The sequence below is a fragment of the Ancylobacter mangrovi genome, assembly GCF_024752335.1.
GTDB classification, from domain to species: Bacteria; Pseudomonadota; Alphaproteobacteria; order Rhizobiales; family Xanthobacteraceae; genus Ancylobacter; species Ancylobacter mangrovi.
Genome location: NZ_JANTHY010000002.1, coordinates 679,643 through 845,494, shown reverse-complemented (window position 1 = coordinate 845,494; position 165,852 = coordinate 679,643). Strand labels below are relative to the sequence as shown.

The 165,852-nt window shown below is 70.1% G+C and carries 150 protein-coding genes and 3 tRNA genes (1 of these 153 running past the window's edge); 55 read left to right on the top strand and 98 right to left on the bottom strand.

Annotation, left to right across the window (positions count from 1 at the left end):
- Window positions 1-432: 432 nt before the first annotated feature.
- Window positions 433-1,329, bottom strand: coding sequence for an SDR family oxidoreductase (locus NVS83_RS09750; protein WP_258739110.1), 897 nt, complete (start codon window positions 1,327-1,329; stop codon window positions 433-435).
- 93 nt (window positions 1,330-1,422) lie between these two features.
- Here NVS83_RS09750 and NVS83_RS09745 point away from each other — a divergent pair, with 93 nt between their 5' ends.
- Window positions 1,423-2,256, top strand: coding sequence for a helix-turn-helix transcriptional regulator (locus NVS83_RS09745; RefSeq protein ID WP_258739109.1), 834 nt, complete (start codon window positions 1,423-1,425; stop codon window positions 2,254-2,256).
- Between the two features lie 16 nt (window positions 2,257-2,272).
- Here NVS83_RS09745 and NVS83_RS09740 read toward each other — a convergent pair whose 3' ends face one another.
- Window positions 2,273-3,244 carry a hypothetical protein gene (locus NVS83_RS09740; protein WP_258739108.1) on the bottom strand — a complete coding sequence of 324 codons (972 nt, stop codon included), beginning with the start codon at window positions 3,242-3,244 and terminating at the stop codon, window positions 2,273-2,275.
- Window positions 3,245-3,370: 126 nt separating this feature from the next.
- Entirely contained in the window at window positions 3,371-5,278 is a 1,908-nt protein-coding gene (locus NVS83_RS09735; protein ID WP_258739107.1) for a glycoside hydrolase family 15 protein, read from the bottom strand.
- 259 nt (window positions 5,279-5,537) lie between these two features.
- Between NVS83_RS09735 and NVS83_RS09730 the strand changes: the two genes are divergently transcribed.
- Window positions 5,538-5,972, top strand: coding sequence for a DUF1810 domain-containing protein (locus NVS83_RS09730; protein WP_258739106.1), 435 nt, complete (start codon window positions 5,538-5,540; stop codon window positions 5,970-5,972).
- 11 nt (window positions 5,973-5,983) lie between these two features.
- On the opposite strand, the gene NVS83_RS09725 is transcribed toward NVS83_RS09730, so the two are convergent.
- Window positions 5,984-6,889 (bottom strand): LysR substrate-binding domain-containing protein, encoded by a 906-nt coding sequence (locus NVS83_RS09725; protein ID WP_258739105.1) that lies wholly within the window; start codon window positions 6,887-6,889, stop codon window positions 5,984-5,986.
- A 111-nt stretch (window positions 6,890-7,000) separates the two neighbouring features.
- Here NVS83_RS09725 and NVS83_RS09720 point away from each other — a divergent pair, with 111 nt between their 5' ends.
- The 3 genes from NVS83_RS09720 (at window position 7,001) to NVS83_RS09710 (ending at window position 11,820) form a co-directional block, all read left to right on the top strand.
- A complete protein-coding gene (locus NVS83_RS09720) occupies window positions 7,001-8,383 on the top strand; it encodes an MFS transporter (RefSeq protein WP_258739104.1) in 1,383 nt (460 codons plus the stop codon).
- A 123-nt stretch (window positions 8,384-8,506) separates the two neighbouring features.
- Window positions 8,507-10,162, top strand: coding sequence for a Na/Pi cotransporter family protein (locus tag NVS83_RS09715; RefSeq protein WP_258739103.1), 1,656 nt, complete (start codon window positions 8,507-8,509; stop codon window positions 10,160-10,162).
- Between the two features lie 80 nt (window positions 10,163-10,242).
- Complete coding sequence (locus NVS83_RS09710) at window positions 10,243-11,820, top strand: FAD-dependent monooxygenase (protein WP_258739102.1); 1,578 nt, start codon at window positions 10,243-10,245, stop codon at window positions 11,818-11,820.
- A 165-nt stretch (window positions 11,821-11,985) separates the two neighbouring features.
- Here NVS83_RS09710 and NVS83_RS09705 read toward each other — a convergent pair.
- Window positions 11,986-12,070: transfer RNA gene (locus tag NVS83_RS09705), tRNA-Leu, on the bottom strand.
- A 546-nt stretch (window positions 12,071-12,616) separates the two neighbouring features.
- Here NVS83_RS09705 and NVS83_RS09700 point away from each other — a divergent pair.
- On the top strand, window positions 12,617-13,573 hold the full coding sequence (locus tag NVS83_RS09700) for a complex I NDUFA9 subunit family protein (protein ID WP_258739138.1): 957 nt from the start codon (window positions 12,617-12,619) through the stop codon (window positions 13,571-13,573).
- 102 nt (window positions 13,574-13,675) lie between these two features.
- Here the strand turns inward: NVS83_RS09700 and NVS83_RS09695 are convergent, their stop codons facing one another.
- Complete coding sequence (locus tag NVS83_RS09695) at window positions 13,676-14,482, bottom strand: undecaprenyl-diphosphate phosphatase (protein ID WP_258732332.1); 807 nt, start codon at window positions 14,480-14,482, stop codon at window positions 13,676-13,678.
- 298 nt (window positions 14,483-14,780) lie between these two features.
- Between NVS83_RS09695 and NVS83_RS23540 the strand changes: the two genes are divergently transcribed.
- The 5 genes from NVS83_RS23540 (at window position 14,781) to pheT (ending at window position 20,239) form a co-directional block, all read left to right on the top strand.
- Complete coding sequence (locus NVS83_RS23540; RefSeq protein ID WP_374115031.1) at window positions 14,781-15,647, top strand: SH3 domain-containing protein; 867 nt, start codon at window positions 14,781-14,783, stop codon at window positions 15,645-15,647.
- A 257-nt stretch (window positions 15,648-15,904) separates the two neighbouring features.
- Window positions 15,905-16,105, top strand: coding sequence for a 50S ribosomal protein L35 (rpmI, locus tag NVS83_RS09690; RefSeq protein WP_258732330.1), 201 nt, complete (start codon window positions 15,905-15,907; stop codon window positions 16,103-16,105).
- Window positions 16,106-16,136: 31 nt separating this feature from the next.
- The gene (gene rplT / locus NVS83_RS09685; protein ID WP_258739101.1) at window positions 16,137-16,505 is read left to right on the top strand and encodes a 50S ribosomal protein L20; all 369 of its coding nucleotides are present in this window, start codon (window positions 16,137-16,139) and stop codon (window positions 16,503-16,505) included.
- 205 nt (window positions 16,506-16,710) lie between these two features.
- Window positions 16,711-17,811, top strand: coding sequence for a phenylalanine--tRNA ligase subunit alpha (pheS, locus tag NVS83_RS09680; protein ID WP_258739100.1), 1,101 nt, complete (start codon window positions 16,711-16,713; stop codon window positions 17,809-17,811).
- Between the two features lie 22 nt (window positions 17,812-17,833).
- Window positions 17,834-20,239, top strand: a complete 2,406-nt coding sequence (gene pheT, locus NVS83_RS09675) for a phenylalanine--tRNA ligase subunit beta (protein WP_258739099.1) — start codon at window positions 17,834-17,836, stop codon at window positions 20,237-20,239.
- Between the two features lie 58 nt (window positions 20,240-20,297).
- Here the strand turns inward: pheT and NVS83_RS09670 are convergent, their stop codons facing one another.
- The 3 genes from NVS83_RS09670 to NVS83_RS09660 form a co-directional block, all read right to left on the bottom strand.
- A complete protein-coding gene (locus NVS83_RS09670; protein WP_258739098.1) occupies window positions 20,298-21,677 on the bottom strand; it encodes a flavin monoamine oxidase family protein in 1,380 nt (459 codons plus the stop codon).
- 93 nt (window positions 21,678-21,770) lie between these two features.
- Window positions 21,771-23,309: a choline-sulfatase gene (betC, locus tag NVS83_RS09665; protein ID WP_258739097.1), complete on the bottom strand. Its 1,539-nt coding sequence runs from the start codon at window positions 23,307-23,309 to the stop codon at window positions 21,771-21,773.
- Between the two features lie 85 nt (window positions 23,310-23,394).
- The gene (locus tag NVS83_RS09660) at window positions 23,395-24,348 is read right to left on the bottom strand and encodes a choline ABC transporter substrate-binding protein (RefSeq protein WP_258739096.1); all 954 of its coding nucleotides are present in this window, start codon (window positions 24,346-24,348) and stop codon (window positions 23,395-23,397) included.
- A gap of 154 nt (window positions 24,349-24,502) precedes the next feature.
- Between NVS83_RS09660 and NVS83_RS09655 the strand changes: the two genes are divergently transcribed.
- Window positions 24,503-25,432 carry a LysR family transcriptional regulator gene (locus NVS83_RS09655; RefSeq protein WP_258739095.1) on the top strand — a complete coding sequence of 310 codons (930 nt, stop codon included), beginning with the start codon at window positions 24,503-24,505 and terminating at the stop codon, window positions 25,430-25,432.
- Between the two features lie 15 nt (window positions 25,433-25,447).
- On the opposite strand, the gene NVS83_RS09650 is transcribed toward NVS83_RS09655, so the two are convergent.
- Entirely contained in the window at window positions 25,448-26,461 is a 1,014-nt protein-coding gene (locus tag NVS83_RS09650) for a zinc-binding alcohol dehydrogenase family protein (protein WP_258739094.1), read from the bottom strand.
- A gap of 296 nt (window positions 26,462-26,757) precedes the next feature.
- Complete coding sequence (locus NVS83_RS09645) at window positions 26,758-27,795, bottom strand: helix-turn-helix domain-containing protein (protein ID WP_258739093.1); 1,038 nt, start codon at window positions 27,793-27,795, stop codon at window positions 26,758-26,760.
- Between the two features lie 389 nt (window positions 27,796-28,184).
- Here NVS83_RS09645 and NVS83_RS09640 point away from each other — a divergent pair, with 389 nt between their 5' ends.
- Entirely contained in the window at window positions 28,185-29,798 is a 1,614-nt protein-coding gene (locus tag NVS83_RS09640; protein WP_258739137.1) for an arylsulfatase, read from the top strand.
- Window positions 29,799-29,984: 186 nt separating this feature from the next.
- A complete protein-coding gene (locus NVS83_RS09635; protein ID WP_258739092.1) occupies window positions 29,985-31,001 on the top strand; it encodes an HAD family hydrolase in 1,017 nt (338 codons plus the stop codon).
- 86 nt (window positions 31,002-31,087) lie between these two features.
- Here NVS83_RS09635 and NVS83_RS09630 read toward each other — a convergent pair whose 3' ends face one another.
- From NVS83_RS09630 to NVS83_RS09615, 4 genes are all read right to left on the bottom strand, one after another.
- Window positions 31,088-33,025, bottom strand: a complete 1,938-nt coding sequence (locus NVS83_RS09630; protein WP_258739091.1) for a c-type cytochrome — start codon at window positions 33,023-33,025, stop codon at window positions 31,088-31,090.
- 371 nt (window positions 33,026-33,396) lie between these two features.
- Window positions 33,397-33,864, bottom strand: coding sequence for a Ros/MucR family transcriptional regulator (locus tag NVS83_RS09625; RefSeq protein ID WP_258732314.1), 468 nt, complete (start codon window positions 33,862-33,864; stop codon window positions 33,397-33,399).
- A gap of 298 nt (window positions 33,865-34,162) precedes the next feature.
- A complete protein-coding gene (locus tag NVS83_RS09620) occupies window positions 34,163-34,816 on the bottom strand; it encodes a TenA family protein (protein WP_258739090.1) in 654 nt (217 codons plus the stop codon).
- A gap of 107 nt (window positions 34,817-34,923) precedes the next feature.
- Window positions 34,924-35,757, bottom strand: coding sequence for an SDR family oxidoreductase (locus NVS83_RS09615; protein ID WP_258739089.1), 834 nt, complete (start codon window positions 35,755-35,757; stop codon window positions 34,924-34,926).
- Window positions 35,758-36,126: 369 nt separating this feature from the next.
- Here NVS83_RS09615 and pucL point away from each other — a divergent pair, with 369 nt between their 5' ends.
- Genes pucL through uraD form a run of 4 tightly spaced genes read left to right on the top strand, consistent with a single transcriptional unit; the run spans window position 36,127 to window position 41,507 of the window.
- Complete coding sequence (gene pucL, locus NVS83_RS09610; protein ID WP_258739088.1) at window positions 36,127-36,966, top strand: factor-independent urate hydroxylase; 840 nt, start codon at window positions 36,127-36,129, stop codon at window positions 36,964-36,966.
- A gap of 55 nt (window positions 36,967-37,021) precedes the next feature.
- A complete protein-coding gene (locus NVS83_RS09605) occupies window positions 37,022-37,846 on the top strand; it encodes an FAD binding domain-containing protein (RefSeq protein ID WP_258739087.1) in 825 nt (274 codons plus the stop codon).
- Window positions 37,843-40,623 carry a molybdopterin-dependent oxidoreductase gene (locus NVS83_RS09600; RefSeq protein WP_258739086.1) on the top strand — a complete coding sequence of 927 codons (2,781 nt, stop codon included), beginning with the start codon at window positions 37,843-37,845 and terminating at the stop codon, window positions 40,621-40,623. The genes NVS83_RS09605 and NVS83_RS09600 overlap by 4 nt, the downstream gene beginning before the upstream one ends.
- Window positions 40,620-41,507, top strand: a complete 888-nt coding sequence (gene uraD, locus NVS83_RS09595) for a 2-oxo-4-hydroxy-4-carboxy-5-ureidoimidazoline decarboxylase (protein WP_258739085.1) — start codon at window positions 40,620-40,622, stop codon at window positions 41,505-41,507. The genes NVS83_RS09600 and uraD overlap by 4 nt, the downstream gene beginning before the upstream one ends.
- A gap of 21 nt (window positions 41,508-41,528) precedes the next feature.
- Here the strand turns inward: uraD and NVS83_RS09590 are convergent, their stop codons facing one another.
- From NVS83_RS09590 to NVS83_RS09510, 17 genes are all read right to left on the bottom strand, one after another.
- Complete coding sequence (locus tag NVS83_RS09590) at window positions 41,529-43,160, bottom strand: B12-binding domain-containing radical SAM protein (RefSeq protein WP_258739084.1); 1,632 nt, start codon at window positions 43,158-43,160, stop codon at window positions 41,529-41,531.
- Between the two features lie 256 nt (window positions 43,161-43,416).
- Window positions 43,417-44,916 (bottom strand): glycerol kinase GlpK, encoded by a 1,500-nt coding sequence (gene glpK / locus NVS83_RS09585; RefSeq protein ID WP_258739083.1) that lies wholly within the window; start codon window positions 44,914-44,916, stop codon window positions 43,417-43,419.
- 10 nt (window positions 44,917-44,926) lie between these two features.
- On the bottom strand, window positions 44,927-46,477 hold the full coding sequence (glpD, locus tag NVS83_RS09580; RefSeq protein WP_258739082.1) for a glycerol-3-phosphate dehydrogenase: 1,551 nt from the start codon (window positions 46,475-46,477) through the stop codon (window positions 44,927-44,929).
- Between the two features lie 131 nt (window positions 46,478-46,608).
- Window positions 46,609-47,754 carry an alpha-hydroxy acid oxidase gene (locus NVS83_RS09575; protein WP_258739081.1) on the bottom strand — a complete coding sequence of 382 codons (1,146 nt, stop codon included), beginning with the start codon at window positions 47,752-47,754 and terminating at the stop codon, window positions 46,609-46,611.
- The gene (locus tag NVS83_RS09570; RefSeq protein WP_258739080.1) at window positions 47,751-49,061 is read right to left on the bottom strand and encodes a hypothetical protein; all 1,311 of its coding nucleotides are present in this window, start codon (window positions 49,059-49,061) and stop codon (window positions 47,751-47,753) included. The genes NVS83_RS09575 and NVS83_RS09570 overlap by 4 nt, the downstream gene beginning before the upstream one ends.
- A gap of 2 nt (window positions 49,062-49,063) precedes the next feature.
- The gene (locus tag NVS83_RS09565) at window positions 49,064-50,095 is read right to left on the bottom strand and encodes a zinc-dependent alcohol dehydrogenase (RefSeq protein WP_258739079.1); all 1,032 of its coding nucleotides are present in this window, start codon (window positions 50,093-50,095) and stop codon (window positions 49,064-49,066) included.
- Window positions 50,096-50,098: 3 nt separating this feature from the next.
- Window positions 50,099-51,427, bottom strand: coding sequence for a histidinol dehydrogenase (hisD, locus tag NVS83_RS09560; RefSeq protein WP_258739078.1), 1,329 nt, complete (start codon window positions 51,425-51,427; stop codon window positions 50,099-50,101).
- Window positions 51,428-51,547: 120 nt separating this feature from the next.
- Window positions 51,548-52,321 carry an SDR family NAD(P)-dependent oxidoreductase gene (locus tag NVS83_RS09555; RefSeq protein WP_258739077.1) on the bottom strand — a complete coding sequence of 258 codons (774 nt, stop codon included), beginning with the start codon at window positions 52,319-52,321 and terminating at the stop codon, window positions 51,548-51,550.
- A 57-nt stretch (window positions 52,322-52,378) separates the two neighbouring features.
- Window positions 52,379-53,461 carry a serine hydrolase domain-containing protein gene (locus tag NVS83_RS09550; RefSeq protein ID WP_258739076.1) on the bottom strand — a complete coding sequence of 361 codons (1,083 nt, stop codon included), beginning with the start codon at window positions 53,459-53,461 and terminating at the stop codon, window positions 52,379-52,381.
- 137 nt (window positions 53,462-53,598) lie between these two features.
- Window positions 53,599-54,450, bottom strand: coding sequence for an ABC transporter ATP-binding protein (locus NVS83_RS09545; protein WP_258732298.1), 852 nt, complete (start codon window positions 54,448-54,450; stop codon window positions 53,599-53,601).
- A 56-nt stretch (window positions 54,451-54,506) separates the two neighbouring features.
- Window positions 54,507-55,310: an ABC transporter permease gene (locus tag NVS83_RS09540; RefSeq protein WP_258739075.1), complete on the bottom strand. Its 804-nt coding sequence runs from the start codon at window positions 55,308-55,310 to the stop codon at window positions 54,507-54,509.
- Window positions 55,311-55,377: 67 nt separating this feature from the next.
- Window positions 55,378-56,364, bottom strand: a complete 987-nt coding sequence (locus NVS83_RS09535; RefSeq protein ID WP_258732296.1) for an ABC transporter substrate-binding protein — start codon at window positions 56,362-56,364, stop codon at window positions 55,378-55,380.
- A 434-nt stretch (window positions 56,365-56,798) separates the two neighbouring features.
- Window positions 56,799-57,317, bottom strand: coding sequence for a flavin reductase (locus NVS83_RS09530; protein ID WP_258739136.1), 519 nt, complete (start codon window positions 57,315-57,317; stop codon window positions 56,799-56,801).
- An 87-nt stretch (window positions 57,318-57,404) separates the two neighbouring features.
- Entirely contained in the window at window positions 57,405-58,718 is a 1,314-nt protein-coding gene (locus NVS83_RS09525; protein WP_258739074.1) for an NtaA/DmoA family FMN-dependent monooxygenase, read from the bottom strand.
- Between the two features lie 5 nt (window positions 58,719-58,723).
- Complete coding sequence (locus NVS83_RS09520; RefSeq protein ID WP_258739073.1) at window positions 58,724-59,560, bottom strand: ABC transporter ATP-binding protein; 837 nt, start codon at window positions 59,558-59,560, stop codon at window positions 58,724-58,726.
- Window positions 59,561-60,379, bottom strand: a complete 819-nt coding sequence (locus NVS83_RS09515; protein ID WP_258739072.1) for an ABC transporter permease — start codon at window positions 60,377-60,379, stop codon at window positions 59,561-59,563.
- Window positions 60,380-60,506: 127 nt separating this feature from the next.
- Window positions 60,507-61,586, bottom strand: a complete 1,080-nt coding sequence (locus tag NVS83_RS09510) for a putative urea ABC transporter substrate-binding protein (RefSeq protein WP_258739071.1) — start codon at window positions 61,584-61,586, stop codon at window positions 60,507-60,509.
- A 138-nt stretch (window positions 61,587-61,724) separates the two neighbouring features.
- On the opposite strand from NVS83_RS09510, the gene NVS83_RS09505 reads away from it, so the two are divergent.
- The gene (locus tag NVS83_RS09505) at window positions 61,725-62,345 is read left to right on the top strand and encodes a TetR/AcrR family transcriptional regulator (RefSeq protein ID WP_258739070.1); all 621 of its coding nucleotides are present in this window, start codon (window positions 61,725-61,727) and stop codon (window positions 62,343-62,345) included.
- 26 nt (window positions 62,346-62,371) lie between these two features.
- Here the strand turns inward: NVS83_RS09505 and NVS83_RS09500 are convergent, their stop codons facing one another.
- The 6 genes from NVS83_RS09500 to NVS83_RS09475 all read right to left on the bottom strand — a co-directional run bounded on the left by NVS83_RS09500 (window position 62,372) and on the right by NVS83_RS09475 (window position 68,311).
- Window positions 62,372-63,112 (bottom strand): glutamine amidotransferase, encoded by a 741-nt coding sequence (locus NVS83_RS09500; RefSeq protein WP_258739069.1) that lies wholly within the window; start codon window positions 63,110-63,112, stop codon window positions 62,372-62,374.
- A gap of 104 nt (window positions 63,113-63,216) precedes the next feature.
- Window positions 63,217-63,684 (bottom strand): tellurite resistance TerB family protein, encoded by a 468-nt coding sequence (locus NVS83_RS09495; protein ID WP_258739068.1) that lies wholly within the window; start codon window positions 63,682-63,684, stop codon window positions 63,217-63,219.
- Between the two features lie 262 nt (window positions 63,685-63,946).
- Complete coding sequence (locus NVS83_RS09490; protein WP_258732286.1) at window positions 63,947-64,678, bottom strand: GntR family transcriptional regulator; 732 nt, start codon at window positions 64,676-64,678, stop codon at window positions 63,947-63,949.
- A gap of 331 nt (window positions 64,679-65,009) precedes the next feature.
- The gene (locus tag NVS83_RS09485; RefSeq protein ID WP_258732285.1) at window positions 65,010-66,518 is read right to left on the bottom strand and encodes a tripartite tricarboxylate transporter permease; all 1,509 of its coding nucleotides are present in this window, start codon (window positions 66,516-66,518) and stop codon (window positions 65,010-65,012) included.
- A gap of 15 nt (window positions 66,519-66,533) precedes the next feature.
- Entirely contained in the window at window positions 66,534-67,034 is a 501-nt protein-coding gene (locus tag NVS83_RS09480) for a tripartite tricarboxylate transporter TctB family protein (RefSeq protein ID WP_258739067.1), read from the bottom strand.
- A 266-nt stretch (window positions 67,035-67,300) separates the two neighbouring features.
- The gene (locus NVS83_RS09475; RefSeq protein WP_258732283.1) at window positions 67,301-68,311 is read right to left on the bottom strand and encodes a Bug family tripartite tricarboxylate transporter substrate binding protein; all 1,011 of its coding nucleotides are present in this window, start codon (window positions 68,309-68,311) and stop codon (window positions 67,301-67,303) included.
- A gap of 732 nt (window positions 68,312-69,043) precedes the next feature.
- On the opposite strand from NVS83_RS09475, the gene zwf reads away from it, so the two are divergent.
- From zwf to edd, 3 genes are all read left to right on the top strand, one after another.
- Complete coding sequence (gene zwf / locus NVS83_RS09470) at window positions 69,044-70,519, top strand: glucose-6-phosphate dehydrogenase (RefSeq protein WP_258739066.1); 1,476 nt, start codon at window positions 69,044-69,046, stop codon at window positions 70,517-70,519.
- 101 nt (window positions 70,520-70,620) lie between these two features.
- Entirely contained in the window at window positions 70,621-71,322 is a 702-nt protein-coding gene (pgl, locus tag NVS83_RS09465) for a 6-phosphogluconolactonase (RefSeq protein WP_258739065.1), read from the top strand.
- A gap of 104 nt (window positions 71,323-71,426) precedes the next feature.
- Window positions 71,427-73,271: a phosphogluconate dehydratase gene (edd, locus tag NVS83_RS09460; protein ID WP_258739064.1), complete on the top strand. Its 1,845-nt coding sequence runs from the start codon at window positions 71,427-71,429 to the stop codon at window positions 73,269-73,271.
- Window positions 73,272-73,290: 19 nt separating this feature from the next.
- Here the strand turns inward: edd and NVS83_RS09455 are convergent, their stop codons facing one another.
- Entirely contained in the window at window positions 73,291-74,373 is a 1,083-nt protein-coding gene (locus NVS83_RS09455; RefSeq protein ID WP_258739063.1) for a DUF2125 domain-containing protein, read from the bottom strand.
- A 262-nt stretch (window positions 74,374-74,635) separates the two neighbouring features.
- Here NVS83_RS09455 and NVS83_RS09450 point away from each other — a divergent pair, with 262 nt between their 5' ends.
- The gene (locus NVS83_RS09450; RefSeq protein WP_258739062.1) at window positions 74,636-75,208 is read left to right on the top strand and encodes a gamma-glutamylcyclotransferase; all 573 of its coding nucleotides are present in this window, start codon (window positions 74,636-74,638) and stop codon (window positions 75,206-75,208) included.
- Window positions 75,209-75,344: 136 nt separating this feature from the next.
- Here the strand turns inward: NVS83_RS09450 and NVS83_RS09445 are convergent, their stop codons facing one another.
- From NVS83_RS09445 to ftsE, 4 genes are all read right to left on the bottom strand, one after another.
- Window positions 75,345-75,671, bottom strand: a complete 327-nt coding sequence (locus NVS83_RS09445) for a hypothetical protein (RefSeq protein ID WP_258732275.1) — start codon at window positions 75,669-75,671, stop codon at window positions 75,345-75,347.
- A gap of 127 nt (window positions 75,672-75,798) precedes the next feature.
- Entirely contained in the window at window positions 75,799-76,470 is a 672-nt protein-coding gene (locus NVS83_RS09440; RefSeq protein WP_258732274.1) for a YdcF family protein, read from the bottom strand.
- An 11-nt stretch (window positions 76,471-76,481) separates the two neighbouring features.
- Window positions 76,482-77,468 (bottom strand): cell division protein FtsX, encoded by a 987-nt coding sequence (locus NVS83_RS09435; protein ID WP_258739061.1) that lies wholly within the window; start codon window positions 77,466-77,468, stop codon window positions 76,482-76,484.
- Complete coding sequence (ftsE, locus tag NVS83_RS09430) at window positions 77,461-78,120, bottom strand: cell division ATP-binding protein FtsE (RefSeq protein ID WP_258732272.1); 660 nt, start codon at window positions 78,118-78,120, stop codon at window positions 77,461-77,463. Before ftsE ends, NVS83_RS09435 begins: the two co-directional genes overlap by 8 nt.
- Before the next feature lie 217 nt (window positions 78,121-78,337).
- On the opposite strand from ftsE, the gene hpt reads away from it, so the two are divergent.
- A complete protein-coding gene (gene hpt, locus NVS83_RS09425) occupies window positions 78,338-78,946 on the top strand; it encodes a hypoxanthine phosphoribosyltransferase (RefSeq protein WP_258739060.1) in 609 nt (202 codons plus the stop codon).
- Window positions 78,947-79,146: 200 nt separating this feature from the next.
- Here hpt and NVS83_RS09420 read toward each other — a convergent pair whose 3' ends face one another.
- The 11 genes from NVS83_RS09420 to NVS83_RS09370 form a co-directional block, all read right to left on the bottom strand.
- A complete protein-coding gene (locus NVS83_RS09420; RefSeq protein ID WP_258739059.1) occupies window positions 79,147-81,996 on the bottom strand; it encodes a TIGR02302 family protein in 2,850 nt (949 codons plus the stop codon).
- Between the two features lie 154 nt (window positions 81,997-82,150).
- Entirely contained in the window at window positions 82,151-83,419 is a 1,269-nt protein-coding gene (gene lysA, locus NVS83_RS09415) for a diaminopimelate decarboxylase (RefSeq protein ID WP_258739058.1), read from the bottom strand.
- 16 nt (window positions 83,420-83,435) lie between these two features.
- Complete coding sequence (lptM, locus tag NVS83_RS09410; protein ID WP_258732266.1) at window positions 83,436-83,648, bottom strand: LPS translocon maturation chaperone LptM; 213 nt, start codon at window positions 83,646-83,648, stop codon at window positions 83,436-83,438.
- A gap of 97 nt (window positions 83,649-83,745) precedes the next feature.
- The gene (locus NVS83_RS09405; RefSeq protein WP_258739057.1) at window positions 83,746-84,564 is read right to left on the bottom strand and encodes an exodeoxyribonuclease III; all 819 of its coding nucleotides are present in this window, start codon (window positions 84,562-84,564) and stop codon (window positions 83,746-83,748) included.
- Between the two features lie 66 nt (window positions 84,565-84,630).
- Window positions 84,631-84,885 (bottom strand): hypothetical protein, encoded by a 255-nt coding sequence (locus tag NVS83_RS23595; protein ID WP_502550526.1) that lies wholly within the window; start codon window positions 84,883-84,885, stop codon window positions 84,631-84,633.
- A gap of 32 nt (window positions 84,886-84,917) precedes the next feature.
- Entirely contained in the window at window positions 84,918-85,712 is a 795-nt protein-coding gene (locus NVS83_RS09395; protein ID WP_258739055.1) for a LolA family protein, read from the bottom strand.
- A gap of 129 nt (window positions 85,713-85,841) precedes the next feature.
- A complete protein-coding gene (locus tag NVS83_RS09390; protein ID WP_258739135.1) occupies window positions 85,842-88,337 on the bottom strand; it encodes a DNA translocase FtsK in 2,496 nt (831 codons plus the stop codon).
- 255 nt (window positions 88,338-88,592) lie between these two features.
- Complete coding sequence (locus NVS83_RS09385; RefSeq protein ID WP_258739054.1) at window positions 88,593-89,831, bottom strand: aminotransferase class I/II-fold pyridoxal phosphate-dependent enzyme; 1,239 nt, start codon at window positions 89,829-89,831, stop codon at window positions 88,593-88,595.
- Window positions 89,832-90,347: 516 nt separating this feature from the next.
- The gene (locus NVS83_RS09380) at window positions 90,348-91,712 is read right to left on the bottom strand and encodes an ammonium transporter (RefSeq protein WP_258732261.1); all 1,365 of its coding nucleotides are present in this window, start codon (window positions 91,710-91,712) and stop codon (window positions 90,348-90,350) included.
- Between the two features lie 48 nt (window positions 91,713-91,760).
- Complete coding sequence (locus NVS83_RS09375) at window positions 91,761-92,099, bottom strand: P-II family nitrogen regulator (RefSeq protein ID WP_163075252.1); 339 nt, start codon at window positions 92,097-92,099, stop codon at window positions 91,761-91,763.
- Between the two features lie 301 nt (window positions 92,100-92,400).
- Window positions 92,401-93,321, bottom strand: a complete 921-nt coding sequence (locus tag NVS83_RS09370) for an acyl-CoA thioesterase (protein ID WP_258739053.1) — start codon at window positions 93,319-93,321, stop codon at window positions 92,401-92,403.
- A 152-nt stretch (window positions 93,322-93,473) separates the two neighbouring features.
- Between NVS83_RS09370 and NVS83_RS09365 the strand changes: the two genes are divergently transcribed.
- Window positions 93,474-94,736: a ubiquinone biosynthesis hydroxylase gene (locus tag NVS83_RS09365; protein WP_258739052.1), complete on the top strand. Its 1,263-nt coding sequence runs from the start codon at window positions 93,474-93,476 to the stop codon at window positions 94,734-94,736.
- 2 nt (window positions 94,737-94,738) lie between these two features.
- On the opposite strand, the gene NVS83_RS09360 is transcribed toward NVS83_RS09365, so the two are convergent.
- Window positions 94,739-94,969, bottom strand: a complete 231-nt coding sequence (locus NVS83_RS09360) for a Trm112 family protein (RefSeq protein WP_258732258.1) — start codon at window positions 94,967-94,969, stop codon at window positions 94,739-94,741.
- A gap of 120 nt (window positions 94,970-95,089) precedes the next feature.
- Between NVS83_RS09360 and NVS83_RS09355 the strand changes: the two genes are divergently transcribed.
- A complete protein-coding gene (locus NVS83_RS09355) occupies window positions 95,090-95,764 on the top strand; it encodes a GntR family transcriptional regulator (RefSeq protein ID WP_258739051.1) in 675 nt (224 codons plus the stop codon).
- 15 nt (window positions 95,765-95,779) lie between these two features.
- On the opposite strand, the gene NVS83_RS09350 is transcribed toward NVS83_RS09355, so the two are convergent.
- Window positions 95,780-96,583 (bottom strand): gamma-glutamyl-gamma-aminobutyrate hydrolase family protein, encoded by an 804-nt coding sequence (locus tag NVS83_RS09350; RefSeq protein WP_258739050.1) that lies wholly within the window; start codon window positions 96,581-96,583, stop codon window positions 95,780-95,782.
- Window positions 96,584-96,818: 235 nt separating this feature from the next.
- Here NVS83_RS09350 and NVS83_RS09345 point away from each other — a divergent pair, with 235 nt between their 5' ends.
- From NVS83_RS09345 to NVS83_RS09335, 3 genes are all read left to right on the top strand, one after another.
- Complete coding sequence (locus NVS83_RS09345; protein ID WP_258732255.1) at window positions 96,819-97,340, top strand: prolyl-tRNA synthetase associated domain-containing protein; 522 nt, start codon at window positions 96,819-96,821, stop codon at window positions 97,338-97,340.
- Window positions 97,341-97,417: 77 nt separating this feature from the next.
- Window positions 97,418-98,347 (top strand): thioredoxin, encoded by a 930-nt coding sequence (gene trxA / locus NVS83_RS09340; RefSeq protein ID WP_258732254.1) that lies wholly within the window; start codon window positions 97,418-97,420, stop codon window positions 98,345-98,347.
- Between the two features lie 83 nt (window positions 98,348-98,430).
- Window positions 98,431-99,102: an LON peptidase substrate-binding domain-containing protein gene (locus NVS83_RS09335; protein WP_258739049.1), complete on the top strand. Its 672-nt coding sequence runs from the start codon at window positions 98,431-98,433 to the stop codon at window positions 99,100-99,102.
- A gap of 76 nt (window positions 99,103-99,178) precedes the next feature.
- Here NVS83_RS09335 and NVS83_RS09330 read toward each other — a convergent pair whose 3' ends face one another.
- The 11 genes from NVS83_RS09330 to NVS83_RS09280 all read right to left on the bottom strand — a co-directional run bounded on the left by NVS83_RS09330 (window position 99,179) and on the right by NVS83_RS09280 (window position 111,336).
- Entirely contained in the window at window positions 99,179-102,379 is a 3,201-nt protein-coding gene (locus NVS83_RS09330) for an efflux RND transporter permease subunit (protein ID WP_258739048.1), read from the bottom strand.
- Window positions 102,379-103,638 (bottom strand): efflux RND transporter periplasmic adaptor subunit, encoded by a 1,260-nt coding sequence (locus tag NVS83_RS09325; protein WP_258739047.1) that lies wholly within the window; start codon window positions 103,636-103,638, stop codon window positions 102,379-102,381. The genes NVS83_RS09330 and NVS83_RS09325 overlap by 1 nt, the downstream gene beginning before the upstream one ends.
- Window positions 103,635-104,282, bottom strand: a complete 648-nt coding sequence (locus NVS83_RS09320; RefSeq protein WP_258739046.1) for a TetR/AcrR family transcriptional regulator — start codon at window positions 104,280-104,282, stop codon at window positions 103,635-103,637. The genes NVS83_RS09325 and NVS83_RS09320 overlap by 4 nt, the downstream gene beginning before the upstream one ends.
- A 151-nt stretch (window positions 104,283-104,433) precedes the next feature.
- Window positions 104,434-104,943 (bottom strand): RNA pyrophosphohydrolase, encoded by a 510-nt coding sequence (locus tag NVS83_RS09315; protein WP_258739045.1) that lies wholly within the window; start codon window positions 104,941-104,943, stop codon window positions 104,434-104,436.
- Between the two features lie 140 nt (window positions 104,944-105,083).
- Complete coding sequence (locus tag NVS83_RS09310) at window positions 105,084-105,491, bottom strand: hypothetical protein (RefSeq protein ID WP_258739044.1); 408 nt, start codon at window positions 105,489-105,491, stop codon at window positions 105,084-105,086.
- A 151-nt stretch (window positions 105,492-105,642) separates the two neighbouring features.
- The gene (locus tag NVS83_RS09305) at window positions 105,643-106,992 is read right to left on the bottom strand and encodes a S41 family peptidase (RefSeq protein ID WP_258739043.1); all 1,350 of its coding nucleotides are present in this window, start codon (window positions 106,990-106,992) and stop codon (window positions 105,643-105,645) included.
- Window positions 106,989-108,260 carry a murein hydrolase activator EnvC family protein gene (locus NVS83_RS09300; protein ID WP_258739042.1) on the bottom strand — a complete coding sequence of 424 codons (1,272 nt, stop codon included), beginning with the start codon at window positions 108,258-108,260 and terminating at the stop codon, window positions 106,989-106,991. Before NVS83_RS09300 ends, NVS83_RS09305 begins: the two co-directional genes overlap by 4 nt.
- A 163-nt stretch (window positions 108,261-108,423) precedes the next feature.
- Window positions 108,424-108,906: a 23S rRNA (pseudouridine(1915)-N(3))-methyltransferase RlmH gene (gene rlmH / locus NVS83_RS09295; protein WP_258732245.1), complete on the bottom strand. Its 483-nt coding sequence runs from the start codon at window positions 108,904-108,906 to the stop codon at window positions 108,424-108,426.
- A gap of 10 nt (window positions 108,907-108,916) precedes the next feature.
- Entirely contained in the window at window positions 108,917-109,330 is a 414-nt protein-coding gene (gene rsfS, locus NVS83_RS09290) for a ribosome silencing factor (protein WP_258732385.1), read from the bottom strand.
- Window positions 109,331-109,471: 141 nt separating this feature from the next.
- Window positions 109,472-110,044, bottom strand: a complete 573-nt coding sequence (locus tag NVS83_RS09285) for a nicotinate-nucleotide adenylyltransferase (protein ID WP_258739134.1) — start codon at window positions 110,042-110,044, stop codon at window positions 109,472-109,474.
- Between the two features lie 50 nt (window positions 110,045-110,094).
- Entirely contained in the window at window positions 110,095-111,336 is a 1,242-nt protein-coding gene (locus NVS83_RS09280; RefSeq protein ID WP_258739133.1) for a glutamate-5-semialdehyde dehydrogenase, read from the bottom strand.
- A 384-nt stretch (window positions 111,337-111,720) separates the two neighbouring features.
- Between NVS83_RS09280 and NVS83_RS09275 the strand changes: the two genes are divergently transcribed.
- The 10 genes from NVS83_RS09275 (at window position 111,721) to NVS83_RS09230 (ending at window position 119,485) form a co-directional block, all read left to right on the top strand.
- Entirely contained in the window at window positions 111,721-112,554 is an 834-nt protein-coding gene (locus tag NVS83_RS09275) for a YihY/virulence factor BrkB family protein (RefSeq protein ID WP_258732244.1), read from the top strand.
- A gap of 175 nt (window positions 112,555-112,729) precedes the next feature.
- Window positions 112,730-113,188 carry a baeRF12 domain-containing protein gene (locus NVS83_RS09270; RefSeq protein WP_258732243.1) on the top strand — a complete coding sequence of 153 codons (459 nt, stop codon included), beginning with the start codon at window positions 112,730-112,732 and terminating at the stop codon, window positions 113,186-113,188.
- A gap of 109 nt (window positions 113,189-113,297) precedes the next feature.
- A complete protein-coding gene (locus tag NVS83_RS09265; RefSeq protein ID WP_258739041.1) occupies window positions 113,298-114,275 on the top strand; it encodes a hypothetical protein in 978 nt (325 codons plus the stop codon).
- A gap of 94 nt (window positions 114,276-114,369) precedes the next feature.
- The gene (locus NVS83_RS09260) at window positions 114,370-114,846 is read left to right on the top strand and encodes a TspO/MBR family protein (protein WP_258739040.1); all 477 of its coding nucleotides are present in this window, start codon (window positions 114,370-114,372) and stop codon (window positions 114,844-114,846) included.
- A 92-nt stretch (window positions 114,847-114,938) separates the two neighbouring features.
- Entirely contained in the window at window positions 114,939-115,142 is a 204-nt protein-coding gene (locus NVS83_RS09255; RefSeq protein WP_258732240.1) for a twin transmembrane helix small protein, read from the top strand.
- A 23-nt stretch (window positions 115,143-115,165) separates the two neighbouring features.
- Window positions 115,166-115,843 carry a cob(I)yrinic acid a,c-diamide adenosyltransferase gene (locus tag NVS83_RS09250; protein WP_258739039.1) on the top strand — a complete coding sequence of 226 codons (678 nt, stop codon included), beginning with the start codon at window positions 115,166-115,168 and terminating at the stop codon, window positions 115,841-115,843.
- Window positions 115,844-115,851: 8 nt separating this feature from the next.
- Window positions 115,852-116,571 (top strand): rhomboid family intramembrane serine protease, encoded by a 720-nt coding sequence (locus tag NVS83_RS09245; RefSeq protein ID WP_258732238.1) that lies wholly within the window; start codon window positions 115,852-115,854, stop codon window positions 116,569-116,571.
- Between the two features lie 227 nt (window positions 116,572-116,798).
- Window positions 116,799-117,548 carry an electron transfer flavoprotein subunit beta/FixA family protein gene (locus tag NVS83_RS09240; protein ID WP_258739038.1) on the top strand — a complete coding sequence of 250 codons (750 nt, stop codon included), beginning with the start codon at window positions 116,799-116,801 and terminating at the stop codon, window positions 117,546-117,548.
- A 2-nt stretch (window positions 117,549-117,550) separates the two neighbouring features.
- Window positions 117,551-118,507: an electron transfer flavoprotein subunit alpha/FixB family protein gene (locus tag NVS83_RS09235; protein WP_258739037.1), complete on the top strand. Its 957-nt coding sequence runs from the start codon at window positions 117,551-117,553 to the stop codon at window positions 118,505-118,507.
- A gap of 96 nt (window positions 118,508-118,603) precedes the next feature.
- Window positions 118,604-119,485, top strand: coding sequence for a 3-hydroxybutyryl-CoA dehydrogenase (locus tag NVS83_RS09230; RefSeq protein WP_258739036.1), 882 nt, complete (start codon window positions 118,604-118,606; stop codon window positions 119,483-119,485).
- A 27-nt stretch (window positions 119,486-119,512) separates the two neighbouring features.
- Here the strand turns inward: NVS83_RS09230 and NVS83_RS09225 are convergent, their stop codons facing one another.
- Both NVS83_RS09225 and tlpA read right to left on the bottom strand, forming a co-directional pair.
- Entirely contained in the window at window positions 119,513-120,421 is a 909-nt protein-coding gene (locus tag NVS83_RS09225; protein ID WP_258739132.1) for a DMT family transporter, read from the bottom strand.
- Between the two features lie 205 nt (window positions 120,422-120,626).
- Window positions 120,627-121,412: a thiol:disulfide interchange protein TlpA gene (tlpA, locus tag NVS83_RS09220; protein WP_258739035.1), complete on the bottom strand. Its 786-nt coding sequence runs from the start codon at window positions 121,410-121,412 to the stop codon at window positions 120,627-120,629.
- Between the two features lie 27 nt (window positions 121,413-121,439).
- Between tlpA and argH the strand changes: the two genes are divergently transcribed.
- Complete coding sequence (argH, locus tag NVS83_RS09215) at window positions 121,440-122,822, top strand: argininosuccinate lyase (RefSeq protein WP_258739034.1); 1,383 nt, start codon at window positions 121,440-121,442, stop codon at window positions 122,820-122,822.
- A gap of 22 nt (window positions 122,823-122,844) precedes the next feature.
- Here the strand turns inward: argH and NVS83_RS09210 are convergent, their stop codons facing one another.
- Complete coding sequence (locus tag NVS83_RS09210) at window positions 122,845-125,118, bottom strand: heavy metal translocating P-type ATPase (protein ID WP_258739033.1); 2,274 nt, start codon at window positions 125,116-125,118, stop codon at window positions 122,845-122,847.
- 66 nt (window positions 125,119-125,184) lie between these two features.
- On the opposite strand from NVS83_RS09210, the gene NVS83_RS09205 reads away from it, so the two are divergent.
- The gene (locus tag NVS83_RS09205) at window positions 125,185-125,652 is read left to right on the top strand and encodes a MerR family transcriptional regulator (protein ID WP_258739032.1); all 468 of its coding nucleotides are present in this window, start codon (window positions 125,185-125,187) and stop codon (window positions 125,650-125,652) included.
- Between the two features lie 6 nt (window positions 125,653-125,658).
- Here the strand turns inward: NVS83_RS09205 and NVS83_RS09200 are convergent, their stop codons facing one another.
- The 4 genes from NVS83_RS09200 to NVS83_RS09185 form a co-directional block, all read right to left on the bottom strand.
- Entirely contained in the window at window positions 125,659-126,693 is a 1,035-nt protein-coding gene (locus NVS83_RS09200) for a trans-3-hydroxy-L-proline dehydratase (protein ID WP_258739031.1), read from the bottom strand.
- A gap of 9 nt (window positions 126,694-126,702) precedes the next feature.
- A complete protein-coding gene (locus tag NVS83_RS09195) occupies window positions 126,703-127,704 on the bottom strand; it encodes a 4-hydroxyproline epimerase (protein WP_258739030.1) in 1,002 nt (333 codons plus the stop codon).
- A 31-nt stretch (window positions 127,705-127,735) separates the two neighbouring features.
- Window positions 127,736-128,980, bottom strand: a complete 1,245-nt coding sequence (locus NVS83_RS09190; RefSeq protein WP_258739029.1) for an NAD(P)/FAD-dependent oxidoreductase — start codon at window positions 128,978-128,980, stop codon at window positions 127,736-127,738.
- 79 nt (window positions 128,981-129,059) lie between these two features.
- Window positions 129,060-129,956 carry a dihydrodipicolinate synthase family protein gene (locus NVS83_RS09185; RefSeq protein ID WP_258739028.1) on the bottom strand — a complete coding sequence of 299 codons (897 nt, stop codon included), beginning with the start codon at window positions 129,954-129,956 and terminating at the stop codon, window positions 129,060-129,062.
- Window positions 129,957-130,053: 97 nt separating this feature from the next.
- On the opposite strand from NVS83_RS09185, the gene NVS83_RS09180 reads away from it, so the two are divergent.
- Both NVS83_RS09180 and NVS83_RS09175 read left to right on the top strand, forming a co-directional pair.
- Window positions 130,054-130,752: a GntR family transcriptional regulator gene (locus NVS83_RS09180; RefSeq protein ID WP_258739027.1), complete on the top strand. Its 699-nt coding sequence runs from the start codon at window positions 130,054-130,056 to the stop codon at window positions 130,750-130,752.
- Between the two features lie 267 nt (window positions 130,753-131,019).
- Window positions 131,020-131,985, top strand: a complete 966-nt coding sequence (locus NVS83_RS09175; RefSeq protein WP_258739026.1) for a tripartite tricarboxylate transporter substrate binding protein — start codon at window positions 131,020-131,022, stop codon at window positions 131,983-131,985.
- Here NVS83_RS09175 and NVS83_RS09170 read toward each other — a convergent pair.
- Window positions 131,962-132,879, bottom strand: a complete 918-nt coding sequence (locus tag NVS83_RS09170) for a LysR family transcriptional regulator (RefSeq protein WP_258739025.1) — start codon at window positions 132,877-132,879, stop codon at window positions 131,962-131,964. The genes NVS83_RS09175 and NVS83_RS09170 overlap by 24 nt on opposite strands.
- A gap of 145 nt (window positions 132,880-133,024) precedes the next feature.
- Here NVS83_RS09170 and NVS83_RS09165 point away from each other — a divergent pair, with 145 nt between their 5' ends.
- Window positions 133,025-134,515: a CoA-acylating methylmalonate-semialdehyde dehydrogenase gene (locus NVS83_RS09165; protein WP_258739024.1), complete on the top strand. Its 1,491-nt coding sequence runs from the start codon at window positions 133,025-133,027 to the stop codon at window positions 134,513-134,515.
- Between the two features lie 103 nt (window positions 134,516-134,618).
- On the opposite strand, the gene NVS83_RS09160 is transcribed toward NVS83_RS09165, so the two are convergent.
- Together NVS83_RS09160 and NVS83_RS09155 are read right to left on the bottom strand one after the other, a co-directional pair.
- Complete coding sequence (locus NVS83_RS09160) at window positions 134,619-134,858, bottom strand: hypothetical protein (RefSeq protein WP_258739023.1); 240 nt, start codon at window positions 134,856-134,858, stop codon at window positions 134,619-134,621.
- 90 nt (window positions 134,859-134,948) lie between these two features.
- Window positions 134,949-135,344 (bottom strand): hypothetical protein, encoded by a 396-nt coding sequence (locus NVS83_RS09155; RefSeq protein ID WP_258739022.1) that lies wholly within the window; start codon window positions 135,342-135,344, stop codon window positions 134,949-134,951.
- A 384-nt stretch (window positions 135,345-135,728) separates the two neighbouring features.
- Between NVS83_RS09155 and NVS83_RS09150 the strand changes: the two genes are divergently transcribed.
- Window positions 135,729-135,923 (top strand): hypothetical protein, encoded by a 195-nt coding sequence (locus NVS83_RS09150; protein WP_258739021.1) that lies wholly within the window; start codon window positions 135,729-135,731, stop codon window positions 135,921-135,923.
- A gap of 36 nt (window positions 135,924-135,959) precedes the next feature.
- On the opposite strand, the gene NVS83_RS09145 is transcribed toward NVS83_RS09150, so the two are convergent.
- From NVS83_RS09145 to NVS83_RS09135, 3 genes are read right to left on the bottom strand one after another with little or no spacing between them, the layout of a single operon-like run.
- The gene (locus NVS83_RS09145; protein WP_258739020.1) at window positions 135,960-136,895 is read right to left on the bottom strand and encodes a prephenate/arogenate dehydrogenase family protein; all 936 of its coding nucleotides are present in this window, start codon (window positions 136,893-136,895) and stop codon (window positions 135,960-135,962) included.
- Window positions 136,885-138,072, bottom strand: a complete 1,188-nt coding sequence (hisC, locus tag NVS83_RS09140; RefSeq protein WP_258739019.1) for a histidinol-phosphate transaminase — start codon at window positions 138,070-138,072, stop codon at window positions 136,885-136,887. Before hisC ends, NVS83_RS09145 begins: the two co-directional genes overlap by 11 nt.
- 38 nt (window positions 138,073-138,110) lie before the next feature.
- Entirely contained in the window at window positions 138,111-139,049 is a 939-nt protein-coding gene (locus NVS83_RS09135; protein ID WP_258739018.1) for a chorismate mutase, read from the bottom strand.
- A 133-nt stretch (window positions 139,050-139,182) separates the two neighbouring features.
- On the opposite strand from NVS83_RS09135, the gene metX reads away from it, so the two are divergent.
- Both metX and metW read left to right on the top strand, forming a co-directional pair.
- Entirely contained in the window at window positions 139,183-140,373 is a 1,191-nt protein-coding gene (gene metX / locus NVS83_RS09130) for a homoserine O-acetyltransferase MetX (protein ID WP_258739017.1), read from the top strand.
- 14 nt (window positions 140,374-140,387) lie between these two features.
- Window positions 140,388-141,071, top strand: coding sequence for a methionine biosynthesis protein MetW (gene metW / locus NVS83_RS09125; protein WP_374115030.1), 684 nt, complete (start codon window positions 140,388-140,390; stop codon window positions 141,069-141,071).
- Between the two features lie 16 nt (window positions 141,072-141,087).
- Here the strand turns inward: metW and NVS83_RS09120 are convergent, their stop codons facing one another.
- The gene (locus NVS83_RS09120; RefSeq protein ID WP_258732213.1) at window positions 141,088-141,831 is read right to left on the bottom strand and encodes a class I SAM-dependent methyltransferase; all 744 of its coding nucleotides are present in this window, start codon (window positions 141,829-141,831) and stop codon (window positions 141,088-141,090) included.
- A gap of 243 nt (window positions 141,832-142,074) precedes the next feature.
- Here NVS83_RS09120 and NVS83_RS09115 point away from each other — a divergent pair, with 243 nt between their 5' ends.
- Window positions 142,075-143,730: a DEAD/DEAH box helicase gene (locus tag NVS83_RS09115; protein WP_258739016.1), complete on the top strand. Its 1,656-nt coding sequence runs from the start codon at window positions 142,075-142,077 to the stop codon at window positions 143,728-143,730.
- Window positions 143,731-143,937: 207 nt separating this feature from the next.
- Window positions 143,938-144,219, top strand: coding sequence for a translation initiation factor IF-1 (gene infA / locus NVS83_RS09110; RefSeq protein ID WP_013168254.1), 282 nt, complete (start codon window positions 143,938-143,940; stop codon window positions 144,217-144,219).
- 48 nt (window positions 144,220-144,267) lie between these two features.
- Here infA and NVS83_RS09105 read toward each other — a convergent pair whose 3' ends face one another.
- From NVS83_RS09105 to ccmA, 9 genes are all read right to left on the bottom strand, one after another.
- Window positions 144,268-145,050 (bottom strand): GntR family transcriptional regulator, encoded by a 783-nt coding sequence (locus NVS83_RS09105; protein WP_258732210.1) that lies wholly within the window; start codon window positions 145,048-145,050, stop codon window positions 144,268-144,270.
- Window positions 145,051-145,206: 156 nt separating this feature from the next.
- Complete coding sequence (tenA, locus tag NVS83_RS09100) at window positions 145,207-145,896, bottom strand: thiaminase II (protein WP_258732209.1); 690 nt, start codon at window positions 145,894-145,896, stop codon at window positions 145,207-145,209.
- 80 nt (window positions 145,897-145,976) lie between these two features.
- The gene (locus tag NVS83_RS09095) at window positions 145,977-146,393 is read right to left on the bottom strand and encodes a F0F1 ATP synthase subunit epsilon (protein WP_258732208.1); all 417 of its coding nucleotides are present in this window, start codon (window positions 146,391-146,393) and stop codon (window positions 145,977-145,979) included.
- Between the two features lie 71 nt (window positions 146,394-146,464).
- Window positions 146,465-147,898 carry a F0F1 ATP synthase subunit beta gene (atpD, locus tag NVS83_RS09090; RefSeq protein ID WP_258732207.1) on the bottom strand — a complete coding sequence of 478 codons (1,434 nt, stop codon included), beginning with the start codon at window positions 147,896-147,898 and terminating at the stop codon, window positions 146,465-146,467.
- A 35-nt stretch (window positions 147,899-147,933) separates the two neighbouring features.
- Window positions 147,934-148,815: a F0F1 ATP synthase subunit gamma gene (locus NVS83_RS09085; RefSeq protein ID WP_258732206.1), complete on the bottom strand. Its 882-nt coding sequence runs from the start codon at window positions 148,813-148,815 to the stop codon at window positions 147,934-147,936.
- Between the two features lie 41 nt (window positions 148,816-148,856).
- Window positions 148,857-150,386, bottom strand: coding sequence for a F0F1 ATP synthase subunit alpha (gene atpA, locus NVS83_RS09080; RefSeq protein ID WP_258732205.1), 1,530 nt, complete (start codon window positions 150,384-150,386; stop codon window positions 148,857-148,859).
- Window positions 150,386-150,940: a F0F1 ATP synthase subunit delta gene (locus NVS83_RS09075; protein ID WP_258732204.1), complete on the bottom strand. Its 555-nt coding sequence runs from the start codon at window positions 150,938-150,940 to the stop codon at window positions 150,386-150,388. The genes atpA and NVS83_RS09075 overlap by 1 nt, the downstream gene beginning before the upstream one ends.
- Before the next feature lie 301 nt (window positions 150,941-151,241).
- Window positions 151,242-151,913: a heme exporter protein CcmB gene (ccmB, locus tag NVS83_RS09070; protein ID WP_258732203.1), complete on the bottom strand. Its 672-nt coding sequence runs from the start codon at window positions 151,911-151,913 to the stop codon at window positions 151,242-151,244.
- A gap of 24 nt (window positions 151,914-151,937) precedes the next feature.
- The gene (gene ccmA / locus NVS83_RS09065; RefSeq protein WP_258739015.1) at window positions 151,938-152,564 is read right to left on the bottom strand and encodes a heme ABC exporter ATP-binding protein CcmA; all 627 of its coding nucleotides are present in this window, start codon (window positions 152,562-152,564) and stop codon (window positions 151,938-151,940) included.
- Between the two features lie 215 nt (window positions 152,565-152,779).
- Between ccmA and acnA the strand changes: the two genes are divergently transcribed.
- The 5 genes from acnA (at window position 152,780) to aguA (ending at window position 159,845) form a co-directional block, all read left to right on the top strand.
- The gene (gene acnA, locus NVS83_RS09060; RefSeq protein ID WP_258739014.1) at window positions 152,780-155,464 is read left to right on the top strand and encodes an aconitate hydratase AcnA; all 2,685 of its coding nucleotides are present in this window, start codon (window positions 152,780-152,782) and stop codon (window positions 155,462-155,464) included.
- Between the two features lie 673 nt (window positions 155,465-156,137).
- Entirely contained in the window at window positions 156,138-156,881 is a 744-nt protein-coding gene (locus NVS83_RS09055; RefSeq protein WP_258739012.1) for a DUF1223 domain-containing protein, read from the top strand.
- Window positions 156,882-157,328: 447 nt separating this feature from the next.
- The gene (locus NVS83_RS09050; RefSeq protein ID WP_374114543.1) at window positions 157,329-157,706 is read left to right on the top strand and encodes a DUF2794 domain-containing protein; all 378 of its coding nucleotides are present in this window, start codon (window positions 157,329-157,331) and stop codon (window positions 157,704-157,706) included.
- Between the two features lie 92 nt (window positions 157,707-157,798).
- On the top strand, window positions 157,799-158,689 hold the full coding sequence (gene aguB, locus NVS83_RS09045) for an N-carbamoylputrescine amidase (protein WP_258739011.1): 891 nt from the start codon (window positions 157,799-157,801) through the stop codon (window positions 158,687-158,689).
- Window positions 158,690-158,753: 64 nt separating this feature from the next.
- Window positions 158,754-159,845, top strand: coding sequence for an agmatine deiminase (gene aguA / locus NVS83_RS09040; protein ID WP_258739010.1), 1,092 nt, complete (start codon window positions 158,754-158,756; stop codon window positions 159,843-159,845).
- Window positions 159,846-159,932: 87 nt separating this feature from the next.
- Here the strand turns inward: aguA and NVS83_RS09035 are convergent.
- From NVS83_RS09035 to htpX, 5 genes are all read right to left on the bottom strand, one after another.
- Window positions 159,933-160,019 (bottom strand) — tRNA-Leu (locus tag NVS83_RS09035).
- Window positions 160,020-160,077: 58 nt separating this feature from the next.
- Entirely contained in the window at window positions 160,078-161,040 is a 963-nt protein-coding gene (locus tag NVS83_RS09030) for a LysR substrate-binding domain-containing protein (protein ID WP_258739009.1), read from the bottom strand.
- A 106-nt stretch (window positions 161,041-161,146) separates the two neighbouring features.
- Window positions 161,147-162,604 carry an AMP nucleosidase gene (locus NVS83_RS09025; RefSeq protein WP_258732195.1) on the bottom strand — a complete coding sequence of 486 codons (1,458 nt, stop codon included), beginning with the start codon at window positions 162,602-162,604 and terminating at the stop codon, window positions 161,147-161,149.
- Window positions 162,605-162,765: 161 nt separating this feature from the next.
- Window positions 162,766-162,841 (bottom strand) — tRNA-Thr (locus tag NVS83_RS09020).
- A 110-nt stretch (window positions 162,842-162,951) separates the two neighbouring features.
- The gene (gene htpX / locus NVS83_RS09015) at window positions 162,952-163,965 is read right to left on the bottom strand and encodes a zinc metalloprotease HtpX (protein ID WP_258739008.1); all 1,014 of its coding nucleotides are present in this window, start codon (window positions 163,963-163,965) and stop codon (window positions 162,952-162,954) included.
- A gap of 244 nt (window positions 163,966-164,209) precedes the next feature.
- Here htpX and NVS83_RS09010 point away from each other — a divergent pair, with 244 nt between their 5' ends.
- A complete protein-coding gene (locus NVS83_RS09010) occupies window positions 164,210-164,425 on the top strand; it encodes a DUF1674 domain-containing protein (protein WP_258739131.1) in 216 nt (71 codons plus the stop codon).
- Between the two features lie 19 nt (window positions 164,426-164,444).
- On the opposite strand, the gene arfB is transcribed toward NVS83_RS09010, so the two are convergent.
- The 3 genes from arfB to NVS83_RS08995 all read right to left on the bottom strand — a co-directional run.
- Entirely contained in the window at window positions 164,445-164,870 is a 426-nt protein-coding gene (gene arfB, locus NVS83_RS09005; protein WP_258732192.1) for an alternative ribosome rescue aminoacyl-tRNA hydrolase ArfB, read from the bottom strand.
- Between the two features lie 116 nt (window positions 164,871-164,986).
- Window positions 164,987-165,472: a cyclic nucleotide-binding domain-containing protein gene (locus NVS83_RS09000; protein WP_258739007.1), complete on the bottom strand. Its 486-nt coding sequence runs from the start codon at window positions 165,470-165,472 to the stop codon at window positions 164,987-164,989.
- A 60-nt stretch (window positions 165,473-165,532) separates the two neighbouring features.
- Window positions 165,533-165,852: the end of a response regulator transcription factor gene (locus tag NVS83_RS08995; protein WP_258732190.1), read on the bottom strand. 367 nt of this gene lie beyond the right edge of the window; 320 of the gene's 687 nt are visible here — the last part of the coding sequence; the start codon falls outside the window, past its right edge — the gene reads right to left on this strand; its stop codon occupies window positions 165,533-165,535.

Here is a 165,852-nt window from a genome sequence, read left to right as displayed (position 1 = left end):
CGCCGGCGACCGCCGGTCCGAAGACCTCGTCTCTGTCGGGATCAACCTGAGGAGCAAAAGCACCGCGTCAGCGGCGCGCCCCGTCGATGGCCGCTTTATAAGGGGACCCCGCGGATAATGTCAACGGCCCTCTCGCAAGAAAAATGACATGCCGGCGACAGAGCGGAAGCTGGGGGTGGAAAAGTGCCTTTTCCCACGCCTTATCAATATATTAACGCGGCTTAATGGCTTCGCGGACCGCGTTCTACCCGAGGCGATGCCACCGCGTGCCCTACCGTGGGTCAGCGCCGGATGTCGGCACCGGAAGGACGGACAGGCATACCGGGCCGCGACACTCTTCGCGGATAGACCCGCCTCTATCGACAACGCGGCCGCCGGAGTGGGCCCGTCGCAAGGACGCATCCACGCCGGCGGCCGCCACATTCGCGCGCTTCAGAGCCCGTCCACTTCCAGCCGCTCAAGATCGGCGAGCATGCCCGGTCCGATCGGCTCCCATCCCAGTTTCGCTCGCGTCAGCGCGCTCGAGGCCGGGGCGTCGTGCAGTACGAAGGGGGTCAGCCAGCCGAAGAAGGCCGCCGCCTCGTCCGGCGTGATCGAACGGACCGGCAGCTCCAGCCGGCGGCCGATCACCTGCGCCATGTCGCGCATGGATATCCCCTCCTCGGCGGCCGCGTGATAGACGGCGCCGGGCTCGGCCTTCTCGATCGCCAGCCGGTAGAGCCGCGCCACGTCGAGGACATGCGCCGCCGGCCAGCGGCTGTGCCCGTCACCAACATAGGCGCAGGCGCCCTTCTCGCGGTAGAGGACGATCGCGTAGCTCACCAGCCCCTGGCGGGTGGTGTCGTGCACCTGCGGCAGGCGCATCACCGACACGTTGACCCCGTCCGCGGCGACGCTCGCGGCCGCCTCCTCCGAAGCCGCGCGCGGGATCACGTCGGAGCCGACGACCGGATCGTCCTCCCGCGCCGGCTGGCCGGGTTCGGCCCGCGCCATGCCGGTCCCGGAGGTGATGACCAGCGGGCGCGCGGATCCCTTGAGCGCCGCGCCGAGCACGCCGATCACCCGGCGGTCATCCTCGCAATTGGCGGCGAATGTCGAGAAGTCGTGGTTGAAGGCGAGGTGGATGACGGCGTCGCAGAGCGCGACCCCGCTCCTGAGGCTGTCCTCGTCCTGCACTGAGCCGCGATGCACCTCGGCGCCGGCGGCCGCCAGCGCCGCGGCCTTCTCCGGCGAACGCACGAGGCCGAGCACCTGATGGCCGGCCGAGATCAGTTCCCTGACGACGGCCGAGCCGATGAAGCCGGTCGCGCCGGTCACGAACACACGCATGATTGGGTCTCCAGAATTCCAACGGAGACAAATCTCGGCCTACCGGCTATCGTGGTAAAGTAGTGAGATTATCCTGGTATAATGACTATCAGCATGAGCATGCAGACCGACGACAATGCGCTCGGTGCCTATCTGAAGGACCGGCGGGCAAAGCTCGACCCCCGCGCCTTCGGCTTCCCGCAGGCGCGGCGCCGCACGCCGGGACTGCGGCGCGAGGAGGTGGCGCAGCGGGCCAACATCAGCGCCACCTGGTACACCTGGCTTGAGCAGGGGCGCGGCGGCGCGCCCTCCGCCGACGTGCTGGACCGGATCGCCCGCGCCCTCATGCTGACCGATGTCGAGCGCGAGCACCTGTTCCTGCTCGGCCTCGGCCGCGCGCCGGAGGTGCGCTACCGCAAGGGCGAGGGCGTCACCCCGCGCCTGCAGCGCGTGCTCGACGCGCTGGACCCGAGCCCCGCCTTCATCCGCACCGCGACCTGGGACATCGTCGCCTGGAACCGCGCGGCGACCGTGATGCTCACCGATTACGGCAAGCTGCCCCCGGAGGAGCGCAACGTGCTGCGCTTCATCTTCCTCGACCCGCGCGTGCGCGCCGCCCAGTACGATTGGGAGAGCGTGGCGCGCTTCGTGGTCGGCGCCTTCCGCGTCGACGCGGCACGCGCCGGGGCCGCCGCCGAGGTGAAGCCGCTCGTGGAGGAGATGTGCCGCCTCAGCCCGGAATTCGCGGCGTTGTGGCGCGATAACGACGTTCACGGCCATGGCGAGGGCGTCAAGCAGATGCACCACCCCGTGCTCGGCCCGGTGACGTTCGAATATTCCGCCTTCACGGTCGACGGACGGGCGGACCTCAACATGGTGGTCTACAACCCCGCGTCCCCAGGGCTGGCGGAGAAGATCCGCTCGCTGCTCGGCGCCGATCCCGGCTGAGCGGGCGAGCGGGGCGCTAGGGCGCCGGCGTACCGAGCTTGCCGAACAGGCGCAGCAGTTCGGCCTCGGCGCCGTCCGCCAGCAGGTCCCGGTCCATCCGCATTTCGTCGTCGAAGGTGATCTTGGCGATCGCGCGGTCCTGCAGCACGGTGGCGAGCAGCTTGGTCGCGCCCTTCTGGCTGAAGATGTTCTCGCCATAGATCAGCGTTTTACCGACCGCCGCGTCGCCCATCAGGAACCGGAAATAGTTGAACTGGAGATAGCCCTCGCGCGGCATGTGCGGCCCGAGCACGAAGACGCGCAGCCGGCTCCACTGCTCAGGCGACAGCTCCGCGCGCCACTGGCGCACGATGCCGTCCATGCGCTCGATCTGGTACTTCGCCGCCTCCGACGCGCTCGCCAGCAGATAGGGCGCGACGTCGCGCGCCGCCGCCGTCAGTTCGTCGCGCGTGTAGCTGCCGCGGGCGAGGGTCGCCTCCATGAAGGCGATCATGCGCTGCACGATATAGGCGTCGCGGGCATGCGCATCTGCGCCAAGACTGAGCGTTCCGAGGATCGGCTCGACCGCCCTGACCTGCGCCAGCAGCTTCTCCAGCAGCGGCTTCCACACCGCCGCGCCGGCCGCCGGATCGTCGGCATAGGCGTGCAGCAGGCCGACCACACCGAGGGTGATGTGGGAGATGGTCTTGAGCTCGGTATAGCCGTCGGGCGTGTAGTCGGCGTGCGTCTCGGTGCCGTTGGCGAGCAGCACCATGTCGTCGGCGACGATGATCACCGGCCCGTCGTGATCCGCGAGCGTCTGCGAACGGCCGGCGACATAGGCGGCGATCGCCGCGTCGTCGAGCGCCTTCAGCAGCTCTGCCGGCTGCGCCTGCACCTGTTCGGCCGACGCCGGAGGCTGAGAATCCGCGGCGGCGGGCAGCGACAGCAGGAGAACGGGAAGGAGGACGAAAGCGGCATTGCGCAGAAGCGTGCGACGACGGCGCATCGTGTTCAGGTTCTCCGCCCGGGATACCGATTCGCCCTCATCCTAGCCGCAGCCGGACGCCGCTCCAATGGCGGCAAGGTTCCGCAGAGCCGGCGCCGCAGGAGCGTGTCCGCGGCGCGGGACGCGTTACGAGGCGGCAGCCTGCGCTCCGTCGCCCGCCCCACCATCTGCCGATCCGCAGCCTGCTGATTCGTGGCCCTTCGACCCATCGGCCGCCGCCCCGTCGGTTCCCGAGCCGTCCGCCCCTTCGGCGCGCTCCTCGGCGGGGCCGGTGGCGCGGGCGAGGTTGAGCGCGGTGTTGATGAGCCCGACATGGCTGAAGGCCTGCGGGAAGTTGCCCAGCATGCGGCGGGCGACGGGGTCGTATTCCTCCGCCAGCAGGCCGACATCGTTGCACATGTCCCGGAGCCGGCCGAACAGCCGGCGCGCATCGGCATAGCGCCCCTGCAGCACCATCACGTCCGCCAGCCAGAAGCTGCAGGCGAGGAAAGCGCCCTCGCCCGGCGGCAGGCCGTCGTCGATCTCGTCGGTGCGATAGCGCAGCACCAGCCCGTCATGCAGCAGCCGCTTCTCGACCGCCGCCACCGTGCCGCGCACGCGCGGATCGTCCACCGGCAGGAAGCCGACCAGCGGAATCTGCAGCACGCTGGCATCGATGGTCTTCGAGCCATAGGCCTGCACGAAGCTGTCGAGCTCGGGATCGAACGCCTTGGCGCAGACATCGGCATGGATCGCGTCCGCCACCTGCCGCCAGCGGTCCGCGAAGGGCCGGCCGCCTTCGGTGTCCTCGGCCATTTTGGCCGCGCGGTCGAAGGCGACCCAGGCCATCACCTTGGAATAGGTGAAGTGCTGGCGCCCGCCGCGCATTTCCCAGATCCCCTCGTCGGGCTCGAGCCAGGCCCGCTCGAGGAACGGCATCAGCACGCCGCTCACCGCCCGCGTGCGCGGATGCGGGGGAAGCCCGCCCTTGAGCGCCTGCGCCATGGCGTCGGCGACCTCGCCATAGACGTCGAGCTGGAACTGGCCGGCGGCGGCGTTGCCGATCCGCACGGGGGGCGACTCCTCGTAGCCCGCCAGCCACGGCACCTCCCATTCGAGAAGCTGCCGCTCGCCGGCGACGCCGTACATGATCTGCACCTGCGCCGGCGCGCCGGCGATCGCGCGCATCAGCCATTCGCGCCAGGCGCTGGCCTCCTCGTAATAGCCGAGCTTCATGAAGGCCATCAGCGTCATGGTGGCGTCGCGCAGCCAGCAATAGCGGTAGTCCCAGTTGCGCGAGCCGCCGAGCTGTTCGGGCAGCGAGGTGGTGGCCGCCGCCACGATGCCCCCGCTCGGATGGTAGGTGAGCGCCTTCAGCGTGATGAGCGAGCGCTTGACGGTCTCGGTCCACTGCCCGACCTCGGGGCAATGCTTGATGAACTCGCGCCAGTAGGTCTCCGTGTCGGCGAGCACCGCCTCGACATCCTGGTGCGCCGGCCGCGGCCCGTTCGAGGGGCCGTAGGTGAGCACGAAGGGAATGCGGTCGCCTTCATGGACGGTGAAGGAGCCGGTGGTGTGCAGGTCCTCGCCGTCGAGCGGAACCGGCGTCACCAGCGTCAGCAGGTCCGGACCCGCCACCGCACTGATCACGCCGTCCTCATGCGTTACCCAGGGGATGGTGCGGCCATAGTCGAAGCGGACCACGAAGTCGGTATCGAACGCCACCCGCCCGCTCACGCCGACGACGAGGCGCACCAGGTCGCTGGCGCCGTCGCGCGGCGGCATGAAATCGATCAGTGTCGCCCGGCCCTCGGCGGTCTCGAAAGTAGTCTCGAGAATCAGCGTATCCGGGCGATAGCGCCGCGTGATCGACACCACCGGATCGGCCGGCGCGATCGACCAGCGCCCGTTCTCGGCGGTACCGAGCAGGGCGGCGAAGCAGGCGGGCGAATCGAAGCGGGGAAAGCAGGCCCAGTCGATCGCGCCATCGCGCGAGACCAGGGCGGCGGTCTCGCAATCGCCGATGAGTGCATAGTCCTCGATGGGGGAGGTCAAGAAGGCTCCTCTCAAGGTCAGGCGGGTACCAATGACTGCCACTCAACATCGTTCATGTGCGCCTTGTCCAGCCGCGGCGCCCGGACGGCGCCTGCAACGCATCCCTCGACGGGCCGATGCTGCAATGCGAGCCTGGTGTTCGCGGAAGCAACTTTGTGCCCGTCACCGCGTCTTCAAGGACGAGGTCGCGGCGGGCGACGGGACGGCCCGAACGCAAGGCCACAGGCCGGCCCGGCCGGCCTTTGGGGAGTACGCCAGGATGACGGATTTCGATGCCGCACGTTTCGTCGACGCGCAGGCGCCGGTGCTGGCCGAGGTCGAGGCCGAGCTCGCCGCCGGCCGCAAGCGCACACACTGGATGTGGTTCGTGTTTCCCCAGCTCGCCGGGCTCGGTCTCTCGCCCACGGCGCAGCGATTCGCCCTTGCCGGCCTCGGCGAGGCGAAGGCGTATCTCGCCGATCCGGTGCTCGGCGAGCGACTGCGCCGCCATGTCCGGCTGATGCTCGGGCATCGCGACACGCCGGTGCGCACCGTCCTTGGCAGCCCGGACGACCTCAAGTTCCGCTCCTGCCTGACTCTGTTCCGCGCCGCCGCCACCGATCCGGCCGATGCGGAGCTGTTCGACCAGGGGCTGCGGGCCTTCTACCGGGGCGAACCCGACGCGAAGACGCTCGAACTGCTCGGCCGGTCCTGAATGCCCGCCCGTCACGGGCCGGCGGTGGCGCCGAGGGCGAGGAAGGCCTGCGTCGTCGGCGAGGCGCCCTCTGACAGATGCGCGAGCCAGGTGGAAAGGCACGGCGCGGGCTCCGCCAGCCGGCGCGTTACCACATTGGCGAGGCGGATGTTGCGCAGCGAGGCGGCCATGATGGTGATGCCGACTCCGGCCGCGACGAGGCCGATGATGGTCACCGCCTCACGCGCCTCCTGGCCGATCCGCGGCCGGAAACCGGCGGCGCGGCACAGCTCGATGAACTGGTCGTAGGTGATGGCGCCGGCCTCGCGCGAGAAATGGACGAACACGTCCTGATGCAGCTCGGCGAGCGCGATCCGGTGGCGCGGGCTGGTGCGCGCGAGCGGGTGGCTCTTGGGCAGAAACACCAGCAGCTCCTCGCGCTGCAGCTCGATGGCGGCGATGCGCGGGTCCATCAGCGAGGGATCGGCCGGGGTGCGCAGGAAGGCGACGTCGAGCGAACCGTCGAGCAATTCCTGCATCTGCTGGTGGCTCAGCATCTCCCTCAGCGTGAGATGCACATCCGGGCGCTGCTCCCGGAAGGTATGGATCAGCGTCGGCATGATACTGGCGAGCGGAGCCGAGGCGGTGAAGCCGATGCGCAGCTCGCCGATCTCGCCGCGCCCGGCGCGCTGGCCGACGATCAGCGCCTGCTCGGCGCGGGAGAGCACGGCGCGCGCTTCGGCGAGGAACAGGCGTCCGGCCTCGGTCAGCTCGACGCGGCGGCTGGTGCGGATGAACAGCTCGGCGCCGAGCTCCAGCTCCAGCGCGTGGATCTGCTGGCTGAGCGGGGGCTGCGAGATGCCGAGCCGCTGCGCCGCGCGGCCGAAATGCAGCTCCTCGGCGAGCGCCGTGAAATAGCGCAGATGACGCAGATCCATTCGCCAGACCTATCAATCAGGACCAAACCGATATTGGACAATATAGGTTTGCGGTCCCATCTGCATCCTCGCGGCGCCTTTCAGTTCCGTTGCGCCGCGGAAGTGATCCCGATGACCGACATATCCGCTCTGCCCGACGCCCGCGCCGCCGCGCCCCTCGTCTCTCCCCTCTCTACTCCCCTCGACGCCACCCTTCCCGACCATCCGGGAGCCGCCGTCGACAGCCGCATCCGGCGCGGTACGCGCAGCTTCCGGCTCACCAATCTCGCGCTGTTCTCCGCCGGCTTCTCGACCTTCGCACTGATCTACTGCGTGCAGCCGCTGATGCCGGTGTTCTCGCAGGAATTCGGCATCGGCCCGGCCCAGAGCAGCCTCGCCTTGTCCGCCACCACCGGCACGCTCGCCTTCGCCATGCTGGTCGCGAGCTCGCTGTCCGAGATCGTCGGGCGCAAGCCGGTCATGGTGACCTCGCTCCTCGTCTCGGCGCTCCTGATGATGGCGAGCGCCTTCGTGCGCGACTGGAACGACCTCGTCGTGCTGCGGGCGCTGGCGGGCATCGCCTTCAGCGGCCTGCCGGCCGTGGCGATGGCCTATGTCAGCGAGGAGATGCACACCGAGTCGGTCGGCCTCGCCATGGGGCTCTATATCGGCGGCAGCGGGCTCGGCGGCCTGGGCGGGCGCGCCATTGCCGGCGTCGTCGCCGATTTCGTCTCCTGGCGCACCGGCCTGTTCGCGGTCGGCGTGGTCGGCGTCGCCTGCGCGCTGGTGCTGTGGCGCACCCTGCCGGCCTCGCGGAACTTCCGCCGCAGCTCGCCCTCGGTACGGGTGCTCGCCGGCTCCTTCGCCGGCCACCTGCGCGACGGCGGCCTCAGGGCGCTGTTCCTGCAGGGCTTCCTGCTGCTGGGCAGCTTCGTGTGCGTCTACAACTACACCGGCTACCGGCTGATGCAGCCGCCCTTCTCGCTGAGCCAGATCTCGGTCAGCTTCATCTTCGCGGTCTATCTCGTCGGCATCGTCTCCTCCGCCTATATCGGCGATCTCGCGGTGCGGCTCGGGCGCGGCCCGATGCTGTGCCTGTCGCTGGGGCTGATGCTGGTGGGGGTGCTGGCGACGCTGGCGCCGTGGCTGCCGGTGATCGTGCTCGGCATGGCGGTGCTGACCGCCGGCTTCTTCGGCGCCCATTCCACCGCCTCGAGCTGGGTCGGCGCCCGGGCCCACCACGCCAAGGCGCAGGCCTCCTCGCTCTACCTGTTCGCCTATTATCTCGGCTCGAGCGTGGTCGGCACGCTGGGCGGCGTGTTCTGGACCGGCCATGGCTGGCACGGCGTGGTCATGCTGATCAGCGGCCTGCTCGTCGCCGGCTTCGCCTGCGCCTGCTGGCTGGTGGCGCTGACCAGCGGGGAGCAGCGCGGCGAGGGCAAGGGCGCGCTCGGCCCGTCTAGCGGGGCCCGCGTCTCCCGCCAGGGCGGCGGCGCGGTCGGGTCGCTGTCCTGACCGCCGGCCGTCCGGCACCGGCGGCAATGGCCAAGGGTCGATCTTGATGCTGCCACGGCGCGGGGTTTAGCGTTCACGTAGCCGGGCGGCCAACGCGGCCGGCCGCAGGCACCGGATGCGCCCATGAGCTTTCCCGTCACACTCGTCGATCTCGCCGGCTTCATCGCGCTGCTGCTCTGGGGCACCCACATGGTGCAGACCGGCATGCAGCGCGCCTTCGGGCCGCGCCTCAAGGCGATCCTGAACCACGCCCTCGCCGGCCGCCTTCGCGCCTTCGCGGCCGGGCTCGGCATCACCGCGATCCTGCAGAGCAGCACCGCCACCGGGCTGATGGTCACGAGCTTCGCCGCCGGCGGCTTCGTCGAGCTGGTGCCCGCGCTCGCGGTGATGCTCGGCGCCAATGTCGGCACCACGCTGATCGTCCAGCTCCTGTCCTTCGACATCTCCACCGTCGCGCCGGCGCTGATCCTGGTCGGCGTGCTGATGTTCCGCCGCAGCGCCAGCGCGCCGGCCCATGATCTCGGGCGGGTGCTGATCGGCCTCGGCCTGATGCTGCTCGCCCTGCACCAGCTTCTCGGTCTGCTGGTCGACGTCGAGGACGCGCCTAGCCTGCGCCTGCTGCTCGGCTCCATCGCGACCACGCCGCTGCTCGACGTGCTGGTGGCGGCGGGGCTCACCTGGGCAGTGCATTCCAGCGTCGCGGTGGTGCTGCTGGTCATGTCGCTGGCCGCGCACGGCATCGTGCCGCCGGACGCCGCCTTCGCGCTGGTGCTCGGGGCCAATCTCGGCACCGCCATCAATCCGCTGCTGGAAGGCGCCGCGGGCGCCAGCCCGGCCGCCCGCCGGGTGCCGATGGGCAATCTGGTGACGCGCCTCGTCGGCATCGCCCTGGCGCTGGCGGCGCTGCAGCCGATCGGCCGGTTCATGGTGACGCTGCAGCCCGACACGATCCGCGCGGTCGCCGATTTCCACACGCTGTTCAACCTTGCCGTGGCGCTGGTCTTCCTGCCGCTGCTCACCCCGCTCGCCCAGCTGCTGAGGCGCCTGCTGCCGGACGAGCAGGCGTCCGTCGACCCCTCGGCGCCGATCTATCTCGACCCGGCCGCCCGCGAGACGCCGATCGTCGCGCTGGGCGGCGCGGCGCGCGAGACGCTGCGGCTCGTCGACGGGCTGGAGACCATGCTGCTCGGCGCCCGCGAGGGGCTGGCGAAGAGCGAGCGCCGCCTGATCGCCGAGACCCGGCGCCGGGACGACGTGCTCGACCGGCTGAACATCGCCATCAAGTCCTACCTGACCTCGATCGACCCGGACGAGCTCAGCCATGACGACCATCGCCGGCTCAACGAGATCCTCGCCTTCGCGATGAACCTCGAACAGGCCGGCGACGTGGTGGACCGCTATCTGCTGCCGCATCTCTCGAAGGGCCTGAAGCGCGGCCTTCTGGTGCCGAAGGACGGGCGCGAGGAGCTCGTCGCCCTCACCAACCGCATCATCGTCAATCTGCGCACCGCCGCCTCGCTGTTCATGACCGACGACCCGCGCGCCGCGCGCCTGCTCGCCGACGAGAAGGTGGCGTTCCGCGATGCCGAGGCGCGGGCGACGCGGGCGCATTTCGACCGGCTGCGCAGCGGCGTCCTCGCCACCGCGCAGGCGAGCGCTTTGCAGCTCGACCTGCTGCGCGACCTCAAGCTGATCAACAGCCACATCGTCGCCGCCGCCGCCTATCCGGTGCTGGAGCGCAGCGGCGAGCTGCTGCCGAGCCGCGTCGCCGGAGGCTAGACATCGGGAGTCGGGAAGCGAGGCCACTCTGGCCACGCCCTCCCGCTCGCCTGTAAAAAGGCAGCCGGGGAGGACTGATCATGGACGCATCCGTACTCGTCGTCGGCGCCGGTCCGGTCGGGCTGACACTCGCGGCCGAACTGGCCCGCCACGGCGTGCGGGTTCGCCTCGTCGACAAGCTCGCAACTCCCTCGCCCTATTGCCGCGCCATCGGCGTCACCCCGCGCTCGCTCGAAGTGTTCGAGGACATGGGGCTGGCGCGCGAGATGATCGACGCGGGGCTGTGGCTCGACGGCATGCGCATGGTGCTCCCCGGCCAGCCGCCGCGCGACAAGCGGCGCGACCTCTCCGACCTGCCCTATGCGGCGCTCGGCGTGCCCCAATACGAGACCGAGCGCGTGCTCACCGAGCGGCTCGCGCAGTACGGAATCGTCCCGGAGCGCGCGGTCGCGCTCGCGGCCCTCTCGCAGGCGGAGGATCGCGTTCATGTCGAGCTCGACGGTCCGCAGGGCCGGGAGTCGGCGACGTTCGACTTCGTGGTCGGATGCGACGGCGCGCACAGCGCGGTGCGCAAGGCGCTCGGCATCGCGTTCGAGGGCGAGGCCTGGCCGTTCGAGTTCATGCTGGGCGACGTATCGATCGACTGGGACGTGCCGCGCGGGCTCGCCGTGTTCGCCGTGCACCCGATGGAGGACGCGCCGCCGGACCTGCTGGTCGCCGTGCCGCTGCCCGAGCGCGGGCGCTATCGCGTCTCGGCCATGGCCCCGGCACGGCTGGGGGCGCCGGCGAGGGACGGCACCGACCACGGCATCCAGGCCGAGCGGCCCGGCGCCGGCCTCGCCGACCTTCAGGAGGTGGCCGACCGCCTGCTGCCGGACCGCCCGCGCCTCGGCGACCTGCGCTGGTCGTCGATCTTCCGGATCTCGATCCGCCTCGCCGAGCACTACCGCGCCGGCAACGTCTTCATCGCCGGTGACGCCTGCCACGTCCATCCGCCGACCGGCGGCCAAGGCATGAACACCGGCATCCAGGACGCCTACAACCTCGCCTGGAAACTGGCGCTGGTGGCGAAGGGCGAGGCCGACCGCCGGCTGCTCGACAGCTACGAGGCCGAGCGGCGCCCGGTCGCCGAGGCGGTGATCGCCCACACCGTCGAGGAAAGCGTCAATCTGGGCCGGCGCGGCGAGGGAGACCGGCTGGCCGATACCCAGGTCCTGGTGAGCTATCGCGGCAGCCCGCTCGCCGATGTCGCGGGGGACGGGCTTTCCGCCGGCGACCGTATGCCCGACATCGAGGGGCTGCGGCGCCACGGGTTCGGCTTCCCGCTGCGGCTCTTCGACGTGCTGAAGGGAACCCGCTTCGTGCTGCTGGTGCCGGTGGACGGGACGACGGACGCGGTGGAGGCGCTGGCGGCCGATATCCACCGCCGCTGGCCGGGCCGCGTGCGCGTCGTCGCGCTGGCGTCGGGCGAGGCGGGCCTCGACGAGCCGCCGGGGGTCGAACTGCTGAGCGACGCCGCCGGCCGCTTCGCCGCGACCTTCGGCGAGGGGCAGGCATGGCTGGTGCGGCCGGACAACCACATCGCCTGGCGCGGCCCCGCCGCCACGGTCGCCGCCGCCGTGCCGACCTATCTCGCCGAAGTCATCGGGCTGAAATGAACCGTGCCGCCACGGATGGCGGAGGTCGGTGGGATTGGCAGGCGGGGAACACCGCGAGGAAGATGACCCTGTTCTGCCCTACACGGCGCCACAAACGAAAAAGCCGCCGAAACCCGTCGTTTCAGCGGCTTTTCGAACGATATCTGACCATGTCGGATGATCGAATGGTGCCCAGGAGAGGACTCGAACCTCCACGGTGTTACCCACTGGTACCTGAAACCAGCGCGTCTACCAATTCCGCCACCTGGGCTCGCGCCCATCGGGCACGGCGGGGACACATAGTCGGCCTCGATCCATCTTGTCAACGAGACATTCCAGATGTCCCCGTATGAACGGGATGCGGCCGTCCGGTTGGCGCCTCCGTCCACGCTGGCAGAACCCCGGCGGGGTGGTGCGGGCGCGCGGGGCGCCAAGCCTAGTGCCGTAGCCGTAGCCGTAACCGTAGCCGTACCCGGCGGCATCCTGCTCCTTTCAGAACGACCGCTGCGCAAATCGCGGACACCATCCTGGCGGGTTTCGGCGCGGCTTTTCGCGAATCTCCGCACGAGCCCGCTCCGAACCCGGCACGAAAGCCGCTCCCGCTGTCCGGCAAGGCCACCCCAAGCCCTCCCGATCCCCGTCCCAGCACCCTTCCCGGCCACCTCCCATGCGCGAGCGCGCTGGACGCTGGGCCGGCACCGCGCTAATCCTCTGGCATGCCACTGCCGGGCCGGGAGAGAATGCGATGGTCGACGCCGCCAATGCCGACGAACTGCCGCTTGAGAGCGAAGCCGAGCTGCTGAAGCGCGCGGCGCCGATGGAGCGTCTCGTCACGGTCTTCGGCGGCTCGGGCTTCATCGGCCGCCATGTGGTGCGCGCGCTGGTGCGCCAGGGCTGGCGGGTGCGCGTCGCCGTGCGCCGCCCCGACCTCGCCGGCCATCTGCAGCCGCTGGGTGCGGTCGGCCAGGTCAACCCGGTGCAGGCCAATCTGCGCTATCCCGCCTCCGTGCTGCGCGCGGCGGAAGGCTCCGAGGTCGTCATCAACGCCGTCGGCGTCCTGCACCAGAGCGGGCGCCAGAGCTTCGAGGCCGTGCACGATTTCGGCGCCCGGCAGGTCGCGCTGGCGGCGAAGGAAGTCGGCGCGCGGATGATCCACCTCTCGGCCATCGGCGCCGACGCCGCCTCCGACGCGCTCTACGCCAAGACCAAGGCGGCGGGCGAGGCCGGCGTGCTCGAGGCGCGTCCCGACGCGGTGATCTTCCGCCCCTCGGTCGTGTTCGGCCCGGAGGACGACTTCTTCAACCGCTTCGCCGCCATGTCGCGTCTCTCGCCCTTCCTGCCGCTGATCAGCGGCGGCGAGACCCGGTTCCAGCCGGTCTTCGTCGGCGACGTCGCCGCCGCCATCGCCAAGGCGGTGGATGAAGAGGCGAAGCCCGGCACGGTGTACGAGCTCGGCGGCCCGGAAGTGCTGACCTTCCGCCAGCTCATGGAGATCATGCTGGAGGAGATCGGACGCAAGCGCCTGCTGGTGCCGGTGCCGCGCGGGCTCGCCATGCTCAAGGCGCGCGTGCTCGAGCTGCTGCCGAACCCGCTGCTCACCCGCGACCAGGTGCGCCTGCTCGCCTATGACAACATCGTCTCCGAGGCGGCGAAGGCCGAGGGCCGCACGCTCGAGGGTCTGGGCATCCACCCGACCGCGATCGGCGCCGTGCTGCCGGGCTATATGTGGCGCTACCGCAAGGCGGGCCAGTTCACCCGGCCGGAAGCCGCCTGAGGCTTCCCCACCACCGAACCGCAATCGCTTCAAGGCCGCCGGACGCAGATCGCGCCGGCGGCCTTTTTTGCGTGCCAACGGTCTCGCGTGGCGAGCCGCCGGTCAGCCGACCAGCGCCAGCGCCACCAGCCCAACGCCGCCGACCGCGATGCGCCACCAGCCGAACGGCGTGTAGCCGTGCTTGGAGACGAAGGCGAGCAGGCTGCGCACCACCGCCACCGCCGCGACGAAGGCGGCAATGAAGCCGACCATGATAATGATGCCGTCATCCATGCTGAGCGCGTCGCGGTTCTTGTAGAGGTCGTAGGCGAAGGCCCCGGTCATGGTCGGCAGGGCGAGGAAGAAGGAGAACTCCGCCGCCGCCTGCTTGCTGGCGCCGAGCAGCAGCCCGCCGACGATGGTCGAGCCGGAGCGCGAGGTGCCGGGGATCATGGCGAGGCACTGGATGAAGCCGATCTTCAGCGCCAGCATGGGCGGGAACGCCATGGCGTCGGTGTGGATCGGCCGGATCTTCAGCGTGTCGACCCAGATCAGCACGATGCCGCCGAGGATCAGCGTCACGCAGATCAGCGCCGGCGTCTCGAACAGCACGCGCTTGATGAAGTCGTGCGCCAGCGCCCCGATCACCGCCGCCGGCAGGAAGGCGACGATGATGCCGAACACGAAGCGGCGCGAGCGCGCGCTGGTCGGCAGCGTGATCAGCACATGCCAGAAGCGCTGGAAATAGACGGTGACGATGGCGAGGATGGCGCCGAGCTGGATCAGCACCTCGAACACCTTGCCCTGGCTCTCGAAGCCGAGGAAGTGCCCGGCCAGCAGGATGTGGCCGGTGGAGGAGACCGGCAGGAACTCGGTGAAGCCTTCCAGCAGGCCGAGGAGGAAGGCTTCGAACAGCGTGCCGAACGACATGGGATCGGGTCCGTCAATGGCGGGGAGCGAAAGAGGCGGCGAGGGATCGGCCTGGAGCCGGAATCATGGAGCCGGAATCAGGGACCCGGAGCGCGGATCGCGCGCATCCTGTCTGCTTCGCGGCGCACAATCAACGTGACGCGGCGCCGGGGCGGAGCCCCGCGCACAGCCGCCGCAACGTCAGTTTTCCCCACCTGTCGCGGACCCGACGTTCCGCCATCATGAAACTGCCCAACAAGATGGGTCCATTTGGCGCCGGTCGGCGTTGTGATTCTGACAACGTTGGGAGAACGGTTGAATGAAAAGAGTTTTGGCGAGCGCAGCCTTCGTGCTGTTGCTCGGCGGCGCCGCGGCGGCACAGCAGCCCGGCTTCGTAACGACGGATGTCAATCTGAGGGCGGGCCCAAGCACTTCCTATCCGGTCGTCGTAGTGCTGGAGGCCGGAACCGGCCTCGGTATCCATGGCTGCCTCGACGACTACAGCTGGTGCGACGTCGACTGGCGGGGCAATCGCGGCTGGGTCGCCGCGCAGTACCTCGAATCCGACTATCGCGGCCGGCGGGTCGAGATCGACGACTACGCGCCGCGGATCGGCGTGCCGATCATCGCCTTCAACTTCGGCAACTACTGGGATCGCTACTATCGCGGCCGGCCGTGGTACGCCGATCATGACCGCTGGGGCGGGCCTCCGCCTCACCGCCGCCCGCCGCCGCCTGGCCCGGGACCTGGTCCCGGCTGGGGTGGCCCGCCGCCTCCCGGCCATGGCCCGGGCTGGGGTGGACCGCCGCCGCAGCACGGCTATGGCCGTGGCTGGGACGGGCCCCCGCAGGGCGCGGGCGGACCGCCGCCGGATGCCTACCCGCCGCGTGGCGGCCGTCACCCGCAGGGCGGCCCTCCCCCGCAGGGTGGACGTCCGCCTCAGGGTGGTCCGCCCCAGGGTGGGCCTCCGCAGGGCGGTCCTCCGCCGCAGGGCCAGCCTCATCAGGGCCGGCCGCCCCAGGGTGGCCCCCCGCCGCAGGCACAGCCCCCGCAGGGCCGTCCGCCGCAGGGTGGTCCTCCGCCCCAGGCGCAGCCGCCTCAGGGAAGGCCGCAGCAGGGCGCGCCGCGCAAGGATCAGGACCCTTGCGCCAGCGGGGCCAACCTGCCCTGGTGCAAGAAGAGCTGAGGCGGGCCGAGCCGCTGCAGCGGCGGCCTGCCTGAGACCCATCCCGTCCGCCGCCGAGGCGGACGGCCGGCGGCCCGGGGAGCCCTCTCCGGGCCGCTTTTGCGTGCGGCGCTTGAAATAGGCCCGCCGCTCCTGTATGGGGTGCGGCCTTCCCGAACCGCCCGGCTAAAAGGGCTGCCGTGGCGGTTCGAATGCTCACACTAGATTGGGCCGGACACTCTCGCGAGAGGGCGCTGCCGGCCGTGGAGACGAGCCAAATGCCCAAGATGAAGACCAAGTCCGGAGCGAAGAAGCGCTTCAAGCTCTCCGGCACCGGCAAGGTGATCATGGCCCAGGCGAACAAGCGCCACGGTATGATCAAGCGCACCAACAAGCAGATCCGCGACCAGCGCGGCACCACGATCATGTCCGAGCGTGATGCCTACAATGTTCGCAAGTTCTATCTGCCCAACGACTGACGCCCCTTAGCCAGTACCAGGAGAGACCCCCATGGCACGTGTCAAGCGCGGCGTCACTTCGCACGCCAAGCACAAGAAAGTGCTGAAGGCTGCGAAGGGCTATTTCGGCCGCCGCAAGAATACCATCCGCGTCGCGAAGCAGGCCGTCGAGAAGGCGCAGCAATACGCCTATCGCGACCGCAAGGCGAAGAAGCGCAACTTCCGCGCCCTGTGGATCCAGCGCATCAACGCCGCCACCCGCGAGCTCGGCTTCACCTATGGCCGATTTATCGACGGTCTCGGCAAGGCCGGGATCGAGGTCGACCGCAAGGTGCTCTCGGATATCGCCATCCACGAGCCCGAGGCCTTCAAGGCCCTGGTCGAGCAGGCGAAGGCCGCGCTGGACAAGCAGGCCGCCTGATCTTCCCGTAATGCCGGGACCGAACAAGAAAAGCCCCGCGCGCCAGCGCCCGGGGCTTTTCGCGTTGGCGGCGTAGCGGGAGCGGCTTTGCCGCGTCATGTCCCCCCGCTATAAGCGCCGCACCCGAACCGCCGCAGCGCCGGAGCGAGCTGTGCCCGCGTTCGGCCCGTACCGCCCGAGCCCGCCGTTCCGCCGAGGAGCCGTCATGTCCGTCGCCGCCCTTCCCGATCTCGACGCGCTGGAGCGCGACCTCACCGCCGGCATCGCCGCGGCCGGCGACGAGCCGGGGCTGGAGGCGGTCCGCGTCGCCGCGCTCGGCAAGAAGGGCTCGGTCTCGGAGCTGCTGAAGAGCCTCGGCGGCATGAGCCCCGAGGAGCGCAAGACCGCGGGCCCGGCCATCAACGGCCTGCGCGACCGCCTCAACGAGGCCATCGCCGCCCGCCGCACCGAGCTGAAGGCCGCCGCGCTGGCGAAGCGCCTCGAGACCGAGCGCGTCGACGTCACGCTCCCCGTACGGGAGGCGCCGGCCGAGCTCGGCCGCGTGCACCCGATCAGCCAGGTCATCGACGAGCTGACCGCGATCTTCGCCGATATGGGCTTCGCGGTCGCCGAGGGCCCGGACATCGAGGACGACTTCCACAATTTCACCGCGCTGAACTTCCCCGAGGGGCACCCCGCGCGCGAGATGCACGACACCTTCTACCTGCCCACCAAGGAGGACGGCTCGCGCCTGGTGCTGCGCACCCACACCTCCCCGGTGCAGGTGCGCACCATGCTCGCGCAGAAGCCGCCGATCCGCGTCATCTGCCCCGGCCGCACCTATCGCTCCGACAGCGACCAGACCCACACGCCGATGTTCCATCAGGTCGAGGGGCTGGTGATCGACAAGGGCTCCAATCTCGGCCACCTCAAATGGATCCTCGAGGAGTTCTGCAAGGCGTTCTTCGAGGTGGACGGGGTGAAGATGCGCTTCCGCCCCTCCTTCTTCCCCTTCACCGAGCCGTCGATGGAAGTCGACATCCAGTGCGACCGCTCGCGCCCGGGCGAGATCCGCTTCGGCGAGGGCAGCGACTGGCTGGAGATCCTCGGCTGCGGCATGGTGCACCCGAACGTGCTGAGGAATTGCGGCCTCGACCCGGACGAGTATCAGGGCTTCGCCTGGGGCATGGGGATCGACCGCATCGCCATGCTGAAATACGGCATGCCGGACCTTCGCGCCTTCTTCGAGGCCGATGTGCGCTGGCTCTCCCATTACGGCTTCCGCCCGCTCGACTTCCCGACGCTGGCCGGCGGGCTGTCGAACTGATCCGAGGAGAGGAGCAACCGTCATGAAATTCACCCTCTCCTGGCTCAAGGAGCACCTCGACACCACCGCCTCGCTGAACGACATCCTCGATGCGCTGAACCGCATCGGGCTGGAGGTCGAGGGCGTCGAGGACAAGGCGGCCAAGCTCAAGGGCTTCTCCATCGCCTATGTCATCTCGGCCGAGAAGCACCCCAACGCCGACAAGCTGCGCGTGTGCATGGTCGACACCGGCGCCGGCGAGCCCGTCCAGGTGGTGTGCGGCGCGCCGAACGCGCGCACCGGCATGAAGAGCGTGTTCTCCCCGCCCGGCACCTACATTCCCGGCAAGGACATCACGCTCGGCGTGGGCTCGATCCGCGGCGTCGAGAGCCGGGGCATGCTGTGCTCGGCCGCCGAGCTCGAGCTCTCCGAGGACCATGACGGCATCATCGACCTGCCCGAGGACGCCCCCGTCGGCGCTCCCTATGTCGACTGGATGGGCCTCGACGACCCGGTGATCGAGATCGCGGTGACGCCGAACCGCGCCGACGCACTCGGCGTGCACGGCGTCGCCCGCGACCTCGCCGCCGCCGGCCTCGGCCGGCTGGTCGAGGACGCGATCGCGCCGGTGGCCGGCGCCTTCCCCTGCCCGGTCAAGGTGACGATCGCCGACGGCGCGCCCTGCCCCGCCTTCGCGCTGCGCCTGATCCGCGGCGTGAAGAACGGCCCCTCGCCCGAATGGCTGCAGACCAAGCTGCGCGCCATCGGCCTTCGCCCGATCAACGCGCTGGTCGACGTCACCAACCTTATGACCTTCGACCAGAACCGCCCGCTCCACGTGTTCGACGCCGGCAAGGTCCATGGCGACCTCGTGGTGCGCCGCGCCGTCGCGGGCGAGAGCCTGCTGGCGCTCGACGGCAAGACCTACGCGCTCGACGAGACCATGTGCGTGATCGCCGACGCCCGTGCGGTGGAATCGCTCGCCGGCGTGATGGGCGGCGAGGAATCGGGCTGCGACGAAGGCACGACCGACGTGCTGGTCGAATCCGCGCTGTGGGAGCCGATCAACATCGCCTCCACCGGCCGCAAGCTGGGGCTGAACTCGGATGCGCGCTTCCGCTTCGAGCGCGGCATCGACCCGGCCTTCACCGTTCCCGGGCTGGAGCTGGCGACCAAGCTGATCCTCGACCTGTGCGGCGGCGAAGCCTCCGGGATCGAGCTTGCCGGTGCGATCCCCGACACCGCCCGCACCATAGCCTTCCCGCTGTCGCTCACCGACCGGCTGGCCGGACTCGCGGCGGAGGACGACGAGCAGATCGACGTCCTCACGCGGCTGGGCTTCAAGGTCGCGGGCAGCACGGGCACGGTCGACGTCACCCCGCCGTCCTGGCGCGGCGACATCGAGGGCAAGGCGGACCTCGTCGAGGAGGTGGTGCGCATCCTCGGCCTCGACCGCGTGCCCTCGCTGCCCTTCGAGCGCGACGAGAACGCCCTGAAGCCGGTTCTCACCACGCTGCAGCTTCGCACCCGCAAGGCCAAGCGCTCGCTCGCCACGCGCGGCCTCGTCGAAGCCGTCACCTGGTCCTTCGTGCCGAAGCTCCAGGCCGAGCTGTTCGGCGGCGGCGCGCCCGAGCTCGCGCTCGCCAACCCCATCGCCTCGGACCTGTCGGACATGCGCCCGAGCCTGCTGCCCGGCCTCGTGCGCTCAAGCCAGGCCAATGCGGACCGCGGGCTCGGCGACAGCGCGCTGTTCGAGGTCGGCCAGGTGTTCAAAGGCGACCGCCCGCAGGACCAGTTCACCGCCGCCACCGGGCTGCGCCGTGCGCTGGCGAAGCCGGCGGGCGCCGGGCGCCACTGGTCGGCCAAGGCCGAGCCGGTCGATGCCTTCGACGCCAAGGCGGACGCGCTCGCCGTGCTCGCGGCCTGCGGCGCGCCGGTGGCGAACCTCCAGATCTCGGCCGACGCGCCGGACTGGTTCCATCCCGGCCGCTCCGGCACCTTCCGCCTCGGCGCCAACGTCATCGGCCATTTCGGCGAGCTGCACCCCTCGGTGCTCGAGGCGATGGATGTCGAAGGGCCGCTGGTCGGCTTCGAGGTGCTGCTCGACCGCATTCCGACCCCGAAGGCCAAGCCCACGCGGGTGAAGCCGCTGCTGGAGCTCGCCGCCTTCCAGCCGGTGGAGCGCGATTTCGCCTTCCTGGTGCCGCGCTCGGTCGCGGCCGGCGACATGGTGAAGGCCGCCGCCGGCGTCGACCGCAAGCTGATCACCGCGGTGAACGTGTTCGACCTCTATGAGGGCCCGGGCATCGAGGCCGATTCCAAGTCGGTCGCGCTCTCGGTCACGCTGCAGCCGCGCGAGAAGACCATGACCGATGCCGAGATCGAGGCGGTCGCCGCGAAGATCGTCGCCGAGGTAACGAAGAAGACCGGCGCCACCCTGCGCGGCTGAGGCGCCGGGCCGGACACTCGGCCCACGCGCCGGAGGGCGGGCGCCGCGCGCGTCCGCCTCAGGATGGCCCGTCGCCGAGCAGCGCCAGCGCCTTGGCGGCGGCCACCTCGCCCGATTCCCACGCCCCCGCCAGCGAGCCCCAGGAATCGGTCGAGGTGTACTCGCCGGCGAGGAAGATGCGGGTCTGCACCGGGTCCTCGAACAGCCGGCGCTGGGCGCCCTTGCCCGGCCGCACCGCGGCCATCGCGCCGCGGATCAGCGGATCGGTGGTCCAGGCCGAGCAGGCGACCTCGGTGACGGTCTCCGGCGCCAGCGCGAACGCCTCGCCGAGGAAGGCGCGGGCGAGCCGCAACCCCGCCTCCTTGCCCTTCGCCGCGATCTCACGCGCCGGCGCGTCGCCGAAGGTGAGGATGTGCAGATCGGTGCCGTTGACCCGGCCGCGCAGCAGCGCCGGCACCTTGCCCGCGCGCGGCAGGATGCGCTCGTCCGCCTCGAGCCGCAGCGGATTGCCCGGCAAGAGGAACGCGACCTGCTCGAGCGCGCCCGCCGGGCAGTCGTCGAACGCCTGCGCGAGCCGCCTGGGCAGCGCGGGATTGAACTTGATGGCCCCCGCCGCGATCACCGGCGCCGGCACGGCGAGAATGATCGCCCTTGCGCGGATGAGCCCGCGCTGGCCCTCGACCCGCAGCGCATGGACCCGCCCGCCATGGGTGATCTGCGTCACCGGCGCGTCGGTCTGCAGGTTCAGCCAGGCGCCCAGCGTCTGCAGCATGGCGCCGACGCCGACCGGGCTGGTGGCGTTCCCCGCCGGCGGTGCGCGCAGGGCGAGATCGAGCGTCGACAGCGTCTCGAGCCCGCGCCCGCAGCCGAGCGGGCCGAGCATGTCGGCGGCGGTCGCCTCCCACGGGCCCGACCTCGAGCCGGGTTCGGGCTTCGGCATCACCGTGGCGACGGCGACGTCCTTTCCGGCATCGGCGGCCGCGCGGATGTCGCGCCGCGCCTGCCCGAGCGCGGCGAGAAAGTGGTCGTAGTCGCTCTCCTTCGCCTCGCGCCCCTCCACATAGAGCCGCGGCCCGTTGGACAGGTCAGTCACGGCGAGGCCGGCGGCGTCGGCCGCCGCGAGCAGCGGATGGAAATCGCCCGGCAGCAGGCCGCAGCCGAGATCGACCTCCATGCCCAGCGCCTCGACCGTGCGCGCGCGCCCGCCGAGCCGCGGCCCGGCCTCCAGCAGCACATAGCTGTGCCCGGAGCCGGCGATCCGGCGCGCGGCCGCGATTCCCGCCGCGCCGCCGCCGACGATGGCCACATCCACATCGGTCGCCCCCGACTGCGCGAGGGCGGGGCCGGCGAGAAGCGCGGCGGAGGCACCGGCCAGGAAGCGGCGACGGCTCAGGGGTCCGGGGAGGGCGCGCGCGGCGCGGATGGCTCGTTCACTCATGCCGCCACGCTAGAGAATTTTCCCGCCCGGTGGAATCACCCGCGCGGGTGGAAACGACGCCATTCGTCGAAGCAGGAGGCGCCGGGACCGGCGCTACTCCCCGCGCGGGAAGCGCTGCGCGTCCTCGAGGATGTTGAGGTCCATATGGTTGCGCATGTAGCGCTCGGAGGCGCGCTGCAGCGGCTGGAAATCCCACGGGTAATAGGCGCCGTTCCGCAGCGCCTCATAGACCACGTGGCGGCGCGCCTGGCTGGCGCGCACCTCGGCGTCGAAGCGGGCGAGATCCCAGCGCTGGCGCATCCGCGCGGCGAGATCCGCCAGCACGCCGGCGCAGGCGGGATCGTCGGCGCGGTTGACCCGCTCATGGGGGTCGTCCGCGAGATGGGTGAGGATCGGCGGGTCGAGATCGCACAGCACCAGCTTCCACGGCCCCTCGCGCAGCGCCACCAGCGGCGCGTAGGAGCCTTCCGCCGCATATTCCATCGGTACCGGGCCCCGCACATCCGTGCCGCGCGCCACCCCGGCGAGGCTTTCGCCATCGGTCCAGGGCATCACGCCCGACAGGTCAATGCCGGCGAGCTCGGCAAGGGTCGGCAGCACGTCCAGCGTCGAGGCCGGCGCGTCGATCCGCCCGGCCGGCAGGCCCGGAGCGGCGATCATCAGCGGCACGCGGGCCGAGCCCTCGAAGAAGCTCATTTTGAACCACATGCCGCGCTCGCCGAGCATGTCGCCATGGTCGGAGACGAAGGCGACGATCGTGTTCTCGCCCATCCCGCAGCGCTCGAGAATGTCGAGCAATTCGCCGATCTTCTCGTCGATATAGGAGATGTTGGCGAAATAGGCCCGGCGCGAGCGGCGCACGTCCTCCCCCGTCACATGGCTCGCCGCATGGTCGCTCGCCAGCATCAGCCGCTGCGAGTGCGGGTCCTGCTCCTCGAACGGAATCGGCGCCACCACCGGATCCAGCGCCGGGCAGTCCTCATAGAGGTCCCAGAAGCGCCGGCGCGCGACATAGGGATCGTGCGGGTGGGTGAAGCTCACCGTCAGGCACCAGGGGCGCCCGTCATGGCCGCGCGCGAGGTCGTAGAGCTTACGGCCGGCGTGGTAGGCGACCTCGTCGTCATATTCGAGCTGGTTGGTGATCTCCGCCACGCCCGCCCCGGTGACCGAACCGAGATTATGGTACCACCAGTCGATCCGCTCGCCGGGCTTGGTGTAGTCCGGGGTCCAGCCGAAATCGGCCGGGTAGATGTCGGTGGTCAGCCGCTCCTCGAAGCCGTGAAGCTGGTCCGGCCCGACGAAGTGCATCTTGCCCGACAGCGCGGTGTGGTAGCCCGCGCGGCGCAGGTGATGGGCATAGGTGGGCACGTCCGAGGTGAACTCGGCCGCGTTGTCGTAGACGCGGGTCCGGCTCGGGAGCTGGCCGGACATGAAGGAGGCCCGCGCCGGGGCGCAGAGCGGGCTCGCCGTATAGGTGTTGGCGAAGCGCGCCGAGCGCGCGGCCAGCGCCTTGAGATGCGGCGCGTGGAGAAAGCCCGCCGGCCCGTCGGGGAACAGCGTCCCGTTGAGCTGGTCAACCATCAGGATGAGGATGTTCGGGCGGGACGTCGCAACGTCGATCGGGGCTGTCATGGCACGCAACGTCATGTGACGGACGGGGAAAGCCGGCCGGAGCCGGCGCCCCGTCGATCACGAGGCGCCGGCCCTCGGCGTCGGCTCAGAGGCCGAGCGAGGCCCTGACGGCCGGCAGGCCGGGCTTGCCGTCGAAGGTGGTGACGCCCTCGAGCCACGGGCCGAGCACGTCGGGATGCGCCTTCAGCCAGGTCTTGGCGGCGGCTGCCGGCTCCTTGCCGTCGTCGAGGATGAGACCCATCATCGCGTTCTCCATCGGCAGATCGAAGGTGAGCTGCTTGAACAGCTTGGCCGCGTTCGGGCATTCGCCCGCCCAGCCGGTGCGGGCAAGCGTGCGCACGTCCGCGCCGCCGAAGTTCGGGCCGAAATAGGCATCGCCGCCGGAGAGATAGGTCAGGTCGAAATTCGCGTTCATCGGGTGCGGCGCCCAGGCGAGGAAGACGATCCAGTCCTTGCCGTTGGTGGCGCGCTTGACCTGGGCCAGCATCGCCTGCTCGCCGGATTCGACCACCTTCCAACCCTTCAGGCCGAAATCGTCGGCGTCGATCATCTTCTGGATGTTCTGGTTGGCCGGGGCGCCCGGCTCGATGCCGTAGATCGCGCTGCCGAACTTGTCGGCGTGGGCGGCGAGGTCCTTGAAGTCCTTCACGCCCGCTTCCGCCACATAGCTCGGCACGGCGAGGGTGAACTTGGCGCCCTTGAGGTTGGTGGCGAGCACGTCGGCCGCCTTGGCCTTGTCCAGCGCGTCGATGAACTTCTGCTGCGCCGGCATCCAGTTGCCGAGGAAGACGTCGATATTGCCGTTCTTCATCGATTCGTAGCCGATCGGCACCGACAGCGTCTTCACGTCCTGCTCATAGCCGAGGCCGCCGAGCAGCGCGCCGGCGATGGCGTTGGTGGAGGTGATGTCGGTCCAGCCCGGGTCCGACATGCGCACGGTCTTGCAGGAGGGTGCGTCCGCCCGCGCGGGGGCGGCGAGCAGAGCGGGGCAAAGCACGGCGAGGGAGAGGGCGGCGGCCGCCAGAAGGGAGCGATTCATCGTGGGACCTCTGGAAGGGTGGAGAGGCTTGTCGCGGCCAAGGGTCCGGCGCTTGTGCGGCCATTTCGTTCCCCTTGATCTTGCCTTCATCAGACATCTAGATGTCAAATGCTGTGAAGCCGCCAATTTTGGATGTCCGGCATAGAGCATCTTTATGTCTGAGCGCCCTCTCGAGCTCGCCTGGCTGCGCATCTTCGAGGCCGTCGGCCGGCTCGGCGGCCTGACCCGGGCCGCGCAGGAGCTCGGCCTGTCGCAGCCCGCGGTCAGCTACACGGTGCGCATGCTGGAGGAGCAGCTCGGCACGCCGCTGCTGATGCGCAGCCATCGCGGCAGCACGCTCACCCCCGCCGGCGAGACGCTGCACCGCGCCGCGTGCGGGGCGGTGGCCGAGCTCGACGGCGCCGCCCGCGCCATCCGCCGCATGAGCCGGCGCCCGGTGGTCCGCCTGTTCACCGATTACGGCTTCGCCTCGTTCTGGATGATGCCGCGCGTCGCCGCCTTCCGGCTGGTGCGGCCGGACACCGAGGTCCACGTCATCGCCTCGGCCGCCGCCGAGCCGAGCGGCGACAACGCCGAGGACGTCGCGGTGCTGTTCGGCACGCGTTCGGACTTTCCCGCCAACGCGGTCCAGCTGCTCGAGGAGAAGGTGGTTCCGGTGTGCGGGCCGCGCTTCGCCGCGCGGCACGGCCTCGCCGAGCAGCCCGCGCGGATCGGCGCGGTGCCGCTGCTGCATCTGGAGAGCACGCCGCGCCCGCGCTGGTTCGGCTGGAGCGACTGGTTCACCGCCACCGGCTTCGCGCGCGGGCCGAGCGCCAGCGACCTCAGCCTCAACACCTATGGGCTCGTGGTGCAGGCGGCGATCGCCGACCAGGGTGTCGCGCTCGGCTGGTCGGGCCTGATCGACGGCGCGCTGGCCGATGGAACGCTGGTCGCCATCGGCCCGCCGCTGCTGCGGGCCGATCATGGCTACTGGCTGCGCCCCGGGCCCGACCCGTCGCCCGCCGCGCGCGACCTGATCGACTGGATCGAGCGCGAGGTGAAGGCCGATGCCGGCTCCGCCCGATTTGGTAAGCCGGCAAAGTGACGTAGTCCCGGGCGCTCAGAACCCGCTGAGCACGGCCTTGCCGATGCTGCGCCCGCTCTCCAGCAGCCTGTGCGCCTCGCGCAGGCCGTCGACGCTGATCGGGCCGATCTCATGCTTGAACGTGGTGCGCAGAAGGCCCTCGTCGACCAGCGCGGCCACCTCATTGAGCAGGCGGTGCTGGCGGATCAGGTCCGGCGTCTGGAACAGCGGCCGGGTGAACATCAGCTCCCAGTGCAGGGCGAGGCTCTTGCGCTTGAAGGGCACCACGTCGAGCACCTTGGGATCGTCGATCAGCGCCAGCGCGCCCTGCGGCGCCAGCGCATTGACGATCGCCGGCAGGTGGTGCTCGGTCGCGGTCAGCCCGGCGACATACTGCACTTCGGGAATGCCGATCGCCTTCAGCCCCTCGACGAGCGGCTGGCGGTGGTCGATGACGTGATGCGCGCCCATCTCCTTCACCCAGTCGATCGTCTCCGACCGCGAGGCGGTGGCGATGACGGTGAGACCGGTCAGCCGGCGGGCGATCTGGGTGAGGATGGAGCCGACCCCGCCCGCGCCGTTGACGATGAGGATCGCCCCGTCCTGCGCCTTCACGCCATAGGAGACGCGCAGCCGGTCGAACAGCAGCTCCCAGGCGGTGATTGAGGTCAGCGGCAGCGCCGCCGCCTGGGCGCTGGTCAGCGTCGCGGGCTTGCGCCCGACGATGCGCTCGTCCACCGCATGGAACTCGGCATTGGTGCCCTGCCGGTCGATGCTGCCGGCATAGAACACCGCGTCGCCCGGCTTGAACAGCTGCGCTTCGGCACCGACCGCCTCGACCACGCCGACCGCGTCGAAGCCTAGGATGCGCGGCTCGCCGGTGGGCGGAACGGCACTGGCGCGCACCTTCACGTCGACCGGGTTGACCGAGACCGCCTCGATGCGGACCAGCAGGTCGCGCGGGCGCAGCTCCGGCATGGGCATCTCAATCTCGACCAGCGCGCGCTCGTCGTCGATCGGCAGGGGTTCGTAGAAGCCGATGGCCTTCATCGCTCAGTCCTTCGCAACGTTTATGGGCAGCGACCCGCGAGGCGGCGCGGCTGCGGGTCGGGAGCAAGATGGCGGGCGCGGGTCGAGAAGGGAAACGCATAGTCCGAATGCCATCAAGTCGGCTTCCTGATCGATCCTCACCCGGCGGCGAGGGCGCGAACGGCTCCCTGAGGATCGAGGGGCAGCGGGCGCAGCACGACCGGCGTCTGCATCGCCGTCGATGATGCCGACATCCAAAGATGAAGGCGGCGGAATGACGGGCGCGCCGGCCACCCTCGCCGGATAGGGACAGGTGCTCAGATCAGCGGATCGAAGCACCGCATGCGCCGGAAGGCGCTGGGCGTGCAGCCGAGCCAGCGGGTGAAGGCGCGGGTGAAGTTGCCGTGGTCCTCGTACCCCAGTGCCAGCGCGATCTCGAGCACGGAGAGCTGGGTCTCGGTCAGCAGCCCCACCGCGCGGTCGCGCCGCACCAGGTCCAGCACCTCGCGATAGGTGTAGCCGTGCTGGCGGAGCCGACGCTGCAGCGACTGCACGCTGATGCCGACCAGATGCGCCGCGCCCTCAATGTCGCTGGCGCCGTCGAGCAGCCGGAGCGCGATCACCGCCGACAGGGCGCGCGCGGGCTCGGGCGCGTTCCTCAGCGTCACATCGGCCTCGACGTCCCGCAGCGTGATCGCCCGGCGCGGCGGCGACACGTGCACCGGCCGGCGCCGCGTCAGATCCTCCGGGCGCAGCACGAGGCCGACGCCCGGCCCCTCGAACCGCATCGGGATCTTGAGCCGCCGCTCGACCTTCCCCGCGTCGGGGTCGCGGGCGTAGTTCACCTCGACCCATTCCGGCCGCCAGGTCTCGCCGAGATACACCCGCACCAGATTCAGCATCGGCGGCAGCACGTGGTCGGAATGCTCGATCATGCGCAGGGGAAATCGCGGCGTGACGAAGCGCCAGACATAACGGCCGGCTTCCGGAACCAGCTCCAGCCGGCAGCCGCTCAGATGCGCGCTGCTGGAGATCACGCTCCGCTGCAGCGCCCGGCCGAGCGTCGCCGCCTGGCTGCTGTACTGCGCCCACAGGCCGTAGCCGTCATGCGACATGTGCGCGCCGACGTCGAGGCCGAAGGTCCTCTGGCCCAACAGTCTGGCCGAACGCGCGAACAGCCCCATCATCGCGCCGATCGGCATCGGCGTGTCGAGTTGGTCCCTCAGCGCGATCGGAAGCCCCTCGCTCTCGAATACGCCGAGCATCGCCCGTTCGCCGGCGCGCTGCTCCAGCAGATCGGGCAGCGCGCCGAAACCCCGGGCGCGGACGAGGGTGAAGGATCGCGAATAGGCCATGGCCCCCTGCCTGACGCGAAATGACAAGCGCCTCACATATACCAAGCTTACTCTTGCGGCACCTTATCCGCCCGGGCGATCCGGGAAATTACTGTTGCGGTGAAGTGTTGGTCCACCGTTGAAGGACCCGAGCCGGAGGTATCGGCCAGCATCTCCGGCTCTTTCACCGAAAATCGTTCGAGAAGGTCGACGGCAAGACACCGGCAGGCGATGCCGGCCCGTCCCGTCAGTTGGGGAATGCGGGGCCCGGGTACCGCGGAGCCCCGCCGGCCGGACCGACGAAGCCGGGCGCCGCATCGGCGCCGCAGAAGGGCGGCCCGCACGCGCCGCCGGGAAGTGAAACGCGAACCCAAATGAAGGGGGCCTCAATGAAACGACTAGTGCTGGCGATGGCGATCGCGCTCGGCGTCGGCGGCGTCGCCACGGCGCAGGAGAGCCGCAAGCCCAATATTCTCCTGATCGTCTCCGATGATACCGGCTATGGCGACCTCGGCTCCTATCTCGGCGGCGCCGAGCGTGGCATGCCGACCCCGAATCTCGACCAGCTGGCCGATGAGGGAATGCTCTTCACCTCCTTCTACGGCCAGCCGAGCTGCACGCCCGGCCGCGCGGCCATGCAGACCGGCCGCATCCCGAACCGCTCGGGCATGACCACAGTCGCCTTCCAGGGCCAGGGCGGCGGCCTTCCGCATGCGGAATGGACGCTTGCCTCGGTGCTCAAGACCGCGGGCTACAAGACCTACTTCACCGGCAAGTGGCATCTGGGCGAGGCGGACTACGCGCTGCCCAACGCGCAGGGCTACGACGTGATGAAGTACGCCTTCCTCTACCATCTCAACGCCTACACCTATGCCGACCCGAAGTGGTTCCCGGACATGAGCGACGAGGACCGCGCCATGTTCCAGCGGGTCACGCGCGGCGCGCTGTCCGGCAATGCCGGCGAGGCGGCCAAGGAGGACTTCAAGGTCAATGGCGAGTATGTCGACACGCCGGAGAAGGGCGTGGTCGGCATCCCCTTCCTCGACGCCTATGTCGAGAAGGCCGCCACCGAGTTCCTGGAGGACGCCGCCAAGTCCCCGGACACCCCGTTCTTCATCAACGTCAACTTCATGAAGAACCACCAGCCCAACATGCCGCATCCCGACTTCGAGCATAAGTCGCTGTCGAAGTCGAAATACGCCGATTCCGTCGTCGAGCTCGACACCCGGATCGGCGATGTGCTGAAGAAGCTCGACGAGCTCGGCCTGAAGGACAACACCATCGTCTTCTACACGGTCGACAACGGTGCGTGGCAGGACGTCTATCCCGACGCCGGCTACACGCCGTTCCGCGGCACCAAGGGCACCGACCGCGAAGGCGGCAGCCGCGTGCCCGCCATGGTGCGCTGGCCGGGCCATGTGAAGCCGAATTCGAAGAGCGCGGCGATCGTCGGCGGCCTCGACCTGATGAAAACCTTCGCCAGCGCGGCCGGCCTCAAGGAACTGCCGAAGGACGATCGCGATGGCAAGCCGATCATCTTCGACAGCTACGACATGATGCCGGTGTGGACCGGGCAGGGCGAACCCACCCGCAAGTCCTGGTTCTACTTCACCGAGAACGAACTCACCCCGGGCGCGGCGCGCGTCGGCCACCTCAAGGCGGTGTTCAACCTGCGCGGCGACAACGGCCAGCAGACCGGCGGCCTGTCAGTCGACACCAATTCCGGCTGGAAGGGCCCGGAGAAGTACGCCGCGACCGTGCCTCAGGTCTACGACCTGATGCAGGACCCGCAGGAGCGCTACGACATCTTCATGAACAACTTCACCGAGCGCACCTGGGCGCTGGTCTCCATCAACGACGCCATCGCCAAGCTGATGAAGACCTATATCGACTATCCGCCGCGCAAGTTGCAGAGTGAGGTCTATACTGGCCCGATCACCCTCTCGCGCTACCAGATGTTCCAGAACGTGCGCGAGCAGCTCAAGGAGCAGGGCTTCTCGATCGGCCTGCCGACCGGCAACTGATCCCTGCCGGACGGACGCAGCATCGGGCCGGGCTTTCAAGTCCGGCTCGTCTTCCGTCCCGCTCCTGCCCGTGCGCACACGGGGAAGGGGCGGCAACGATCCGCAAACCGATCATGCGGGCCGGTCGCTTGGGCCGATCGTCCGAAGAGGCCCTCCGTCCGAGCCCTCCGCCGGGGAGACGCCGCCATGACATCGCTGAAAGCCGGACTGAAAGCGCTGGCCGCCGCCGCCGCGCTCGTGCTGTGCACCCTGCCCGCCCTCGCGCAGGCCGACGCGCCGCGCACCGATCCGCTGCCCTCCTGGAACGAGGGCGCCACCAGGCAGGCCATCGTCGACTTCGTGACGCGCGTCACCACCGAGGGCGGCGCCGATTTCGTCCCTGCCGACCAGCGCCTCGCCGTGTTCGACAATGACGGCACGCTGTGGGCCGAGCAACCGGTCTACGTCCAGCTCTTCTTCGCCATCGACCGGATCAAGGAGCTGGCCCCGCAGCACCCCGAATGGCAGACGACCGAACCCTTCGCCTCGATCCTCAAGGGCGACATGAAGACGGCGCTCGCCGGCGGCACCCACGCGGTCGCGCAGATCGTCGGCGCGACCCATGCCGGCATGACGACGGACGACTTTGCCGACATCGTCGCCAAATGGTTCGCGGATGCCAGGAATCCGGTGAAGGATCGCAAGTTCTCGGCCATGGACTACCAGCCGATGCTGGAGGTTCTGGCCTATCTGCGCGCCAACGGCTTCAAGACCTTCATCGTCTCGGGCGGCGGCATCGACTTCATGCGCGTGTTCAGCCAGGAGCTCTACGGCATCCCGCCCGAGCAGGTGATCGGCAGCGAGGGCAAGCTGAAGTTCGAGCTGAAGGACGGCAAGCCGGAACTCGTCAAGCTGCCGGACATCGCCTTCGTCGATGACGGCCCCGGCAAGCCGGTCGGCATCCAGATGAATATCGGCCGCGAGCCGATCTTCGCCTTCGGCAATTCCGACGGCGACCTGCAGATGCTCCAATATACCTGCCTGAAGCCCGGCCCCCGATTCTGCGGCATCGTCCACCACACCGACGCGGCGCGCGAATGGGCCTATGACCGCGATTCCAGCATCGGCCATCTCGACAAGGCGCTCGAGGCGGCGCAGGCGAACGACTGGACGGTGGTGGATATGGCGGCGGACTGGAAGACCGTGTTCCCGCCCGAACAATAGAGCCGCGCCGGCGGGGCCTTGCGTCCCGGCCCGCGGCGGGCGGCAGCGAGGCGGCAGCGGGCAGGAGGCCCGCCGCCACGGCCCGCTCACGAGGGGTCGAGCTGCAGGGTCTGGATCACCTGCTGGCCGAAGCTCTCGACATAGTCGTGCTGCTGCGCCGCCTCGAGCCCCGACGCGTCGGCGACCACGCGGCAATAGGCGATGATGAGCGCATTGGCGAGCGTGGCAAGATGGGCCTTCGGGTCCTTCTTCGCCAGCGCCTTCGCCCAGCCCGCCCCGGCCGAGCCCTCGACCGGCAGGGTCGGCGTGCCGATCAGCCCGGACGCGTCAGCGACCAGTGCCTTCGGCACCAGCTTGCCGTTGTCGGCCGGGCAGGAGAGCGGGCCGGCGAGGCTTTTCGGCGCGCGCGAGACCAGCGATGTGCCGGCCTGCACCGCCCATACCACCGGCACCGGCGGGAAGGGCGTGGCGGCGGTGGGCGCCGCTGCGGCCGCGGCCGCCTGCAGGGTGAAGCGGCGCAGCTCCGCCAGCTTGTGATAGTCGTCCCCGCCGCCGGCGGCGACCACCGGGCAGTAGGCCGCCATCAGCGCGTCCACCACCTGCGCCGGCGAGGCGTCGGGCGCGGCCGCCTCGTAGCTGTCGACCATGGCGTCGACGTCGACGTCGCCGCCCTGCAGCACCGAGCTGATCGCCGCCACCGCCTTCGGGTCCGGCCCGGAGGCGCCCGGCGCGCCGCCGACCTCGGCGCAGTCGAAGGCGGAGGCGGCCTGCGTGCCGTAGTCCGGCACCTTCTGCGTCTCGCGCCAGATCGCCACCATCTTCGCCGTCGCGTTGGGCGCGCCGTCATTGCCCCAGCTCGTGCGTACATAATTGGCGAGCTCGGCGATCTGCTCGTCCGAGAGCCGTCCGGCGAAGGAGGGCATGGCGCCGTAGCGCCCGTCCGCCGGCAGGCCCTGCAGCACCACGGTGATGACGTTATAGGGCTCTGCCGCCGTCACCGCCGGATTGTGCGCCAGCGAGGGGATGGCGCCGAGCAGGCCGGTACCCTGCTGCTGGTGACAGGCGGCGCAATTGTCGATGAAGATCTTCGAGGCGCGGGCATAGACCTCGGGCGGCAGGGGCGAGGCCTTCTGCGGCGCGGGCATGTCCGGCGGCGGCGGGCTGTCGAGCAGGTAGGTCGCCATGGCGGCGAGATCGGCATCGGTGAGCCTGGAGAGGCTGTCGCGCACCACCTCGGCCATCGGGCCGAACACCAGCGTCTTGTGCGGCGCCGAGCCGGTCTTGAAGAACTCGACCAGCGTGTCCTTCGTCCAGCTTCGCGCCAATGCCGCCGAGGCGATGTCGGGCGCGTAGAAACCGTCGATCTCGGCGCCGGTAAAGGCGGCCTTGCCCTTGATCGCGCCCATCACGTCGCGCGGGCTGTGGCAGTCCGAGCAGTGGCCCAGCGCCTCGACCAGATAGGCGCCGCGGTTCCATTCGTCGCTCTTGCCGGGCGTCGGCGTGAAGAAGGCCGGGCGGAAGAACAACTCACGCCATGCCAGCATGCCGAGCCGCACGTCGAAGGGGAAGACGAGGCCGTTCTCCGGGTTGGGCGCGTCCACCGCCGGGATGCGCCGCACATAGGCCCAGAGCGCCTTCAGGTCGTCCTCGGTGATGCCGGTATAGGCGTCGAACGGCATCGCCGGATAGAGATAGGCGCCGTCCTTGCGGATGCCGTCATGCAGCGCGCGGCGGAAGTCTTCGTAGCTCCACGTGCCGATGCCGGTCGCCTTGTCCGAGGTGATGTTGACCGAGTAGAGCGTGCCGAACGGCGTCTTGAGGCCGAGCCCGCCGGCGAAGGGCTTGTTCGGGTCCGAGGTGTGGCAGGGCATGCAGTCCGCCGCCCGGGCGAGATACTCGCCGCGCGCCACCAGCGCGGAGTCGTCCGTGGGCGTGTCCTGCGCCAGCGCCGGGCCGGCGAGGCCCGACACCGCCGCCCCGAACAACAGGGCGGCTAACCTCGCCGTTACTTGAATGCCTGCCATGTCCGCTCCCCCTCGCGGTTTAACTTTTATGGAATCATTCCACGTTGGGGGAACATTCGCCAGAGTTGCGCGAATAAAGGATGACCTTTGGGCAGCGCCTCATCCCGCCGCGGCGCGCAAGGCGGCTTCGGGCGTGTCCGAATGGGGCGGCGGATAGCCCCCTCGGGGCTCCGCAAACGTCGGAGGCGGGATCTGCCGGGAGGCGAGACGACTGGCGGGCGGCAAGTATTCGCAATGCGCGGTACTTGGTTCGGGCCACGGGTGCCGCCGCGCCACATACGGCAGCACGTTTCCGGCCGGGGCACCGGCAAAGAAAAAGGGCCTATTCCCCTTGGGAATGGCCCTTCTGCTCGACTTGAATTCGCGTGGTATCAGGCGGCCGCCTTCTTGGCGCGGCCACGGCCCTTGGCCGGCGCCGGAGCGACCGGCTTCTTGCGCTGCTGACCGAGGCCCATCTTCTTGGCGAGATTGGAGCGCGCCTCGGCATAGCTCGGCGCTACCATCGGATAGTCGTTGGGCAGGCTCCACTTGGCCCGATATTCCTCCGGCGTCATGTTGTATTTGGTACGCAGATGACGCTTGAGGGACTTGAACTTGAGCCCGTCCTCCAGGCAGACGATGTACTCCGGGGTCACGGATTTCTTAACCGGGATGGCCGGCTTCAGAACTTCTTCGACGACGACCGGCGCCGGGGCGCTCAGCTGAAGCAGCGCACCGTGGACCTTGGCAATCAGGTCGGGAAGCTCGGCGGCTGGAACTGAGTTGTTACCGACAAAAGCCGCAACGACATCCGCAGTGAGCCCCAGATAGTCAACCGACGCGCTATCCTGTTCCGACATTTATTGCCTCCATTGATGAGATGGCCTGATGTAACATCATTCATCAAAACGTCAATCAATATTCAGGCAGAAACCGGGCGTCGCTCAAGTTTAAAACGTCGCTACCTGGGCCCGGACCCTCTCCAATTCACCACGCGCTGCAGTTGAATTGGACGGTGCTAATGGTACCGCAATGACAATGGATACATCCGGAAACACTTGAGAACATCGCCGTCCTCGGATTTTCCGATGCAATCCATAGACTAATCGGATGCAAATTCAAGCGAAAGACTGTATACCGATTTACGAAGCGTCATGCTCATGATCCGGCATAAATATGGTCGAAAAAGGCGCGTTCCAGCGCCACGGCCCGGCGGAAGAACGCGGAAGCCGCCTGCCGGCTCTTCTCGTCGGCCGCCTCGCCCACCCGGTCGAGCTCCTCGCGCAGCCAGTTCACGAAAGCGCGAAACCCGTCATTATTGTGCAGCGTGATCCATTCCGCGTGCACGAAATCCTCCGGCAGCACGGCGCCGGGGCGGTCCGCCCAGTCGAGATAGAGCCATTCCGCCACCGTCAGCACGGCGAGGCAGCAGGCATAGTTGCCGCTGTCCGCCGCGTCGCGCATCAGGGTCTGGAAGCCGAGCGTGGGCGCGCTGATCACGGGGTGCGCGCGCTCCGCCGGGGCCACGCCGAGCGCGTCGAAGGCACGCTCAAAATAGGTGTTCTCGTCGCTGGTGATCATCGCCGCGAACTGGGCGAAACGGATGCGCGAATCGAAGCGGTCGGCGCTGGCGATCGCCATCCCGACCAGCGCCACGAAGCGGTCGATGAACTGGTAGTCCTGCACCAGGTAACGCCGCATGACGTCAGCCGGCACGGCGCCGCGGAAGATCTCGTCGACGAAGCGATGGTCGCGCGAGGCGGTCCAGTCCTGCTGGTTTTCCGCGCGCAGCGTCTCGGTAAAGCGGGTCATGGCGGCTCCTCCCTGCGGCGGTCCGGCATGATCGGCCGAGGCCGGACCCGCGGCGTTCTATGGCCCGTGCGCTCTCCCGCGTCGAGGGTTTCGCCGGCGACCCGCGGTCACATCCGCACGGTCTGGCCGCCGTCCACAACCAACACGTGTCCATTGACGAAGGAAGCCTCGTCCGAGGCCAGGAATACCGCCGCCGGCCCGATCTCCTGCGGGCGCCCCCAGCGGCCCACCGGCACCCGCACATCGACGAAGGCGGAGAAGGCGGCGTCCTTCACAAGTGATTCGTTGGTCTCTGTGGCGAACATGCCCGGCGCGATGGCGTTGCTAGTCACGCCGCTGCGCGCATAGTCGACCGCGAGCGCCCGCATCAGGCCGGTGAGGCCCGCCTTGGAGGCGGTGTAGACCGGGTCGTGCCGGTTGGCGACCTGTCCGGCGATGGAGGTCACGGCGATCAGCCGGCCGTGCCGATGCGCCGCCATCAGTTCGGCCGCCTCGCGCGCCAGCATCATCGGCGCGACGAGGTCGGTGGTCACCAGCGCCGCCGCCTCCTCGGGCGAGAAGTCCTTCAGCGGCCGGCGGTCGCGGGCGCCGACATTGTTCACGAGGATGTCGAGGCGCCCGAACCGGCCCGCCACCTCGGCGATCGCCTCACGCCCGGCCGCGACGTCGGCGACGTCGAAGGGCAGGCTCGCCACCTCGGCCCCGGTCTCGCGCCGGACTTCCTCGGCCGCCGCCTCGAGCGCCGCCGCCCGGCGCCCGTTGATCACCACGCGCGCACCCGCGCCCGCCAGCGCCTTCGCCATTTCCAGCCCGAGACCGCGCCCGGCCCCCGTGACCAGCGCCACCCGGCCGTCGAGGCGGAAAGCGGGCCGGCGGGCCGAGGCGGGAGCAGGCGGGGTATGGTCGGCTGGGGACGTGACTGAGGACTTGGCTTCGGACATGGCTCACTCGCGGGCGGCTGGAGGAAGGCGGGCGGCATGCTTCGGGCGAGGCAGGCCGGGGGCGGGAAGGCTGTCGCCGGCAGTGTCGCGCCCCGCCCCGGCGCGCGCCACCCGCTTACGACGGACCGGCCTGGACCGGCTTGCACGGACCTCGCTTACAACGGACCACCCCGGCCGCGCCATCCGCCCCGCACGCCGCGCCGGCCGGGCGATCGGGGGCCCGACAATCGCGCGCCGGGCACGCGCTTCGCGCTATCGCTCGCCGCGAAGATCGTGCCAAATAGCCGGGCCTGACTACGGGGGTACGGCTTCTGGCATCGGTTTCGCATGGCGGGGCCTCGGTTCGGGATCGGTTTCGGGGAGTTCGTCATGCCGCTCATTCGCAACAGCCACGGCAAGGGCCATGTGCGCATCATGCGCGTCAAGCGGGACAGCGCGCGCCACGAGGTGCGCGAGCTGACCGTCGAGGTGCTGCTGACCGGCGCCTTCGACGCCTCCTACACCGAGGGCGACAACAGCTCCGCCATCGCCACCGATTCGGTGAAGAACATCATCAACATTCTCGCCCGCGACAATGTCGGCGCCGAGAACGAGGAATTCGTCCAGATCATCGCCCGCTACTTCCTCGACCGCTACGACCACGTGTCCGGTGTCACGGTCACCGCCACCGAGACCAAATGGGCGCGGATCGCCATCGACGGCGCGCCGCACGACCACGCCTTCACGCTCGACGGCAACGGCCGGCCGCTGGTCAAGCTTGTCGCCACCCGCGAGGCGAGCACCCTCTCCTCCGGCATTCTCGGCTTCACCTTCCTGAAGACCACCCAGTCCGGCTGGGAGAACTTCTGGACCGACGATGTGACGACGCTGAAGCCGACGGCCGACCGCATGTTCGCGACCGCGATGGATGCCGAGTGGACGTGGTCGTCCGTGCCCGCCTCCTATGCGGACGCGAACGCCGCCGTGCTCGAGGCCGCGCTCAAGGTGTTCGCCACCACCTACAGTCCGGGGGTGCAGAACACCATGTATCTGATGGGCGAGGCGGTGCTGGCGGCGGTGCCGGAGATCGCGGAGATCTCCATGGCCTGCCCCAACAAGCATTACCTGCCCATCGACCTGTCGCCCTTCGGGCGCGCCTTCGACGGGCAGGTGTTCACGCCGACCGACGAGCCGCACGGCCAGATCGCCTGCACCGTCGGCCGGGGCTGAGAGACACGGGAGGCACGGGAGCGGGCTTCCCACAGCGGACGGCATCGGGCGGTTCATGGACCTCAATTCGGTCAGGGAAGTGGTGAGGCCGCACGGGCGCGCGGAGCTGGCCGGCTTCCGCCCGGGCGATGCCTGGCTCGCCGGCGGCACCTGGCTGTTCTCCGAGCCGCAGCCCGGCGTCGAGCGGCTGATCGACCTCGCCGATCTCGGCTGGCCCGCACTCGAGGCCGGCGAGCAGGGCCTCGTCATCGCCGCCACCTGCACCGTCGCCACGCTCTACGGCTTCGAGCCGCCGCCCGCCTGGCCGGCGGCGCGGCTGATCCCCGAGTGCTGCCGCGCCTTCCTGGCCTCGTTCAAGATCTGGAACATGGCGACCGTCGGCGGCAATCTCTGCCTCTCCCTGCCCGCCGGGCCGATGATCTCGCTCACCGCCGCGCTCGACGGGGTCTGCGTGATCTGGCGGCCGGACGGGACGGAGCGGCGCCTGCCGGTGCTCGATTTCGTGCGCGGCCCCCTCGACCCCGCCCTCGCCAAGGGCGAGGTGCTGCGGGCGATCGAGATCCCGGCCGCGAGCCTGCTCCGGCGGGCCGCGTTCCGGCGCGCCTCGCTCACCGCGCTCGGCCGCTCGGGCGTGCTGCTCATCGGCACGCAGGCGCGCGAGGGCGCGTTTTCGCTGACGGTGACGGCCGCCACCCGCCGCCCGGTCCGGCTCGACTTCGCCGCGCTTCCCGATCGCGCCGGCCTTGCCGACGCCATCGACAACGCCATAGCCGATGAGCTCTACTATGACGACGTGCACGGCCGGCCGGACTGGCGCCGGCACATGACGCACCTGTTCGCCGACGAGATCCGCGAGGAACTGATGGAGGCTGCTGCTTGAGCTTTCTCGTCAACGGAAAGCTCCATGACGCCGCGCCCCGGCCCGGCCAGTGCCTGCGCACCTTCCTTCGCGAGCTCGGCTGGCTCGGCGTCAAGAAGGGGTGCGACGCCGGCGATTGCGGCGCCTGCACCGTCCATCTCGACGGCAGGCCGGTGCATAGCTGCCTGGTGCCGGCCCATCGCGCCGACGGGCGCACCGTCATCACCATCGAGGGGCTCGCCGCCACAGCCCCCGAGCGCGCCGCGCCGGACGAACTGCACCCCATGCAGCGCGCCTTCCTCGACGCGCAGGGCTTCCAGTGCGGCTTCTGCACCGCCGGCATGGTGATGACCGCCGCCGCGCTCAACCAGGCCCAGAAGCAGGACCTGCCCAACGCGCTGAAGGGCAATCTGTGCCGCTGCACCGGCTACCGGGCCATCGCCGACGCGCTGGCCGGCGTCGCCAGCGTCGAGGAGGACCGGCCGGGCGGCTCCAGCGGGCGCAGCCTGCCCGCCCCCGCCGGGCCGGACATCATCACCGGCACCGCCCGCTACACCATGGACGTGCTGCCGCAGGGCGAGCTCGCCGGCCTCTTGCACATGAAGATCCTGCGCGCCCCGCACGCCCATGCGCGCATCCGCGCCATCGACGCGGCCGCCGCGCGCGCCCTGCCGGGCGTGGTCACGGTGCTGACCCATGAGGACGCCCCGCCGCGGCTGTTCTCCACCGCGCGCCACCACCACCCCACCGACGACGTCGACGACACGCGCGTGCTCGATGACGTCGTGCGCTTCGCCGGCCAGCGCGTCGCCGCCGTGGTGGCGACCAGCGAGGCCGTCGCCGAGGCCGCGCGCGCGCTGATCGAGGTCGATTACGAGATCCTTCCCGCCGTGCTCGACCCCGACGCCGCGATGGCGCCGGGCGCGCCGCGGGTGCATGGCGACAAGGACGCCTCCTCGCGCATCGCCGACATCGCCCGCAACGTGGTGGCCGAGGTCCATGGCGGGGTCGGCGACGTCGAGGCCGGGTTCGCCGAGGCCGACATCGTCCACGAGGCGACCTACGAGACCCAGCGCGTGCAGCACGCCCATCTCGAGACGCACGGCGCCATCGGCTGGCAGGACGACGAGGGGCGCCTCACCCTGCGCACCAGCTCGCAGACCCCGTTCCTCACCCGCGACGCGCTCGCCACCCTGTTCGGCCTGCCGCGCGACGAGGTGCACGTCATCACCGGGCGCGTGGGCGGGGGCTTCGGTGGCAAGCAGGAGATGCTGACTGAGGACATCGTCGCCCTCGCGGTGCTGAAGACCGGCCGGCCGGTGAAGCTGGAATACACCCGCAGCGAGCAGTTCGCCGCCTCGACCTCGCGCCACCCGTTCCGCGTCACGCTGAAGATCGGCGCGCGGCGCGACGGACGGCTGACCGCCATCGCCATGCGCATGATCTCCAATACCGGCGCCTACGGCAATCACGGCGCGGGCGTGCTGTTCCACGCCTCGGGCGAGTGCATCGCGCTCTATTCGTGCCCCAACAAGCGCGTCGACGGCATGGCCGTCTACACCAACACCCTGCCGAGCGGCGCCTTTCGCGGCTACGGCCTCAGCCAGACCATCTTCGCGGTCGAGTCGGCGATGGACGAGGTGGCGCGCCGGCTCGGCATGGACCCGTTCGCCTTCCGCCGCCTCAACGCGATCGGGCCGGACGACCCGATGACCTCCCACGATGCGGGCCCGCACGACGTGAAGATGGGCAGCTACGGGCTCGACCAGTGCCTCGACCAGGTCGAGGCGGCGCTCGAGCGTCCGCTGGAATCGCCCGGGCCCCACTGGATGGTCGGGCGCGGCATGGCGGCGGCGATGATCGACACCATCCCCCCGCGCGGCCATGTCGCCGAGACCCGTCTCCGGCTCGAGTCCGATGGCGGCTATGTGCTGAGCACCGGCACCGCCGAGTTCGGCAACGGCACCAGTACCGTGCACCGGCAGATCGCCGCCACCCTGCTCGGCGCCGCGGCAGGGCGGATCCGGCTGCGCCAGTCCGACACCGACCATGTCGGCCACGACACCGGCGCCTATGGCTCGACCGGCACGGTGGTGGCGGGGGAAGCGACGCGACGCGCAGCCGAGGCGCTGGCCGCGCTCATCCGCGAGGCCGCCGCCGCCCGCACCGGCGTCGCGCCCGGCGCGTGCCGCATCGAGGACGAGGTGGTCGTCGCCGGCCCCGAGCGCGTACCGCTCGCCGCCCTCGCGCCGCTCGAGGCCGTGGGCAACGCCGCCGGCTCGCCGCGCTCGGTCGCCTTCAACGTGCAGGGCTTCGCCGTTGCCGTGCACCGGCGGAGCGGGGAGATCCGCATCCTGCGCTCGGTCCACGGCGCGGATGCGGGCGTGGTGATCAACCCGATGCAGTGCCGCGGCCAGGTCGAGGGCGGGGTCGCGCAGGCGCTCGGCGCCGCGCTGTTCGAGAACCTCGCCATCGACGACGCCGGCGCGGTGGCCAACCCCACCTTCCGCGGCTACCACATCCCCGCCTTCGCCGACGTGCCGCCGACCGAGGTGTTCTTCGCCGACACCCATGACAGCATCGGCCCGCTCGGCGCCAAGTCGATGAGCGAAAGCCCCTACAACCCCGTCGCCCCCGCGCTCGCCAACGCCATCTTCGACGCCACCGGGGTGCGGCTGCGGGCGACGCCGTTCAAGGCGGACACGCTCTACGCCCTGCTGCCCGACCAGCAGGCCAGCGCCGCGCCCCATGCCCCGCCCTCTGCCGCGCCCCCTGCCGACCGGAAGGACACGCCGTGAGCGACCGCCTCAGCCTCGACACCTTGAACGCCCTCGACGAGGCCGGCTTCGTCGCCGCCCTCGACGGCATCTTCGAGCACGCGCCCTGGGTCGCGGCGGCGGCCTCCGGCGAGCGCCCCTTCGCCAGCGTGACGGCGCTGCACGAGGCGCTGATGGCACCGATCTGGGCCGCCTCGCGCGAGACGCAGGTGGCCTTCGTGTCGGCCCATCCCGACCTTGCCGGCAAGGCGGCGCGCGCGGGCGATATTGCGCCAGCCTCGGTCGCCGAGCAGGCCGGGCTGGGGCTCGACCGGCTGTCGGACGCCGAATATGCCCGCTTCGAGACCCTCAACGCCGCCTATCGCTCGCGTTTCGGATTTCCCTTCGTGGTCTGCGTGCGCCGGCTGACCCGCGACGCGGTGCTCGACGTGTTCGAGCGCCGGCTCGGCCACGACCCCGAGGCCGAGCTCGCCGCCGCCCTTGCCGAGATCGGCCACATCACCCGGCTGCGCCTCGTCGAGCGGGTGGAAGGGCCCGGCATGCCCTCGGTGGCGGGGCGCCTGTCGACCCATGTGCTCGACACCCACATGGGCGGCCCGGCCCAGCATGTGCACATCGAACTGTTCGAGGTCGGCGCCTCCGGCCGGGCCCGGCTCGCCGAGGCGCTCACCAATGCCGACGGGCGCACCGACGCGCCGCTGCTCTCGGGCGCGCCGCTGCGCGTGGGCAGCTACGAGCTGGTGTTCCACATCGGCGAGTATTTCCGCACGCGGGCGCTGGCGCTGCCGGACCAGCCCTTCCTCGGGCAGGTGCCGGTCCGCTTCGGCATCGACAATCCCGAAGGCCACTACCATGTCCCGCTGGTGGTGACGCCCTGGAGCTACGCGACCTATCGCGGAAGCTGACGGCGCCGACCATGGCAGCGCCTACGCTTCGGCCCCCGCCGCCAGCTGACGGGGGGCGGCCTCGGCCATCTCGTCGCGCTTGAAGCCCGCGCGTCCCCAATAGGACACGGTCTCGTTGGACAGGACGAAATGGTGCCAGTGGCGCGCGCACATGGAGACAAAATCCAGAAGCGGCAGCCGGTCGGGCCGGTGTGGCGCGTTGTAGGTCCAGTAGATGCGCGCATAGGCGACGGAGAGCTTGCCGAGCCACCCCTTGGCCGCCAGAGCCTTGCCGAGGCGCCAGGTGACGCTGCCGACCATCTTGCCATAGGCCAGGCGCTGGCCGAGCGTTGGCGTGCGCCGGCCGCCCGCGCGCTCGACATAGCGCTGCCGGAACGAAGGTGAGCGGCTCAGATTTCCGTAGATCCGCTCGAAGAAGGCATCCGGATCGAACAGCCGCCGGTTCAGATCCATGTAGCCCTGCTTCAGCTCGTCGAGCGACATCGCCTTGGGCTGGAACCAGACCATGTCGTCATCGTCGATGAGGCGACCTTCCTTCTCCAACCGCTCGTAAAGCGGCGTGGAGGGGATCGGCGAGAGGATCGACACGACGGAAATGCCGATCGCGTTGCGCTGGATGAAGTTGAACTGCTCGTCGAACACCCGGGCGTCATCATTATCGAAGCCGACGATGAAGCCGGCCTGGACCACGATGCCGGCATCGCGGACGCGGTCGAGCTTGGCGTCGATGGAATCACCGCGGACGTTCTGCACCTTCTTGGTCTCGAGCAGCGATTCGGGACGCGGGGATTCGATACCGATGAAGACCGACCGGAAATTGGCCTTCCAGAGCAGGTCGAGTATCTCCGGCTCGTCACCCAGATTGATGCTCGCCTCGGTGCTGAAGGTCATCGGGTAGCCGTTGGCCACCTGCCAGTCCACGAGCTCGCGCAGCATGGCGGCGGCGAGCTTCTTGTTGCCGATGAAATTGTCGTCGACGAAGAACACCGCCCGGGTGCCAAGCGCCTTCAGGCGGTCGAGTTCAGCGGTGATCTGCGCCGCCTTCTTAAGGCGTGGCTTGCGCCCGAAGATCACGATGATGTCGCAGAACTCGCACAGGAACGGGCAGCCCCGCGAGAACTGCATCGCCACCGACACGTAGTGTTTGGGATCGAGCAGGTCGTAGCGCGGGCAGGGCACCGTCTCCATGTTGGTCGGTTCGGCCTGCTTGTAGCGCCGCTCCGTCGGCCGCCCGGCCGCGTAATCGGCGATGAAGACGCCCCAGGTTTCGTCGGCCTCGCCCAGGAAAACGACGTCGCACAGCCCGTCGAAATGCGTCTCGTCGACCGTCACATAGGGCCCGCCAACGCACAAAAGCGCGTTCGTCGTCTCGCGCAGCGTGCGCAGGATCTCATCCATGCGCTGGCGCTGCACGATCATCCCGGTGAGGCCGATCACGTCGTAGGAGCGCAGGCGCTCGAAATCGATCTCCTCGGCGTTCTCGTCGATGATCGTCACCTCGTGCTCGGGCGGGACCAGCGCCGCGAGCAGGGGCAGCGAGCCCGGCGGCATCATCGCCTTCCTCTCGCCCGGCAGGATCGGCAGCGCGTGCTGCATGCCGAAGAAGGAAATCTCGAACCGGGGATTGATCAGGCAGACCTTCAGACGGCGCACAGACGCCTCCGCCGTCCCGCCGCCCGGGCCGGAACCCGCATCCGCCTCTGCGCAAACCACGTCCATCACATCAGGCCCCCCTGATGACGCTAGGTCAGATCACTGCCAACCCGTGCGTCCGGAATTTGTATAATCTTGCGGTTGTTGCGACCCACTATAAAGCAGCCGACCGATCGCGGTGGCGTATAGAACTACCTCCAATGATTCGCCTCGCGCGCACGCTCCATCCCGTCAGCGTCCCGGCAAGCGCTTGATTTCACGCCATGGTCAGCCGCCGCACCGCGTCGCGCCAGCCGGCCAGCTTGCGCTCACGCGTCACCGCCGGCATGGACGGGGTGAAGTGCCGCTCGAGCCGCCACAGGTCGGCGAAATGCTCGGGCGCGGGGAAGATCCCGGACTTGTAGCCGGCGAGATAGGCCGCGCCGAGCGCGGTGGTCTCGCGCACCACCGGACGATCGACCGGGGCGGCGATGATGTCGGCGAGGCGCTGCACGAAGAAGTTCGAGGCGCTCATGCCGCCGTCGACGCGCAGCACCGTCGGCGCCGCGCCGGCGCCCGACGCCTGCCAGTCCGCGTGCATGGCGTCGATCAGGTCGGCGGTCTGGTAGGACACGCTCTCCAGCGTCGCCAGCGCGATCTCGGCGCTGGTGGTGGCCCGGGTGAGGCCGAACATGGCGCCGCGCACCTCCGGCTCCCAATAGGGCGCGCCGAGCCCGACGAAGGCCGGCACCAGATAGACGTGCTGGCCGGCATCGGCGGCCTCCGCCAGCTTCTCGCTCTCGGCCGAGCTGGCGATGATGCCGATCCCGTCGCGCAGCCACTGCACCGCGGCGCCGGCGACGAAGATCGAGCCCTCCAGCGCGTAGCAGCGGCGCCCGTCGATCTGGTAGGCAATGGTGCTGAGCAGCCGGTTCGCCGAGGCGACGACGGTCTCGCCGGTGTTGAGCAGGGCGAAGCAGCCGGTGCCATAGGTCGACTTGATCATGCCCGGCTCGAAGCAGGCCTGGCCGATCGTCGCCGCCTGCTGGTCGCCGGCCACGCCCCGGATCGGCAGCGGCCCGCCGAACAGCTCCGGCAGGGTCTCGCCGAAATCGTCGGCGCACTCCTTCACCTCGGGCAGCATGGAGCGCGGCACGCCGAACAGCGCCAGCATGTCGTCGTCCCAGCGGCCCTCATGGATGTTGAACAGCGAGGTGCGCGAGGCGTTGGTGATGTCGGTGGCGTGCACCTTGCCGCCGGTGAGCCGCCACAGCAGCCAGGAATCCACCGTGCCGAAGGCGAGCTCGCCGCGCTCCGCGCGCTTGCGTGCCCCCGGCACGTGATCGAGGATCCAGCCGATCTTGGTGGCGGAGAAATAGGGATCGAGGATCAGCCCGGTGCGCGCCGTGACCAGCTCCTCGTGCCCCTCCCCCTTCAGCCGGGCGGAATGGGCGGCGGTGCGCCGGTCCTGCCAGACGATGGCGCGGTAGATCGCCCGCCCGCTCTGCCGGTCCCACACCACCACCGTCTCGCGCTGGTTGGTGATGCCGATCGCGGCGATGTCGGCCGGGCCGATGCCCGCCTCGGCGATCGCCTGCCGGCAGGTGGCGACCGTGGTGTTCCACAGGTCCTCCGCCTCGTGCTCGACCCAGCCCGAGGAAGGGAAGTGCTGGGCGAATTCCTGCTGCGCCTCGGCGGCGATGCTGGTGTCCGGGCGGAACAGGATGGCGCGCGAGGAGGTCGTCCCCTGGTCGATCGCGAGAATATGGCTGCTCATGCAAAGGCACTCATGCCGGAACGCTGCGCGTCGCGGGCGGGGAGCCGGCCATCTCCGCCGCCCTGCGCATGAAGTCCTCGAGCGCCGCCGCCTCCTCGGCCGAGAAATGCAGGCCGAGCTTGGTGCGGCGCCAGAGCACGTCCTCGGCGGTCAGCGCCCATTCCTCGCGCATGAGGTGGAGCACCTCCGCCTCGGTCAGGTCGGCGCCGAACACGGCGCCGAGGTCGCCAGGCGTGCGCGCGCCGTCGAGGATGCGCATCGCCCGGGTGCCGTAGCTGCGCACCAACCGGCGCGCGAGCCGCTCGTCGAGCCCGGCATGGGCGCGGCGAAGCTGTCCTTCCAGCCGCGCCCGGTCCTCGACGCCGAAATCCCCGCCCGGCAGCGGCGCACCGCCGGTCCAGGGCCGGGCCGAGGCGGCGGGCAGGAACGGCGCGAGCTTGCGCATGGCGTGCTCGGCGAGCCGGCGATAGGTGGTGATCTTGCCGCCGAACACCGAAAGCACCGGCACCCGCCCGTCCGCGTCGTCGAGCTCCAGCACGTAGTCGCGCGTGGCTTCCTGCGCCTTGGAGGCGCCGTCGTCATAGAGCGGGCGCACGCCGGAATAGGCCCACACCACGTCGTCCGGGCTCACCGGCGCGCGGAAATACTCGTCGGCCGCGGCGCAGAGATACGCGATCTCCTCCGCGCTCGCGACCGGCGCGCCGGGTGTATGGCCGAAGTCGCGGTCGGTGGTGCCGATCAGCGTGAAATCGTCGTGGTAGGGAATGGCGAAGATGATCCGCCCGTCCGGGTTCTGGAAGATGTAGGCGCGGTCGTGGTCGTAGAGCTTGCGCACCACGATGTGGCTGCCCTGCACCAGCCGCACCTCGGCCGGCGAGCTGACGCCGGCAACCTCGCTCAGCACCTGGTGCACCCACGGCCCGGCCGCGTTCACCAGCACGCGTGCATGGACGAGCTGCGAGATGCCGCCCGATTCCACCTCGATGCGCCAGAACTCGCTCTCGCGCCGGGCGGAGACGACGCGCGTGCGCGGGCGGATGTCGGCGCCGCGCTCGGCCGCGTCCAGCGCGTTCAGCACCACGAGGCGGCTGTCGTCGACCCGGCAGTCGGAATATTCGAAGCCGCGCCGATAGGCCTCGCGCAGCGGCCGGCCGGTCACGTCGCTCGAGAGGTCGAGCGTGCGCGTCGCCGGCAGCAGCCGGCGCCCGCCGAGATGGTCGTAGATGAACAGGCCGAGCCGCAGCAGCCAGGCCGGGCGCAGCCCCTTGTGGTGCGGCAGCACGAAGCGCAGCGGGCCGATGATATGCGGCGCGATCTTCCACAGCACCTCGCGCTCGGCGAGCGCCTCGTGCACGAGCCGGAACTCGTACTGCTCGAGATAGCGCAGCCCGCCATGGATCAGCTTGGTGGAGGCCGAGGAGGTCGCGCCGGCGAAGTCGCCCTGCTCGAACAGCACCACCGAGGCGCCCCGCCCGGCGGCGTCGCGGGCAATGCCGCAGCCGTTCACCCCGCCGCCGATGATGGCGATGTCGTAGATCGGATCGGTGGCTTGACGGGTCACACGGCGTCTCCGCAGGCTGGACCGACGGCAACGCTTTCGTTTCCCGCCTCGGGCGGAGGCTATACGCGTCGAATGACGCTTTTCAATGCTTCGAACGAAACTTCCCTGCTTTCGGAAACGCGCGCCGCGCGTCAGCGCGGGTTCAGCGCCGCGCGCCCGAGCCGTTTCAGCGCGTCGATCGAGGTCAGCCCCATCAGCGCCAGCGTGATGTCCACCTCCTCGCGCAGATGCGCGATCATGCGGGCGACGCCCGCCTCGCCGGCGGCGCCGAGGCCGAACACATAGGCCCGGCCGAGCAGCACGCCGGAGGCGCCGAGCGCGAGCGCCTTCACGATGTCGGCACCGCGCCGCACCCCGCCGTCGAACAATATGTCGAGCTCGCCGCCCAGCGCGTCGGCGATCGCCGGCAGGGCGGCGATGGTGGAGGAGGCACCGTCGAGCTGGCGGCCGCCATGGTTGGAGACCACGATCGCGTCCACCCCCGCCGCGCGGGCGGTCACCGCGTCCTCGGGCGCGAGCACGCCCTTCAGCACCAGCTTGCCGTCCCAGCGCGCACGCAGCCAGTCGACATCCTTCCAGGACAGGCGGGTGTCGATCCGCCGCGACAGGTTGCTCGCCTGCTCCAGCGCGCCCCGGCCGAATTCCGGCCGGTGCTTGACCGCGCCGACCTCCGGCATCCCCGCGCGCAGCATCTCGACGCACCAGCCGGGACGGGTCGCGAGGCGCAAAGCGAGGCCCGGCGTGATCCGGGTGAGCGAGCGGAAGCCGTTGCGCAGGTCGCGCTCGCGCACGCTGGTGATCGCGGTGTCGACGGTGAGGTAGAGCGTGTCGACCCCGGCCGCGCGGGCCTGCGCGATCAGCTCCTCGCCGATGGCCCGGTCCGACATGACATAGAGCTGGAAATGCAGCGGCCCCTGCGTCGCCGCCCGGAGCTCGGTCAGCGAGGCGATGGAGAAGGTCGACAGGCACAGCGGGATGCCCGCGGCATGGGCGGCCCGCGCCGCCGCGATCTCGCCGCGTGCCGCGTAGAGCCCGAGGAAGCCGACAGGCCCGAGCATGAAGGGCAGCGGGTGGCGGGCGCCGAGGAAATCGGTCGAGAGGTCGCGCACCGAGATGTCGTTGAGCACGCGCTGCACCAGCGTCCAGCGGCCGAAATCCTCCCGGTTGGCCCGCAGCGTGTCCTCGGCGAAGGCGCCGCCGTCGACATAATCGAAGAAGATGCGCGGCAGACGGCGCCGGGCGATGGCGCGGGCGTCGTCGACATTGATAAGGCTCATCGGGACTGGTCCGGGTCGATGCGGTCGAGGAAACGGGTGACGGCGTCCGCGCCCTGGAGCGGCGGGGAGCCGACCATGACCGCGACCGACAGGCCGATCAATGAGGAGATCGGCGTGTGGGTGCGCGCGCCGGCGCGCAAATCCATCACCAACGTCGGGCACAGGAACAGGGCGAGGCGGATCACCTCGCGCCAGTCCGGCGGCAGCAGGGCGCGGGCCGCGAGCTCGGCGAGCAGCGGGCGCCACACCTCGTCCGCCTTCACGGCAAGGAGATCGGCGCGCACCGGGCTCGGCGCCCAGTCGGTCTCGACGATCAGCTCGCCCGGGGCGAGCCGCGCGGCGGCGGAAAAGCGCGCGCTGGCGAGGTCCGGGTCGTAGAGCCAGAACGGATGGGCGAACACGTTGTGGAACGTCGCCTTCACCTCGGCCAGCAGGGCCGGCACGTTCTCCCCCGCAAAGGCCGGGTCGAAGAAGGAGAGCCGCGCGCCCGCTTCGCCGCCCTCACCACCGGCCTTGGGCGTGAACCAGACATTGGCGTTGTGCGCGTCGCCATGGGCGACCACCCCGCCGGCATCGGCGAGCCGCTCCGGGCGCAACCGGGCCTCCGCCGCGTCGAACAGCTCGCCGAGCGTACGGGCATAGGTGACGCCGTTGACGGTGAAGCGCCGCGTCGACAGGTCCGCCCAGTCGAGCGCGAGGCCGGGAAAGGCGAAGCGGCGGCCGAGATAGAACTCCCGGTAGCGCCCGCCGGGATAGGCTTCGCCCGCCGCGCCATGCGTGACCAGCCGCTCGTGGAACAGCCGGTGGATCGGCTCGGCCGCCACCTCCGCCGCCGTGACGGGATGCAGGCTGGCGCGATAGGTGGCGATGAGGGCGCGGCTGAGCCCGCGCTCGGCCTCCACCGCCACCGCCCGCGCCGCCGGGTCGTCCTCCATGTCGAGCGCGCGCAGCACGTCGGAAAAGCGCGGCTCGTCGCGGCGGCGATAGACCAGGATCTGCTCGCCGGGCTCGGCCGAGACATGCACCGGCTGGTCGACCGGAAGGCCGGCGCGGGCGAGGATGTCGGCGCGGTAATACTCGCCGGCCATCGCCTCCTCGCCCTCCTCCTGATGGAACTTGAAGAAGAAGGCCCCCGCATCGGTCTCGAAGAAGCCGTTCAGCGAGTTGAGGCTGTAACGGTCGAGATTGATCGCCACGTTGCGCGGCGCGATGCCGAACAGGTCGGCCAGCAGCGCGGCGAGCGGCGCCTCGGCGAGCGCCGGGTCGCGCTGCGCCAGCGCACGGATCTGCGCGGTGCGGCTCGACATGCTCACGGCCGGCCCGGGCGGATGATGGTCTTGAGCCCGTCCGCCTCGCCCGCGATCAGGCGCTCATAGGCAACGGGCACCTCGTCGAGGCTGATCTCGCGTTCGACGAGGCGCAGGAGGTCGGTCTGGAGCGCGGGGAGCAGCGCCACCGCCTGCGGCAGCTCGTCGGTGAAGGCGTGGCAGCCGATCATCGACAGCTCGTGCTCGACCATCCGGTTCGGATCGAGGTCGAGACGGCCGTGATAGATGCCGACCAGCGCCACCCGTCCGCCGCCCTCCATCACTCCGGTCAAGGCCGAGAGCGCCGCCGGGCTGCCGGTCGCCTCAATGGCGGCGGCGGGAAGCCGGCCGTCCAGCGCCGCGCGGAGGTCGCCGGCGTCGAGCGCGACGCTTCGCGCGCCGGTCACCTCCGCCACAAGCGCCGCCCGCGCGCGGTTACGGTCGGCGACGAGGACCGGCCCGTCATGAGGCACTCCGTCCCGCCCGCGTGCGAGGGCGAGCGCCGCGAGCCCGCCGATCGGCCCGCAGCCCACCACCAGCACCGGCTCGCCCGGTTGCGGCGCCAGCCGACGCACTGCGTGCAGCGCCACCGCCAGCGGCTCGGCCATCGCCGCCACCGCCGGGTCGAGCTCGGCCGGAACCGGCAGCAGCAGCCGCGCCGGCAGCACCACCTCCTCGGCGAAGCCGCCGTCGCACGCCTCGCCGACGAAGCCGAGCTTCTCGCACAGATGGTGCCGCCCCGCCCGGCAGGCCGGGCACTGCCCGCACCAGAAGCGCGAATCCGCCACCACCGCGTCGCCCGGCGCGAGACCCTCGACGCCCGCGCCGGTCTCGACCACCACCCCGGTCAGCTCGTGGCCGGCGATGGACGGGGCGCGGGTGATCCACTGGCCGGTGCGGAAATTGTGGATGTCCGAACCGCAGATGCCGGCCGCGCCGACCTTCAGCCGCACCCAGCCGGCCGCCGGCGCGTCCGGAGGCGGCACCTCCTCGACCCGCAGATCGCCCGCGCCGTGGAGCCGGACCGCCTTCATGCCTCAGCCGCCCCTCAGCAGGTCGTCGCGCAGCCCGGAGACCGCGTTCTCATGGCTGGAGAAGCCCTCATAGCGCGCGAGCCGGCGGGCATGGCCGGCAAATTCGGGATAGGCGGTGCCGGTGACGTAGCCGACCGAGGAGCGCTTGAGGAAGTCGGTGACCGAGAGCGGCCCGTAGGTGCGCGCCCAGCGGCTGGTCGGCAGCACCGCATTGGGGCCGAGGGTGAAATTGGCGATGGTCACCGGCGTGTAGGGACCCATCAGCACCTCCGCCGCCTCGGTGATGCGCCCCAGATGCGCGAACGGGTCGGTGGAGAGGATCTCGAGGTGCTCGGGCGCATAGGCGTTGACGAAGTCGTAGCTCTCCTCCAGCGAGGAGGTCAGCACGATGCCCCCGCACTTGCCGTTCAGCACCGCCTTCGAGAAGGCGACGCGCTGCTCGCTCATCCGCCCCCAATGCCCGGGCAGGGCGGCGCGCGCGGCTTCCGCCAGCTCGCGCGAATGGGTGACGAGATAGGCGGAGGAATCCGGCCCATGCTCGGCCTCGATCAGCAGGTCGAGCGCCGCCACCGCGCCGTTCACCGTGCCGTCGGCGAAGATGATCGCCTCCGAGGGGCCGGCGGGGAGCCCGGTGTCGATGATGTCGGAGAGCAGGCGCTTGGCCGCCACCAGCCAGGGCGAGCCGGGGCCGACGATCTTGATCGCCTTCCTCACCGTCTGCGTGCCATAGGCGACCGCCGCCACCGCCTGCGCGCCGCCGCATTTGTAGACCGTCTCGACGCCGGCGAGCCGGGCGGCGACGAGGGTCGCGGCGTCGACGCCGCCGGTCTCGGTGGGCGGGGTCACGATCGAGATGTTCGGCACCTTGGCGACGCTCGCCGGCACGGCCGTCATCATCGTCACCGAGGGAAAAGCGCCCTTGCCGCGCGGCACGTAGAGCGCGGCGGATTCGATCGGCGTCCAACGGTCGCCGGCGAAGGCGCCGGGGCGCACCTCCTTCAGCCACATCGGCTCGGGCGCCTGCTCCTCATGGAAGCTGCGGATATTGGAAATGCCGAACTCGATCGATTCGATCACCTCGGGATCGACCAGCCGGAACGCCTCGTCGAACTCGGCCTCGCTGGCCTTCAGCCGGTCGGCCGTGACGTCGGCCTTGTCGAGCTCGCGGCCGAAGCGCGCCAGCGCCTCGTCGCCTTCCGTGCGCACCGCCTCGACGATCGGGCGGACCTTCTCGATGAAGGTCGAGAGGTCGGTCTCCGAACGCTTCAGCAGCCCGGCGCGGGCGGCCGCGTCCATGGTGGCGAGCTCGTGGAAATTGCAGGTGTCGGTCATGACAGAACCTCTCAGCCGCCTCATCCGGGACGGAAATATGTATAGTCTTAATCACGGCGAGGGGAGACTAAACTTGTCGCTCCCGCTGCCCATTCGGCAGGCGCGGCCCGGCTCCCTTCCTCAGATCGAGGCGAGGAAGCCGCCGTCCACCGGGAAGCACTGGCCGGTAATGTAGGCCGAGGCGCCGGAGGCGAGGAACACCGCGATGCCGTCGAGATCGGCCAGCTCGCCGAAGCGGCGCATCGGGATCTTGGCCAGCATCGCGTCCTGCCAGCCGGCATCCTCGTAGAACACCTCGGTCATGGCGGTGCGGAAATAGCCCGGCGCGATGGCGTTGACGCGAATGCCGAGCCCCGCCCATTCCGCCGCCAGCGCGCGCGTCATGCCGAGCAGGCCGGACTTGGACGAGCCATAGGGAACGGCGGTCGGGATGCCGACTTCCGAGGTCAGCGAGCACAGATTGACGATCGCCCCGCCGCCCGCCTCCTTCATCAGCCGGGCGGCGGACTGGGCGCAGAAGAAGGCGCCCTTGAGATTGGTGTCGAGGATCGCGTCCCACAGCGCCTCGTCCACCTCGAGCGAGGGGCGGACCTGCTCCATGCCGGCATTGTTGACGAGGATGTCGAGCCCGCCCAGTTCGTCCGCCGCCGCCTCCACCGCGCGGCGGCAGCTCGCGGTGTCGGTCACGTCGAGCGCCAGCGGCACCGCGCGGCGGCCGAGCGAGGCGATGTCGCCCACCGTGTCGGCGAGCGCGTCGAGCCCGCGCGCGGCCAACGCGACATCGGCACCGGCGGCGGCAAGCGCGCCGGCGATCCGGCGGCCGATGCCGCGGCTGGCGCCGGTCACCAGGGCCTTGCGGCCGGCAAGATCGAACAGGGAGGGTCGGGGGGTCATGGTCTACCGATCGGCTCGAAGGTCGGGAAAGGGGGATCCGGGGCGGAGCACGGCGTGTCAGCCCGCTTCCAGCCCGGCGGGCAGCGCGTAGCGGCGCAGCACGACGTCGCCGACCATGCCCTGGAGCACCGGCTCGTCATAGAGGCCGGCGGTCACCGCCACCACGAGGTCGAGCTCCGGCACGATGTAGAGGCGCTGGCCGCCATAGCCGATGCCGGCGATCCAGCGGATCTCCCGCCGCGCGACCAGCGAGCGGCCGAGCCACCAGTGGTAGCCGTAGAAATAGAGCCCCTCGCCATGGACCTGCGGCGCCGTCGATTCGGCGATCCAGCCCTCAGGCAGGACCTGCCGGCCCGCGTACCGGCCGCCGCGCAGCACCAGTTCGCCGAGCCGCGCCACGTCGCGCGGGGCGAGCCGCAGGCCCGACACCGGATTGGCCGCGCCGTCGTCATAGCGGTGCCATTCCACATCCGCGATGCCGAGCGGGGCGAACAGCAGGTCGCGCGCCAGCGCGTCGATGGTCCGGCCGGAGCCGCGCTCCAGCGCCGTGGCCAACAAGAGGGTGAGGCCGCCATTGTAGCGATAGGCGGCACCCGGCGTGCGCACCACCGGCTGCGCCAGCACATAGCCGCAGCGGTCCGGCGCATCGATCATGCGGCGCTCGCTGTTGGCGGGGTCGCTATAGGGAAGATCCTCGTCCCAGGCGAGGCCGGCGGACATGGTGAGCAGGTGCCGGAGCGTGATGGCGGCCTTCTCCGGCGTCGCGTGGCGGGCATGCTCGGGAAACAGCGCCAGCGCCGGCGTGTCCAGATCGCCGATCCAGCCCTCGCCGACGCCGATACCGACCAGCAGCGAGACGACGCTCTTGGTGATCGACCGCAGGTCGTGGCGCAGCCCTGCATGATAGGCGACCCGGCCGAGCGGTCGGGCGAAGGCGCGGTCCTCGCCGGTGAAATAGTGCTCGTAGAGCAGCCTGCCGCGATGGACCATCACCACGCCGTGGAGATTGGCGTCCGCCCAACCCTCGAAATGCGCCGCGAGGCCGGACAGCCGGGCCGCCGCCCGGGCGCGGGTGTCGGCCGGCGCCGGCTCCCAGCCCGTCGCGGAAGGCGGGAACCCGGTCTGCGCATTGTCGGTCATCGCTTTCGCCGCGTACCGGATCGGGGGACAGCCGCGACTGTGCGGCGGCCGCGCGGGCGGGGCAAGAGGACGGGGCAAGGGCGCGGGAGCACAGGCCCCCGGCTGGGTCCGCCCGCCCCCAGGCGGCGCGGGGCGCCTCAATGCTCGTCGTCGTCCTTGATCTCGTTCTTGAGCAGCTCGAGGATCCGCCGCTTCACGGCGATGAAGGACGGGTCCATCACCATGTCCATGTTGCGCGGACGGGCGATCGGCACCACCACCTCCTCCTTCAGCCGGCCCGGGCGGGCAGTCATCACATAGATGCGGTCGCCGAGCAGGATCGCCTCGTCGATGTCGTGGGTGACGAACAGCACGGTCTTCTTGTGCTGCTCCCACACCCGCAGCAGCAGCTTCTGCATCGAGTTGCGGGTCTGGCTGTCGAGCGCGCCGAAGGGCTCGTCCATCAGCAGGATCTTCGGGTCGTTGGCGAGCGCGCGGGCGATCGCCACGCGCTGCATCATGCCGCCGGAGAGCTGCTTGGGATAGGCGTCGTGGAAGGCGGCGAGGCCGGTCTCGTTGAGGTAGCGGTTGACGATGTCCTCGCGCTCGGCCGCCGGCACGTGGCGGCGCTTGAGCCCGAACTCGACATTCTCGCGCACGGTGAGCCAGGGAAACAGCGTGTAGGACTGGAACACCATGCCCCGGTCCGGCCCCGGCCCGTCGATCTCCTCATTGCCGAGCAGGATCTCGCCCGAGGTCGGCTCGTTGAGGCCGGCGACAAGATAGAGCAGGCTCGACTTGCCGCAGCCCGAGGGGCCGACGATGACGGCGAACTGGTTGTCCGGCACGTCGATCGAGATGTTGTCGATCGCCACCACGGTCTTGGTCTTGGTGGTGTATTCGAGACGCACGTCCTTGATGCGCAGGAGCGGCGGCGCCTTGGCGGCAGGCGCCTCGCCGGGCGTGACGGCCGGCACCGGCTCCTCGCGCAGAACATTCGCGACGCTCATGTCATTGCCTCGCTGGTCGGTAGGAAATTCAGGTAGTCCGCGAACGGGCGGCCCATTCAGCTCGCCCACCCGACGAGCCGGTTGCTGATCAGGCGGAAGATGAGGTCGGTGAACAGGCCGAGCAGGCCGATCACCGCGATGGCCAGGAAGATCACGTCGACCTGGAAGCCGCGCATCGCCTTCATCGAGATGTAGCCGAGGCCCGAGGAGGCGGCGACGAGCTCGGCGACCACCAGATAGGTCCAGGCCCAGCCCATGGTGACGCGCAGCGTGTCCATGATGCCCGGCAGCGCCGCCGGGGTGAGCACGTGGAGCAGCGCGTCGCGCCGCGAGGCGCCGAGCGTGTAGGACGCGTTGAGCAGGTCCTTCGACACGCCGCGCGAGACGTCGGCGATCATGACGAGCTGCTGGAAGAAGGTGCCGAAGAAGATGACGGTGACCCGCTGCTCGATGCCGATGCCGATCCACAGGATGAACAGCGGCACGAAGGAGGTCACGGGCAGGTAGCGGATGAAGTTCACCAGCGGCTCGAGCCCCGCCTGCACCACGCGGAACGTGCCCATCAGCAGGCCGAGCGGCACGGCGATGATGGACGAGATGATGAAGCCCATGAGGACCACCTGCAGGCTCGCCCAGATGTGCTGGCTGAGCGTGCCGTCCTCGAACAGGCGGAAGAAGGCACCCATCACCGCGGTCGGCGAGGGCAGGAAGATGTCCTGCATGATGCCGCCATAGGTCAGGATCGACCAGATGGCGATGACCAGCACCCAGACGAAGGTCGCGACGGCGTAGCGCAGCGGGCCCGGCACTTCGGCCTTGGGCGTCAGGCAGAGGTCGATGATGGAACGCTTGCGGGCCATGGCAACTCGCATCCGGCACGGGATCGGAACCGGGGACGCGCGACCTCGCGCGCGCCCCCGGCGGCGATCACTGGGTGAAGCTGGGGTCGATGATCTGGTCGTAGGTGATCGGCGTCTTGATCTTGCCGAGGTCGGTCCAGATCTCGTTGCCGAGCTTGATCACGTCCGCGGCCGGGCCGGGCTTCTCCGGCGTGCCGAAATAGTCGATGGTCATCTGCTTGTCGTAGAACTTCACGCCCGAGGCGGCGTCGGCGAAGTCCTTCGGGTCGGTGAGATAGCCGCCGACGCCTTTGGCCATGATGGCATAAGCCTTGTCGGGGTTGGTCTTGATGTAGTCGACCGCCTTCTGCAGCCCGGCGATGAAGCCCTTCACGTCCTCGGGACGGTCCTTCAGCACCGAGCAGGAGATCTCCAGCACGTCGATGATGACGCCCGGCGTCGCGGCGCTGTCCATCAGCACCTTGCCGGCGTTCTTGGTCTTCACCAGGGTGAGGTTCGGCTCCCAGGTCACGGCGACCGGCACCTGGCCGGCGATGAAGGCGGCCGCAGCGGCATCGGCGCTCATGTTGAGCACCTCGACGTCCTTGAGCGGGATGCCCTGCTTCTTCAGCAGGTAGGAGAACCAGAACTGCGAGGTCGAGCCCTCGTTCAGGGCGACCGTCTTGCCCTTCAGGTCGTCGAGCGAGTTGATCTCCTTGACCGAGACCATGCCGTCGCCGCCATGGCTCTCGTCGAACAGCGCCACCGCCTTGAAGCAGAACTTGTCGGAGCGGTACTTCAGGATCTCGTCCAGGGTGGTGGCGGTGCCGTCGAGCTTGCCGGCCGCCTGGGCCGCCATGGCGAGGGCGGAATCGTCGACCACCTGGAAGTCGACGTCGACGCCGTTGTCCTTGAAGTAGCCGAGCTCCCTGGCGAGGTAGAGCGGCCCGTAGCCGACCCAGATCGTGTGACCGATCGAGATCTTGCCGGCGGAGGCGGGCTGCGCCGCCGCCGCGGCCATGACCGCCCCGGTGAACGCGCCGGCAAGGCACCGGCGCAGGCTCTTAGTCAGCATGATGGGTCTCCCTGAGGAATAGGACGCTGGGCAGTGAACCGGCGCGCAGGCGCCTTGTGAAAGCACCCCGCCCTGCGGCTGCCGGTCTCGGCATCGGCCCGGGCGGAGGCGGGGCGTTGGTGCGGTTTCGCGCGCATCGCGACTGTTTCTATCCTTAGCACCGCGAAACCGACCTGATTACAGATGGTTAGGTTCCTTTTCCGGTCATGCGCCACCGACACGGAACAACGTCTGACGCTATGCCAAATCCACTATGCAGGCACGCCTATGTTTTAGGCGATGCTCGCCCGTTCTGGTGTCACACACACGCACGGCACGTAAGCTTCAAACCGCACAGCCGTGCGGATTTCTCCCGCCAAGGTAAGCTCGCACGCGGTTGCATGCCTGATCTTTGCGCCCGGCGCGCGTGGCGCCTCGAAGAGCCTCCGCACGGCTCACTCATCCCCGCCGCCATGGCCGCCGCGAATGGCGTGGTAGCGGCGGCTGAAATAGATCAGGCCATGCGGGACGCCGCCCTCGGCGAGGCCGACCACCTCGCAGAACAGCACGTCATGGGTGCCGACCTCGACCGTGCGCACGATCCGGCAGTCGAAGGCCGCCACCGCGTCCACCAGCATCGGCGCCCCGGTGGCGGACACCTTCCACTGCGCCGCCGCAAAGCGCTCGGCCGGCGGGGTGCGCCCGCCGAACAGGTTGGAGAGCGCCTCGTGCCCCGCCGCCAGCGTGTTCACGCACAGCACGCCGTTGGCGTGGAACACCGCGCTCGCCGAGCTGCCCTTGTTGAGGCAGACCAGCAGGGTCGGCGGCGTGTCGGTCACCGAGCACACCGCCGAGGCGGTGAAGCCGTGGCGCCCGGCCGGGCCGTCCGTGGTCACGATGTTCACCGCGGCGCCGAGCCGGGCCATCGCGTCGCGATATTGCTGGCGCGTCACCCCGGCGATCCGCTCGGGCATCGCGCCGGGGACGTCGTCGCGAACAGACGGGACCATGTCCATCTCTCCCTTCCGTCATATAGCCGGCTAAGCGGCTATGGGGCGGCGTCAGAATTCCCGCAGATTGTCGCGCAGGAGCTGGTGCTTGTATTCGGTGCGCACCAGTCCGCGCGACTGCAGCTCGGGCACCAGACCGTCGCAGATCTCGGTGATGTAGCGGCGCGAGACGCGCAGCACCGGCGTGGTGATCAGGAAGCCGTCGCCGCCGACCTCGGCCATCGCCGCGCCCATCTTCTCGGCCACCTGCGCGGGCGTGCCGATCAGCTCCATCGATGAGACGAGGCCGCCGCCGCCATCGGCCGCGAGCTGGCGCAGCGTCTTGCCCGAGCCCCATTGCTGGAACTTGTCGAGCGTGCCGGACTCGCCGTTGGTGACGAGCTTCTCGGGCAGCGGCTTGTCGAGCTCGAACTGCGCGAAGTCGATCTCGGTGATGGCGGAGATCGAGATCAGCACGTCGGTGACGAAATTGTCCGACATCGTGACGTTCCGGTAGCGCGCCTGCGCCTCCTCCTCGGTCTCGCCGAGGCTCGGGCAGATGCAGAAGAACACCTTGATGTCGTCCGGGTTGCGGCCGAACTTCTCGGCCCGGGCGCGGATGTCGGTGCGGAACTCCTTCATCCCCTCCACCCCGTTCGCCACCGAGACGATGGCGTCCGCGTGCTGGGCGGCGAAGTCGCGCCCGCGCGGCGAGGCGCCGGCCTGCAGGTAGACCGGGCGGCGCTGCGGCGAGGGCACGGTATTGAGAGGCCCGCGCACCTGGTAGTACTTGCCCTTGTGGTCGACGGTGTGGATCTTCGAGCCGTCGGCATAGACGCCGTTCTTGCGGTCGAGCACCACCGCGTCCGGCTCCCAGCTCTCGAACAGCTTGCCGACCACGTCCATGTACTCGTCCGCCATGGCGTAGCGGTCCTCGCGCGCGGGCAGCCTGTCCATGCCGAAGTTCTTCGCCATCAGGTCCTCGGCCGAGGTGACGACGTTCCAGCCGAAGCGGCCCTTGGTCAGGCTGTCGATGGTCGAGGACAGGCGCGCCAGCATGAAGGGCGGGTAGGCCATGGTCGACATGGTGGCGACCACGCCCAGATGCTTGGTCGCCATGCCCATGGCGACGGCGAGCGGCGCCGGATCGGCCTTCGGCACCATCATGGCGTGCTTGAGCGAGAGGTCGCGCGAGCCGCCATAGGTCTCCGGCACCATCAGCTTGTCCTCGATCATGATGAGATCGAAGCAGGCGCGCTCCATCGACTGCGCCATGTCGATGTAGAACTGCCCGTCCCAGGGATAGCCACCCTGGCCGAACGGCTCGCGCCACTCGTCGGGCGTGAAGTTCATGAACCAGGCGAGATGGAAGCGCTTGTCGGCCATTGACGTCAGTCCTTCACAAGGGCGCGGACGGCCGGGCCATCCGCAGGCAGGTCGTGGGAGGAGACGAGCGTGAGGCGGAGCTTCTCGCGCTCACTCTCGAAACGGTGGGAGTCGCGCACGGCGCGGATCTTGGCCTCGAAGTCGGAGGCGATGGTGGCGCCGAACCGCTCGGGGGCCTGCGGGTCGGTGCGCGGGCGGTCGACCGCGATCACGCGGGTGCCCAGCAGGAAGGCTTCGGAGAGATCGTGCGTGACCATGACGATGGTCATCTCGTTCTCCTCCCACAATTCGTGCACCAGCTCGTGCATCGACTTGCGGGTGCCCGGGTCGAGCGCGCCGAACGGCTCGTCGAGCAGCAGCACCTTCGGCTTCATGATCAGCGCCTGGGCGAGGGCGAGGCGCTGCTGCATGCCGCCGGAGAGCTGGGCGGGGTACTTGTCCGCCGAATCGGCGAGGCCGACCCGCTCCAGCAGCCCCATCGCCCGCGCCTCGAGCGCGCGCCGACGCGCACCGAACAGCCGGCCGAGCACCGGCGAGGCGGCCCATTGCGGGCCCAGCATCACGTTGCCCAGCACGGACTTGTGGGGGAACACCGAATAGCGCTGGAACACCACGCCGCGATCGGCGGTCGGCTCGGGGGCGATCGGCTCGCCGTCGATCAGGATGCGCCCGCGCGTGGGCGTCTCCTGGCTCAGCAGAAGGCGCAGCAGCGTGGTCTTGCCGACCCCGGAAGGGCCGATGATGACGAGGAACTCGTGGTCGTCGAGCGCGAGGTTGACGCGCTCCAGCACGACCCGGTCGTCATATTCCTTCCAGACGTTGTCGATGACGATCTTGGTCATTCAGGCCGCCTTGATCTTGTCCCACGGATAGGCGGCAGCGGAGAGCTTGCGCAGCACGTAATCCATGAGAAAGGCGAGCAGGGTGATCCAGGCGACGTAGGGAAGGATCACGTCCATGGCGAGATAGCGCCGCACGAGGAAGATGCGGTAGCCGAGCCCGCCCTCGGCGGTGATGGCCTCGGCGGCGATGACGAACAGCCACGCCGCGCCGAGCGAGAGCCGAACCGAATCGATGAGGCGCGGCATCACCTGCGGCAGCACCACGCCGGAGATCATCTGCCAGGTGGAGGCGCCGAGCGTCTGCGCCTTGACGATCTGCTCGGTGGGCAGCGAGGCCACCCTCAGCATCACGTCGCGGATGATGAAGGGGGCGATGCCGAACACGATCAGCACGATCTTCGACACCTCGCCGAGGCCGAAGATGATGAACAGGATCGGCAGCACGGCGAGCGGCGGGATCAGCGAGAAGGCGGCGAAGAAGGGCTCGAAAGTCGAGCGCAGATAGGGGATGAAGCCGACCACGATGCCGAGCACCAGCCCCACCAGCGCCGAGATGCCGAGCCCGAGGAACAGCCGCCACAGGCTGAGCCAGGTATCCCACCAGAACAGGTAGGTCTTGGTGGCGACGTCGACCGTGGTCGCCATGCGCACCAGCGTCGCCCAGAAGGTCGCGAGCGCCGGCATGAGCTTGTCGTTCGGCTCGACGGCAAGGCGCGCATTGGAGGCGAGCACGTAGATAGCCAGCACCGCGATGAAGGGCAGGGCGGCGAGGATGATGCGCACGCCCGGACGGGGCGCGTAGTTGATGATGCGGCGCATGGTCATGCCTTCCGGGCCGGAATGCGGGCCGAGGGGGCCGGAGACGGACGGGTCGGGCGGTGGTGTCGGTCGTGATCGGGCAGGCCGGTGCGGGAGAAACCGCGCCGGCGCCGCATCTCGGGCGCGCTCAGAGCTTGCCGTCGGCCGCTTCCTTGGTGAAGCTGGCGTTGATCCGCATCTTGATGTTGCCCTTGTCGCCCAGCACGTTGCCGTCGGCGACCTCGATGCCGATCGAATCGACGCTGGTCGCACCCTGGCCGAACAGGCCCTGGTCGAAGCAGAAGGTGCGGATGTTGTCCCAGATCTTCTCGTTGTCCGGCGAGGTCAGGAAGTCGTAGGCCTCGGTCGACGTGTAGAAGAAGTGGGTGGTGTCGATCTGCGACTGCAGCCCGCTCGCATCCGTGCCCATGGCGCTGGTCATGATGGCGCGCATCTCGTCCGCCTTCGGGCCGCCCGCCTTGAGGATGCCGAGCGCCTCGTACCAGGCGCCGATCACCGCCTTGGCGAATTCGGGGTTGTCCTTCAGCGTCGCGGTATGGGCGATGAACACGTCCATGATCTCGCCGGGGATCTTCGAGGAATCGAACAGCACCGTGGTGCCCGGCACCTTCTCCATGTCCTCGGTCAGCGGCTTCCAGGAGACCGCGTTCTTCACCGTGTCCTGCGAGACATAGGCGGCCGAGATGTCGGCGTCGGAGATGTTCACCGCCTTGGCGGAGGAGGTGTCCTCGATGCCGTTCATCTGCAGGGCGCGGTTCAGCAGGTAGTGCGAGACCGAATACTGCAGCAGGTAGACGTCCTGGCCGACCAGATCCTTCACGCTCTTGGCGGTCTTCGACATGAGGATGTCGTTGCCGTTCGAATAGTCGGTGATGAGGAAGACCGAGGTATCCACGCCGCCGGCCGCCGGCATGGTCAGCCCGTCCATCGAGGCGACGCCGACCGCGTCCATGTCGCCGGCGATGAACTGGTTGACGCCCCCGACATAGTCATTGGTCTGGATGAGCTCGACGTCGATGCCGTACTTGTCGGCCCATTTTTTCATGATGCCCGACTGCTTGAGATAGGCGAAGGGCATGAAGCCGATGTAGACCGTGTAGGCGAGCTTGAAACTCTTCTTCGGCGCGGCATCTGCGGGAAGCGAACCTGCAAAGGTCGCGGCGGCGAGGCCGACGGCGAGGGCCGCGGCCTGAAAGATACGCTTCATCGGGGCAGCTCCTGGTCGCTGAATTGGGCTGGACCAGACTATTAAACGGTGACTTAATATCGACTGCAAGCCCAACAAATGGGCATGCATAGCATACAGGCAAGGCAAAAAATTCCGTAGTTCTACGGAGGGGACACAATGACCGCGAAGGCGGCGAGGCGGCGCCTCAACCCGGCCGAGCGTCGGGAAATGATCCTGGAGGAAGCACTCCGGCTGTTCGCCGAGCGGCACTATTCGGTCGTCACCGTGCGCGACATCGCCATGGTCTGCGACATCAATGTCGGGCTGCTCTACCACTATTTCGAGAACAAGGACGACCTGGTGCGCTGCGCGCTGGGCCACGCGATCGAGCAGCTCGTCGCCGGCTACGAGCAGCGGCGCGTCGCCACCGGCAACCCGCGCGACGAGATCAACGCCTGGCTGGACGCCCATATCAGCTTCGCCCCCACCACCGCGCTGATGGTGAAGCTGATGTCGGACTATGCGAGCGCGGGCACCAGCGACCCCGCCATCGAGGCCATGATCGCCGGCTTCTACGCCCGCGAGAAGGTGTTGCTCGAGGACGCGCTGCGGCGGGGCATCGAATCGGGGCTGTTCCGGCCGACCGACACCGCCAAGACCGCGCGGCGCATCGGCCTGATGCTCGACGGCATCTTCCACGCCTCGGCGAGCCGCCGCGACGACCGGATCGAGGAGGACGTGCGCGACCTCGGCGAGTTCCTCGACCTGATGCTCACGCCCCAGTCAGACGCGGCCTGAACCGGCCCGGCGCGCCCGCCCGCCGCTCAGGCCGGCGAGACGCGCCCGCTCGCCAGCCAGTGGTCGAGAAAGGCGTCGAGCCACAGGCGGATGCGCCCGTCATGCTGCAGCCGGTCGAGGAAATGCGCGCGCGAGGGCCGCGCCCCGGGCAGGCTGAGCCGCTCGCTGCCGCGCACGGTCCAGCGGCACATCATCTGGTGCGTCACCTCGGGGTGGAACTGGATGCCGTAGGCAGCCGGCCCATAGCGGAAGGCCTGGTTCGGGAAGGTCTCGCCGGCGGCGAGCAGTTCCGCCCCCTCGGCCAGCTCGAAGCCTTCGCGGTGCCAGTGATAGACGTGGTCGGGCCAGAGTTCGCACAGGTCGGCCTCGGCGCCCGGCGGCGGCGCCAGCAGCGCCTCGGCCGCCCCGGTGGCGCGGATCGGGTAGTAGCCGATCTCCACCAGACCCTCGGGATGGGGCGCCACCCGCGCGCCCAGCGTGCGGGCCAGCATCTGCGCGCCGAGGCAGATGCCGAGGAACGGCTTGGTCTCGGCGAGCGGCACGCCGATCCAGTCGATCTCGGCCTTCACATAGTCATGGACGTCGTTGGCGCTCTGCGGACCGCCGAAGATCACCGCCCCGGCATGGGCGCCCAGCGTATCCGGCAGCGCCTCGCCGAGGCAGGGCCGGCGTATGTCCAGCGTATGGCCGCGCTCGACCAGAAGACGCCCGACCCGGCCGGGGGAGGAATGTTCCTGGTGGAGGACGATCAGGACGGGAAGAGGCATCGTCTCCAGCAGCGGTCAGGCGCGCGCGCGGCGCGGAGGAATGAATCGACAAGCAAGGAAGGCGCCAGATTCGGCGCTTTCGAGGCAGCGCGGCACCGGCGCGCTCATTCGTCCTCTCCGAATCCCTCGCGCACCTTCCTGCGGATCTGCACCCGGTCGCGCGAGCTGACATTGAGCAGCTCCGCCGCGCGCCAGACCAGATTGTCCTCGAACTCGGTCAGCCCGCCATCGGCATAGCCGACCTCGAACATCATCTCGACGATGCGCTGGCGTCCCTCGTCATCGAGCGCGCGGTTGAGCACGCTGGTGAAGGCGTAGAGGTCAACCGCCTCGGCGTCGCGCGCGATCGCCGCCTCCAGCAGCGCCTCGGCCTCGTTCTCGTCCATCGAGAAGCGGGCGGCGATCAGGCGGCGCAGCTTCGCCATCTCGTCGGCGCCGATCACGCCGTCGATGGTCACCACATGGACCAGCAGCGCCGCCGCCGCGAGGCGGTAGTCGTTCTCGGCGAAACTGGCCTCGTCGCGGACGCCGCCGGCGATCTCGGCAATAAAATCGGTCAGACTGCGCAGCATGCCGGCCGGCTCTCCTGCGTTCACGGGCGGACACAACGGGGTGGGTGGCGGGCCGGCTGGGACCCGCGCCTCGTCGGTATCGCAATCGCCGCCACGGCGCAACGCCGGCCCGGTCACAAGCACGCGCGGCCCCTCCCCGCCCCGGCCGGAACAAAAAGACCCGACGGGGTCGAGGAACCCGCCGGGGGAGAGGTCGGTATTCGGGCAACCCGTGCCCGGCCTGGAAGGACAGCGGCGCAATCGCGCCGCGGCCCGGACCCGTCTATTCGAGATAGTCGGCGAAGCGCGCCACATGGTCGGCGAGGCCCAGCGCGTGGTTGCGCACCAGAAGCTCGGCCGCGTCGGTGTCGCGCGCCTCCAGCGCCTGGATGATGGCGAGGTGGTCCTGGATCGAGCGGTCCGCCCGGTCCTCCTCGCCGATCGTCTTGCGCCGGATCATCCGCATATGGGTGAACAGGTTCTCGGCCAGGTTGACCAGGATGCCGTTGCCGCCCATGGCGATGATGGTCTGGTGGAACTGGATGTTCACTTCCGAATATTCGTCGAGCTTGGCGTGCGGAGCCTCGTCGCCCTCGTCGAAGGAGGCGAACATCTCGCGCAGCCGGCCGATTTCCTCGTCGGTCGCGTGCAGCGTGATCAGCCGGGCGGCGAGGCTTTCGAGCGCCGCCCAGACCTGGATCATCTCGATCACCTCGCGCTTGGTCTTGCGCACCACATAGATGCCGCGGCGCGGCACCGAGTGGACGAAGCCCTCGCGCTCGAGCTGGGCCATGGCCTCGCGCACCGGCGTGCGGCTGACCCCGAGGCTCTGGGCGAGCTGGCGCTCGTCGAGGCGCACCTCATGGGGCTGGTCGTAGATGTTGAGCGAGACGATGACTTCCTTGAGGGCCGCATAGGCGCGATTCTTGAAGGTCGACGTGTCCTCCAGCGGCGCGACGGAGAGCTTGGCGACCCCTCCGTTCACTCGGCGAATGGTGCTCTCGATGCTCATCATCGTGTCCATTTCCCGAGAAGTCGTGTCGCGTGGCCCCGGCCGGACCGTGACCCGGATGCGGTGTGAAAAGCGTAGAGCATGTGCATTGCCTCCCGTTCCCCGTTCCCGTGCGGTATCGCCCTGCCCGTCGCGGGCCGCCTTCTGGGGTGGGCGGCTGCGCAGCGCTCGGGCGCCCGTTTTGCCCGATCTCCGCTCTCCGGGGGTGAGGGAGCCGGCGGGGAGCGGCTCGGCCGCTCTTCGCATGGGCGGCGGCCGGACCTTGGGGGGATCCCGGCCGCTTCGAAGCCCGCCGCGTCGGGAGACGCGGCGGGCCGGTTCGTCGGATGCGTCCTCAGGCCGGCTGCGGCGTCGTGCGCAGCTTGGCGAGGAGGAGCGACACCAGCGGCCACAGGCCGGCCAGCAGGCCGAGGCCCATGATCGTCGACACCAGCGGGTTCGACCAGAAGATGGTGACCGAGCCGCCCGAGGTCAGCAGCGACTGGCGGAACGCTTCCTCGGCGCTGGGGCCGAGAACGATCGCCAGCACCAGCGGGGCGAGCGGGTAGTTGGTCTTCTTCAGCAGGTAGCCGAGAACACCGAACACCATCATCATCAGCACGTCGAACACGTTGTTGTTCACCGTGTAGGCACCGATCGCGCAGATCACCAGGATCACCGGAGCGATGATCGAGAAGGGGATGCGCAGGATCGCGGCGAACAGCGGCACGGTCGTCAGCACCAGGGCGAGGCCGACCACGTTGCCGAGATACATGGAGGCGATGAGGCCCCACACGAACTCGGACTGCTCGACGAACAGCATCGGACCCGGCTGCAGGCCCCAGATCAGCAGACCGCCGAGCAGAACCGCGGCGGTCGGCGAACCGGGGACGCCCAGCGCCAGCATCGGCAGCAGGGCCGAGGTGCCGGCGGCGTGCGCGGCGGTCTCCGGCGCCACGACGCCCTCGATCTCGCCATTGCCGAAGTTCTTGCCGTTCTTCGACACGCGCTTGGCGATGCCGTAGGACATGAACGAGGCCGGGGTCGCGCCGGCGGGCGTGATGCCCATCCAGCAGCCGATGATGCAGGAGCGCAGCGAGGTCACCCAGAAGCGCGGCAGCGTCTTCCAGGTCTTCCACACCACCTTTGGATCGATCTTCGCCGCCTTGCCGCGGAACTCGAGCCCCTCTTCCATCGTCAGCAGGATTTCGCCGATGCCGAACAGGCCGATGACCGCGATGAGGAAGTCGAAGCCGTTGAGCAGCTCGGTGAAGCCGAAGGTCAGGCGCAGCTGGCCGGTCACCATGTCGAGGCCGACGCAGGCGAGGGCGAAGCCGATCATCATCGACACGACGGTCTTGGCCGGCGGCTCCTTGCTCATGCCCACGAAGGAGGCAAAGGCGAGGAAGTAGACCGCGAACTTCTCGGCCGGACCGAACTGGAGCGCGAACTGGGCGACCAGCGGCGCGATCAGCGTGATCATGATGATGGCGAAGAAGGCGCCGACGAAGGACGAGGTGAAGGCCGCGGTGAGTGCTTCACCCGCCCGCCCCGACCGCGCCATCGGGTGGCCGTCGAAGGTTGTCGCCACGGACCATGGTTCGCCTGGAATGTTGAACAGGACCGAGGTGATGGCGCCGCCGAACAGCGCGCCCCAGTAGATGCAGCTGAGCAGGATGATCGCCGAGGTCGGCGACATGGAGAAGGTGAGCGGCAGCAGGATCGCGACGCCGTTGGCGCCGCCAAGACCCGGCAGCACGCCGATGATGACGCCGAGCAGGATGCCGATCACCATCAGGAGGATGTTGAACGGGTCGGCGGCTATCCCGAACCCGTGGTAGAGATTGAGGAAATTGTCGAACATGGGCGCTGTCCTTGGTCAGAGTCCGAGCAATGCCTCGACCGGCCCCTTGGGGAGCGGGATGAGGAACCAGCGCTCAAGCGTGATGTAGAAGAAGATCGGCACGCCGAACGCCACGGCGAGCGACAGCGGGATGCCGTATTTGCCCAGCCACACCATGAAGACGAAGATGAGCAGGATCGACGGGACGTAGATGCCCAGCGCCGGCACCAGGGCGACATAGATGCAGGAGGGGACGAGAACCTTCAGCACCTGCCCGAGCTGGCTGTATTCGGCGAAGAGCGCCACCGGATCCTCGCGATAGGCGGAGACCAGGTTCAGCACGCTGCAGCCGATGATGATGAGTCCGACATAGAAGGGAAAGAAGCCGGCCTGCGGTCCGCCGTCCCAGCCGGCTCCGACCTTGAGGCTTCCATAGACGACGATGAAGCCGAACAGCAGGGTCAGCAGCGCCGTGCCGAGTTCGACGGCACGCTGCTTGGGTCCCCCACCGCCGGCCCCTTGATGAGCCTGTTCCATCACGATTGTCTCCGAAAATCCGCGCAAAGGACCACCCGGCGGGACGAACCCGTCGGCGGTACGCTTGTCGCCAGCTCGCTCTATGTTTTCGTTGCTTTGCTTCGGGCCGCTCGGCGGGAAAGCGCGGCACCTGCCCTAAGGCACCGGCCCGAACTTCCCCGCCTCGATCCGCGGCTGACGTGATCCCTCCCGGGGGATCCGTTCCGTTCGGCCGGCACCCGGCCGGCCTTCAGGTCATCGGGCTTGCGACATCGGTCGCCCGCCGATCAGTTGCCAGCGATGAAGCCGGCTTCCTGCATCAGGTCCTTGTGGTTGGCCTCGGCCTGCTCGATCCAGGCCTTGAACTCGTCGCCGGCCATGAAGGATTGGTTGAAGGCACCATCCTTCATGAGCTGCTTCCACTCGGGGGTCTCGCGGACCTTCTTGAACACGTCGACGAAGTAGGCGACCTGCTCGTCGCTCACGCCCGGGGGCATGAAGATGCCGCGGAGCATCAGGTATTCGACGTCCACACCGGCCGACTTACAGGTCGGGATCGAGGACCAGGACTGGTCGCCGAGGATCTTGTCGGTGTAGGGGAGCTGCTTCTCGTCGAACACGCACAGTGGACGCAGCTTGTCGCCACGCCACTGGGAGACCGCCTCGATCGGGTTGTTGACCGACGAGTTGATGTGGCCGCCCACGAGCTGCACGGCCACTTCGCCGCCGCCCTTGTACGGGATGTAGGTCAGCTTCTTGCCGACCGCCTTCTGGAAGGCGACGGTGATGATCTGGTCTTCCTGCTTGGAGCCGGTGCCACCCATCTTGAAGGTGCCGTCAGGCTTCGCCTTGATGGCGTCGACATATTCCTGGACGGTCTTGTAGGGCTCCTGGGCGTTCACCCACAGCACGAACTCGTCCAGCGCCAGCATCGCGACCGGGGTCAGGTCCTTCCAGTTGAAGGGAATGCCGGTGGCGAGCGGGGTGGTGAACAGGTTCGACAGCGTAATGACGATCTTGTGCGGATTGCCCTTGCTGCTCTTCACGTCGAGGAAGCCCTCGCCGCCGGCACCACCGGACTTGTTGATCACCACGAGCTGCGTCGGCATCAGGTCGTGCTTGGCGATGATGCCCTGAAGCGTGCGGGCCATCTGGTCGGCGCCGCCGCCGGTGCCGGCAGGGACGATGAACTCGACCGGCCGGGTGGGCTGCCAGGCCGCCGCCGCGGGCAGCATGGACATGGCCGTCATGCCGAGAGCGGTCACCGCTCCAAGTCCGAAGGCTTGCAAGTGTTTCATTGGCGTTTCCTTCCCAAAGGGTTTCGCGAATGGCCGGATCCTTTGTCCGCCGGCCTTTTTTGGGTCCTTCCGCAGAGCCTAGCCGCGAAAGCACCGCGATCTCCGGCAGTCTTTCTTGTGTCTCTCAGCCGGATATTCCGTGGAATAAGTTGTACCAAGATTAGCTTTAAGCCAAGCCCCTAATTCTAAAGAGAAATGGTGCGACGCAAGGTCAACGGGTATTACATATTCCAATAATTATGTATTTGGCATAACAGTTCTGGTATACGTTATAATTCATGCCGTGTGCGAGATATCTTATTAATTAAGCCATTGTCGGAGAACGCCTTTTCGGATGGCCAATCCGGCTTCCCTAACGTCGCCTGTCGCAGGGTGAAGGGTGGATGTCCCAAGGGCAGACGCCATTTAGGGAAGGCGATGATTTCCTCTACGTCCTGTCGCCCTGCCCTGATTTTCACGCCATTCCCCCTAAATTTCGCCATTTTGCTGCGTTGCACAATATTTTTCTCGTCGCCGCAGGTGCTTCGCCGGCCGGCGGGGAGGCCCAAGGGGCGATCATCCCATGGTCGTGCAACCGTGGGACAAACCTCCGTGCGGGGCGGGGCCATCCCCATCGCCGCGCGGAATCGTTTTTGCTAGGAATCGGCAAACGCGGGAGCATGCTGGCCGGGAGCCGATGCCGGTCCAGCCATCGAGTTGCCGGACGCGAACTGATTTGGGAGACGCTGTTCAATGACCAGTCGCTTGATTCCGGTGGCTCCTTTCGTGCTCACCGTTTTCGGTGCCACGGGCGACCTGTCGCGGCGCAAGCTGCTGCCGGCCCTGTTTCACCGCGACATTGACGGGCAGATCCCCGACGACGCGGTGATCATCGGCGTCTCGCGCCGCCCGCTGAGCGACGAGGAATTCCGCAACTTCGCCCGCCAGGCGCTTGTCGACCACGTCGCCGAGAGCGACCTCGACGGCGGCGCGCTGGAGCGGTTCCTCGGCCGCCTGTCCTACATCGCCGCCGATGCCGACGCCGATCCCGGCTGGCCCGAGCTCGCGCACCGGGTCTCGGGCCTGCCCGGCCACATCCCGGTCTACTACCTCGCCACGGCGCCGCACCTGTTCGGCCCGATCTGCGAGCGGCTGGGCAAGTTCGGCCTCGCCGATCACGGCCGGGTAGTGATCGAGAAGCCGATCGGCAAGGACCTCGAATCGGCTCTCAAGCTGAACGAGCAGGTCGGCAAGATCTTCCCCGAGGACCAGGTCTACCGCATCGACCACTACCTCGGTAAGGAAACGGTGCAGAACCTGATGGCGCTGCGCTTCGCCAACGCGCTGTTCGAGCCGCTGTGGAACAACGCCCATATCGACCATGTGCAGATCACCGTCGCCGAGGCGCTCGGGGTCGAGGACCGCGCGGGCTATTACGACACCGCCGGCGCCATGCGCGACATGGTGCAGAACCACATGCTGCAGCTCCTGTGCCTCGTCGCCATGGAGCCGCCCTCCTCGCTGGAGGCCGACGCGGTACGCGACGAGAAGCTGAAGGTGCTGCGCGCGCTGAAGCCGATCGACGACCACAACATGGCGAGCGTCACCGTGCGCGGGCAGTACCGCGCCGGCGCCTCGGCCGGCGGCGCCGTGCCGGGCTATCTCGAGGAGCTCGGCTCCGAGCGCAGCGAGACCGAGACCTTCGTCGCCGTGAAGGCGGAGGTCGAGAACTGGCGCTGGGCCGGCGTGCCGTTCTATCTGCGCACCGGCAAGCGCCTCGCCTCGCGCGTGTCGGAGATCGTGGTCGGCTTCCGCCCGGTGCCGCATTCGGTGTTCGGCGACGCGGTGGGCGCCATCGTCCCGAACCGGCTCGTCATCCGCCTGCAGCCGGACGAGGGCGTCAAGCTGTGGCTGATGATCAAGGACCCCGGCCCGGGCGGCATCCGCCTCACCCACGTGCCGCTCGACATGAGCTTCGCCAAGGCGTTCAAGGTCCGCAACCCGGACGCCTATGAGCGCCTGCTGCTCGACGTGGTGCGCGGCAACCAGACCCTGTTCATGCGCCGCGACGAGGTCGAGGCGGCCTGGCGCTGGGTCGATCCGATCCTCAGCGCCTGGCGCGGCGCCAAGGACCCGCCGCGGCCCTACACCGCCGGCACCTGGGGCCCTTCCGCCGCCATCGCGTTGATCGAGCGCGACGGGCGCACCTGGCTCGAGGATGGCGCCTGAGCGGCGCCGCCCGGAAAGCCGGCGCCGGCAGGCGGGCTGACATGGCGCGGCAGGCGCCCGGTTATGGAACGGCGCCCTGCCGGCTGCGCCGAGGTTTGGAGATGGTCGTGAGCCACACGCTGCACGAATTCGCCGACGGCGTCGCCGTCGCGAACGCCCTTGCGGACTATGTCGCCGCCGCCCTCGCCGCGCGCGTCGAGCGCGACGGCCTGGCGAGCCTCGCCCTGTCGGGCGGGCGCACCCCCACACGCTTCTTCGAGGAGCTCTCGACCCGCGACCTGCCCTGGGACAAGATCGGCGTCACTCTGGTCGACGAGCGCTGGGTGCGCGAGACCTCCGACCGCTCCAATGCCCGGCTCGTGCGCCAGCATCTTCTGAAGGGCAAGGCGGCGGCGGCGCGCTTCATCCCGCTCGCCAACGACGCGCCGAACCCCGAGGCGGGGCTGTTCGCCGTCAACGAGTCGCTGGAGGAGCTGTCCTGGCCGCTCGCCTGCGCCGTGCTCGGCATGGGCGACGACGGCCATACCGCCTCCTTCTTCCCGGGCGGGGACCATCTGGAGGAGGCCCTCGACCCCGAGGGGACGCTCGGCCTCATCCCGATGCACGCGGAAGGCGCCGGCGAGCCGCGCATCACCCTCACCCTGCCGGTGCTGCTGGCGGCGGATGCGCTGGCGCTCCATATCGAGGGCATGGCCAAGCGTCCGGTGCTGGAGAAGGCGCTCGGCGAAGGCCCCGCGACCGACATGCCGATCCGCGCCGTGCTGCGGGCCGAGCGCCCGCTGGACATCTTCTGGGCTCCGTAGCCTCGCCGCGCGAGGCGCCACGCCCGACCGCGGTGCCGCCGGGGCACCGCCCGAGCCGACCCGGCCGGCACCCGCCGGCCGATGACGATCTTGAGGAGAGCAGCATGGTCGACGCCGTCATTCCGTCCAGCGTCAATGCCCGCCTTGGCGAGGTGACCGAGCGCATCGCCCGGCGCTCGCAGGACAGCCGCGCCCGCTATCTCGACCGCATCGCCGACGCCGCCCGCAAGCAGCCGGTGCGCCAGCAACTCGGCTGCGCCAACCAGGCGCACGGCTTCGCCGCCTGCGGGCCGGCCGACAAGGAGATGCTGCGCGAGGGCGAGGGCGCCAACCTCGCCATCGTCACCGCCTATAACGACATGCTCTCGGCCCACCAGCCCTATGAGCGCTTCCCCGACCTGATCCGCGCCGCCGCGCGTGCCGCCGGCGGCGTGGCGCAGGTCGCCGGCGGCGTACCGGCCATGTGCGACGGCGTCACCCAGGGCGAGGCCGGCATGGAGCTGTCGCTGTTCTCGCGCGACGTGATCGCGCTCTCCACCGCGGTCGCGCTCTCGCACCAGACTTTCGACGCCGTGGTCTATATGGGCATCTGCGACAAGATCGTGCCCGGCCTCGTCATCGGCGCGCTCAGCTTCGGCCACCTGCCGGCGGTGTTCATCCCCTCCGGGCCGATGACCTCCGGCCTGCCCAATGACGAGAAGGCCAAGATCCGCCAGCTTTTCGCCGAGGGGAAGGTGGGCCGCGATGCGCTGCTCGAGGCCGAGAGCCAGTCCTATCACGGGCCGGGAACCTGCACCTTCTACGGCACCGCCAATACCAACCAGATGATGATGGAGATCATGGGCCTGCACCTGCCCGGCGCCTCCTTCGTCAATCCCAACACGCCGCTGCGCGACGCGCTGACCACCGCCGCCGCCGAGCGCGCCATGGCAATCACCGCGCTCGGCAACGACTACGTGCCGGTCGGGCGGATGCTGGACGAGCGGGTGTTCGTGAACGGCATCGTCGGTCTGCACGCCACCGGCGGCTCGACCAACCACACGCTGCACGTCGTCGCCATGGCGGCGGCGGCCGGCATCCAGCTGAGCTGGGACGACTTCTCCGACCTCGCCGAGATCACGCCGCTGCTGTGCCGCGTCTATCCCAACGGCAAGGCCGACGTGAACCATTTCCACGCCGCCGGCGGCATGGGCTTCATCATCCGCGAGCTGCTCGGCGATGGGCTGCTGCATCGCGACGTCGAGACGGTGTGGGGCGGCGGGCTCGGCGCCTATACGCAGGAGCCGGCGCTCGCGGCCGACGGCGCGCTCACCTGGCGTGACGGCGCCCGCACCAGCGGCGACGAGGCGGTGCTGCGCGGCGCCGCCGCCCCGTTCCAGCCAACCGGCGGGCTCCGGCTGCTCTCGGGCGATCTCGGCCGCGCCGTCATCAAGACCTCGGCCATCGCCACCGAGCGCCACATCATCGAGGCGCCGGCGCGGGTGTTCCACAGCCAGGAGGAGCTGCAGGCCGCCTTCAAGGCCGGCGACCTCAAGGGCGACTTCGTCGCCGTGGTGCGCTTCCAGGGGCCGAAGGCGAACGGCATGCCGGAGCTGCACAAGCTGATGCCCCCGCTCGGCGTGCTGCAGGACCGCGGCAACAAGGTCGCGCTGGTGACGGACGGGCGCCTCTCCGGCGCCTCCGGCAAGGTGCCGGCGGCGATCCACGTCACCCCCGAGGCGGCCGATGGCGGGCCGATCGCGCTGATCCGCAACGGCGACCTGATCCGCCTCGACGCGGTGGCCGGCACGCTCACCGTTCTGGTCGACCCCGAAGTGTGGGCGGAGCGGGCGCCGACCCCGGCGGACCTGTCGGCCTCGCATGTCGGCGTCGGGCGCGAACTGTTCGCCTCCTTCCGCGCGGCGGTGGGCACGGCCGACACCGGCGCCACCATCTTCGCCATGCAGTGAGGCGCGCGCCCGGCGCCCGCTAGAGCACCGGGCCGATCTTGCCGAGCGGGATCATGCCAAGCGTGACCTGCCCGCGGCGGAAGGCGAAGCGGAAGCTGGAAGCGGGCGCGCCGTCGATGGTGGTGGGCGAACCCATCGCCATCATGGCCGGCGCCAGGTTCACCATGAAGTCGGGCATCAGCCCGGCGCTCGACAGCGCCCCGAACAGGGCCGGCGCATTGGCGAGCGAGAGGTCGAGCGCGCCGTCGAGCCGGCGGTGCGCGTCGAGCCCGAGCTCGCCGCTGGCGCTGACGACGCCGCCGGCGGCGCTGAGCTGGGCCTCGAGCAGCTTCACCCGGCCACCCGCCGCCTGCCACAGATTGATGCGCTCGAGCGGCGGCATGGCACGGAAGTCCGGCACCTGCGTCACCGTCGCCTGCATCTCGCCATCCACTTCCGGCCCCGCCGCCCCGGCGATGAACAGGCCCTTCGCACCCTTCACCGCGGTCGCAATGTCGAGCGTGCTGTCGGCCTCGCCCGGATGGTGGCGCACATGCAGCACCGCCTCGCGCGCGGTGAGCACGGTCGTGCCCTGGGTGGTCAACGTGTAGTCCTTGGCCAGCATCGAGACCCGCTCCGGCCGCCCGCCGCTGCCGACGCCGCTGAGCTGCAGCAGCGACCAGTCGGCGGTCGCCTCGCGCCCGGTCGCCGCCTCGGTGAGCTTCGCCGGGCCCTGGAACTCGGCGATGATGTGGCCGGGGTCCCAGACCTGCGCCACAGCATGCGCGCGCACGGCGGTGGCGGTCCATTTGTCGACGCCGGCGAACTCCACGGTCGGCTGGTCGCAGATCAGCTCGAAGCGGAACGGGAAGCCGCCGATCTGCCGGTTGGCGCAGCTCCAGGTCCGCCCCTGTACCGCCTCCGCCGCGATCCAGGCGTCGACCTCCTTGTCGACCCGGCCCGAGGCGTAGAACCACACCCCGCACCAGCCGAGCGCCAGCAATAGCAGCAGCGCCACCGGCAGCGTGATCAGCCAGCGCCGGTGGGAGCGGGGCGCGCTCGCAGGCGGCGGCGTCTCGCCGGTCGGGACGGCCGGATCGGAGGGGGCGTCGGGAAGGCTCATCGGCAGACTCCAGCGGGACGCGGGCGGAGGGCACATTCCTATGCCGGTGCGGCGCGCATATGGCGTGGCGGGACCGCCCCCGGGGCCGGCGCACGGACTGCGCTGTGCCCGTGGGCGGATCGTGGACCGGCGGAGCGCAGCCGGGCATCGTGCCCCCCCGCCCGGCATGCCGCGCGGCATCTTGCGCGCGATGGCCGGCTCGTGCGACGGCAGGGCTGCGTTTCCTTATCGAAGCCCTTAACCCGATTTTGGTCCCGCCGCCATGGACGTCATCCTTCCCGCTGACATCGACCCCGCTGCCGCCGATGGCTCGGGCGCGGGCGAGCTGTGGGTGTTCGGCTACGGCTCGCTGATGTGGAACCCGGGCTTCGACTTCGAGGAACGGGTGACCGGCAAGCTGATCGGCGCCCACCGCTCCTTCTGCGTACTCTCGGTGCACTGGCGCGGCACGCCGGAAAAGCCGGGCCTGGTGCTCGGCCTCGACCGCGGCGGGGCCTGCGTCGGCATCGCCTTCCGCGTCGCGGCGGCGAAGGCGGAGGCGACGCTCGCCTATCTGCGCGAGCGCGAGCAGGTGACCAACATCTATCGCGAGGCGGTGCGCCGGGTCTGGCTGAAGGACGGCAGCGCGCGCACCGTGCCGGCCGTCGCCTTCCTGGTCGATCGCGGCCACGCCCAGTATGCGGGCCGGCTGAGCCCGGACGAGCGCCTGCACCTGATCCGCCAGGGCCATGGCGTGGGCGGGCCGAACACCGACTATGTCAGCGCCACCGCGCGTCACCTCGCCGAGCTCGGCATCCGGGACGCGGAGATCGACTGGCTGACGCAGCGGCTGTGAGCCGCGCGGGCGCAATCGGACCGGTACCGAAACGATCCCTCGGCTCCCTGTGCCGCGATCCAGCCATGCGCCGCGTCGCAGCGGCGCATACGTGAGGACAGCGCGTGTCGGAAGCGAGCGCGTCAGGGCGACGTGCTCAGGACGGCGCGAGCGACCCGCTCTCGGTCTCGGGCAGGATGCGCAGATGGATCTCCTGCGCGCCCATGACCCGGGCCATCAGCCGGGCCTTCGCCCCGGCCGGACCCGACCATAGCGGAACGCAGCGCCCGTTCTCCGAGCGCACCGCCATCGCCACCGCGTCCGGATAGTCCGGCGCGTCCTCGACGGGATAGACCGAATAGACCTGCCGACGCCCGTCCGGGCCGCGCCAGAGCCGGAAGCGGCGCGCCAGCAGCGTGTCCGCCGCGCGCAGCGGGCCGTCGTCGGTGAGCGAATCGCCATAGGTGATGTCGTGTGTCATCATGGGAACAAATCTAGAACATCTGTGGATGACGTCAATGCGCCAGAATGGTTTCATTGAAGTGAATCCGCGATGCCGCCGATTGTTCCCGTCCGCCGGCTGCAACCGCACGCGTTTGGGATCGCGCGCTTCAGGACCGCGAGATGCCGGACTGCGGCGCCAGCGCCGGCCAGGAGCGCACGCCGAGCCAGGTGCCGACGAACTTCACATATTCGCCGAACAGCAGCCGCGCGCTCGCCAGCGTGCTGCGCAGGCCCTTCTCCTCGTCCTCGCGCGCCACCACCGGGAACGGCACCAGCTCGATGTCCGGCATGGCGCGGCGCAGCTCCACCAGCGCGCGCGGCATGTGCCAGGAGGAGGTGACCACGAGCAGCGAGTGGAAGCCGCGCTCGCGCGCCCATTGCGCGGTCTCGATGGCGTTGCCGCGCGTGTTCAGCGCCGAGCGTCCGAGCTCGACGCAGCATTTGAGCACGTCGTCGGGCACCTGCGCGGCGCGGCCGATCTCGGTCAGCGTGGTGCTGGGATGGACCCCGGTGATGAGCAGGCGCTGGCCACGGTGCTGGGCGAGCAGGATCGTCGCGTCGGGAATGCGCTCTGCCCCGCCGGTGAGCACGACGATGCCGTCGGCGCTGCGGGTCGGCTGAGCCTCCCGCCCCTGCAGGCTGGCGACGAACAGGGCGAAGCCGGCCAGCACCGACACCAGCGCGGCGACCACGAGCACCAGTGCGGCGCGGACGAGACGCCGGACGCGCCGCAGCGGGGCCTGCGTGCCGGCGGGATCGTGAGGGTCGGTGCGGGACACGAAGACGTCGCCTAGCTGATGCCGCGCAGGGTGCGGAACACCGTCACCCGCGAGGTGATCGCCGTCACCAGCGCCACCAGCACGGCGACGCCGAGAATGCCGCCATAGCCGCGCGGGTCGAGCCGCATGGCGCCGATCAGCGTGTCGGCCGGGTCGCCCGCGGCGAGCCAGCCCGGCAGCGTCGAGCCGAGGAAGAACAGCGCCATCGCCGCGCCGCCGCCGATCGCGCCGCCCTTGAAGCCGATAGTGAGGAAGTGGTGCTGGAACTCGCGGGCGATGAAGGTGTCGCGCGCGCCGATGAAATGCAGCACCTCGACGATGCCGCGCGCCGCGTCCACCGCCGCGCGGGTCGCGAACACCACGCACAGCACCGTCGCCGCCCCCACCAGCGCCAGTATGGCGAGGCCGATCACCACCACCGTGCGCGCGGTGGAGGAGAGCCGCTCGGTCCATTGCCGGTGGTCGTCGAGGCTCGCCGAGGGCACCTCGTTCGCGAGGCTGGCGCGCAGGTCGGCGATGGTCTGGCGCCCGGCATCCGGGCCGAGCGTCACCACCACGAGGCGCGGCACCGGCAGGTTCGACACGTCGAGCCCGGAGCCGAGCCAGGGCTCCAGCAGGTCGGCGGTCTCGCGCTCGTCGAGCGCGCGCGCGTCGGCGATGCCGGGCGTCTGCCGGGCGAGCGCGACGGCGCGGCTGAGCGCGGCAGCCACGTCGAGCCCGTCGCCGGGCTTGATCTCGATCGTGGTCTCGCGCGCGATGTCGGAGGTCCAGTCGGCGGCGACCGTGCGCACCGCGGCGACGCTGCCGATGGTGATGCCGGCAAGAAAGGTCATGATCGCCACCACCGCCACCAGCGCGTTGGCGGTGACGCTGGCGCGCGGCACGATCGAGCGGCCGGAGCGGGGATGCTCGTCCGGGTGCGCGTCGGCGCGGCGCAGGCGCAGCCGCAGGGGGCGGAGCGGGGTGTCGGGCTGTTGTGGAGAGGTCGCCTCAATCATAGACCGTCAATCGTCCCTGGTGGATGACCAGCCGGCGCGCGTCGAACTGGTCCATCAGCGCGATGTCGTGGGTGGCGATGAGCACGGAGGTGCCGCTCTTGTGCAGCTCGAGGAACAGCCGCATCAGCCGCCGGGCGAGGCCGGGATCGACATTGCCGGTGGGCTCGTCCGCCAGCAGGATCTCCGGCCGGCTGATCAGCGCGCGGGCGATGGCGGCGCGCTGCTTCTCGCCGCCCGACAGCACCGGCGGCAGCACGTGCATGCGTTCGCCAAGGCCCACCCATTGCAGCAGCTCCTGCACCTCGGCGCGATAGCCCGCCTCCTCGCGCTCCTGCACGCGCAGCGGCAGCGCCACATTTTCATAGGTAGTGAGGTGGTCGAGCAAGCGGAAATCCTGGAACACGATGCCGATGCGCCGGCGCATCGACGCCGTTTCATCGGGGGCGAGTTTGGCCGCATCGCGGCCAAACATGTTGATCAGCCCGCGCGTGGGGCGCAGCGACAGGAACATCAGCCGCAGCAGCGTGGTCTTTCCCGCGCCCGAGGGGCCGGTGAGGAACTGGAACGAGTGCGGCGGAATGCCGAAGGTGACGTCGCGCAGCACTTCCGGGCCCATGCCGTAGCGCAAACCGACATTCTCGAAACGAACCAAGGCTGTTCCCCAAGGATGGCCTGCGGCGGGGCGCTGCCGGCACGCGGTCGGCAGCACGGCGATTCACTCTGCTCGCGGCTTCTAACATAGCCTGCCCAAGGCGCGACAAAAGCGGGCGCGCAAAAGAGCGGCAACTGGACGGCGCGACATCGGCCGGTCATGGTGCCCGGCAAAAGCGCGGTCCGGAATCGGGCCGCCCATGCCGACGGGGAGAAAGATGAGCGACAAGACCGACCGTCCTGCTGGCACGCCCGCCGAATCCGCCCCCTCTGCGGCCGCCTCTCCCGCCGAGGCCGCCCATATCGAGGTGCTGTTCGACGCGGAGACCATCGCCGCGCGCAACCGCGAACTGGCGGCCGAGATCGTGGCGGCGAAGCCCGAGAAGCTCGTGGTGATCGCGGTGCTGAAGGGCAGCTTCGTGTTCGCCGCCGACCTCATCCGCGCCATGCACGCCGCCGGGCTGGCGCCGGAGGTGGAGTTCATCACCCTGTCGAGCTACCGCGACGCGCGGGTCTCCTCCGGCCAGGTCACGGTGCTGCGCGACATCGACAGCGACGTGCGCGGGCGCGACGTGCTGCTGATCGACGACATCCTCGAATCGGGCCGCACGCTCGCCTTCGCCAAGGACCTGCTCGCCGCCCGCGGGGCGCGGCGGGTGATGGTGTGCGTGCTGCTGGAGAAGCCGCAGAAGCGGGCGGTGCAGGTGGACGCCGATTTCGTCGGCTTCGAGTGCCCGGACTATTTTGTGGTCGGCTACGGCATGGACGTCTCCCACGCCTACCGCCAGCTTCCCTTCATCGGCCACATCCCCGGCCAGGAAGGCTGACCCCCGCACCCCGGCCCCGGTGACGAGCCAAGGGGCGGGCGACGCGGCGGGCGTTCGACGCATGAAGGGGCAGGCATGGCGAATGCCGGGCGGATGCCGGCCATGCCCGGCCGACCCCCGCCGGCGCTCCGCACGCTTCCCCGAGGCGCCGGACGGCCGGCCTCGCGGCGACCGCCCATGCGCCCGGCACGCGCGGTCGATCAGAAATCGTGCAGCAGCCTTTCGAGATAATCGAGCTCGAGGCGCGGGCGCGAGGGGTCGCTGAAGCGGCGGCGCAGCTCCTCCAGCACCTGCCGGGCGCGCTGCATGTCCATCTCGTCCGGCACCTTCACGGTGACGTCATCGCCATAGTCGCGCGAGCGCAGCGGCCGGCCGAGCGGGTCGTTGCGCTCGGCCATCTCGCCGGAGGGACCGCCCGGCTGGCCGCCGGGGCCGCCCTCCTGCTGCTGCATCGCCTCGGCCATCTGCTGGGCGCCGCGGCGCAGCGCCTGAAGCGCCTCGCTCTGGGCGTCGACGGCGCCGGTGCCGTCGCCCTGGCCGAGCGCCTCCTCGGCCTCGCGCATCGCCTGCTCGGCCTGGCCGAGGCCCGATTCGCCGGGCATGCCGCCCTGGCCGTTCTGGCCCTGCTGCCCTTGCTGGCCCTGTTCGCGCTGCTGGCCCTCGCCCTGCTGGCCGGGCTGGCGGCCGCGCATGGCCTGCTCCATCTTCTCGCGAAGCTGGCGGAGCTGCTCGCGGAGCTGCTCCTGGCTCTGGCGCAGGTCACCGAACTGCTGGCCGTTCTGCCCCTGCTCGCCTTGCTGGCCTTGCTGACCCTGCTGGCCGTTCTCGCCCTGCTGACCCTGCTGGCCCTGCTTGAAGGTGCGGTCGCGCAGCTGCTGCTGGCGGCGGATCATGTCGCCGAGCTGGTCCATCGCCTGCGACATCTGGCTCTGGCCGCGGCGCTGCTGCTGGCGGCCGGCCTGCAGGCCGTTGAGCATGTTCTGCAGCTCGCTCAGCATCTGCCGCGCGGCGTCGCGCGCGCCGTTGCGGGCCATCTGCTCGATGCGGTCGAGCATCTTCTGCAGGTCCTGCGGGCGCACGAAGCGGGTGTTGGGGTCCATCGGCTGGGAGCTGTCGGCCTGGTCGCGATTGCGCATCGCCTCCTTGGCCAGCTCCTGCATGAACTTCTGCATAGCCTGGCGCAGCTCGTCGGTCAGGCGCTTGATGTCGTCGTCGCTGGCGTTGTTCTCGAGTGCGTTCTGCAGCGCCTGCTGGGCGTCGCGCAGGCGCTTCTCGACATCGGACAGGTCGCCGTCCTCGATCCGGATCGCGACCTCCCACAGATAGTCGACCACCCCGCGCAGATCATCGTCGGTCTTCGCGTTGACCAGCCGCCAGTAGGCCGTGCGCAGGCCCATATATTGCGAGGCGTCGGGGGTGAAGCGGTCGGGCGCGATGGCGAGGCCGTCGAGCGCCGCCTCCACCCGCTCGCGCTGGTTGGCGTCGAGGGCGAGGCGGCTGCGCTCGTCGATCAGCGCGCGGGCGAGCGGGTTGGTGAACAGCCGCTCCGGCAGCACGAAGCGGCGCGGGCGCGACATGCCGACATTGCCGGCCTGGTCGCGCGCGGTCAGCGTCATGGTCACGCGGGTACCGGCCCACGGGCTCTCCGTGAGGTCGCGCGTGGTCTGCCCGGTGGCGACCTTGCCGCGCCCGCCCGACAGCGGCAGCGGGAAGTTCGGCGGGTCGACCAGCACGCGCGCGGCGGGCTTCGCCGGCGCGTTGCTCAGCGCATGCAGCGGCGGGGCGGGCGGCACGGCGGCGAAGGTCGCCTCGGCGGCGGCGACGCCGTAATCGTCCTCGGCCTTGTAGGCGAGGATCAGCCCGGTGCGGCCGGAGGCCTGCGGCTCACGGGTGAGCTCGATGCTCGGCGGCTCGTCCGGCACGGCACGGAAGTGCCAGGCGACGACGCGCCCGTCCGGCCCGGTGATGCGCGCCGAGCCGTCGGCCTTGATGAGGTAATGATGCTCGTTGGCGGCCGTGCGGCCGCTCCCGGACGAGGAAGTCGCGCTCGAAGCCGCGGTCGCGGCGGCAGTCGCAGCATTGGCGTCCTTCCCGGTCGCATCCGCCGCCTTCTCTTCGCCCGTCTTCCCGTCGGTCTTCTCTTCCGCCTTGGCCTCTTCCGCCGGGGCGATGCCGCCCTCGACGCTGGGCTGGGCGGTGATCGGGCCGGTCACCCGCACCACCAGCTCGCTGCCGGCCGGCACGGTGAGCGCGGCGGCGTCATAGGACGGGGTGGAGGGGTCGGACGGCGCCTCGGCGGCGCTGGCGGCGTTGGCGGCGTTGGCGTTCTGCGCGACGTCCAGTGAGCGCAGCCCCGGCAGCATCACCGGCGGGCGCGCCGTATAGCCCGGCGGCGTCACCCAGGCGTCGATGCGGTAGGGCACCGGCGGCACCGGCGTCTGCCAGTCGAAGGCGGCGGAGATGCGCCGGAGATGGTCGCCCGGCGCCATGAAGAAGGTGGCGACCACGCCCAGCAGCACCAGCGCCCGCACGGCGCGCCCGTCGATCGCGGCGAGGCGCGGCGAGGGCAGGCCGGCCCTGAGGCTGCCGAGCTGGTTCGAGGCGCGCGTCACATGCGCCCGCCACAGCGCGGCGCCCACCGGGTCGTCCGGCCGGGTGGCGAGGTGGTCCGCCAGCGCGGTGACCGGGCGATGCGGCAGCCGGCTGGTGCGGTCGAGCCGGGCCAGCGTCTCGGCGGCCGAGGGCGGGCGGATGCGGAATGCGGGAATGAGCGCGGCGAGGACGAGCAGCGCGAAGGGCACGAGCAGCGCCATGCGCCAGAGCGGCGTCAGCGCCACCCACAGGCCGAGCCAGGAAGCGATGAGGAACACGCCCAGCGCCGCCGCCACGGCCGCGATGGCCGGCCAGCTCCGCTCCCACAGGATCGCGGCATAGGCGCGCTGCTGCGCCGCGTCCATGCGCTTCTCGGCGCGGCGGATCGCGGCGCGCACCCAATCCTCGGCCCGCATGTCGCCGCCGGTTTCCGACTGTCCTTCCGGTGCCGCCGTCACGCGATCGTCCTCCGACCCTGAACCGCACACCAGCCCCAACGTCAGCTTAGCATGCGCAGCGAAGGGCGCCAGCCCTGCCCCTTTCGCGGGCGCGCCCAATCGATAATCAGATCGTGATCGCCCGGCGCGGCAAATGTGGCGGCCGGCAGCAGCCTCAGGCGAGCCAGCCGGGCAGGTGGTCGAGCGCGATCAGCGCATCGGCGTCGAGGCGCGGGCGTACCAGCGCGAACTGTCCGCCCTTCACCAGAACCTCGGGCACCAGCGGGCGGGTATTGTAGGTCGAGGCCTGCACCGCGCCATAGGCGCCGGCGGTCATCACCGCGACGATGTCGCCGCTGCGCAGCGCCGGCAGCCGCCGCCCCAGCGCCAGGAAATCGCCGGATTCGCACACCGGCCCGACCACATCCGCGACCATCTGCCCCTGCCCCTCTACCGGCGAGCGCACGGGCAAAATTTCGTGATGAGCGTCGTAGAGGGTGGGGCGGATGAGATCGTTCATCGCCGCGTCGACGATGACGAAGTGCTTGCCCTCGCCTTCCTTCACATAGAGCACGCGGGTCAGCAGGATGCCGGCATTGGCGACCAGCATGCGGCCGATCTCGAACACCAGGCCGAGGCCGAGATTATGCGTATGGCGCTTCACCAGTGCCGCATAGGCGGCCGGCAGCGGCGGCTCGGGCTCGCCGGCGACATAGGGCACGCCGAGCCCGCCGCCGAGATCGAGATGGGTCAGCGGGTGGCCGTCCGCCAGCAGGTCGCGGGCGAGCTCCACGAGCAGCGCGGTGGCGTTGTCGAACGGGCCGAGATCGGTGATCTGGCTGCCGATATGCATGTCGACGCCGGTGATGCGGATGCCCGGCAGCGCCGCCGCATGGGCATAGACCTCACGCGCCCGCGAGACCGGGATGCCGAACTTGTTCTCCGACTTGCCGGTCGAAATCTTGTGGTGGGTCCGGGCGTCGACGTCCGGATTGACGCGGATCGAGACCGGCGCGGCGACGCCGTGGCTGACCGCCACCTCGGAGAGGGTGAGCAGCTCCGGCTCGCTCTCGACGTTGAAACACATGATGCCGGCGTCGAGCGCGGCCGCGATCTCCTCGCGTGTCTTGCCGACGCCGGAGAACACGATCCGGTGCGGCGCCATCCCCGCCGCCAGCGCCCGCTTCAGCTCGCCGCCGGAGACGATGTCGGCGCCGGCGCCGAGCCGGGCGAAGGTTCGGATCACGGCCTGGTTGGAATTGGCCTTCACCGCGTAGCACAGCGTGGTGTTCATGCCCTCGAACGCCTCTGTGAACACCCGGTGGTGTCGCTCCAGCGTCGCGCTCGAATAGACATAGGTCGGCGTGCCGACCGCCTGGGCGATGTCGGCGAGGTTCACATCCTCGGCGTGGAGGATGCCGTCGCGATAGGCGAAATGGTGCATGGCCGGGGCGCGCCGATCAGAGCAGGCCGTCGAGGATGAAGGGCTTGTCCGGCTTTATCGGCCCGGTGTCCTTGGGCATCTTGCCGTCCGGCCCGGGATGGCCCATCGGCGAATCCGGCGGCGGCTCCAGCGGGCCTTTGACGCCGCAGCCGCCGAGCGCCAGCGCCCCGCCGAGAACGAGCGCGGCGGCGAGGTATCGGGATGGGCGGGACAGGAGGCGGCGGGTCAAGGAAGGATCCTCGGTCTGGCGGCGAAGCGGGCGGCGGGACGACGTCTGGCGCAACCTATAACGAGCCTCCGCCAAAGGCGAGCCCGCCCGCGCGCCCTCACGCATCGAGGTTCACGATCACCGGCACGTGGTCGGAGGGGCGCTCCCAGCCGCGCGCCTCGCGAAGCACGGTGAGCCCGGTGGCTGCCGGCGCCAGGGCCGGGCTCGCCCACACATGGTCGAGCCGGCGCCCGCGATTGGAGGCCGCCCAGTCGGCGGCGCGGTAGCTCCACCAGGTGAACAGCTTGTCCTGCGGCGGGATGAAGTTGCGCATCACATCGACCCAGCCGCCCGCCGCCTGCAGCGCGCCGAGCTTCTCCACCTCGATCGGCGTGTGGCTGACCACGTCGAGAAGCTGCTTGTGGCTCCATACGTCGGTCTCCAGCGGCGCGATGTTGAGGTCGCCGACCAGGATCGAGCGCGCGCCGGGCGCGAGCGGATGCAGCGCCTCCCACGCGGTCGCCTCGTCGAGGAAGGCGAGCTTGTGGCGGAACTTCTCGTTGACCGCCGGGTCGGGAATGTCGCCGCCGGCCGGGATGTAGAAATTGTGGATCGTCAGCGGCGCGTCGAGCCCGGCCTCGCGGCCCAGCACCGCGCTGATGTGGCGCGCGTCGCCCATGTCGCAGAAGCCCTGCCGGCTCACGCTCTCGAACGGTCGCTTCGAGAGGATGGCGACGCCGTGATAGCCCTTCTGGCCATGGATCGCCGCGTGCGGATAGCCGAACTTCGCCGCGTCCTTCAGCGGGAAGCGGTCGTCCGGCGTCTTGGTCTCCTGCAGGCAGATGACGTCCGGCTGGTGCTCGCGGGCGAGCTTGGCGACGAGCTCGATGCGCAGGCGCACCGAATTGATGTTCCAGGTGGCGATGGAGAGCGGCACGGAGGGCGGAACCTTTGCGGACGCGGCATCAGGCGACCGCGATGGAGGAACAGGTTCCCCTCAATATCAATCCAGCGCGTCGGGATGAAGTGAGCGGTGACCGGAGAATGTGGACCGTTTGAGCGAACATCCCGGATGGGCCACGCGATGCTCGAAATGTGCGCGCTGACCGGTCGTCCCCTCCTTGTGGGCGCGGACGCGGCCATGGCATTCGCGGCACCGCATGCGTTCGGGACGATGACGCAGTGCGTCCTCTATGCCGATGCAAAGCCACGCACCGGCCTGCCAGACCTGGGCAATATCCACTTTCTCGTCGGTCATCCCGTCAGGCTGCTGGAATGACCGCCTCGGCGTCAATCGCGGTTGATGACGAACAGCATCGGGTCGGGACGGTCCGCGGTGTTGAGGTTCGAGACCGCGACCGTGGTGTCGTAGCCCTGCGGGTCGGTCACCGTCCACTGCTTGAGCTGCATGGTCTTGGCGTCGAACATGATCATCAGCCGGTAGGTGCCGACCATCGGCTGCTTCTCCTCCAGCACCACCGTGGCGAACACGTCGTCCTGGTAGACGCCGGTGACGTTGGCGTTGCGCGCGAGGTTGAAGTTCTCCGCCAGCAGGAAACGCAGCGGCGTCGCCGAGAGCGGTGTGATGTCCTGCGTCTTCAGCCGCTTGTCGCGCACCGCCACCGAGCGCCCGTCGGCGACCAGCTCGATCGGGCTCGGCGGATCGTATTCGAACAGCACGCGGCCGGGCTTCAGCAGGTAGAACTGGCCCTGGCGGCGGGTGCCGTCGGGGTCGACCTGCACGAAATTGCCGCTCATCGCCTTGAAGCTGTTGAAGTACTGGTTGATGCGCTGGACCGTGTTCGCCGCCGCGCCCTGGCCGGCGACGGTCGACATCTGGATGTTGGGGTCGGCGCCCGGCGCGGCGGCGGTCGCCTGAGCCTGAACCTGCGCCTTCGGCTTGGCCGGCGTGCTCTGCGCCATCACCGCCGCCGACGGCTTCTTCGGCGGGGCGAAGGGCGGGGGCACCTGCGCATGCGCGGGCAAGCCCGCGGCGGCCAGCAGGCAGGAAACTGCGCAGGCGGTGAGCAAATGGCGCATGAGGCCCTCTCGCTGGCGCGCACGGCGCGAATCGTCGAAATCCATCGTCAAGGTTTTCTAGCCGGTAGCGGCCCGCTGTGGCGATCCTGTGGCCCGCACCGCCGGCATGGACGCAACGTCAACCCGGCGCCGGCCGGGCGGGCGCGGCCGGCACGCGCGGCTGTCGGCACGCCATCAACGCTCGTCGGCACCGGTCGGTTCGATCAGGATCTCGCGCTTGCCGGCATGGTTGGCCGGGCCGACCAGCCCCTCATGCTCCATCCGCTCGACCAGCGAGGCGGCGCGGTTGTAGCCGATCTGCAGCCGGCGCTGGATGTAGGAAGTGGAGCACTTCTTGTCGCGCATCACCACCGCCACCGCCTGCGAATAGAGATCGCCTCCCTCCTCGCCGAATGAGCCCTTGTCGAACACAGCGCCGTCCTCGCCCTCGCCGTCGAGGTCGGCCGTGACCTCCTCGACATAGTCGGGCGCGCCCTGCGTCTTCAGGTGGTCGACGATGCGCTCGACCTCCTGGTCGGAGACGAACGGCCCGTGGACGCGCGATATGCGTCCGCCGCCGGCCATGTAGAGCATGTCGCCCTGGCCCAGCAGTTGTTCGGCGCCCATCTCGCCGAGGATGGTGCGGCTGTCGATCTTCGAGGTGACCTGGAAGGAGATGCGGGTCGGGAAGTTGGCCTTGATGGTGCCGGTGATGACGTCGACGCTCGGACGCTGCGTCGCCATGATGAGGTGGATGCCGGCCGCGCGGGCCATCTGGGCGAGGCGCTGGATCGCACCCTCGATTTCCTTGCCGGCGACCATCATCAGGTCGGCCATCTCGTCGACCACGATCACGATGTAGGGCAGCGGGGAGAGGTCCATCTCCTCGCGCTCGTAGATCGCCTCGCCGGTCTCGCGGTCGAAGCCGGTCTGCACCGTGCGCACGATCGTCTCGCCCTTCGCCATCGCCTCGATGACGCGGGCGTTGAAGCCGTCGATGTTGCGCACGCCGACCTTCGACATCTTCTTGTAGCGCTCCTCCATCTCGCGCACCGCCCATTTGAGGGCGACCACCGCCTTCTTCGGGTCGGTGACGACGGGGGTGAGGAGGTGAGGGATGCCCTCATAGGTCGAGAGTTCCAGCATCTTCGGGTCGATCATGATCAGGCGGCACTGCTCCGGCCGGTGACGGTAGAGCAGGCTCAGGATCATGGTGTTGATGGCGACCGACTTGCCCGAGCCGGTGGTGCCGGCCACCAGAAGGTGCGGCATGCGGGCGAGGTCGACGATGACGGGATCGCCGCCAATGGTCTTGCCGAGCGCGATCGGCAGCTTGTAGGCGGCCTCGCCGAGGTCCTTGGAGGACAGGATCTCGCGCAGCAGCACCTTGTCGCGCTTGGGGTTGGGCAGCTCGATGCCGATCGCGTTCTTGCCCGGGATCACCGCCACGCGCGCGGAGATGGCGCTCATCGAGCGGGCGATGTCGTCCGACAGGCCGATGACGCGACTCGACTTGATGCCGGGCGCCGGCTCCAGCTCGTAGAGCGTAACCACCGGACCGGGGCGCGCATTGACGATGGCGCCGCGCACGCCGAAATCCTCCAGCACGCCCTCGAGGTCGCGGGCATTGTCGTCCAGCACGTCGCGGGGCAGGGCGGGGCCGGCGCGGCCGGCCGGCGCCGTGAGCAGGTCGAGCCCCGGCGGCTGGTAGCGCCGGCGCGCCTCCTCCGCCATGGCGCGCCCGCCCTTGATCGAGCGCAGCGGCGGGCGGCGCTTCGAGCGGCTCGGCGGCGGCGCGGGCGGCTCCTCCTCATCCTCGTCGAACGGCGTATCGTCGGACGCGTAGCCGGCAAACTCCTCCTCGTCCTCGATTTCGGCGGCACCGAAGCTCGGCTCCATCCGGCCGCCGCGCGCGAAGCCTTCCTCCTCTTCGTCGAGGCCGGACAGGCCGCGCAGCCGCGCCGAGATGCCCGGGCGGGACGCGCCATAGGTGCGGCGGGCGCGGGCCGGCATCAGCCGGGCCTTCAGCGACAGCAGCCAGTGGGTCGCCATGCCGAGCGCGACGCCGAAGCGGCCGGTCTCCTCGTCGCCCTCGTCATCGTCGTCGGCCTCGAAGACGTCCTCGTCCTCCGGCCCGGCCGGTGCCTTCAGCCCGATGCCGACCGCGATCGGCAGCCCGATCACGGCACCGAACAGGCAGATCCCGCCGACCACCGCGTAGTCGAAGCCGCTGAGCCAGGTGGAGCGCAGCGCGTCCGGCACGGCGAGCACCGCCTCGCCCATCACCCCACCGAGCCCGCTCGGCAGAGGCCACGCCCCGAAGCGCGGCAGGCAGGCGGCGAAGCCGGCGGCGCAGACGATGCCGACGATGCCGGCGACGAGCCGCGCCCGTCCCCGCCGCGGACGGCGATGGGTCAGGATCAGCCAGCCCCAGATGCCCATCGGCAATACCACCGCCACCGCGGCGACGCCGAAGAGCTGCATCAGCAGGTCGGCGATCGCCGCGCCCGGAAGGCCGAGCAGGTTGGCCGGCGCCGAATCGCTCGAGCGCGAGAGGCTCGGATCGTTGACCGACCAGGTCGCGAGCGCGACGAACAGCAGCGCGCAGACCACGAGCAGCACGAGGCCCACCAGCTCGGCGAGCCGCCGGCGCAGCGCGCCGCGCACCTCCTCCGGGAGAAAGGCGCCCATGCGGGCGAGGGATCGGCGATCGGCCGCCGAGGGCTCACGCGCCGCGCGTCGGGCGGCGCGCGCCCCGGCGCTGCCGCCCGACTTGCCCAATGCCGGTTTGCCCGACGCCTTGCCGCCGAGCTTGGCCGACGCGCCGGCGCCCTTGCCGGAAGCCGTCCGCGAGGCGGAGGCGCGTCCGGGGCGGGCGCTGACGCTCTCGTCCCGCGGCGTCCGCATGGTCTGTGCCTGCCGCCCCATACTTCCCCCTTCGCGTCGTCAGCTCAGCCCCGCCAGGAGGCGTGGCAGCGCCGCCTGCGTGGTCTCGACATCCTGCACCAGCGCGATGCGCAGATAGTTCTCGCCGGGATTGCGGCCCTGCGCGTCGCTGCGGCACAGATAGCCGCCCGGCACGGTGCGCAGGCCCTCGCGCTCCCACAGCCGGCGCGCCGCTTCTTCGCCGCCGCCTATGGCGGCCACGTCGAGCCACAGGAAGAAGCCGCCATCGGGCCGCTCATAGCCGAAGCGGCCGGCGAGCACGCGGTCGGCGATGTCGAACTTGGCGCGGTAGAGGTCGCGGCTCGCGCTCACATGCGCCTCGTCCGCCAGCGCCGCGATGGCGACGTGCTGCAGCGGCTCGGGCACCTGCGGTGCGGCGACGTTCCGGAACTCGGCGAAGGCGGCCACGAAGGCCGCGTCCCCGGCGCAGAAGCCCACCCGGAGCCCGGGCAGGCTGGAGCGCTTCGACAGCGAGTTGAAGGCCACCACGCCGGCATGGTCCGGCCCCGACACTTCCAGTATGCCGGTGGGCGGCGCGTCGCCGAGCCAGATCTCGGAATAGCATTCGTCCGCGAACACCATCACCTCATGGGCGCGGCACAGCGCGACCAGCCGCTCCAGATAGGCACGCGGGGCGATGGTGCCCTGCGGATTGGCGGGCGAGGCGAAATAAAGCGCGATGGCGCGGCCCATCAGCTCGGGCGTCAGCGCGTCGAGGTCCGGCAGCCAGCCGCCCCCGGCGGGCAGCGGCAGGGCGAAGCTCTCGCAGCCCGCCGCCTCCGCCCCGGCGCCATAGGCGGCGTAGAACGGGTTGGGCAGCAGCACCCGCGGCGCGCCGCCGGCGAGGCGGGCAAGCTTGGCGGGCGAGGCGAGGCGGCGCGCCATCGTCGCCGCGAAGAACAGGCCCTCGCGCGAGCCGTTGAGCACCAGCACCTCGCGCTCCGGGTCGAGCGGGCGGGGAAGCGCGTAGCGCCGCGCGAACCAGTCGGCGGCGGCGGCGCGGAACTCGGGCAGGCCCTTGCCGGCGGGATAGCGCCCGAACCCGTCGAGATGGCCGGCCAGCACCGACCCGACGAAATCCGGCATGGCATGGCGCGGCTCGCCCACCGCCAGGCTCAGCGCCGGCTTGCCCGGCGTCAGCCCGGCGAGCAGCTCGGTGAGCCGCACGAAGGGCGAGCGCGCGGCCGGGCCCGGATCGGGCGCCGCGGAGGGGGCGGGCTGGAGGGCTGGCTCTGACACTCGGAACGATCTCGCCATGTCCGCACGGAGCGGGGTTCGCCCGCACCATAGCGGGGCTGCGGTAAAGGCGCCCTTAACCATGGACGAACGATGGCAGGCGTGGCCGCAGGCGGGGACAGGCGAGGCGAGGCGCGGAGGGTCAGTCGAAGCGTGCGGCGCCGGGACGGCATCACCGGTACGAAGGCGGCCGGGCAGGCCGTCGATTGGGAACGGCGATCCGGGCCGGGCAAACGGGCGCGCGCGGGCGCCTCGCGGGCGGATCGGCATGAGAGCAGGGCCGGGAGCCTCAAAACGGGGCGGCTGCACGGCCGGTCCGGCAGATTCAGACCTTCCGCAACCCGGCGGTGACGGCCCGCCCCGCGCCCAGCGGCGCCGCGAGCCGTCCCAGCAATGAACCGGCGGCCCCCGCGCGGCCCCACAATGAAAAAGACCCCGGCACGGGACCGGGGCCTTGAGGCAGCGGGAAGCTGCGGCGTTCGGAAAGGCCGGGCGCGGCGGACCGCGCCCGGAAGTCGCTCAGCTGTGGTAGGCGCGCTCGCCGTGCTCGACGATGTCGAGACCCTCGCGCTCGCGCTCCACCGAGGGACGCAGGCCGACGACGATGTTCACGATCCAGTAGAGGATCGCCGACAGCACGCCGCACCACACGATGGTGGTGGCGACCGCCTGGATCTGGACCCACACCTGGTGGCCCATCTCGTAGCCGTCGATGCCGGGGCCGCCGAGCGAGGGAGCGACCACGATGCCGGTGCCGATGGCGCCGACGATGCCGCCGATGCCGTGGACGCCGAACACGTCGAGGCTGTCGTCATAGCCGAGCGCGTTCTTCACCGTGGTGACGAAGAAGAAGCAGATGATGGAGGCGACGAAGCCGAGCACGATCGCGCCGATCGGGCCCGAGAGGCCGGCCGCCGGGGTGACGGCGACGAGGCCCGCGACCATGCCGGAGATGGCGCCGAGCATGGAGGGCTTGCCCTTGGCGATCCACTCGATGATGGTCCAGCCGACGATGGCGCCGGCGGTGGCGACGAAGGTGTTCACCAGCGCGAGCGTGGTGCCCGCATTGGCCTCGAGGTTCGAACCGGCGTTGAAGCCGAACCAGCCGACCCACAGGACGCTGGCGCCGACCATGGCGAAGGGCAGCGAGTGGGGAGGCATCAGTTCCTTGCCGAAGCCGGTGCGCTTGCCGATGATCAGGCAGCCGACGAGGCCCGCGATACCGGCGTTGATGTGCACCACGGTGCCGCCGGCGAAGTCGAGCGCGCCGAGGTCGAACAGGTAGCCGCCCGAGAACCAGACCATGTGGCAGATCGGGTAGTAAACCACCGTGACCCACAGGATGCAGAACAGCACGATCGCCGAGAACTTCATGCGCTCGGCGAAGGCGCCGATGATGAGCGCGGGCGTGATGGCCGAGAAGGTCATCTGGAACGCCATGAAGACGTATTCGGGGATCTTCACGCCCTCGGAGAAGGTGTCGGCCAGGCTGTCGGTGTTGACGCCGGCGAGGAACGCCTTGGAGAGGCCGCCGATGAAGGGGTTGCCGTCGGTGAAGGCCAGCGAGTAGCCGTAGAACACCCACAGCAGCATCATCACCGCGCAGATCACCGTGACCTGCATCAGCACGGACAGCATGTTCTTGGCGCGCACGAGGCCGCCATAGAAGAGGGCGAGGCCCGGAACGGTCATGAACAGCACGAGGACGGTGGAGATCATCATCCAGGTGATGTCGCCCTTGTCCACGGTGGCGACGGCGGCGGCGGCCTCGGTGGTGGCCTCCGCGCCGGTCTGCGGCGCGTCCTGCGCGAATGCGGCGGCCGCTACCAGCGCCGTCATCGCCAGCACGGGAAGGCCCGCGCGTATCCAGTTCTTCTTCGTCATGGGTTCAATGCTCCGTGCAATCGGAAAATGTCGGGAGATGGCGCTGGCTCACAGCGCGTCGGCGTCGGTTTCGCCGGTACGGATGCGCACGGCCTGGTCGATCGCGTAGACGAAGATCTTGCCGTCGCCGATCTGGCCGGTCTTGGCCGAGGTGGTGATGGCGTCGATGACCTTGCCGACGTGATCGGACGCGACCGCCACTTCGATCTTGAGCTTCGGCAGGAAGCTCACCGCGTATTCGGCGCCGCGATAGATCTCGGTGTGGCCCTTCTGCCGGCCATAACCCTTGACCTCCGTAACAGTCAGTCCGTGCACGCCGATGCCTGTGAGCGCATCCCGGACTTCCTCAAGCTTGAAAGGCTTGATGATAGCCATGACGATCTTCATGGTTCCTGTCCCCGCTTGCCCCCGGACCCTTTGACAGGACCCCCGGGCGTTTCATGTCGGACTCGGCCAGGCAGGTTTTCACAACCCTTCGGTCAAGCCGGGCGTAAGGGAATCAATTCGCGTGCCAACCGCGGTGCGGGCACGGGTTTTCGCCGCTTTTCGGCCGGCCCGGCTCGTGTTCACCCAAAGGTGAGCCGGCTCTGGCCGCGCCGGGGCGCGGCGCGGGAGCTGCCCATTTCTTGGTCGGCGCGAATCGGGTCCCTCGCGTCCCGCCCAAGTTTTGACACATGAAGATTAAAAATTAGGCATTGTCGTCGGACGACGGTATGACAGGACGGATCAGCCCTTCCTGTGCCACGGATGCGACCAGCCGCCCGCCCCGATCATAGACAAGTCCGCGCGCCAGCCCGCGGGCGCCGGAGGCGCTCGGGCTGTCCTGGGCGTAGAGCAGCCACTCGTCGGCGCGGAACGGGCGATGCATCCACAGTGCGTGGTCGAGGCTCGCCGCCTGGATCCGCGTGCCGAGCACGCTGGTGCCGTGCAGCACCGTGGTCGCCTCCAGCAGCGTCATGTCGCTCGCATAGGCGAGCACCGCGCGGTGCATCGCCGGGTCGTCCGGCAGCGGGCGGCCGGCGCGGAACCAGACGAAGCGGCGCGGCTCGCTGCGCGGCTCGCCGAGCCCGACCGGGCGCAGCTCGATCGGGCGCGGCCGGGTCCAGTAGTCGAGCACCGGCGCGGGCAGGCGCACCAGCACCTCGGGCGCGAGCTCGTTGATGCCCGGCACCTCCTCGGGCGGGGGCACGCTCCGGTCGAGGTCGAGCTGGTGCTCGAGCCCCGGCTCCTCGCGATGGAACGAGACCGACATGATGAAGATCGGCCGCCCGTGCTGGATCGCCACCGTGCGCCGTGTGGCGAAGCTGCGCCCGTCGCGCACCCGCTCGACCTCGTAGAGGATCGGGATCGAGGGGTCGCCCGCCAGCAGGAAATAGGCGTGCATCGAATGGGCGGCGACGTCGACCGTGCGCTGGGCCGCGACCAGCGCCTGCGCCAGCACCTGGCCGCCGAAGACGCGGGTGCGGAACGGCCACGACTCCGGCGGATTCTCGCCCCGGAACAGATTGTCCTCCAGCCGCTCGAGGTCGAGCAGGCCGATCAGCTCGGCGATGCTGGCGGGCGAGGAGGGATCGAGGGCGGGTCGGTCGGCGGTCGGCTCGGTCGGCATGGCGGCTCCGGCTGGTGATGCGGCCGGCGGTGAGCGGAAGGTCGCGGGGCCGGCGCATTGTCCCCACGCCGTAGCTAAGGCATATGATGGCCCCGGCACAATGCACCGAACAGACGGTGGCGCCGAACGGAACGGAACGGAGGCCGGCGGCCATGCGAGCCCCCAAGGGACAGGCGGAGCGGTACGATGCGGTGATCGCCGGCGGCGGCCTCGCCGGGCTTACCCTCGCCCTCGCCCTGCGCCAGGGTCTCGGCGCGGGCGCCCGCCTCGCCATCGCCGATCCCGCCTATGCCGGCCCGCATGGCGCCGGCGGCGGTCTGCCCGCGAGCGCGGATCTGCGCGCCTCCGCCTTCGCCGCCGGAGCGCGGCGCCTGTTCGAGACGCTCGGCATTTGGGAGCGGGTGAGCGCGCTCGCCGAGCCGATCCTCGCCATGGAGATCACCGATTCGAAGCTCGGCGACGCGGCCCGGCCGGTCTTCCTGACCTTCGACGGCGACGTCGCGCCGGGCGAGCCCTTCGCCCACATGCTGCCCAACGCGGCGCTGCAGGACGCGATGACCGAACTCGCGCGCGAGCGGGGCGTCGCCCTAGTTCCCGCCTCCATCGCCGGCTTCGAGGCCGGCGCCGGCGACGTCGCCATCCGGCTCGCCGGCGGGGAGGAGATTCGCGCCAGCCTGCTCTGCGCCTGCGACGGCGCCCGCTCGAAGCTGCGCGCGCTCGCCGGCATCGGCGTGGTCGGCTGGTCCTACGGCCAGTCGGCGATCGTGATGACGGTCGGCCACGAGCGCCCGCATGGCGGCCGCGCTGTCGAGCATTTCCTGCCGGGCGGCCCTTTCGCCATGCTGCCGATGACCGGCAACCGCTGCTCGATCGTCTGGACCGAGCCGACCGAGACCGCCGGCCGGCTGCTGGAGCTGCCGCCCGTGCTGCTGCTCGACGAGCTGGAGCGGCGGTTCGGGCTGGAGCTCGGCGCCATCGAGATCCTCGACCGGCCGAAGGCGTTCCCGCTCGGCTTCCAGATGGCGCGGCGCTTCGCCGCCGACCGGCTGGCGCTGCTGGGCGACGCCGCCCATCTCATCCACCCGATCGCCGGGCAGGGCATCAATATGGGCCTGCGCGACGTCGCGGCGCTGGCCGAATCGATCACCGACGCCGCCCGGCTCGGCCTCGACATCGGCGGGCCGGACGTGCTGGAGCGCTACCAGCGCTGGCGGCGCTTCGACACGCTGGCCATGGGCGTGGCGACCGACGGGCTCAACCGGCTGTTCGCCCAGCGCGCCGATGTGGTGCGGCTGGTGCGCGACGTCGGGCTCGGCCTGGTCGAGCGGCTGCCCTCTCTGAAGAACGTGTTCATCCGCGACGCGGCCGGCATTGCCGGCGCCGCCCCGAAGCTGCTGCGCGGCGAGGCGCTTTAGCTTCAGCGCGCCGCGAGCTCGTCCTCGGTCAGGGTGCGCGCCTCGTCGGCCAGCATGATCGGGATGCCGTCGCGGATCGGGTAGGCGAGCTTGGCGCTGCGCGAGATCAGCTCGCGCGCCTCGCGGTCATATTCCAGCGTGCCCTTGGTGACCGGGCACACCAGGATCTCCAGCAGCTTCGGATCGAGCTCGTAGCCGGCGCGGCCGGCGGGCATGTCGGACTTTTCGGCCATGTGAGTCTCTCTCCAGGTCGTGCCGGCGGGTAGCGCCGCCGATTTGGGCTATATAGCGCTTTACGCTGACAGTCTCACGTCACAGGCGCCGCCTGCCCACCCGCCCTCACCCGCCGGCCGATGGAACCCAACCCGCCCGACCTCCTCCTTGAACCGCGCCTGCCCGGCGAGACCGTGCAGCAATGGGTGTTCCGCCGCCTGCGCCGCAGCGTGATGGCCGGGCGCTTCCCGCCCGGGCAGGCGGTGACGATCCGCGGCCTCGCCGAGGCGCTGGGGGTCTCCGCCATGCCGGTGCGCGAGGCGCTGCGCCGGCTGGTGGCCGAGCGCGCGCTGGTGCTGCTCGACAATCGCCGGGTGCGGGTGCCGGAGATGACCGCCCGGCGCTTCGACGAGCTGTTCGCCGCCCGCATCATGCTGGAGGTGGAGGCGGCCGCCCGCGCCCTGCCGGCGGCCGATGCCGCCCTGCTGCGGCGGCTTACCGCGCTCGACCGCGCCTGCGACGCGGCGGTGGAGGCGGGCGGCACCGAGGCGATGATCGAGACCAACCTCGCCTTCCACGCGGCGCTCTACGGCGCGCGGCCCGACAGCGTGCTGCTGCCGCTGATCGAATCGGTCTGGCTGCAGATCGGCCCCTTCATGCGCATGGCGCTGGCCGATCTCGAGCGGCACTACCCGGTCGACCGCCATGCCGAGGCGCTGGCGGCGCTGAAGGCGGGCGACGAGGCGGGGCTGCGCCGCGCGATCGAGGCCGACATACGCGACGGCATCGGCCATCTTCTGGAAAAGCTCGGCTGACGCGAGCGCCGCCCGTCAGACCGCCGCCAGCTCGCGCGCGCCAGCGCGCCGGCCCTCGGCCCGCAGCCTTGCGGCGGCACCGAAGGCGGTGAACACCGCGCTCGACAGCCGGTCCTGCCAGAACCGCCACTCCGGGTGCCACTGGATGGCAAGGTTGAACCCCGGCGTGTCGGGGACGCGGAACGCCTCGATGGTGCCGTCATCGGCCCGCGCCTCGATGGCGAGCCCCGGCGCGAGGCGGGCGATGCCCTGCCCGTGCAGCGAGTTCACCGTCCAGCGCGGCGCGCCGGCAAGGCTCTCCAGCAGCCCGCCCGGCTCCAGAGCCACCTCGTGCACCGGGGCGTACTGACCCTCGATGTCGAGGCTCGAATCCTCGCGGTGGTCGAAGCGACCGTGCTGTTCGTAGAGCTTCTGGAACAGCGTGCCGCCCATGGCGACGTTCATCTCCTGGAAGCCCCGGCACACGCCGAACAGCGGCACGCCGCGCTCCAGCGCCGCGCGGATCAACGGCAGCGAGATGTCGTCGCGGTGGGGATCGGCCGGCAGCGGCGGGTCGTGCGGCCGGTCGCCATAATGCTGCGGGCCGACATTGGAGGGGCTGCCGGGCAGGAAGATGCCGTCGCACAGCTCGAGGATCTCCTCGATCACCACCCGCTCGGGCGCCATGTCGGCATCGACCGCCGAGATGGTGCCGGGCACCAGCACCGGCATGGCCTGCGCGCCGCGCGCGACCGCGTAGATGTATTTCTCGGTGACGCCGTGGACGGTGTGGCCGCCCACCTGCTTGACGTCGCTGATCACGCCGATGACTGGACGCATGATGTCTCGATCCTCAGAACCGTCCGACGATGTGGGATCGGGGCCGGGCGGCTGTCAACCACGGCGAAGGGCGCAGGTCATGCGCGGCGCACGCTCCCGCCCTGCGCGGCGGGAAGGAGTCGCGGGCGAGCGGGAGTTGCGCACGAGCCGGGGCCGGCATTAGAACGCGCGGCAACCGACGTGCCCCAGCCGATCCTGCCGCGCCCCGCCGCCGCTCAACCTCTCCCGGACGCCGATGCCGCTCTCCCCCGACGACCTGTTCGCCCGCCTCGCCGATCTCGGCATCGCGACCACCACGATCGAGCATCCCCCGCTGTTCACGGTGGAGGATTCGCAGAAGCTGCGCGGCGACATTCCCGGCGGGCACACCAAGAACCTGTTCCTGAAGGACAAGAAGGGCAACCTGTTCCTCGTCGTGGTGGACGAGGAGGCGCGGGTCGACCTCAAGAGCCTGCACGCCCCGCTCGGCGCGGCGAGCCGACTCTCCTTCGGCAGCGCCGAGCTGCTCGAGGAGGTGCTGGGCGTGAAGCCCGGCGCGGTCACCGCCTTCGGCCCGGTGAACGACGCGGCCGGCCGCGTCACCGTGGTGCTCGACGCGGTGCTGCTGGAGCACGAGGTGATCAACTGCCACCCGCTGGTGAACACCGCCACCACCGCCATCGGGCGCGACGATCTCGTGCGCTTCCTGCGCGCCACCGGCCACGAGCCGGTCATCATGGACGTACCGCGCCGGGCCGACGCGCCGGACGAGGCGTGAGCCGCCGGCGCAGTTGCAATTGCGCGGGCAGGGACCATTTTAGGGCGCGGTAGCGCGCAAGCATTGCGAGGACATCCATGTTGCTGAACCAGCCCGCCAATCCGGCCCAGGACGGCGCCGCCGCGGCCGGCGACGATGTCGTGATCGACGTCACGACCCGGAGCTTCATGACCGACGTCGTCGAGGAATCCCGCCGCCGTCCGGTGCTGGTCGATTTCTGGGCGCCGTGGTGCGGCCCGTGCAAGCAGCTCACCCCGATCATCGAGAAGGTGGTGCGCGAGGCGAAGGGCAAGGTGCGCCTCGCCAAGATGAACACGGACGAGCACCCCTCTGTCGCCCAGCAGCTCGGCATCCAGTCGCTGCCCACCGTCTACGCCTTCGTCAACGGCCAGCCGGTGGACGGCTTCATGGGCGCCCAGCCCGAGACGCAGGTCAAGGCGCTGGTCGACCGCCTGGTCGCGGCCGGCGGCGGCGAGGCCGGCGACATCGCCGACGTGGTGGCGAGCGGCGAGGCGGCGCTGGCCGAGGGCGACCTGATGGGCGCGGTGGAGATCTTCACCGCCGTGCTGGCCGAGGAGCCGGCGAACCTCAAGGCGATCGCCGGCCTCGCCCGCGCCCAGCTCGCCGCCGGCAGCCTCGCGCAGGCCAAGGCCACGCTGGCGCTGGCGCCCGAGAGCGCGGCCAACGACGCGACGATCAGCGCCGTGCGCGCGGCGATCGAGCTGGAGGAGGCCGCGGCCGAGCTCGGCGACGTGCGCGAGCTGGCGGCCCGGGTGGAGGCCAACCCGCTGGACCACCAGGCCCGGTTCGACCTCGCCTTGGCGCTCAACGCCCGCGGCAAGCGCGAGGAAGCGGTGGACGAGCTGCTCGCCATTGTGCGCAAGGACCGCAACTGGAACGATGACGGCGCGCGCAAGCAGCTCGTGCAGTTCTTCGAGGCCTGGGGCCCGACCGACGAGCACACCGTCGCCGGGCGCCGGCGCCTGTCGTCGATACTTTTCGCCTGAGCCAGCGCCGGTCCGGCACGCAAGCCGGCCGGCACCTCCCGGGGACGCTCCCGGGCAAGACTATCGCGAGCCGGAGGGCATCCATGGCGATCAATCGCCCCTATGGCGGGCCCTCGGAGCTGCCTGGCGTGGTTCCGCTGTTCCCGCTCGACGGCGCGCTGCTGCTGCCGCGCTGCCAGCTACCGCTCAACGTCTTCGAGCCGCGCTACCTCGCCATGGTGGACGCGGCGCTGAAGAACGAGCGGCTGATCGGCATGATCCAGCCGGTCCCCGCGCTCGTGACCACCGCCAGCCCCGCGCTGCAGAAGGTCGGCTGCGTCGGGCGCATCACCGAATTCGCCGAGAGCGGTGACGGGCGCTACCTGGTCACGCTGACCGGCGTCGCCCGGTTCCGGCTGGTCGCCGAGGTGGAGGCGGGCACCCCCTTCCGCCAGGCGGAGCTCGATTTCGGCGACTTCGCCGGCGACTTCACGCCCGATCTCGGCGCCGAGCAGGTCGACCGCGCCGCGCTGCTGCGCACGCTCGCCGCCTATCTCGACGCCAACAAGCTCGAGGCGGACTGGTCGAGCATCAAGGAGGCGCCGAACGAGGCGCTGGTCAACGCGCTCGCCATGATGTCGCCCTTCGGTGCGCGCGAGAAGCAGGCGCTGCTGGAGGCGCCGAGCCTCGCCGAGCGGGCCGACATGCTGGTCGCGGTGACCGAGATGTCGATGGCGCGCACTGGCGGCGGCGACGGCGAAGGCTCGCTGCAGTAGCGAGCCGCGCCCGGCATTCCGCTCAATCTCTTGTCTGAAAAGGAAGGCCCGCTCCCGGCCGGGGGCGGGCCTTCGTTCATTCCGCCGCGATGGGCGGCTGGCGGTTCTCCACCGGGTGGGGCATGGCATGCACGGTCGGCAGCACCGCCGCGCCCTGCCCGCCATGCTCGGGCGGCTCGTCGCGCTCGCCGACGAAGCGGCCGAAGATGCGCCCGGTCAGCCGGCCGAGATCGTCCATCAGCGTGAACACCGCGGGCACGAACACCAGCGACAGCACGGTCGAGGCGATGAGCCCGCCGATCACCGCGATCGCCATCGGCGAGCGGAAGTCGGCGCCCTCGCCAAGCCCGATGGCCGACGGCATCATGCCCGCCGCCATGGCGATGGTGGTCATGACGATCGGCTGGGCCCGCTTGCGCCCGGCCTCGACCAGCGCGGTTGTGCGCTCGACCCCGGCATGCACCGACTCGATGGCGAAATCGACCAGCAGGATCGCGTTCTTGGTCACAATGCCCATCAGCATGAGGAAGCCGATCACCACCGGCAGCGTCATGGCGTTGTTGGTCAGCAGCAGCGCGACGAAGGCCCCGCCCACCGAAAGCGGCAGCGCGATCAGGATGGTGATCGGCTGCAGCACGTTGGCGAACAGCAGCACCAGCACCGCCAGCACCATCATCACGCCCGCGCCCATGGCGGTGGCGAAGCCGCCGAACACCTCGGCCATGATCTCCGCGTCGCCGCTCTCCTTCAGCGAGACGCCGGGCGGCAGGTTCTTCGCCGCCGGAAGCGCGTAGACCTCCTTCAGCGCCTCGCCGAGCTGGGTGTTGCCGGCGAGGTCACCCTCGATGGCGACGCGGCGTGCGCGGTCGTAGCGGTCGAGGCTGGAGGGCCCGGTGCCGAAGCTGATCCGCGCGACCGAGGACAGCGGCACCGCCGCGCCCGAGGCGGTGCGCACCTTCAGCGTCTCGAAGGTGCCGAGATTGGCGCGCGCGCCCTCGTCGAGCTGGACCCGGATCGGCACCTGCCGGTCGCCGGCCGAGAACTTGGCGAGGTTCTGCGACACGTCGCCGATGGTGGCGATGCGCACGGTCTGGGCGATGTCGGCCACCGAGACGCCGAGCTCGGCCGCCTCGGCGAGTTTGGGCACCACGCGGATCTCCGGCCGCTCCAGCGCCGCCGAGGTGACGACGTTGGTGAGGCCGGTCACCTTGGCGCGGACCTCGCGCTCGAGCTTCAGCGCCGCCTTCTCGACCTGCGCGCCGTCCGAGCCGGACATGATGACGGTGAACTCGCGCTGGCCGGGGCCGGCCCCGCCCGAGGCGCCGAAATTGAAGCGTATGTCGGGGATTTGGGTGAGCGCGTCGCGCATCCGCCCCTCGAACTGCTTCTGGGTCTCGGTGCGATCCGCGCGCGGCACCAGGTTGACGATGAGGGTCGCCTTGCGCACTTCGCCGGCGGCGTTGGCCGGGCCGCCGGTCGAGCCCGAGCCGGCCGTGGCGAACACGCTCGCCACTTCGGGCTGCGCCTTCAGCTCGGCCGAGATCTGGTCGACCACGCGCTGCGTGCTCTGCAGCGTGGCGCCGGGCGGCAGCTCGACCGCCAGCACCGAGCGCGAGACGTCCGAATTGGGAATGAAGCCGGACGGCAGCAGGGTGGAGAGCCACATCGAGCCCATGAACAGCAGGATGCCGGCGGCGACGGTGATGAAGCGGTGCCGCACCGAGGCCCGCAGCAGCCGGATGTAGAAGCGCATGATCGCGCCGTCGGTCGCCGGCTCGTGGCCGTGCGCGCGCAGGAAATAGGCCGCCAACATGGGCGTGAGCAGGCGCGCCACCAGCAGCGAGAACAGCACCGCGACCGCCACCGTGATGCCGAACTGGCGGAAATACTGCCCGGCGATGCCGCCCATGAAGCTGACCGGCAGGAACACCGCGACGATGGTGAGCGTGGTCGCCACCACGGCGAGGCCGATCTCGTCGGCGGCGTCGATGGCCGCGCGATAGGCGGACTTGCCCATGCGCATGTGCCGCACGATGTTCTCGATCTCGACGATGGCGTCGTCGACCAGGATGCCCGTCACCAGCGTCACGGCGAGCAGGCTCACCCCGTTCAGCGAGAAGCCGAGCAGATCCATGACCCAGAAGGTGGGCAGGATGGACAGCGGGATCGCCAGCGCCGAGACCAGCGTCGCCCGCCAGTCGCGCAGGAACAGCATGACCACGATCACCGCCAGCACCGCGCCCTCGATCAGCGTGTGCATGGCCGATTCGTAGTCGGCCTGGGTGTATTTCACGGTCGAATCGATGAGCGAGATCCGCACGTCCGGATGCGCGGCCTCGAGCTTGCGCAGCTCCTCGTCGACGCGCTGGGCGACCACGACGTCGGAATAGCCCTTGGCGCGGTAGATGCCGAACGCCACCACCGGCTTGCCGTCGAGCCGGGCGAAGATGCGCGGCTCGGCGGCGCCGTCGGTGACGGTGCCGAGATCGGCGAGCCGCACCTGCCGCGCCGCGCCGCTGCCGTCCGCGGGCAGCGCGATCCGGGTCTGGGCGAGGTCGGCGACGCTGGTCGCCCCGCCGAGCGTGCGCACCGATTGCTCCTGGGTGCCGATGTCGCCGCGCCCGCCGGCGAGGTCGACATTGGTGGCCGCGAGCGCGCGGTTGACGTCCGCCGCCGTCACGCCGAGCGCAGCCAGCTTGTCGGGGTCGAGCGAGATGCGGATCTCGCGGTCGATGCCGCCCTCGCGCTTCACCTGCGCCACGCCGCGCACGCCCTGCAGCGAGCGGATCACCGTGTCGTCGACGAACCAGGACAGCTCGTCCGGCGTCATGGCCGGCGCCGAGGCGGCATAGGTGACGATCGCCATGCCCTCGACGTCGACCCGCTTGATCAGCGGCTCCTCGATGTCCTGCGGCAGCTCGGAGCGGATATTGGTGACCGCGTCGCGCACGTCGTTCACCGCGCGGTCGACCGCGGTCTCGAGCTGGAACTCGACCGTGGTGAGCGACACGCCCTCGGTGATGGAGGAGGTGATGTGCTTCACCCCCTGCACGCCGGCGATGGCGGTCTCGACCTGCTTGGTGACCTGCGTCTCCAATTCGCTCGGCGCCGCGCCCGGCTGGGTCACGGTCACCGAGACGATCGGCACGTCGATGTTCGGCATGCGCGTGATCGGCAGCCGGTCGAAGGTGTAGAGGCCGATCGCGGTCAGCACCACGAACAGGACGATGGAGGGAACCGGCTTGCGGATCGACCAGGCGGAGATGTTGAGTGCCATCAGGCGCCGCTCCCCGCTTCGTCGGCGAGCGCGACGGGCGTCACCCGGTCGCCGTCGCGCAGGAAGCCGCCGGCGCGGGCGATCACCTTCTCGCCCGCCTTCAGCCCCTCGGCGATCTCGACATAGCCCTCGCCGCGCAGCCCGGTGGTGACGGCGCGCTTGTGCACCACGTCGTCCTCCACCACCAGCACGAAGGTGCCGTCGGCGTCGAACTGCACCGCCGACTGCGGCAGGGCGAGCCCGTCATGGCGGGCCACCTCGATCACGCCGCGCGCATAGGCGCCCGGACGCAGCCGGGGGTCCTCCGGCAGCGCCACCGCGACCCGGGCGAGCCGGGTGGAAGCGTCGACCTTGGCGCCGACGAGGCGGATGGTGCCGTCGAAGGGGGTGTCGAAGCCGGCCGGCGTGACCGCGACCTGCATGCCGACGCGGATGCGCGGCAGCGCCGATTCCGGCACGTCGGCGTCGAGGTCGATGGCGCCGTCGCGCACGATGCGGAACAGCGGCTCGGTATTGGCGGAGAGCACGATGGCGCCGATGCGCGCCGAGCGCGAGGAGATGATGCCGGCCTCCGGCGCCTTTATCTCGGTGTGCGACAGTCGGACCCGGATCTCGTCGCCATTGGCCGCGATCTGCGCCGCCTCGGCCTCGGCCGCCGCCACCGCCTCCTGCGCCGCCGTGACCTGCGCGCTCGCCACCTTGGCGGCGCGCTCGCGCTGGTCCAGCACCTCCTGCGAGGTGGCGCCGGTCTTGATCAGGGTACGCGCACGCTCCACGGAAGCCTCGGCCTCGGTGTTCTGCGCCTGCGCCTGCTCGAGCTGGGCGCGCTGCTGGGCGATGTTCGCCTTGGCCTTGGCCGCGTTCGCCGTGTTCTGCGCCAGCAGCGTGTTCAGCATGTCGCGCGAGAGCCGGGCCAGCACCTCGCCCTTCTCCACATGGTCGCCCTCCTCGACCAGGATGTCGGTGATGCGGTAGCCGTCGAGCTCGGGGCCGACCATGATCTCCTCGCGCGCCACCAGCGTGCCGGTGACGGGCAGGCGGTCGATGACGGTGCGGGTGGAGGCGGGGATGACCGACACGGTGATGCCGCGCACCTCGTCCGGCTTCGGGTCGGCGACCCGGGCCTCGGCCGGTTCGCTGAGCCGCAGCCCTTCGGCGATGCGGTCGCGGAAGGCATAGCCGGCGACGCCAACCACCACCGCGGTCATGGTGAGGGCGAGCGCGATGCGCCCGCGCAGCGAGGGAATCCGTGCGCTCATCGGGTGAGGTCCGAGGAAGGAGGGGCCGCCGGCGGCGCGAGCATGCGCGCGATCAGCTCGCCGAGCAGCGGCATCAGGGTGGCGAGCGGGAGGTCGGGTTCGAGGCGGCTGCGCAGCAGCAGGCCGTCGCCGATGGCGTTGATCATGACCAGCGCGAGGTCGGGATCGAGCGCCGGGTCGACCTCGCCGCGCGCCTGGGCGGCGACGAAGGCGCGGCGGATGACTTCTTCCATCTCCGCCTCGACCTCGTCGAACTTCGCCTTCAGCACCGGGTTGCGCGCGGCCTCGGCGGAAATCTCGGGCGCCAGCTCGACGCAGGCCATCGGCACGGCGCCGGAGAACAGCGCGTCGCCCATCGCGACCAGCCCGGCGACGAAGCCCGGCGCCTGCTCGAGGCAGGCCATCAGGCTCGCCCGCGCGGCGCGCTCCTCCTCGACGATGGCGATGATGATCGCGTCCTTGGACGGGAAATAGCGATAGAGCCCGCCCGGGCTCATCCCCGCCTCGGCGCAGATCTCGTGCATCGAGGTGCCGTGGAAGCCGTTGCGCGTGAAACAGGTGATCGCCGCGTCCAACACCCGCCGGTGCGGGTCGGGACGGGACGGCGCCTTGGGCGCAGCGGTGGAGGAGGCAATGGCGGCCATGAAGGCTCCGGGAATGAGAGCGAACGTTCGTTCTCACCTAGATCACGCAGCGGCACGAGTCAAGAACGAACGTTCGTTCGCATTTTTCCGGCGCCGGGTTTCAATAGTGCTCGCCGGCCGAACCGCGCGGGCCTGCCCGCCGCCCGCGCCCTCAGGCCGGCATCGCCAGCGCCTCGAACTCGCGGGCGACCTGCTCATAGACCGGCCGCTTGAACGGGATGATCAGCGAGGGCGTGCGCGCGAGGTGCTCCCAGCGCCAGTTGATGAATTCCGGCTTGTGCTTGCCACCGCCCGGGCGGGTGACGTCGATCTCGCTGTCCTCGCCGGTGAAGCGCAGCGCGATCCACTTCTGCTTCTGCCCGCGATAGCGCCCCTTCCAGGCCGAGCGCGCGATCGGCTCGGGAAGATCGTAGGCAAGCCATTCGGCGGACTCGCCGAGCGGCTCCACCGAGCAGACGTTAGTCTCCTCGTAGAGCTCGCGCAGCGCCGCCTCGCCCGGCTGCTCGCCCTCGTCGATACCGCCCTGCGGCATCTGCCAGGAATGATAGGTGTCGACATGCTCGGGGCCGCCGACACGCTGGCCGAGGAACACCAGTCCCGCGCGGTTGACGAGCACGACACCGACGCAGGGGCGGTAGGGAAGCTGTTCGAACGGGGTCATCTTGGCCGGACTTCACGATGGACGGGCGGGCGTGTCGCCGCCGGGCGATCATAGGCGGGTCCTGTGACGGCGCGTAGGCAAGCCTCGAATTATGCTTAGCGCCGCCCTGCCGGAGCGCCCCCGGAAAGAGGGCCGCGTCCCTAACGGGTGACCGTCACCGGCTCGACGTCGGCCCGCGCGGAAGCCGGGGCCGGCACGGTGCCGATCACCTCGCGCTCGCCGGTGGCACCGTCGAGGAAGGTGAAGCCGCCGGGCCCGCCGCCGGGGACGGAATCGAGGTCGAAGCCCGAGCGCAGCATCGGTGCGTCGGCCGGGACCGGGGCGTTCTCGGTCGCGAACAGGCGGTCGAGGCCGACATCCTCGTCCGCGCCGGGCCGGGTCAGGAACCAGACTGATGCGACGGCGACGATGGCAATGCCGGCGAGGCCGAAGATACCGAAGGCGGCGTTGGAAAGATCGCCGTCGCGCACCGCGTCGCGGTCGAGCGGACCGGCAGGCTCATGCGTGGCGGCCGGCGCAGGCGCCGACGGGTCATCAGGCGATCTCATGGCGCTCTTGTCGACCCGGACCAAGGCAGGATCGCGGCAAGCCGAAGGTCTTGCGGCGGCAGGGATCGCCCCGGAACGAAAAAGCCGCCCCAAAACGAAGAAACCCCGCACGGTGGCGGGGTTTCCGATATCGCAGCGCGAAGGCGCCGGCTCAGTTCGGCACGGCCGCCTTCGGGTCGGCCGGATAGGCGGCGTTCTTCTGCACGCCTTCCATCAGGTCGACCGCCAGCTTGAGCTGGGTGTCATCCTTCGGGTCTGGCGGCACATAGGCGGGCGAACCCGTCTTCTCGTCCTCGCCGTTCTTGAGATGACCCTTGAGCGAAGCCTCGCCATGGGTGATCTCGACGCCGGCGGCTTCCGCCTTCTCCTTCATGTCGGCCGGCACGTCCTGCACCAGCTCGATGTCGGGCTGGATGCCCTTGGCCTGGATCGAGCGGCCCGACGGCGTGTAGTAGCGCGCCGTGGTCAGCTTGATCGCGGCGTTGCCCGACACCGGGATCACGGTCTGCACCGAGCCCTTGCCGAAGGTGAGCGAGCCGAGGATGGTCGCGCGCTTGTGGTCCTGCAGGGCGCCGGCCACGATCTCGGAGGCCGAGGCCGAACCGCCGTTCACCAGCACGATCACCGGCTTGCCGTCGCTCAGGTCGCCCGGGCGGGCGTTGCGCCGCTCGGTCTCGTCCGCCTCGCGACCGCGGGTCGAGACGATCTCGCCATGGTCGAGGAAGGTGTCGGACACGTCGATCGCCTGGTCGAGCAGGCCGCCGGGATTGTTGCGCAGGTCGACGATGAAGCCCTTGAGCTTGTCCTCGCCGATCTGCTTGGTCAGGTCCTCGATCGCCTTCTTCAGCCCGTCGCCGGTCTGCTCGCTGAAGGAGGTGATGCGGATGTAGCCGATGTCGCCGTTCTCGACCCGCGAACGCACCGACTTGATGTTGATGATGTCGCGAACCAGGGTCACCTCGATCGGCTTGTCCTGGCCCTTGCGGATGATGGTGAGCTTGATCGGGGTCGACACCGCGCCGCGCATCTTCTCGACCGCCTGGCTCAGGGTGAGGCCCTTCACGTCCTCGCCGTCGAGCTTGGAGATCAGGTCGCCGGCCTGCACGCCGGCCTTGGCGGCCGGGGTGTCGTCGATCGGCGCCACCACCTTGACGAGCCCGTCCTCCATGGTGACCTCGATGCCGAGGCCGCCGAACTGGCCGCGGGTCTGCACCTGCATGTCGCGGAAGTCCTTCGCGTCCATGTAGGTGGAGTGCGGATCGAGCGAGGAGAGCATGCCGTTGATGGCCGCCTCGATCAGCTTGCCATCGTCGGGCTTGTCCACGTAGTCGGCGCGTACCCGCTCGAACACGTCGCCGAACAGATTGAGCTGCCGGTAGGTATCCGAGGCGGCCGCCATGGCCTGCGTCGGCTGCAGCAGCAGCCGCGGCTGCGTGGCGCCCACCGCGACAAGCGCGCCGGCCGCCGCTCCAATGAGAAACACTGACGTCCTACGCATCATCCGCGTGCCTTCTCGCTCTCGCTCGTCGCCCACCAGGGGGTTGGGTCAATCGAATTACCGTCCTTACGGAACTCGACGTAAAGAATGGGTTGGGCAGTTCCAAGGCCGACCGACGACACCAATTGTGGTCCTTGCCCCATTACCGCCACGGGTTCGCCCGACAGCACGAACTGTCCGAGCTCAACGGTTATCTTATCCATTCCCGCCAGAAGAATATGGTATCCGCCGCCGGCATTGATGATCAATAGTTGACCATAGGAGCGGAACGGGCCCGCATAGACCACCCAGCCGTCGCTCGGGGCGGTCACCTGCGCCTCCGTCCGGGTGCCGAACGAGACCCCCTTTTCCTGCCCGCCATAGCCGTCATCGGCGCCGAACGCCTTCAGCACCGTGCCCCCGGCAGGTAGCGGCAGCAGGCCCTTGGCATCGGCGAAGGCGATGCCCGGGGTCAGCCGGCCCGGATCCTGCAGCGCCGCCAGCCGATCGGCCGGGCCTTGCCCCGCCTTGTTCTGCGCGGCCTTGGCGGCTTCCGCCGCCTTGCGCGCCGCCGTGATCTCGGTTTCGACGCGGGCGAGAAGGTCGCGCACGTTGCTCGCCTCGGCAGCCAGCGCGTCGGCGTGCTGCTGCTCGCTCTGCAGCGCCGCCTCGCTCGCATCGAGCGACTTCTGGCGCTCGTCGATCAGGGCCGCGGTGCGGCGCCGCTCGCCGGCGAGGCTGTCTTTCAATTCTGCGAGAGCGTCGCGCTCGCGGGCGCTCTCCTGGCGCACCCGCTCCTGCGCCGCCAGCTCGGTGGCGAGCATCTCGGTCTCGGCCTTCAGCTCCGGCAGCACCGCGCCGAGCAGCATCGCCGAACGCACCGATTTCAAGGCGTCGTCGGGCCGCACCAGCAGCGCCGGCGGCGGGCGGCGGCCGAGCCGCACCAGCCCGCCCAGCACCTCGGCCAGCACGGAGCGGCGCGCGTCGAGCGATTCGCGGATGTCGGACGCCTCGCGGTTGAGCTGGAGCAGGCGCTGCTCGCTGGCATCGAGCTTGCCTTCGACGTCGCGGACCTTCTTCGCGGTGTCGAGCAGGGCGGCGTTGAGCTTGGTCCGGTCGCCCTTCAGGTCGGCGATCTCGCTCGCGAGGCGCTCCTGCTCGGCCTTGCTGCCCTTGATGTCGGCGTCGAGCTCTTCGATCCGCTGCTGGTGCTGGGCGGCCGCGTCCTTCGGGTCGGCGGCGGTCTGCGCGGCGAGCGGGACGCCACAGACCAGCCACACCGCCGCCACCATGCACGCAGCCCCGAGCCGGCCCGGAGCGGGACGACAGGCGGACGGGCGACGGAGGGAACGGCCGGTGATCATGTCGGCGAGGCGCATCTGGGCAAGGGAGGGCCCGGGTGGTTAACAAAGCGTTAGCGAAAGCGCCACCGTGTTCCGCCGACCGTCGTCGCCGTCAGCCCTTATGATAGGGATGCCCGGCCAGGATGGTGGCGACCCGGTAGATCTGCTCGGCCATCATTACCCGGACCAGCTGATGGGGAAAGGTGGCGCGGCCGAAGCCGATGAGCTGGTCGGCACGCGAGCGCGCCTGATCGCTCAGCCCGTCCGCCCCGCCGATCAGGAAGGAGAGCGCGCGCACGCCCCGGTCGCGCAGGGCGGCGATATCGGCGGCGAGCTCCTCGCTGCTCACCGCGGCGCCGCGCGGGTCGAGCCCGAGCACGGCGGTCTCCTCCGGCAGGGCGGCGACGATCGAAGAGCCCTCGTCCGCCATCCGGTCCTCGGGGCGGCGCGCCGCGCTTTCCGCGATCTCGACCACGTCCGGGCCGGAGAGCCCGAGCGCGCGGCCGGACTTGGAGGCCCGGTCGAGATAGCGCGCACAGAGCTCGCGTTCGGGCCCGGCCTTCAGCCGGCCCACCGCAACGATCAGCAGCCTCACCCTGCGCGACTCAGCCGCGCGTCGTGCGTGACGAGCCGCTCGCGAGCGCGCCCGACCACATCTTCTCGATGTTGTAGAAGCCGCGCACTTCCGGCTGGAAGATGTGGACGATGACGTCGCTGGCATCGATCAGCACCCAGTCGCACGCCGGCATGCCCTCGACCCGAATGCCCTTGACGCCGCGCGCCTTCAGCGCTTCGACAAGGTGTTCGGCGACGGCGCCCGCGTGGCGCTGGGAACGGCCCGTGGCCACCACCATGTAGTCGGCGATGGTCGTCTTGCCGCGCAGTTCGATGGAAACGATGTCCTCGGCCTTGTCGTCTTCCAGACGGGCCAGAACGAGGGCCAAAATCTCCTCGGCGTCGTAGCGCGCTTCGGAGACGGGTGCAGTCGCCGGGGTGGAGGCGGCTGCTGAGAGCGCCATGGTGGACAGGGGTCCGGATCCTCTCGACATTTCGGCAACGATCACGACGGAATCCGCCGTTGATGCGGGGTTAAGATAAGACCGAACCGGCCCCCTTTCAACCGCCGGTTCGCCACATTGACTTAGCGTCACGCGCCGGCGTCACCCCGGGCGTGCCGCGGCGGCGCGCAGCTGGGTGGAAGAGAGCGGCGATTTCAGCCCGTGCAGGAACACCCAGGCGGGCGCTGCGGCCCCCGCAAGGCACGGCGCGTCCTCCTCCGCCCGGCGCCAGCGCGCGAGCGCGCTCGCCGCCGGCGAGGTCATGGAGGGGAAGGTGCAGCCCGGCCGGTCGATCACCGCGATCGGGACCAGCCCGGCGATATCGCGCCAGCGCTGCCAGCGGTGGAAGGTGGCGAGGTTGTCCGCCCCCATCAGCCAGACGAACCGCACCCCGGGGAAGCGCCGCGTCAGCGCCGCCACCGTGTCGAAGCTGTAGCGCGTGCCGAGTCCCGCCTCGAGCCCGGTCGGCACCAGCCGCGGGTGATGCGCCACCTCCCGCGCCGCTTCGAGCCGGGCGGCGAGCGAGGGCAGGGCGCCATTGTCCTTCAGCGGGTTGCCGGGCGTCACCAGCCACCACACTTGGTCGAGCCCCAGCCGCTTGAGCGCGAGCAGGCTCGCCGCGCGATGGGCGGCGTGCGGCGGGTTGAAGCTGCCGCCATAGAGGCCGATGCGCATCCCCGGCGCGAGCGGGGGAATGCGCGTCTGCGGCGAAGGCGCCGGCGGAGTCACGGGCGTATCTGGCCGGTGCCGCGCACCCGATATTTGAACGAGGTGAGCTGCTCGGCGCCGACCGGGCCGCGCGCATGCATGCGGCCGGTGGCGATGCCGATCTCGCCGCCGAAGCCGAACTCGCCGCCATCGGCGAACTGGGTCGAGGCGTTGTGCACCACGATCGCCGAATCGACCTCGGCGAGGAAGGTGTCGGCCGCGGCCTGGTCCTCGGTGATGATCGCGTCGGTGTGGTGCGAGCCGTGGGTCTCGATATGGTCGATCGCCGCCGCGAGCCCGTCCACCACCTTCGCCGCGATCACTGCGTCGAGATATTCGGTGCGCCAGTCCTCCTCGGTGGCGGGCAGCACGCGCGGGTCGACCGCCTGCACGTCCGCGTCGCCGCGCACCTCGCAGCCCGCGTCGAGCAGCATGGTGACGAGCGGCGCCAGAAACGTTCCGGCTCCGGCACGATCGACCAGCAGCGTCTCCGCCGCCCCGCAGATGCTGGTGCGGCGCAGCTTGGCGTTGCGCACGATGGTCAGCGCCTTGTCGAGATCGGCGCCCTTGTCGACATAGACATGCACCAGCCCCTCGAGATGGGCGAACACCGGCACCCGCGCCTCGCTCTGCACCCGGGCGACGAGGCTCTTGCCACCGCGCGGCACGATCACGTCGACATTGCCGCCGAGCCCGGCCAGCATCTCGCCCACCGCCGCGCGGTCGCGGGTCGGCACGAGCTGGATCGCGTCCGCCGGCAGGCCGGCCGCGGTCAGCCCGCGCACCATCGCCGCGTGGATCGCCCGGCTGGAATGGAAGCTGTCAGACCCGCCGCGCAGGATCACCGCATTGCCCGCCTTCAGGCACAGGCCGCCGGCATCGGCCGTGACGTTGGGCCGGCTCTCATAGATCACGCCGACGACGCCGAGCGGCGTGCGCACGCGCTCCAGCACCAGGCCGTTCGGCCGCTCCCAGCGCTCGGTCACCTTGCCGACCGGATCGGGCAGCTCGGCGATCTCCTCGACCCCGCGCGCGGCCGCCTCCAGCCGCTCGGGCGTCAGCGTCAGCCGGTCGAGCATGGAGGCGCCCATGCCGGAGGCACGCGCCGCGGCGACGTCCTGCGCATTGGCGGCGAGGATCTCACCTGCCTCGGCGCGGATCGCTCCGGCCGCCGCCTTCAGGCCGGCCTCCTTCGCCGCCGCCGGCGTGTTGGCGAGGATGCGCGCGGCCGCGCGGGCGCGGGAGCCGATCCCGGCCATGATCGCGGCCACGTCCTCCGGCGGGCAGGCCGGCTCGCCGGAACGGGTCTCGGCGGGGGAAACGGCGCGCAGGGAGGAGGGGATGGCGGCGGACATGGCAGTTACTCGGTGTGTCTCTCGTCGAAATTCATCGAAGGGTCGTGAAACGGGCGCCCTATCTACCACAGCCCGCGCCGCTCGCGCCAAAGCGAATTTGCGGGGCCGCTCCGACGCTTGCGCGGGGATGCCCGGCCGGCAGCGTGCGGACGGCCCCGCTGGTGGGGCCCGCTCGCCGCCGCATGAGCTCTCCATGGGGCAGTTTCCTGCCCGACAGGCTTGCCATTTGCGCCGCGACGTCCGATGTCACGCAGCACCTGCCTGCTTCGCTCGAGGAGACCGGCTGTCTTGATGCGTGCCTTCGACATCTCCTGGGACGCCTTCTGGCGCTTCGTCGAGGACGACGGCTGGGCCATTTCGAGCCACATCGCGCTGTCCGCGCTGATGTCGCTGTTCCCGTTCCTGATCTTCGTCACCTCGCTGGCGGCCTTCTTCGACTTCAAGAACCTCGCCGACGAGACCGTCCAGCTCATGCTGGAGGCCTGGCCGGCGCAGGTCGCCGCGCCCATCGGCAGCGAGATCCGCAACGTGCTCACGCAGGTGCGCACCGACGTGCTGACCTTCGGCGTCATCCTGGCGATCTACTTCTCCTCCAACGGCATCGAGAGCCTGCGCATCGGCCTCAACCGCGCCTATGGCGTGCGCGAGAGCCGCGCCTGGTACTGGCTGCGGCTGGAATCGATCGGCTATGTGGTGGTCGGCGCCGCCGGGCTGCTGGCGCTGTCCTTCCTCGTCGTGCTCGGCCCGGTGCTGTGGCTGGCGGCAGTGCGCTGGGTGCCGGCGCTGCAGCCCTTCGGCTGGGTCGTCACCTTCCTGCGCTATGCCGCGACCTCCGCGATCCTGATCGTCGCGCTGGTGGTCGCCCATATGTGGCTGCCGGCGGGGCGGCGCGCGCTCGCCGAGGTGGCGCCGGGCATCCTCGTCACGCTCGGCCTGTGGCTCGCCGCCGGCGCCGCCTTCGGGCGCTACCTCGCCGAGTTCGCGGGCAACTACGTCACCACCTATGCCGGCCTCGCCTCGGTGATGATCGCCCTCGTCTTCCTCTACACCACCGCCTCGATCTTCGTGTATGGCGGCGAGCTCAACGCCGCCATCCGCCGTGCCCGCGAAGGCCGGCTCTGACGGCTGGCCACGCGCGCGATCCGTCGCCCCGGCCGGACGGTCTGCTCCCGCCGGTTCTCTGCCGCCCTCGTGGAACTTCGCCGCCCCGCCCCGCTTGACCAAGGTCAAGGCGCGGCGCCACGGGCCATGCGCCCATTGCCGCGTGACGTTCGCAGAAGCGTGCAAGGAGGCGTGAATGAGCACCAGCTACGACAAGATCAAGATCGAGGCCGGCGCGTGGGTCGTCGTGTGCGACGGGCGCAAGGCCCTGATCCTGTGCAACAAGGGAGACGCCACCTTTCCCAACCTGCGCACCCACGAGGTGCACGAGCAGGACAATCCGCCCACCGGCGCGCAGGGCACCGACGCGCCCGGCCGCGTGCACCAGTCCGCGAGCCCCGCGCGCTCCTCGGTAGAGCCGACCGACTGGCACGACGAGGCCGAACGCGACTTCCTCCGCGAACTCGCCGGCAAGCTCGACGCCGCGGTGGCGAAGGGCGAGGTGAAGTCGCTCGTCATCGTCGCCGCCCCGCGCGCGCTCGGCGTGCTGCGCCCGTTCTACAGCCCGGCGCTGAAGGAGGCGATCGGCGCCGAGGTCGACCGCGACATGGTCAAGCTGCCGGTCTACGAGATCGAGAAGCACCTCGCCGCCTGATCCGCCGGCGACGATTTCCCACCGGCCGCAAACGGTTCTACGCTTCCCCGCCAGTCTGCCCACCGGCCGGCTGGCGGGGATTCGTTTTTCGGGCGGTCGGGGGGCCGGCATGTGGGACTTTTCCTTCGCAACCTCGTTCCGGCTGGTGCTGCGCACCTGGCCGTTCGTGCTGCTGCGGCTCGTGGTCTATGCCGCGATCTGCACCGGCTTCGCGGTCTCGGTCGGGCTCGGAGCGGGCATCGGCTGGAGCGTCGGCCACCTGTTCGCCGGTGACGGGCCCTCGACCGGGGCGATGATCGGCGCGCTGGGCGGCTTCGGCCTCGTCTGGGCCATCCTGTGGTGGGCGCGCCAGTACCTCGTCTACATGATCAAGGCCGGCCACGTCGCCGCGCTCGACGCGCTGCTGCACGGCAGGGAGCTTCCCACCGGCAGCGACCAGATCGCCTACGCGACCGCGGCGGTTAAGGCACGCTTCCTCGCGGTCAACGTGCTGTTCGGCATCGACCTGCTGATCCGCGGCGTGGTGCGGGCGCTGGTGGGCATGCTGAACCTGCTTACCGGCTGGATCCCCGGCATGCGCGCGCTCAACGCCTTCGTCGACGCGGTGCTGAAGATCGCGCTCGGCCTCGTCGACGAGATCATCCTCGCCTACATCATCCGCCGCGAGGGCACCGAGCCGGCCGAGGCGGCGCGCGACGGGCTGGTGCTCTACGCCCAGAACGCCGGCGCCATGGCCCGCAACGCGGTGTGGATCGCGCTGATGGAATACGCGCTGGCGGCGGTGATCCTGCTGATCCTGCTCGGCCCGGCGCTCGGCCTCGCCATCCTGCTGCCGGGCGGGCTCTCCGGCTTCGGCGTGGTGTTCGCTTTCATCGCCGCCTGGGCGCTTAAGGCGGCGCTGATCGAGCCGCTCTCCATCGCCTCGCTGCTGCAGGCCTACGACATCGCCATCGACGGGCAGACGCCCGATCCGGCCTGGACCGCGCGGCTCGACGGCGCCTCCTCCGCCTTCCGCGACCTCGCCGCCCGCACCGCCGGCCCGCGCGGGGCGGAGGGCCCGTACGGCGCGCGCGGTCAGGCGGGATGATCCAACCCCGCCCCGGGCCCGTATGGCTTCGGCCGGAACGCCGAATGACGACTATAAGAGGCACGCAACCGACGAATCAGCCGGGAGAAGCCTGATGAAGACCCTGTCCTTCTTCCGCCTCGTGCTGGCGGTCGGCCTGTGCCTCGCGGTCGGCGCCGTCGGCTCGCTCGTCACCACGCCGCAGATCCCGACCTGGTATGCCGCGCTCGCCAAGCCGGCCTGGACCCCGCCCGACGCGCTGTTCCCGCTGGTCTGGACCGTGCTCTACGTGCTGATGGCGGTGACGCTGTGGCGGCTGTGGCAGCTCCACAATCCCTCGCCGGAGCGGCGGCGCGCGGTCGGGCTATGGTTCCTCCAGCTCGCGCTCAACGCGCTGTGGACGCCGGTCTTCTTCGGCTTCGAGGCGATCGGCTGGGGGATGGTGGTGATCGGGGCGCTGTGGCTCGCCATCCTCGCCACCATTCTCGCCTGCGCGCGCATCGATTCCACCGCCGGCTGGCTGATGGTCCCCTATCTCCTCTGGGTGTCCTATGCGACAGCGCTGAATGCTGCCATTCTCGCCATGAATTGACGCTAGACCAGCCGGCGTCCTACCAGATGAAGCGTGCCGATGTGGGCGGTCCCGTGCCGGGCCGATCCCTCGCCGAGCTGCGGGAGAGCTCGATGGATCTCGTGACCATCGCCAAATTCGTCGTGCTGCCGATCGCGCTCGGCGCGGTTGCGGTCGTGCTGGTGCTCGGCCTCGTCAACATGGCGCGCGGCGGGTCGCCGATGCGCTCGCAGAAGCTCATGCAGTGGCGCGTGCTGCTGCAGGCGGTGGCGCTGTGCTTCGTGCTCGCCACCATCATCCTGATGAATCACGGCTGAGGCCGCAGGGACACCCGACGGCGATGGTCGTGCTCAACCGCATCTACACCCGCACCGGCGACGACGGCACCACCGCGCTGGGCACCGGGGAACGCCGGGCGAAATACGACCTGCGCGTCGACGCCTACGGCACGGTGGACGAGACCAACGCCGCGATCGGCATGGCGCGGCTCCACACCGGCTCCAATGCCGGCCCGACAGAAGACGTGATCGCCAAGGCCGCCTTCGCCGCCAACCCGATCGAGACCACGCTGGCGCAGGGCGTCTACGCCGACATCGACGCCATGCTGGCGCGGGTCCAGAATGACCTGTTCGACCTCGGCGCCGACCTCGCCACGCCCGACACCGGCGAGGACCCCGGCTACGAGCCGCTGCGCATCGTCGCCGCGCAGGTCGACCGGCTGGAGCGCGACATCGACACGCTGAACGCGCCGCTCAAGCCCCTGCGCTCCTTCGTGCTGCCGGCCGGCACCGCGGCGGCGGCACACCTGCATGTCGCGCGCACCGTGTGCCGGCGCGCCGAGCGCATGGTGGTCGAGTTGGCGCAGGCGCCGGGCGAGAAGGTCTCGCCGGAAGCGGTGAAATATCTCAACCGCCTGTCGGACCTGCTCTTCGTCATGAGCCGGGCGGCGAACGCCCGCGCCGGCGGCGCGACGGCCGGCGACGTGCTCTGGGTGCCGGCCGCGGGCCGGGGCGACTGAGGCGCGCCATGCTGCTGCCCTTCAACGACGACAACCCGCTGGAAGGCATCACCTACCCTTACGTGACCTGGGGGCTGATCGCGGTCAACGTGGCGGTGTTCGTGCTGATCCAGCACGGCTACCGGCCCGAGATCGACGTCGCCTCGGCCTTCGGCTACGGCGCCATCCCGGCGGTGGTGAACCACGCCGCCGTGCTGCCATCCGAATATGTGCGCCTGCCGCCCGAGCTGACCCTCGTCAGCTACATGTTCCTGCATGGCGGCTGGCTGCACCTGATCGGCAACATGGCGTTCCTTTGGGTGTTCGGCGACAATGTCGAGGACGCGCTCGGCCATGCCCGCTTCCTCGCCTTCTACCTTCTGTGCGGCGTCGCCGGCGGCCTCGCCCATTCGCTCGCCATGCCCGATTCGGCTTCGCCCCTGGTCGGCGCCTCGGCCGGCATATCGGGGCTGGTCGGCGCCTATCTGATGCTGCATCCCAATGTGCGCATCTGGGTGTTGATGTTCCTGCGCGTGCCCCTGCGCGTGCCCGCCATCTGGCCGCTCGGGGCGTGGATCGGCTTCCAGCTCTGGAACCTCGCCACCACCGGCGAGCAGGACACCGCCTGGTGGGCGCATATCGGCGGGCTCGTCGCCGGCGCGGTGCTGGTCGTGTTCATGCGCCGCAAGGGGGTGCCGCTCTGGGTCACCACCCGCGACGGCACGCCGGACGGGGCACCGCCGGTCTGAGCGCCGGTCCGGCCGTCGCCAACGGGGCGCCGATGGGGCGCCGGGCCGACATATTGACGGTTCCGATGCGTTGACACGCCCCGGGCTGGTCCATAGTTTCCGGGCGTTTTCCGCGGGTCGATGCCGCCCCCGAAACGCTACCCTGCCTTGCGGCGGCATCGCCATCTTCGAAATGCGGCTGCCCGGCGCGGAAACCCTGAAGGTCCGCGGGGGCGGGAGATGTGGTGATGAAGATCCTGGTGCCCGTGAAGCGGGTGGTCGACTACAACGTGAAGATCCGCGTGAAGCCGGACGGCTCGGGCGTGGAGCTGGCCAACATCAAGATGTCGATGAACCCCTTCGACGAGATCGCCGTCGAGGAGGCGCTGCGCCTCAAGGAGGCCGGCAAGGCGAGCGAAGTGATCGCCGTCTCCATCGGCCCGGCCAAGACCGACGAGACCATCCGCACCGCCCTCGCCATGGGCGCCGACCGCGGCGTCTGGGTGAAGACCGAGGACGCCGGCATCGAGCCGCTCACCGTCGCCAAGCTGCTGAAGAAGGTGGTCGAGGAGGAGGCGCCGGGCCTCGTCATCCTCGGCAAGCAGGCCATCGACGACGACTGCAACCAGACCGGCCAGATGCTCTCGGCACTGCTCGGCTGGCCCCAGGCGACCTTCGCCTCCAAGGTTGTGGTCGGCGAGGGCTCGCTCGACGTCACCCGAGAGATCGACGGCGGCCTGCAGACGCTCAGCCTCGACCTGCCCGCCGTGCTGACCACGGATCTGCGGCTCAACGAGCCGCGCTACGCCAGCCTGCCCAACATCATGAAGGCGAAGAAGAAGCCGATCGCCGAGAAGGCGCCGGCCGAGTGGGGCATCGACCTCGCCCCGCGCCTCGAGGTGCTCTCCACCGTCGAGCCGGCCGGCCGCACCGCCGGCAAGAAGGTCTCCTCGGTCGCCGAGCTGGTCGGCGACCTCAAGCAGGCGGGAGTGCTCTGACCATGGCCGACATGCTTCCCACCCTGCTCTTCGCCGAACATGACGGCACCCATCTCAACCCCGTCACCGCCCGCGCGCTGACGGCGGCGAAGGCGCTCGGCGCGCCGGTCCACATGCTGGTGGCGGGCTCCGACTGCCGCGCCGCCGCCGAGGCCGCCGCGCGGCTCAACGGTGTCGACGAGGTCGTGGTCTGCGAGGACGCCGCCTATGCCCACCAGCTCGCCGAACCGCTCGCCGCGCTCGGCGTGGCGCTGGCGGCCGATTACGGCGCGCTCGTCGCCCCCTCCACCGCGATCTGGAAGAGCGTGATGCCGCGCATCGCCGCGCTGCTCGACGTGATGCAGGTCTCCGACGTCATCGCCGTGGTGGCGCCCGACACCTTCGACCGCCCGATCTATGCCGGCAACGCCGTCCAGCGCGTGCGCTCGGGCGAGGCGAAGAAGGTGCTGACCATCCGCACCGCCTCCTTCGCGGCGGCAGGCGAGGAGGGCTCGGCCCCGGTGCGCGCCGCGACGCCCGTCGCCGCGCCTGCGGGCACGCGCTTCGTCGGCGAGGAGATCGCCGCCAGCGAGCGGCCGGAGCTGACCGCCGCCCGCGTGATCGTCTCGGGCGGGCGTGCCGTGGGCTCGGCGGAGAACTTCGCCAAGGTGATCGAGCCGCTGGCGGACACGCTGGGCGCGGCGGTCGGCGCCTCGCGCGCGGCGGTCGACGCCGGCTATGCGCCCAATGACTGGCAGGTCGGCCAGACCGGCAAGGTGGTGGCGCCCGACCTCTATGTCGCGGTCGGCATCTCCGGCGCCATCCAGCATCTCGCCGGGATGAAGGACTCGAAGGTGATCGTGGCGATCAACAAGGACGAGGAAGCCCCTATCTTCCAGGTAGCCGATTACGGCATGGTGGGCGACCTGTTCCAGATCGTGCCGGAACTCACAGCCGAAATAGCTAAGGCAAAAGGCTGACGTCGCTCTATACTCGGGGGTAGCAGCATGAACGGGGCCGGCGGGCGGCATCGGCGGACAGCAGCGACGGACAGACCAGGCGGGACAAGGTCAACCATGGCTTTCGAGATCAAGAGCGTCGGCATCATCGGCGCCGGCCAGATGGGCAACGGCATCGCGCATGTGTGCGCGCTGGCCGGCTACGACGTGGTGCTGAACGATCTCGAAATCGACCGCGTGAAGTCGGGCCTCGCCACCATCAACGGCAACATGGTCCGGCAGGTCGCCAAGGGCCTGTACTCCGAGGACGACAAGCAGTCCGCGCTGACGCGCATCCGCGGCACCGACCAGACCACGGACCTCGCCGATGTCGACCTGCTGATCGAGGCCGCGGTCGAGAAGGAGGAGGTGAAGCGCAAGATCTTCGCCACCGTCTGCCCGTTCCTGAAGCCGGAGACGATCCTCGCCACCAACACCTCGTCGATCTCCATCACCCGGCTCGCCGCCTCCACCGACCGGCCGGAGCGCTTCATCGGCATCCACTTCATGAATCCGGTGCCGCTGATGCAGCTCGTCGAGCTGGTGCGCGGCATCGCCACCGAGGACGACACCTTCGAGCTCGCCAAGCTCTTCGTCACCCGGCTCGGCAAGACCTATGCGGTGGCGGAGGACTTCCCCGCCTTCATGGTCAACCGCATCCTGCTGCCGATGATCAACGAGGCGATCTACACGCTGTACGAGGGGGTCGGCTCGGTCGACGCCATCGACACCGCGATGCGGCTCGGCGCCAACCACCCGATGGGCCCGCTGCAGCTCGCCGACTTCATCGGCCTCGATACATGCCTGTCGATCATGCAGGTGCTGCACGAGGGGCTGGCCGATTCCAAGTACCGCCCCTGCCCGCTGCTGGTGAAATATGTCGAGGCCGGCTGGCTCGGCCGCAAGACCCAGCGCGGCTTCTACGACTATCGCGGCGAGAAGCCGGTCCCGACCCGCTAACAGCCGTTCCGGTCTGCAAGAAGCGTCTCACCGCCCGGCGCGGGCCCGCCCCGCGACCCACCGCGCCGGCCGCCCGTCGATCGCCGCCAGCCCGAGCGCGATCAGGCCGAAGCCGGCGACCTCGCGCGGCTCCAGCGCCTCGCCAAGGAACAGCGCGCCGAGCAGGATCGCGCTCACCGGCACCAGCAGCGTCACCAGCGAGATGTTGGTCGCCCCGTTCCGCGCCACGATGCGGAAGAACAGGACGTAGGCGATCCCGGTCGAGAGCACGCCCAGCCCCGCCAGCGCGGCGAATGCTGTGGCCGACGGCACGGGCAGGCTCCAGGGCCGCTCGACCAGCGCCACCACCGGCAGCAGGATCAGGGTCGCCGCCGTGAGCTGGAGCAGCGCCATGGCGAGCGGGGGCAGCCCGCGGAAGCGCCGGGCGTAGACCGCGGCGAAGCCGTAGGAGACAGTCGCGCCGATCGCCGCGAGCTGGGCGGGAAGCTGGTGGCCGCCGAGCTCGCCCAGCAGCGCCGGCCCCATCATCACCGCCACCCCGGCAAAACCGAGCCCGACCCCGGCCAGCTTGCCGGCCGAGAGCTTCTCGTCCCGCGTGAAGGTCTGCGCCACCAGCACGGTGAACAGCGGCGTCGCCGCGTTGAGGATCGCCGACAGGCCGCTCGGCAGGTGCTGCTGCGACCAGGCGATCAGGCCGAACGGGATGACGTTGTTCAGCATCGCCAGCCCGGCAATGCCGAGCGCCAGCCCCAGGGTAAGGCGGAAGCGGGTCCCGCTCGCGAACGTCACCGCCAGCAGCACCAGCGCGCCGATGCCGACCCGGCCGAGCACCATGGTGAGCGGCGGCATCTCGGCGATGGCGATCTTGCCGAAGAAGAACGAGCCGCCCCAGATCAGCCCCAGCAGGGCGAGCACCGCCCAGTCTCCGGCGGACATGGGCTGCGGGGCCGTGCCGGCAGCGGGTGCCGGCGTGCGCGGCGCCTCGCCGATGGCGTCGCGGCCGGCGGCGGGCGGGCGTCCGTGGTCGCGGGAGAGGGACAAGGGCGCGGGCTCCTGACGCGGGTGCGCCGCCATAGCGCCTTATCGCGCCCGGCGCGACCCGAAACCGCCCGCCGGTTCTCCCGGCGTCAGAACATCAGTCCTAGGATTTCGGCCCGGGATCGGACAGCGCGGCGCGGATCAGCGCCTGCGCGTCCTCGCTCGCCCATTCCGCCGGGCCGGCGATATGGCCGATCTCGCAGCCATCGGCGGTCACCAGCATGGTGGTGGGCAGGCCGAAGCCGCGCCCGACGGCCCTGAGGTCCTGGAAGCTCTGCGCCTTGGGGTCGGTATAGAGCGCGAGGTTCTGCACCCCGATCTCCTTCATGAAGCTCTTCGGCTTGTCCGGGTCGCGGGTGTCGATATTGATCGCCACCACCTCGAAGTCGGTGCCGCCCGCCGTCCCGCCCGTCTTGTCGCCGCCCATCGCGCCCTGCAGCGCATCGAGCGCGGGCATCTCCTTGCGGCACGGCACACACCAGGTGGCCCAGACATTGACCAGCTTCAACCCGTTCCCGCCCACGGCCGAAAGCCGCGTCGCCTTGCCCTGCGCGTCGAGGAAGGCGAGGTCGGGAATGCGGGTCGGGCTGAGCGTCGGGGCGAAGGCGGCAAGCTCGCCCTTGGCGAGGTCGGCGATGCGCCGCCCGGTCTCGCTCGCCGCCGCGCACGTGGCGTCGCTCCCCGCGGCCGGGGTGGTGGCCGGGGCCGGCGCGCTCGCAACGACGTTGCGCGCTCCACCTTCAATCCCGTATACGCCTGCCAGCCCGGCGGCAGCGCCGAGAACGACGGCGGCCACCAGGATCAGGGCAACGCGCCCCTTCGGGCGGCCCGGCCCCGTCCCGTCGGCCGGGCCGGCGGCCGGCGGCGTGTTCTCAGGTCGTTCGGTCATGACCGTCCTCGCGGAGAAAAAGTCAACATGAGCAACAAGATGTGGGGCGGCCGTTTCGAGACCGGCCCCGACGCGATCATGGAGGAGATAAACGCCTCCATCGGCTTCGACCAGCGCCTGTTCGCGCAGGACATAGCCGGCTCGAAGGCACATGCCTCGATGTTGGCGGCCCAGGGCATCATCGAAAAAGCTGATGCCGAAAAGATCCTCGCAGGTCTAGACACGATCCTGTCAGAGATCGAATCGGGCGACTTCACCTTCCAGCGGGCGCTGGAGGACATCCACATGAACGTGGAATCGCGCCTCGCCGCGCTGATTGGCCCGCCGGCCGGGCGCCTGCACACGGCGCGTTCGCGCAACGACCAGGTGGCGACCGACTTCCGGCTCTATGTGCGCGACACCATCGACACGCTCGGCGCCCAGATCCGCGACCTTCAGCAGGCGCTGGCGGAAAAGGCGCTGATCCATTCCGGCACCGTGATGCCGGGCTTCACCCATCTGCAGACCGCGCAGCCCGTGACCTTCGGCCATCACCTGCTCGCCTATGTCGAGATGCTCGGGCGCGACCGCGGCCGGCTGGCGGATGCCCGCGCACGGCTCAACGAATGCCCGCTCGGCGCGGCCGCGCTCGCCGGCACCTCGTTCCCGATCGACCGCGCCGCCACCGCCAAGGCGCTCGGCTTCGACCGCCCGACCGCGAACTCGCTGGATTCGGTGTCCGACCGCGACTTCGTGCTGGAGACGCTGGCGGCGGCCTCGATCTGCGCCATGCACATGACCCGCTTTGCCGAGGAAGTGGTGATCTGGACCTCGCCGCTGACCGGCCTGCTCAAGCTCTCCGACCGCTTCACCACCGGCTCCTCGATCATGCCGCAGAAGCGCAACCCGGACGCCGCCGAGCTGGTGCGCGCCAAGATCGGGCGCATCGCCGGCGCCTTCTCCGGGCTGCTCATGGTGATGAAGGGCCTGCCGCTCGCCTATGCCAAGGACATGCAGGAGGACAAGGAAGGCGCCTTCGACGCCCTCTCCACCCTCTCGCTGATGATCGCCGCCACGGCGGGCATGGTGCGCGACATGGTGCCGGACGAGGCGAACCTGAAGGCCGCCGCCGGCCAGGGCTATTCCACCGCCACCGATCTCGCCGACTGGCTGGTGCGCGTGCTGGGCCTGCCCTTCCGCGAGGCCCATCACGTCACCGGCCGCATCGTCGCGCTGGCGGCGGCGAAGGGCGTGGCGCTGCACCGCCTGCCGCTGGGCGAGATGCAGGAGGTCGAGCCGCGCATCACCGAGGAGGTGTTCGGCGTGCTCTCGGTGGTCAAGTCGGTGGCGAGCCGCACCTCCTATGGCGGCACCGCGCCGAAGAACGTGCGCAGCCAGGCCAAGCGCTGGCTGAAGCAGCTCGCCAAATAGAGAGGGCGCTGGCCGGCGGGCGTCAGTCCGCCCGCCGCCCCAGCAGCCGGAGCGCGTTGGCCGTCACCAGCACGGTCGCCCCGGTATCGGCCAGGATCGCCGGCCACAGGCCGGTGATGCCGGCGATGGTGGTGACGAGGAACACCGCCTTCAGCCCCAGCGCGATGGCGATGTTCTGGTGGATGTTGCGCATGGTCGCCCTGGACAGCGCGATCATCGCCGCCACGTCGCCGACCCGCCCGTGCAGAACCGCCGCATCCGCCGTCTCCAGCGCCACGTCGGTGCCCCCGCCCATGGCGATGCCGACATCGGCGGCGGCGAGCGCGGGCGCGTCGTTGATGCCGTCGCCGACCTTGGCAACCTTGAGCCCGCTCGCCTTCTGCTCGCCGACGATGCGCTGCTTGTCGGCCGGCATCAGCCCGGCGCGCACCTCGATGCCGAGATCGCGGCCGATCGCCCGCGCCGTGCGCTCATTGTCGCCGGTCAGCATCAGCGTGCGGATGCCCGCCTGGGCGAGGCTCGCGAGGCCCTCCGCGGCATCGGCCCGCGGCTCGTCGCGCATGGCGATCAGCCCCTGCGCGACGCCGTCGGCCAGCAGCACCGCGACCGTCTTGCCGTCGTCGTTGAGGCGCTCGATCGCCGCCTGCTGCTCCGCCGACAGGCTGGCGCGGGCCATCGCGGCCTTCGGGGAGCCGAGGAACAGCGCCGCCCCGTTCACCGTGCCGCTCACACCCTCGCCGCTCGCCGCCCCGGCGTCACGCACCGGCGCCGGCCCTATGCCGCGCGCCTGCGCCTCGGCGAGGATCGCGCTCGCCAGCGGATGGGTCGAGCCCGCCTCCAGCGCGGCGGCGCGGCCGAGCAGCGCCGCCTCCTCACCGTCGAAGGCGACGAGGTCCGTCACCTTGGGCTTGCCCTCGGTCAGCGTGCCGGTCTTGTCGAGCGCCACCAGCCCGACGAGGCGCAGCGTCTCCAGCACCGCCCCGCCCTTGATCAGCAGGCCGCGCCGCGCGCCGGCGGCGAGACCCGCGGCAATGGCGGCCGGGGTCGAGATGACCAGTGCGCAGGGGCAGCCGATCAGCAATATGGCGAGCCCCTTGTAGATCCATTCGTCCCAGGCGGCGCCGGCGAGGAGCGGCGGCACGACGGCGATCAGCGCCGCCAGCACCACCACGAACGGCGTGTACCAGCGCGAGAAACGGTCGATGAAGCGCTCGGTCGGAGCCTTGCTCTCCTGCGCCTCCTCGACGAGGCGCACGACGCGGGCGATGGTGTTGTCGGAAGGCTCGGTGGTGGCGCGCACGGTGAGCGCGGCCTCGCCGTTCACCGTGCCGGCGAACACCGGGTCGCCCGCGGCCTTGGCCACCGGCACGCTCTCGCCCGTCACCGGCGCCTCGTTGACCGAGCTCGCGCCCTCGATCACCTCGCCGTCGGCGGGAATGCGCTCGCCCGGGCGCACCAGAATGGTCGCGCCGACGGTGAGGCTCTCGGCCGGCACCTCGCGGGTCGCCCCGTTCTCGACGAGGCGCGCGGTCTTCGGCACCAGGGCGGTGAGCGAGCGGATGCTCTCGCGCGCCCGCCCGGCGGCGACGCCCTCAAGCAGCTCGCCGACCAGGAACAGGAACACCACCGCGGCCGCCTCCTCGCCGGCGCCGATGATCACCGCGCCGACGGCGGCGATGGTCATCAGCATCTCGATCGAGAACGGCGTGCCGGCGAGCGCGGCCATCACCGCGCGGCGGGCGATCGGCACCAGCCCGACCAGCAGCGCGGCGATGAAGATCCAGGGATCGAGCACGGGCACGAAATGGCCGGCGACATAGGCCGCCGCCAGCGCGGCGCCGCAGACCAGCGTCAGGCGCGCCTTGCCGGTCTGCCACCACGGCACGTCGCTCGGCAGGTGGCTGTGCGCATGGCCGGCCGGCGCGCGCGCCTCGGCGCCATGGGAATGGTCGTGCCCGTGGTCGTGGTCGTGCGCATGCCCGTGATCGTGGGCGTGATGGTCATGATCGTGGTGATCGTGGTCGTGCCCGTCGCACGGGCCGTGCCCGTGGCCCTTCGCGGCGGGGCCGGGATCGTTCCCGGCCGTCAGTGGCATGATGGTGTAGCCAAGGCCCGAGACCCGCCGCTCCAGCACGGCGAGGTCCGCACCCTTGTGCTCGACCGTCATGGTGCCGGCCGTGACCGAGACCGACACCTCCTCCACGCCCTTCACCCGGCGCACTGCGGTGTCGATCTTGGACGCGCAGGACGCGCAGTCCATGCCATCGATACGGTAGCGGGTCTTCAGCGCCGACATGATCCACCTCTTGTCTCAGTGTCGGCGCGAGCCTAATTCCTCTAGCGACTAGAGGAGCAAGCGCGAATGACGGGCGAGAACGAAGGCCGCTTCAGCATCGGCGAGGTCGCGCGCGCGAGCGGCGTGAAGGTGCCGACCATCCGCTATTACGAGGAGATCGGCCTGCTGCCGGCGCCGCCGCGCACCGAGGGCGGGCGCCGCGCCTACGGCGAATCCGACCGGCACAGGCTGGCCTTCATCCGCCACGCCCGCGAGCTCGGCTTCGAGATCGAGGCGATCCGCACCCTGCTCCAGCTCCAGGACCGGCCGGAGCAGTCCTGCGCCGTCGCCGACGCCATTGCCCGCGACCACCTCGCCGAGGTGGAGCGCCGCATCGCCAGCCTCACCGCGCTGAAGGCGGAGCTGGCGCGCATGGTGGAAGACTGCTCGCACGGCCATGTGGGCGAGTGCCGGGTGATCGAGATCCTCGCCGACCACAATGAATGCCGGCACCATCACCACGGCGCGACCGCGCCGGCCGGCGTCGGCGGCTGAGATCGCTCAGGGCTCCCAGACCGGCCAGGTGTCGGAGAGCCGGTAGCCCGAGGGCCACGGGTCGTCGGGGTCGACCATGAGCTGGGCGGTGTGGGTGAGGAAAGCCCGGCCGCTGATCGCCGGCACGATGGCCGGCCGCCCGCCGATGGTGGTCTCGCGCTCGATCCGGCAGTCGAAGCGCGAATCGATGATCGAGCGGCCGATGAAGCCGTCGCCCAGCTTCAGCACCCCCTTGGCGTGCAGCACCGCCATCCGCGCCGAGCAGCCGGTGCCGGTCGGCGAGCGGTCGATCTTGCCGGGTCGGATCGCCACCGCGTTGGCCCCGCTGGCGACGCCGTCCTCATCGGTGAGCGGTGCGGCGAACTGGCAGAACGAGATGTGGTCCCATTCCGCGTTCTCCGGGTGGCGGAAGCCGAGCTGGGCATTGGCCGCCTTCACGATCCGCATTCCGGTCTCGGCGAGGTCCTTGGCCTCGTCCGGGCGGATGGAAAAGCCCAGCGCCTTTGCGTCGACGATGACGAAGCTGTCGCCGCCGTAGGCGGTGTCGACGGTGAGCGTGCCGAGCCCCTCCACCTCCAGCCGGGCGTCGAGCCGGTCGGCGAAGGAGGGGTGGTTGAGGACGGTGATGCGCCGCGCCTTGCCGCCCGCGCAGTCGGCCGTCACCTCGATCAGCCCGCCCGGCGCCTCCAGCACCATGCGCGTCTGCGGCTCCTCCATCGGCACGATGCCGGTGTCGAGCAGCACCGTCGCCACGCAGATGGCGTTCGAGCCCGACATGGGCGGCGTGTCCTCGGGCTCCATGATGATGAAGCCCATCCGCGCGCGGGGGTCCCTGGGCGGCACCAGCAGGTTCACGTGCCGGAACACCCCGCCGCGCGGCTCCTGCAGCACGAAATTGCGCAGGCCCTTGTCGCTGGCGATGAAGCGCGACTGCGCCCACAGCGTCTCGCCCGGCGGCGGGGCGACGCCGCCGACGATGACGTCCCCGACCTCGCCCTCCGCATGGCAGCCGACGATGTGGATGAGCCTCGACGAGCGCATGACGATCCCTCAGACCACGACGAAACCGTGCGCGAACGGGTCGCGCTCGTCGATGAAGAGGGTGTTGAAGCCGGTCATCCGCGCCCAGCCGCCGATGGAGGGGATGATCGCCTCGCGGTCCCCCACCTTCGCCGCCGCCTCGACCCGCCCGCGGAACAGCGAGCCGATGATGCTCTCATGCACGAACTCGTCGCCGACCTTCAGCCGGCCGAGCGCGGCGAGCTGGGCCATGCGCGAGGAGGTGCCGGTGCCGCAGGGCGAGCGGTCGATCGCCTTGTCGCCGTAGAACACCGCATTGCGCGCATGGGCCTCGTTGTGGCGCGGCAGCCCGGTCCACAATATGTGCGACAGGCCGCGAATATCCGGCATCGTCGGATGCACGAATTCATATTTCGCGTTGAGCGCGCGGCGCAGTGCCCCGCTCATGCCGATCAGCTCGCCGGCGGTGAAGTCGGACATGTCGCGATAGCCGGCCTGCGGCTCGACGATGGCGTAGAAGTTCCCGCCATAGGCGACGTCGACGCTGATCTCGCCGAGGCCCGGGCAGTCGGCGCTCAGGCCCTGCGCATAGAGGAAGGCGGGCACGTTGGTGATGCGCACCTCCTCCACATACTGGCCTTCCTGCCGGTATTCGGCCTTCACCACCCCGGCCGGCGTGTCGAGCATCAGCACGCCCGGCACGCGCGGCGTGACCAGCCCGTGCTCGATCGCCATGGTGACGGTGCCGATGGTGCCGTGCCCGCACATGGGCAGGCAGCCCGAGGTCTCGATGAACAGGATCGCGACGTCGCAGTCCGGCCGCGTCGGCGGGTAGAGGATCGAGCCCGACATCATGTCGTGGCCGCGCGGCTCGAACATCAGCCCGGTGCGGATCCAGTCGTAATCGCGAAGGAAATGCGCCCGCTTCTCCAGCATGGTGGCGCCCTCGAGCGCCGGCCCGCCGCCGGCGACGAGCCGGACCGGATTGCCGCAGGTGTGGCCGTCTATGCAGAAGAAGCTGTGTCGCGCCATGGGGTGAGCTCGATATCAGAAGCGGTCGGGGTCAGAAGCGGTCGGGACGGAACGGGTCAAGCGCGATGGCCGGGCTGCGGCCGGTCACCAGGTCGGCCACCAGCCGGCCGGTACCCGCGCTCTGGGTGAGGCCGAGATGGCCGTGGCCGAAAGCATAGACCACCCGGGGCGAAGCGGCCGAGCGGCCGATGACCGGCAGGCTGTCGGGCAGCGAGGGGCGAAAGCCCATCCATTGCCGCCCGCCCGTCGTCCTCAGCCCCGAAAGGAAAGCGGCGGCCTTCTTCAGCATCGCCTCGGAGCGGGCGAAATTGGGCGGCGCGCGAAGCCCGCCGAGCTCGACCGCGCCGCCGACCCGGATGCCGGTCGCCAGCGGCGTGACCACGAAGCCGTGGCCGCCGAAGGTGAGCTGGCGCCTCAAATCGAAGGCGCCGGCGGGCAGGGTGGTGTTGTAGCCGCGCTCGGTTTCCAGCGGCACGCGGTCGCCCAGCGTCTTCGCCAGCGGGCGCGACCAGGCGCCGGCGGCGAGCACCACATGGCCCGCCTCCAGCGCGCCGCCATCGGCCAGCCGCACGCGCACCCGCTCGCCCTGCGGCTCGAGCGCGCTCACCTCGCCATGCGAGATCGCCGCGCCGCGCGCCATCACCGCATCGAACAGCGCCAGCGTGAAATGATAGGGATCGTCGACCGTCTTCCAGTGCGGCGTGAAGGTGCCGGCGGTGAAGCGCGGCGACAGGCCGGGCTGCAGCTCGGCGAGCCGGGCTCCGCGCACATGCTCGAAGGCGATGCCCTCGGCCGCGCGCGCGGTCCAGCCCGGCAGCGCGGCGGCAAACTCGGCCTCGCTCTCATAGAGCTGGAGATTGCCGTCGCCGCGCAGCCGGCCGGAAAGCCCCGCCTCGCGCACCATCGCCTCCATCGCCCCGGCGGCGACCCGCATCAGCGCGCTCTGGGCGGCGATCGAGCGCGCCTGCCGGTCCGGCAGGCTGGCGCGCCAGAAGCGCAGCAGCCACGGCGCGAGGCGCGGCAGGTAGCAGGGCGGGATCGATAGCGGGCCGAGCGGGTCGAGCAGCCAGCGCGGCGCCTTGCGCAGGATGCCGGGCGAGGCCAGCGGCAGGATGTCGGTGAAGGCGAGGGCGCCGGCATTGCCCATGCTCGCGCCCTCGGCGACGCCGCCGCGCTCGACCAGCCGCACCTTCAGGCCCTCGCCCTGCAGGTGGAAGGCCGAGGCGAGGCCGACGATGCCGGCACCGATGACGATGATGTCGTCCGAGACGGACATGGAGCGCTCGTTCAGGCAGGAGGCACCGGCGCCGTCCCTGAAGGCCGGGGCGCGCGGGCGCCGCCGGCCCGGAAGGCCGTCACGCCGCCTTGGCGAGCAGCGGCCGGGTGGCCAGCGCCTCGGCGACGATCTTCTCGACCTTGGCGCGCTGCTCACCTTCCAGCGGCAGGCGCGGGGCGCGCACATGCTCGGTGGTGCCGGTCACCAGCGCCTCGACCAGCTTCAGGTTCTGCACCAGGTAGCTCGACACGTCGAGGTCGAGCAGCGGGCGGAACCAGCGGTAGATCGCCAGCGCCTCGGCGTAGCGCCCGGCCTTCATCAGCCGGTAGATCGCGACCGTCTCCTCCGGGAAGGCGATGACGAGGCCGGCGACCCAGCCCACCGCGCCCACCGTCAGCGCCTCGAAAGCGAGGTTGTCGACGCCGGTGAACACGTCGTAGCGCTCGCCCAGCGCGTTGATGATATCGGTGGTGCGGCGGATGTCGTCGGAGGATTCCTTGATCGCGACGAAGCGGGAATCCTTCGCCAGCTCCTCCAGGATCTCGACCGTCACGTCGACCCGGTAGGCGATGCGGTTGGAATAGATCATCACCGGCAGGTCGCCCGCCTCGGCCACCGCCTTCAGCGTGGCGACCGTTTCCTTCGGGTTGGTGTGGTAGACGAGGCTCGGCACCACCATGAGGCCCGAGGCGCCGGCCTTGGCGGCGCGGGAGGCGAGCGTGGCGCAGTCGCGCGTCGCCGCGTCCGCAATGGTCATCAGCACGGGGCGGGCGCCGGCGACCGACTGGGCGAGCGCCAGCACCTCGAGCCGCTCGTCATGGGAGAGCATCGGCCCCTCGCCGAGCGAGCCGTTGACGATCAGCCCGTCGACGCCCGCCGCGATCTGGCGCGCGAAGCAGCGCTCCATCTCCTTGTGATCGAGGGCGCCAGCCTCGGTGAACTTGGCGGTAACGGCCGGAAGCACACCTGCCCACATGGGTCAGCTCCTGCGGTGATGGGGATTTCGGCGTGAGCATCTGTTTTTTGGATCCAATTTGCAATATCCTTTTTTGAGTTTGGGAGAGGATGAGGCGATGAAGGTCCGGTCCGTCGACATCGGCCAGATGGCGTCCGCCTCGGAGGTGATCTTCGAGGCGCTGCGCGAAGCCATCGTCAAGGGCGACCTGACGGAGGGCGAGGCGCTGCGCCAGGACCGCATCGCGCGCATGTTCAACGTCAGCCGCATCCCCGTGCGCGAGGCGCTGACGCGGCTCGAGGAACAGGGCCTCGTCTCGACCCAGCGCTATCGCGGCGCCGTCGTCACCACCCTCTCGACCGAGGAGGTGAGCGAGATCTTCGAGTACCGCGCGCTGCTGGAGCCGGAGATGCTGAAGGCCTCGGTGCCGCGCATGACGGACGAGGCGCTGCGCCGGGCGCGGCAGATCGCGGCCGCCTTCGCGAGCGAGCCCGACAGCGTGCACTGGGGCGAACTCAACCGCGACTTCCACTACGCGCTCTATGAGGCCGCCAACCGCCCCTATTTCCTGCAGGCCATCAACGCGGCGCTGGACCGGGTCGACCGCTACTCGCGGATCCAGCTCGTCATGACCGACGGCATGGAGCGGGCGCGGCGCGAGCACGAGGCGATCCTCGCCGCCTGCGAGGCGCGCGATGCCACCCGCGCGGCCGAGCTGACCGGCGAGCACATACGCGGCGCCGGCCGCTCGCTGGTGGATTTCCTGATCCGCAGCCGCGCCGAGCGCGACGGGACGGCTTCGCGCGCGAGCGCCTGAAACCGCCCGCCCGCTCCTCCCGCAATCGTGTCTTAAGCTCGCCGCAGGTCGCGGCGAGGCTGCTCCGCGCGCACCCCGCGCGTGGACAGGTGAGGCTGTAGTACTATAGTATAGTTTCACACGAATTTCGTGTTGTTCATGTGACACCCGGGCGCCGAAGCACCGGTACCACGCGTGAACCCTTGGCGCCTGCCCTTACGAAAGGTTATGCCGGCCGGGGTCGACCTTTCCGCGGCAGTGGCGCAGGCTTTGAATACGCAAGAACTTATGGACCGTCGCCTGTTCATTGCCGGAGCGGCCGCGACGCTCGCGGGGACGCAAGCGGCCCGGGGCCAGCCCGGGCCCCCGGCGCTCGACCCGCTGACGCTGTTCGTGCCCTCGACCCGGGGCGGCGGATGGGACCGCACCGCGAGGGCGATGCAGGAAAGCCTGATCGAGAGCGGCGCCGTCGCCGATGTCGGGCTGCTCTACGAAACCGCCGGCGCCGCCGCCGGCATCGCCGATTTCCTCACCCGCTATCACGGCCGGCCCGACACGCTGCTCGTCGGCGGGCTCGGCATGATCGGCGCCGTGCTGCTCGGCCGCGTCCCGGCCGATCTCTCCCGCCTCACGCCGATCGCCCGGCTGACCAACGAGTACATGGTGCTTGCGGTCGCGCATGACTCGGAGACCGATTCCCTGCGCGATATCCTCGCCGAGCTGGCCCACCATCCCGGCTCGGTCAGCTTCGCCGGCGGCAATCGCGGCAATGTCGACCATCTGTTCGTCGGCCTGATCGGGCGCGCGGCCGGCGTCCGCGCGAGCGCCATCCCCTACCGCGCCTTCGTCGGCGGCATGGGCGCGGTCGACTATGTGACGTCCGGCGGGGCCGACTGCGTGGTGGACAGCCTCAGCGCGCTGCAGGACGACATCGCGATCGGCCGGCTGCGCGGGCTGGCCATCTCCTCGCCGCAGCGCCTGCCCGGCATCGCCATCCCCACCTGCTTCGAGCAGGGCGCCGGCATCGAGATTTCCAACTGGCGCGGCGTGTTCGCGCCGCCCGGCGTCGACGCGGCGGACGCCGCCCGCCTGCAGGCGATGGTCGGGCGCATGCTCGCGAGCCTCGCCTGGCGCGCCGCGCTGTTCCAGTACAGCTGGTCGAGCGACGTGCTGATCGGCCCGCCCTTCCGCATCTTCCTCAATGCCGAGCTGGCGCGGGTGCGCAGCCTGCTATCCGGCTTCGGCCTGCGCTGACGCCGCCGGCGCGGACACGAACAGGTGCCGCGTCTCGCGCACCGCCGCGACGATGAAGCCCTCCACCTCGCGGATGCGTCGCAATTCGTGGATGTCGGCATGGGTGACCAGCCAGTAGGCGCGCCGGAAAGTCAGCTCCGGCAGCAGCGGCACCAGCTCCTCGTGACCGCGCGCTGCATAGTCGTGCAGGATGCCGACCCCGGCGCCCGCGCGCACCGCCTCCATCTGCCCGACCACGCTGGCGCATTCCAGCCGCCGCGCCTCGATCTCGCGCAGCGCCTCGAAATAGTCGAGCGCCGGGCTGTAGACGAGGTCGGCGACATAGGTCACCAGCAGCCTTCCGTTGAGGTCGGCCAGCCGGTCGATCGCGCCGGTGCGGGCGAGATAGTCGCGCGAGGCGTAGACGCTGAGGCTGTAGTCGGTGAGCTTGCGCGCCACCAGCCGCCCCTCGGCCGGGCGCTGCAGTGTGACCGCGATGTCCACTTCGCGCTTGGGCAGCGAGAAGCTACGCGGCAGCGGCGCGAGCTGGATCGTCAGCCCCGGATGCTCCTCGGCGAGGCGCCCGAGCCGGGAGGCGAGGAAATAGGTGCCGAACCCGTCCGGCGCGCCGATCCGCACCGTGCCGGCAAGCGCGAGGTCGACATTGCCGAGCGCCGCCTGCGCCTGCAGCATCTGCGTCTCCACCCGCTCGGCATGAACGAGCAGCCGCTCGCCGGCGGGGGTGAGCTCGCTGCCGGTGGTGCGCCGCTCCAGCAGCTTGGCGCCGAGGCTGGCCTCGAGCGCGCCCAGCCGGCGCCCGACCGTGGCATGGTCGAGCCCGAGCTGGCGCGCCGCCGCCAGCATCTGGCCGGCGCGCGCCACGGCGAGGAAGATGCGCAGGTGATCCCAGTCCATGAGCCCGATTTGGCCTTTCCGTGCACAACGGATGGGAAATCATGGCCGTTGAAGTGAGAAGTTTCAACAAGCACAACGCTGCCATCCCATTCTCGCGCGCATGCCCGCTGGGTCATGCCCGAAGTTGCCCTTAGGAGAGGTCGCGATGGCGGTCATCGGTCACTACATCGGCGGCAGGCTTGCCACCACCGCGGGCCGCAGCGCCCCGGTCTTCGATCCATCCACCGGCGCCCAGTCCGGCGAGGTGCTGCTCGCTTCCGCCGCAACGACGGGCGAGGCGGTCGCCGCGGCCGCCGGCGCCTTCCCCGCCTGGGCCGACACCCCGCCGCTGACCCGCGCGCGCATCCTGTTCAAATTCAAGGCGCTGCTGGACCGCGACATCGACGCGATCGCCGCCGCGATCACGAAGGAGCACGGCAAGACCTTCGAGGACGCCAAGGGCGAGGTCACGCGCGGCATCGAGGTGGTCGAGTTCGCCTGCGGCATCCCGCATCTGATGCGCGGCGACTTCACCGAGCAGGTGGCGCGCGGGGTCGACGTGTTCTCGGCCCGCCACCCGGTGGGCGTGGTCGCGGGCATCACCCCGTTCAACTTCCCGGCCATGGTGCCGATGTGGATGTTCCCGGTGGCGCTCGCCTGCGGCAACACCTTCGTCCTCAAGCCCTCCGAGAAGGACCCGACCGCCTCGCTGATGCTGGCCGAGCTGCTGGCCGAGGCCGGGCTGCCGGCCGGCGTGTTCAACGTGGTGCAGGGCGACAAGGAGGCAGTCGACGCGCTGCTGACCCATCCCGACGTCGCGGCGGTGAGCTTCGTCGGCTCCACCGCGATCGGCGAATACGTCTACAGGACCGCCGCCGCGCATGGGAAGCGCGCGCAGGCGCTGTGCGGGGCGAAGAATCACCTCGTCGTCATGCCCGACGCCGACCTCGACAAGACCGTCGACGCGCTGATGGGCGCGGGCTACGGCTCGGCCGGCGAGCGCTGCATGGCGGTCTCGGTCGCGGTGGCGGTCGGGGGCGTGGGCGACGCGCTGATGGAGAAGCTGGTGCCGAAGGTGCGCGGGCTGAAGGTTGGCCCCGGCCTCGACCGCGACAGCGAGATGGGCCCGCTGGTGACGAAGGAGCACCTCGCCAAGGTCTCGGGCTATGTCGACACCGGCGTCGCCGAGGGCGCCGAGCTGGTGGTCGACGGGCGCGGCCTGAAGCTGCAGGGTTACGAGGACGGCTACTTCATCGGCGGCTGCCTGTTCGACCGGGTGACGCCGCAGATGAAGATCTACAAGGAAGAGATCTTCGGCCCCGTCCTTTCGGTGGTCCGCGTCGACCGCTTCGACGAGGCGCTGAAGCTGGTCAACGACCACGAATACGGCAACGGCGCCGCCATCTTCACCCGCGACGGCGACAGCGCACGCGCCTTCGACCGCGACGCCAAGGCGGGCATGATCGGCATCAACGTGCCGATCCCGGTGCCGGTGGCGTTCCACTCCTTCGGCGGCTGGAAGCGCTCGGTGTTCGGCGACCGCAACGTCTATGGCATGGAGGGCGTGGGCTTCTACACCAAGATGAAGACCACCACCGCCCGCTGGCCGACCGGCATCCGCGAGGGCGCCCAGTTCGTCATGCCGACGACGGGGTGAGGCGCCGCAAGGCTCCTGATCCGGCTAACGAACTTGAAATGCCCGGCGTGATGCCGGGCATTTTTATCTCACGGCGATACGACGACGATACGTCCCGGGGCCGTCATCCGTTTCCGATGATCTTGCTCATGTTCATCGTTGTGAACGGCCCTGCCGGCTTCGCGCGCCTGGCCTGAGCACCATCTCCGACGGTCGTGCCGTCGATCGGCCCGCCATCGCCCAGAATGTCGCCGGCACGCGCCGCCGAGCCATTTCCGATGATCTTGTTGTCGAGGATGTGCGTGCCCGGTTTCGTGTTGTCGCTGGGGTCTTGGAACACCGGGTTGTGAAGCTTCGACTTCATGGGTGCCTCCTCTGTCGACAAGCGATCACGCCTGCCGCGGGAGAGGATGCGATCGGCCTGTGTTGTCTTCGTGGCCAGATGGACGGCACCCTAACGCTTCATATCCGGGCAGACGAACGGCACCTTGGGGCGCGAATAGAGGTGCTCCACCACGTCAGGACCGGCCTTCACCTTCAGGGTGAGATCGGTGGCGGTGAGCTTGGTGACGGTAGCCGAGACGGTCGCGCCATCTTCGTCCCACGAGACGGCATTCGGCGCGGTGCGCTTCCATTTGCGCAGCGCATAGGTCTCCCAGCACGAATTCATCAAGAGCGTGCCGTCGGTGAAGAAGACGAGCATCGTGCCGGGCATCCTGTTCGCCGGATTGGCCTCGACCCAGACGCGGCCGGTCAGCGAATCGACGCCCTGCGCCTGGGCCGCGGGCGCGGCAAGAAGAGCGAGGGACAGCGCGGCGGGGAGCAGCGCCGCGAAGATAGTCTTTCTCATGAGGTGCCTTTCGGGAGGGCGTGCCGGCGCGCACGGCACCGACGTCACTTTCACCCGCGCTCGCGGCCGAATTTCGGCGCGAAGACCTTTCGAGCTCCCAGACGGAAATCTTGGATAGCGGGGACAATGTTCTCCATTTGCCCCATTTTGAGGACAAAGGAAGTGTGAGTCTTGACAGAGACTTAGGGATGACAAGAGATCGAGTGTGGAGCAGCTTCCTGAGTCGCTCCACGAAGAGGTGCAGAGACTGCCATCCCTGCCCTCCCGTGAACTAAGCAACCGCTTGGGAGCGATTGCCGCCAAGTTCAGCTAACCGGCGCATGTTGCGCCTTCGGGACTCGGTGTCAAGCGTTCCCAAGCTCTCCAAAAGAGCGAGAACGACTTATGAAACCGATTAAGAAACCCAGCCGCAGCCTAAGTTTTGAAGACGCAATCACTGTCTGGAATATGCGTCTGGATGGTGAGATTCAGAGCCGTATTGCGGCACGCTTTGATGTTAATCAGGGACGTATCTGCGAAGTGCTCGCCGGTCAGAAGCATCCCGGCGCCGAAGCAGCAGCGCGCAGTTCCCGGAACTGACGAAAGGAGGCCTCGTGCATCGCGCGCGGCCTCCTTTCACCCCCGCTCGCGGCCGAAGTCTGGCGCCGCCGTCTCCTGGCCGATCTCGATGATCGAGCGACGGATGGCGCGGGTGCGGGTGAACAGCTCGAACAGCTTGTCGCCCTCGGCCCAGCGGATCGCCCGCTGCAGCGCGATCAGGTCCTCGGTAAAGCGGCCCAGCACCTCGAGCACCGCCTCGCGGTTGTTGAGGAACACGTCGCGCCACATGGTCGGGTCGGAGGCCGCGATGCGGGTGAAGTCGCGGAAGCCGCCGGCCGAGTACTTGATCACCTCGGACTGCGTGACCTCCTCGAGGTCCGCCGCCGTGCCGACGATGTTGTAGGCGATCAGGTGCGGCACGTGCGAGGTGATGGCGAGCACCAGGTCGTGGTGCTCCACGCTCATGGTCTCGACATTGGCGCCCATCGCGGTCCACAGCCCGGTGAGCCGCGCCACCGCGTCGGGGTCCGCGTCCTCCGGCGGGGTGAGGATCGACCAGCGATTCCGGAACAGGGTGGCAAAGCCCGCATCGGGGCCGGAATATTCGGTGCCCGCCACCGGATGGCCGGGGATGATGTGCACGCCCTCGGGCAGGTGCGCGCGCAGCGCGGTGAGCACCGCGCCCTTCACCGAGCCGACGTCGGAGACGATGGCGCCCGGCTTCAGATGCGGCGCGATCGCCTCGGCGGCCGCGCCCATGGCGCCGACCGGCACGCACAATATGACGATGTCCGCGTCGGCCACCGCCTCGGCCGGGGTCGCGGCCACCTCGTCGGCGATGCCAAGCTCGCCGACGCGCGCGCGCACCGCCTCGGCCGCGTCATAGGCGACCAGCGTGCCGGCGAGGCTCCGCGCGCCCGCCGCGCGCAGGATCGACGAGCCGATCAGGCCGATGCCGATGACGACGAGGCGCCCGAGCAGAGGGCGCGCCAGCGGCGGATCAAGCACCATGGCCCGCACTCGCCTCGCCTGCACTCGCCTCGCCTGCACTCGCCTCGCCCGCACTCGCTTCGGCCGGCGCGTTGCGACCCATGAACGCGGCCAGCGCGTCGACCAGCAGCCGGTTCGCCTCCTCGGTGCCGACGGTGAGCCGCAGCGCCCCCGGCAGGCCGTAGGCGTCAACCCGGCGCAGGATCAGCCCGCGCTGCATCAGGAAGGCGTCGGCCTCGCGCGCGGTGCGGCCCGGCTCGTCGGGGAAATGCACCAGCAGGAAATTCGCCACGCTCGGCGTGACGTCGAGCCCGAGCGCGGTGAGCTGCTCGGTCAGCCAGGGCAGCCACACATCGTTATGCGCCACCGCCGCTTCGACATGGGCAGCGTCGCCCACCGCCGCCGTCGCCGCGGCGATGCCGGGCGCGGAGACGTTGAAGGCGCCGCGGATGCGGTTCACCGCGTCCACCACCTCGGCCGGCCCGTAGAGCCAGCCCACGCGCAGGCTGGCGAGGCCGTAGATCTTGGAGAAGGTGCGCAGCATCACGACGTTGGCGCAGCTCTCGGCAAGCTCGGTGCCCGCCTCGTAATCCTCGCGGTGGACATATTCGGCATAGGCCGAATCGAGCGCGAGCAGCACGTGCGGCGGCAGGCCGCGCTGCAGCCGGCGCACCTCCTCGGCCGGGATGTAGGTGCCGGTCGGGTTGTTCGGGTTGGCCAGGAAGACGATGCGCGTGCGCTCGGTCACCGCCGCCAGCAGCGCGTCGACGTCGCTGTGATAGTCCTTCTCCGGCGCCACTACCGGCGTCGCCCCGGCCGCCAGCGTGGCGATCCGGTAGACCAGGAAGCCGTATTGCGAGTAGAGCACCTCGTCGCCCGGCCCGGCGAAGGCCAGCGTGGTGAGGGTGATCAGTTCGTCCGAGCCGGTGCCGCAGACGATCCGCGCCGGATCGAGCCCGTAGGCGGCGCCGATCGCCTCGCGCAGCTTCGTCGAGGAGCCGTCGGGGTAGAATTCGAGCGCGGCGGCGGCGCGGAACGCCTCCATCGCCTTCGGGCTGGGGCCGATCGGCGTCTCATTGGCCGAGAGCTTGTAGACCTTCACGCCGGCGCCCGCTTCCGCCTTGCCCGGCACATAGGCCTCGATCGCCTGCACCCCGGGACGCGGGACGGGACGGCTGGGGGCGGACGCGGACGACATCGGGGAAACTCCGGGGGAAGAGGGCGGGGGGAAGGCCGTCAGCCCTTCGCGGCCGGATGGGCCGGCGCGGGCTGCGGGGGGTGGGTATAGCGGCTGGCATGGCTGCCGACGAGAGCGGCCGAGCGCACCGAGGCGCCCGAGGCCCGCAGCGCCGCCAGCACCGTGTCGAGCCCCACCTCGCCGCCGAGCGGGATCGAGGCCAGCAGCGCCGCGCCGTCGAGGCTGCGGTCGGGCACGGCCAGCACCTCGGCCAGCGGGGCGAGCGCGCGCGCCGCCTGCGCGGTCCAGCCGGCGACGTGCAGGCTCCAGGTCTCGACCTCGGTCACCGCCCCGTCCGTCACCGGATGGGCGATGCAGAACACGGGCAGGCCGGCGGGATGGTCGGCACGCTCGACGAAGGGCAGGCGGGCGATGATCTTGGGCGCGCTCTCGCTCTCCAGCGCCGTCCACCAGGCGCCGGTGGCGGGCGCGGCGAAGGCCGGCACCAGGCCGAGATCGCCCTTCGAGCCGGCGACCGCTGCGACCACGCCGGACGCGCCCATATGGGCGACGAAGGGCACGGTGAAGCCGAAATGGAAGCGCGCCGTATCGCGCATCGCCGCCTCGCCGGTGGCGAGGTCCGCATGGACCGCGTAGGGCGCCTGCACATAGGTGAAGGTCGAGATGATGACCCGCCAGATGCCCTCGACCGTGTCGAGCGGGAGGATGCCGCGGTGCCGGTCGACGATGTGGCGCATCATCGAGGCCTCGCGCGCCGGGCGGAAGGCCGAGCCGCCCTCGGCCCCGCGCGAGCGCTTCACCTCGACCAGCCGGTCGATGATCTCGCCGCGCTCGATCAGCAGGGCGTGCATGCCCGCGTCGATGCGGTCGATCTCGGCGCGCAGCGCCGCGAGATCCACCGTCGCGCCGGCCGGCGGCACGGACGAGGCGGCATCCGCGGCGGGCCGCTTGACCCCGCTGTCGGTTTTCGTGTCCATGGGCGGATGTCCTAGCGCCGCGCGCGCCGCGCGCAAAACAAAATCTGGCCCTACCCGATATTGACAAGCCGGCACGGTCGGATCATTTGGATCGTTCGATAAAACGAACTCTTCGTCCGGTAGGACGGTAAAGATGGCAGACAGCGTCACGCTCAGTCCCGGCGCCCGCATCGTCGAGCCGGCGCGCGGGGAGGCCGATCATCCCCATTCCCCGGTGGTGCGCTTCGGCGCGGACAGGCCGCTGCGGCTCGATTCCGGCGCCGTGCTGAGCCCGTTCCAGATCGGCTACCAGACCTATGGCACGCTGAACGCGGCGCGCTCCAACGCCATCATGGTCTGCCACGCCCTCACCGCCGACCAGCACGCGGCCAACGTCCATCCCGTCACCGGCAAGCCGGGCTGGTGGGAGACGCTGATCGGGCCCGGCAAGCCGATCGACACCGACCGCTTCTTCGTCATCAGCTCCAACGTGCTCGGCGGCTGCCTCGGCACCACCGGCCCGTCCTCGACCAATCCGGCGACCGGCGCGCCCTACGGGCTCGACTTCCCGGTCGTGACAATCCGCGACATGGTGCGGGCCCAGTCGATGCTGGTCGAGCATCTCGGCATCGAGCGGCTGCTGGCGGTGGTCGGCGGTTCCATGGGCGGCATGCAGGTGCTGCAATGGGCGGCGAGCTACCCCGAGCGCGTCTTCGCCGCCATGCCGATCGCCACCGCCGCGCGCCATTCGGCGCAGAACATCGCCTTCCACGAGGTCGGGCGGCAAGCGGTCATGGCCGATCCGGACTGGCAGGGCGGGCGCTACCTCGCCGCCGGCACCAGCCCGCGCCGCGGGCTCTCGGTCGCGCGCATGGCCGCGCACATCACCTACATGTCGGACGGCTCGCTGCACCGCAAGTTCGGCCGCCGGCTGCAGGACCGCGACGGCCACACCTTCAGCTTCGACGCCGACTTCCAGGTGGAATCCTATCTGCGCCACCAGGGCGAGGCCTTCGTCGACCGCTTCGACGCCAACTCCTATCTCTACGTCACGCGGGCGATGGACTATTTCGATCTCGCGGCCGAGCATGGCGGGGTGCTGGCCAACGCCTTCCGCGGCACCGCGACCCGGTTCTGCCTCATCTCCTTCACCTCGGACTGGCTGTTCCCGACGCCGGATTCGCGCGCCGTGGTGCATGCGCTGAATGCCGCTGGCGCCTCGGTCTCCTTCGCCGAGATCGAGACCGACAAGGGCCACGACGCCTTCCTGCTCGACGAGCCGGAGCTGTTCGCCATCACGCGCGGCTTTCTCGACGCGGCGGCGCGCGGCGTCGGCATACGGTGAGCGGGAGGTTCTCGATGGCGCTGCGCGATTTCAGCTTCAGGGCTCCGAAGACCCGCGACCTCACCATGAAGGAGGCGGCGCGCGTCGATTCCGGCGCCCGCGTCGACCTCGTCACCATCGCCGAGATGGTGCAGCCGGGCTCGCGCGTGCTCGACGTCGGCTGCGGCGACGGCGAGCTGATGGAGCTGCTAGCGACGAGCCGCAAATGCGACGCGCGCGGCATCGAGCTCTCGCGCGAGGGCGTCAACGCCAGCGTGTCGCGCGGGCTGGCGGTGATCCAGGGCGACGCCGACATCGACCTCGCCGACTACCCCGACAACGCCTTCGACTACGTGATCCTGTCGCAGACCATCCAGGCCACCCGCCGGCCGCGATGGGTGCTGGAGCAGATGCTGCGCGTGGGCAGCCACGCGGTGGTCTCGTTCCCAAATTTCGGCTTCTGGCGCATGCGGCTCGACCTGCTGCTGAATGGGCGCATGCCGGCGACCGAGAACCTGCCCTATAGCTGGTACGACACGCCGAACATCCATTTCTGCACCATCCGCGACTTCGTCGGGCTGGTGGAGGCGGTCGGCGCGCGGATCGACCACGCGGTGGCGCTGAACGGCTACGGCCAGAAGGTGCGCTTCAACTGGCCATGGTCGGTATGGAACCTGGTCGGCGAGCAGGCCGTGTTCCTGCTCTCGCGCAAGGACTGAGGCGCCCGCGCGGCCCTCACCCGCGCAGGCCCGCCGGCTGCGGCGCCAGCACAGGCTCCAGCACGGGCACGCGCAGGCGCGCGCTCTTGCGCTTCATCGGCACGGGTTTGTAGACCTGCTTGGTGGCCTCGACGATGTGCACGCCCGCGAAGGGCAGCGACAGCGTGGCGCCGGACCGCTCCCACGCCACCGCCGAGCGCAGGAACCAGTTGCGCCCCACCGGCGGCATGTAGAGCGCCTCGCCCCAGCCGACCGGCGTGAACAGGGCGCGGCGCAGCAGGTCGGTGATCTGCGCCCGCGAAAACGGCCGGCCATGGCCGAACGGGTTGTTGTCGACCCGCGCCCAGACCCCGCGCCGGTTGGGCACCACGCACAGCAGCCGCCCGCCCGGCGCCAGCACGCGCCAGGCCTCGCGCAGCATGTCCTCGGCATCCGGGGTCATCTCCAGCAGGTGCACGGCGAGGATGCGGTCGACCATGGCGTCGCGCAGCGGCAGCTCGGTCTCGTCGACCAGCGCGGCGAGCGTGGGCGCGGCGGAGGGCCAGCGCGTCACCCCCTGCGCGCCCGGCATGAAGGCGAGCGTGCGCTCGCACTCCTCGCGGAACACGCCGAGATAGGGCGTCGCATAGCCGATGCCGAGCACGGACAGGCCGCGCACATTGTCGAATCGGGCGCGGATCGCCCGTCCGATGAGCCGGCGCGTCACCACGCCGAGGGGCTGGGCATAGAAGCTGCGGAGGTCGACGACGTCAGGAAACATGCTTCAACCTTATAACGAGGACGGTAACGCCTTGAAATCGACACCCATCTGAGCCACATAGGCGCCGTGTACGGGCGCTCGTCCGTATCGGGGCCGCGTTGCTCGACGTCCGCTACGGTTCATCCGCGGCAGTCATCAGCCCTCATCATCCCAATTCATCGACGTCCCAGGCCACGCGGGGTGTCTTATGGACCCTCGTGATCCGCGGTCCGCTCGCCTGTGCGCGCGCGGCCGGGATCGCTTATGAAAGAACGTCGCTTGAACACTTTCGCCGAACTTGGCCTTGCCGAGCCGATCGTCAAGGCCCTTACCGAGGCCGACCACACCGTTCCCACCCCGATTCAGGCCCAGGCCGTGCCGCTGGTGCTGGCCGGCCACGACCTCATCGGCATCGCCCAGACGGGCACCGGCAAGACCGCCGCCTTCGCGCTGCCGATCCTGCATCACCTCGTCACCCAGCGCCGCCGGCCCGAGCGCCGCTCCGCCCGGGTGCTGGTGCTGAGCCCGACCCGCGAGCTTTCCGGTCAGATCCTCGAGAGCTTCCGCCTCTATGGCCGCCATGTGCGTCCCTCCACCGCGCTCGCCATCGGCGGCGTGCCGCTCGGCCGGCAGGCCCGCTCGCTCGCCGGCGGCGTCGACGTGCTGGTCGCCACCCCCGGCCGGCTGGTGGACCTCGTGGAGAACGGCGCGGTGCGCCTCGACATGATCGAGGTGTTCGTGCTGGACGAGGCCGACCAGATGCTGGACATGGGCTTCATCCACGCCATCCGCGCCATCGTCGCCAAGCTGCCGGCCAAGCGCCGCAACCTGTTCTTCTCGGCCACCATGCCGAAGGAGATCGAGAAGCTCGCCGACCAGCTCCTCACCGATCCGGTGCGCGTCGCGGTGACCCCGGTCGCCAAGACCGCCGACAAGATCGAGCAGAAGGTCATCTTCACCGACCGCGCCGGCAAGCCGAACCTGCTGGTCGAGGTGCTCTCGGGCGAAGGGCTCGACCGCGCGCTCGTCTTCTCGCGTACCAAGCACGGCGCCGACCGGGTGGTGAAGGGCCTCGCTGGGGCCGGCATCTCGGCCGAGGCGATCCACGGCAACAAGTCGCAACCGCAGCGCGAGCGCGCGCTCGCCGCCTTCCGCGACGGCCGCGTCAAGGTGCTGGTGGCGACCGACATCGCCGCCCGCGGCATCGACGTGCCCGGCGTGAGCCATGTCGTGAACTACGACCTGCCGAACGTGCCCGAGAGCTATGTCCACCGCATCGGCCGCACCGCGCGCGCCGGCCGTGAGGGCATCGCCATCTCGTTCTGCGACGGCGAGGAGCGCGCCTTTCTGCGTGACATCGAGCGCCTGATCCGCATCACCATCCCCTCCGAGGACCGTCGCCCGCCGCGCCGCGAGGGCGCGCCGCGCGAGGCCGGGATCGAGGGCCGCGAGCGCGGTCCGCGCGAGAATCGCGGCGAGGGCCGGGGCGCGCCGCGCGACGGGCGCCGCGGGCCGCGTCCCGAGGGCGAGCGCCCGTTCCAGCGCGGCGGCGAGCGGGGCGGCTTCCGCTCCGAGCGCGGCCCGCGCGAGGGCGAGCGTCAGGACGGTTCGCGTCATGACGGGGCGCGTCATGACGGGGCGCGCCGCGAGGGGCACCGGGCCGAAGGTCAGCGCACCGAAGGCCACCGCGCCGACGCGCACCGGGCGGAAGGTCCGCGCCGCGAGCGCAGCCGTCCCGAAGGGCTCGTGCGCGCCGAGGGGCGTCCCGACGGCCACCGTCACGAGACCAAGTCCCGGCACGAGGGCGGCAAGCCGCGCCATGAGGGCGGCCGCCACGAAGGCCAGCACCGCGACGGGCAGCACCGCGATGGCGCCCCGCGCGAGGAGCGTCGCCCGCCGCGCCGCTTCCGCCCGGCCTGAGCCTGACGCGCCCCGACGGGCCGGCCGATGCCGCGCCCGTCCGGGCCGTTCATGCCCCGCGGGGCGGGCGCCGACGCGCCCGTCCCGTGCCGAACCCGCGCGATTTACCGGATTCCTTGCCCCGGGAGCGGCGCGAAGCGAGACAAAACGTCGTCGTCGGGTTATGTGCCTGTCGGCGTAGCCGGCCTAGTCCAATGAGGAGAGCCAATGGCGAAAGAAGAACTGCTCGAGTTCGACGGAACCGTCACCGAAGTTCTGCCCGACGGGAATTTCCGCGTCGTGCTCGATAACGAGCACGAAATCCTCGCCTATGCGGCGGGCAAGATGAAGAAGAACCGCATCCGCACCATTGTCGGCGACCGTGTCGTCGTCGAGATGTCGCCTTACGATCTCGAGCGTGGACGGATCAACTTCCGCCACAAGACCGGCGGTCCGACGCCGCCGATCGGCAGCGGCCAGCGCCGTCCGCCCCCGGGTCGCCGCCGCTGATTCGCCTCATCCTGGTCGCGCGACGCTCCGGCGCCCCGCGCCGCGACGTCAGCGATGCCTCGGCGCGCGCGGCTTGATGCCCAGCGCCTGCGCGAGGCCCGTCGGCCGCTCGACCGGCTCGCTCAAGTCCATCTCCGCCGCGACATGGGCGATGTGCTCGCGCATGAGCTGCTGCGCCCCCTCCGCGTCGCCGCGCTCGATCGCCGCCACGATCCGGTGGTGCTCGTCGGGCGGGCAGGCGGAGTGCTCGCCGCGCGCATAGAGCAGGATCGACAGCGAGCTCAGCGCCTGCAGCTCGGTCAGCAGCCGCACGAATACCGGGTTGCCGGCCGATTCGGCGAGCACGACGTGGAACTCGCCGGTCAGCCGCACCAGCGCCCCGCGGTCGCCGCCGGCGCGCGCGCTGTCCTCGGTCTCCACATGCCGGCGCAGCCGCGAGAGCGCATGCGCATCGCAGCGGCAGGCCGCCGCCCCGGCGATTTCCGGCTCCACCACCGCCCGCGCCTCCAGCACGTGGCGCGCATCCGCCCGGCTCGGCGCGGCGACGAAGGCGCCCCGGTTCGGCAGATGCTCGACGATGCCGTCCTGCGCCAGCCGCGACAGCGCCTGGCGCACCACGGTGCGGCTGACGCCGAACAGTTCGGCCAGCCGGTCCTCCGTCAGCTTCTCCCCGGGAGGCAGGCGCCGCTCGAAGATGGCCTGCAGGATGCGCGCGCGTATCGGCGCTTCCGACCGGCCGCGGGCCGTGCCCTGTATGTTGGTGGTGACCTCGTCCATCAGCAGCCCGACATTTTCGGCGAGATATGAGCACCTTTCCGGGCCGGGCGCCATGAGAATGGCATCGGCACAGGCATCTCGGCCGGCGGTATCCTCATCCCGTAGACAGGCCCCGTCCGGCGAACGCGTATGCGCCGGGCAGGCCCGAAATTTCCGCCCCCGCAGGCGCCTTCGCCCTGCAGCCCGGGGACGCGCTAGAGCGGCCGCCCGTCAGAGCGGCCAGGCGCCGAGGCGCCACGCCGAATCCCAGAACATCCATTCGAGCTGGCTTGCCCGGCGATAGGCCTCGTGCATGCGCGCCAGCACGTCGGGCGAGGCCGTCGCCGCCGCCCTGTCGGTGGTCGCGATCACCGCCCGCACCGCCTCGTGGAACTCCTCCCCGGCATAGGTGTCGATCCAGGCGTCATAGGCGTTGGGCCGCACCGCGCGGGCGAGGATGTCGCGCCCGATCTCGGCGTAGATCCAGAAGCACGGCAGCAGCGCCGCCAGCACGACGGGATAGGATTCCGCATGCGCGGTGGCGATCAGGAAGCTCGTATAGTGGTGGCAGACCGGGGACATCTCAGTCCCCTCGAACTCGGCCGGGTCGACGCCGAAGCTGCGGAAGAAGTCCGTGTGCAGCGAGCGCTCGACGATCACCGCCACCTGCGCCGCCTGCGCGAACTGCACCAGCCCGTCGGCGTCGTCCGCCTTGGCGGCGGCGATGGCGAGCGCGCGGCCGAAGGCGATCAGATAGTGCGCGTCCTGGATCATGTAGTGGCGGAAGCGCTCGCCCGGGAGCGTGCCGTCGGCCAGCGCCATGTTGAACGGCATGGTCCGGATCGCCTCGTAGACCGGCAGGTTGGCCTGCCAAGCCTGCGCGCTGAAGGTCGCGGCGGTCGGGCGGGCGGCGTCGGTCATGCTGGATCCTCCGGACATGAAAAGGGCCGCTGCAAGGCGGCCCGAATCGCAGTGTGCTCTCGAATTGTGGCGAGGCCGGTTCAGTGGGCGGTGTGCCCGTCGGCCTGGATCGCCGCCGACGCCGATTTCAGCGCCTCGAGCATCACCAGGCGCTTGGCCCGGGTGACCTCGTCCTTGGCGTCCTCGACGTCTTCCTCGGCGTCCTTGATCATCTGCGCGAGGCGCTCGGGCCGGATCTCCTCAAGCGGAATGGCGATCTCCGCCAGCACCGTCAGGCCCTGCGGGTTGGCCTCCGCGAAGCCGCCGCGCACGAACAGCTTCTTGGTCGCGCCGTCGCCGCGGATGGTGAGGACGCCCGGCTTCAGGGTCGAGACGAAGGGCGAGTGGCCGGCGAGAATGCCGAATTCGCCTTCCGTGCCCGGCACCACGACTTCGCTCACCGAGCCGGAATAGATCAGCTTCTCAGGCGAGACGAGTTCGAACGGGAAGTTGGCCATGGATCCTCCAGAGGCGCGTCAGAACGGGCGATCACCGCCCCGCGCCCATGACGGGCGCCGGGCGGACGCGATCACGCCGCCTCGGCGGCCAGCTTCTTGCCCTTCTCGACCGCCTCTTCGATGGTGCCGACCATGTAGAAGGCCTGCTCCGGGAGGTGGTCGTACTTGCCTTCCACCAGGCCCTTGAAGCCCTTGATGGTGTCGGCGAGGTCGACGAGCTTGCCGGGCGAGCCGGTGAAGACCTCGGCGACGTGGAACGGCTGCGACAGGAAGCGCTCGATCTTGCGGGCGCGGGCGACGGTGAGCTTGTCCTCTTCCGAGAGTTCGTCCATGCCCAGGATCGCGATGATGTCCTGCAGCGACTTGTAGCGCTGCAGCGTCTGCTGCACCGAGCGCGCCACGTTGTAGTGCTCCTCGCCGAGGATCATCGGCGAGAGGATGCGCGAGGTCGAGTCGAGCGGGTCGACCGCCGGGTAGATGCCCTTCTCCGCGATCGAGCGCGACAGCGTGGTGGTCGCGTCGAGATGGGCGAAGGAGGTGGCCGGCGCCGGGTCGGTCAGGTCGTCGGCGGGCACGTAGATGGCCTGCACCGAGGTGATCGAACCCTTGGTGGTGGTGGTGATGCGCTCCTGCAGCGCGCCCATGTCGGTGGCGAGCGTCGGCTGATAGCCCACCGCCGAGGGAATGCGGCCGAGCAGCGCCGACAGCTCCGAGCCCGCCTGGGTGAAGCGGAAGATGTTGTCGACGAAGAACAGCACGTCCTGGCCCTGGTCGCGGAAATGCTCGGCGACGGTGAGGCCGGTCAGCGCGACGCGGGCGCGCGCGCCCGGGGGCTCGTTCATCTGGCCGTAGACCAGCGCGCACTTGGAACCGGCGGTCGAGCCGTTGTTCTCGTGCGGGTCGATGTTCACCTTGGACTCGATCATCTCGTGATAGAGATCGTTGCCCTCACGGGTGCGCTCGCCCACGCCCGCGAACACCGAGTAGCCGCCATGGGCCTTCGCGATGTTGTTGATGAGCTCCATGATCAGCACGGTCTTGCCGACGCCGGCGCCGCCGAACAGGCCGACCTTGCCGCCCTTGGAGTAGGGCGCCAGCAGGTCGATGACCTTGATGCCGGTGATGAGGATCTCGGCCTCGGTCGACTGCTCGGCATAGGAGGGAGCCGGCTGGTGGATGGCGCGCGTGGTCTCGCCGGTCACCGGGCCCGCCTCGTCGACCGGCTCGCCGATCACGTTCATGATGCGCCCGAGGGTGGCCTCGCCCACCGGCACCGCGATCGGCGCGCCGGTATCGGAGACCTCGCCGCCGCGCACCAGACCCTCGGTGGAGTCCATCGAGATGGCGCGCACGGTGTTCTCGCCCAGGTGCTGGGCGACTTCGAGCACCAGGCGGTTGCCGTGGTTCGTGGTCTCGAGCGCGTTCAGGATCTCCGGGAGGTGATCCTCGAACTGCACGTCCACGACGGCGCCGATGACTTGCGTGATGCGTCCGACCTTAGCCATGTTCGTCGTCCTTCCGATGCCTCTGGTCCCTTGCCTCACAGCGCCTCGGCACCGGAGATGATCTCGATAAGTTCCTTCGTGATCATCGCCTGGCGGGTGCGGTTGTAGGTCAAAGTCTGCTTCTTGATCATTTCACCCGCGTTGCGGGTGGCGTTGTCCATCGCGCTCATGCGCGCGCCCTGCTCGGACGCGCCGTTCTCGAGCAGCGCCTTGAAGATCTGCACCGCGAGGTTGCGCGGCAGCAGGTCGGCGAGGATCTCGGCCTCGTCCGGCTCGTATTCGTAGATCGCCGCCGCGCCCGCGGCCGGCTCGGCCTGCTCGGGGAAGGTGGCGGGGATGAGCTGCTGGCCGGTCGGCACCTGCGAGATGACCGACTGGAAGCGGCTGAAGAACTGGGTCGCCACGTCGAACTCGCCGGCGTGGTACATGGCCGAGATCTTCTCCGCGATCGCCTGCGCGTCGGCGAAGGTCACGCCCTTGTTGGCGCGCAGCTCGACCACCTCGATGATCTGCTTCTCGAACTGCCGGCGCAGCGCCTCGTGGCCCTTGCGCCCGACGCAGAAGATCTTGACCGTCTTGCCCTGGTTCATCAGCGAGACGGCGCGCTCGCGGGCGAGGCGCACGATCGAGGAGTTGAAGGCGCCGCACAGGCCGCGCTCGGCGGTGAGCACGAGCAGCAGGTGCACGTCGTCCTTGCCGGTGCCGGTCAGCAGCAGCGGCGCGTCCGGACCGCCGGAAATGGCGGCGGCGATGTTGCCGAGCACGCTCTCCATGCGCTGGGCATAGGGGCGCGCGGACTCGGCCGCGGTCTGGGCGCGCCGCAGCTTGGCGGCGGCGACCATCTGCATCGCCTTGGTGATTTTCTGCGTCGCCTTCACCGACGAGATGCGGTTCCGCAGATCCTTAAGGCTGGCCATCTACCCTCGACTCCCGTGCCCTCGAGCGCGCAATGCGACGATCACGCGAAGGTCTTCGCGAAGGCGTCGAGCGCCTTCACGAGCTTGTCGGTGGTCTCCTTGGAAAGCTCCTTGGAGGTGCGGATGGCGTCGAGGATGTCGGCGTGGCGCGAGCGCAGGAACAGCAGCAGGCCTTCCTCGAACTCGCGCACCTTGCTCACCGGCAGGGCGTCGAGATAGCCGTTGGTGCCGGCATAGATCACCACCACCTGCTCCTCGACCTTCAGCGGCGCGAACTGCGACTGCTTGAGCAGCTCGGTCAGGCGCGCGCCGCGGTTGAGCAGCTTCTGGGTCGAGGCGTCGAGGTCGGAGCCGAACTGGGCGAAGGCCGCCAGCTCACGGTACTGGGCGAGCTCGCCCTTGATCTTGCCGGCGACCTGCTTCATCGCCTTGATCTGCGCCGAGGAGCCCACGCGCGACACCGAGAGGCCGACGTTCACCGCCGGGCGGATGCCCTGGAAGAACAGGTCGGACTCGAGGAAGATCTGGCCGTCGGTGATCGAGATCACGTTGGTCGGGATGTAGGCCGACACGTCGTTGGCCTGGGTCTCGATGACGGGGAGGGCGGTCAGCGAGCCGGCGCCGTTCTCGTCGTTGAGCTTGGCCGCGCGCTCCAGCAGGCGCGAGTGCAGGTAGAACACGTCGCCCGGGTAAGCCTCGCGGCCCGGCGGGCGGCGCAGCAGCAGCGACATCTGGCGGTACGCCACGGCCTGCTTGGACAGGTCGTCATGGATGATGAGCGCGTGCATGCCGTTGTCGCGGAAGAACTCGCCCATGGCGGTGCCGGTGAACGGCGCCAGGAACTGCATCGGCGCGGCGTCCGAGGCGGTGGCGGCGACGACGATCGAATAGTCGAGCGCGCCCTGCTCCTCGAGCACCTTCACGAACTGCGCGACGGTGGAGCGCTTCTGCCCGACCGCGACATAGACGCAGTAGAGCTTGGCTTTCTCGTCGTCGCCCTGGTTGATGGGCTTCTGGTTCAGGATCGAGTCGAGCGCGATCGCGGTCTTGCCGGTCTGGCGGTCGCCGATGATCAGCTCGCGCTGGCCGCGGCCGATCGGGATCAGCGCGTCGATCGCCTTGAGGCCGGTCTGCATCGGCTCGTGCACCGACTTGCGCGGGATGATGCCCGGCGCCTTCACGTCGACGCGGCGACGCTCGGTGTATTCGATCGGGCCCTTGCCGTCGATCGGGTTGCCGAGCGCGTCGACCACGCGGCCGAGCAGGCCCTTGCCGACCGGGGCGTCGACGATGGCGCCGGTGCGCTTGACGGTCTGGCCTTCCTTGATCTCGCGGTCGGAGCCGAAGATCACGACGCCGACATTGTCGATCTCGAGGTTCAGCGCCATGCCGCGCGTGCCGTTCTCGAACTCGACCATCTCGCCCGCCTGGACGTTGTCGAGCCCGTAGACGCGGGCGATGCCGTCACCGACGGACAGGACCTGACCGACCTCGGAGACCTCGGCCTCCTGGCCGAAATTCTTGATCTGCTCCTTGAGGATCGCGGAAATTTCAGCGGCGCGGATATCCATCAGCGAACCTCTTTCATCGCAGTGCGGATCGAATTGAGCTTGGTCTTGAGGGAAGCGTCGACCAGCTTGGAGCCGAGCTTCACCTTGAGCCCGCCGAGCAGCGAGGGATCGACCTCGACGGCGAGCTTGACGTTCTTGCCGGTCATGGCGTCGAGCGCCTGCTTCAGCGTCGCGGCATGGGCGTCGGAGAGGGGCTGCGCCACCGTCACCTCGGCCGTCACCTCGCCCTTGTAGGACGCGACCAGCGCGTCATAGGCGCGGATGATCGATTCGACGGTGAACAGGCGGCGATTGGCCGCCACGGTCTTGAAGAAATTGGCGGAAAGCCCGCTCATGCCGATCTTGTCGAGCAGCGCGGCGATCGCCTTTTCCTGCTCCTCGGACGAGAAGACGGGGCTGCGCACCAGGCGCTTGAGATCGTCGCTCTCGGCGATCAGCGTGCCGAACCTGTCGAGGTCGGCCTTCACCGCATCGATGACGCCGGCGTCGCGCGCAAGCTCGAACAGCGCTGTCGCGTAACGTCCCGCCACTCCGGATACGTAGGTCTCGGCCACTGTGCCTCTCTCGGGGCTTTCCGGGTCGGCCGCCGCTGGCGCGGCAGGGCACGGGCCCCGGATTTACAAGGGTTCTTGACCGAGGGCCGGATCGGAAACTTAACCTCACCCGCCCATCAGGTCGGGCGGTTCCCTAACACGGCTCCGTGCATGCTGCAACACGAGGCGGTGATGGATGACGGGGGGCAAATGACGTAGCGGACCCGTCACCGGCCAAAACGGCACGGATGGCGCAGTATCAACGCTTTGCTTCGCCTGCGGCGCTTTGTTGCACCTGGTATGCCACGGATTGGGCGGCGCGTCATTCGCGTGTCGCGCGCAGGGCGGCGGCCGCCGCCACCGGGCCGAGCACCAGCGCGGCGAGCGACAGCCCGGCGAGCACCCGGAACGGCATACCGAACGGCACCGTCCCGCCCAGCGCCGCGCCGGTCGCCGCCACGCCGAAGATCAGCACCGGGATGGTGAGCGGCATCACCAGCACCGCCACCAGCAGCCCGCCGCGCCGGAAGGCGCTGGCGAAGGCGGCGCCGACCAGGCCGAGAAAGGTGATGGCGGGCGTGCCCACCAGCAGCGTCAGCGTCAGCGCGCCGATCGCCGCCGGCTCCAGATTGAGCAGCAGCGACAGCACCGGCGCCGCCACCACCAGCGGCAGCCCGGTCGCGATCCAGTGCGCCAGCCCCTTGGCCGCGGCGATCAGCTCCAGCGGCAGGTCGAGCAGCGCGAACAGGTCCATCGAGCCGTCCTCGGCATCGGCGGCGAACAGCCGGTCGAGGCCGATCAGCGAGGCCAGCAGCGCGCCGATCCACAATATGGCCGGGCCGATCCGCGCCAGCAGGGCGAGGTCCGGGCCGATTGCGAAGGGCGTGACCACCACCACGGCGAGGAAGAACACCACGCCGAGCCCGGCCCCGCCGCCGGCGCGGGTCGCCAGCGCCAGGTCGCGCCGCAGCAGCGCCAGGAATGCCTGCCTCATGAATGCCGCCCCATAACGCCCACCTTACGCCGCCACCGGGTTCGAGGGGCGCCGCGCGCCGAGGTCGAGCGTGTCGGAGGGGCCGAGGTCGAGCGGGGCGTGGGTCGCCGCCACGATCAGCCCGCCTTTGTTCACATGCGCGCGCGCGAGCCCGGCGAACAGCAGCTGCGCGCTGGCATCGAGCGCCGTCGTCGGCTCGTCGAGCAGCCAGAGCGGGCGCTCGGCGACCAGCAGGCGGGCGAGCGCGAGGCGCCGCTTCTGCCCGGCCGAGAGCACCGCCACCGGCAGCCCGCCGAGCCCGCCGAGCCCCACCGTCTCCAGCGCGTCCTCGACCGTGAGAGCTGGCCGGCCGAGCATGGCGCGCCAGAAGCCGAGGCTCTCGCGGGCGGTGAGGGAGGCCTTGTGGGCGTCGAGATGGCCGAGATAGTGCACCTCGGTGCCGAAATCGTCCGGCTCCGCCGCTCCTTCGAGGCGCACCGTGCCCGCAGCCGGGCTCGCCAGCCCCGCCAGAAGGCGCAGCAGCGACGACTTGCCGGTGCCGTTCGGCCCGGTGACGACGAGCGCGCGGCCCGCCGGCAGGTCGAGGTCGAGACCCTCGAACAGCAGGCGGGCGCCGCGACGGCAGCTCAGCCCCTCGGCGACGAGGCGCATGCATGTCCCTCCACCCGATACCGGGCGCCGCGATGCACAATTTTTCGACGCATCGCCCCACGCCCCTAGGATCGGAGTTTGAAATGGCTCTATATAGAAATCCTAACGATGCGCTGTCGCCTTAGGTAAAGGCCGCGCGAGCTATAGCCCGCAACGTCTCCTGCCTCCAAGGCCCCCACGCATCCGCGCCATATCAAAGCGGGGACCCTTTTGCCGTGACGTCGCTCGACAGCTTCAAAAGCCGGAAAATCCTCACCGTCGGAACCAAGACCTACGTCTATTACAGCCTGCCGGAGGCGGAAAGGAATGGCCTCGACGGCATCTCCGCCCTCCCCTTCTCGATGAAGGTGCTGCTGGAAAATCTCCTCCGATTCGAGGACGGGCGCTCTGTCACCAAGCAGGACATCGTCTCGATCAAGGATTGGCTGGTCAATCGCGGCCGCGAGGAGCGCGAGATCGCGTACCGCCCCTCGCGCGTGCTGATGCAGGACTTCACCGGCGTGCCGGCGGTGGTCGACCTCGCCGCCATGCGTGACGCCATGGTCGCGCTCGGCGGCTCGCCCACGCGCATCAACCCGCTGGTCCCCGTCGACCTCGTGATCGACCATTCGGTGATCGTGAACTTCTTCGGCAATAACGCCGCCTTCGGCAAGAATGTCGAGGAGGAGTACAAGCAGAACCAGGAGCGCTACCGCTTCCTGAAATGGGGCCAGTCGGCGTTCGACAATTTCCGCGTCGTGCCCCCCGGCACCGGCATCTGCCACCAGGTCAACCTCGAATATCTCGCCCAGACCGTCTGGACCAAGGACGCGGACGGCGAGACCGTTGCCTATCCCGATACCTGCGTCGGCACGGACAGCCACACCACCATGGTGAACGGCCTCGGCGTGCTCGGCTGGGGCGTGGGCGGCATCGAAGCCGAGGCGGCCATGCTCGGCCAGCCGGTGTCGATGCTCATCCCCGAGGTGATCGGCTTCAAGCTGACCGGCGAGCTGAAGGAAGGCATCACCGCCACCGACCTCGTGCTCACCGTCACCCAGATGCTGCGCAAGAAGGGCGTGGTGGGCAAGTTCGTCGAGTTCTTCGGCCCGGGCCTCGAGCATCTCTCGCTTGCCGACCGCGCCACCATCGGCAACATGGCGCCCGAATACGGCGCCACCTGCGGCTTCTTCCCGGTCGATTCGGAGACCATCGCCTATCTCGACGAGACCGGCCGCACCGAGGAGCGCATCGCGCTGGTCGAGGCTTACTCCAAGAGCCAGGGCCTGTGGCGCGAGGCCGGCACCGCCGACCCGGTGTTCACCGACGTGCTGGAGCTCGACCTCGACACCGTTCTGCCCTCGCTCGCCGGCCCCAAGCGCCCGCAGGACCGGGTGCTGCTCTCGGGCACCAAGGCCGGCTTCCTGGCCGCGCTGGAAGGCGAGTTCAAGAAGGCGGGCGAGGCGGCCAAGCGGGTGCCGGTGGAAGGCACCGACTTCACGCTCGGCCATGGCGACGTCACCATCGCCGCCATCACCTCCTGCACCAACACCTCGAATCCGAGCGTGCTGATCGCCGCCGGCCTGCTCGCGCGCAACGCGGCGGCCCGGGGCCTCACCTCGAAGCCGTGGGTGAAGACCTCGCTGGCGCCCGGCTCGCAGGTGGTCGAGGGTTATCTGAACGCCTCCGGCCTCCAGCCGGAGCTCGACAAGCTCGGCTTCAACCTGGTCGGCTTCGGCTGCACCACCTGCATCGGCAATTCCGGCCCGCTGCCGGAGCCGATCTCGGAAGCCATCAACCAGAACGACCTCGTCGCCGGCGCGGTCATCTCCGGCAACCGCAACTTCGAGGGCCGCGTGAACCCCGACGTCAAGGCGAACTACCTCGCCTCGCCGCCGCTCGTGGTCGCCTACGCCATCGCCGGCTCGCTCCAGATCGACCTGACCACCGAGCCGCTCGGCACCGGCTCGGACGGCCAGCCGGTCTATCTGAAGGACATCTGGCCGACCAACCAGGAGATCGCGCGCTTCATCCGCGAGAACGTCACCAAGAAGATGTTCCAGGAGAAGTACGCGGACGTCTTCAAGGGCGACGCCAACTGGCAGAAGATCGCCATTCCCACCGGCGAGACCTATGCCTGGGACGAGCGCTCCACCTATGTGCAGAACCCGCCCTATTTCGAAGGCATGAAGATGGAGCCCGAGCCCGTCACCGACGTCCTCAAGGCGCGGGTGATCGGCCTCTTCCTCGACTCCATCACCACCGACCACATCTCGCCCGCCGGCTCGATCAAGGAAGCGAGCCCGGCCGGCGAGTATCTGCGCGACCACCAGGTCCGCCCGACCGACTTCAACCAGTACGGCACGCGGCGCGGCAACCACCAGGTCATGATGCGCGGCACCTTCGCCAATATCCGCATCAAGAACCAGATGCTGGCCGGCAAGGAAGGCGGCTTCGCCAAGCACTGGCCGGACGGTACCGAGATGCCGATCTACGACGCCGCCATGCTCTACAAGCAGGAAGGCGTGCCGCTGGTGGTGTTCGCCGGCAAGGAGTATGGCACCGGCTCCTCGCGCGACTGGGCGGCCAAGGGCACGCGCCTGCTCGGCATCCGCGCCGTCATCGCCCAGAGCTTCGAGCGCATCCACCGCTCGAACCTGGTCGGCATGGGCGTGGTGCCGCTGGTGTTCCAGAACGAGGAATCCTGGCAGTCGCTCGGCATCAAGGGCGACGAGACGGTGACCATCAAGGGCATCGAGGGCGACCTCAAGCCGCGCCAGACCCTGGTCGCGGAGATCGCCTTCGCCGACGGCACGGTGAAGAACGTACCGCTGACCTGCCGCATCGACACGCTGGATGAGCTCGACTACTTCCGTAATGGCGGCATCCTGCAATACGTGCTGCGCAACCTCGCGGCGTGACCATGACGACCGGGCCGGCGCGGGGCGGACAGCTTCCGCGCCGGCCCTTCTTCCTGCGGCGGCGAACGCCTTCCGCCGGCCGCGCGGCGCCTCCCGCACCCGTCGCGAGATCCGGCCCGACCCTCGCCCCGCAGCCTGCCCCGGAGCCCGCCCCGGAGCCCGCCCCACGGCTCGCCCGCGCGCCTTCCCCAACGGTATTTCGATCCATCCCCGCCGCTCCCGCCCGCGGGTGCGCGACGGCGGTATCCTCTTCACCGGTCCGTGCGCCGCGACACCCGAATGTGACTGGTGCCTCCCGCTCCGGCGTCCTATTGCCTAGCGTGAGTTCCGCCCGGCATCGAGGCCCGGCGGACGAGATGCGAGATCGAACGGACCCGAGCCAGTCCGCCATCCCTCCGGCATCGGTCGGGCGGATACAGGACGCTTCGCGGTCCAGCACGTCGAGGACGTTCCGCACGAGATGACCGCCTGCCTGTCCATTGCCGCCCCCCGCCTGCGGGCACGCCTTGCCCGCGTCCACCGGCTCCATGGGCACGGTCCGGACGGGCGAGCGCCGGACGGGCGAGCGCCGGCAGGCGAATGCGGGACTGGCGAACGGCCGTCGGGCGAACATCGGGCGGAACGCGGGCTCGCCCGAGCCTCCTCGAATCCACCCGCCCTTGCGCGCCTCGCCGTGGCCGGCGGCCTGCTGCTGTCGGCGCTGGTTGCCGCCCCGCAAGCCCGCGCCGGCGATGCCGACGACGTCGCGCACGCCATTCCCTCGCCGCGCGCGGTGGTCGAGCTCTTCACCAGCCAGGGCTGTTCCTCCTGCCCGCCGGCCGACAAGTTGCTCGGCGAGCTCTCCGAGCAGCCCAACGTCATCGCCCTGACCATGGCGGTGGACTATTGGGACTATCTCGGCTGGAAGGACACGCTCGCCAAGCACGGCCACTCGCTGCGCCAGAAGGCCTATGCCCGGCTGCGCGGCGACGGCAAGATGTTCACCCCGCAGGCGGTGGTGAACGGCACCGCCATGACCATCGGCTCCGACCGCCCGGCGCTCGAGCACGTCGTCGATTCGATCGCCGCGCCGACGGTGCCGGTCTCGGTCGAGGCGCGCGACGGCGGGCGCATCCATGTCGTCGTCGGCGACGGGCCGTCGACCGCGATGCCCGGCGAGGTCTGGCTTTGCCCGGTCGCCAGCCGGATGACGGTCGAGATCGGCCGCGGCGAGAATGAGGGCTCGCGCATCACCTATCACAACGTGGTGCGCGGCTGGACCAAGCTCGGCGACTGGGATGGCCGCAAGGTCAGCTTCGACACCACGGTCGGCGCCCAGCCCGGCCAGCAGGCCGATTCGGTCGCGATTCTCGTCCAGTCCGGCAGCTTCGCCGAGCCGGGCAAGATCGTCGGCGCGGCGCTGCAGCCCCTGCACTGAGATCGCGGCCCGCGAGGGACAAGGAACGGCGGCCCTCGGTCCGTCGCTCGTTGCGTTGTAACAGCCAAAGAAAAAGGGCCGGTGAAGCACCGGCCCTGAAGAGCAATTCGGGGATTGAACCTGAGATAACGTCGGGCCGATCCACTGACGCCGCGGGGGGCTGGGGGGCTGGGAAACCGATGCGCTTCGCGAACCGGCCCGACGCTATGATGAGAAGATCGCCCGCGGGATGGGCGCGCCCAAGGCCGAATTCGGGCGAGCCTGTGATTTCGGCTAACGAGCCCGTGAACGCCGCCGGCGCCCGGATACCAGCGCTTTCCGGGCGCATTCGCCCGCCCGGCAGCACCTGTCGCAGCGTCCCTCGCGCCGCCCCCGCGGACACGCTGCGGCGAGCGGGGGCGAAAGTGACTTGAAGCCGGCGCCCGCCGGGCCGATCATGACGAAGCGATGAACCACAGTGGGAGGACGCGTGTGGCGGATACCGACCCCATAGCCTTGCCGGCGGCCGCACCGGCTGCCGGCCGCGTCGATCTCGTCACCTTCGACCGGCGGGAACTCGACCGGATCCTCGATCTCTACGGCCGCATGGTGGCGCTCGGCGAATGGCGCGACTACGCCATCGACTTCACCAGGGACCGCGCCGTCTTCTCCATCTTCCGACGAGCCACCGAGGTCCCGATCTACCGGATCGAGAAGGACCCGCGCCTCGCCCGCCGCCAGGGCGCCTACACGGTGGTGTCGCAGACTGGACTCATCCTGAAGCGCGGCCATGAGCTCCGGCGTGTGATCGCGGTGCTCGAGAAGCCACTGCGCGCGGTGAACTGACTCGCGCCGTCAACTGATTCGTGCGGTGAACTGAGTCGCGCGGGGCCGCGCGCCAGCCCAGCCCATTGAAGGCCCCCCATCGGAGACCCCCTATGCGTGCCCTCACCGTTGCCGCCACCCAGATGCGCTGCGACTGGGACATCGACGGCAATTGCGACCGCGCCGAGGCGCTGGTCCGGGAGGCGGCCGGGCGCGGCGCCCGCCTGATCCTGCTGCAGGAGCTGTTCGAGACCCCCTATTTCTGCCAGGACCAGCTCTACGACTTCCTCGAGCTCGCCGCCCCGTTCGAGGGCAACCGGCTGATCGCGCGCTTCTCCCGCCTCGCGCGCGAGCTCGGCGTGGTGCTGCCGGTCAGCTTCTTTGAGCGCGCCGGGCAGGCGACCTTCAACTCCATCGCGATCGTCGACGCCGACGGCGCCGTGCTGGGCCTCTACCGCAAGAGCCACATACCCGACGGGCCGGGCTACACGGAGAAGTTCTACTTCTCGCCCGGCGACACCGGCTTCCGGGTCTGGGACACCGCGGTCGGGCGCATCGGCGTCGGCATCTGCTGGGACCAGTGGTTCCCCGAATGCGCCCGCGCCATGGCCCTGCTCGGCGCCGAGGTGCTGCTCTATCCCACCGCCATCGGCTCGGAGCCGCACGACGCCACGCTCGATTCCTCCGCCCACTGGCAGCGGGTGATGCAGGGCCATGCGGGCGCCAACCTCACCCCGCTCATCGCCTCCAACCGGGTGGGCACCGAGCCCGGCCGGGCGGGCACCTCGATCACCTTCTACGGCTCGTCCTTCATCGCCGACCCGACCGGCGCCAAGGTCGCCGAGGCCGGGCGGGAGGAGGAGGGCGTGCTCACCGCCACCTTCGACCTCGACGCCATCGCCCATCAGCGCCGCTCCTGGGGCGTGTTCCGCGACCGCCGGCCGGAGCTCTACGCGCCGCTGCTGTCGCTGGACGGGCAGGCGCCGACCCGCCCGCTCCGCTGAGTTCGCCGCCGATTCCGCTGCCTCGCCTTTCCTGAAGCCGAGTTCCCGTACCGAGAGCGCCCAGATGGCCGAGACGCTGACCAGCCTGCCCGCCGCCGACGGCTTCCGCATGCCCGCGGAATGGGAGCCCCATGCCGGCTGCTGGATGATCTGGCCGGAGCGGCTGGACAACTGGCGCGAGGGCGCCGGCCCCGCGCAGGCCGCCTTCGCTGAGGTCGCTGCCGCCATCGCCCGCTTCGAGCCGCTCACCATGATGGTCTCGGCCCGGCAGTGGCGGCGCGCGCGCGACATGCTGCCGGCCTCGGTGCGCCTCGTCGAGACCTCGAGCGACGATGCCTGGTGCCGCGATTCCGGCGCCACCTTCGTCACCGATGCCCAGGGCCGCCTGCGCGGCGTCGACTGGATGTTCAACGCCTGGGGTGGCCTCTACGCGCCCTCCGACCAGGACGAACTGATCGCCGCCAAGATGCTGGAGGTCGAGCGCGCCCCGCGCTACGTCGCCCCGCTGGTGCTGGAGGGCGGCTCGATCCATGTCGACGGCGAAGGCACGGTGCTGACCACCGAGGAGTGCCTGCTCAACCCGAACCGCAACCCGGACCTCTCGCGCGAGGAGATCGAGCAGCACCTCATGGACCATCTCGGCGCCTCGCGGGTCATCTGGCTCGGCGCCGGCCTCGTCGACGACGAGACCTCCGGCCATATCGACAACCTCGCCTGCTTCGTGCGCCCTGGCGTGGTGGCGCTGACCTGGTGCGAGGACCCCGCCGACCCGCAGCACGCCATCTCGCGCGACGCCTTCGAGCGGCTGAGCCGCGCCACCGACGCCCGCGGCCGGCCGATCGAGGTGGTCCGGCTGCCGCTGCCCGGCCCGCTCTACCGCACGGCGGGCGAGGCGATCGCCGACGCGCCGGTGGGCAACAGCTACCAGCGCCACGCGCAGGAGCGGCTCGGCGCCTCCTACGTCAATTTCTACATCGGCAACGGATTCGTGCTGATGCCGCTGCTCGACCCCGCGCATGACGAGGAGGCCCGCGCCATCCTCGCCCGGCTGTTCCCGGACCGCGAAGTGGTCGGCGTGCCGACGCGCGAGGTGCTGCTCGGCGGCGGCAACATCCACTGCATCACCCAGCAGCAGCCCGCCGGCCGCCCCGGCTAGGCCGGCCGTTCAAGGGTCTTCTGCGACGCGGGTTCGCTGCGCTGAAGGGATAACCCGGTGCCCGGGGAAGTGCGCCGCCGCGGCGCCTGGTGCGGGTGGTCGGACTCGAACCGACACTCTGTCACCAGAAACGGATTTTGAGTCCGTCGCGTCTACCAGTTCCGCCACACCCGCCTGCATGCCTGCACATGGCCCGATTCGGCGCGCCGCGGCGGCCGAACAGGCGAGGCTCCTATACGATACCTGAGCGGCGAGCGCCATCGGCTACCGGCCCCGGCGCCACCGGCCGCACCGCGCGCGAGAACGGCGCCGGCGCGGCGAGCTCCGCCCCGTTCCGCGACGCCGACAGGCTTTCGGTGAGGAAGGACAGCAGCGGGCGCACGAGGCCCGCCCCGTCGCCCTCGTCGCCGATCACGACGATCTCGGTCATCGGCAGCGGCGGCCAGTCGTCGGAGGGCTCCAGCACCTGCATGCCCTCCTGCACGAAGGAGCGGCCGAGCACGGTGACGCCGAGCCCGCCCTCCACCGCCGCATGGACGCCCATCAGGCTGGAGGCGGTGCAGGCCGCGAACCAGTCGCGCCGGGCGCCGTCGAGCGCGCGCACCATCACCTCGCGATAGGTGCAGGGCGGGCATAGCAGCACCAGCGGCACCGGCCCTTCCGGGTCGGCCACGAAGCCGGACGCCGCCATCCACACCAGCGGCTCGCGCCAGATCACCCGCCCGCGCTGGGCGCGCCCGTCGCGCTTGGCGATCACGACGTCGAGCGCGCCGGCGTCGTAGGCCTCCAGCAACTCGCAGCTCAGTCCCGTCCTCAGTTCGAGCTGGACCTGCGGGTAGAGCCGCGCGAACCGCGCCAGCAGCGCGGGGAGCTGGCGCGGGATGAAGTCCTCCGCCACGCCGAGCCGCAGGCTGCCGAACGGTGCGGGCTCGAGCAGGCTGCGCACGGTGGCGTCGTTGAGCTCGATGATGCGCCGCGCCGAAACCAGGAACGCCTCGCCGTCACGGGTGAGGTGCAGCGAGCGGCTGGTGCGCTCGAACAGGCGCCGGCCCAGCATCTCCTCGAGCCGCAATATCTTCTGGCTCACCGCCGATTGCGAGCGGCCCACCGCCCCGGCGGCGGCGGTGAAGCCGCCGGCCTCCGCCACCGCGACGAAGGCGCGCACGAGGTCGATCTCGAGGTCCGGATAGCGCATGCGCCCCTCCATCGATCGGAAGTTCGGATCAATGGCCGAGGATCTATGCGCGATACGCATCGACGGCAAGCGCCGGACAGCCCTTGCCCCGCGCGCGGCGCGCTTTCTAGCGGAACGGCGGCTCGTCGAAGGAGCGCAGCTTGCGCGAATGGATCGCAGTTCCGGCCTCGCGCAGCCGGTCGAGCGCGGCAAGGCCGATCCTGAGATGCTCGCTCACTGCCCGCTCGTAGAAGGCGTTGGCCGCGCCGGGCAGCTTGATCTCTCCATGCAGCGGCTTGTCGGAGACGCACAGCAGCGTGCCGTAGGGCACCCGCAGCCGGTAGCCCTGCGCGGCGACGGTGCCCGATTCCATGTCGACCGCGATGGCGCGCGAAAGGTTGATGCGGCGGCGCTCCTTGGCCCAGCGCAGCTCCCAGTTCCGGTCGTCCTGCGTCACCACCGTTCCGGTGCGCAGGCGCTGCTTCAGCAGGTCGCCCGCCTCGCCCGTGACCTCGGCCGCCGCCTGCTGCAGCGCCACCTGCACCTCGGCGAGGGCGGGAATGGGAATGTCGGGCGGCACCAGCTCGTCGAGGATGCCGTCCTGCCGCAGATAGGCGTGGGCGAGCACATAATCGCCGATCACCTGCGTCTGCCGCAGCCCGCCGCAATGGCCGACCATCAGCCAGCAATGCGGGCGCAGCACCGCGAGGTGGTCGGTGATGGTCTTGGCGTTGGAAGGCCCGACGCCGATATTCACCAGCGTCACGCCCGCCCCGCCGGGGCGCACCAGATGGTAGGCCGGCATCTGGTAGCGGTGCCACAGCGCCGACATGACCCGCTCCGCCGCGCCGGCGTCGATATTGGCGCGGTCGATCCGCACCCCGCCCGGCGCCACCAGCGCCTCGGCAGTGCCGGCCTCGATCTCGGCAAGGCCTAGCCGCACGAACTGGTCGACATAGCGGTGATAGTTGGTGAGCAGGATCCAGGGCTGGAAGGCGCGCCAGTCGGTCCCGGTATAGTGGACGAGCCGGCGCAGCGAGAAGTCGACCCGCACCGCGTCGAACAGCGACAGCGGGCGCGGCTCGCCCTCCACCAGCTCGAAGGTGCCGTCGGCGATCTCGTCGCCCACCAGCGACAGCAGCGGCGTCGGGAAATGCCGCGCGAGCTGCGAGGCGGTGACCTTGCCGCGCCCGAGCTCGTCGCCGCCCTCGAGCGCGTAGGGGTAGGGGATCTCCTCCACCCCGATCCCGGTCTCGATCCGCGCGCCATATTCCTCCACCAGCGGCCGAAGCTGCTCGATGAGATAGCTGCGGAAGGCGGCCGGCTGGGTCACCGTGGTCTGGTAGACGCCCGGCGCGGCGAACTTGGCATAGCCGCGCTTGGTGCGGTTCTCCGGCGTGGCGCCGGGCGCGTAGCTGACGCGCAGCAGCGGGTAGCGGTAGCGCGCCCGCTCGCGCGTGTCCGGCGCCTGCCCGGTCTCGAAGAAGCGGTCGAGGTCATGGCGCAGCGCGTCGCGCGCGGCGCTGTAGAGCCTCTCCAGCCGGTCGATGGCGGCCTCGGGGGTCGCTGCGGTTTCGAAGGTCATCGGATCGGTCGCCTCCCCACCCGCTGCTAGCGCGCTTCACGCGGCACGGGAAGAGGGCACACGCAACGCATGTGCCGCAAGGGCGTCGTGCCGGTACGGCAGAGGTTTCGGCCCGGGCCAAAGCCGGGTCCGTCGCGACGATGGATTGTCAAAGAGGGAAATGGTGCCGCTTGCGTGACTCGAACACGCGACCCTCGCATTACGAATGCGATGCTCTACCAACTGAGCTAAAGCGGCACGCGGCGCTTCTGATAACCGCGAAGGCCAAAGAGTTCAAGCGCCGAGCAGGGCCGCGTGACGCCGCCCCCTTCCTACGGGCAGGTCGATAGCGCGCGGCTGGCGGCGGCTCAGCCCCACGGGCCGCGCCGCGGGCGCTCCTGTGCGGAGGGGCGGGCGGGCGTGTCCCACGGCCCGGCGGCGGGCGGGCTCGCGGTGCGCCGGCCCCAGGGGTCGCCCGGGCGATCCTCGGCGCGCGGCGCGGGGCGGCCGGCCCAGCCGGCGGCAGGGGCGGCGCCGCCCATCTGCCGCGCCAGCTCCTGCAGCGCGGCGATGCGGTTCTCGGTCGCGGGATGGGTCGAGAACAGGCTGTCCATGCGCTGGCCGGACAGCGGGTTGATGATGAACATGTGCGCGGTCGCCGGGTTGTGCTCGGCCGCCATGTTGGGGATGCGGTGGGCGGCATTGGCGATCTTCGCCAGCGCCGAGGCGAGCCAGAGCGGCTGGCCGCAGATCGCGGCGCCCTCGCGGTCGGCCTCGTATTCGCGCGAGCGCGAGATCGCCATCTGCACGACCATCGCCGCCAGCGGGGCGAGCACCATCATGGCGATGGTGCCGATCACGCCGAACGGGTTGTTGTTGTTGCGGTTGCCGCCGAAGAACAGCGCGAAGTTGGCGAGCATCGAGATCGCGCCCGCCAGCGTCGCGGTGATGGTCATGGTCAGCGTGTCGTAATGCTTGATGTGCGCCAGCTCGTGCGCCATCACGCCGGCGATCTCCTCGCGCGACAGCGAACCGACGAGCCCCGTGGTCGCCGCCACCGCCGCGTTCTGCGGGTTGCGGCCGGTGGCGAAGGCGTTGGGCTGCGGGTTGTCGATCAGGTAGACGCGCGGCATGGGCAGGTCGGCACGCGCCGCCAGCTCGGCGATCAGCGCATGGAATTCCGGCGCGCTCGCCTGGTCGACCTCGCGGGCGCCGTACATGGACAGCACCATGCGGTCGGAATTCCAGTAGCTGAAGATGTTCATGCCGCCGGCGAACAGCAGCGCGATCACCATGCCGTTCTGGCCGCCGATCAGGAAGCCGACGCCCATGAACAGGGCCGTCATGCCGGCCAGCAGGATCGCCGTGCGGAAATAGTTCATCTCGTCCTCGTCAGCGCCGCCTCCCGCGCGCCGGCGGATGCGGCGCCGGCGACGGCTCGTGAAAATAGGATGGGAAGCGCGACGGGCCGGCGCAAGATCGCGCGATCATGGCTTTTACGTAAGGAAAGCCGGGGCGGGCAGGGGCGGGCAGGGGCGGGCCCGCCTTGACGCGCCGGGCGCTCCGATGTTTCCAATGGCGGCCATGGACGAGAGCGAGACGGACAGGGGCGCGAAAGCCCCGGCGATGGCCCGGACGACGGGCCCGGCGGATGCGAATACGGATGCAGGCGCGCCGCGCCGCGCCCTCACCCCCGCCGCCGAGCGCGCGCTCGCGGAGGCTGCCGCCCGGCGCGCCGCCAGCCATCCGGCCGAGGCACCGAAGGAGATTGACGGGCGCGACGGCCCCGAGCCGGTGCGCTATGGCGACTGGGAAGTGAAAGGCATCGCCTCGGACTTCTGAGCCCGACACGAGGGCTCCCTCAGTCCTCTCCCGCCGGCCGCTCGCGCCGCAGCGCCTTGACGCCCGAGCGCCGCGCCTTGCCTTCCAGCCGCCGCATCTTGGAGCCGAGCGTGGGGCGGGTCGGGCGCCGCACCACCGGCGCCACCGCCGCCTCGCGCACCATCTCGACCAGCCGCTCCAGCGCGTCCTCGCGGTTGCGCTCCTGGGTGCGGTAGCGCTGGGCGACGATCACGATCACGCCCTCATTGGTCAGCCGCCGCCCGGCGATGCGCTCGAGCCGCGCCTTCACCGCCGCCGGCAGGGTCTGCGAGCCGCGCACGTCGAAGCGCAGCCGCACCGCGCTCGAGACCTTGTTGACGTTCTGCCCGCCCGGCCCGGAGGCGCGCACGAAGCTCTCCTCGATCTCGTTCTCGTCGAGCCAGAGGCGGGGAGTGACCGGGATCATGGCGAGCGGAGCGTGGTTCGGCGTGGAAGAGGGCGCGCGCCAGGGGCGGCAGGGACAGGCCCGAGGGTAGAGGGTTTCACCGGCCGCGTGAACGGGCGACGGCCGCGCCCGCCCGTCTAGCGGCGCGGCCGGGTGTCGAGCGCCTCGATCTTCGCGCGCACCACATCGAGCTCGCCCAGCGTGTCGCGCACCCGCCCGCTCAGCTCGCGGCCGATCCGCACCGCGGCGTCGGGATAGCCCTCGATGGTGCGCAGGAAGAACACGCGCGGGATGCGGATGACGACCGATTCCTCGATCGCCGTCGCGGTGGCGGGGCGCTTGGTCTCGGTGATCAGCGCCATCTCGCCCAGCAGCGAGCCCGGCCCGGCCTCCGCCTTCTGCCCGGGCCGGCGGGCGAGCGCGGGGTCCTCGCGGGTCAGGCGCAGGCGCCCCTTGGCCACCACATAGGCGGCCTCGGCGAACTGGCCCTCGCGGAACAGGATCTCGCCTTCCGCCAGCGGCCTTGTGTCCGAACTGATGGCAAGGACCCGCAGCACGTCCTTTCCCAGCAGCCGCAGCAGCGGCACCCGGTCGAGCAGTGCGATATCGTCCTCAATGGACATCAGTCGGCGAACTCTTCGGCCTCACAGCGGAATCTCGGCGGACCGGGCGCATGCGTCCGGTCAGGGGAGCAGCTTGTAGCCGCCGGCTTCTGTCGCGAGCAGGTTGGGATGCGAGGGGTCTTTCTCGATCTTCTGCCGCAGACGGTAGATGTGCGTTTCCAGCGTGTGGGTGGTCACGCCGGAGTTGTAGCCCCAGACCTCCTGCAGGAGGATTTCCCGCGCCACCGGCTTCTTACCGGCACGGTAAAGATAGCGCAGGATCGCGGTTTCCTTCTCGGTCAGGCGGATCTTGGAGTTGCGGTCGGTCACCAGCATCTTGGCGCCGGGCCGGAAGGTGTAGGGTCCGATGGTGAAGACCGCGTCCTCGCTCGCCTCGTGCG

Coding starts and splice junctions, on each gene's coding strand:
- pgl (WP_258739065.1), top strand. CDS start 70,621: ATGGTCGTGAGCCACACGCTGCACGAATTCGCCGACGGCGTCGCCGTC.
- NVS83_RS09310 (WP_258739044.1), bottom strand. CDS start 105,491: ATGAGATCGCCTGATGACCCGTCGGCGCCTGCGCCGGCCGCCACGCAT.
- NVS83_RS09000 (WP_258739007.1), bottom strand. CDS start 165,472: ATGTCCATTGAGGACGATATCGCACTGCTCGACCGGGTGCCGCTGCTG.
- NVS83_RS09620 (WP_258739090.1), bottom strand. CDS start 34,816: ATGACCCGCTTTACCGAGACGCTGCGCGCGGAAAACCAGCAGGACTGG.
- NVS83_RS09365 (WP_258739052.1), top strand. CDS start 93,474: ATGCGAGCCCCCAAGGGACAGGCGGAGCGGTACGATGCGGTGATCGCC.
- NVS83_RS09305 (WP_258739043.1), bottom strand. CDS start 106,992: ATGATGCGTAGGACGTCAGTGTTTCTCATTGGAGCGGCGGCCGGCGCG.
- NVS83_RS09285 (WP_258739134.1), bottom strand. CDS start 110,044: ATGCGCATCGGCCTCTATGGCGGCAGCTTCAACCCGCCGCACGCCGCC.
- NVS83_RS09555 (WP_258739077.1), bottom strand. CDS start 52,321: ATGACCCCCCGACCCTCCCTGTTCGATCTTGCCGGCCGCAAGGCCCTG.
- NVS83_RS09325 (WP_258739047.1), bottom strand. CDS start 103,638: ATGAGCGCACGGATTCCCTCGCTGCGCGGGCGCATCGCGCTCGCCCTC.
- NVS83_RS09720 (WP_258739104.1), top strand. CDS start 7,001: ATGACCGACATATCCGCTCTGCCCGACGCCCGCGCCGCCGCGCCCCTC.
- hisD (WP_258739078.1), bottom strand. CDS start 51,427: ATGACCGACACCTGCAATTTCCACGAGCTCGCCACCATGGACGCGGCC.
- argH (WP_258739034.1), top strand. CDS start 121,440: ATGAGCAACAAGATGTGGGGCGGCCGTTTCGAGACCGGCCCCGACGCG.
- NVS83_RS09240 (WP_258739038.1), top strand. CDS start 116,799: ATGAAGATCCTGGTGCCCGTGAAGCGGGTGGTCGACTACAACGTGAAG.
- NVS83_RS09190 (WP_258739029.1), bottom strand. CDS start 128,980: ATGTCCGTCTCGGACGACATCATCGTCATCGGTGCCGGCATCGTCGGC.
- pucL (WP_258739088.1), top strand. CDS start 36,127: ATGCCGCTCATTCGCAACAGCCACGGCAAGGGCCATGTGCGCATCATG.
- NVS83_RS23540 (WP_374115031.1), top strand. CDS start 14,781: ATGAAAAGAGTTTTGGCGAGCGCAGCCTTCGTGCTGTTGCTCGGCGGC.
- NVS83_RS09370 (WP_258739053.1), bottom strand. CDS start 93,321: ATGCCGACCGAGCCGACCGCCGACCGACCCGCCCTCGATCCCTCCTCG.
- NVS83_RS09335 (WP_258739049.1), top strand. CDS start 98,431: ATGGCGATCAATCGCCCCTATGGCGGGCCCTCGGAGCTGCCTGGCGTG.
- NVS83_RS09445 (WP_258732275.1), bottom strand. CDS start 75,671: ATGATGACACACGACATCACCTATGGCGATTCGCTCACCGACGACGGC.
- hisC (WP_258739019.1), bottom strand. CDS start 138,072: ATGTCGTCCGCGTCCGCCCCCAGCCGTCCCGTCCCGCGTCCCGGGGTG.
- tlpA (WP_258739035.1), bottom strand. CDS start 121,412: ATGACCGAACGACCTGAGAACACGCCGCCGGCCGCCGGCCCGGCCGAC.
- NVS83_RS09450 (WP_258739062.1), top strand. CDS start 74,636: ATGGACGTCATCCTTCCCGCTGACATCGACCCCGCTGCCGCCGATGGC.
- NVS83_RS09435 (WP_258739061.1), bottom strand. CDS start 77,468: ATGATTGAGGCGACCTCTCCACAACAGCCCGACACCCCGCTCCGCCCC.
- NVS83_RS09500 (WP_258739069.1), bottom strand. CDS start 63,112: ATGCCTCTTCCCGTCCTGATCGTCCTCCACCAGGAACATTCCTCCCCC.
- hpt (WP_258739060.1), top strand. CDS start 78,338: ATGAGCGACAAGACCGACCGTCCTGCTGGCACGCCCGCCGAATCCGCC.
- tenA (WP_258732209.1), bottom strand. CDS start 145,896: ATGACCGACGCCGCCCGCCCGACCGCCGCGACCTTCAGCGCGCAGGCT.
- lysA (WP_258739058.1), bottom strand. CDS start 83,419: ATGCACCATTTCGCCTATCGCGACGGCATCCTCCACGCCGAGGATGTG.
- NVS83_RS09535 (WP_258732296.1), bottom strand. CDS start 56,364: ATGCTGACTAAGAGCCTGCGCCGGTGCCTTGCCGGCGCGTTCACCGGG.
- NVS83_RS09115 (WP_258739016.1), top strand. CDS start 142,075: ATGAAAGAACGTCGCTTGAACACTTTCGCCGAACTTGGCCTTGCCGAG.
- NVS83_RS09255 (WP_258732240.1), top strand. CDS start 114,939: ATGGATCTCGTGACCATCGCCAAATTCGTCGTGCTGCCGATCGCGCTC.
- NVS83_RS09565 (WP_258739079.1), bottom strand. CDS start 50,095: ATGAAGGCGGTCCGGCTCCACGGCGCGGGCGATCTGCGGGTCGAGGAG.
- zwf (WP_258739066.1), top strand. CDS start 69,044: ATGACCAGTCGCTTGATTCCGGTGGCTCCTTTCGTGCTCACCGTTTTC.
- NVS83_RS09280 (WP_258739133.1), bottom strand. CDS start 111,336: ATGGCCGGGATCGGCTCCCGCGCCCGCGCGGCCGCGCGCATCCTCGCC.
- NVS83_RS09105 (WP_258732210.1), bottom strand. CDS start 145,050: ATGGCGCCCGGCCCGGAAAGGTGCTCATATCTCGCCGAAAATGTCGGG.
- NVS83_RS09180 (WP_258739027.1), top strand. CDS start 130,054: ATGAAGGTCCGGTCCGTCGACATCGGCCAGATGGCGTCCGCCTCGGAG.
- NVS83_RS09515 (WP_258739072.1), bottom strand. CDS start 60,379: ATGCGCCGCATCATCAACTACGCGCCCCGTCCGGGCGTGCGCATCATC.
- NVS83_RS09260 (WP_258739040.1), top strand. CDS start 114,370: ATGAAGACCCTGTCCTTCTTCCGCCTCGTGCTGGCGGTCGGCCTGTGC.
- rplT (WP_258739101.1), top strand. CDS start 16,137: ATGGCACGTGTCAAGCGCGGCGTCACTTCGCACGCCAAGCACAAGAAA.
- NVS83_RS09395 (WP_258739055.1), bottom strand. CDS start 85,712: ATGGATTTCGACGATTCGCGCCGTGCGCGCCAGCGAGAGGGCCTCATG.
- NVS83_RS09750 (WP_258739110.1), bottom strand. CDS start 1,329: ATGCGTGTGTTCGTGACCGGCGCGACCGGCTTCATCGGCTCGGCCGTC.
- NVS83_RS09660 (WP_258739096.1), bottom strand. CDS start 24,348: ATGAATCGCTCCCTTCTGGCGGCCGCCGCCCTCTCCCTCGCCGTGCTT.
- NVS83_RS09270 (WP_258732243.1), top strand. CDS start 112,730: ATGAGCACCAGCTACGACAAGATCAAGATCGAGGCCGGCGCGTGGGTC.
- NVS83_RS09525 (WP_258739074.1), bottom strand. CDS start 58,718: ATGGCCGACAAGCGCTTCCATCTCGCCTGGTTCATGAACTTCACGCCC.
- NVS83_RS09360 (WP_258732258.1), bottom strand. CDS start 94,969: ATGGCCGAAAAGTCCGACATGCCCGCCGGCCGCGCCGGCTACGAGCTC.
- NVS83_RS09265 (WP_258739041.1), top strand. CDS start 113,298: ATGTGGGACTTTTCCTTCGCAACCTCGTTCCGGCTGGTGCTGCGCACC.
- NVS83_RS09730 (WP_258739106.1), top strand. CDS start 5,538: ATGACGGATTTCGATGCCGCACGTTTCGTCGACGCGCAGGCGCCGGTG.
- NVS83_RS09375 (WP_163075252.1), bottom strand. CDS start 92,099: ATGAAGATCGTCATGGCTATCATCAAGCCTTTCAAGCTTGAGGAAGTC.
- NVS83_RS09330 (WP_258739048.1), bottom strand. CDS start 102,379: ATGGCACTCAACATCTCCGCCTGGTCGATCCGCAAGCCGGTTCCCTCC.
- NVS83_RS09135 (WP_258739018.1), bottom strand. CDS start 139,049: ATGGACACGAAAACCGACAGCGGGGTCAAGCGGCCCGCCGCGGATGCC.
- NVS83_RS09635 (WP_258739092.1), top strand. CDS start 29,985: ATGACATCGCTGAAAGCCGGACTGAAAGCGCTGGCCGCCGCCGCCGCG.
- NVS83_RS09195 (WP_258739030.1), bottom strand. CDS start 127,704: ATGGCGCGACACAGCTTCTTCTGCATAGACGGCCACACCTGCGGCAAT.
- NVS83_RS09625 (WP_258732314.1), bottom strand. CDS start 33,864: ATGTCGGAACAGGATAGCGCGTCGGTTGACTATCTGGGGCTCACTGCG.
- NVS83_RS09575 (WP_258739081.1), bottom strand. CDS start 47,754: ATGAGCCTTATCAATGTCGACGACGCCCGCGCCATCGCCCGGCGCCGT.
- edd (WP_258739064.1), top strand. CDS start 71,427: ATGGTCGACGCCGTCATTCCGTCCAGCGTCAATGCCCGCCTTGGCGAG.
- NVS83_RS09655 (WP_258739095.1), top strand. CDS start 24,503: ATGTCTGAGCGCCCTCTCGAGCTCGCCTGGCTGCGCATCTTCGAGGCC.
- NVS83_RS09480 (WP_258739067.1), bottom strand. CDS start 67,034: ATGGAACAGGCTCATCAAGGGGCCGGCGGTGGGGGACCCAAGCAGCGT.
- NVS83_RS09085 (WP_258732206.1), bottom strand. CDS start 148,815: ATGGCCAGCCTTAAGGATCTGCGGAACCGCATCTCGTCGGTGAAGGCG.
- NVS83_RS09550 (WP_258739076.1), bottom strand. CDS start 53,461: ATGACCGACAATGCGCAGACCGGGTTCCCGCCTTCCGCGACGGGCTGG.
- NVS83_RS09380 (WP_258732261.1), bottom strand. CDS start 91,712: ATGACGAAGAAGAACTGGATACGCGCGGGCCTTCCCGTGCTGGCGATG.
- ccmB (WP_258732203.1), bottom strand. CDS start 151,913: ATGAGGCAGGCATTCCTGGCGCTGCTGCGGCGCGACCTGGCGCTGGCG.
- NVS83_RS09160 (WP_258739023.1), bottom strand. CDS start 134,858: ATGAAGTCGAAGCTTCACAACCCGGTGTTCCAAGACCCCAGCGACAAC.
- NVS83_RS09540 (WP_258739075.1), bottom strand. CDS start 55,310: ATGGCCCGCAAGCGTTCCATCATCGACCTCTGCCTGACGCCCAAGGCC.
- NVS83_RS09225 (WP_258739132.1), bottom strand. CDS start 120,421: ATGTCCGCCGGAGACTGGGCGGTGCTCGCCCTGCTGGGGCTGATCTGG.
- NVS83_RS09185 (WP_258739028.1), bottom strand. CDS start 129,956: ATGTGGGCAGGTGTGCTTCCGGCCGTTACCGCCAAGTTCACCGAGGCT.
- NVS83_RS23595 (WP_502550526.1), bottom strand. CDS start 84,885: ATGACCGACGAGAAAGTGGATATTGCCCAGGTCTGGCAGGCCGGTGCG.
- arfB (WP_258732192.1), bottom strand. CDS start 164,870: ATGATCCCGGTCACTCCCCGCCTCTGGCTCGACGAGAACGAGATCGAG.
- NVS83_RS09025 (WP_258732195.1), bottom strand. CDS start 162,604: ATGACCTTCGAAACCGCAGCGACCCCCGAGGCCGCCATCGACCGGCTG.
- NVS83_RS09545 (WP_258732298.1), bottom strand. CDS start 54,450: ATGAGCGTCGCGAATGTTCTGCGCGAGGAGCCGGTGCCGGCCGTCACG.
- NVS83_RS09630 (WP_258739091.1), bottom strand. CDS start 33,025: ATGGCAGGCATTCAAGTAACGGCGAGGTTAGCCGCCCTGTTGTTCGGG.
- NVS83_RS09095 (WP_258732208.1), bottom strand. CDS start 146,393: ATGGCCAACTTCCCGTTCGAACTCGTCTCGCCTGAGAAGCTGATCTAT.
- NVS83_RS09200 (WP_258739031.1), bottom strand. CDS start 126,693: ATGCGCTCGTCGAGGCTCATCCACATCGTCGGCTGCCATGCGGAGGGC.
- NVS83_RS09235 (WP_258739037.1), top strand. CDS start 117,551: ATGGCCGACATGCTTCCCACCCTGCTCTTCGCCGAACATGACGGCACC.
- glpK (WP_258739083.1), bottom strand. CDS start 44,916: ATGAGCAGCCATATTCTCGCGATCGACCAGGGGACGACCTCCTCGCGC.
- trxA (WP_258732254.1), top strand. CDS start 97,418: ATGTTGCTGAACCAGCCCGCCAATCCGGCCCAGGACGGCGCCGCCGCG.
- NVS83_RS09245 (WP_258732238.1), top strand. CDS start 115,852: ATGCTGCTGCCCTTCAACGACGACAACCCGCTGGAAGGCATCACCTAC.
- pheT (WP_258739099.1), top strand. CDS start 17,834: ATGAAATTCACCCTCTCCTGGCTCAAGGAGCACCTCGACACCACCGCC.
- metW (WP_374115030.1), top strand. CDS start 140,388: ATGGCGCTGCGCGATTTCAGCTTCAGGGCTCCGAAGACCCGCGACCTC.
- NVS83_RS09495 (WP_258739068.1), bottom strand. CDS start 63,684: ATGCTGCGCAGTCTGACCGATTTTATTGCCGAGATCGCCGGCGGCGTC.
- NVS83_RS09145 (WP_258739020.1), bottom strand. CDS start 136,895: ATGGTGCTTGATCCGCCGCTGGCGCGCCCTCTGCTCGGGCGCCTCGTC.
- NVS83_RS09530 (WP_258739136.1), bottom strand. CDS start 57,317: ATGCCCGAGCGGATCGCCGGGGTGACGCGCCAGCAATATCGCGACGCG.
- NVS83_RS09715 (WP_258739103.1), top strand. CDS start 8,507: ATGAGCTTTCCCGTCACACTCGTCGATCTCGCCGGCTTCATCGCGCTG.
- NVS83_RS09250 (WP_258739039.1), top strand. CDS start 115,166: ATGGTCGTGCTCAACCGCATCTACACCCGCACCGGCGACGACGGCACC.
- aguB (WP_258739011.1), top strand. CDS start 157,799: ATGCGTGCCCTCACCGTTGCCGCCACCCAGATGCGCTGCGACTGGGAC.
- NVS83_RS09320 (WP_258739046.1), bottom strand. CDS start 104,282: ATGGCCGCCATTGCCTCCTCCACCGCTGCGCCCAAGGCGCCGTCCCGT.
- NVS83_RS09175 (WP_258739026.1), top strand. CDS start 131,020: ATGGACCGTCGCCTGTTCATTGCCGGAGCGGCCGCGACGCTCGCGGGG.
- NVS83_RS09150 (WP_258739021.1), top strand. CDS start 135,729: ATGAAACCGATTAAGAAACCCAGCCGCAGCCTAAGTTTTGAAGACGCA.
- NVS83_RS09230 (WP_258739036.1), top strand. CDS start 118,604: ATGGCTTTCGAGATCAAGAGCGTCGGCATCATCGGCGCCGGCCAGATG.
- NVS83_RS09485 (WP_258732285.1), bottom strand. CDS start 66,518: ATGTTCGACAATTTCCTCAATCTCTACCACGGGTTCGGGATAGCCGCC.
- NVS83_RS09030 (WP_258739009.1), bottom strand. CDS start 161,040: ATGCGCTATCCGGACCTCGAGATCGACCTCGTGCGCGCCTTCGTCGCG.
- NVS83_RS09615 (WP_258739089.1), bottom strand. CDS start 35,757: ATGTCCGAAGCCAAGTCCTCAGTCACGTCCCCAGCCGACCATACCCCG.
- NVS83_RS09605 (WP_258739087.1), top strand. CDS start 37,022: ATGGACCTCAATTCGGTCAGGGAAGTGGTGAGGCCGCACGGGCGCGCG.
- betC (WP_258739097.1), bottom strand. CDS start 23,309: ATGACAGCCCCGATCGACGTTGCGACGTCCCGCCCGAACATCCTCATC.
- NVS83_RS09725 (WP_258739105.1), bottom strand. CDS start 6,889: ATGGATCTGCGTCATCTGCGCTATTTCACGGCGCTCGCCGAGGAGCTG.
- NVS83_RS09165 (WP_258739024.1), top strand. CDS start 133,025: ATGGCGGTCATCGGTCACTACATCGGCGGCAGGCTTGCCACCACCGCG.
- NVS83_RS09345 (WP_258732255.1), top strand. CDS start 96,819: ATGCCGCTCTCCCCCGACGACCTGTTCGCCCGCCTCGCCGATCTCGGC.
- NVS83_RS09355 (WP_258739051.1), top strand. CDS start 95,090: ATGGAACCCAACCCGCCCGACCTCCTCCTTGAACCGCGCCTGCCCGGC.
- NVS83_RS09650 (WP_258739094.1), bottom strand. CDS start 26,461: ATGAAGGCCATCGGCTTCTACGAACCCCTGCCGATCGACGACGAGCGC.
- NVS83_RS09210 (WP_258739033.1), bottom strand. CDS start 125,118: ATGTCGGCGCTGAAGACCCGCTACCGTATCGATGGCATGGACTGCGCG.
- NVS83_RS09205 (WP_258739032.1), top strand. CDS start 125,185: ATGACGGGCGAGAACGAAGGCCGCTTCAGCATCGGCGAGGTCGCGCGC.
- NVS83_RS09010 (WP_258739131.1), top strand. CDS start 164,210: ATGGCCCGGACGACGGGCCCGGCGGATGCGAATACGGATGCAGGCGCG.
- pheS (WP_258739100.1), top strand. CDS start 16,711: ATGTCCGTCGCCGCCCTTCCCGATCTCGACGCGCTGGAGCGCGACCTC.
- NVS83_RS09490 (WP_258732286.1), bottom strand. CDS start 64,678: ATGATGAGCATCGAGAGCACCATTCGCCGAGTGAACGGAGGGGTCGCC.
- NVS83_RS09710 (WP_258739102.1), top strand. CDS start 10,243: ATGGACGCATCCGTACTCGTCGTCGGCGCCGGTCCGGTCGGGCTGACA.
- metX (WP_258739017.1), top strand. CDS start 139,183: ATGGCAGACAGCGTCACGCTCAGTCCCGGCGCCCGCATCGTCGAGCCG.
- NVS83_RS09300 (WP_258739042.1), bottom strand. CDS start 108,260: ATGGTGGCGGCGGTGTGGCTGGTCTGTGGCGTCCCGCTCGCCGCGCAG.
- NVS83_RS09170 (WP_258739025.1), bottom strand. CDS start 132,879: ATGGACTGGGATCACCTGCGCATCTTCCTCGCCGTGGCGCGCGCCGGC.
- NVS83_RS09670 (WP_258739098.1), bottom strand. CDS start 21,677: ATGAGTGAACGAGCCATCCGCGCCGCGCGCGCCCTCCCCGGACCCCTG.
- rsfS (WP_258732385.1), bottom strand. CDS start 109,330: ATGGCGCTCTCAGCAGCCGCCTCCACCCCGGCGACTGCACCCGTCTCC.
- atpD (WP_258732207.1), bottom strand. CDS start 147,898: ATGGCTAAGGTCGGACGCATCACGCAAGTCATCGGCGCCGTCGTGGAC.
- NVS83_RS09510 (WP_258739071.1), bottom strand. CDS start 61,586: ATGAAGCGTATCTTTCAGGCCGCGGCCCTCGCCGTCGGCCTCGCCGCC.
- NVS83_RS09740 (WP_258739108.1), bottom strand. CDS start 3,244: ATGCGCCGTCGTCGCACGCTTCTGCGCAATGCCGCTTTCGTCCTCCTT.
- NVS83_RS09570 (WP_258739080.1), bottom strand. CDS start 49,061: ATGTCGAGCCGCACCGCGCAGATCCGTGCGCTGGCGCAGCGCGACCCG.
- NVS83_RS09700 (WP_258739138.1), top strand. CDS start 12,617: ATGGAGCGTCTCGTCACGGTCTTCGGCGGCTCGGGCTTCATCGGCCGC.
- NVS83_RS09120 (WP_258732213.1), bottom strand. CDS start 141,831: ATGTTTCCTGACGTCGTCGACCTCCGCAGCTTCTATGCCCAGCCCCTC.
- NVS83_RS09745 (WP_258739109.1), top strand. CDS start 1,423: ATGAGCATGCAGACCGACGACAATGCGCTCGGTGCCTATCTGAAGGAC.
- NVS83_RS09520 (WP_258739073.1), bottom strand. CDS start 59,560: ATGACCAAGATCGTCATCGACAACGTCTGGAAGGAATATGACGACCGG.
- NVS83_RS09455 (WP_258739063.1), bottom strand. CDS start 74,373: ATGAGCCTTCCCGACGCCCCCTCCGATCCGGCCGTCCCGACCGGCGAG.
- NVS83_RS09155 (WP_258739022.1), bottom strand. CDS start 135,344: ATGAGAAAGACTATCTTCGCGGCGCTGCTCCCCGCCGCGCTGTCCCTC.
- htpX (WP_258739008.1), bottom strand. CDS start 163,965: ATGAACTATTTCCGCACGGCGATCCTGCTGGCCGGCATGACGGCCCTG.
- NVS83_RS09315 (WP_258739045.1), bottom strand. CDS start 104,943: ATGACCCCGTTCGAACAGCTTCCCTACCGCCCCTGCGTCGGTGTCGTG.
- aguA (WP_258739010.1), top strand. CDS start 158,754: ATGGCCGAGACGCTGACCAGCCTGCCCGCCGCCGACGGCTTCCGCATG.
- NVS83_RS09640 (WP_258739137.1), top strand. CDS start 28,185: ATGGCGATCGCGCTCGGCGTCGGCGGCGTCGCCACGGCGCAGGAGAGC.
- atpA (WP_258732205.1), bottom strand. CDS start 150,386: ATGGATATCCGCGCCGCTGAAATTTCCGCGATCCTCAAGGAGCAGATC.
- infA (WP_013168254.1), top strand. CDS start 143,938: ATGGCGAAAGAAGAACTGCTCGAGTTCGACGGAACCGTCACCGAAGTT.
- NVS83_RS09390 (WP_258739135.1), bottom strand. CDS start 88,337: ATGGGCGCCTTTCTCCCGGAGGAGGTGCGCGGCGCGCTGCGCCGGCGG.
- NVS83_RS09645 (WP_258739093.1), bottom strand. CDS start 27,795: ATGGCCTATTCGCGATCCTTCACCCTCGTCCGCGCCCGGGGTTTCGGC.
- NVS83_RS09695 (WP_258732332.1), bottom strand. CDS start 14,482: ATGTCGTTCGGCACGCTGTTCGAAGCCTTCCTCCTCGGCCTGCTGGAA.
- NVS83_RS09475 (WP_258732283.1), bottom strand. CDS start 68,311: ATGAAACACTTGCAAGCCTTCGGACTTGGAGCGGTGACCGCTCTCGGC.
- NVS83_RS09350 (WP_258739050.1), bottom strand. CDS start 96,583: ATGCGTCCAGTCATCGGCGTGATCAGCGACGTCAAGCAGGTGGGCGGC.
- rpmI (WP_258732330.1), top strand. CDS start 15,905: ATGCCCAAGATGAAGACCAAGTCCGGAGCGAAGAAGCGCTTCAAGCTC.
- ccmA (WP_258739015.1), bottom strand. CDS start 152,564: ATGCGCCTCGTCGCCGAGGGGCTGAGCTGCCGTCGCGGCGCCCGCCTG.
- NVS83_RS09050 (WP_374114543.1), top strand. CDS start 157,329: ATGAACCACAGTGGGAGGACGCGTGTGGCGGATACCGACCCCATAGCC.
- NVS83_RS09505 (WP_258739070.1), top strand. CDS start 61,725: ATGACCGCGAAGGCGGCGAGGCGGCGCCTCAACCCGGCCGAGCGTCGG.